A 219078-nucleotide genomic window follows, 5' to 3' on the forward strand; every position below is an offset into this window, starting at 1 on the left:
CGACGCCGTCAAGGCGCAAATCGAGGCGGCTAGAGCTGCAATGGCGAAATAATCGAAAGTATGCTGCGGGCGGCTTGCAACGGCCGCCCTCTGGCCTCCACGAAACCACCGCTGGGATGCCGGCTCAAATGTCCGCTTTTCGCGTCCGGCTGCGGAGAAGGGACTTGTGATTTATAGCCACCGGAGCGAACCCGTTCGCTAGAGGCTCAAGGATTGAGCTCAGCTTGGCATCCACCTCTGTCAGCCGCATCAGGTGTCGTCGAAATTGCGCGGTCTCGTCCGGTCGTTCGACGGGGGAAGGGGCAATTTGCGGGTCGAATTTCGGCCTGTTCATTCGCGGTGGAGCTTGACCGTTTGCTGTTGTGGTCACGAGACGAAGACAGCGTTGTATCAGGCGCAGGCATTTATCGAGTACAAGTCGAACCACGAAATATGGCTCGCTTCGTGATATCGACCAAATGGTCACAAGTGACAGATAGGTGTCCCTGGCTTGTTGAAATTCCCAAAATGCATACTTCTGGGTAGCGTTGGTTGCGCTTTTCATTGCGTATTTTGGAAGCGGAGCATTTGCGGCCAGCGAACGCCTGACAACTTCCAGAGCGCTTTGGCCCATTTGCAGGTGATTGGACGACATGTTGCCGGGATACTGCCTGTATCCCACCAGGCGTTCAGGGATGACCTCGACATGATAGCGCGCTGCCAGCCTGAGTTCGAAATCGAGGTCTTCGCAGCCGCCAATTCCTGCTGCAGCATAGGAGCTGTCAAATCCGCCAATCTCGAGCGCGACATCTCGACGGACAAGAAGCGCGCTTCCGTTGCCAACATATTTGAAAGTCAGATGCCGGGCGTAGATGTATCCTCTGGCGACAACCGGCCGGCAGGAGCGAATGATCTCATCGTCGTGATTGATGATATAATGCAGCACATACACGGCGGCCCACTGTGGGGATAAGCGCTCGAGAGCATTTACCTGCTTTTCGATTTTTGTCTGGTGCCAGAGATCGTCCGCGTCAAGGAATGCCAAAAATCGACCTGTTGATGCCTGGATGCCGGTGTTCCTTGCAGCGGCAACGCCGCGATTTGCCGTGGACAGCAGGCGAATCCGGGAATCTTCCAGTGCCACTTGCTCGACCACCTTTGCGGTATCATCGGTAGAGCCGTCATTGACGACTATGATTTCCAGGTTCCGGTAGGTCTGGCGCCCGGCAGATCGAAGTGTACGTTCAACGAAGCGGGCAGCATTGAAGGCGGGAATGACCACTGAAACCAGCGGCTGGGTCACATGACGAACGTCCCTCAGATTCTTGTCTGAAGAGGAAAACATTCCAGATCTCTCATTCGGCCGAACACTGATTATAGTCGTTCTGATGATGGGTGATCGCTGGGATTGTCGCGGTGTTCCTGCGGATAGGTTGGACGCTGAGTGTTTAGATCTCAACCCTTCACGTTGGGAGCACCGCCGTCTAAATGCATGGGCAAAAAAGGCAGAACAGTCAAACCGCATCCTAACTTCGTTGCGGGCAACCGAAAATAGACTTTGGTCCGATGCAGCTGACGGGGTACGGAAACGTACGAGCCGCGGGCGTCCCGCATGGACGTGCCACAGTGACCGTCCAACGGCGCTGTTCACTTACGGTCGAGTTTGTCTTCGACCTTCTTGCGGCTGTTGCCGACCGCCTTGACGGTCTTCTTTACCGCGTCTTTTGGCACGCCTTCCTCCGTTGCCTCGTACTTCACTTCGTGATCTGGCCGCCAGCGACGCGTGCGCGGTCCTGAGCGCGGCTTCGAGATGGTGTTGCCATATTTGAAGTTTTCCTTTCGGTTTCCAGGAAGAAACCGAGGCTGATTTAACAAGTCCCCTCGCACCTCGCATGCGCGATGACGGGTTTAATCCAACTCCAAAAAGAAAGCCCCGCGCGAGAGACGGGGCTAGTAATTTTCGACAGAAGGAGTGGGTCGCACAGAAGCAGCGAAGGGTCGCGGCGTCAAACTTGGCTCCGCACGGCCCGGCCCCTTACTCTCACTGAACGAATTGGTTCCGGAGCCGGCGGATGTACCCAAGAAGGAGGAACTACTCGGTTGGTGGCTTCTCGCGATCTCGGTGATGGCGGCATCGACGGCAACCTCGCGAAGGATCGTGCCTTCCTTGCCGCAGATCGCGATGCCAAGCGGAATTCTTTGCTTTCTGGACAAAAGAGCCGTTGCGACTATTTCTTGAAGCCTCTCCCTGGCTGCTTCAATTGCAACAAAAAGGTCGGGGAATTCCCGGCCCTCGGTGTCCAATACCGAACCATCCATGTGCGTGATATGAAAGTACAGCGTCAGCAAGGCACACCTCCTTCACAGATGGCCACTAACGCTTGATCTGCTTCAGAAGTTTCGGTCAAAACCGTACAGTTGCTCGAGCGGCGCCAGCGCAGAGCTTGGAGGAGCAGCCACCCAGCACCAGAGACGGGAACTCGTGAGACAGGCGCGCACGGCAACTCTGCTTCACTGCGCATCGGGCGGGTCGGCGACCGGTCCATCAAGTCTCTTGGAGAGCTCGAGCGGCAGCGCTTCACGAAATCCCGTTGTCTGAATCAGATCCACGGCGGTCGTAAGCGCAAGTCTGCCGCGACGGCTATCGATGGTGCAATGATGCTGTGAGCACCAGTCCCGCACCGTATCGATGACACATTCGACATCCTGGTCGGAAAGAGAAATCAGGGATTGCAGCATCGTTTGCTCCACTATTCTCTAGCGCAGAGAGACGACGTCTCTCCAGGTTCAAGATGACAAAAGATCTGTGTGACCAAAAAGATAGTGCAGTTTTGTGACGATTTAAATGAGCGCATGCGAACGGAGCGATATCGTACGTTCTGGTAGCCGGCGCCGAAATGGACCAGCCTCAGCGTCGGCCTTCTTTCACGACTGATCCCTGGGTCGCGTTCACTTTAGCTCGCCGTGCGTCAGCCTTTTGGCGGCTCGAAGAAAGCAGAGCGTCAAGCCGAACCGGCTGGAGTTCACGCGCATCGACGCCGACATCGAACTGACGGGGGACCGGCTTCAGCCTGCCGTGGGAGTGTCCGTGCAGATTAATCGAGCCCTTGCCCATCTTATTCCAGGTTCTAAACGCGTAGTGGCATAGCACCAGATGGTAGCCGTCCAAGGTCAACTCTTTGTAATGCTGGACGCTGCTCCAGCCCGATGCATCGGTCGTCGCCTCTGAATCATTGTTGCCGACAATGAGATGTTTCCTGCCGTGCAGGCTGTCGAGGAGCGTGTCGCAATCGCCCGCCCGCGATGACATGAAGTCGCCCAAATGCCAAACTTCGTCGTCGATACCGATGATCAGGTTCCAGTTCCTGATGAGGGCGACATCGTGGGCCACGATATCAGGGAAGGGTCGCCGATCGATGCGAAGGACGCGGGAATCGCCGAAGTGGGTGTCGCCGGTGAAGAAGATCATGCTGATCACCTATGATCGAGTCTGTCTTCGACCTTCTTGCGGCTGTTGCCGACCGCCTTGACGGTCTTCTTTACCGCGTCTTTTGACACGCCTTCCTTCGTCGCCTCATACTTCACTTCGTGATCCTGGCCGCCGCCGCCGCGCGCGCGGTCCTGAGCGCGGCCTCGAGATGGTGTTGCCATGTCTGATGTTTCCCGTTCGGTTTCCAGGAAGAAGCTGAGGCTGATTTAAGAAGTTCCCTCGCCTCGCATGTTCGCCGATGCGTTCAAAACAACCTCAAAAAGAAGCCCCGCCAGCTGATTTGCGACAGAAGGAGTGGGCCGCACAGAAGCAGCGAAGGGTCGCTGTGTCAAACTTACCTCCGCACCACCCAGCCCCTTACTCTCACCGAACGAATTGGTTCCTGAGCCGGCGGATATACCCAACGAGGTGGAACTACTCGGTGGGCGGCTTTTCGTGATCTCGATGATGCTGTGAGCGCCGGTCCCGCACCGTATCGATGACACATTCGACGGTGACGATCTCGGCCAAACCGTGATCTTGAACAGCCGATATTCGTTGCCTAAATCAAAGGCACTCAATGCCATGAAAGGAGGTAAACGATGGCACTCGATACTTTTGAACACCCGATCTACGCGCAACGAAAGTACTTCGTGCAGGAGATCGCTGGGCTTGACGATGTCTTTGACTTTCTCGACGAATGGCCACAGGAGAAACGCGATATTACCTACGAGGTAATGTTGGAGGCCTGCCGGAAAGCAGCCAATCGCCAGCTTCCCGCGTCGGTCGTGGCGGCGAATTTCAGCCGCTTTCTCAAAAAGCATGGCAAGCTTGCAGACATAGAAGATGTGCCCCTGCACCTGCGGCGGTTCAGCGATCGAAATGTCTCGGGTATTTAGGACCGAAGGCGATGGGCGCCGGCCAGAGCGGCCGATGGGGCGCGTTGCGCTCCTGCCGTATCCGTCGAAAGCGACCGTGATTGGTTGCGCCGCCCCCGTGGAGCTGCGCAGGCCGAAGCGCCCCGCAGCTTCCGCGACGTGTTCACACGAAGTCAGGGCTGAGAAACGGTCGCGCATGACATGGACACCGCGGCCTTAGTGCCGCCACAGAATTGGGCCCAATCACGCTTGTACAACGAGCGGATAGCGACGAAATGAGAGTACTGGTTCTTGTGGCAGCGCTCTTGCTGACGGCCTTTGCGGCGAGAGCACAGGTTTACGGACCTTATGACGGGTATGACGATTATGGTGGCGATGTCTATGATGATCCATACAGCCTCTACCCACCGATCCCAGATTATGAACCGGTTCCTCGCCATCGTGACTACCTGCCCGATCGCGGGCCGCTGCCAAGACAAAGCCCGGGAGGCACGATCTTAATAGTGACGAGTCAGCATACGCTCTACTACACGACCCCATGGGGCGAGCAGTACGCGTATCCGATCGCCGTGGGTCGTGAAGGCAAGCAATGGTTCGGCTCCACGCGGGTCGTATCCAAAAAGGAGCATCCTGAATGGAGGCCAACGGCGAGCATGCGTCAGAAGAACCCGAAGCTTCCGACTGTCGTAAGGCCCGGCCCCTCCAATCCACTCGGAACGCGGGCCATCTATCTCGCCGATGGACTGCTGCGCATTCACGGCACCAACGACCCTTCATCCATCGGCACCAACGCATCGAGCGGGTGCTTTCGGATGTATCGCCAAGACGTCGAGGAACTTTACGAATTGGTCCAGCCCGGAACTCACGTCATCGTCCGACGATGAGCCTTGGCCGATAAGAACGCTCGCACTGCGGTGGTCTGAAGCATTCGTCGCCCCAATGCGCAACGCTCTATCCGTCTGTTTTTACGCAATTCCGGACGGAAAACCGCTTCACACTTTTCCCGGAATTGCTTTAGTCTAAAGACGAGGCGGTTGCGACTGTGCAAGCCGGATCCTGCCGCGGCAAGCGGGGCGCCATTCATGCTGTGCGCCCGCGTGCCGGCTGTTCAACGGTCTCTACAAACGCCTGCAATTCACGCTCATCGAGAGTTTCCTTCTCAAGGAGAAGCCTTGCGGACCGATCCAGTATCTCTCGTCGCTGTCCGAGGAGCTCCACCGTTCCATCGAAGACATGGTCGACGATCCGGCGGATCTCCTGGTCGACCCTCGCTGCAGTCTCATCGGAATAGTCGCGCTCCTGCGGACCGTAATACAGCCGATCAGCCTCCAGTAAGGAGCGCCGGTCTTTCTCCAGAGCCACGTGTCCCAGCTTGTCGGTCATACCGTAGCGTGTGACGATCGCGCGGGCAATGTCGGCAACTTTAACGAGATCGTCAGCAGCGCCGGTCGAAAGATGGCCAAAGACGATCCATTCCGCCGCGCGGCCACCGAGCAGCACAGCCATCTTGTTCTCCAGTTCCTCCCGCGTCATCAGGAAGCGATCCTCGAGTGGACGCTGGACGGTATAGCCGAGGGCGCCGACCCCTCTGGGAATGATGGATACTTTGTGCACCGGATCGACGCCGGGCAGCGCCATGGCGACCAGCGCATGTCCCATCTCATGATAGGCGACGATTTCACGCTCCCTTGGATTGAGCAGCCGATTGCGCTTTTCGAGACCGGCGACGATGCGTTCGACGGCGTCATTGAAATCGGCCATCGTTACCGCCTCCGCCCGACGGCGCGTGGCGAGCAGGGCTGCCTCGTTGACGAGATTGGCGAGGTCGGCGCCGGTGAACCCTGGTGTGAGCGCGGCGATCTTTTCCGGTGAGACATCCGCCGCGAGCTTCACTTTCTGAAGGTGGACGCCGAGAATCTGGAGTCGGCCCGACTTGTCCGGCCGATCCACCAGCACTTGCCGATCGAAACGACCGGCCCGCAGCAGAGCGGGATCAAGAATCTCTGGTCTGTTGGTCGCGGCCAGCAAGACGAGGCCAGTGGAGGGATCAAAGCCATCCAGCTCCACTAGAAGCTGGTTCAGCGTCTGCTCCTTCTCGTCGTGCCCGCCAGCCATGGAACCAATCCCACGAGCGCGGCCGAGGGCATCAAGCTCATCGATAAAGATGATGGCGGGTGCTTTGGCGCGCGCCTGCTCAAACAGGTCCCGGACCCGTGCTGCGCCGATACCGACAAACATTTCCACGAACTCCGACCCGGAGATCGAGAAAAAGGGCACACCGGCTTCGCCCGCGACGGCGCGCGCCAAAAGCGTCTTACCGGTTCCAGGTGGACCCACTAAAAGCACACCCTTTGGCATACGCCCGCCAAGGCGGCCGTAACCCGCCGGGTCCTTCAGGAAATCAACGATCTCCTTGAGTTCGTCCTTGGCCTCGTCGACGCCGGCGACGTCCTTGAACGTCACGCCAGTGTCGGTCTGGACATAGATCTTCGCCTTCGATTTGCCGATCTGCATCAGGCCTCCGCCGAGCCCACCGCCCATGCGCCTGATCATGAACATCCAGACTCCGATAAAGAGCGCCACCGGGACGAGCCAGGACAGCAGATCGCGCAGGAATGTGCTCTCGATCTGACCTGTCACGATGACTCCGTATTGCCGGAGCTGCTCGGCCAGATTGGGCTCGACGCGTGTCGTGACGAAAAAGGGGCGCTCATTCTGAGGCTCCTTATACCGGCCTTGGATAAAATTGTCGGAAACGGCAACCTCGGCGATCTTCCCCTCCTTGAGATCCGTCTCGAACTGGCTGTAGGGAATCCGCGCAATCTGGTGAGTAGTCGCGAAAAAGGACTGAAATGCCGCAAGAAGCAGGAAAGCGATAATCCAGTACCAGATGTTGAACCGCGTCTTCCTATTCATCTCCATGGCCGACTACTCCTACCGGATTACCAGAAGGAGTCGCGCACCCTCACGGATCAGTTCAAGCGCCAATACGCTAGGTTTTTCGGCGATCCTGCGCTGCAACTCGGTGACGGAAGCGACCGGAACTCTATTGAGCGCGACGATCATGTCACCTGCTTGAAGGCCGGCGCCGGCAGCCGCGCTGCCGGAAGCCACCTTTTCGATCACCACGCCGTAACCTCCGGCTTGCTGCGCCTCTTCGCCAGAAGCATTCCTCATCGTAGCGCCCTCGAGCGGCGTGCCGGAGAGAGTTGCGGATGACCGATCGTCCATCGCAATGGTAGCCGTGATCACCTTCTCCTCGTCGCCGCGCTTCACCGTGAGGCTTAGCTTGCTGCCGGCAGGCATGAGGCCGATGCGGTTCCTGAGGTCGGTCGCACCACCGATCGGGCGTCCGTCAGTTGCGGTGACCACGTCTCCGGTCTTCAGTCCGGCCTGTTCAGCCGGCGAGCCCGACTCGACGTTGGCGATCAGTGCGCCGCGGAGGTCACCGAGTCCGAGAGCCTCCGCCAACTCCGGCGTCAGATCCTGGATGCCGATGCCTAGCTCGCCGCGCTCCACCTTGCCGTGCGCGATCAACTGGTTCATGACCGACGCCGCCATGCTGCTTGGCACGGCAAAGCCTATACCGACGCTGGCTCCGGCGGGGCTGAGAATTGCAGTATTGATGCCGACCAATTTGCCGTCGAGCGTCACCAGGGCACCACCTGAGTTTCCAGGGTTGATCGAGGCATCTGTCTGGATGAAGTCCTCATAGCCTTCGATATTCAGACCGCTTCGCCCCAATGCGCTGACGATGCCTGAGGTCACAGTCTGGCCAAGCCCGAACGGATTGCCAATCGCTACGACGTAGTCACCGACTTTGAGTGCATGAGAATCCCCGATCTGAATAGCGGTAAGGTTTGGAGCATTGACCTGCAACAGAGCGATGTCCGTGTCCTTGTCGCTGCCGATCAATTTGGCCGAAAGCTGTCGTCCATCCTTCAGCGTCACAGAAATCTCACTGCCCTCGTCGACGACGTGATGATTGGTAAGCACATATCCTTTGGCGGCGTCGACGACGACGCCGGATCCTGCACTCATCCTCGGTCGTTGTTGCTGTTGCGGCAGATTGAAGTAGCGGCGGAAGGTGGGATCGCTGAAGAGAGGATTGTCTCGCGACGGTGCGCGGGAGACGACCGCGATGTTGACGACGGCCGGCGTGACTTGTTCAAGCATCGGCGCCAGAGATGGAAGTGACGCCGAAGAGGTGCCAGATTCCCGGGTCTGCGAGGTGACCGGCGCTATCGTAAGCAGGATTGCTGCAAAGGCGATCACGACTGACGCGGCAATCCTGTGAAATCCCTGGCGGATATCGAACATGGTTTGCTCCTTGGATTTGACGGGAGGTCAATGCCGCCCAGCCGCAACGCAAACTAAGAAGCGGGCCCGGAGTTCCGGGCCCGCTCGCATTTGCCTCAAGTGGTCGACAGCGGGTGGTTGTGAGTGAACCAGATGCTGCCCGCGGCCAAAACCGCGACCACGATGCCGGCAATCAGATGTGCCCACATTGCAGCGGCCACGGCCGAGAAACCCAGGACCCATGGCGCCACGACAGACCAGACGCCGAGCACCAGGTTGATCCATTCTTCCGCCTCGTAAAATGCGAAGAGCGCGGCGGCGGCGATCACGGTGATGGCAGCGCCGACAATCCAGGCATTCCACGGAGCATAAGCCTCGGTTGCGAAACCAAGGAGCCAGGGTGACAGGAAAAGAGCCAGCCCAGCAACGATATTGATGATATCGAATGCTGCACGGTCCTTCGAAGACTGAGACTTCATCATTGTCGTTTCTCCTTCTTGTTTGCATCATCATTGAACCGCCTCCGGTGGCGTGGAGACGGGTGCTGCAGCGGCGATCGTTCGCCGTTGCCGCGAAGGCGAGTGGCCGGATCGGCGGAGTGAAGTCGCTTTGTCCCTGCCGGTCCGCCCAGAAAGGGTGCGAGCTCGCTGCTGGTGAACGAGCCCCTTGCAATCTCCTGCAGCGCGAGTTCGCTGACGCAGGCATCTGAAGGATCCAGCCTCGGCTCCGCCCCTCGATAAAGGGCGCGGCTTCGTGCGGCCGCAGCCATAGTCAGCGCGAACCTGTTGGGCAGGATCTTCTCGCAATCGAAGACGATAGATGGGTTCATGGCTCCACCTCACGCGGCATCTCGGTTGATCGTCGGCTGAAGATCTCGCCTCTCGACGTTGCGCTCGAGGTCAAGCAGTGCCTGCAGCGTCCGATCTCGGACAACGTCAGCAGGCGATGGCCATGTTGCGGGTTCATAGACGTGGGTCTGCAAAGCGGGGCCTTGTGCCTGTCCGCAGATCTTCTGACATGCGGCGGGACCGAGCCGTTGCAATGCAGCGTCGGAGAAGGCACGAGATGGCCGGCGCGTTTGCTGGCGGGTTCTCTGCTTTGTGGACGCCGCGGCGCTACTCGCCTGACGCTGCACCCTGTAGGTCAGCCCCTGGCGCTCCGCATATCGGATTGCTGATTCAAGGGTTGGAAATTCCAGCTCAACCTGCGTGAGCGTATCGGTACTGCCCGTATAGCCCATCAAAGGCTCGATGAACGGTGCGCTACGGCGCTGGAAGACGAGCCGCCAGTCTTTCGTTCGCCGGGTGCCTGACGTCATCGCCGAGCGCGATGGCTTGAAGATTCGGGCGACAGCATCCTCGGGAAATACCGAGCGGCCGAATGACAGAGGCTTCCGCTGGTTGTCGTTTGCTGGCCAGCTATCCGAAACAGCCGTATGTGGTTTCTTCGTCTCTCTGTTGTGCGTCTCTCTGTTAACGTCCATCATCATATCCCTCCCTATCGGCGAAGGATGCCGACGGCCGCCACAAGGCCGGCCGTCGGTTGGGTCAATTGGTTAGCTCTTGATGGCGATCCGCTTGACTTGCGACTGCGCCTGCTCACTCTTCGGCAAGGTCACTGTCAACACACCGTTTTTGAAGCGGGCGTCGATAGCGTCTTCCTTGACCTCGGCACCGAGCGGAATGCGACGCTCGAAGCGACCGTAGTAGCGCTCGGAGAACTGGCGATCCTTGTCCTCCGTCTCGGACTGCTTTTCGCCTTTCAGCGTGAGCACGCCGTCATTGAGCAGGACTTCTATGTCCTTTTCCTCAAGGCCAGGCACCTCGGCCGTCACCTTGATCTCCTTCTCGTTGTCGGAGATCTCGACGCTCGGCCATCCGCCACCAAAGGCTCTGGGGCCAGTCAACGACGGGAAGTTGGAACCGAAGCCGCGGAATGCCTCGTCGAACAATCGGTTCACCTCGCGATGCAGGGACAGGAACGGATCACGATCATCATCACGCAACAGGCTGGGAGCCTGATGGCCGTTGTTCCCGCTCCAGGGAATGAGATCACGAACACTCATGTCTTTTCTCCTTTCTCTTGGATTGGCAGCGAAGCATTCACATCGGCGCCGGGTGTGCCCGGCGCCGATGCGCCTTTCGAGGCTTACGCTGCTTGCGTCTCAGCTTCGATCTGCTTGGGCTCGAACTTCGGAAGGGCCTGGCCGGTTCCGATTTCGATCTGGCGCGGCTTCATTTCTTCAGGGATCTCGCGCTTCAGATCGATGATCAACAGTCCGTCGACAAGTTCAGCCCTTTCGACCTTGACATAGTCGGCAAGTTCGAACCGGCGCTGGAAGCTTCGCTGAGCGACGCTGCGATGAAGATATTGCACGTCGTCATCGCTATCCGCCTTCTTGCCCGCAACCACGAGCAGGTTCTGCTCCTGCGTCATCGTCAGTTCATTCTGGGAGAATCCCGCCACCGCCATTTCGATGCGGTATTCATCCTCGCTCGTCTTGAGGATGTCGTAGGGCGGCCAGTTGTCGATGGTGTCGATGCCGGCTTGAAGCGCACCTAACATGCGGTCAAAGCCGATGCTCGACCGGAACAGGGGAGAGAAATCGAGGTTTGTCCTCATAGCCATATCCTCCTTTGAAGCAACATGGATACAAGGAGACGCCAAGAGCTACCGGCGTCTCCTGGACTTTGCCGGTCCCAATTGGGCTACCAGCATAAATCATTTAATTCAGGCTATTAGCGGTTCAAGAGGGGCCGGCCACCCAAAATGAAAAAATGCAATTGCTGCGCTGTGCCATCGTGTGGAATCGGTAAAATGCTGCGTCGCGGCGCGGGCGGAGAAAGGGACCCGGTTGCGCGACCGCTGATATTCAAGGCGCAATGGATACCCGCGCCCCCGGTTCAGCCAGGCTGTCAAAAAAGCCCCGCGCTGGACGCGGGGCTAGTGAGCGTACATGGAAAGGGGTTCAATGAAGGCTAGGGGAAAGACCTTCAGATCCGCCCGCCAAACGCATGGAAGCAAAAAAGGTTCCGGCGCGGGCCGATGAACGCTCCGCCTCGCCGCGCAAGCACTTCGGGATTACGGGCCTACTTTAAAACGTAATTACATGCGATAATTGACCATCATCCGCCATCGACCCAGGCGCGGATGGCTGGGAGATATTAGTTGCTCTTGCCTGTACAGGAGCAACAGATGTGGCTCGCTACTTTTTCAACGTTCATGACGGCATCTCCATTCAGGATACGGTGGGCTCAGAGCACCCGGACCTCCAAAGCGCCCGCAGCGAAGCTGTTGAGACCATAGCCGAGCGGCTGAGGGGCGCTCTGTTGAAGAAGGCCGACGTCTCGGCATGGCTGATGAACGTCACCGATGAGCAGGGGGTCACGGTCATGGTTCTTTCCTTCACGGCCGCCGTCCAGATCGTGGACCAGGTCTACCTTGCTACGCAAGAATCCGGCGCATTGTAGCAATGTCAAAACCGCACAGAAGACCGGCGCCTCTTGGCCTGTGAAGATGGTCTGGCACATAAGCGAAACATTGCCGGCGCTTCGCCGTACGTCGACAGGAGATCGGGCTCAATCCCGCCGGAGGCTGGGCCATGTCCGACTTTTCGCAGTCAAACATCCAAAACCTTCTTCTCAGAGCACTTGCGCCTGAAGCATTCGATCTGCTGCAGGCGACGATGCAGCCGCGCGAGCTTCCGGTGCAGTTCGAACTGGTCGCGCCTGATGTGCCAAGTGAGACCGCCTACTTCCTTGAGAGCGGCTTGGCATCAATTGTTGCCACCAACTCCGATGACGAGTCCGTCGAAGTCGGGCATGTCGGATATGAGGGCATGGCAGGAGCCCATGTGTTCCTGAAGGTCGATCAAACGCCAAACAGGACCTTCATGCAGGTCGAGGGGCACGGAATTTCGGTGCCGGTATCCGCACTTCTTTCCATGGCGCAACGGGTTCCGTCGGCCAACGACCTGCTGCTCAAATATGTGCATTGCTGCGAGTTGCAGCTGGCCCATTCCGCCCTTGCCAATGCCCGTTACACCATGCCCGGGCGGCTGGCCCGATGGCTGTTGATGTGCCACGACCGGCTGCGCGACAGAGATCTGCCTCTTACCCACGAGTTCCTCTCGCTTATGCTCGGCGTACGACGTGCAGGCGTCACCAATGAAATCCACATCCTCGAGGGCGTGCACGCGATCAAGGCGACGCGGGGGAATATCCGGATTTTGGACCGGCCCAAGCTGGAGGACTTGGCCGGCGGCTCCTATGGTGTCCCAGAGCACGAATATGAACGGCTCATTGGGGTCCCCATCAGGCGGACCTGACCTCGGAAAAGTCGCAGCTTTTCCCATACATCGTTGCCATCCTAAGGCGCGATGCAGCTAATCCGGCGCCCAACAAATCATAAATTTTCAATAAAACTGCAATTTATGACTAATCTTTCCAAGATATCTGCTGAAAACTATCAAACTATAGCTAATTATAAGAGATGACTTGTAGTTCATATATGGCGGACGGAGACTGTGCTTGACGGCGGTGGGAGAAATCGGCAAATGCACAGAACTATACTGACTGGACTATCTATGGTGTTTCTCGGAACCCAAGCTATTGCTGCTACCGCGATGATAGGAAAGGAGCTTCAGGCCCTGCTTTCAGACGGCAAAGTGATTGCGCTGGGCGGCCCAAAAGAGGGTTATAGTGGCGAGCTTTCTGTACTCAAGGACGGCACCGCACATGGTCAGGTTAAACTCGATTCCGGAGATGTAATCTCAATTGATGGCATGTGGCGCATTTCTGGCAACACGTTCTGCAGTAGCTGGAAGGGTGGGAGGGACGCGGGCACGGCGGTATGTGACACCTGGAATAAGACAGGCCCGAAGTCTGTCAGCGAGTTGAACGGAAAAAGAATATTGGCGGAAATTCTTAGAAATAGCCTCGAGCCATGATCGATTTGCAAGCCGGGCGCGGGCGCTGCAAGCATCGGTGAAGCAGGTGAGATGCCGTCCTCTTTGAATTGGAGGATCCGCAACATCGATCAAGAGCACCGTCAACCTGCAAGCCGTGGCGGCCGCCCGGCTTAACAGGAGACAGCGGTTTTCGGGGTGAAAACCAGCCGGGCGACCGGCTCTCAAATCGCCTGAGAGTTCGGCGGTTCCGCTTCTCACCCGAAAGGACGATACCTTCACGAAGCACGAAGCGTCGGCCCTGGGCGATCGCCGGTACCGGAATGTCGTCGTCGACCGAAAGATGGAAGAAGTGTTCCAGACGTCGGACGTCACGCCGCTGGCCGAACCTCATATTCTCCGCCTGTTCCGCCCCTATCAGCGCGGCTTGCCTTGCAATACGGCGATTCAATCCCGCATTGATCCTGCATCTCAACTGATGTATACCTTCTGAGGTACGTACATCATATCCATGGCTTGCGGGCGGAGACGAGCGTTGCGAGGCCTGAATTCCAGACCTGCAGTTCGGCCATGCGATGAGAGGGACTTCGGGAGGGGAGCATGACGGCCTTACAACTCAATCCAGAATGTGCCATCGCCGATGAGCAGTCGCTTCGGGCGCTGTTCGAGCCGACCCACGCCCTGGCAATCGTGAAGTGTCAGAATTCGCTTGGCGAGCACGCGCAGGAATTCATTCGGCGCTCACCTTTCTTCTGCATCGGCACGCAGAGTTCGGAGGGAAAGGCCGACGTCAGTCCTCGCGGCGACCCGCCGGGGTTCGTCAAGGTTCTTGACGAGCACACCCTGGCGATCCCGGATCGACCCGGCAACAATCGTCTTGATACCTTAAGCAACATCATCGCCAACCCGAACGTCGGGCTGTTGTTTCTTGTCCCCGGTTTCGACGACACATTGCGCGTCAACGGGCGGGCAAGTCTGACCAATGATCCTCAACTTTTGACTGGCATGAGCGTCGCTGATCGTCTCCCGAAACTCGCAATCATCGTGACGGTAAGCGAAGTTTTCATGCATTGCGCCAAGGCGTTCAGACGGTCCCGCTTGTGGAGCCCGGATCATTTCCAGGACCGCACCGAGATGCCCTCGCTCATGAAGATCATTCTGGATGAGACGACAGGGGCGCCGAGGGACGCGGATGAAATGCGAAAGATGGACGAAGACCTGGAACAAGCCTACCGAAGGACACTTTACTAAAGCATGATGCCCGCAGAAGCGGGCGATGGCGAGCTCCAAACAGGCCGGCGGCTCATTGCGGATCAGAACGGCGCTACCCGTCCTTTCCGACGGTCGTGACTTTTCGCAGAGGTCTCAGATCGCGGTCTGCATCAGATAAGGAGATTTCTCGACGGGAACCCGCGCGACGATCTTCATCACCAGCGTGGGAGCGACATCGGGAACAGAGCTCACTCGTCCGTCTTTGTAGAGCACCCGCAAGACGCAGGTCTCGCTATCATATTCAAGTTCGGCGATCGTCTTTGAATGGACCAGAAATTGCATCTTCAGCTGCCTCCTGCACTGCAGCATGACCAATGAAAATGACCGACCGCCGCCCACCCTCGAGGACAATACTTGATCGGCACGAAAACTCTTTGCCATTTCGGCGGCCGGCGCTGTCCGAAACGCGATCCAGAAGACATGCGTCCCACCAAATCGTGCCGGCGAAGCCGTGAAGAAATCTAGTAAAATCCACCATCGAAATCGCGTGAAATCAGCGTGACACACGCCCCGCGACTATATGCGACCCGGGACCACCAGAATAAGATGTGCGTAGCGCCTGCCGCAACGAGGCCGAACGCAGTTGCACCGCGGTCGTCGGCTGAAGGTGAGTATCAGGGCAGGGTCGCGATCGCTTGACTCTCGCACGCGACCCCTATGATCATCTGCCGATGATCGTTCCGCGCATTCACACTCGCCTCTCGCTGGCCAGGGATCTCGACAGTCTCGGCATTCGCGCCGGCGACATGGTCATGGTCCACGCCGCGATGAAGCGGGTGGGGCGGCTGCTCAACGGGCCTGATGTACTGATCGAAGCGCTTCGCGATGCCGTGGGCCCCGCCGGCACCATCGTTGCCTATACCGACTGGAACGGTGACTATGATGCTTTGCTGGATGAAAATGGCCGCGTCCCGCCGGAATGGCGCGCCCATATCGCGCCGTTCGATCCGGCTGTTTCCCGCGCTGCCCGCGATAACGGCCTGCTCGCCGAATTCATTCGAACGACATCAGTGGCAAGACGCAGCGGCAATCCGGGCGCCTCGGTCGCGGCGATCGGCGCGCGCGCGGATTGGCTCACCGCCGACCACCCGCTCGATTACGGCTATGGAGAGACATCGCCGCTCGGCAGGCTGGTGGCGGCAGGCGGCAAGGTTCTGATGGCCGGAGCTCCGCTCGACACCATGACCCTGCTCCACCATGCAGAACACCTGGCGCGAATTCCGAACAAGCGCCTCCGCCGCTACGAGGCGCCCTTTGCCACATCGGCCGGCGTGGTGTGGCGGATGCTGGAAGAATTCGACACAAGCGACCCGGTCGTGCCGGGCCTTGACGACGATTATTTCGGCGGGATCGTGGGCGCGTTTCTCACCAGCGGGCAGGGTGCGCAGGGCCTAGTCGGAGACGCAGGATCGGTGCTGGTCGATGCGGCCGCGATCTGCAGCTTCGCTGTCGCATGGCTGGAGCATCATGTTCGGCTTGAAGGCTGAGCGGCTAAGCCGCGCGTTGCTTTAAAAAAGGTGGTCGACACATTGCTCGGTCTCCCACGTCTTGAGGAAAATCGCCAGCCTGGCAATCCAACCGACAGTCTGGCTTCCCCATTCCTGTGCCCCGCGTATTCGCCCATCAGCCGGATGTGGCGGACGATCACAAAGCGATGGCGCTTCGACGTCGTCCGGCGTTCAGGGGTTGACCCAGCCGGAGGAGGTCAGCGCGCCGAGATGATCGTAGGCAAAGACTGCGCGTCGGTTGTCGGCGTGGCGCAGCTGGACCCAGTCCAGCGTCTCGGCCCGGAATATCAGCACTCCGAAGAAGGCCTGTCCATCGGCGTCTGCGACCGCCGCCTCGCTTGCTGGCCGCTCGCCGATGTCGTCGCCCGGCGGCCCGCCCATATAGGTGCTGCGCGTCGACAGCGGCAGCAGGCTCCAGGCCTCGGCCGCGCGTTCGCTCGGCGGTCCGTTGAGTTCGGCCGATCCTTGAAGGCGAAGCTGCACTTTCGGCTGCGGGCCGAAGCCGAGGATGGTGACCCGAGGATTGGCCGATATTTCCAGCCATTTAGGGCTTCTGACATCCGTATGGATTTCCAGGATGCGCCGCGCCGCATCGACGCGCCTCAGCACCACCATGCGGGCTTGCGGCCGGCCGCCGGCGTCGACCGAACAGAGGTTCAGGTAGCGGAAGGCCGACTGCGGGTCGGCGGCGGCCCCTTCGAGCTCGGCCCAGGCCGATGCATCGACCTCGGCGAGGGTCACTCTGTCGCCTCCGCGTGCTTTATCTCACCGGCCTTGACGTTCCAGTTGAAGCACATCGCTGTTTTCCTTGGGCGTAGAGGTCCTGTCAGACGGACCGGGTAAGGCCGCCGTCGATCCTGAGGCTCTGGCCGGTGATATAGCCCGCTCCCTCGGAAATGAGGAAGGAAATCGTTGCGGCCACTTCGGCGCTGGTGCCGTAGCGCTTCATCGGCACGCTGTCGCGGCGCTCCTCCGTCGGCGGCAGGCTGTCGATCCAGCCCGGCAGCACGTTGTTGATGCGAATGCCGTCGCCAGCATAGGTATCGGCGTAAATCTTGGCGTAGGCGGCGAGCCCGGCGCGGAAGACGGCCGAGGTCGGGAACATCGCGGACGGTTCGGACACCCAGGCGGTGGAGATATTGACGATTGCGCCCGACTTCTGCGCCTGCATGACCGGCGTGACCAGCCGAACCGAGCGGATGACGTTCATCAGATAGACGTCGAGGCCGGTATGCCACTGTTCGTCGGTGACCTCGGTGATCGGCGCACGCGGACCGTGACCGGCGCTGTTGACGAGAGCGTCGATCCGACCCCACTTTTCCATGCATGCGTCGACCAGGCGCTTGAGGTCGTCGTTGGACTGGTTCGAGCCGGTTACGCCGATGCCGCCCAGTTCTTTCGCAAGCGCCTCGCCCTTGCCCGACGAGGACAGGATGGCGATCTTGAAGCCATCGGCCGCCAGCCGCCTCGCGGCTTCCGCACCCATGCCGCTGCCGCCGGCCGTAATGATCGCTACCTTTTCTACTGCCATCGTCGCTCTCCCTACTCGGTTTGCACCCATTGCCGGGCATTGATCCCTGGGATATCATGGGTCACAAGCGGGAACGAACCAGTTTTCCTGAAATGTCCCAGTAGAAAAACTATCGAATGTCCATGCTGATCGGCAATCTTCCCTCTCTTAACGGCCTCAAGGCCTTCGACGTGGCAGCGCGCCATCTGAACTTCCGGCTCGCGGCCGAAGAGCTCGGCGTCACCCAGGGAGCCGTCGCCCAGCATGTGCGCGGGCTTGAGGCGGAGCTCGGGGTGACATTGTTCGAGCGCCTGCCGAAGTCATTGGCGCTGACGGGCGAGGGGCGAAGCTACGTCGCCGACGTCAGGCGTGCCTTCGAACTGCTCGCAAACGCGACGGCGAACCTGAAGCCTCAGCCGGTCAAACTGGTGGTCAGCACCACACCGACCTTCGCCTCGAGATGGCTGATCCCGCGTCTTCCGGACTTCACCTCGAGGCATCCCGATCTCGATCTCCACATCCTGGCGACGGACCGCATTTCCAGCTTCCAGGTGGACGGCGTCGATCTCGCCGTCCGCTATGGCAGCCCTCCCTTCGGCCCAGGCCTCGCCGCCGAACTGCTGTTCGAGCAGGAGATCATTGCCATCTGCAATCCGAGCCTCGTCGCCGAGGGGGCCGAGCCCAACAACGCGCAAGAACTCTCGAACTACACGCTCCTTCACGATGCCCATAATTCCTGGCCCGAATATATCGATCGTTTCCTCGGCGGCGGTGATCCCACGCTGTTTCGGGGCATCAGCTTCTCACAGACATCGCACGCGATCGAAGCTGCCATCGCCGGACAGGGCATCGCCGTGGCAACGCGCGCCTTCGTCTCGACCGACATCGAGGCGGGCAGGCTGAGGCAAGTCTTCGCCGGCGCCCTCAGAGCGCAGTCGCACGTCTACCTGGTGAAGCCGCGATATCGGAAGTCCGAAGCCGTGGACAAGCTTCAGGACTGGCTGCGCTCGCAGGTGCAGGCCTGATGGTCTGCTCTTACGGCACCCCTTCTGGGACCATTTGACTTCTAGACTCGATTGCTCGGCAGATTAGACTTGTCGCCGCCCGAACCATCGTTCGCACGCAGCGCAGTACTCCAGCACGGTCTAATTGTCGCAGGTCGGAACCCACTCCCCACCAGAGCGTTTGCGGGTGGGGCGATTATGCCCTTTCGGAGGAAATGCACATGCTGAGATCGATTTTGATCGCGGCCATATTTGCGGCTGCGGGCACTATGCCCGCCTATGCCGCATCTATGGCGAAATGTGACGACGCTTCCATAACGGCCTTGCAGACCAAGGTGGATGCAATGGCCGATCAGACGAAGAAAACAGCCGCCACCAAACAGGTGGCCATGGCGAAGGATGCCATGAAGGCGCACAAGATCAAAACTTGTGTGACGCATATGGAAAACGCCGAGAAGGGCATGAGCAAGATGTAACGGCGCACCCGGCGTAGTTGAAATCAGAGGATGAGGCCCGGGCTTCCGGGCCTCAAATCGAGGGGATACTCCGGATGGGAATATCCGGACGGCGACAGCTACGCGACGCTTCCGTTGCCAGGTGCGCTGCACGTCAACAGTGCGCAGACTTACGACGCCGCTGCCCTCGCCGGCCTTGGCTTGATTCAGGCGCCACTCTGGGGGATTGGCCAATACTTTAAGAGCGGAGCGCTTGTGGAGATCATGCCCGATTTTCGTCGCCGGGCGCTCCCCGTATCCCTCATCGTAGCACATCGGAGCAATCTGTCGCGCCGAGTCCGCGCATTCATGAAGTGGATCGAAGATGTGCTGACGCCGTATCTGGAATAGATGGCCGGTTTTGGGACGACCCACTTTGCCCGAGAACGGCGAGGAGAAGGCGCAAAACAACCTTATCCTTCGATAACGAAAAAAGTCCGCTTAGGGCCAACGGGGCCGGTGGCCCCTAAGTGCTGATGTCCCTGACAAGTTCCCCTATATCGACCTTCTCGGGCGTTCCTTTACCCTGCCCCAAGGGTGGGCGAAGGTCGAAGCGATCGCCGACTGCGCCGACGCACCGCCGATCCTCCGGCTGCCGAGCACACCTGAATTCAGAGCAGCCGGTCGACACATCGCTCGGTCTCCCACGTCTTGAGGAAATTTGCTTCCCGGGCAATCCAGCCGACAGCCTCGCTTCCCCATTCCTGTGCCCGGCTGGCGTATTCGCCCATCAGCCAGATGTGGCGGACGATCACGAAGCGGTGGGCGGCTTCGAAGTCGTCAGGCCTGATCGGCCGGACGGCTCGATAGGCATCGATGAAGGCGTCCCTTCCAATTACAAGGATGACATCCGCAATAAATGCAATTCCAGAAAATCTCCCGGCGTGTCGGAATACTATACTTCCAGGAGCGGCTATTCTGGACGTGACATGTATAAGGTGAGGTGTCCTACGGCGAGGGGACCATCAAGGACGTCACCGTCAACATCAATGTGATCAAGAATTAAGCCAAGGCCAGCGATTTCGATCTCGCCGATCATCGACAAAGCCTGGGCCAGCTCAGTCGTCGGTGGAACGGGCAACTGGATCCTTGCGACCATTCGTGTCGTCTGCAAGCACCTGGTCCAGGTTGATCGAAACAGGATATTGTAGTTGGCATTGCTGTCGAAGGGCGGATCGCGGTAATGTCAGATCGACGCTTGTGGAAGCGACACTTTTATCCACAATCGAAACCTGTGATGCTGTCCTTCCGCTTCAAGGCTAACAGTTTGCGACTCCGGAGTGTCTGTGAAACTTCTGACATCAGTTATCATTCTCGCGTTGGGTACAGCTTCGGCTGCACAGGCTGAACGGCGTTGCGGTTGGCTTTCTAATCCGGCCACGGGAAAGTGGGAGCTGTACGATGCCAAGGGAGGCTGGCAGATCATGTTTTTGGGAGGCGACGGAAGCCGGGCTGAAGGCGTCGATAAAATTCCGGACCTGACGGCAGGTGAATACGTGTACACGTTCGCAATCCACGGCTACGCGTGCGCATGCATGAACGTCGATGCTGATCAAGAAGCCATTACCCGCATCTATTCAGTTCAGCAGCTGCCGTTAGCCAGGTGCCGAAACGACCCCGCCATCCAGTACTTTCTGAAGCAAGATTAGTCGCTGCCAAAGTTAGGCACCTGCCGGCCTGCCGAACGTCCGCATGGTTGAGGAATTGGGATTTCACATTTGCAACTGCAGCCGGCACAGATGGAAATCCGTCTGAGTTGGGTCGCGCCGGGTCAAGCTTTTCATTATCCACGCCCAAGCGCGAAAATAATGACTCTTTTCAGCTCATTCGAACGTCCTTGTTACGACTGCCTTTGCGCGGTCGGATCGAATGAGGAAAAGAACATGGATTTGGATGGAAAACGGATCGTTGTCGTCGGTGGTAGCCGCGGTTTGGGCTTCGGAATGGTCGGGGCCTTTGTAGCGCGCGCAGCTAATGTGACCGTCGTGGCGCGCGACTCGACGATTTTGCAAGCGGTGGGAGAGCAACTGGCCGTCACGACTGTGGCTGCCGATGCGACCAGCGCCGACGCGGCAAAGAGGATCATGTCGGAGACACGACCCGATGTCGTCATCATGAACGCCGGCGCGGAACCGCCCATGGACCGTATCGACCGTATTGGCTGGGAGGCGTTCACGACCAACTGGAACGTCGATGTGAAGGCCGCCCTGCATTGGGTCCAGGCCGCTCTGACGTTGCCGATGGCGCCGGGCGGGCTGGTCGTTCTCGTTTCCAGCGGAGCCGCGGTGCAAGGCTCGCCGCTATCGGGAGGCTATGCAGGAGCAAAACGGGCGCAGTGGTTCATTGCAAAATATGCCGAGGGCTTGTCGACCCAGCTCGGCCTGGGCCTGCGTTTCCGGGTCATCGTTCCCCGGCAGATGTTCGCAGGAACCGGCGTGGGCAACGCCGGAATCTCCGGTTATGCTGCGGCGGCGGGCCGGACATTCGCAGAACAGGCAGCTGCCTGGCCGGACATGACACCGCGCGGCTTTGGCGATACGGTAGCCGAACTGATCGGCGAGACGGCGCTGGAAGAGGCTATGATCTACGCCGTGCGTGGAGATACGGGCGTGACGGTCATCAATGATGGATGAAGCTGCCCTCGAAGCAGAAGCGAAGAGCACACTCTACGTGGCGCTGGCCAAGGAGGCGGATGCAGTTCGCCCGGAACTGCATCGCTATGCCGCCCGGTTGGTCGGCTCGGTGATCGACGGCGAGGACGTGATTCAGGACGCGTTGGTCAATGCGTTCGCGATGGTCGGCTCGATCTCGTCCGGCACGCCGCTGCGACCATGGCTGTTTCGCATTGTTCACAATCGCGCCATCGATACGCTGCGCCAGCGAAGTACCCATCCGTCAGAGCCGCTGGAGACGGCCTTTGATCTGGCGGATGCCAGTGCTGTTGATCCGGAGGATGCGCTGATAAGGCAGGACACGGTGCGGATCGCCTTGGCTCACTATGCCAAATTGCCGGTGCCGCAGCGTAGCGCGGTGATCCTCAAGGATGTGCTGGGAGAGCCCATCGCAGACATCGCCGCGCTGTTGGGCCTGAGTATCGATGCTGTCAAAGCCCATCTCTCACGTGGTCGGGCAGGATTGCGATCCATCACCGAGAGGGAGTCCGAAGTTCCGCTGCCCCCAAGCGCCGAGGTTCTGAATTTCGCAGCGCTCTTCAACGCGCGGGATTGGACGGCCCTGCGCAGGCTGCTTGCCGAGGATGTTCGGCTTCGTCAGGCACGACGGCCGCAGGTCTCCGGTGCGGCGGATGTTGGCCGATTCTTTTCCTATTATGCAGATTATCCGCGGGTTTGGATCGAACCGGCTTGTCTGGAGGGCAGGGAAATATTGCTGGTCTCGGCTGCGCCGTCCGCTGCTCCTGCCTACTTCATGCTGCTCGAATGGAGGGACCAAAAGATAACACTGATCCGCGACCATCGATATGCGACCTACGTCATGGAGGACGCGGCTGTGACGCGGGCCGCATCGCAACGCGAATCTTAGGCCCGGCGCTTTCACGGCTCGTGCCGGCGCACGGATCGCCGCGTCAAAGCAGGCCGCTTTCGGTCTGAGGCCACAATGACCTCTATGACCGCGAGCTGCCATGCTGAATTTTTGATAGACCCTGTCGATTCCGGCACCGTAAGATCGACGAAGCCTGATCAACATGGAATGAGCCAAATGCCCGTCTTTCATGCCAAATGCAGCTGCGGCGCCCTGTCCCTGGAGGTCGATGGTGAACCGGTCCACAATCACACATGCACCTGCACGCGCTGCCAGCGTGCATCCGGCAGCGCACTGGCACATAATGTGTGGTTCCGGGAGGAACATGTGCGGGTCGTTTCCGGAGACTATTCCGTCTGGTTTCCGCAAGGCGAGACGACGCCTGATGTGATGAAAGCCTTTTGCCGGGTCTGCGGTGACGGCGGCTTCTCGAAGTCCGGAACATACCTCCCCGGCACCGTTGTCATCGCCGGCGGCACATTCGCCGATCCAGCGTTTCCTGCGCCCGATCATGTTCACTGGTGGGACAATCGCCCGCATTGGCTCGATCTCGCCCAATCGATCGAGCGTCATGGCGGAGATTAGCGTTTCCAGAAACGCGAGACTGCAGCTAAAGATTGCAAGGATGACGAACTCCAGGGGGCAGGATGCGCCGCGTTTTGGCGATGATCGGGGCAGTTTGTGTCGCTTACGCGGTCTGGCATATGGCGATGGCGCGGTCGACTACAATTCGGCTTGAGCCTGCCGGCTACCAGTTGACCTACAACATCGCATGGGGCTTGGGCATGGAAGAGCGATTTGCCCTTAAAAAGTTCGGCGCGATCTGGCCATCGCAATCAAGCGCGTGGACCGAGATTTGGAAAAAGCCATATAATTCCGGGATGGTTGCCTACGTCAGCGATGACGGAAAGACCTACTATTTCGGAACAGGCTACGGGCTGCATTTATTCCAGCCGGAACAAGGGGCTTACTGGACGACTTGTCACAAAGGCAACATTCCAAAACGTACGTCCTTTGCCGAACGACTGTCATTCTTTGGGTCGGATGCCGCTGACGAGGAACTCGATCCTGGCGCACCCCGCCTCTTCGAATACGTACAAGCGAATGAAGCGAGCGGGGCAATTCCATCCTCGCCACCCGCGTCAAGATATTATGCCGGCCTCAAATACCTTGGCAGGTTCGGGTTGGTGGCGACAAACGGTCGAGGGCGGGGCGAGGAGGTAAGGTTCGTTCCAGCAGGAACCGCCATGGAGCCGCGCCTAGGGCTGCAATTCAGCTGCGGTTGACGCGACGCTTGGCCAGGCACTAGTCCGTCTTCGGCTCCCCGGGAAGTTGGCCGTAAGCCGTCAGAATGGCCTTGATCAGGCCCGGGAAGCGCTCATCCAGCTCGGCGCAGCGCGTTTGGTTGCGCATCTCCACACCCTGGCGCTCGCTCAGGATCAGCCCGGACTCGCGCAGCACTTTGAAATGGTTGGACAGCGACGATTTGGGAATGATGCGGTCGCCGAGATCGGCAAGCGCAGAACAGGTTCCGCCACCGGCGGCGCCGGCAAGCTTCGCGTAAATGGCAACGCGCTCCGGATCCGACAGCGCATAGAGGATCGCTTCGGGCTTGATGTCCTCCAGGTCTGGGTGAAAGAGCGGTCTCATGAATTTTATATAGCGTCCCTTGACATCGAGATCAATAGTTCCGAATTTCCGAACTATGGAACAAGCCTGCCAATCCCGGCGGCTATCCAGATCTGAAGGAACGAGAAATGGCTAAGCTCACAGGAAAGGTCGCTGTCGTAACGGGCGCCTCCAAAGGCATTGGCGCTGCGATTGCCAAGGCACTCGCAGCAGAGGGTGCGCAAGTGGTGGTCAACTATGCTTCGAGCAAGGCGGGAGCAGACGCCGTGGTTGAGGCGATCGGCGCGGCCGGCGGCAAGGCCATCGCGGTGCAGGGCGATGTTTCAAAGGCCGGTGAGGCGCAGGGACTGGTCGATGCCGCGATCAAGGAATTCGGCAAGCTCGACGTGCTGGTCAACAACTCCGGCGTCTATGAATTCGCCCCGATCGGCGATGTGACCGAGGAGCACTATCGCCGCATGTTCGACGTCAATGTTCTCGGCGTTCTCCTGACCACCCAGGCGGCGGCCAAACATCTCGGCGAGGGCGGCAGCGTCATCAACATCTCCTCGGTGGTCACCAGCCTGGGGCTGCCGGCCTCGGCCGTCTACACCGGCACCAAAGGAGCCGTGGAGGGCATCAACAGCGTGCTTGCCAAGGAGCTTGGCCCGCGCAAGATCCGCGTCAACGCCATTCTGCCGGGCATGGTCGAGACTGAGGGCGCCCACTCGGCTGGCGTCATCGGCTCGGATTTGCAGCAGACCATGGTTGCCCAGACGCCGCTCGGCCGCATCGGCCAGCCGGACGATATCGCCGACATTGCCGTCTTCCTCGCTTCAGACGATGCCCGCTGGCTGACCGGCGAGCGACTGGTTGCCAGCGGCGGTTTTCGCTGAAGCAGGATGATTTGAGGCCGGGCCGGCCTCAAATCTGAATCCTGTTCTGAATTAGACAGCTGGAGCATGATGTTATCAGAGAACCGCTCACACGTTTCGGCATCATGCTCTGGTCGTGCATGCGCCTTCACAGGGCGCGCGCGATCAAGTCTGCCGGGTTTCACGAAGGGGCGGAACTCACCGATTGCTTGGGTCAGCTCTTCGTCCGCGCCGCAAGGGCATCGGAGACGACGGTAATCGAGGCATCGCAAAATGGTCGCCAACTGCTCGCAGAACGCGGACGGCTGCCCAGATGCGTTCGTCGAAGGCACGCCGCAGATAGGTGACATCGCCTCGTGGACCTTGCATGAATTGCCGCGGCGGTCCGGTGCACACCGTTAACGAGAGAACGACCGCCCGTCGCCACTTCCTCGTCCTCCGACCGGATATCCGTCAATTCGGCGGCGAGGGGAGCTGCCACCCTATGGCAAGGCGCCAGATTTCGAGCTGGGCCGGAACCTCGTCGGGCCTCCGAAGTTTGCGGGACGAGGAGAATTCCACATGCATCTGATACAGTTGTTTATTCCGGCAGCGCCGCAAGCGGCGATCGACATCGAAGACATTATCGCGATGATTCAGCGCGAGATGACGGAGCGCCATGGCGGGGCGACTTCATACCTCAATTCCCCGGCAAAGGGCTTTTGGTCCCATGGCGAGGGCACTGAAGAAGATACGGTCATCGTCATCGAAGTGATGGTGAACAGTCTCGATCGGGCCTGGTGGCGCCAATACCGGCGCAAACTCGAACAGTTGCTCGCCCAGGAAGAATTGCTTGTGCGGGCACTTCCAGTCGAAACGCTCTGACCGACCGTCTGGAAGCCTCCATGGAGACGCAGTTCCGCAATCTTGAAATCTATCGCAGACGCGGCGAGTTCGCAGGCTGGCCGGCAAATTATGGTCTCTGGTCGTGGGGCGACGAAATGGTCGTCGTCTTCGCGCGCGGCAAACTCGGGGCGAAGGGCGAGTTGCACGAATTGGACCGCAATTACCCCTTCGTACCCTGGCAGGCACGCAGCCTCGACGGCGGACTGACATGGATAGACGAGCCGTTCTGCGGCCACGTGCCGGGTGGGCTCTCGCTTTCGGCCGACGAGCATCTGAACGCCGAGCTCAAGGTCCGTCCCCGTCTGTCGGTCCGTGAAGACCTCTGCTCGATTGACGATCCCATAAACTTTCTCGACTCCGAGACGATCGTCATGTGCGCCAGAACCGATGTAGAGGGCAATGCTGTCAGCTGGTTCTATATCAGCCGGGATCGGTGCCTGACATGGCAGGGTCCGTTTCGTTTCACCGGTTTGCACCTTCCGATCTCGGCACGCACCGATATCGTTCCTCTCGGCAGGAACGATGCACTCTTCATGCTCAGCACGTCCAAAGACGACGGTACGGAAGGCAGAGTGTTCTGCGCGCGCACCGTGGACGGAGGGCGCAGCTTCATCCTTCAAGGTTTTGTCGGCCCGGAACCTGAGGGCTATTCGATCATGCCGGCGTCGACGGCTCTGTCCGGAGGCGCCATTCTGACGCTGACGCGCTGCATGGGCAGAGGCGGTGGCAAGGGTTGGATAGAGGCCTTCACCTCCCGTGACCAAGGGAGGACCTGGACGCAGGAAGGCTGCATCGTCGAAAACACCGGCAGCAATGGCAACCCGCCGGCGCTCGGGCGGATCGAAGGCGTTCTGGTGCTCGTTTACGGCCACCGTGATCTGCCATTTGGTATCAGGATGCGCATGAGTTTCGATGATGGCCGGACATGGGGCGCCGAGACGGTCATCCGGAGCGACGGCGGCACGGCTGATCTCGGTTATCCCAAACTCGTACAACGCGGCGATGGATCCCTGCTCGCCGTCTACTACTTCAACGATGGCGACAGGGAAGAGCGTTACATCGCGGCGTCTATCGTCACGCCTGCCAAAGATTAAGAACATCACAATCGCAGTTTTGAGCCCCATCATGTCATCATGGGCCGAAGAGGAACGTTTCAGGCGCGTCCGGGGAACAAAGCGGGCCATCCATGGTTCGGGGCTGCGGCAGTTGCCGGCACGAATTGGGAGGTTCGAAATGCAAAACGATTTTACAGATTCGGCAGGGCGGAGCGCGTCCGCGCAGACCCCGTCCTCATCCCCAGGTTCCGGCTTCTCGCCGGGAACGCGCACGTCCATTTCCGATCTGGAAGCGAAGGTGAGCGAGGATGTTTCCGCCGCCAGGGAAACGATCAGGGAAGGCGCCGACACCGCAGTCGAGAAAGCCAAGGAGGTCATGTCTGAACGCACCAACTTTGCCGCTCGCCAGATCGGCGGAGTTGCAATGGCGCTCGAGAAGGCTGGCGCCGAAATGCAAAACTCCGGTCAGGCGGAAGTCGGACGATTCGCCAAGCAAATCGGCCGGAGCGTGCAGACCGTCGCTCGGCGGATGGAAGGCAAGGACATCGGCGAGATCGCCACCATGACCGAGGATTTCGGGCGCAAACAACCGCTCGCCTTTCTCGGCATCGCCGCACTTGCAGGCCTGGCCGCAAGCCGGTTCCTGACAGCGTCCGCGAAAAGGCAAACAGCTGCCGCGCCGCGCGAACCATCGATTGGCCTTCGCCCCGGCACCGCAACGACCGGAGGCAAGAACAATGGCTAAATCTTCAGAGAACATACCTCTCTCCGAACTCGTCAGTGGCCTCGTTGGTGATGTCACGGGCCTGCTCCGCAAGGAAATCGATCTTGCCAAGACGGAGGCTTCGGAAAAACTTTCGCAGGCGCTCAACGGCGTGGAGATTCTCCTGTTTGGTTTGGTCCTGGCAATCGGGGCGGTCGGCGTCCTGCTGAGTGCCCTTGTCGGCGGTCTCGCCGCCTTCCTCGTGACAAAGGGTTTTACCGAAACCACCGCCGGTGCACTCGCCTCGTTGATCGTCGGCATCGTCATTGCCGGCATCGCATGGGCAATGGTCTCCCGGGGCCTCTCCGCGCTTCGCGGCAACAACATGGCACTGGATCGAACTGCAACCTCGCTTCGCCGCGACGTTAATGTTGTGAAGGACAAAATCTGATGGAAAACTCAATGGAGAAAACATCGGCCGAGCTTCAGCGGGAGATCGACCAGGACCGCCGCCGCATCGGGGACCGGATTGACGCTATCCAGGAACGGATGTCGCCGGGCCAGTTGGTCGACGAGGTGATTGCCTACACCAAGGCAAGCGGCGGCGGAGAGTATGTCAGCAATCTTGGCCACGCCCTCAAGGCGAACCCTCTGCCGGTAGCCCTGATGGGCGTGAGCCTCGCCTGGCTCATGGCAAAAGGCAGCCCGTCCTCAGGCGATATGGCGACCTGGAGGGAGGAGGATGCCGAATACCCGCTCTATCCGGCGACCGGCCGGGTCCGCAGGATCGGTCCGCCGGCCATGGAAAACGGAGCGCGTTACAGCCACTTTGCCGACGAATCCGGCAAGAGGCTGAAAGCCTTGACCGACGAAACAGGGGGGCGTGCCGGCCATTTCATCGACGAGGCAGGCAAGACCTATCGCGGCTTCGCCGACGCCAGCGGAAAACAGATCAATCAGATCGCCGACGAGACTGGTGCAATGCTCGACGCGGCAACCGGCTGGGCGGCGGAGAAATGGGAGCAGGCGAAAAACGCCGCGAGCGACCTCACCGCTCGTGCGTCTGGCGCGGCAAGCTCGCTATCGAGCCGATCCTCTTCGGCGGCGACCAGTCTTCAGGAGCAAACGACCAAACTCAACGAGGCGATCCTCACCCATTTCCGCGACCAGCCGCTGGTTGGCGGAGCCCTGGCTTTCGCGGTCGGAGCGGCGATCGGCGCGGCGCTGCCGCACACTGACACTGAGGATGAATGGATCGGGGAAGCCGCAGACAGCGCCAAAGACACCCTCAGCGATCAGGCGCAGGACGTCGCCGCGCAGGGTAAAGAGGTGGCGTCGGAGGTCTATCAAAAGGCTGTGGACGTTGCGTCCGATACTCATGATGCCGTCAAGGAACGCGTGGTGGATGAAGCCGAAACTTTCATAAATCGCAAGGACAGCTTGGGCGGAACCAATGGCCGGTAGAACGATGGCGACGACGAGATGCAGGTTAGGCCACTGACCGGCCTTGTGCGAGGGCTTCCTCCAGAAGTGCGAGGAGCTACATAGCAGGGCGCGAAAAAGTGTCCGGCGCTTTTGCGACGATGCTTGGTGGTCTGTCACGACCGGTGCAGCGCCGAGAGTCGACGGCGGCGCCGTGGACTCGCTCATCTAAACCCGATCCAAACCCACGCCGTGGTCACCGGCTTCAGACGCAGAAGACCGCCAGGCTGCTGAGTTTCGCACACACTTCAGCGGTCAAATCCCACTTGGGAAAGGCGAAGAATCCGATACCGGCGCTTCGGAAAAAGCGCCGGGTGGTCACCAAGCACGCCCGCAATCATCAGTAGGGCGAGATGCACGCACGCCGCGGACCGTAATAGGGCTGGAAGGTGTTGTCGTAAGCCCTGTAAGACCGGTAGCGCGCATAGCACCAGCTTACATGTCCGTTGCCGCCACTATAGACCTGGCTGTAATAGCGCGGCGCGTAATAGCGTGGCGCGTAGTAGCGCGGACGGTAAAGGGTCGACCCGTAGTAGCGCGGCGGACCGTAATAGGGCGATCCGTAGTAGCCCTGGCCGTAATAGCCTTGATCGTAGTAGCCCTGATTGTAGTAGGCCCCACCGTAATAGCCCTGACCATAATACGGCTGTGCCAGCATTCCGCCGATGATTGCGCCGGCCGCGAGCCCACCGAGTCCCCAGGCCCAGCCGTTGTTACTACCGTGGTGTCCATGCCCGTAGTAGCCTCCATGCCCGTAGTAGCCTCCATGGCCGTAGCCGCCGCCGTGATGTCGGTACTGGACCGGCTGCGCCTCTGCGCCTTCGATCTTCGGCATGGCAACGGTGGGAAACGCCATGGCCGGCGGGACGCTCGTCAGCGCCGTCACCAGCGACAGGGCAACGATTGCTAACCTTTTCATTGGCTCATCTTTCCTTCTACTGCACCGCGCGTCGAAGTCGGCGCGCAAGGGCGTTTCAGCCCTCTAGGTAAACTGATCGATTTTACCCTAAAATAGACTTTGATTCGAGGAATTATGCAGGAAAGCTTTCGTCGACGGCGGGGTCGCGAGAGGCCGGTGCAGCAAGTGTTCAGAGGGCAAGCCGATAGAGCACTCCATCCGGCTGGAATGTCTCAGCGGCGTTGTGCATCAAAGCAGGGGTCTTGCCGTCGGCCCGTGCGTCGCCGGCATCCGGCTTGCGGGCCTCGATCGCCCGGAAGCACCTGGCGCACACCCTCCGGAGCATCTCCCGGTTATCGGCGCAGGTTGATCAAGCCTACTGCTGAAGCTCGGCATCATGCGCGGCTTTCAACGCGTCGCATCCTCCAAGCTCTTGCGTCGCGGACGACGCCCACTCCTGCACCTGCGGTTCGGAGAGCGCCAGACCAGGGTCTCCATCCTGAGCGAGAAGCTTTAGGCTCGCCCCCTCCGTCTTTGCAATCGCCGCCTCGAGCTCGGAATAGATCTCTGTTCCAGGACCACAACCTTGTTTCTCGACATATTGTAAAAATCGCGGGCGCATCGGCTTCGGTTCCGCCCCGCAATATCTCTCCGCAAGCACATGCATGATCAGCGCGTAGTCGATTCCCATGAAACGCGACTCGATCGGTTCGTTAGGTTTGAAACTGGTTCTGCAAAAATTTGGCGGTTCTGCGTTGGCGGCAGCGAGCGGCACGGACGCCAATATTGCGCCAAGTAGGTAACGAAACACGCTGCTCTCCTCTGGATGTCGATCTCGTCGGTTATGGGCCAGATTCCCTGCGTCTGAAAGCGGGTTCGGTCATCATCTGCCGATATAGGCAGCTAGTTCGTCCGCCGTTCCATTGGGGAAGGCCTGTTTCAGAAAATCCAGGAACGCCGACACGCGCGCGCTGAGCAGCCGCCGGGAGGGGTAAAGCGTCCAGAGGGTGACCTCGGGGGCGTCAATCTCCCCCCAATTGACCAGAGTGCCGTCAGCCAGGTCGTGGCTCACCAACGAAATCGGAAGACGGCCTGCGCCGACGCCGGCGCGCACCGCATCCCGGATCGTGATCAGCGTTGACAAGGTGAGGACCGGCTCGATTTTGATCGTCGACCGGCCGCCTGATGTCTTCACCTGCCATGTGTGCGCTTCGGATGCCCCGCGCGCGACCCCGGGAGCGGCGCGTCCGCCGGTCGGGCGGGGAAGATCGGGGCTTGCCACCACAACCAGCCGATCATGCAGAAACGCCCGTCCGACCAGGCTCTCGTCGGGATCGGGATTGACCCGGATGACCAGATCGTAGCCTTCCTCGATCATATCGACGGACCGGTCCTCACTCGTCACCTCGAGCCTCACCTCCGGATATTGGAGGGCAAAGCCGGCGGCGATCCTTCCCATCGCGGTCTGGGAAAAATGTAGAGGTGCGCTGATCCGCAATCTCCCCTTGGGTTTCTGACCGCCTGAGGCAATCGCTACAGCCGTCTCGTCCAGTTCGGCGAGCAGCGCCGCCGTCCGCTCGAACAGCGCCCGCCCTTCTTCGGTCAGCTTCAGGTTACGCCCGCCCCGTTCAAACAGCCGTAGAGCGAGATCGCTTTCCAGCTCGGCGACGCGGCGCGACAATGTCGCCTTCGGCCGGCCCGTCGCCCGTGCGGCTTTGCCGAAGCCGCCATGGCGGGCAACAAGATTGAAATCGGCAAGCGCGAGAAGATCCATATCCGTTCCACCAGTGAGACTGTCTGTCTAAAATCGCCGTCTATCGGACTGCCAGTGAACCATACATATTCCGGGTGTCAAGCAACCCAACACGGAGAAAGACCATGACCATTCTCGTTACCGGTGCCACAGGCAATGTTGGCCGCCAAGTCGTCGAACACCTCGTCAAGCACGGCGCCGATGTCCGCGCTCTTGTCCGCGACCCGTCGAAAGCCGATTTCCCGGCTGGTGTCAGCGTCGTGCAGGGCGAGTTCCTCGACGTCGACTCGCTGCGCAACGCCATGTCGGGCGTGTCGACGCTGTTCCTGCTCAGCGCCGTGGTGCCGGACGAATTCACCCAGGCTTTGATTGCGCTGAACGTCGCCCGATCGGCCGGCATCGAGCGGATCGTCTATCTCTCGGTGATCCACGCCGACCTCTACGTCAACGTGCCGCATTTCGCCGGCAAGTTCGGCGTCGAGCGGATGATCGAGCAGATGGGTCTCAAGGCGACGATCCTGCGCCCGGCCTACTTCATCCAGAACGATCTGACGGTCAAGGATGTCATCACCGGCTACGGCGCCTATCCGATGCCGATCGGCGCCAAGGGTCTCGCCATGATCGACGTTCGTGATATCGCTGAGATCGCCGCCCTTGAGCTGCTGCGCCGCGAACAGTCTGCGGAGCCGCTGGCGCTTAACCGGATCAACCTCGTCGGTCCGGAGACGCTGACCGGGGCTGGTATCGCCGCCATCTGGTCTGACGTGCTCGCCCGCCCGATCGCCTACGGCGGCGACAATACCGAGGCCTTCGAGCAGAACCTCAAGCAGTTCATGCCCGCCTGGATGGCCCACGACATGCGCCTGATGGGCGAGCGTTTCCTGACTGACGGAATGCTGCCTGAGACGGGCGACGTCGAGCGCCTGACGAATCTGCTCGGCCGGCCGCTGCGCTCCTATCGCGTCTTCGCCCTGGAAACCGCTGCCTCCGCCTGAGGCAGCAATAGCGATCTAACCCAAAAGGAGTATCACCATGATTTATTCCACAGCCACAATTCCGGTGAACCCGAACGGCGAAACCCCTTTGACACGCGCCGAGGCCTGGCAAGGTCTCGAACGCAAGGCACGCGACGCCCGGCTCTTTCTTCCCGTCGGTCTCTGCACCCGCTGCGATGTCGTCGAGGAAAGCCCGACCCATTTCGTGCGCGAGGCGACGATTGCCGGGCAGGATCTGCGCGAGATCATCACCCTGGAGCCGCAAAGCAAGGTCACCTTCTTCCAGGCGACGGGGCCACGCGAGGGAGCGATCATCAACGAGCTGTTCGAGGATGAAGACGGTCAGCTGCAACTGCGGTTCTACTGCTATCTCGGCCTGCGCGGCAAACGGCCGAACGGCCCGGAAGAGCAGGCCGAGCAGGCACAATTCGATGGCGAAACGGGCTACAAGGCCGCCCTTCTATCGACATTGAAGCGGACCCGCGAACTGCTGGCAGAGGGAAAGCTCTGAGCGCCGCCGGAACCACAAACAACAGGGTGGCCTCTTGACGAGGCGCCCTGCCTCGCGTCGCACAAAACGGTGCGGCCGATTTCGAAAGATGCGTCAGGTCCAGCGCGCAAGATCGGTTGGCGGTTGCGCAACATTAGTGGAAATGCCTCGTAACCGGTCTTCCGCTCCCACGGGGGTCTCGCTGCCCAATCGGTGATCGCCTTTCCATGGACGGGCAACGGCAGTTTCTCCATGGCGCTGCAAGCTGCATAGCAGGCACGATCTCTCACCCAACCGGATGAATTGCAATCACTCGTACGGTCTATAGTTTAGAGCAGGTTTCCGGCGAGCCCACGCGAAATTGTCGTCGATTGGGGCTCGCCGGAAGCAAGCAGATGTGGCTGGCGTAAAGGAACCTTCATGGCTGGAGCAGCCTTGAGCGCTCCGATAGGCTCCATGTCATCGGATGATGATTAAAGGGCAACGACATGCGCAAAACGATGGCAGCCGGCCTGGCCGCCTTGATCGCCATTTACTTTCTCGGCGGCATGAGCGCGAGACATGAGATCTTTCCTTGGCCACAACTTTCCGCGCTGAAGAAAATGGTTGGCGGAGAGAAGCCGGCGGCTCCAAGCCGTTATACTTTCGACGACAAGGCGCGAGTCATCGGGGATGAATCAAAAACGCCTGTGACCTGCCCGGCTCAGACTGACCGAACGGCTGTCTTACTCATTCTTGGCCAATCGAACGCGGCCAACGACGGTGGACAACGGCACACGTCAAATTATGGCACCCGCGTTGTAAACGCCTTTGACAAACGGTGCTTCGTCGCGGCGTCGCCACTTCTTGGATCGACCGATACAAAGGGAGAGTACTGGACGCTTCTTGGGAACAATTTGATCGCATCGGGACAAAATGACAGCGTCATCCTCGCACCTCTCGCATATTCCGGATCTGAGGTCGCACGATGGGCGACAGGCGGTGACCTCAATCCTGTGCTGGTCGACACGCTGAAACAGCTTCAGAATTCCGCTTATCGGATAACGAGCGTCCTCTGGGTGCAAGGAGAGAAGGACCTCGTCATGGGCACCACTGCGGAGGCCTATCAGGAACATTTCATATCGATGGTCGACACATTGCGTCAGCACGGCGTCGAAGCGCCCGTTTACATTTCGATCGCATCGAAATGCCTCGAACCGAGCAACGGCGGCTTCAAGGAGCATATTCCAGACAATCCGATCGTACGGGCGCAACTGGCCCTGTCAAAAAGCGGCCACGGTATCCGAGAGGGGGTAAATTATGACGCGTTGCTCGATGGAGAAGACCGCTACGACGATTGTCATATCGGGGGCTCAGGCGCGGAGAAAGTGTCGGGGGCCTGGCTGAACCTTCTGCGCGGCGATCGCCGCCTGGAAAGCTCTCGATAGTCTTGCCTGAACCGATTTTCGCTCCTTCGCGAGCGTCGGCTTCTATCCAGCGGGCGATATTATCCTTCTACGACCTTTTGCCATGCGCTCCGCCGGCGAGCGAATATGTGCAAGTGACCTACCGGATACGGAATTTCGCGACGTTTTGAAACCGCCTTGAAACCCATTCAACCGGCTGCCACTCCGCTTCTGGCGACCCTGCAAAGTGCATCAAAGACGTTGCTTTGGAAAGAGTTCGCCAGCAAGTGGAGATCAAAGCAGCGGAATGATTGGTTCGGCTGTTCGTCAGATCCAGAGTGGCCGCCCAACGTACAGGAGACGCAATGCTTGGGGTATAGCAAGTGATCGCTGAGCGGCCCGCCCCAATGATACAAAATATGACTCAAAGTTGAAGTAAATTTCTATTTTCGTGCGAAATCGAACAATGTATCCTGTAGTTGAAATATCAAATCTGTGGATAACGAATTTCCTAAAAGTAATATTTATTGCAAGGACACTGAGGTTGTGCGAGTAGTCATTCCAACGCCACGACGCGTTGTTCCTAAAAACCACCCCTCTTCCTGATCCCCGCTCTTGCGGGGTTTTCTTTTTCTGGCTCGGTTAACCTCCGCTAACCGAGCATATTAGAGATCTATCCACCCAACGGTACGGAACCGCGCAGCAACTTTTTCCGGCTATCTGCCGTTAGGCATATAGGATCGCACAGGTGGCCCCATGCGGGGCCGTCCGCCATCCCTTCTTTCGCCCTGTGCGATCCACCTTTCCCAATTGCCTCTGCCTCGTTTCGGCGGGGCTCATTTTCGATCTGCGGCGAGCAATGAGTGGTGCGATCCGTGCGGAAAGAGCACCGGGAACCTAGCCGGCCCCTTTCTCGTTAGATCGGTAGGAAAGCACGGGTGTTCCTCCTGCGCGATCCATGAACTTGCCCCGTCTCGGCGGGGCCTTTTTTTCGATTCGTGCGCCGCGGAAACACCGGCGCCGCCAGGCATGTTGATCAGGCGGCCTTTGCCGCCGCCACGGCGGCAAGCAGGATGCCGGCAGTCTGCACCGATGAACCGGGGTTCTGACCGGTGATCAGGAGGCCGTCCCGCACGGCATAGGACGACCAGTCATCGCCGCTGGAGTAGATGCCGCCATTCTCCTTCAACATGTCCTCGACCAGGAACGGCACCACCTGGCTGAGGCCGACGCCGTCTTCCTCGGAATTCTTGAAGCCGGTGACCTTTTTGCCCTGAACCAGCGGCGTGCCGTCGGCAGCCTTGACGTGGCGCAGCACACCCGGTGCGTGGCAGACAAAGGCGACCGGCTTGCCGGCCTGAAAGAGCGATTGGATGAGGGCGATCGAATGCTTGTCTTCCGCGAGATCCCACAGCGGGCCATGACCGCCCGGATAAAACACCGCGTCGTAGTCGGCATGGGAGACCGAAGCGAGCTTTACGGTCGAGGCGAGCACGGACCTAGCATCCGGGTCGGCATGAAAGCGGCGGGTCTGGTCAGTCTGGAAGTCCGGTTCATCGCTCTTCGGATCGAGAGGCGGCTGTCCGCCCTTCGGCGATGCGACGGTGATGTCGGCGCCGGCTTCGAGGAAGGCATAATAGGGAGCGGCAAACTCTTCGAGCCAAAAGCCGGTCTTCCGGCCGGTGTTGCCCAGTTGGTCGTGCGAGGTGAGAACCATGAGGATTTTCATCTGGAGATCCTTTCGAGGCAGATGTGATCGGTTGCTTTCGATATGGGGATCATGCCTCGGCCATTCTCATTCCGGAAATTTATTTCTTTGATTTCAGATATGCGGTTTGCAATATATCTGGATGAAATATGACCTCAACCTCCTGCCTGTCTTCCTGGCGCTCATGGAAGAGCGCAATGTCACGCGCGCAGCCGAGCAACTGGGCATGACGCAGCCAGCCGTCTCCAACGCCTTGAACCGCCTTCGCGAGACGCTGCGCGATCCGCTCTTCATCCGCGAGCGCTACGGCATGAAGCCGACTGAGATGGCAGAGGCACTTGCTCCGGTGATCCGCGGGGCCTTGGCGAGCCTCGATGACGTCATTCTCGGTCAGCAGGCGTTCGATCCGGCGCGGGCGACACGGCAGTTCACCATCGCCCCGAACAGCTACGTCGAATTCGTCCTGATGCCGGTGATCGTGGCGCGGCTGCGGGAATGCGCTCCCGGGATCAGGCTGCGCCTGACGCCCTTCGGCAATGATCTGGCCGAGACCGGCGCGATATCAGGCGCGACGGAAATGGTGCTCGGCCGGATCGTCGAGCCGCCGGATAACATGGTCGTGCAGCATCTCATGGATGATGGACTGGCCTGTGTCGTGCGCAAAGACCATCCCGAGATCGCCGAAAGCATCTCCGAGCAACAGTATCAGCGGCTGCGGCATGTGAACGTGCTTCCGCCCGGCCGGATGCGCGTCGGCCTGTTCCAGATGCTGCAGCAGGCCGGCCTCAGGCGCGACGTCTCGGTCTCCGTCACCCATTTCCTGGCGGTCCCGGAAATGGTGGCCGTCACCGACTATTGCGCGACGCTGCCACGGCTGATCTGCCATCGCCTTGCCCGCGACCCGCGTCTCAAAGTCCTGCCCGCACCGGTCGATCTCGGCAGCTTCCCGGTCGAGCTCGCATGGCATATCCGCTACCGAAACGACCCCGCCCACCGGTGGCTGAGATCATTAATATCAGAGGTTGCAAAGGAAATCTCCGACGCTGCGGTGGCAGAAGCGATGGCTGGAAATTGAGAGCGCGTGTCGAGACCTCTGCGATGGCCTTCATGGGCGAAATTGCGGGCAAAAATCGGTGTTGATGGCACCCGAGGGGATAGGTCGCTGTTCCCCCCCTGCAGATGCCACGCAGCACTCCGTCCTCCTCGGGCTTGACCCGAGGATCCACTCTGGCCGCCTCGATCAGCAGCGGGCATGGATCCCAGGCAGGGCCTGGGATGACGGAGGGGCGGGCTTCACCCAACGCGCTGCCGGCGCAAACACCTCGCTCGCTCAGCGCCCTTTCTCCGCTCGTCCGCGACCGGATTCAGAGCCGGTTTCCTTTCAGCGCTTCCACAAAACGGATGACGTCACCGACCATGCTGTCGTTGAAGATATCGTTGTGACCCGCACCGTCATAGATCAACATCTGCTTGGGCTCGGGTGCAATGCCATACAACGCCTGCCCTGAAGAAAGCGGGATGCTGTCATCAAGCCGGCCGTGGAGGAACAACTTCGGTTGTCCTACTTTGCCTATGTTGAGGTCCGAGCGAAAGGGATCCTTGAGAAGAACCTCGACCGGGAGGAACGGATAATGCGTCTTCGCAACCGACAGTACCGAGAGGTACGGAGACACAAGAATGACGCCGCCCGCGGCCGGCCTGTTCGCGGCGGTATTCACGGCGACGCCAGTGCCAAGAGACCGGCCAAGCACAATGATCTCGCTTCCGCCGTGTGACGAAAGCCAGTCGAACGCGGCGAGCCCGTCTGTCAGCAGGCCCTGCTCGCTGGGTGAGCCGGTCGATCCGGGATAGCCGCGATAGGAAATCGCCAGCAATCCAATCCTCCGCGTGGTCAGCGCCTGGGCTAGAAACGCGTAATTGTCGAGGCGGTCACCATTTCCGAAAAAGAGGAGCACGCCGGGCTTGTTGCTGTCGCCCTGGCTGTACAGTCCCTGTAGCATCTCTCCGTCGGGCGTCTTGATGTGGACCGTCTCGCCCCAGCTCGCGCGCTCCGGACCAGGTGTGGCGCCGGCTCCGGGGTAAAGCAGGGCGCGCTGAGACAGATAGATCAGACCCGCAAGCGCCACGTAGGCGACGACCGCCATCAGCGGCAAGATCAGCAAGTACCTTGTAGCGCTCACGACAGACTGTACCCGCTGGTTTGGCAATGCCCAGAACGCTTTGCGGCAACCGCGGCCCGTTGCGGCGCGATGTGCTCAGCGCAGCGGCAATATAGACACAAAGCGTTCCTATGGAGAAGAGGCTCGAGAACCGACGATCGTGCTCGCCCTGTTGATCGCCAACTGTTCGCCGCAACCTACCAGCGCCTTGCCGGCAGGCGGGGCGAACGGGCAATGGCGAGTCCCTCATGGACGTTGCCATGGCCTATTTTGCCTTTGTGCACAGTCGCCCGGCACTCTACGAGGCCATGTTTATTCTGCCGACCCAACTGCAGATCGCCGAGGCTGAAACGAGAGCGGAACTTCGGGCCGGTTTCGACGCCATTGCAGCAGCCGTTTCGCCGTTCTGTGCCGATGTGGAGATCATGACCGAGACATTCTGGGCAGCCCTTCATGGGCTTGCCGAGCTCGAACGTTCAGGCCGCATTCGGCCCGGCATGCGCGACAAACGGATCGCGCTCGTTGTCCAGGCGATCGTGGATGCGGGAGGAAACGCGCCTGGCCGTGGCTGATGACATTCCGTCGGATGTTGCATCGGCTACCGGATGTGGAGCGCGCAACTTCAACGGAGAGCTGTCGCCGATCATGTCCGGATACGTCGCTGTCCTTGCTCCAGACGCCACCCCACGCTCCGGTTCTCCTCGGGCTTGTCCCGAGGATCCACTCTCGCCTCTATCGGCAGCGGGCATGGATCCAGGCTCAAGGCCTGGGATGACGGAGGGTAAGGCGGGTTTCGACAACCAAATGGGCGGCAAAACTATCAGTCGACACCGTGGCAACGAACCAGGTCCTCAATGGCCTGTTCGTACTGCTGGCGTTCGAACTCAAACGGGCCAAAGCTTTCATAATTCCGCCTTGGCCGATGCGGCTGGCTGAACCCGTCCCATACCACCTTGTTCTGGTGCGGGCGAACATGGGCGACAAGGGGCCAGCATCCGACCTCGCCACATTCACACGACAAGACATAGATTTCGCCCTGTCCACCGCCTTGTACGGGCTCCTCCCGACCAAGGAAGTAGCTCGATAGCGGACCGAAGCGGTAGAATGAGGGTATGAGGCCGCCATATCCGCCGGCAGGATCGCCGTAGCCGGCGGCGCGTTCGAAGTCCGCCACGAGTTGATCCAAGCCCACTCCATCCACGCACGGAACGATGGCTACTGTCTCTTCGTCCTTGTTTTTGAACTTGAAGCTGAGAACGTTTTTCATCTTGCTCTGGATAGAACCGGTCAGCGCTCGCAGTCAACTTCCCGCTATTGGGCCGGCGTCGCAAAATGGCATGTTTGAGACCTCGGCGAGGCCTTTCATGGGCAAAATTCGGTGTTGATGGCAGCCGACCACATCCGGATACGTCGCTATCCTTGCTCCAGACGCCACCCCACTCTCCATCCTCCTCGGGCTTGACCCGAGGATCCACTCACGCCTGCTTTCGCCGCATCTGCGTGACGCTCCGCCAGACGGCCGAGACCAGGAAATAGAAGGCGCCGAGGCCGGCGTAGCCGGCGATATTGGCGATTGACGGCGGCTCCGGCATTTGCGCCTGGGCGATGAAGAAGGCGCCTGCCACTGCGGATTGGCCGCCGCTGAGGATCATCGCCCACTGGCCGCCATTGGTCTTCCAGCGCCGGACAGCGGTTCCGAGCTGCAGCAGGCCGGAAAAGATCGCCCAGAGGCCGAAGACGCCGAGGACCCAATTCATGCTCATCGTCAAAGCGACGATCACCGCCGCTGTCGTCAGCGTGCTGACGGCGACGTTGATTGCCTGGCTGCGGTTGTTTGCCAGGCCGCCGTTCCGCGCTGCGTCGACCAGGTTGGCGGCGGCATCCCAGGCCGGATAGACGATCAGCAGGGCGGCCGCGACGGCAAGCGACTGGCGGCCTGCCGTCAAGGCGGTTGCCACCCAGATGGCGGAAAAGGCTGCTCGGGTGAAGTAATAGCGCGTCAGCCACTCTTCCCTGTCGCCGGATGCGACGGTGGTTTGATCGGTGGTCATCATGATCTCTTTCCTGAATGTGATGGTGTTGGTCTGATAGGGGCGGCTCACCGTCATCGGTGGCGGCGTCCGTCATGGGGATTGGATTTTCTTGGTTTGCCCGAACCGCTGGGCACCGCCGGGCTGCTGTCGAGACGACGTTCTCCGTCATTCGGGTCGATCGCCTGCCGATCAGGCGGCATTCCCTGGCAAATCGCCGGTCGAACCGGGGGCGGCCCGGCCGACCGGCGACGACGTGGTCACATGGGCGGGACCACGCCATTCTTGCCGACAAGCACCTGATGGGCGAGGGGGCCGGACGGCGACTTCTCGGCCGGAATGAAGACGACGGCGCCGGGCACGAGATCGTCCTTGGTGGCCGGAGCGATGGTCACGACGGGCGTGCCGTCCGGAATGCCGATCTTCTTTTCCTTGCCGTGATAGGAGACGGTGACGGTGCGGCCATCGACGCCCTTGACGGCGTCGGCGACGGTCGCATTGGTCATGCTGCTGTTGGGCTTGAGGTCCCAGCCATAGCTGCCTTCGCCGGCACCCTTCATTGCCGGCGGGAAGATCAGCACTTCAATCGCGCCGCCGCCGCCGCCTGCGCTCGGCAGCGATGCAATGCCGACGAAGTCGCCCGGCTTGATGTCGGTGACCGCGGCATTTGCAACGCTCGCCAGGTTCCAGCCGTCGGCAAGGGTGACATCGACGGTCTCTCCTTCGCGGGTCTTCACCTTGAGAGCGGAGCCGCTATAGGTGACGATGCTGCCTCTGACATGGATCTGCTCGGCCTTCTGGTCTTCGGCATGGACGGACGCCGCTGGAAGTGCCGTCGACGCGATAGCGGTGAGCCCCAGGAGGAGGGCGGGGATAATGGTCTTGATCATGTCGTTCTTCCTACTAGTTGGTAGTTTTGCTGAACGTGGTTGTCGCTCCGAGCTTTTATTCCGCCCGGAACTTTATCGAGCGGCGGTCGGAGTGAGCCGCTCCAGGGTGGGGGCGAGAATGGTGGCGAAGATCTCCGGGGTGCCGTAAGCACGGGCTGACAGCATGGCGCCGTGGACGGAGGCCATGAAGGCTTCAGCCTCGACGCGCGGTTCGCTCGACAGTTTCAAACTGCCATTCTTCAAGCCTCGCTCCATGACCGAGGTCAGCCATGTCGACGCAAAGCGGAAGAAAGCCTTGACCTCGGCTGCGACCTCCGGCGGCAGCGCCGGCAGTTCGCTTGCCAGCAGGGCGCACACGCAAAACGGCCGGCTGGCGTCCTCGATGCACTGGGCCCAGTGGCCCGCATAGGCCTGGAGGAGTGCCAGCGGATCCCGCACCTGCTGCTCCAGGCCCGCGATACCCGCTTCGGCATCTTCGCGATAGCGGACGACCAGCGTGCGCACCAGATCGGTTTTGCTTGGAAAGTGGTGATGGATGCTCGCCTTGCGGATGCCGACGACGGCAGCAATATCGGCATAGCTGAAGCCGTTATAGCCTCCGGTCATGATCAATGCTCGAGCAGAAGTCAGGATTTCGTCGGACGTCGTCGAAAGGTTGCTCATGGCGCTTATCTACCTTCCAGTAGGAAGGTTGTCAAGCGGAATGCAGTTTTCTGCCATCGGCCGTCGTTGAGGCGGTAACCGGCTTCACTCTTGACGCGGGCGAAAGTGATGACGGCATCGGTTGTAACGACCGGCCTTGACTCGCCTCGAAACACCAGAACATAATCGGAACATCTAATATGCGGGATGGAGTTCTGGATGTGCGGCCGCGTCTATATCAAGACCTCGCTTGAGGAACTGGTGCGCAATTTCGCCTTCGCGGAGCGTGGTGCGATCGATGCGCTCGGGAACCGATTTCCGCGCTATAACGGTGCGCCGACACTGGATTATCCCATCATCATTCGCGACATGGTCCGCGAGCCTGATATTATGGGGCCGGTATTCGCCAGCGCTCGCTGGGGTCTGATGCCGGAATGGATGAAGCCGGCAGGGCGGCCGCCACCGATCAATGCGCGCTGCGAGGGTATCGGTACCAACGGCCTGTTCCGCTCGGCCTACAGGTCGCGCCGCTGCCTGGTGCCGATCAACGGCTTCTTCGAGTGGAAGGATATTTTCGGCACCGGCAAGAACAAGCAGCCCTATGCGATCGCCATGGCTGACGGCTCGCCCTTTGCGCTCGCCGGCATCTGGGAGACGCGGCGCGAGAATGACATAGAGACTCGGAGCTTCGCCATCGTCACCTGTGAGCCGAATGCGATGATGGCGCAGATCCATGACCGCATGCCGGTCGTCCTGCACCGCGAAGATTACGAGCGCTGGCTATCGCCGGAGCCTGATCCGAGCGACCTGATGAAGCCGTTCCCGGCGGAACTGATGACCATGTGGCCGATCGGCCGCAATGTGGGTTCGCCCAAGAATGACACGGCTGACATCATCGATCCGATCGACCCCGATCCGGAACCGACGTTGATCTGAATTCACTGGCTCGGGCGGGAGCCATCCATCAACCATGCGGTCAAAGAGATACCTCGCGAGAGGACAGGACGACGCATGCCAGAACAAATCACCTGGAAATCGTGGGAATATGTCAGCGGCCGGGACATCAAATATAAATGGCGGCACGCCTGGAAAGAGAAACCCGGCGACGATTACGTTGCTTTTGACGGCGATACCCAGATCGGAAGGATATTCCGGTCACAGGCAGGCGGAGTGGTCGATAATCGATGGTTCTGGATCGTGGCGACGGACGGCAGCCATCGACTGGATTGGCCGTCGGCTGGATACGAAGACAGTGCCTACGTCGCCTCAAGGCGGCTCGAAATGATCTATGAGAGCATCAAGAGCGGAAAACCAAGGACGGCGCACCCATGAGCATCGAAGGCCATTCGCGTGCACCGGGCGCCAATGTGATCGTTGAGCATTATTGCGAGCACCGGCTTGCTGACGGCACAGGCTGCAAGGAATGGGGAGGTTGGGGCCACAGCCCATCCCCGGCTGTGCCAACGCGCTGGTGGTGTTGGGAACACAGGAACAGGCGCTGAGGCGGAAGCTGGAGGCTGCCGGGGGTGGGAAAATCACCCAATGAGAGCTGGCTGATTGATGTTCCGCCGTCAGCCGTCGGTCGAGACGGTGACAGGCTTCCACGCCTCGATCTCCTGCTGCAGGCGAGCGATCCTCTCTGACACGTGCCTGAGGGCGTCGCTGCCGAGCAGAAGCTGCGGCGGCGGATTATCGGATTCGATGAGGTCTAGAACCGCGGCGGCCAGTTTGGCGGGATCGCCGCGCTGCTTGCCGCTGACGGCCTGTCGCGCCTGGCGGATCGGGTCGAAAAGGGCATCATAATCGGCGATCGACCGCTCGGTGCGGACCATCGATCGTCCGGCCCAGTCCGTCCGGAAGGAGCCGGGGCAAAGGGTGGTCACATGCACTCCGAACGGCGCCATTTCCGCCCGCATCACTTCCGATATCCCCTGAAGCGCAAATTTGCTGCCGCAGTAATAGGCGATGCCGGGCATGGTGATCATGCCGCCCATCGACGTGACGTTGACGATGAACCCTTGGCGTCGCTGGCGAAACCTCGGCAGAAATGCCTTGGCAACGGCGACGGCGCCGAAGACATTGACGTCGAACTGACGCCGCATCTCTTCGATCGGCGACTCCTCGAGCACACCTTCATGGCCGTAGCCGGCATTGTTGATCAGCACGTCGACCGGCCCATGCTCTTCCTCCACTTGGCCGACGACATCATCGATACGGTCGAACTCGGTGACGTCGCAAAGGACCGGCCGCAGGCCAGGCAGGGTTTTGGCGAGCGCTGTCAGCGACGCCTGCGAGCGCACGGTGCCGATCACCGTGTGACCCGCCTGAAGAGCCGCAGACGCAATGGCGAGCCCGAAGCCGGAATTCGATCCGGTGATGAAGAAGGTCTTTCGTGTCATGAGCGAAGATTCCTTGATTGAGGATGGGATTTGACAAATAGTATGAAGAACCCCGTCCTTCGATGGCGGATTGTCTGAATATGTTGCCAAATCCTATGCAAGGTGATCGCGGCCCATCCAGGCGAGGGGAGATGGTCGCGCTGGCCGGACGTCTCGCCCCGCGTCACGGATACAATCCGACGGCGCTTAGCTCCGTCCGCATCCTGCGCACCGAAGCCGTGCTCCACGACATCCCGGTGCTCTATAGACCGGGCGCGGTTTTCGTCCTGCAGGGCAGCAAGCAGGGCATCCTCGAAGGCGAAGTCTTCCTCTATGATGAGGAGCATTATCTGGCGGTGTCGCTGCCTGTTCCATTCCGGATGACGTCGACCGCCAGTCCCGAGCGGCCATTGCTTGCGGTCTATGTCGAGTTCGATATGCAGATGGCGGCCGAGATCGCGCTGCAGGTGGAAAAACATGCCGAACTGCCAGGCGACGAGCCGAGAAGTCTCGTGTCGAGCAGGATGTCCGGTGATATAGAGGATGTGCTGCTGCGCCTGCTGACGGCGCTACGCAGCAGCGCTGAGACGGATGTGCTTGGCGCCGGCATCCTGCGCGAACTGCACTACCGTGTCCTGGTCGGTCCGCAAGGCGGTGCAATGATCGCGGCCCTTCAGCAGAAAGGCAGATCCGGAAAGATCATTCGGAGCCTGGCCTGGCTGCGGAAAAACTATGGCTCGGAGATCGCGATCACCGATCTGGCAAGAGAGGTGGGCATGAGCGTTCCCTCCTACCATGTCCATTTCAAGGCTCTAACCGGCAACAGTCCGATGCAATACGTCAAGGCGATGCGGCTTCACGAAGCAAGGTTGATGATCGCCCGCCGGACGAGAACGATCGCCGAGGTCGCGGCTTCGGTGGGCTACGCCAGCCCGGCGCAGTTCAGCCGCGACTTCAAGCGGCATTTCGGGCGCACCGCATCGGAAGAGATCAAGTGGGTCCAGCGCCACCTCGGCGAACCGGGTGACGATCACGGTTAGGCATAGCTCCCGGGCCTAGCTGGTTATCCGAGGCGCGCTGACGATCTTCAGGAACAAGGCCTCCATGGCCTGTTCAATACCTTCGGTGGGACTAACCGCGAAATAGAAGCCGGGGGTTGCGCATTCTTCCATTTTCGCGGCGATCTTGGTCTCGAAGGGCTTTACCCAATCCTTGTAGAAGTCGTTGTCGGGCAGGGGCAGATAGGTCGTATAAAGGACGGCGACTTTGATGCCGCGATCTTTGAGCTTCTGGCAATAAGTCGTGTCGATCGGTTCGATGCATCGTCCGCCGTTTACCCCTTTCGGGCTAGTGCAGCCGGCCGGCTTATAGCTATCCCCAACACCGTCAGCCACGAAAAATACGATCTTCTGGCGATCGGCATTGCTGGTGCCCTTGCCGACGTTGCCCTTGATTTCGCTTTCGATCCCTTTCAGCGCTTCGTCAAAGCTCGTCTGCTGGTCGCTGTAGTAGTTCTGATAAGGAATGCTCATAAGATTTATCATGTCCGTCGCGACTGCTACGGCGCTAAGATCATAGTCCAGGTCGGAGACCTTGAAGAGCTTTGCGGCTTTGGCGTCCTGGGCAGTCTTGCCGAACGTATAGGCAGCGACCCTGAATTGGCTTGCCATGGACTGCGTGTCCTTTGCCTTAGCCATCAAGGCTTTGACGGCAGCGGCGACCACGTCGATACGGATGGTCACGCCATTATTGCGTGCGACATTGTAATAGCTTTTCTTATCCTCGACGCCCTTTTCAGAAACGATATGGCATGCGAATGCGCAGTTTTTATCTTTGCCGCCATCGTGGCCGCTTGCTGTCGCATTTTTCATGGCGGTTATGTCAGCAGCGGTGGCCCCAACGCCCATTGATGGAGTGTTATCCAACAGCATGAAGAAATCCATGTAGGACGGCGTCTCATACTGGGCTGTTGCCGTCCCGGAAACGGTGATCTGATGAAATCCCATCACCTGCATGAAGCTCGTGGGCATCGTCGCGTTAAAGGATACGGTCGAGCTGAGAACACCGCCCTTTTTTTGAACGCTGATGTCGACGGTGACGGGCACGTCGCCATGTTCTTTAGACATCTGCGAAAAGAAGATCTTCTGGGCTTCGGATTTTCCGAGCGTCAGCGACCCATCGCCGGACATTGTGTTTGCTTGCGTTGCCGCTTGTGAATTCGGCGTAATGGATCCGACCGCCGCCGCGTCCGCAGCGGCATAGAGTTCGGTGCGAAGCGACAGGGCGCTGCCAAAATCAATGGCTGTACCCGCCGCCCCGAACAGCGGGACGACGAGCAGCGCCGTCATGATTCCGAAATTGCCGGATCGGTCAACAATGAAACGATGCAACATACAAAACCTGCCTTCCCGGTATCCGTGTTATTGGTTGCGCCGCAAGAAAATTTCTACAATCGCGATCACTAACAGCCGAATGTAAACCACAGGCAAGTACGTATGGTTGTATTTTCACTAAATCGCTGAAGAACTCGCGGTGGCAATCATCAGCGCCATCGAAGCCCACAAAGCAGCCACCGGCATTTTCGCCATTGATAGACGAGCGCTCTTGGCGCGCTGGATTTCCGCGCTACCTCTGCACGCGGCAACGGAGGAAGACGATGAAAATCCGTAAGTTCACGATTACCGATGTGGCGTTGGAGCGTTCTCCCGGGCAGCAGGCGGACATCTTCGTCGGCAATCTGGTCGACGAGCGGCAGGGAGGGCCGATCACCATCGGCTATGGACGCTACGCACCCGGCCAGAGCCTGACCGAGACGATTGCGGTCGACGACGTCATGATCGTTCTGGAAGGGCGGCTATCGGTCTCGACGGATTTGGGAACCGTCACCGCCGGGCCAGGCGAGATCGTCTACATGCCCAAGGGCGAAGCGGTGACCATCCGCTCGCATGAGGAAGGGGCGCTCACCGCCTATGTCACCTATCCGCATTGGCGCCCGGCGCACGCGTAAGCTAGGGTCTGCGGCTCAGCGCCTGTATTCCGGCTCGCTGCGATCGAGCGCGCGCTTCACCGACTCCAGATGGAGCCGGGCCGATTCCGGGTCTCCCTCGCGCATTTGCCGGTACGCCGCCTCCGCAATCTCAGGCGCGACGGCAAGGACCTGGCGTCCGGTCGACAGGGCGAGCGTCTGCACTTCGCAGGCGCGCTCGAGATAATAGAGGTCGTCCCAGGCCTCGGCGATATTGGGTGCGCAGACCATCACGCCGTGGTGCTTCATGAAGACGATGTCGGCATCGCCGATCGCAGCCGCAATCCGATCGCCCTCGCGCGCATCGAGCGCCAGGCCGTTATAGTTGCGGTCGATGGCCGTGCGTCCATAGAATTTCAATGCGGTCTGCCCGGCAAAGATCAGGGGATCGCCCTCCGTCATCGAAAGGGCGGTGGCATAAGGCATATGGGTGTGGAACGCCGCCTTGGCGCGCGGGACGTTCTTGTGAATCCTGGCGTGGATGTAAAAAGCGGTGGCCTCGGGCTGCCCGCTGCCCGACACGACATTGCCGTGAAAGTCGCAGATCAACAACATCGAGGCCGTCAGTTCTGCGAAAGCGTAGCCATAAGGGTTGACGATGAACAGGTCGTCATAGCCGGGAACGACGGCCGAGAAATGGTTGCAGATCCCTTCCTCCATGCCGAGCCTTGCCGCCATCCGGAAGCAGGCCGCCAGATCGACGCGGGCCTGCCAGATGTCGTCCGTATCAAGTTTCGGCTGGTTGGGGCCGCCGGCGGGCGATGGGGCTGTGTTGAGAGAATGCGCCATGGGTCGTTTCAGATTGGTGTCGAAGGAGAGGGTGGCTGTGTTCTGGATTACGCCCGGATCAGCCTCGCATCAAGCCGGCTGGAGACAAACATGGTTCGGTTCCCCCGGGCAAGGTCGTGCTCAAGCATTGAGGCAACAAGACAAGGCCGGAGCGGGTGCAGATCTCTTGATTATGCCGCACGCTCCGGCGGTTGCACTGAAAGGTTGCTCACAGAAAAACACCCGTCTTGACTCTCTTCGTTATCAGAACATAATAAGAACATCGGCGCGGCGGCCGCCATCTGAAAACCGAAGATATGGAGAGCGGATATGCATGAGCAGCCGATCGGCGAAGCCGTGGAAGATGATGCGTGGCCTGCAAGTGATGTGATGTGGCCGCCGGAGAAGGAGATTGAGGTCTCTGAGGTGCATGCAAGCCTGGCCAAGGCGGTGGCGGGGAGCCGCGGTGTGCGATATTTCACGGCCTTCGTTATCGACATCACCAGCGATGCCTATCTGGGCGATGTCCAGATGGCGATCGACGAGGCCGCCGGCGAGGCCTGCGGTATCCTGCTGACGATGCATGTGACCGGCCGTGACGCGGCAACCGGCGATCCGATTCTGACCCAGGAAGCCACGCGACCATTCAAGTTTCCCTGCGGCCAGGGCGTCGCGAAAGCCATGGCGAGCTTCTGCGACAAGCTCAAAATGGCGGGCATCTTTCCTTGAGCGCCGCCATGGAACCGGAAACATCGTCACCGCCGGTCGAAAATGAGCTTGTCGAGGTGGTCGCCTATCACAATGGCGATATGCGGGGGCGATATGCGGGCCGCAATCGGCACGCTGCTGGAGGACGTCCGCCATTTGCGCCGGCAGTTGATATTGGCAGAAGGCGCCATGGGCGGCGGCATGACCCGCGGAGCTGGCGGCCGAGCTACGATCGAGACTAAACCGTGTCGCGACCGTTCGGATTCGCTCCTCTTGGATCCGGCGATGGGACGACAACTGCGGCGGGAGGCGGCCGCTGGCCGTTGCGGTTCCTCATTCGGCTTTTGCCGGTGCCGAAGCGGGTCGGTCGGCTCCATCATCGATCCAGGCCAGCGTCTCCGTCAATATTTCCTTCGACAGGGCAGGATCGACTATGACGCGAGCGAGGATCGTTGCCCCGACCATCGCCGACCAGTTGGCGATTGCCCGGCGTCGGCGGTCGGCGTCCGGCCCTTCGACCTTCTCGCTCATCCAGTCGAGCTGCGCCCGCAGACCCTCCGTCACCGCCGCACGGGCCTCAGGGGTCTGGCGCAGCGTGTCGGCGGCAAGTCCGGAAATCGGGCAGCCACCGGCCCTGTTGTCGCGATGGCGCGGCGACAGATACTCTTCCATGTAGGCGCCAAGCGGAAGTGACGCACCATTGCGCTGGCCAAGCGCATGCGCGAGCGCCTGGACGATCAACTCGTCCTTCGAGCTGAAATGACCGTAGAAGCTGCCATGCGTCAGGCCCGCAGCCTTCATCACCTCGGCAACGCCGACGGCCTCGAATCCTTTCTCCCGAAACAGCCGGCTTGCGACTTCCAGGATCCTTTGGCGGTTTTCGGCCATCTGCTCACGGCTGATTTTCATGTTGAGATTTCTCCCTCTCTGCCATTGACTTTTTTATGATAGCCATCATTTTAAATCAGTAATTAGGATCGTCATCATAATTATATAACGCTCATTCGAAAGAGAACAAGACAATGACTGACACTCCCACCGTCCTCATCACCGGCGCCTCCTCGGGCATTGGAGCGACATATGCAGACCGTTTCGCCCGGCGTGGGCACAATCTCGTACTGGTCGCGCGCAATAAGGCAAGGCTGGAGGCCCTCTCGGCGCGACTTCGCGAGGAAACCGGCGTAACGATCGACATCCTGCAGGCCGATGTCACCAAATCCGATGAGCTCGCGGCGGTGGAAACCCGTCTGCGCGACGATCATCGGATCGGAATTCTGGTCAACAATGCCGGCACGAGCCTCGAAGGTACGTTTGTCAATCAGCCGGTCAATGATATCGCCCAACTGATCGCGCTCAACGCGACGGCGGTCGCCCGCCTTTCCAGCGCCGTTGCGCCACGCTTCGTCGAAGCGGGCTCGGGCGCCATCGTCAACGTCTCCTCGGTCGTCGGGCTCGTCCCGGAATTCGGAATGACGGTCTACGGCGCCACCAAGGCCTTCGTGACCTTTCTTTCCCAGGGGCTCAGCCTCGAACTCGGTCCCAAAGGCGTCTACGTCCAGGCGGTCCTGCCGGCGGCGACGCGGACAGAGATCTGGGAGCTTTCCGGCATCGACGTCAACACGCTCTCCGGCATGATGGAAGTGGGCGAACTCGTGGACGCCGCCCTGGCAGGCTTCGACAAGCGCGAGCCCATCACCATCCCGCCGCTGCACGATGCCGCTCAATGGGACGCCTATCAGTCCACGCGCCAGGCGATGATCCCGGGCTTTTCGCAGGCTGAGCCTGCAGAGCGCTATCGCGCCGCCTCCTAGCGCTTTCCGAAGCAACGCGCTGTCACAAACACAGGCTGTGTCGCAACGCCGGCCTGTGCCGGGTTTCGGCGCGAAACTCCGAGACCTGACAGAGATCCCTGAAATCAGACGAAAGAAACGCAATGACGGACAACGCAATTTTTGAACCCTACAGACTCGGCAAGCTGACGCTGGCGAACCGGATCGTGATGGCGCCCTTGACCCGCAACAGAGCCGGCGCCGGCTTCGTGCCGGGCAATATCGCCGCGACATATTATGCCCAGCGGGCGACAGCCGGCCTGATCATCTCGGAAGGCGCACAGATTTCGCAGGAAGGGCAGGGCTACCAGGATACACCGGGAATTTATACGCAAGCCCAGATCGACGGCTGGCGGAAAGTCACCGGCGCGGTGCATGCCAAAGGCGGACACATCTTCCTGCAGCTCTGGCATGTCGGTCGTATTTCGCATGTCGATCTGCAGCCGAATGCGCAGGCGCCGGTCGCGCCATCGGCCATCAAGGCCGAGACCAAGGTCTTCGTCAACAATGCCTTCGTCGACGTGTCCGAACCTCGCGCGCTCAAACTGGATGAGATCCAGACGATCATCGCCGGTTTCCGCCGCGCCGCCGCCAACGCGATTGCCGCGGGCTTCGATGGCGTCGAAGTCCATGGCGCCAACGGCTATCTGCTGGAACAGTTTGCCAAAGACGGCTCCAACACCCGCACCGACGCCTATGGCGGCTCGGTCGAACATCGCGCCCGGATGATATTGGAAGTCGCTGCGGCGGTGGCTGCCGAGGTCGGCGCGGAGCGGACGGGGGTGCGGATTTCGCCGGTCAACAGCGTCACCTCGAGCGATCCGCAGGCGCAATTCAACTATATCGCCGAGAAGCTTGGCCAGATGGGGATTGCCTATCTCCATGTCGTCGAAGCAGGGCGCGGGGGGCCGAATGAGGCTGCTGCCTTTGACTACGCCGAGCTCAGGGCCAAGTTCGCAAACACCTACATTGCCAATAACGGCTACGACCTCGACCGCGCAACGTTGCGATTGACGGAGGGCGCGGCGGATCTCTTCTCGTTCGGCCGGCCATTCATCGCCAATCCTGATCTCGTCGAGAGACTGAAGACCGCTGCTCCGCTGGCGGAGGTGAACCCGGCGACCATCTATGGCGGCGGCGCCGAAGGCTATACCGACTATCCCTCCATCGCCGCATGACAGTCGCCTGATGCACCGGCGCCGCGCTGCTGCGCGGCGCCTTTTCACCATGCCGGAAATTGAACTCTCCTGGCATCGCCTGCGTCAGCTCGTGTGAGCGTCGGGTTCACTGCACGTGACGATCTACGGGCGACTGCACCGGATTTATGCAGGAGCGTCACATCGGCGGCATTCCTCCGAATGTCTGCGCCGCCGGATCGACCCTGTCCCAGGCAAGGCCGCGCGCGGTGTAGGTCACCATCTGCGGCTGGTACCGGCCGGGCTCGTCGAGACTGGCGGCATGAACGGTGAAGAAGTCGGGCATGTAGGAGAAGGTCATGTAGACGGGTGCGCCGCAGGCGGGGCAGAAGCCGCGCGTCTTGACGTTGCCGTTGTCGGCGACCATTTGCCAATGCGTCGCCTGGCCTTCCAGCTTCACCGCCTGCCGGCTCGGGAAAGTCAGATAGGATCCGTGCCCGGTGCCGCTTGAAGCCTGACAGTCGCGGCATTGGCAGTCGTTCATCGCAATCGGCTCGGCTGAAATTTCATAGTGGATCGCACCGCAGGCGCATCCGCCGGTGTAAGGCTTGCTCATGTCTCTCTCCTGATGAAATGCTGCTCAATAAAATGTTGTGTCGGCAAGTGCGATGTCGGCCGCCTCAGTCCGTCTCGTCGACGATGGCGCCGATGTTCTTCACGACCTTCTTCCAGCCTTCGCCCATCTTCTGGAAGGCCGTTTCATTCCTGGGCAGGATGAAGCCGGAATGGATGAGGCGAAGCCGCGTGCCGGCTTCGACCTCGGACAGGATGAAGGTGACGACAGTGTCGAGCGGGGAGCCGTAGCCGGCGTTTCCCTCATGCCCGCCTTTCCAGGCATAGGAGAGACGCTTGTTCGGCTTCACCTCCAGCACCTGGCAGTGAATGGTGCCGTCCCAGGCGCCGGCGGGCGTCGTCTGGTAGGTGAAGCGTTTGCCTTCCACCGGCTCGAAGCCCGCCGGCATCATCAGCCAGCGGCCCATCAGATCCGCTGTGGTCAGCGTTTTCCAGAGCGTCTCCGGCCGATGCGGGAAAACCTCGTCGACCACGATCTCCTGCGTGTCGGGCTTCAATGCGGTGTCGCTCATGGATCGATTTCCTTCAGCAATGTTCTGAGATTGGCAAAACGGTCGCGCCAGAAGAGGCCGTAATGGCTCATCCAGTCGACAAGCGGTTCCAGGCCTTCCGGCTCGGCGCGATAATAGACCTTCCGCCCTTCGGGGCGCTCAGTGACGAGGCCCGCCTGTTTCAGGGCTTTGAGGTGCTGCGAAATGGCGCCCTGCGTGACGCTGCTTGCCCGCGTCAGTTCGACGACGGTGATCTCATCGGCGTTGACAATCTGCTCAAACACGGCCCGCCGTGTGGGATCGGCAAGCGCGCGCATGACGGCGGTGATGGAAACGGCTTCGGTCATGAAGAAACCAATAGCGCATGCTAATTGATGAGTCAACACTAATCTGTTTGGTCGACGGCCGGTCGCTACGCCGCTCAGGTGGCGCGTTCGGCTGTTCTTACGGAATGATCCAACGCCCTCGTGCCATGAGGAACAAAACGCGCATGCCGATGTTGCTACTCCAATGGTGATAGCACCGTGGGAGGAAGTTATGCATCAATCTCTTCAGTTTGTCCTGGTCGGCTTGGCCGCGATAAGCGGGCTGACAATCGCGCCGACGATCGCCGCGGCGCAGGACTTGGAGTTGCGTGTCGGCCCCGGCGGACTGGGCGTTTACGATCGTGATCGCGACCCCGACCGATATGATCGATATGACCGATATGACCGGCGCGGACGGCGAGGCTGCGATCCGGACGATGCCCTCGACATCGCACGCAGCGAAGGACTTCGCAGGGTGCAGATCATACGCATGTCTCCCCGCAGCATCGTTGTCCAGGGGATGACGCGCCGGGGACCGGAGCGAATGACCTTCGCCAACCAGCGAGGCTGCCCGGAAATCTGAGCCGCGGCGTGAGCAATAAGTCGGCCGGCCGGGGCGATCGTCGACCGAATGCGGCCGGCGCGGAACCTTTGGGCAATCCGAACATTGCTGCCCATGCAGCGCTCTGCTTTGGGCCGGCTGCATCGTTGAAGCACCATTGGAGGATTCATCATGATGAGCGGTCAATTGAAGGCGCTTCTCGCCGTCCTTGCCGTTGCCGGCTACCAGAACAGGGACAAGATCGGGGAGCTGCTGCGGGGCATCCAGAACCCTCAGCAGTCTGGCGCGGGAAACCAGCAGCCGGGCGGCCTTGGGGGCATCCTTGGCGGACTGGGTGGTGCGGGCGGTCTCGGCGGCTTGCTCGGTGGGCTGACATCCGGCGGCATCGTCAGCGGCGGTCTGGGCGATCTCCTGAAGACGTTTCAGCAGAACGGACACGGTGACAAGATCGACTCGTGGGTACAGCCCGGCCAGAATGCCGACATCAATGACGGCCAACTCGCCGAAGCACTGGGCCCGGACGTTCTGAACGAGATTGCTTCGAATACCGGCCTTTCACATCAGCAGATTCTCGATCGGCTGAGCCGCGATCTTCCCAAGGCCGTCGACGACCTGACTCCACAGGGAAAACTGCCGACCGCCGAAGAGTTTATGTCTTCCGCCAGCCAATCCACCACCTCCGCGCGGCCGAGCACCATTTGATATCGATGTAGTGGCGCAAGTCCAGCGCCACTGCGTCTGCCATCGCTGTATTTGCCCGCGAGCTCACCCGCACTCCGGCTCCCGCGGGCGTACCATGCCGACCTTCGCCGGCCGGCATGGATCCCAGGCTAGAGACCCCGGGATGACGGCGGTTAGGGTATTTTTCGCCAGACGCCCGCCGGCGACAGGCCTCGAGTACGCGCGCTAGTTCGAGAGGTACTTCTGAAGAAATGTGTGAACGCTGCGGATGGACTTTTCGGCGGCGTCTGGATTGTATTTTTCGATATGGCCAAACACCCGCCGCCCCACCTTAAACGCCGGGGCATCAAAATCGTGGTAGGTACCTTTGTAGATATTGAGCTCGATGGGCGGGCTATTGTCACTCAGACCGGCAAGCCTCTTCCGGCATCGGTCGGCCGGGCTCCAATTGTCTCGGTCGCCACTCAAGATCAGGGTCGGCACTGTCGCATCGCCCTGACTTCCGGCACAGAGGGGATAGTAGGCAACCGCTGCCCGGAATTTTCGGTCCATGAGCTGTTCGTTGCCCTCGATTTTTGTTCCCTCCAGCGTCGCCGTGCCGCCCGCTGAAAAGCCCATCAGCGCAACGCGCCTCGCATCGACAAAGCTTTGTTTCGACAAAAAATTCAAAGCGCCATAGGCGTCGAAGACGCGATCTGGGAGACGGCTTTCACACGTGTCCTTGATGTTGCGGGTGGTGAAGCTATCGACGACAAGCACGACGTAACCCCATGAGACCAGCCGTTTCGGCCACAGGTCTTTGACGCTCAACCGCATGCCCTCGCATCCATGCAGCACGACGACCGCCGGGAAGGGACCATCACCCTGAGGGCGGGACACATATCCGAGCAGGGGGGTGCCTTGCGGCTGAGGGAGGCTCTCTCCCTGTTCATTGGCCTTGCGGATTCGAAACGGGCTGAGCTTGACGGGCGCGCTTTCGAAGTGAACCATTTCGTCGGCATCAGCTGGGTTTCCAGCGAGCGTGGCGCTGAGAAAAGCGACAAGGCAAAGAAAAAGTCTCGTGGTTTTCACTGAACTTCTCCACCGTTTGTTCAACAGCCTGCTCATTGTACGCCGGAGCTGAAGGCTCGAAAAGCGGTGAGGCGTTCTGTCGATCGGGGCGATTTCAAACCGGCGCATGACCTGCGATTAAAAGCCCTTGATCACCCCCCGGCGGATCATTTATGACTACCGCAAATCCAAGCTGCGAAATTTGAGTCCAGAGGTGATGTCGACCAAATCGGCGGCGCCCTCGGATAGTACGCGCCATTCGCCAAGGCTTGAGAGCCGGCCAGCGTTACTGAGCTACCATCGCGAGTTTGCCGCAGAGCTTACCTCTTGCTCCGTCATCCCAGGGCTTGTTGTCCCGAGGATCTACGTTGGCCGCCACCGGCAGCGGACATGGATCCTCGGCATGGAGCACCGCCTACAAAACCAACTGATTATATGGCACAATTGCCAAGTTTTTGTCCCGCGCCATTTAATCGAGAGTCCTGTGGGACAAAGAGCATCTGATCTGTTCTTGAAAAAAACCACTAGGATAATGTAGTCCCTTACATTCTGGCCTTGCTTTCTTCTAGCGCAGTGCGGTCTATCATGGATGATACGACTCGTTTACTAGCGCTGTGTGCGCCAGAGGCTTTAACTTGCTCGAAACTATCCCCATGTATATGCGAGATTCAAATGCGACTATTTTTCAGTTGCATGGGAACGATCGCCGTGGAATAGACGTTGGATAATGGTCTATGTCGCGCGCAGATAGGCTGATTGAGGAACTGAAAGCATGTCATGGGCCTTACCCATACAGGGATATCGTCAAGATCCTTGTGTCGTTCGGCTTCGAGGAAGAAACTGGCGGAGGTGGATCAGGACGAAAGTTCTATCACCCCATACACAACCGGACCTTCATGCTTCATGAACCCCATCCCGGTAACGAGGTTCACCGGTACGTCGTCCGAAATCTTCGCGCCTTCTTGGAGGAACTGGGCTTAATATGAGCACGATCAAATACAAAGACTATCAAGCTCTGGTCGAATATGACGATGGCGCCTTCTTCGTAAAGGTCCTTCATATTGACGATCTTCTTGTCGCACAATTTAACGTGGCATCTGAGGCCGAAAACGTCCTGCGGGATTTGGTAGATAATTATCTCGCTCATTGCGAAGCCAATGGACGTCAGCCCAGCAGGCCATTTAAGGGATCATTCAACGTTCGCATTTCGCCTGATCTCCACCGCCGCGCAGCGATGGCCGCCGCAGATGATGGTCTGTCACTTAACCACTGGACTAACCTAGCAATATCCGAAAAACTTGAATGCACCCGGCTTTCGGATCGCATCCACGGAGTTATAACTGCGAAACAGGTCGCCTCGGTATGGGGCAAGGGCCAGCTTTCAAATGACGAATTCGGTATCCTGCGTCGGCCAACCACTTTCACAGGTCACGCAGTTGCGGCCGTGATTAAGAGCGATAAGATGCGGATTGTTCATGGCTAAGCGGAAGCCCCACTCGGATGCCAAAAGGCATCGTGTAATCGGCCTCTCATTAATCGAAGTCGATATCAAACAGTCGGCGATGGATGCGGAAAAGGAGCCCGACTCTGAGTTTCAGTACGACGCTGAAATTGACGATTTAGAGATAATGGATACGGACATTGTGGTTTTTGCTTGCATTTTCGCTCTGCGAAAAACTTATCCGGATCAACCTGACGATGTAACAAGCATCACGGCGAAATATTATTGTGGAGTACGTGCGGCGTCCGCTAAACCTGATGCCAGAGAACTCGCCTTGGGGTTTGCGGCAACAACTGTCTGGTCGTCGTTCTCGTCTCTATGCGCCATAGCGACGCAGCAGATGGGTACGAGTTTCCCCATCCTGCCTCCCGGTCCCGACACAATCAACATTCGGCGGCAGGACGAGACTTAACTGGGCGTGTGTGCGGTAGCGTTTCGCCCAATTCCGGCCGCTGGCGGGTGCAAGGGGCGCCCACTTGGTCGGGCAGGCTCGATATCAAACTGACGCGCGACCCACGATTAGCCGTTGATCACCCCCCGGCAAATCAGTTAAGACTACCGTAAATCCAAGCTGCGAAATTTGAATCCAGAAGGTGATGTCGACCAAGTCGGCGCCGCGCTCTGATCGGTGTGTCTGTCACCGTCCGGCCAGCTTCCAGATCATCATTGATCCCACATCCTCTTCCGCCTGACCTCTCATCTTCGATCACATCGGGATCGGGCCGGGTAGCGCTCGCCTCTTCAAAGGAGAACTGTAATGGACCCTTCGATTGCTCCGGCCTCGCGGGCCGCAGTGGTGACGCCGAACGATAGTGCTATTGTCGGTGCGCGTGCGCTTTATATCGGCACGACGGGCGATGTTGCCATTGCGCCGCGTCGGGACGTGGATCCGGTCATCTTCAGAAACGTGCCGGCTGGGACGATCCTGCCGGTTCACGCCGCCATCGTGGCGCTGACCGGGACTACGGCATCCAACATCGTCGCGCTGTTCTAGAAGCCTCCCGAAGCGGCGCCTCATGGGCAGACCCATCAAGTTCACCCAGGCGATTGCCGACAGGATTTGCGAGCGCATTGCCGACAGGGAAAGCCTGCGGTCGATCTGCCGGGATGAAGGGATGCCGGCCATGTCGAGTGTGCTGTCGTGGCTCGCCGATGACAACAAGGCAGCGTTTCGAGCCAAATACGCCCTGGCGCGCGAGATCCAGGCGGATGGCTTCGTCGACGAGATGGTCGAGATTGCCGATGACCGTGCAGACGACTGGATCGAAAAGAAGAATGCGAGCGGCGAGACCACCGGCTGGCAGGAGAATGGCGAGGCCATAAGGCGTTCGCAGCTCCGCATCGCCACCCGTCAGTGGGTCGCCGAGAAGCTGAGGCCGAAGAAATACGGTTCCAAGGTCGAGCCCGACCGTGGCATCGTGACAGGCGAGGTTTCGCAGTTGCTGGAAGATATCAATGGCAAGACGCGCGGACTTCCAAACGGCGGTTGACCAGTTTTCCGACTGGCGCTGGCGTCTCAACAACCTCTATTGGATCACCGACAAATCGGGCAAACGCGTCAGGTTCGAGATGAACTGGACGCAGATGACCTTTTTCGAGCAGATGCATTACCTCAATGTGCTGCTCAAGGCCCGCCAGCTGGGTCTGACGACCTTCATTCAGATCTTCATGCTCGATGCCTGCGTCTTCAACCGGGATATCCGCGCCGGCACGATCGCCCATACGCTGGGCGACGTGCAGACGATCTTCCGGGACAAGATCAAATATCCCTACGACAATCTGCCCGATGGTATCCGCAACGCCGTGCCTGTCGTCAGGGCTAACCAGACCGAACTGCTGCTCGGCAATAATTCGAGCATCCGTGTCGGCACCTCGCTGCGCTCGGGAACGCTGCAATATCTGCATATTTCCGAATATGGAAAGCTTTGCGCGAAATATCCGGAGAAGGCGAGGGAAGTCCGCACCGGTGCTTTGAATACGGTGCAGGCCGGCCAGCTGGTCTTCGTCGAAAGCACGGCGGAAGGCCAGGAGGGGCATTTCTACGCGCTTTGCGAAGATGGCCAGGTCAAGCAGCGCCAGGCGCTAGAGCTGACCGAGCTGGACTTCAAGTTCCATTTCTTCCCCTGGTGGAAGGAACCGCAATATGCGATCGCGCCTCAAGGCGTCATCATCACCGATGCTTTCGCAAAGTATTTCGGCAACCTGGCCGACCAGGGCATCACACTGACGGATGGGCAGAAGGCCTGGTACGTCAAGAAGGCCGAAACCCAGCTCGGCGACATGAAGCGCGAATATCCCTCGACGCCGGCCGAAGCGTTCGAGGCGAGCGTCGAGGGCGCCTATTACGCCGACCAGATGGCGGTGGCCGATGCCGAAGAGCGGATCGGGGTCTTCCCGCATGTCGAAGGCTATCCCGTCCACACCATCTCCGACATCGGCATGGACGATACCAACAGTGTCTGGCTGTTTCAGGTGCTGCCCGGCCGTGTGCGGATGATCGGCTATTTCGAGCATACCGGCACGGGCATGGACGGCATGCTTGACGAGCTGGAGCGGCGCGGGGCCGAGCACGGCTACGTCTACGGCGTCCACAACATGCCGCATGACATCAAGGTCAGGGAATGGACGCGCGGCGGCATGACCCGCATCGAGGTGATGCTGAGAGAGGTCAAGACCCGCGGTCTCGGCACCGTCCGCAAGATCGAGCGCGCCTATGTCCATGACCGGATCAACGGCACCAGGCGCATTCTGGCGAAGATCGAGTTCGATCAGGCCGGCTGCATCCAGGGCATCAAGTGCCTGCGGAATTACCGCAAGGACTGGGACGAGGATTTGAGCGTCTTCCGCGACGAGCCGCTGCATAACTGGGCCTCGCACGGTGCCGACGCTTTCGGCGGTCTGGCGATCATCTTCACCGGCTTGGCGCCTGAACCGCTGAAGCCGCAGGCCAAAGCCCTGCCGACCTTCCAGACGATGACATTCAACGAATTTGCCGATGCCACCCCTAGACATAGCGAGCGTGTTTGATGGAAGACGAAACGACGGCTTTGGCGGACGGGCAGCAATGGGACCTCGCAAAGGTCGGCGCCCGGTGGCAGCAGGAGCTCGAGCGTGCTCAGCGTTATTTCAGGTCCTGGCATGACCGCTGCGTCAAGATCGAGAAGATCTATCTCGACCAGCAGTCCGACCAGGCGAATGCGGCTAAGCGCCGGTTTCCGATGCTCTGGGCCAACACCTCGGTGCTGCAGCCGGCGGTCTACGCCCGGGTGCCGCAGCCCGTCGTCGAGCGTCGCTTCAAGGACGCCCAGCCGGTGGCGCGCATGGCCTCGGAGCTGGTCGAACGCAACCTCGCCTATATGGGCGACGAAGCCGATATCGATTCGATCATGCGGGCGGTGCGCGACGATTTCCTGCTCTGCGCCCGCGGCACCGTCTGGCTGCGCTATGAGGCCGATTTCGAGCCGCTCGACATGGGCGTCCAGCCTTCCGACCCGCCGGCGAATGGTGGCTTCCCCGAAGGTCTCCCCAACGGCTTCCTGGGCGGCTTGTCCGGCGACGGCGTGGGCGAAGATGGCGGAGCCCCGCCCGAGGTCATCAGCGACGAGCGTGTCTGCATCGATTATGTGCACTGGTCGGATTTCCTGCATTCGCCGGCCCGGCGCTGGAAGGATGTGACATGGGTGGCGCGGCGCGTGCCAATGACCGACGAGGAGCTGGAGAAACGCTTCGGCCCTGACGCCATGACATCGCTCTCAGCTCAGGCTGCCGGCAGCAACAAGGGCAGCAACCAGACGGAGCGCGCCGAAAACGAAGGCAAGACCCATGTCTGGGAGATCTGGTGCAAGAGCGAAAACTATACCGTCTGGATCGCCGATGGCGCGCCGGTGGCGCTCGAAGTGTCGGAGCCGCCGCTCGATCTGACGCATTTCTGGCCTTGCCCGCGCCCGGCCTATGGCACGATGTCGACCAGCTCGCTGATCCCGGTTCCCGACTATGTCTATTATCAGCAGCAGTGTGACGAGATCGATCTGCTGACGAAGCGCGTCAACAAGCTGACCGATCAGTTGCGCCTGAAAGTGTTCTATCCCTCCGGCGACGGCGCGATCTCGCCGGCGATCGAGAAGGCGATGCGGCCGGAAAACGATACGGTGATGGTGCCGATCCCAGAATGGGCTGCCTTCACCGACAAGGGCGGCTCGAAAGCCATCGTAACGCTGCCGATCGACGAAGTGCAGAAGGTGATCATCGCCTGCATCCAGGCCCGCAAGCAGCTGATCGAGGACGTCTACCAGATCACCGGCATCTCCGACATCGTCCGCGGCGATACCCAGGCGTCGGAGACGGCAACGGCGCAGCGGATCAAGAGCCAGTGGGGCTCGATCCGCATCCGCGACCGCCAGGCCGAGCTTGCCCGCTTCGCCCGCGACATCATCCGCCTTGCCGGCGAAATCATCTGCGACCAGTTCCAGCCGGAAACGCTGATGCTGGTGAGCGGCATCAAGCTTCCCAGCATGGCTGAGAAGCAGCAGGTCCAAATGCAGATGCAGCAGATGCAGATGGCCGCCCAGCAGGCAGCGGCGCGCGCCGAGCAGATGGGGCAACCCGCACCACCGCCGCCGCAGATGCCGCCGCAACTTGAGCAGATGATGCAGCAGCCGACGATCGACGAGGTCGTGCAGCTCCTGCGCAATGACAGCATTCGCGGCTTCCAGATCGATATCGAAACGGATTCGACGATCGAGCCCGACGAGGACGCCGAAAAGCAGCGCCGCATGGAATTCGTGCAGATGATCGGCGGCTTCCTGCAGCAGGCGGGCGCCATGGCGCAGCAGAACCCGATGCTGGTGCCCGTCATGGTCGAGACGCTGCTCTTTGCCGCCCGCGGCTTCAGGGCCGGGCGCCAGCTCGAAAGCACGCTGGAGCAGGTCGGCGCCCAGCTCTCCGAGGCCGCAACCGCGCCGAAGCAACCGCCGGAGCCGCCGGCCGAGCAGATGATCAAGCTGAAAACGGCTGAAGTGAAGGCGAGTGCCGAACAGCGGAAAGCCGAGCTTGGCGTGGCGCAAGCCGAGATCGAGCATCGCGCCTTGGTGGAACAGGCGCGCGGCGAGGCGGCGGCGCAGGCCTTGCAGCAGTTCCAGGCGCAGCAGCCCGCCTATCAGTGAACGGAGTGAAAGCATGAGAGAACGCTATTGCCGCGTCTGCGGCGGCTGGCACCCGCTCGATAAATGGCCGCACAACTGCATGCCGGCTGCGAACCCGGCGCAGTCCGATCTGCCGGCGCCGCATTTCGTCAGCGACAGTATCGACATCCAATCGATGCATGACGGCAGGCATTACACCTCGAAGGCCAAGCTGCGCTCGGCCTACCGAGCGGCCGGCGTGGTCGAGATCGGCAACGAAAAGCCGCAGCCGATCGAGAAGCCGAAGACCAATCGAAAGGCGATCCGAAACGAATTGCGGCGAGTTCACGCCAAATATAACGCCTAGAACAAAACGCTCTAACCTTTTGTTTTTACGGGCATCAATCCCCGACAAAGGAAGTTTCCGACATGGATATGGAAGACCTGAACGAGGCCGGCAACGGCAGCGAAGATTTTGGCGCGTTCGACGAGAGGCCCCTGAATGACAGGCCAGCCAGCATCCGCGACAGCCTGAAGGCGGCGATCGACACCGTCGAAGGCAATGGACCGGGCGATATCGCCGGCCAGCCGCGCGACGGGGAAAACGGCCGCTTCCTGGCCAAGGGACAGGAGCAAGCCGCAGCGGCAAGCGCAGGGCAGGCGCCCGCGGCAAACGCCGCTCAACAGACGCCGCAAGCACAGACCCAGATGCAGACCCGGGAACAGCCGGCAGGCATCGGCAGTCGGGTTCCGCCCGGCTGGTCGGCGGAAGCCAAGGCGCAATTCGCGACCCTTCCAGGCGAAGTGCAGGCGGCCATTACCAAGCGGGAGCAGGAGGTCGACAACGGCTTCCGCGTCCTGCAGGATTACAAGGGGCTCGAGGAGTTCACGCCGCTCATCCGCCAGGCCGGCATGACCCATGCGGATGTCATGCGCCGGGCGATCGACTGGGAAAAGGCGCTGATCCACGATCCCGTCAACACCGTCGTTCACGTCGCCAGGATGGCCGGGGTCAATCTTCACGCCCTGGTCAATGGCCAGACGGAACAGGTCCTGCAGCGCAATGCGCAGCAGGCCGGACCACAGCCCGGACTACAGCAAGGAGGACCGCAGCCTCGACCCATCAACGTCGAGGCGACGGTCGAACATGTTTTGCGGAAAAGGGACACTGAAACTCAAGTCGATGCCTTTCTTTCCGACCCGGCAAACGCGCATGCCGATGACGTGCTTGACGACATGATCGCTCTTATCAATGCAGGGCGGGCATCGTCGCTTCAGGACGCCTACGACGCCGCATGCTGGATGCGCCCGGACATTCGCCGGCAGTTGATCAGCCAGACTGCGCAGGCACCCGCCCGAGAACAGCAAGCCCAGAAGGCAGCAGCGGCAGATCAAGCCCGCCGCGCCTCGCGATCCATCTCTGGTTCTTCCGCGCCTGGCCCGACCCGCGATGCGGCAAGAGGCCAGCCCACCTCAATCCGAGACTCGCTGCGCGACGCCATGCGCTTTTCGCGCGGTCAAGTCTGATCAAAGGAATGATCAATGCCCATCTCGCCCAATCTCTCTGAAATCGTGACCACGACGCTGCGCAACCGCAGCGGCACGGTCGCCGACGACGTGACGAAGAACAACGGTCTTCTCACCCGTCTGAACAGCCGTGGCCGCAAGAAGCCCATCTCCGGCGGCCGCACCATCGTTCAGGAACTGCAGTACCAGGAAAACAGCACCTTCAAGCGGTTAACTTTTGCAGCCGCCGCCTGAGGTTTGCTTGCGTGCCAAAAGCCTGTCCGTCGTGGCAGCTTTGATATTGTTGCAGCGGCCGCATAGCGTTTGAGCATTCTCTTGAACGTTTGTACCGCCGGCACAGCAAGGGATTATGTGATCCAGCGTTAGGTTGGAACTCGAACCGCAATGAGCGCACTCCGTTCCAAGCCACTTCTTTCGCTGTAATGGCGTGAAATTGGTGGTTCGGTATCGGCGCCTAGGACGCGGCTTCAAGAACTCCTCTTCAGAATATGGCTCAAGTCCCCACATGGACCTGCCATAGGCCGACACGCATTTAGGATCGCCGCAGGTCTTATCGATGTTCCTCTCGATCATCGATTTTTTGCGGTATGCCTGATCCCCGCAAACGACACATGTGATTGTTTTGCCCCTTAGGTTTTGAGGACGTGGGAGGCTTCTATCGATCAGCTTCAGCTTAAATCCCTGCTGGCGGCAGGGCTCGGAGCAAAACCGAGACCGACCCGCCTTGATGTCGCTGACGCTTCGATAGAAACCACTCCCACACACCTCGCAAACAAGGGTCGAGCCTCGCGTCTTTTTAGCTCCGATCGAACCATTTGATCGGGCTTTGCCGACGCAGGCTCTAGAGCAGAATTTAGACGATGTTCCACCGGCTTCCGCATAGCGGATCGCCGAAGGCCATTTCTCGAAAGAAGCTCCGCAATACTCACATGTCAAAGTGATCTTTGGCACGTATTACCTCAGGTGAAAAACCGGGTTAATTCGGGGGAAACCATCGCCAATCAGATGTTGCATTCTAATAATAACATCTGAATCAAAATGATGGCAATCCCGAACCAAGCCGCATATGTAGCAATCCAATGGATTGTGAGGGATGCGGAAGGTCGAACGACTAGGCAGTGACGAAAGAATAATCTGCCCACGAAATCCCGGCCCATAGCAAATGGGAAGATATAGTCTGAGCTTCACTGAGTTGGCGCAAGGTGAAGAAGCAGGGGATAAAGAGCCTCTGCGATAACAGAACTGACTCTGGTTACGATATCCTGAACGTGCAGCCCTCCGACGTCATCACCGCTGCCGAATACGACCTCAAGCAGGCGGCGGTCGCCGTCTCCATGTCGGGCCTCGAACAGCTACAGAACTCAGGCGAGGATGCGATCCTCGATCTGCTCGAGCAGCGCATCGAGAACGCCGAAACGACGCTGAAGAACAACATCGCGCTCGACTGCTATTCCGACGGAACGGCCGATGGCGGGCGTCAGATCGGCGGGTTGCAGTTGCTGATCTCGACCTCGCCGACCTCGGGCACCGTCGGCGGCATCTCGCGCGCCACCTGGGGTTTCTGGCGCAACCAGAAATTCTCGGCCTCGGCCGATGGCGGTGCGGCCGCCTCGAACGCCAACATCCAGAGCTACATGAACCGGCTCTATATGTCCTGCGTTCGCGGCTCCGACGCGCCTGATCTGGTCGTCGCCGACAACAACTTCTTCCGCCTCTATTGGGAATCGCTGCAGGCAATCCAGCGTATCACCTCGGCGGACAAGGGCATGGCCGGCTTCCAGTCGCTGCAATACATGGGCGCCGACGTGATCTTCGACGGCGGCTTCGGCGGCGGTGCGCCGCTCAATCAGATGTTCTTTCTGAACACCAAGTACCTGTTCTACCGCCCGCACCGCGACCGCGACATGGCGCCGATCGGCGATGAGCGCATGAACACCAACCAGGACGCCTTCGTGCAGCTCATGGGCTTCGCCGGCAACCTCACCATGAACAACGCCTTCCTGCAGGGCGTGTTGTTCGCCTGATCGTCAACGAAAGGAAAAGCAAATGTCGATCGCAACAATCCAGTCCGATCGTCTTGGCGCGAACCCGTTCGTCGTCGAAGGCCCGATCGTTTCCGGCTCCGGTATTCCGAGCCCGAACTTCTCCCTCGGCGCTGTCGCCGGCGGGGACCGCGAATCCGAATGGGTCTATTGCCAGCTGGTGCTGGCCTCGCAGACGACCCTTCAGCCCGGCCAATGGTTCCAGTGGACCAGGGATTATGTCGCCTCGCTGCTGACCACGGCGGCTGCCGTCGTCGGCCAGCGCTGCGGTGTCTTTTCCGGTGCTGCCCAGCCTCCGACGCTGACCGGCGGTCCGGTCGGTGCCATCACGCTTGCACCGGGCACCTATTACATCTGGCTGCAGCGCAATGGCCAGGCGCCGGCATTGGTCGCAACCGCAACGGCGGCCCTCGTCGTTGCCGAAACCACCACCACGGCAGGCCAGGCGAGCGCCCCGGCATCCGCCACGGCAACCACCAAGGCCATCGCCAACGTCAACTTCGCGGCGGCCAACCAGACGTTCACGGCCACCACGGTCAATGGCTCCAACTTGCTGACGAGCGTTTCCGGGCTGAATGCCGGTTCCGGCCCGTTCATCGGCGCGGCCGTCTCCGGCACCGGCATCGCAGGCGGAACCACCATCTCGGGCATCACCTACAGCCCGAGCGGCGTCGTCCAGAGCATCACCCTCTCGGCCAACGCCACCGCCAACGGCACCGGCATCACCATCACCGCGACCGGCGTGCTCGAAGCAACGCTGCTGCGTCCGTTCCTGTCGAAGGTGAACTAAACCAAGCATCAACGGGCGTTTCGGCGCCCATTTCGCCAACCTCTCTATGCGTGGCGTGCCCCTCATCCGCCTGCCGGCACCTTCTCCCCGCTCGCGGGGCGAAGGGGATATGCCGCGACCTCTCCGTTCCCCTCCAACCTTTCGCGGGGCACGTCCCCTCTCCCCGTTTTTACGGGGAGAGGGCTAGGGTGAGGGGCAGCCACCCGCACGACATCAAGCCGGCACTTCGGCGCCCGCTTCCTTTCCCCGCCATCAACAGTGAGACAAACACCATGCCCGACAGCAACACCGGAATTTATGCCTCTTTCAGCCTCGAACCGGTCGAACAGACCTTTCTGACGGAGAAGGAAGGCCGGCCGATCTTTGCCGACAAGGAATTCGTCCGCATCTTCATCTCGGGCGACAAACATACCGAAGTCTATCGCGAGGTCACCGACAACGACAAACAGCGCTTTTCCGATGCCTATAAGCGATTCAAGGAAGGCGCGGCTGCCCGCGAGCAGCTGACCGGCACGCCGCTTTCGCAATGGCCCTATCTGAAGCCCAGCCAGATCAAGGAGCTGGAGGCGGTCAATATCTATACCGTCGAGCAGCTCGCTGCCCTTTCCGACACCGTCAAGCAGAAGGTGGGCATGGGGGCGAACGAACTCGTCGCGGCTGCTCGGGCCTATCTCGCCACCGCTGAAAACTCCAGCGCTGCCTCGGCCTTTGCCGCCGAAAACGAGCGGCTGAAGGACGAGGTGACGCGGCTGCAGGAGCAGATGAAGGAGATGGCCTTGCGCTTCGAGGCGCTGGAAAAGGACGGCGAGGACGGCAAAGGCCGCAGCCGGCAAGCGGCCTGATGAAGCCTCAAAGCAAGCGGCCCCCTCATCCGACCCTTCGGGCCACCTTCTCCCCGCTGGGGAGAAGGGGTTATGCCGCGACGTCTCGACTCCCTCTTCTCCCCAGCGGGGAGAAGGTGCCCGTAGGGCGGATGAGGGGGCCACGCGGCACAACCCTCCTCGCCACGCCCACAGCTCTGCTTTGAACCGGAGATCCGCGCATGTCGCTCCTGACCATCATTCAGAACGTCTGCGCGGAGATCGACCTCGATCCGCCGACGGCCGTCATGTCCTCGGCGGATCCGCAGATCATGCAGCTGCGCATTCTCTCCACCCGCGCCGGCCGCGACCTGATGCGCGAGCATGACTGGTCGGCGCTGATGGTGCAGCGGCAATTTGCAACGACCGGCGCCAATCCGGAGCCGGCCGAGCCGCCCGCCGACTGGGACCGCTTCGCCGCCAATTCGAAGATCTGGAACGCTTCGCGCCTCTGGCAGCTGAATGGCCCGGTGGAGCCGCAGACCTGGCAGCGCAATACCATCCTCAATTCGAACCCGGTGCCTGAGATCTGGCGCATGGCCGGCGGCAAGCTCGATATCCATCCGAATTCTGCAGGCGAGACGATGGCTTACGCGTATATTTCCGGCTTCTGGGTGGCGGTGAATGGCGAGGCGACCTATGCCGCCAATTGGGCTGGTGACACCGATACCGCCCGTTTCCCCGAAGACCTTCTCGAACTCTCGCTGATCTGGCGGTGGAAGCGGGCCAAGGGCCTCGACTATGGCGAGGAGATCGCCAGTTTCGAGCGATCCAAGGAAGCCGCGATCGGCGCCGATCGGGCGGCAAGCGCCGTCGACCTTTCACTGCCTGGGCGGGGGCAGGCGGGTGAGAATTACTGGCCCGGCACAATTACGGTATCCAATCCATGACCCGCAGACCTGTCCCTCAAAACGGGCGCACCCGCCGCGTTTCGCCAGGCAAAGACTGGATCGCGCCGATCGGCGGCTGGCGAACCGATGTCGAGATGGCGGATATGCCTGAAGATGCGGCGTTCCAGCTCGACAATTTCTTTCCCGAAGCCAACCGGGTGCGCGCCCGTTACGGCTTCCTCGCCTTTGCCACCGGGCTTGGCGCCGGCGTACAGACGGTCATTCCCTATTCCGGTGTCGGCAACAGGCTGTTTGCCGCGGCCGGCGACAAGATATTCGACGTGACGGCGGGCGGTGCCGTCGCTGCACCCGTCGTCTCCGGCATGGCAAGCGCCCACTGGTCGGTGCAGCAATATACCAACCCGGCCGGCCAGGAGTTTTTGCGCCTCGTCAACGGCCTGGACACGCCGCTGCTTTTTAACGGCACCGCCTGGACGAATAATTTTCTGGTGGGTACCGCAACGCTCGCCACCCAGAACGTTGCCATCAGGAACACGGCCTATACGCTGAGTTTCTTCGGCACCGGCTCCGTCACCCTTTCCGGCGCCTTCACCGGCTCGCTGAGCGGGACAGGCGTCGCCAACCGGGTGTCGCTGGCCTTCACGCCGGCTGCCGGCACGCTTGTCGTCACCGTCTCGGGTTCGGTCACCAATGCGCAGCTTGAAAAGGGCGCCGTCGCCACATCTTATGTGCCCTCGACGATGATCACGGGCATTCCTGACGCCTCGCTGCTGATCGCCGTTACCGCCTATCGCTCGCGCCTGTGGTTCATCGAGAAGAATTCGACCAATGTCTGGTATCTCGCCACCGACGCCGTCAGCGGCGCGGCGACGGTGCTGCCGGTCGGCGGCAATATGAAATATGGCGGCACGCTGATTGCGATCAACGTCTGGACCATCCCCGTTTCGACGGGCCTGCAGCAGTGCCTTGTGCTGATCTCCTCGGAAGGCGAAGTGATCGTCTTCCAGGGTTCCGATCCCTCGAGTGCTTCCAATTGGGGCCTGATCGGCACCTTCAAGCTCGGCCGGCCGCTCGGCACCGATCGATGCCTGCTGTCGGTCGGCGCCGATTTGGCGATCATGACGACGGATGGGATCGTGCCAATCACCAAGGCCGTGCAGCTCGACCGGGGCGCCACCAGCCTCGGGGCGATCACCGCCAAGATCGGCCCGACCTGGCGCGAGACCGTTGCAGCGACCGGCACGACCTCTGAGGAGTGGCAGCTTTCGAGCTTCCCGGCCAGGCAGATGGCGATCGTCAACCTGCCGTCCTCCTTCGGCCCCTATCAATATGTGATGAACACCGAAACCGGGGCCTGGTGCCGCTTCGTCGGCATGCCCGCCTCCTGCTGGACGACTTGGCAGGACCGGCTGTTTTTCGGGGCGAGCGACGGCACGGTCTATGAGGCCGAAGTCGGCGCCAATGACAATGGCGTGGCGATCGATGCGCTGATGGTCGGCGCCTGGAGCCGCTATGGCGACGGCCTCTCGACCAAACTCTCGAAGCTGATCGGGGTGACGGCGCAAATCGGGGTGTCGACGCTGATGTATGCCGGGATCTCGGTCGACTATCAGACCAAGATTCCGACAGTCCTGCTGTCGTCGATCGAAAACAATACGGCGGCGAAGTGGGGAATGGCGGTCTGGGGTGTCGCGAAATTCCCCGGCATTTCGCTTGTCCGCAAATTCGCCTCCGCCGGCGGCGCCGGTTCGGCCCTGGCGCCGACGATTCGCGCGCTGATCTCCGGCTCATCCGGCTCCGTCTCGGAAGCGGCCGTCGTCGGCGGCTCGGTGCTTTACGAAAAAGGCGCACCGATTTGATCGTCTCCGAACCGCGCGCGGAGATCGCGACCTGGGTCGGCAACAGGATCGGCGTGAGCTTTCATCCGCCTTACGCCACGCTTGCCCATATCGACCGCGGCCGGATCATCGCCGGCTTCGTCTTTAACGTCTGGACCGAGCATGACGTCGAGGTTTCGCTCGCCGCCGACCGGCTGACGCTGACGCTGATGCGATCGGTCTTTCGCTATGTCGTGCATCAGCTCGGCTGCGGCCGCGCAACCGCAAGAACCCGCGCCGACAATGCCGGAGCCCAGCACGTTCTGGCAAGGCTCGGCGCCCGCCTGGAAGGCCGCCAGCAGGCCTACTTCGGCGACTGCGACGCGCTGCTTTACGCAATCATGAAAGAGGATTTTCCCTATGGTCTCCACGCCGAAGGCCCCAAAGGCGCCTGATCCGACACAGACCGCAGCGGCGCAGACGGCCACCAACGTCGACACCGCCATCGCCAATGCGGGGCTCAGCCACACCAATCAGTACACGCCGGATGGCGCGCTGGAATACAAGGTCAGCGGCTACCAGACGATGACCGACCAGAACGGCAAGACCTACCGGCTGCCGACCTATTCGGCCTATCAGACCTATTCGCCCGAGAACCAGGCGATCTATGACCAGACGCAGCAGACGCAGCTCGGCCTTGCCAGGCTCGCCAACGACCAGACCGGCAAGATTTCGGGTGTGCTCGGCACCAATGTCGACCTCAGCGCCGGCAATGTCGACAAATATGTCAACGATCACTGGCAATCCGGCTTCAACAATCAGTGGGACCGCGACCAGGCGAGCCTCGACCAGAGCCTGGCCGACAAGGGCATCTCGATGGGTTCTGCCGCCTATGACAACGCGCTGCGCGATTTTTCGACGCGTAAGCAGGCCGCATCCGACCAGTATCTCGGCGACATGTATTCGAATGCCCAGAATTCGATCCTGACCGAGCGAAACCAGCCGCTGAACGAGATTTCGGCGCTGCTGTCGGGCTCGCAGGTCCATCAGCCGAGCTATGTCAACACGCCGACGACGCAGCTGCCGACTGTGGATCAGGCTGGGCTGATCAACGAAAACTACAATCAGCAGATGGGCCAATACAATCAGCAGCTCGCTAAGTCGAATGCTGCGATGGGCGGTCTGTTCGGCCTTGGCTCGTCGCTGCTTGGCGGCTGGGCGATGGGATCCGACCGGCGGTTGAAGGAGAACATCAAACGTGTCGGCACGCTTGATAACGGCCTGCCGGTCTACTCCTTCCGGTACAAGAAGGGCGGCCCGGTGCAGATCGGCCTCATGTCCGACGATGTGCGCGAGGTTCACCCGGAATCCGTGTTCGAAGATGCCGATGGGTTCGATCGCGTCGATTATGAAAAGGCGGTGGTGTGATGGGCTTCCTCTTCGGCGGCGATACCGGCAAGACGCAGGGCGACCTGAGCGACCAGCGCAAGCGGCTGGCTTACGCCATGCTGCAGCAGGGCGCTGATACGAGCCCGATCCAGTCTCCGTGGGAAGGGGTCGCGCGGCTTGCCGATGGCGGGCTCGGCGGTTTGGCGATCCGCCAGCAGCGGCAGGAGCAGCAGGCGGGGGGCGACCCAGGGACCGCCGCGCCGGCGGCTGCGCTTTCGACCCCCGCGGCGACCTCTCCCGGCTTCCTGTCGTTGCTCTTCGGCAGCGGACCAGTGCGCCGGACCGGCAGCTGAAGCAATAGGCGCGTTGGCACGCTGGATAACGGCCTGCCAGTCTATCCTTCCGATACAAGGACGGCGGCCCGACGAATATCGGCCTGATGTCCGACGATATGCGCAAGATTCATCCGAACGCGGTGTTCGAACAGACGGTTTCGACCGCGTCGATTACGAAAGGGCAGTGGGCTCATGTCATTAAAGTCATTCATATCCGGCGGCGATACCGGCCAGACGCAGGGCGACATCAGCGACCGGCGCAAGCAGCTGGCCTACGCCATGCTGCAGCAGGGCATGGAGTCGGATCCCGTACAATCCCCCTGGCAAGGGGCTGCGCGTCTTGTCCAGGCACTCATGGGCGGACTGGCGATCCGCCGGCAGGAGCAGCAGGCAAGCGGCGACGGTAGCGCGGCGCCGGCTGGCGATCCAGGTTATTATCCCTTCGCGCCGCTGCCCGACAACGGGCCTGTTCCGACACAAAGACCCTATCTCGATCCGTTGGCAGCGGCAGACGATCGCCGCGGACAGCCGATGGCGCCAGCCGCTCAGCCTGGCGACGATGTCTTCGGTCCGCTGCCTGACAACGTGCCCATCCCGACGCAGAAACCCTATCGTGACCCGATGATCACGACCGATGATCGCGCTGAACAGCCGATGGCACCGGCCGCTCAGCCTGGTGACAATCCGTTCGCTCCGCTGCCTGATAACGGGCCCGCTCCGACGCCGAGACCGGCGTACCGCGCCCCCGCGGCATCGGCCCCCCAACCCGTCGACGGCAATGTCTATGACGGCTTCATGCGCACGGTGAAGACCAAGGTCTCGAACCCCTATGCCCTGGCCGCTATCGCCTCGACCGGCCAGTCCGAAAGCAGCTTCTCGGCCAAGAGAGCCAACAGCTCCTGGTCCGACCCGAGTGAGAGCGGGAAGCAAGGCACCTCCGGCGGCATCATGTCGTGGCGCGATACCCGCCTGCAAAAGCTCTACAACTTTGCTGCCACCAAAGGCGAAAAGCCAGGAGCAATCAGCCCGCAGACGCAGGCCGAGTTCTTCCTGCAGGAGGACCCTCGGCTGATCACCAGGCTGAACAGCGCAAGATCGGTCGAGGAGGCGCAGAGCCTGATGAACAGAGCCTGGCAATTTAAAGGCTACGATCAGCCGGGGGGCGAGGCTGCCAAGCGGCGCGCGCGAGCAGAGGCCTTTCTGCCGCAGTTCATGACCGCAGGCGCCGATCCGTCGTTCATCGCCACGCCTGACGCCGATCCTTTCGCTCCGCCGGCCAACATACCCGTTCCGACGCCCAGACCCTATCGCGACCCGATGGTGACGACGGATTATCGTCAAGACCAGCCAATGGCGCCCGAACAGCCTGGTGGCGATACGTTCGCTCCGCTGCCTGATAACGGTCCCATTCCGACACTGAGACCGGGATATCGCGATCCACAGGTGACGACGGAAGATCGTCGGGGGCAGCCCGCTGCGCCGGTCGCCGGTGGTGGTGCTGCCGTGTCCGCAAATGATGGGGCAGAGCTTAAGACCATTCTGGCCGATCCCCCTCGTCGCGCCGAGTTGCCGGCAGGCATGCGCAACAACAATCCCACCAATCTCAAATACGCCGGCCAGCATAGACCAGGGATCATCGGCCCTTCCGAGAACACCGACCAGGGCGATCGACAAGTCGTCTATGCCACGCCGGAAGCTGGCATGGAGCACAATTTCTGGCAGGTCATGAGGAAGTATCGAAAAGGCATGCTGACGCCGAATCAGATCATCGCTGGAGACGGCGGCTGGACACCCGGCGCTTTCGAAGCGGCCGCTAACATCGCGCGATCGATGGGCATCGACCCTGACGACGATCTTCGCTTGACTGACCCGGTCATGGCAAAGAAGTTTCTTCGCGCCCTCATCACTCAAGAGCAGGGAACATCGGGCGATCTTTATCCGGATAGCATGATTGAAGCGGCGATCGCGGCACAGCCCAAAGCGACCGCGCATGCCGTCCCTTCGCCGCCGGCCATGCCCATTCCCACGCCGAGGCCGGACCTTGACCCGCGGGGCGCGAAGGACGATCGCCGCGGACAGAACGGGCCGCCGGCCGACTTTGGCAAATCGGCCGCGCTCGTACGCGCGCTACTTGCTCGGCAGCAAAGTGGCCTCTGGTAGGAACGCATCTAAACAATCCTAAGATTTTGCAGCACACATCAATGGCCTCGCGATGCGCGGGGGCTTTTCTTCGGAGACGATGAATGCCGAGAAACCCATCCACCGGCGTCTATTCCAAACCCGCCGGAACGACACCCTCTGTCGCCCAGGTCACGAGGCCGGGATTTTCGAGACCCGCGGGGGACGATGAACCATCTCCGCGAACAGCTTGCGGTACCGGCCGCCGAGAAAGCGGCTGCACTCGTACGCGCGCTGTTGCTTGCTCGGCAGCAGCAAAAATAGCGGTGGTGGCTGGTGAGCTATCCCCGCAGATCTTCCCACAAAATGGCAACCCCTAGTGCCATCACGCTTATCGGTATGGCCCAGATGATCAATTTGACGGGTTGGCCGGCATACAGGAACATGTAACCGGCCGCTGATGCTCCGCCAATGGCCATCATCGCCCCCAGTGTCATGGATATGAATTTCCTCATTAAAAATCCTTCCTGGAAGCTTGCGGGCCTGAGGGGTACATGATGTCAGCGGTTATCAAGGACGATCTGGATCCGGATGGCGACCAGCAGCAATGTTGCCAGCGTGATCATCAGGCCGAGGGTGGCGCCGGGCAGGCAGGTGGTGCCGTTGAAATAAAGTCCCCCGCAATTAGCCCGCGCCTGCTTCCATATAAAAAAACAGGCCGGCCCTGCCGACAAAGCGCCGGCGAGAAACATGGTCAACTCGATCGGCAACTGATCAACCACCCACCTGGCGGGGCCTGTCCTGAGCGGGGACCATGAGGCAAACGTCACGACGGCGATGAGCATCGCGACGATCTTGATCGCTCTGTGTGACGGTTGGTTCGGCTTGTGATCACTCTGCATGCCGCAACCGATACTATACGATTCGAGGCCTCGCAATTCGCGGGGCCTTTTTCTTTGGAGAAGGTCAATGCCCAGAAACCCCTCAACCGGCGTCTATTCCAAGCCCGCCGGAACGACACCTTCCGTCGGCCAGGTCATCGACCCCGTGCCGTGGAACGCACTGACCACCGACCTCGGCAACGAAATCACCAACTCGCTGCCGCGCGACGGCTCGGCGCCGATGGTCGCACCGCTCAAGGCCGCAGGCGGAACGGTTTCCGCCCCCGGCCTCGGCTTCTCGTCGACCCCGCAGACCGGCCTCTATCTGAAGGGCGGCGGCCTGCTCGGGTTCACGCAGAACGGCGTCGACGTCTCGTTCGATCAGGCTCTGGTCTATGCAGCCAAGTCGAGCGACTACACAGCGCTTGCATCCGACGGCAACGCGGTTCATCGCTTTACCGCGGCCGCGACGCTCACCCTGACCGCAGCGGCAACGCTCGGCGCAAACTGGCACTATTGCGTCATCGCCGATGGCGGGGACGTGACGATTGATCCGAACGGGACAGAGACGATCGACGGGGCGGCAACGCTTGTCGTTCCGAACGGGTATTCCACCTTCATCGTCTGCAGCGGGACAGCGTTCTTCACGGATAAGCTGATTGCCAAGATCCAGGCTAAATCGGAGATCAACAACGTCGTCGGGTGTGAGACCGTCTATGTATCCAGCACTTCTATTCAGATAAAAACCGGCGAGGTGTTCTTCAATTCCAAGAACGTCGTCTATGCGTCCGCGATGACAAAATCCCTGTCCACCACCTTCACGGCCGGCAATAGCGGCGGGTTCCTTGACACTGGCGTCATGCAGGCGAGCAAAACCTATTTTGTTCACTCTGTGCGCAACCTGACAACAGGCGTTGGCGATTGGGTTGCAAGTCTGCAATCTGTCCCGGCGCTCGTTTCAATAGTAAATCTTACAGGTTGGGAAGTTGTTGGGCGCGTAAACGTGGTCTTGACCACATCTGGAAATGTAATTCGTCAGTATGTTCAGGATGGTAACGAATATCGAATTACTGCCGCCGTGCAAGAATACAACGGTTCCGGCATAGCTGTCAACGATATACAGCCAGTTGGCACTCCCGCCGGGATTGCTACTGAAATTTATTGGATGCTTGCGGTTAATTCTGCGGCCAATTCATCCGGCGAGCTTGGCGCGGGGGCTGATGCTGTCACATCTCCTGTTGCAGTCTTCAATGTCAACGCGGGCAACACGGCACAAGCGGGCCGCGTATCTGCTCGCAGCCGATCGCGATCAACGGGGATTGTAACCTTTTACGCCATCACGACGGTCGGTAGCGTATCGTACACATTGCGATCAAACGGCTTTAACGACTATACCGTGCCGCGCCTGAATGGAGCTTGATCATGACTTTGGTCTACGTGATGCGCGACGAAAATGGCGCAATCAAAGGCGTGTTCGCCGGCAGACAGGAAATCGCACAAGAGGCGATCGATGACCTGGCCGAAGAGGTCCAGGCATTCCTTCACCCGAAGGCTTCGGTCTCTTTTGTTTCCGCCCGACAGTTCAAGCTCCACCTCCTTGCGTCTGGGTTGATCGAGGCCGTTGACGTGTGGGTGGCTCAACAGCCCCGAGACGTTCAGATCGCGTATGAGTATTCCGTGATCTTCGTCAAGGACAGTCCGATGATGTTGGCCGGGTTCGCTGCCATGGGATTTTCCAGTTCGCAGATCGATGCGTTCTTCGAGGCAGCGTCGAAAATATGACGGCGGGGCAGCTAAAACATATTGGCAACCAACACCCATTCTATCTAAAGATGCGTCATCATTAAGAGGGCTCGAACCTTGAGGCGCATACATCCCCTGGTCATCATTCGAAATTTCATCCGAGATTTCCCTGAAAACAGAGCCATCAGAAAAAGATATAGGTCATGGCTTCGCGCATCTAAAGCAGCAAAATCAGATTACCAAGCGGATGTTCTGACACGTTTTAGAGCCAAACGGTCCCAAGCCATAGCAGGGCATGAAGAAGATTATGTTCGGCCGGTGGCGGAGTTGATCGAGATCATGTCGGATGGTTCCGGTGCGTTCGTTGATTTCGGTGGGTCTGCCGGCGAATCGTGCTCCGTTCTGCATCGGAAGTTCCCGGCAATGTCATTCGTCGTGATCGAAACGCCAGCAATGGTGAAGGCTGCGGCAAAGCTTCGGCCATTGATCGCATTCTCAAGCGAACTGCCGGATCGTATCGATATTTTCTACAGCAGCGGCACATTCCAATATCTGGAAGACCCGTATGCGCTTTGGAAGCGCGTTCTCTCCAAGACGACCGGTTATGCCTTCCTGGCGCGGAACACCTTTTCTGAGACGGACCAGTTCAGGGTTCAGCATTCGATGCTGTTCAACAACGGCGCCGGCCCGATCCCAGAAGGTTTCAACGATGTTGTCGTCCGATACCCGCACAGGACCATTTCAGAGCGGCGTCTGATCGATATCGCATCGGGAGCAGGCTTCGAGCTGGTAAACCGCATTGCAGATAGAAATGGAGGCCTCATCCAAGGCGCCAAAGGCATGTACGGCGCTGATCTGCTGTTTAAGAGACGATAGTTTGACGCAGCTCAGAAAAGCTTGATCAACCCGAATGGCCTCGCAATGCGCGGGGCCTTTTCCTTTGGAGAAGGTCAATGCCCAGAAACCCATCCACCGGTGTCTATTCCAAGCCCGCCGGCACGACACCTCCGTCGGCCAGATTATCGACCCGGCGTTCGTCAGGTCCGGCATGTCGGCGGCGCTACGGATGGTTTCTACTTCCCGTACGGAAGGATCGCATACAGCATCATTCTCCTTGCAGTGGTTGGCATATCGCAATAATTGTGGCGGCAACATCAAATCCACCGGGAGACGAAATGGGATACTTTATAAAGCGCGGGAAACCGATCGATAGCAGCAGGCTGAAAAAGGACCTGAATAAACAGGGCTCGATCGCTGCGGCTCGCGCTTTTTCCGAGCAGATCGAAAAGGGCGCGCTCCTTGAGAAGTGCCCGGCCTGCGGGAGCAGTGCCCATCATAAGCTTCTGACGGTCTACGGCTTCGACTATAACGAATGCGAGGGCTGCGGTTCGGCCTTCGTCTGCAACCCGCCGGCTGACGAGGCGCTGTCAGCGGCCTACCGATCAGACTATTACACCGAGGCGCAGAAGGTTCTCTACGCCAACGACTCGATCATCGACTATCGCGTCGCTCAGGTTTTCACGCCGAAGGTCGAATTTGCAATTGAACATTCTCGGGCAACGAAAAAGACATGGCTCGATATCGGTTGCGGAGTGGGCGAGACATTGTCAGTAGCGAAAGGCCACGGATACACTATTCTTGGGCTCGAGCCGAATGTGATGCAAGCTGAGTATGCCGCCAAGCGTTTCGGCGTCGAGGTCAGGCAGGATTACATCTCGAAGGATACGGTTTCGAAGTATCGCGGCCAATATGGCGTGATCTCAATGTTCAGCGTTTTGGAGCATGTGCCGGACCCGAACCAGATCCTGGCGGACGTTTCAGCGATCCAAGGTGAGGGGGATACGCTCGTTATCGAGGTTCCGCATTTTCCCTCGATCTCTACGATGAGCCAGATGACATTCCCGAACCACGTCAACCGCATGATGCACCCGCCGTTGCATCTATTCCTGTTCTCGCTCCGCGCACTTGAGGGAATGCTCAAACGCCACGGCTACAAGATCAATGCGGCGTGGCTGTTTGGTCAGGACTTCTACGAGATGATCAGCACGCTGGGGCTCTTGGCGCCGGCGCTCAACCAATCGAAACTCCTTTCCGCGCTGTCGCCGATGATGAGTGACCTGCAGGCAGTTATCGATAATCACGATATGAGCGACGAAGTGCTCTTGGTCGCTGAGCGCGTTTGACCAACCACAACATACATTTTAATGATTGACTGAAGGCGGTTCTTTTCGAACCGCCTTTTTCTATACCTGTGAGGCAACCATGACCGTATCGAGCGAAGTCAACACAGCCGGGACATAAAACGGCAACGGCTTGACGACTATGTTCCTGTGGGTTTTCTCCGACACATTCGACGCCGGCTCTGTCAACATCCTTCACGAATACCTTGAAGCCGTGCGTTGAACAACGACCGACCATCATATAGCGTGCCGGAAGGATTTTGCGGTGGTGGGAATTAATGACGGCTTTGGATCAACTGCTGAGCGTATATTGGCTACGTCCCGAAACGGCCATTTGGCGGTTTCTCGATATCGAGGCAATGAAGGGATTTGAACTCAAGGGAAGATCCTTGGACTTTGGATGCGGGGACGGGTTGTTTTCGTTCATCAGGGCAGGCGGGCGGTTCAGTGCCGAATTCGACGCCTTCCAGAAGACGGAACAACTCGACCGGTTCTATGAAAAAGCTGATGTGTATGACGCCTACGATGAGAGCTTCGACCCGCTAGTCAACATTCCGGCGTCATATCAGATAAGCGTTGGCTTTGACCACAAGGCCAACTTGTTGCGAAAAGCGACAGCGCTTGGGTTCTACAAGGAAACCGTTGAGGGCGATGGGAACGGTCCTCTTCCTTTCGATGACAATTCTTTCGGATCTATTTTTTCAAACATCGTTTATTGGCTCGACAACCCGATAAGCGTTCTCACGGAATTGAGAAGGATCTTGGAGCCGGGCGGCACGATTTGCCTGATGCTCCCGAACGACACGCTTCCGGAGTATAGTTTCTACAACTCGTTGTATGTCGAGACGAAAGACGAACGATGGAAGTGGCTTGAGCTTCTTGATCGCGGCAGACTGAGTGACAATATCAAGCAATCGAAATCGGATGAGGATTGGCGAGAAATTTTCGCCAGAGCTGGACTGTCGGTTTCACGCCACTCGCAGCACTTGCCGAAGGCGATAATCCAGACCTGGGACATTGGTTTCCGGCCAATGTTCCCGGCCCTCATGAAAATGGTTGATGGCGTCGATCGCGAGAAGATGCCTGGCATAAAAGCAGAGTGGGTAAGCGCTCTCAGAATGTTCGCCACTCCGCTTGCGGCGATGGGTGCCATTAACGACGAACGCAGTGCATTCCACTGCTATATCCTGTCGAAATAGCCGCTCGGTCCCGATTCTCTAAAACCAGCGAAGGCGGCTCTCCGGGGTCGCCTTTTGCATTACGGGGATTTTTCAGCCGCAAGATCGACGCCTTCTTGCAAGCGGCGTCGGACCTCTAAATGCCCCATCTTTGCCTTGGCACGGCGCGCGGCGGCATGGCACGGCTTCTCGATCCATCGATAGAACGGGTAGACGAGCGCCAGTGATAGGGCGCAAACGACAATCGGCGTTGTCACAAACCGTTCAACAGCCGCCGCCGCGATGACGTGGATAAGGTAGATCGAAAAGCAAGCGGCGCCGATCTTTTCCAGAGCCTTGACAGGGCCTCGATCGGTCGCATTCCTGATCTCTGCCAGTATCCAGCATCCCGCCAGCACCGCGAAGGGCACCATAGTCAGGTAAAAGCCGGCGGCCGTGTTCATCGTCGCCCAATAAAGTGTGGAAGCACTTACGGCAGACACGACACGCCAGCCCCAAACATTGCCTGGAAGTTTCAGGCGGTCGAGATTTTCAGCGAGATAGCAGCCAAGAAGCCAGGCAGGTAGCCCGACGACCCAATTGAGTTGCGGCCCGTATTTCATAGCGTTCCCATATTGGTCCGAGCCGAGGCTAATTGCTACGCCATAGGAGGCTATGACCGAAACGGTGATGAGAACCGGCCATCCGATCCGGCGCGATATCGGTAAGATCAGCGGGTACAGGCAGTAGTAGACGGCTTCGCAGACGACGGACCATAGAATGTAGCCGTCTATCGGATTGTAGGCCCTCATGCCCATGGCTTGAGCCAGGATGAAGGCGGCGGTCGCGGGCGGCACGATCCGGATAAACCGACCGGCGAGGAATGGCGCGACCTGGAGGCCACGGAACCGATACGGGTAGTGGATGCAGAAGCCGGAAACCACAAAGAAGGCGATCACGGCGGGGTGGCCGGTGAAGATGTATCGCGAGATCCCAGGCATCGACGGCCCAAGCAAATGCGCGAATACTACGGACAACGCGGCAACTGCTCTGACGGTATCGAGGCCTTCGATCCTGTTTGAACTCGGAAATGATCGCATTTCGCCAAGTAACCGCTAAGCGAAAACTTTAGCAATAGACAACTATTAGTGTACCTCACAGTACCTATATTGCCCATCAATAATCCGGAGTCCCCATGCTCGTCCATAACTGGCGCGAGGTGCTGAAGCGTGCCTGGTCGGTGCGGTTGATGGCGCTGGCGCTGCTCTTCATCATCGTTGAGCCCGTCTACACCTTCGTCGCCGCGACCTGGGTGTCGCACAACCTCTACATCCAGCTCGCCATGTCGGTGGCGACAGGGCTTCTCGCCGTTGCGGCGATCATTGCCCGCATCTTCGTCCAGCAAAAAATCTCAGGAGACTTGAATGGCAAACCGCCTGCAGAAGGGTAGTGCCGCCGCGGCCATGGCCGTGGCGCTCGTCGGATCGTTCGAGAGAGGATAAAGACCCATGACGATTTACAACCCAGATGATTATGGAGCGATCGGGGATGGTGTGACCGATGACGCCCCGGCCTTTGCCGCCATGACGGCTGATCATCTCCATTCTGGCGCTGTCGCCTCTCGGCCTGAATCTAGCGAGGAAATCATCCAGTGGCCGTGGCGCGTTTGCCGCGCATGGGCAAAAACGGAATCACCTTGGGGACGCGCTCGGCATATGATCGGTAGTCTGGAAATGCCGCCCGGAGCACCGTCTCTTCGTTACTCATCCGGCGAAGTTGCAGGCACCAATGCACGATTCCGAGAAGTACCGTCCACTGAGAAAAGCTGAATAGGATCATTCCGATAATGAATATCTCCTCGGTCAGATAGAGCGGATGCCGGACGATGGAATACGGCCCCGTTGTGACCAGAGCTCTTGCACCCGGTGCTATGCTGAAACTGCGGCCGAGGATCGCAAGCATATATGCCGATGAAAAGAAGCCAATGATCATCAAAACCATTGCGGCAAGGCGCGCAGTATCTGGCAACACCATTGGCGGAGGCAGGAAGGCGATCAGCAGGAAGAGGAAGGTGCCTGCGATCGCCGTCAGGTATGGTTCAACGCCGCGCGCAGATCGTACTTGGGGCATTCTCGTTAAGGTCACGACACACATCATGCCGATAAATAAGACCGCAGCGATCTCAGCTATCAGGAATACGACGCCCCGGGACGGATAGTCGCCGGTCGTCATCGTCCGCGCAATCTTGGTCCACACAACTAGTATTGAATAGGAACAAATGCCAATCCGGCCGATGACATCTGCAATAATCAAGTGTCGATTGCTCATTGGTGCCCCCGCGTTGTTTGAACGCATCTTCGCACGGTTGCGGAAAATGGCAATCGCAACCGGCAAAATTGGTGAATACCAACTATTGGGGATGTAACTTACACCGCCGCGCCGCCGTCGGCGTCTGTCAATGCAACGACACGCGATGCGCCAGCAGCCGATCAATTCTGGCCCGGATGCGGATGCGGCGGATGATCTCGGCGTGAGTGAAAAGACAGGCGAGGGCGGCCACGACGATCAACGCGGTTCCGAGCAGCGCTGTAGGCAACGGCAGTGACCAGTCGATATAACCGGCGGGGAGTGACGCCCCACTGCGACCTGCTTCGGCTGTGCTTGCAGCGGCATTGGCAAGCACCAGCCCAAGCAGCGCAACATGGGCATGAACGAAGCGTGTCCTAAGAAACCGTTTCGGATGAAAAGCAAGATAGACGCCGAACATCGCCATTGACGCAAACGCAATGAGAAGTTCCCACGCCCCCATCCCCGCCGCGCTAAGTAACATAAGGGGTAAGCGCAACACTGGCAGCATTGTCAGGTACAGCGCCCAAGCAAACGGGCGTGATGGATACATGGCCAGCAGTAGCATGCTGGCGGCAAATAGCGCACCGATGGCATAGACCAAAGCAGGTCCGAGACGAACAAAAGTCAGAACGAAGACACGCATTCGCTTTCCTCCTTCGGCAGGCCTCGTGGTTCTGGGCAGAATATTCGCAAATGCTTTAGCGGGGCTTACCGCTCGACCAGCGCCGCATGAATGACTCCGGCTGCGGAGATTTGCAACCTTCCACAAAACTTATCCACCTTAACGAGGCGATTTCATGAACATCGACGGCACGCCGCTGCGGCTGTTGCTGTTCGTCGCCTTCAGAACCTGATCACGGCTTAACCCCTCCAAACATCGGAGCCCACCCCATGCTCGTCCATAACTGGCGCGAGGTGCTGAAGCGTGCCTGGTCCGTCCGCCTCATGGCGCTGGCGCTGCTCTTCATCATCATCGAGCCCGTCTACACCTTCGTCGCCGCCACCTGGGTGTCGCGCAACATCTACATCCAGCTCGCCATGTCGGTGGCGACGGGGCTTCTCGCCATTGCGGCGATCATCGCCCGCATTTTCGTCCAGCAAAAAATCTCAGGAGACTTGAATGGCAAACCGCCTGCAGAAGGGTAGTGCCGCCGCGGCCATGGCCGTGGCGCTCGTCGGATCGTTCGAGGGGCTGCGCCAGAATGCCTATCCCGATCCGGCCTCTCAAGGCCAGCCGTGGACGATCTGCTACGGCAGCACCAACGGTGTGAAGCCGGGGGACCGCAAGACGGTGGAGCAATGCAAGGCGCTCCTGGCGCTGGAGCTCGGGACCTATGCAAGCGGCATTGAAAGCTGCGTGCGCGTCGCCCTGCCGGATCCGCGTTTCGTGGCGCTGACCTCCTTTGCCTATAATGTCGGGGTCAAGGCCGCCTGCGGCTCGAGCGCGGTCAAGCTCATCAATGAGGGCAGGGCGGCCGAGGGCTGCGAGGCGCTTTTGAAGTGGAACCGCGCCGCCGGCATCGTCTTTCCGGGCCTGACGCGGCGCCGGCAGAAAGAGCGCCAGTTCTGCCTCGAGGGCATCTGATGTTCTCTATCCTCGACACGCTCAAGATGGGCGCCGGCATCGCCGCCGGCCTGATGCTCTATCACCTCTATGCCGTCTCGATCGGCTATCCCTCGGCGGCAAGGCAGGCGCGCGCCGGCTATGTCCTTGTTGCCGAAAAGAGTGCAGCCGAGGCCAAGGCTGCCGAGATGGAGCGCCAACGCAACGCGGCGTCACAAGCCGGCGAAGAGCACCGCAGGCGTCTCGCCGCCGCAGAAGCCGCCGAGCAGGCCGCCAGAGACACACTCGAAATCGAGATCCAATCCTATGAGCTTCAGCTTTCGGAAAAGAACCGCGCTTGCGCTGTCACTGCTGCTGATCGTCAGTGGCTGCTCCGCCACTGAGCGCCTGAACAAGGCGGCGATGACGAAGGGGCAGGCGGCGGCCGGCATCGCTCTGCCACCATTGCCCAATGATCTGCGCCGGCAGGAAGCGCATGCGCCTGTCGTCGAGGGCGAGGCTGTCATCGCCATCCTCGCCCGCGAGCGCCAGGCGCTCGACCGCGCCAATGCCCGCCAGGGGCGCATCGTGCAATTCTACGACGACCTCACCAATAGATATGGAACACACCGATGATGATGAACGCCATTTCGCTCGCCCTTGCGAATCCGATGCTGAGCGGTGGAGGCGGGGCGGGCGGCGACCCCGATCGCTACATGTTCTTCGCGACCCGCAACCGCATGCCGTCTGGAAACATCGTCACCGCCGCATCCGGCGCGAATTATGTCTGCAGCAAGATCGTCGTCAACACGCCGCAGTATAAGACCAGGAGCTTCCGCTTTCACCTCTCGGGCTTCGCCTCGACAGAAGGCGGAAATTCGCCGCAGGAAATGGTCGTCACCGGCACGATCGGCACGCCGGGCAATGCCGTGGTTGCCGACGCAATGTTCATCAGGGTCGCAGGCGTCTTCTACCAATGCACCTTCGCCGGCCTGAACACGGTGACCGTCGCTGACCAGACGAACGGCGCCTGGACGGACGAGCTGACCATTCCCGATGTCGCCCCGGAAAGCGAAATCGAAATCTGGCTGTTTTATCATACCGCCGTCGGCGAGAAGATCTGGCCGGTCTACCGCATCCAGAAGCACCGCGGCGAGCGCGTCTGGGGTGCGGGCGATCTCGCCACGCTGCTCGCCTTCAAGGACACCCCGCTTGCCGACAGCACGGCCGCACTCGATAGCAATTACGCGACCGTCACCCAGCCGCAATATTACGGGCCTGACTTCATGGTCGCCAAGGGCGATTGGGATGGAAGGCCGGTCGCCCTTGCTGTTGTCGACAGCCTGGGGGAAGCGCGCCAGCAGTTTTCCGCCGCCGCCGATGCGCGCGGCAATCTCGGCTGGTTCCGCCGCTGGCTCGATAGGGACGGCGGCATCGGCCGCATTCCGCATCTGATGATCGGCATGCCGGGAAACGGTTCCGTGCGCGAACTCACCGGCACCGGTGCGGCGATTGCGACCCGGCGCTGGGCCATTCTCGACGAGATCACCGCCTTCAACAACAATCAGAAGCCGTTCACCGTCATTGCCAACCAGATGGGACAGAACGATACGGCGGCGACCTACACGCAGTTTTTCAACACCAATTACAGAAGCCTGATCACCAGGCTTCGGGCGCGCTACCCCGGCCTCAAGATCGTCGCCTTGCCGCCGCTCGGCCGCACGGTGTCCACCCGCACGGTCACCTTGACATCGGTCGGCACCGTCGTCACGGCAACGATCGCCTCGGGCATCAACGGGCTTGCGACCGGCCAGACGGTGTCGATCTCCGGCGCTGCGCAGACGGAGTATAACGGCAATGTGGTGATCACGGTCACCGGACCGAACAGCTTCACCTATAATTTTGCCGGATCGGCGACATCGCCCGCGACCGGCACGATCACCGCCAACGATCTCTATCTCAGGGCCGCCTACCAGAGCTTTTCGGCCAACAACACCTGGCCGGCGGACGGCACGGATGCCTCGGGCAAATGGCGGCTGCGCGCCGATATCCTGGCGAAGACCTCGGCCTGCTGCGACGATGCGATCGATACCTATGCGGCCTGGGTCTCCGCTGAAAGGGATGGCGCCTGGCCCGGCATGCTCGAGCTGCCGAGCACAGCGGTGACCCTGCAGTCGGGAACGGACGGGGTTGCGACCTACACGACGATCGAAGTGGCGGATGCCGGCATCTTCGCGCCGGAGCAGGAGATCAACACCTATGCCGGGCCGGATGGTATCACCCGCCTGTCGACCACGTCGATCGGCAGCATCTCCGGCAACACCCTCACTATCTCGATTCCGCGCTCCACGGTCCTGCCGGTCGGCTCCATCGTGCGCCCGAGCGTCACGCCGGATGGCGTCCATCCCTATGGCGCGGTGATCGACCGTGTCGTCAACGGCATTCCCCAATCCGAAAAGCTGAAACTCAATCCTTGAGCGGGCAAGCGAAAGAGGCTTTTCGCCTCGTCACTTCGGCTCCGGCTGCTGGATGACCGGCGGCGGTGTCTCGCTCTTGCCGCTGCCTTGAATGAACGGCTTGATCACCGGAATGCTCAGGATCGACGCGACCATTACCCCGATGATGATCATCAATAACATTCTCATGACCTTGCCTCGCGCCATACCGATCGACGCTATCTTGCGGCATGTAAACTTTACGCAAAATTCTAGGATTCAACATTCTCCGGTTGAAAACGTTCCATCCCCAGAGGGGAGATAGATGACATCCAATGACGATATCCTCCGCGCCCTCGGGCGTGTCGAGGGAAGGCTGACCGGCATCGAGGACAACGTCGCGCTTCTGCGCAAGGAGGTCAGCGACGAAAAGGTGAGTGCCCACGACAGCCGCGCCGTGCTCCACAAGCGGCTCGACGAGCAGGCCAGGCAGATCGCCCAGCTCGATACAAGTGTGGCGATCAGCGGCGGTGCGGACGCGCAAATTCGCGAGGAAATCAAAAGCCTGAAGGACACCGTCGAGAAGAACCAGGAGGCGGTCGCGCCGGCGCTTGACGAGTGGAAACGGATGAAGACGATCGGTTACGGCATATCGGGGCTGATCGCCTTTGCCGGCCTGACCGTTGGCGGCGTGATCGCCTATGCGAGCGACGGCGCGGTAGCGGCGCTCAGGCATTGGTTGAAGATCAATTGAACCGCGGTGGTCGGTTTTGCGACAACGACAGCTGTAAAAACAAAGACTAAAGCGAGAGAAGCAATCTAAAGATTGCGAGGCGGTTCAGAGCCGCGCCAGCAGCCATCTCATCAATCAGCGGGCGAAGCCTGCTCAGCGGAGTTTGCTAGATGCGATCCCCGATTCTGTCCCCCCCCTTCAAATTCAGCTCGAGGGAATGAACCAGCTGCTTGCCGTAGCCTTCGATCAGCCGCTCGTATTCCTGCTCCGGCACGCCGTAGCAGCCGCCTGCAATCTCGATCAGCTTGCTGCGGTCGGTGATGCGGACGTTGCCGCGTGTCGATCTGATCGCGTGCATGCCTTCAAGAATGTGCAGCTCATCGGTGACGCTCGCCCGCCTGACGCCGAGCATCAGCGCCAGGAATTCGTGCGTCAGCGGCAGATCATTGCCGTCAATGCGGTCGTGGCACATCAGCAGCCAGCGGGCCAGCCGCTGATGCATGTTGAATTTCGCCGCTGCCAGCGCGCTGTGGGCAAGCTGCAGCTCGCAGGTATGCACATAGCGCAGCAGCAGTTGCCGCGCCTCGGGATGGTCAAGGATCGGAAGAAAATCCTCCGTGGCTACCTGAAGCCCGTGACCGGCCACCTGCATGAAGGTCTTGTTCGGCGTTCGCTCGACGCCGAGGACGACGGGGTAGCCGGCGATGCCCTCGCGTCCGATGTGGCGGATTTCAACGCTTTTGCCGTCGGCGCTTTCCACAACCATCGAGGCGAGGCCGCTTTCAAGAAAACAGACATGCTCGATCGGCTGGCGCGGCCGCACGAGCGAATGGTTGACGGGAAGGTCGATGGGCTCGAGAAGCGGCTCGAGACGCTCGAATGCATCCCTCGGAAACGAGCGCAACAGCCTGTTCTTCACTCCGCTCTGCATCATCATCGTCATGATTCCACACCGCCTGCTGAATGACAAACGCGAGGTTAATCCCTTGGTTCAGGGATTTCACATTCTGTGCGGTTTTGACAATTGCGACGACCGACGATGTCTTGGAGAGCCGCAGCGCGACACCGAGCCAATCTCCTGCAGCGCGCTGCCCGTGCCGCGCGTTTGTGTGATCTAGTCCAGGCGGATAGCAGATCGGAAGGGGACTGTCGCGACCAGCGAGCCGTCCTCAGTCATGATCTCGAACGCACCTCCGTCTGCCGGATCGCCGGTACGGATCCTCTCCGCAATGATCTCGCGGGCGGAAAGGGTTGCTTCCTCGCAAGCAAGTTCAGGTGAAGCGAGGTCAATGCCTTCCGAATCTTCCTCGAAGACATCATTCCTGCGGACGTGGAAAAAATATCTTGGCAATTTCTGTTCCTCCATCAATTGAGATGGCCCGCCTAACTCAGCTTGCGACAAATTGTTCCTCCCGATCTTCAGACGAGCGCTACCCCAGGGGACCGAGCGTTGTTACAAAAAACGCCCCACCAAAGCGGGGCGAGTTGGGTTTTCTTGGGAGTTGGCGGGCCGCACGGAGAAATCGAAGTGCATGGTCGTTAAACCTTCCTCCGCACGACCCGGCGCCCTTACGCCGGCGAAAGGCTCTTGTTCCCGGCCGACCGCATTTTTCCATTCATCGCAGCAATCGTTCTGCTGCCGCCGGCAAATGCACCGGGGATAGCCTCAACGATTTGCAGGCTGCCGATCTCCGACGCACCGACGTCAGCAATTGTCGCCTGGCGTCGCGCCGGCGCAAAAAAAAGCCCCGCGTGAGCGGGGCAAGGATGGAAAGGCGGATTGGGGCGTGCATCCCATCATCCTCGCGCGCAACTCGGCGGCGGCGGAAAAGTTCCAGCTACCGATACAATCTCTGAAATTTTCCAGAAAGCGGCGAAGCCCACGAGCTTTCACGAGACGGAGCAAACGAAACCTGGCCGCACGAAACTCTTGCCACCTTCTGTAAAGATCAAATTTTAGCATCTGCTAACGAACAAAATGCCGGCGTGTCGGTTTTCCTCTCAAGGAGGAAACAGTCATGAAGACCATGAACAATCGCCAAGTTCGCATTCCCGGACCGCGAGAGCATGATGTTGCCGAACATTGCCGCAAGTTCGGGATCGGCCCGGCGGAGGAGAAGAAGCTGAAGAAGCTTCTCGGCCCCCGGGCGCCGCTCCATGAAATCCACGCGAACGCTCCGCCGCGCCAACCCAAGTGGCGTTAGGCCAGGAGACGTGCGACGCGGTTCTCCAGGAATGCATCAAACAAAAGGTGAGAGCGGTTCGGTCCATGAAAGCTGAACCGCTCTCGTTTGTGGGGGGGGTGCGACAGGCGGGGCATATGAGTGCTTCACGCCGCATTACGGCAATGACTCAAAGATTGAGCGAAACGGACGGTGCCGCGAAGGCGGGTGAAAGAGCTTCTGTTGCCCGGATTTTCAACAATCGATTTTGTTTGAGACCTGGACATAACTGCTCGGCTTGCTCCATCTGGATTCGCTGAAAGCCCCGCTCCGGCGGGGGTTTTCGTTGGCGTTGCGATGCGCCTGTCGGTTTTCGCCCCGCGGGAGTTTATCGGTGTGACGGTCGCAACGTGCCCGGGCAGGTTGTTGATGATCCCTCGGCGGATTTTCCGGGATCGTGGCGTCGCATTTTTGCCGGGGAACTTCCGACAAGATCAGGGGTTTTGGCGGCGGATCGCGCGGCAGGTCTCGTCTCCTGTACCACTGCTACCCCTGCAGTTGCTGCGCGATCCACTGATGCAAGCACGATGATAGCCGCTTTGCTCCCGGCTGCTGCCAGCGGGCTATGCAGCGGTCGTTCGTCACCGTTGAAAGTTCCTACCTTCAAAGACGCCCCGACCTCAGCACCTGCGCTGGCCCACGAGCCATAGGTCCGGGCCAGGAAAGCGTGTCAATGCCGTGGGCGCCGCGACAGCATGAGGATGTAATCGTCGGCGATATCGGCAACCACCATGGCGGCTTCAGCGGCCGTATATCCTTTGCCGATGGCGTCGCTGACGATTTTCATGACGGCCGGCTCAAGCGCTTCCCGACAGTCGGACAGACTTTCGACATGCGGGCATTTTGCACGAAATTCCAAGACATTGTTCATGACATACCCTCCATTTTGATTGAGCTCGGCCCCTATGCATGGAAGCCGCCTTTCCACGAAAAGGCAGGCAACGATTCCGGCGAGCTGCTTCAGGAACCAGAAGTGTTTTCCTGAAGCTACGATGGCATAGGCCCCGATGTATTCAAGCGCATGCTGATATTAAGGTAAGCCAGTAGGGTTAATTCGTCCGCTGATGTTGCATCGTGGCATCGAAAGCAGATGCAGGCCAGCCGCGGCTAATGCATCGGCCCGCAAATCGGAATCGATCTTCGGAAGCACGATGCGTCGATCCAAAGTGTTACAGCGCCGCGCGGCTGAAAAGACGCGCGGCGCTGTCATGCATGTCCCTCAAAACTGTGTCTTGGGACGAAGGTATGCATGAACGCCTGTATGGCTTCAGACGCTGATGCGCCGGCCGGCCTTATCAGCCTCTTTGCGATTGGCGCCGTGCTTTTCGATGATGCCTTTGGCATCCTCGTTGGAAATGCGGTGTTTCTTCGCGAAGTAGATGACGTCGTAGGGCCCGTCAGTCGCGGCCGCTTTGGCCGGCTGGGGCTTTTTCGTTGTGTCATTGGTCATGATTTTTCCTTTCAAGGCAATGTGGCGCCGGACACCAAGTCATGTCAGCGCCTATTCTCTCCGGAACGAGGATCGGAGAACCGTCACCCTCAATCCGGCATTGGTCGAAGAACTGGCTTCGTGCCGTTTTATCGATGCGCCCGGGCGGTCTTGTGTTTTTCCCAGATCTGCGTCGCCTGCGCTGCGATCCCGGTCTTGTGGAAGCGCAGCAGGTGAAGTCCTTCATTGCGTCGTTTTTCGTCGAAGGCGCTGTTTTCGTAGTCGGAGCCTTCGACGATGCTCTCGCTTTGAAGAACGGCCTTCAATTCCTGCACATAGTGTCCGGTGATGTTGAAAAGGGCTTCATTCTCGGGTGTGTCTGTCATCGTTTTCCCTGTGGGTGGTCGTGTGGCATTGAACGCGATGCTGGTTCAGCAAGCCGCGTTGGTAAGATGCATCAAGCAATCCGCGCCCCTATGGGAAGGCTGGTATCGGACAGCGCTGAGCCGTGTCTGTCTGGAGTTCCATATATCGTGCAGCAACGCCGCGCCGTGAATCGATGGTGGAGGCGCGGCAGGTCTGAAGACGCCACCTTAAACCACTTGCCGTCCCGATACCACGTCAATCGAAATGCCGAAGAATATGGAGGGAGCAGGCTTGTCTTCGCTTTCCGAGCTTAGAACAAGCGATCCGGGTTCCCACCAAAACGGTTGCTTCTGCAGCAGAGACCAGGCGTGGAGGCGTTCGTCATGCCGGGCCGGCGTATCGGTCAGCTCATCATAGGTGCCCTGAACAAGCACGCTCTTCCACGTTCGGTTTTCGCCGAATTCTTCAACCTGAACACAGGCGGGTGAATGGGCCCGCAATAGATCAATCTTCAGGCCCGGCATGGAAAATATGAAGAGCCGGTCTGTTTCATAGGCATACTGAATGGGAACGATATAGGGATATTTTTCGCCGAGACATGCCAAGTGGCCACGGGTGTGGCCTGCCAGAAAGGCGAGGCAGTCTTGTTGACCCATTTCTCGCAGTTGCATCGCACTATCCAATTCCGTCAGCGTTTCAGCCCCTCGTTCGATTGGCAGCCGAGCGTCTTGGCCCGCCGCAACAGTCTTCCAGCGCCTACCAGAAGACATCCTTGAAGATAATATAGACGATAAAGGCCAGACAGATTGCTGGTGTCGATTTCACTAGAAAGTCGATGTACCGGAGCCTGCCGATATGCTGAGCCAGGCGTTTCCACGAATGGATGTTTACCGTGGAAGACATCATGCCCTCCTTTGGTTGGGGCCGGGTAATAACCCCGGGAAGCAGCACCCGTTCACAAGCTGCCACTACACCAGATATGGGCGCCAAACATCTGCGCTGCAAGGCGTGGCGGATTGCCGGTCCGACAATGAGATCCCGCTGCTGTGCACGATCGCAAGGGCGCGCGCGGATGTCCCAGGATTGCTGGGCACGTCGATACAGGGTTGCGCTTCTACCTCAACCATCGCTTCGATCAGTTTCAGCCGATCGAGCTTCCGCCGTTGATCGTCGTAGAGCCTGCTGAGCAGCGCATAGGCCGATCCGGAGGGTCTGCCTTTGCGCAATAATTTCTTGATCAGCATTTCCTGATCGGCAACGCGATGCGCCGCCTTCACGATATGGCGACGTGCCAGCTTCAGGTCTTTCGGGCGGTATCGTGTCGAAACCATATGCTTTTCTCCCCCTGTCTCATCCGGCAGTAGCAGGATGGTCGCCGGTTCAGTTCGCCGACCGCACGCCTGCCAGCGGTCAGCGAAAATCTGCGGCCGTCAGCGTGAAGTTGTTTCCGCGCCGATGCTGATAGGCCCGCGATGCGGCTTCCTGAATCGAAGAACGCGCTGCATCAAAGGCATTGAGATATGCGGCTTCGGAAGAATTGTGGGTGATCGCACTGCCGAGGGCTGCTTCTTCGACCAGAAACCTGACCTCGAACATGCCGTCATAGCCGGTGAAGCGGACACCTTTTCGCGCTTCGTCGAAGCTGCGGCTTCTGTTGGGGAAAATAAGCGTCATTGCGGTTATCCTTGGAAATGGGCGCGGCCGACCTGCGGAACTCGGGCACCGGTGATGATGGATGCACGAAGGGCGAATAGCTTGATGCCGGATGTCCGGCGATCAGCCTGCCTGCATGTCCGAGCGTCCAGCAGATCTCAATGGATGGTCTGCACGATGACCCGGTTTTCAAGCAAAGCTTCCGATGTCTTGATCAAGCGCATCGTACCCGTGATAACCTCATCGGAATAGAGCGAATCCGCACGGGAAATTTCGTCCGTCATATCGCGGAGAACTTTGTTGATCTCCAGCAGTGGCGGCACGAATTCCACCAATCCGGCGGCTGCCAGCCCGTGCGTCAACCGCGCGATTGCCTCTCTCAGGTGATTGACCAGTGCACGCCTTTCCACCGGCAGTGCCGGCGGCTTTGTGAGGGTCGCTTCATCGTTGAACCGCATGATGCGAATCCTCCTGTCACTGAAATGGGTTCCGCCACGGCATTATCAATGGCTGCCGCCGAATGAGGTTGCGGTCAGCTGCCAATAAGCGCAAGCTAATTTATCGGCGGGCACGATACGGGCACCGCTGCTTGGGGCGCGCCAGTGATGTTAGCGCCAGTGAACCCTAGCCCCAACGAAGGAGGACATCATGTCTTCCACTTCAGATCAGTTTTTCGATATTGCCAATCTGAGAATGCTCGATCGTATTCTGCGAAAGGCCGGCTTTCGCGGCGGTGAAACTCATGCGGTCGATGAGACTGAGATCACCGCCACAAGTTTCCTCATTCATTGTTTCCAGATGGGCATCGTCGACGAGGCCGCGTTGAGGTCGTCGCTGAAAATGTATCTCGCGACGCAGCTGAGTTCAGGTCCGCTTCCTCATGCGACCGAAGACGCCTCCTTTTCCAGGTGGCAGGATGACGGCGGCGCCCCGATGAAAGCCTATCGGATCGCGCGGTATACGGCGTCGGGGCGTGCGGATACACCACCACGGCCGCCAGGCTACCGTTTGACCAAAACCAGACTGCCTGAACGTTTGTCCGAGATCCCGTGAACGGGTCTGCTGCCACAGGCCGGTTCTAAGACGTTACCGGCTGCCGCCACCAACCGGGGTCGAGACGAGTGACTCGGTCCCGGTAAGGTTGGGGTGAGGGGGCAGCCATCGGCGCGTCCGCTTTCCCGAGGTCCGGTCGCCTCAAGCAGCCCCAAACGGCACGGCGACGAAGGTCTTGTTGCCGTCGCGTTCGACGAGCAGCAGCACCGACTTGCGGCCGGCCTTGCCGGCATCGGCGATTGCGGTCTTGACGTCGCGGGCGTTATGGACCGGTCTATCGTTCACCGAGACGATGACATCGCCGGACTGGATGCCGGCGGCAGCCGCCGACTTGTCCGGGGCGACTTTGGCGACCACCGCGCCACTGATCGAGCGCGGCAGGTTGAGCTGCTGGCGCACGTCGGGTGTCAGGTCGGCAAGGCCGATGCCGAGGCTCGGCTGGCCGCTGCTCTCGCCCTTGCTGGCGGGACTTTCGGCCGCGGCCTGCTTCTGGCCTTCCTCATTGGTGCCGACGGTGACGTTGAGATCGATGGTCTTGCCATCGCGCCAGATGCTGAGAGCTTCCTTGGCGCCCGGCGAAAGGTCGGCGACCAGGCGCGACAGGTCTTTCGGCGTCTTGACGCTCTCGCCGCCGACTGAGGTGACGATATCGCCGGGCTTCAGGCCGGCATGGGCGGCCGGCGTATCGGCAGTGATGGCGGCGACCAGCGCGCCGCCGGTCTTGTCGAGGCCGACGGCATCGGCGACATCCTTGGTGACCGGCTGGATCTGCACGCCGAGATAGCCGTGATTGATCGACCCGTCCTTCTGCAGCTTGGCGACGATCGCCTTCGCCTCATCGGAGGGAATGGCGAAACCGACGCCGACGCTGCCGCCGTTCGGCGAATAGATGGCGGTGTTGATGCCGACGACATTGCCGCTGCGGTCGACCAGCGGGCCACCGGAATTGCCATGGTTGATCGGCGCGTCGATCTGGATGAAATCGTCATAGGGTCCGCTGTGCAGGTCGCGGCCGCGCGCCGAGACGATGCCGGCCGTTACTGTGGTGCCGATGCCGAAGGGGTTGCCGATCGCCAGGATCTGATCGCCGAGCTTCAGCCTGTCGGAATCGCCCCAGCCAATGGTTTGCAGCGGCTTGCCCGCCTCTATCTTCAACACAGCGACATCGGATTTCGGGTCTGTGCCGATCAGCTTGGCCGGCAGTTCGGTGCCGTCATCCAGCGTCACCTTGATGTCGACGGCATTGTCGATGACATGGTTGTTGGTGACGATCACTCCGTCGGGGCTGATGATGAAGCCGGAGCCGAGCGCCATTGCCTGCTGCGACGGCCGGTTTTTCGGCGCCTGGCGCGGCAGCGGGATGCCCTGGTCCTCGAAGAATTGGCGGAACTGCTCGTCCATCGGCGACTCCTGCTGATCTGCGCTGACATCGGTTGTCTTGACAGTCGTGGTGACGGTGACGACGGCAGGTTTGTCGGCATCGACGATGGAGGCGAAGGAGCCGCTGGGGGCAAGAACGCGGCCGGTATCCGAAGGCGCGGCAACGGCATTGGAGGCGTTGATCGCAACGGGCAGGCATGCCGCGCCGGCGATGATGGCGGCCCCCACAAGGGCTGCGGTGCGATGATTGCGGAGGATGTGTGACATGGTGGTGATCCCTTGGGCGGTGGTCCCTGGCGAGAGCATTGGCTTGGATGGCGTCGTGGTTCCATGTCCTGGGACCTGGCGTCGGATGGCGTTTGGCGCCAATTCCTTCTGGAAACGCGCAGTCGTCGAGGGGCGGCGACCGGGGAGAGAAGAATTGGCGCTCGGGATTCATATGATCCCACCAAGCAGATTTTCAAATTAAAGTTTGAACATGTTTATATTGCCGATTTGTAAGAAATGACTGGAATTTAATCTTCGCTCATGCGGCGTTTGAGCTTCTCGAAAATTCCGGCTTGATTTTGCCTCGTTTGGCGGCCGCCGCCATGTTTTTATTCGACAATAAATGGACTTATTCCTGGAGGCGGTGATCCGATCGCCGCATGCGTCCGTAATTTGCCGGCAGACGATCCTGTGCTCTTTCTGGAATTGTATTCCGGATCCCATTTCAAATATAAAATGTTAGTAGACTCTAAATTATTTCTTCTTCAAAAAGTAACGGCCGCGATTCGAGGGCAGGCGAGTCTCGCGGGCGAAGAATAAGGGGGATGAGGGCAGCAGTGGAGCGGGGGCGGAAAGCCAGGCGCGGCGCGCATGTGAAGTTGAGCGATGTGGCGAAGAAGGTGGGGGTCAGCCCCATCACCATTTCGCGCGCGCTTCGCAATCCTGAAATCGTCTCTGAGGATCTGCGCCAGACCATCCTGCGCACGGTAGCCGAGATGGGGTACATCCCCAATCTTGCCGCCCGGGCTCTGGCCGGCCGCCATAACGGCATCATCGGCGTCATCACGCCCGCTTTGCACCAGCACGGCTTTGCCGGCCTGATGATCGGCATCGAGGATTGCCTGCGCGCCACCGAATTCCGCGTGCAATATTCCAGTACGCTCCACCACGCCGACGGCGAGGCCGGCGAGCTCAGATCCTTCCTGACGCAGAAGCCGGCCGGCGTCATCATCGCCGGCGCCGAATCCTATGGTGATCTCCTGCCGCTGATCAAGGATGCCACCTGTCCGATCGCCCATATCACCGATCTTAGCCAGGAGCCGGCAAGGCTGGTCGTCGGCCTTGATCATCATGCTGCAGGCGCAGAACCCACCCGCTTCCTGCTGTCGAGGGGCTATGAAAGGATCGGCTTCATCGGCCGCGGCACGGATATTCGCTCGCGCCGGCGGAAGGAAGGCTATGAGGCCGCGATGCGGGAAGCCGGCCGTTTCGATCCCGATCTCGCCATTGGCGGAGATGAGGGAAGCAGCAGCACCGGCCTTGGCCGGGAGTTGTTTGCCCGCCTGTTGCAGCGCGTGCCGGATATCGATGCCGTCTTTGCCCAAAGCGACGATCTGGCGCTGGGCGTGCTCATCGAATGTGCCGCGCGCGGCATCCGCGTGCCGGAGGATGTCGGCATCTGCGGCTTCAACGATCTGGAATTTTCAGCCTTCACCCAGCCGTCGCTGACGACGGTGCAGATTGCGCGCTACGATATCGGCTACCGCGTCGCCGACATGCTGCTGCGCGCCATCCGCGGCGAACCGCCCGGCGAAGGCAAGGTCGATTGCGGCTTCTCGATCATCCCACGCGGCTCGACGCGATAAGCTGTCCCGTTCGCGCGAATGGCTGCCCCTCACCCTCGCCCTCTCTCCGTAAACGGGGCGAGGGGACGTGCCTTGCGGGAGGTAGCGAGGCACGGAGAGGTTGCGACATATCCCCTTCGCCCCGCGAGCGGGGAGAAGGTGCCGGCAGGCGGATGAGGGGCTGGTGTCGGCGATCTCTTTGGCAGAGGGTGTTCCGCTCTGATACGGCTAGGCACAGCCCAGATTATTCCCTATATGGAATGAATGAGGATCAATGTGCTGAAAAATGGATAATACCGGACTGTCTCTCGACAGAATGCGCACCTTCGTTCGCGTCGCCGAACGCGGCAACCTGTCGATGGTCGCAAGAGAGCTGGGTGTCGGTCAATCCACCGTGACGCGGCACCTCAATGAACTTGAGCAGGCTGTCGGCGTACCGCTTCTCAGCCGCACCACGCGTCGCGTCACCCTGACGGATGAAGGCAGCCGCTATTATACCAATTGCCTGCAGATATTGCGCCTGGTCGAACAGGCTGCTGAAGAAGCAAGAGATGCCCGTCAGGCCCCCGCAGGCGCTGTTCGGCTTTCTTGTACGGCAGCGCTCGGCGTGATGCACATCACGCGCCTGATCTTTGATTTCCAGGACAGGCATCCGGACATCCGGGTCGACCTCAACCTGACGGACGAGCGTATCGACCTGGTTCGCGAAGGCGTCGACGTCGCACTCCGTCTTGGACCTCTCGCCGACAGCGCAATGAAACTTCATGCGCTCGGAGAAAGCCATCGTCTGCTGGTCGGCGCTCCGGCCTATTTGTCGGCCCATGGACGGCCCGAACGCCCAGCCGATCTGTCACGCTACGAAACCGTGGCGATGTCCAATGTGGCCGGCAGCGATCAACTCGTTCTTTCCTCTCCCGATGGCACGAGCCTGATGATCCCTGTCAGCGGCAAGTTGCGCGTCGATCACGGGCTTGCGGCGCGCGAAGCCTTTGCCGCCGGACGGGGCATTGGTCCCGCACACCTCTGGTTGGTCCACGATCTTCTCGATGACGGCCAGCTCGAGGTCGTGCTTGGCGACTATCGTCCTTTACCGGTTCCGGTGAGCTTGCTGATCGTTCCAGAGCGTGCCGCCATTGCCCGCGTTCGGCTTCTCGTCGACTTTCTTGTCGCCGAGGTTTCCAAATTACCGGGAATCCGGCCGTCATGATTTAGAGTCCGAATGACCGTTTATCGCCACGCCACCCCGTCGTTCGCAGATATTGTTCCCAGTTGAACGTGTCGGGGTTCAGGCGACGGCTCCATTCGAGGTCTTGCTCCTTGCCGAAATAGCCATAGTCGACAGCATATTCGACCATCCCCAGAATCTCTCGAACGAGAAGTTCGTTGGCGGCAAACTCTGGAAAAAAGTGCAGCAGGCCATCCCGGGTGAAAGCGTTTCGATACTCGGCCTTGCGGCCGGTCACGCGCTGAAAGGTTTCGACCATTTCGCGCGGAGAAATGATGTCGCCAACGATCGGCAGCGTTTTGCCGTTGTAACGCTCGGGGCTTGAGAAAATCTCAAGCACGACCGGCCCGGTCGCCGTCAGCGGATCGACAAAAGGTGCTCGAAAATCTTCAGGAAGATAAACCGGCAGGAGCAGCGTATCGCCCTCCATGCGCGGCACATAATATTCGAGCAGATTCGTGTAGAAGAATGCCGGCATGACGAAGGAATGAGAGATCGGCAGGGTGCGAATATAGTCGGCAACGCGCGCTTTGTCGGTAAAATGCGGCGCATACTTCGTCCCGCTGGTGATCTCGTCGACATTCTCCAGCGTGCTGAAAACAATATGCTCGACGCCGGCCTCAACGGCCGCATCCGCCAGTTGTCGGCCGAGAGGGGCCTCGATCGTCTCCGGCGGGGCGATCGGCGGCGTCATCAGAAATGCGCCATCCGCGCCTTTGAAGGCGGCAACGAGATCCTTTTGACGGCCAAGCTCGAGAGGGACGGCTACAATTTCAGCGCCGCGTTCCTCCAGACGTAACGCTTCAGGTGAATCCTTTTTCCGGGTTAAAGCACGCACCCGGAAACGCTGGCTCTCAAGGAGGGCCGCGGCGACGCTGCGCCCCTGCTTGCTCGTTGCACCGGCAATCGCGATCAGTGGCTTTTCATGTACAGACATAGAGCTTTAAACCTTTCCCTGTCATTGACACCGACTGCGGTGTCATTTTGCTGGGGAGGACGGTCGGCCTGTGCCGAGAGCCCACCTCGATGGCGGGCACCTTATCGCAACAGGTTCTATGGCTGTAGATATCTGAAATGCAAAATATAATGCCATTTTATGGATAAGTTGCCGGCCAGCCGCGGATACAAATCGGTTCGCCATCCCGGATCACAACGCCGAAACCCGCTGCGGAATGATGTCGACATCCAGGATCGCGACGGCGCAAATGTCGTCCTCGAAACCATTTCTCAAGTGCCGGCATTGGCTCAGACATCTCTTCGCCAATGGCGGCTCTGATGGACTAAAGCTGAGAGCTACGTTGCAAATTTCACCCTGCTGATCGTCGAATAAACCCATAAAGCCAAGGATTTTGAAGTGCTGCCCGGTCGCAGCAAGATATTACTTTCATTGAATTCTTTCCGACTCAGGATATTAGCCTGCCAGTAAGATGTATTAATCATTGTTAAGTACTGTTGAATATGGTTAATATTATGCTAACCTTAAAGAGATTAGAGGGTGCCCATCGCTTTCAAAGCGGAAATTCGAAACATGAAGCTTTCGAAGATAATATCTCCAGCGATACCTCAATATAGGTCGAGAATCGGCTCTCGCCTACATCAAACAATACTGTGCATGGTGTTTGCAGCAATTGTTCCATTGACGCCAGCAGCGGAAGAGTTGCCTTCGCCTACGGAAGCGGTCTCGGTTGTGACACCTGGTGAGACTTTGGCCCGGCAGCCTCAATTGTTGCGTGACGGTCTTCGCTCAGGCGATAAATTGAATCTGGCATTTTACGAAAGCTTGGCCTCCGTCGAAGACCGCTGGACGGGTTCACGGGGCACGGTTCCCTGGAACTTTTATCAGCGCCCCGAACTCACTGGCGAATACGTCGTTGAAGCGGACGGAACGATTTCGCTTCCGCTTTTGGGACGCTTCCGGGTTCGAGGGCTTCCTCCGGCGGATGCGGAGGCGATAATTCTTCCTTCGTACGAAAATTTGGTCGGCAGAAAGGGGTTCGTGAATATCGTCAAGATTGAGCACCAGCCTGTTTATATTACCGGCCCGGTTCGTAATCCCGGCTCGTTTCGATATGTTGATGGCATGACCGTTCTGCATGCCGTTGCGCAAGCGGGTGGCATGGCGGCGAAGAGTATTGAGCCGTGGCAGAGTGTGGAAATTACACGCCAGATCGAGCGGTTGAAGACTGAGTTGGCCGATCTGAAGCGGCTTGCGTCGCGAACCGAGGTGCTCAGGGCGAAGCGCGATTCCGTGCAAATTGCCAGCATTGGTGCACCAATTCTCGGTCCCGATCCCGATGCCCAACGGTTGCTGGATGATGAGACATGGCAGCGCCAATTGATAACGACGAGCAAGGATGCGCAGAGCAGTGCTTACGCAAAATCTGTTGCCGATGCTCAGGCCGATCTCGATCTGCGTCAGGCCCGCGTCGGCAATTATGATGCCACCATTCGGGTCCGTCAGGATCGGCTGGCAAGTATCGAGAATTTGGCCAAAAACAAGCTTGTCACCAGCATCGAATTGACCCGGGCGCAAAGCGAACTGACCGAGTCGGAAGATCGAAAGCAGCAAGCCGTCATCGATGTCGAGAGCGCAAAGCAGCGGCTGGCGGCAGCGAAACAGGACGTTGAGCGCGATCGTATCGAACGCAAGATCGAGATCGAGAAGTCGGCAGCGGATGCGGAAAGAGGCCTATCCACGGCATTGAAGACGACCGAGAGCGATCTTGAAATCTTCCGGTCGATGGTATCGTCGAATGATAGCGCCGGTGTTGAATTTGAAATCGTTCGGCCTGGACCGAATGGAGTCACAGTCGAACCTGCTACCGAAGAAACGGTCTTACAGCCTGGCGATCTGATCAAAGTACATTGAGACGCAGCCACATACCCTTCCCCGACTGGGGAGAGTTTAGTCCTCCTCTCGGCCAAAGAGCTCAGAGGCATCGTCGATTTGCGATTTGTCACGCGGTCCAAAACGCCAAGGAGAGCTTATGTCTGCAATACAAGCTGTAGAAGCCTCGCATTCCTCGATGCCGGTCCAAGGTCCGATGTTCAATTTGCCAAGGACCTCGCTCGTCATTCCAACCTTGAACGAAGCGGAAAACATTAAGCTGCTTTTGCCCCGCATACCGACATGGGTGCATGAAATCATCATCGTCGATGGGCGATCGACAGACGGAACGCCTGACATAGCGCGAAGCATGCGCGATGATGTCAAGATCGTACTTCAGCCTAAGAAGGGCAAAGGCATCGCATTGCGGACGGGCTTCGAAGCCGCATCTGGTGATATGATCGTGATGCTGGATGCTGACGGTTCGATGGATCCTTACGAAATCATCCTGTTCGTCGCGGCTCTTGTTGCAGGTGCGGATTTCGTCAAGGGTTCGCGCTTTATGCAGGGCGGCGGAACCAGCGACATGACGGTCATCCGCCGGTTCGGCAATCTGGGCCTGACCCTGCTGGTCCGGATGCTGTATGGTAGCTCTTTCAGCGATCTGTGCTACGGCTACATGGGCTTTTGGAGGCGGCATGTTCCTTTGCTGCGTGCCGATTGCGACGGCTTCGAAATCGAGACGCTGATCAATTTGCGGGCCCTGAAGAACAAGCTCAAAATCATGGAAGTCGCGAGCTTTGAATCGGAGCGCATCTACGGCGTCAGCAATCTGCGTGCCCTTCCGGACGGCTGGCGCGTGCTGAAGACGATCTTCCGGGAACGCGTCAGCACGCCGACGGGCGTCCAAGTCCTCGAGCAGGGCATGTCCTGAGGTCTGGATGTAATTGGCGAGGCCGCATGATGCGCATTTTGATACTCAGCGCGAGATACCTGCCTTATGCCGGAGGAACGGAAACCCATGTAAGCGAGGTCGCAACCCGGCTCGTGGCCAAGGGGCATGCGGTGACGGTATTGACGGGCAATCCCGATGGCCTTCTTCCGGCAGCGGAAACCCGAGACGGCGTGCAGATTATCAGGCTGAAGACCTTTCCCCGTGGGCGGGATTGGTGCTTCGCCCCCGGCGTCTTCAAGGCGGTCGCCGAAGGTGATTGGGACCTGATGCATGTTCAGGGCTACCACACGTTCCTGGCACCCCTCGGAATGGCCGCCGCATCGCGCAAGGGGCTTCCTTTCGTAGTCACCTTTCACAGCGGTGGTCATTCGTCACCATTTCGATCCTCGATCCGGCGCTTCCAACACAGAATGCTTGCGCCTCTGGCTGCCAGGGCAGGGCAACTCATTGGCGTGTCGCGATTCGAAGCGGACCTATTCAGCCAGAATATGGCAATCGCGAGAGACCGGTTCATCGTTATCCCCAATGGCGCGCGCCTGCCGGAAAAGTCCGGGCGGCGATCCCCTTCACCTCACGACAAGCCGCTGATTGTCTCGCTCGGCAGGCTGGAGCGCTATAAAGGTCATCATCGGGCGCTTGCTGCCTTTAATGTGCTGGCAACGAAATTCCCTGATATGCGCCTTCGAATCCTGGGAGAAGGCCCCTATGAGGCGAAGCTGCGTCAGCAGGTGGCCGAGCTCGGGCTCGGCAACCGCGTGGAGATCGGGGCAATTCCGCCGGCCGACCGGTCCGCAATGGCCGATCTTTTGTCTTCGGCCGCACTTGTCGTGCTCCTCAGCGATTATGAAGCTCATCCCGTCGCGGTTATGGAGGCGCTTTCGGTCAAGGCTCCCGTCCTGACCACCGACACATCAGGCTTTCGGGAGCTGGTTGAGGAGGGCCTCGTGCGATCCATTCCGCTCAACGCTTCGCCAGACTTCACCGCACGTGAAATGCTCGCCACCATGGACGCCGGGCCGATCTCAATTGAGACGAGGTTGCCGGACTGGGACGATTGCACGGACCGGCTGCTGACGGTGTACAGACGCGTATTTTCGCATCCGCAGCCTGAACTGCGAACCGGTCCAGCACTGCTTGGAGATTTGAAGCACGATGACCATTGTTAAGGGACGGGCTTCTCCAGGCCAGCAGAAGGCCTACCAGGAGGGAGCTTATCGTCACGGCTATACAGAGAGGGTTTCCATTCCACGCATCGATCTATGGATCGCGGCATTTCTGGGCCTGCGCAGGCAGGACAGCGCGGTCGGGGGCATTGCCGATCCTTCGTCGCTGGGCATGTCGCCGGTCTTTGCCTTGCTATGCAGTTGCGCCCTTGTCGTGATCGCACTTGCCGCAAATGCCAGTCGGCTGGGGGAGGGCTGGGCGGTTTCGACGTTCTATACCGCCATCGCCGCGATCTTTCTCCCGCCAGCGGCGCGGATCATCCATCCGGGAGCCAGCCGCCTGGAGCGCTTGGCGCTCATAGTGATCGTCACTTCAGCCCTCTTCGTGGTACGCGTCATCCGCGCACCCGTCGCATTCATAGATCATGACGAATTCCTGCACTGGGCGACGGTGAACGACATTCTGGAGGCGCGGCGACTGTTCCTGCCCAATCCCCTTCTGCCGGTCAGCCCGCTCTATCCCGGACTGGAGCTCATAACGTCCGCCTTGGTCAACCTGTCCGGACTGTCCGTCTTCGCGGCAGGCCTCATCGTGTTGGCGGCAGCGCGGATGGTGCTGATGCTCACGCTATTCCTGCTCTTCGAGAAGATCACGGATTCTGCGCGGATCGCCTCCATCGCCTGCCTGATCTACATGGGCTCGTCCACGTTTTTGCTGTTCGACGTCCACTACTCCTATGAAAGCCTGGCGATCCCCATGCTTGTGGCGGTGCTGTTGGCTTCGGAAAGCCGACGCATGGAGCCAAGCGACACGGCAGCCTGGCCGACGGTCATCGCCACCATGGTCCTGATCGTGGCGCTCGCGGTTACTCATCATCTCACCTCCTATTTTTGCACGGCCCTTTTGTGCGGCACGGCGGTGATGGAATGCCTGCGGCAGGGCGCGTCCGCCATGCAGAGGCGGCAGGCGATCCTGTTGGCCTCGATCGCCGTGATTGCTCCGGTCGCCTGGTCGAAGATCGTCGGGAACCCCACCGGCGGCTACATCCTTCCCGTACTGGAAGGCGGCATAAACGAGGTAGCGCAACTCGTATCGAATTCGACCGCGACGCGTAGGCTTTTCGTGTCGGACACGGGAGCCTTGGCGCCTGCTTGGCAACGTTACCTGACGATGGCAGGCGTCGCGCTGATCTGCCTGGGGCTTCTCACCGGCTTTCTCCGCTCGCTCGTTTTCAATGGGCAGCACCGGGATGCGAGCATCCTCTGGCCGCCGACCAGATGGCGCCTATGGCGCTCAAGTCTTCTCGAGATCCTCGTTTTGGCGACGCTGGCCTATCCCGTCAGTATCATCTTCCGCCTGACGCGCAGTGGGTGGGAGATCGGCAACCGCATCGGCTCGCTATCTTTCCTCGGCGTCGCGATTGTCGTCGCGGTGGCCGTCGCGGCGTTCTGGCACGGCACGTCGCGTGGCTGGCTGCGCGCAACGGCGCTTGCCGCCGCCGCAACGACGGTGCTGATTGCTGGCGTCATCAGCTCCGAGGGACCACGTATCCTGGTTCCGGCCGCCTATGAAGTGTCAGCCGACTCCTCGTCGATAGAACCGATGGGGATCAGCGCCGCAAGGTGGACCAAGGAATGGCTGGGCGGCGACCAGAATTTCGCAACCGATCGGATCAATCGCCTGCTCCTGTCCACCTACGGCCGTCAAAAGGTCTCGACCACGCTTGAGAGTGGGCAAGATACGAGCATGGCCATCACCGCAGCCGATCTCGGCCCGATGGAACGTCAGCTGCTGATTGACCAGGGCATCGGCTTCGTCATGGTCGACCTGCGCATGACCACCGGCCTGCCCGGCGTCGGCGTCTATTTCGACGGCGGCGCGCAAGACCGAAACCACATGGTCCCCCTCCAGGCGTCGTCGCTGCTTAAGTTCAATTCCGAGCCCGATGTCGACCGCACCTTCGACAACGGCTTCATGGTCATTTTCGACGTGGGGCGGCTCGGGAAAACACGGCAGCCCGCCGCCCCTCGCAAGCGGACCGGAGAGCCGGTTCAATCCTTGGGACGAACTGACGGAGATTTACAATGATCGATAGCCGTATCGACGCTTTCATGTGCGTCCATTCGCGGGACATCGAATATCTACTCGAAGCGTCCCTTCGCTCCTACCAGCAGCATTTCCCCGACAAGGGAAACCTGACCATGGTCACCGACAACCCGGCCGCTTTAAGAGCCTTCCTCGACGCGAAGGGTCTCGTGCCTGGCGCCGCCGTCACCGGCGACAACGATTGGCTTTCGGCCAGCGAACTGGAACTTCCCGGCTGGTTTCGGCAGCAGATCATCAAGCTGCGCGCCTTCGAATTCTGCCGGACCGAGCATTTCTGTAATCTCGGTGCGGATACACTGCTGCTGCGGCCCATTGCGACGACCGATCTGATCGACCGGCGCCAACCGGTTCTCTATTATTCCAGCCACAGGCTTCCCGATCTGCACTACCGTTTCGAGAAGAAACGGTTGCGCAATGTTGCAAAGATCCTCGGCGTCGAGCCGGCCCGGTCTTTTCGCTACGTCGATTTCATCAACGATTTCTTCTGCTTCAAGCGCGAATGGCTCATCGCGCTGAATGACTATATCGCGTCGAAATACGGCTCGAAACCCTACGTCGAGCTGCTCAAGGGTCTCAGCGCGTCAAAAGACCAGACACGGTTCGGGGAATGGACGCTCTATTCCGTCTTTCTGCTCGATGTGATGCACCAGTCGCCGACGATGCGCGATGCGCGCGGGGCCTATCTGACGCAGATCCATAGCCGCCTCGGCCTCACGCTGAGCCGGCTGGACAGCAAGATCGTTCATCTCGTCCAGAAATCCTTCGACCCAAACGTGATCCGGCAGAAACTGATGAAGGTGAACCCGGGCGCCGCTCAGATCGTCGGCGCGACGGCATGGGCAGATGCAGGAGTTCGCCCCCGATGATGGCCCGCCGTGTCTTTCTGGGGATCATTCCGCTGTGGATTCTTGCCGCTGTCTTGACCGTAACGTGGCTGCCCGGAACCTTTTCGACCTCGGAGAAGGCGGTTCGCCTGGCGCTCTGCGCGCCGCTGATCCTATATCTCCCGGGCCGCATGCTGGTGGATACCCTGCGCATAGAGGGCGATACGGTCACAAGGGGAACGCTCGCGGTGTTCCTGAGCTTCGCGGCCTGCATTTTTCTGGGGCTTCTGCTGCATGTCGCCGGGCATCTCGATGCGCGCGGCTGGGTCTACGCCCTGGGCCTGACGACCATCGCCCTTCGGTGCCTGAATGTCGTTTTGCCGCTCGCAAGGGCGGTTCCAGCCATTCCCTGGGCTTGGCCCGGCCGCCGTTTTTTGATCTTCGCAGTTTCCATGATCCTGGCGACGAGTTCCGTCCTCATGGCGCGCCCGGTCGCGCTTGAACGTAAGCCGTTTCATTTCACCGAGTTTTGGATGGTGCCCAAATGGAACTGGACGAACAATGTGGTAACGGTCGGCGTGCGCAATTCGGAAGACACCAAGACGCTTTACAGTCTTGACCTCGTTCTGGGCGGTACGTTGATTGGACAGATGCCAACCTTCGAGCTGGCACCTTCCTCCAGCCAAACTTTCGAATTCTCCGTACCAACGAAAACGCGCGCCCCCGCACGGCTGGAAGCCTGGCTCTACAAGAGCGGCGACAGGGGAACGATCTACCGCAAGGTCTGGATGACCATCGACACGCTCCAGTCCCCGGCACCGACCGGAATGACCCTTCAGTTCGCTGATCCGGAGACGAAAAATGGATAATTTCCAGCCTCCCGTGCCCGGTAAGCTCACGACGGCAATCGTCATCTGCTGCTATTCCGACAAGCGCTGGGACGTCCTCAACAAGGCAATGGAGGCGGCAACGCGTCAGGTCCCGGCCGCGGACGAGATCGTCGTCATCGTCGATCACAATCCGGCACTGGCGCTGCGTCTGCGCGCCAAGCGCTTCGAAACCCCCGTCAGGATCGTCGAGAATATTCATCCGCCCGGCCTCTCCGGCGCCCGCAACACCGGGATTTCAGCCAGCCGCGGCGAGGTCATCCTGTTTCTCGACGACGACGCCGTGTCAGATCGGGATTTGCTGGCAACCTTGGTGCGGCAACTCGAGGATCCCTCGGTTCTGGGCGCCGTCTCCGCTATCCGCCCGTTGTGGGAAACAGATCGTCCGTCCTGGTTTCCCGACGAATTCCTGTGGACCCTTGGCTGCACCTATCGCGGCCTTCATCCGGGGCCGGTGCGCAACCTCATCGGCGCGTCCATGTGCATCCGCCGCTCCGTCTTCGATCATACGGGCGGCTTCGATTCCGGCTTGGGCCGAACGGCCAAGGCTTTGCCGCTCGGATGCGAGGAAACCGAACTCTGCATCCGTGCAACCAAGGCCTTGCCGCATGGCCGTTTCGTCTTCGAGCCGTCCAGCGGCAGCGATCACGCCATACCCGCTGATCGTGCGACGTGGAAATATTTCCTTCATCGATGCTGGGCCGAAGGGCTTTCAAAGGCCAGCCTATCGTTGATGGCAGGCTCCGGCGAGGCGCTGGCGTCGGAAAAGACCTATATGACGAGGACCTTGCCCCAAGGGCTTATGCGGGGATTTGCTGATGTGCTGCTTGGCCAGCCGAGCGGCCTTCTTCGCGCCGTCGCCCTGGCCGCCGGCCTAGGGGCCACCGCGGCCGGATTCGCTCTCGGCAGGACCCGCGCGGCCCTTACGCGACGGTTCACCTCCGTTCCTGCTCGCGCGCTCGAACGGGTGGAATAGGCATGATGACCGTCAGCGCCGCCATCGCTAACGTCCGCAGCCTCCTGATGAACCAGGCGGTTTTGCTCCTCAATGCAGGCATGCTGGGGCTTGGAACGTTGATGACGGCCATTCTCGGCTTCGTCTACTGGTGGTTCGCAGCGCGTACCTTCTCGGCCGAAGCTGTTGGGCTCGCCGCCGCCGCCATATCGTTGATGAATCTCCTCGCGAATCTCGGTGAAGTCGGTCTCGGACCCTTCCTGATGGGCGAGATGGGCCGTCAGCAAAGAGCAGGCCCGTTTCTGACGGGCGCCCTCCTGGCCTCGTTCAGCGCCTCCATCGTGGTGGGGCTGATCTATCTTGCTATCGCAGCCTGTACATCGACCCAGCTTGGCTCGATCGTCGGTTCCTCCGCGACCGATCTCTTCTTCGTCGCGGCTTGCGCTCTGACGGCTGTGACGCTCGTGCTCGACCAAGCCATGGTCGGCCTCCTGCGGAGCGGCCTTCAACTGGCCCGGAATGTCGTCTTCGCCGCCAGCAAGCTTCTTCTCCTGATCGCTCTCGGCCTGACAATTGGCCGGGCGACCAACGAACTGGCGATCTTCACCACCTGGTTTGCCGGGCAGCTTGTCTCGCTGGTCGTCGTGGCCGGGCTTCTTGTCTATGCCGGCAGGCGCGTCTTCCACCGGCCGGAGATCCGCGCCTTCCGCCCGATGCTCGGACAGGTTTTCGGCCATCACGCGCTCAGCATGGCTGTTCAGGCGCCGGCGCTGCTGCTGCCTTTCGTCGTCACGGTGATGCTGTCTGCTGAGATCAACGCCGCCTTCTATGCCGCCTGGACGGTGCTGAACGTTGCGCTTCTCGTCCCTGCGTCACTCGCCTCGGTGTTGTTTGCCATCGCTGTGCGGGAGCCGGAGCTATTTCCCGCGCGCCTGCGCCTGTCGCTCGGCTTGTCGATGCTGGTCTGCGCGGCGACCGCCTTGGCGTTCCTCTTCCTGTCGCGCTTCATGCTCTGGATATTCAATCCGGCCTATGCTGTGATTGCAGGAAATGGCCTTCAGTTTCTGGGCGTTGCCGCTTTCGGAATGGCGTCGAAGTATCATTATCTGGCGGTTCAACGTGTCCGACGGCGCCTGGGCTTTGCCACGCTCGTTCTGATCGGCGGTGCGGTGTTGGAGATCGTGGCCGCCGCCGGCGGTGCGCGATTCGGGATCGCAGCCACAGCCGACTTCTGGGTCATTGCTGTTTCGCTGGAAGGCCTGCTTCTGTGCCCGGCATTGTATTGGGCCACACGGCGCACTGCGACGCCGTCCATCGCCGCGCCATCAACGGCTGGCGGTGTCTCGACATACGGCAATTCCCTCGACCAGACAGACCAAATCGGAATTGCGTCACGGGCTTGAAAGGGAGTTTCTTAGCATGAGGCGTATTCACCGTTTCCGGGATTTCGCTATCGGCGCTGCGGCGCTGGCGCTTTTTTGGTCTGCTCAAGTCGGATCTGCGGACGCGCAGTCATCCGCGCAGCAATCTTTCGTCACGACGAAAGAGGGGGGCTTCCTGCTGGACGGCAAGCCATTTCGCGTGGCCGGCGTGAACAACCATTATCTGACATTTGGCTCGTCAGGCGAAGTCACCCGCGTATTGGACGATGCCACGGCAATGGGCGCCAATGTGGTGCGCACCTTCCTGCAACCGGTTATAGGGTCGCTGGACGGCCAGGTGCCGACGATCTGGAATTCAAAGAGCACGGCCGATTCCAGCAACCTCGGAACCAAGGGCATCTATATGATGAGTTGGGATCCGATAACCAACAAGATGGTTCCCAACGACGGACCTGACGGCCTGCAAAAGGTCGATTACCTCATCGCGGAAGCGGCGAAGCGCAAGCTTAAGCTGATCCTCGCATTCGTCGATTTCTGGGCCTACACGGGCGGTGCCCAGCAGATGAACGCCTGGTACGGGAGTTCGGACAAATACACCTTTTTTGCCGCTGATCCGCGAACCCGACGCGATTACAAGGAATGGGTTCGGCATGTTCTGTCGCGCGTCAACACGATTACCGGTGTGCGCTATTCCGACGACCCCACCATATTTGCCTGGGATCTGGCCAACGAACCTGACATCCATCCCAAACCGCTCCTTTATGAGTGGGTGTCGGAAATGTCAGCCTATATCAAATCCCTGGCGCCGAAACAGCTCGTCACGACGGGCCATGGGAACATGGATCAGAAGCTGGCGGATATGAATATTCCGAGCGTTGATTTCGGCACGTGGCATGGCTACCCATCCTACGCCAAAATGAGCCATTCCGATTTCGATGCCCGCATTCGCGAATACTGCGGGATCGGGCGAAGCATCGGAAAACCGGTGATCCTGGAGGAGTTTGGAGTTCCGCGATCCGATGCCGATCAGGCAAACGCCTATGGAACTTGGCTGAATACGATCGCCACCTCGGATTGCGGAGGTTGGGTGGTCTGGCGGCTCACCAGCACGCAGGATTCGGGCCTCTATCCCCAGGACGACTACGACAAATTCGACATCCATAACGATGGGAGCCCTGCTTGGCAGGCTCTGCGCGACGCCGCCCTCAAGCTTCAATAATCGGTCCACCGAAGCCATTCCGCCGTCCAGCATTAACGCATGTCGCGGGTACGGCACCGGGTGTTGCCATTCGATTTGATGGCTGCCAACAACATGTGGCATATCGCTCGACGGCGGAAACCGATTTCAAGACGAAAACGGGCGTGACACGACGATCGGAAGCGCGCCCGCGAACCGGGATGGTCGCGCGAACGCACAAGGGATAGCGATCTCAACGGCGTATTGACCTAAATGCTTCCATATTTTCTTGCGATCTAAACTGGGCCTGCAGCTTCGCCAAATATTCGCGGAATATCCGGGATATCGGGGACAAACCGGAGATTTTTCGAAGGTCAGCAGTCGGCAATATGAATAATGCGGACGGCTCGCTCCCAGATGCGATATCGTAAATCATCATCGGGCTAGCCCGATTCGAAATAGGGATTGCGGCAGTGAACTCTTCACGCTTTCTTCAATCAATCGTCGAAGCCGAATCCCAAGATACACGCTTGAATTTCGCCCGCGCCGCGATTTTTCAGCTCTATAGTGCTTGCCTGCCAACCGGATCTGCGCCGGCTCAGTTTTCCGTCGAACTCACCCTATCTGAAAAAGAGGCGGTCACGCTTGTCGTGCGGCCGTTCGTCAATAATATCGAAGCACTTGGCGGGCTTGTGAAATCCCTGTTCTCGACAAACGCGGAGACCGAACTGCGAGCCGTTCCATGCAGGGTGGAGGATAAGGTTGGATCCGGCATTGGATTGATACTTTTCGTCGACGATGAGCCGATGATTACCATCGGATCTCTTGCAGATGATACCGGACTGTTTCTTCGCCAGATCGAACCCGCATCCAGGAACACGCCCGGCGTTGCCACAATCGGTACGGTAGTAGGCCAACGACTTGCCAGTGTGGTTCCTATTCCGACTGGATCTCTCCATCTGCGTAAGCCAAAATAAATATCGCTGACCAATCAGGGTATCAGCAGGATACTGCCCGCCGAACGTCCGGACTCCATCTCTTCGTGCGCCTTCGCAACATCGGCCAAACGATATTCGGCACCGATCTGCGCGACGATCCCTGTTTCCATCGCGCCGACGGCAGCGAAAGCAGCCTCGCGATACTGTCCGATGTCAGCGCACCAGGCCATGATACTCGGATGGCAGAGCGCCTTGCCCGGGCGCAGTTCCTCGACGGGCACCGGTGGAATAGCACCGGCGGCCTGGCCGATGGTGACGGCGATGCCGAATGGGCGGACAGAGCGTATGCTCTTGAGAAGCGTGTCGCCGCCGATCCCGTCATAGGCGACGTCGACACCAAGCCCGTTCGTCAGCCGCTTCACGTCCGCGACGATATCGGCGCCTCGTCCGACAATGAGGTGATCGGCTCGATAAGATGCGGCGATTGCGGCCTTTTCGGAAGAGCCAACCGTCCCGATCACCGTGGCATCGAGCGATTTGGCCCAGCGAACGAGGATGCTTCCAAGCCCGCCCGCAGCAGCATGGATCAGAACCTGTGTTCCTGCACGCACATCATAGGTCTTTTTCAACAGCATGTAGGCGGTCATGCCTTTGAGCAGCGAACTCGCTGCCGTTTTCGCCGAAACGGCATCCGGAAGCTTGATCGCCCTTTCAGCGGCAATGTTCCTGGCTGAGCGATAGGCTCCAACCGGAGGCCCGGCATAGGCAACCCGGTCACCCTTTTGGAACATGGAAACGCCAGGACCGACGTCTTCGACGATGCCCGCCGCCTCGGCGCCGATCACCGAGGGGTAGGAAGGCATGGGGTAGATGCCCTTGCGGTGATAGACGTCGAGAAAGTTGGTTCCGATCGCCTGATGACGGATCTTGATCTCACCATCGCCGGGAGGTTCAGAATGGTGATGCTCCTCGACATGGAACTGGGTGACGTCACCGGGGGCGTTCAGCCATATGATTTGGTCGGTCATCTCTCGTGCTCCTTCATGGGCGCAAATTAACCGATGGCATGATGTGTGAAAATTCCCTATTACTTCACAATGATTGGGAGAGAATTCACACAACTCGACTGGGACGACCTTCGGCATTTCCTGGCGCTCGCGCAGTCGGGAACCTTGCTTGGCGCCGCAAAGCAGCTCGGCGTCGAACATGCGACGATCAGCCGGCGCATTTCGTCGCTTGAAGCCAGTCTCGGACGCAAGCTGGTAGACCGCCGCGGACGGCGCATCATGTTGACCTCGGACGGGGAGCAGGTTGCCAGGCACGCAGCTCTTGTCGCCGCGCAGACTGCGGCAATCGAGCAGCTTGGCCGCAGCAGCGCCACGGAATTGCGTGGCCATGTGAGGATCAGCGCGCCGCCCGCTCTCTCAAGCGTGCTGCTGGCAAAGCCGATCGCCGCCGTCAGGCGAGACCATCCGGGTGTTGGGATCACGCTCGTCGGAGAAAAGCGCCTCGCGTCGCTGAATAGACGAGAGGCGGATATCGCCGTGCGCATGTCGCGTCCCGAGGACGGCGATTACGCCATCGTCAAGCTCGGCGAAATGAGCTTCCATCTCTACGCATCAAGGACCTATCTCGAAGCGGTTTCCCCGTCGGACTGGACCTTCATCGGTTACGACGAAACCATGAACGCCTCACCGCAGCAACTGCGGCTGACCGAACTGGCCGCCGGCCGGCCGATCGCGCTGCGGTCGTCCGTTCTGGAGTTCCAGGCCGCAACCGCAAGCCTTGGCGCCGGTGTCGTCATGCTCCCCGATTTCGCCGCTCCGGAGTCCAGCGGCCTCCAGCGCATCGAGACCGAACAGGTTTTGACAAGACAAGTCTGGCTGGTTGTCCATTCGGATATCAAAGACGTCCCCTCCGTCCGCGTCGTCGTCGATGCGCTGAAGAGCGCTCTCGGGAAGTAGTGCGCTTAGTCCGCTGGGGCGCAAAGGGGCAGAGGCAGATTGAACGGGTCGGCAGCCTGGCGGAGTTCCTCTCAGGATTTCCCCAATTGGCCGTCATTGATATCGCAGCCGCTGTTGTCTTTAGTGGGTCGTCACACCTTCAAGTGGGAGGAGAATATGCCAGTCGAAGCAATGCGAACGGGTGGATGCCTGTGCGGTGCGGTGCGTTATGAGGTCCGAGGCGAGCCCTATCAGTCGGGGTTGTGCCACTGCAAGACGTGCAGAAAGATCACTGGCTCCGCCTTCTCCGCAACGGCAAATTGGCATCATCGGCAATTCCAGATGTCCGGAAAAATCAGCACTTTCGATAAAAGGTCTTTCTGCCCTGTCTGTGGTTCTCGACTCTTCTTTCTCTTCGATGACGGCGTGGAAGTGTTTCTGGGGACGCTTGATGAAGCGCCTTACGCTATCAGCCCGATGGTCGAAGTGTGGACCATTCGACGTGAGCCTTGGCTCGCACCGGTCGTCGGAGCTGCGCTTCACGAAGGAAATGAGATCGCTTCGGCAAAAGAGGATTAAGCCGAGCCAAAGCCCATACCGCAGGACATCGCCCGCTGCGCCAGGCACCGCTTTCGGCCGAGAGAGGCCGGAATGCGCCATAAGGAACTTGTCTGGCCGGTCACCCGGACACCGAACCTTGAAAGTGCTCTACCGCTTCGTCGAGCTGCACCCACTTATGTTTCGATTGTTCGAAGACTGATAGTGCAGGTGGCGCGAAGGCCGGGTCGGCAAGGGAGCCGACCGCCACTCCAATCCAGGACGGCGCAGCATCGGCCTTCCAATAGACGGTCGAGCCGCAGGTGGGGCAAAAATGCATTCGGACCTTGCGACCGCTCTCGGCGGTACGAATGAATTCTGTAGACATTCCGGATATTTCGACACAGCCGATCGCGTAGAAAGCATTTGCGCTGAACGGCGCGCCAGTTCTCCGCTGGCAAGCCAAACAGTGACACAGCGCAGTCAGTTGTGGCGGCTCGCTGAGCGTCAGTCTCAGAGCGCCGCAGGCGCATTGGGCATTGGCCATGGAAACTCCTCCCGCTTGCGCGGTGAAATTGCGTTGGATGGGGGTGAAGCGCAGGCCCGAACCGCAAATGGTCAGGGTGGGCGATGCAAAGGGGCTGAGACCTGATATAATTTCAGCCTCACAGAGGCTCGAATGTAGATCGCGGAAATTCCGAAGTCTAGAGGAAAGCCATCTGACCGCTTCGGGCTCGGATCGGATCCGGAGCCCTATCGCACCGTCTCAGGTTCTGATCGGTTCTTTGCGGCAAGCTGGATTTCAAATTCCACCGGCGATCCATCGCCAAGGGTGGAGTGGAGGCGCCAGAAAGCAAGCGGTAAACAGCGAGTCGATGAGCATCTCGAACGATGCGTCAACACCGAGCACCACCCCGGCGGTAGGTCCTCGAGCGAGTTTTTCGTTGTTAATGTGCGACTTGGGAAGCTGCCGACATCAATTCCTGGGAATTCGGTGCCGTGAATGTCTCGAGCCCAGCCTCCAGAACTTCAGTGAAGCTCCAGCGTACGATGCCTTCCCGGTCGATTAGGAACTGACCGACAAGCTGCCCGTGGTCGGCAGTCATCATCTGCTGATCGGCTTCCGTCATTTGATATCCTTCCTTCTCGTTGAGAAATTCGTCCATTGCCATCACGCCCATGGGCTCGGGCAACTCGCCCTGAAGATCGATCCGTATCGCCATGACCGTGTCGATCCCGACCTCGCGTAAGCCGAAGGCTTGGTGCGAAGCCCGTCCCGGGTCGGATGCAGCAAGAAGATCGGGTATCGGATGGTAACGGAAATAGAGCCGCGCGCGTTCGACCGGCGTATTTACCACCGCCAGGGATTGGACGCCTTTCTCACGCAGCATCGGGTTGAGATATGCCATGGCCGCGACATGGCGCCGGCAGAACGGACAATGCAGGCCTCGAAACAGACCGATCAATAATGGGCTGCGGCCGCGAAAATCATCAAGTGCGATCTTCCCCTCGTGCGAGATCGCATCAAACACAACGTTCGGGGCCCGGTCGCCCGGTTGTAGCGGATGGTCGACATAGCGCGTGGACATGGACAACCTCCTCGCTCGGGGATCAGTCGAGAAAAGGCGCCACGTTAACTGCTTCGAGGTCGAGATTGAGCGTTGCGAAGCCTGACCTCTCGTTTTACCGCACCGCCAGGATCCTACCTAAGAATGGCCCCACATCGGTCCGCCGGCAAGCGGTAAACAGCGAATCGTGAATTGAAAAAGTCCGTTTTCTGCAAATTCTGATTTTTTTAGCGGCCGTAGAGGCCGACAGGCATCGCCAGCCCGCAGCCAGCAGATTCGGCCGCGGTGAGGGGCCAGTCCTGCTGGCCCCTAGTCCTTTATCAGATATCGCTTGCGGCACTCGACCAAAGGTCGGCGGCTTCGGCTGCCGTCATGCGCCGCACGTCGGCCTCGTGGCTGCGGCTGGCGAAGAGTTCGCTTGCCATGATCTGTTCGGCAAGATCGGCCGGAAGCGAGAGGATGACGCGGGCTTCGCCATTGTGCAGGCCGCCGAGTTCGCTGCGCTTGCCGGTCACCATGCCGCCGGCGACCGTGTTGTTAGTCTCCGGATCGATCAGGATGAAGGAGCCGGAAAGCCGGTTCTGCTCATAGGGGTCGAAGATCGCCGCTTCGTCGAAGACGAGCCGGACTTTGCCGATGGCGTTCATGTAGAGCCGCTGGGCGGAATTCCAGGCGCCGGTCTTCAGCTCCAACTGGCTGAGCGGCTGCACCTGGACACGCTGGCGGCGGCTGCCGCTCTTCAGCCAGTAGCGTTTGCCGGGCTCGATTCCCTCCGGCTGCAGCGCGACGATCTGCGCGTCGAAGGCAAGGCCGACCTGGGGCTGGGCGTTGATCGAGACGATCATGTCGCCGCGCGCCACATCCACCTGGCGGTCGAGCACTAGGGTGATCGCGTCGCCGGCAACGGCTGCGTTGCGGACGAGATCGAAGGTGACGATCTTCGAAACGTTGGCGACCATGCCCGACGGCAGGATCATGACGCTGTCGCCCGGTTTGACCGAGCCGCCGGCAACCGTTCCCTGATAGCCGCGGAAGCTTTCGCCCGGACGCGACACGCGCTGCACGGAAAGGCGGAAGCCGACCGTCTGCGACGAGCGCACGGTGGCAAGTTCCAGCGTCTCCACCAGCGACGGGCCGGTATACCAGGGCATGGCGGCCTGGCCGGAATAGACGACGTTTTCGCCCTTCAACGCCGACATCGGAATGGCGGTGATCTGCTTGACGCCGAGCGACAGGGCAAATTCCCGGAAGTCATGGCTGATCTTGTCGAAGCCGGCGCGGTCGTAGCCCGTCAGGTCGATCTTGTTGACGGCAAGCACGAACTGCTTGATCCCGAGCAGCGAGGCGATCGTCGCGTGACGGCGCGTTTGTTCCAGAATGCCGAGGCGCGCATCGACGAGCAGGATGGCGAGATCGGCGGTCGAGGCGCCGGTCGCCATGTTGCGGGTATATTGCTCATGGCCGGGCGTGTCGGCGACGATGAAGGAGCGCTTGTCGGTCGAGAAATAGCGATAGGCGACATCGATCGTGATGCCCTGTTCGCGCTCGGCCTGCAGGCCATCGAGCAGCAATGCGAAGTCGGGCAGGCCGAGATCGTTCTGCTTGCCGGTGGAATCGCGCTGCAGGGTGGCGGCCTGGTCTTCCTTGACCGCCTTGGTGTCCCAGAGCAGGCGTCCGATCAAGGTCGACTTGCCGTCATCGACGCTGCCGCAGGTGATGAGGCGCAGCGGCCTGGTATCGCGCTGAGCCTTGAGCGGCTCGGCGGCGGGCAGGCTGACGACGGTTGCGGCCGAGACGGCGGTTTGGGCTGCGGTCATCTCAGAAATATCCTTCACGCTTCTTCTTTTCCATGGAGCCGGACTGGTCGCGATCGATGGCGCGGCCCTGGCGTTCGGACACCGTTGCAATTTCGAGTTCGGCAATCACCTCTTCGAGGGTGGTGGCCTGTGAGCGGATGGCGCCCGTCAGCGGGAAATCGCCGAGGGTGCGGAAGCGGATCATGCCTTCCTGGCGGACTTCGCCGGGCAGCAGTTCGAGGCGCGGATCTTCGGCCAGGATCATCATGCCGTCGCGCTCCACGAAGGGCCGCTTCTTGGCGTAGTAGAGTGGCACCAGCGGAATGTCCTCGGCCTGGATGTAGCGCCAGATATCGACCTCGGTCCAGTTCGACAGCGGGAAGGCGCGCACGCTCTCGCCCTTGCGGATCATGCCGTTATAGATGTTCCAGAGTTCCGGCCGCTGGTTGCGGGGATCCCAGCGATGGTCGGGCGTGCGGAAGGAATAGATGCGCTCCTTGGCGCGGCTGGCTTCCTCGTCACGCCGCGCACCGCCGAAAGCGGCGTCGAACTGGCCGGCATCAAGCGCCTGGCGCAGCCCCTCGGTCTTCATGATGTCGGTGAAGGCGGCCGATCCATGTGTAAACGGCGTGATGTTTTCGGCTTTGCCGCGCGGATTGATGTGCTCGATCAGATCGAGATCATACTTCTTCGCGGTCTCGTCGCGGAAGGCGATCATCTCGGAGAATTTCCAGCCGGTGTTCACATGCAGCAGCGGGAAGGGCACGCGGCCGGGATAGAAGGCCTTGCGCGCCAGGTGCAGCAGCACCGAGGAGTCCTTGCCGATCGAATAGAGCATGACGGGACGCTCGAATTCGGCCGCAACCTCGCGGAAGATGTGAATGGATTCGTTTTCCAGCGCTTTCAGATGCGGGTCGAGCGGCGCCTTGGCGCTCTGCGGATTGCTGAGTTCCGTATCCGGACGGCTATCGGGCATGTGTTACTCCAGGCTATCGGTCGTTTGCGGGTGCCCGCAAAGCAATTCCTTGATGTCGGCTTTCCCGGGATTGTTGGCTTTCCCAGGGAATGTTGACTTTCCCAAGGCTGCGGCGGTCGCCGCGCCCTGATTGGGAAAGCCGTGGGGTGATTTACTGTGCGGCGATCGCTGCGGCCTCTTCGGCGACATGCAGGCCGCATTCGCGCGTCTCGTCCTGCTCCCACCACCAGCGACCCGCACGTTCCGGCTCGCCGGGTTTGATCGCCCGGGTGCAGGGCTCGCAGCCGATCGAGGGATAACCGCGGGCATGCAGCGGATTGACCGGCACGCCGTTTGCGGAAACGAAGGCCTTGATTGCCTCCAGGTCCCAATCGGCGAGCGGATTGACCTTCAGCAGATGCCGTTCGGCGTCGTATTCGGCAAAGGGCGTTTCGGCACGGTTGGCCGATTGCCCGCGGCGCAGGCCGGTGATCCAGATCGCAGCACCTTCGAGGGCACGCGCGAGCGGCTTCAGCTTGCGCATGCCGCAACAGGCGTGGCGGGCTTCGACGCTCTCGTAGAAACCGTTGAGGCCGTATTGCGCCGCATAGGCGTCGATATCGGCCTTCTCGGGCTCGAAACGATGGATATGGATGTCGTACTGGCTTTCGGTCTCATCGATCAGCGACAGCGTCTCGGCAAACAACCGGCCGGTCTGCAGCGTCGCGATATCGATCGGCAGGCGGTGCGTGCCGATCTCGGCGGTGATCACCTGGTCCTCGATGCCGAGTGACGTCGTGAACACCACGCGGCCGCCAAGGCCGCAGACCAGCGACAGTCGTCCGGCAAGGTCGAGACCCGCCAGTCTGTCGTTCAGCGCCGCAGCTTCCGCAATCGGCCCTTCTTCCGCAATCCTATTGATAGCAGTCATGAGAATCCTGTCCTTTGTTATCAGGAGTATCGCAGTTCACGCATGGATCGGACAGAAAAAGGGATTTCGAAAGCTGCGGCCGGAGGAGCAAATATCTCTCCGAAGCTGCCGCGATGCAGAAAAGCAGCCGCCTGCGGATGAAAATCCACATCGGCAGCTCGAATGTCTATAGAAATAGTAGAGTTACACGCAGCCTGTCAATCGGAAATCTGAAGTGATGCCGAAAATCGTGCAGAAGGCGCGGTTTTGGCATAGATTAAGCGCGCTTGGCCGAGGGCGAAAAACAAGGCCAAAACGCTTGTCTCTCAAGGCTTTCTCCGGTGCGTTCAAATTCCGTTCATGCTGGTTGTGCCATAGAGGTGAAAGTACTTCCGTAGCGGTGCGGGAATTCGCGCCGCCTGTGTGTGTCGATGGTCAAAAATGATTACGCAAAAGGCGAAATATGCGCTGCGCGCGCTCACGGTCTTGGCTGATGCCGATGCCGACGAACCGGTGATGATTTCCGATATCGCGGCGCAGCAAAAGATCCCGAAAAAGTTCCTCGAACAGATCCTGCTCGACCTGAAACATCACGGCGTCGTCGTCAGCCGTCGCGGCAAGCAGGGCGGTTATCTCCTGCTGAAGCCCGCCCACACGATTACCTTCGGCGAGATCCTGCGCATCATCGACGGCCCGATCGCGCCGCTGCCGTGCCTCTCGATCACTGCTTACCGCAGATGCGACGATTGCGACGGCGAACAGAATTGCCAGATCCGCCACGTCTTCGCCAAAGTCGCCGACGCCACCCGCAAGGTGCTGTTCTCGACAACGATCGCTGATGCCATCGCCCCAAAGCACGGCGCCGAAGTCACCCGGCTGCTGGCCTGAGCATACGCCCGCCTCTTTCTTCAAGATTTGGTGAAATGCCTTTTCCTCCGGCTCCGATGCTCCACCTGCCTGCTCATGCTGGTAGGGAGAATATCATGTTTGGAATTTCACCACAGCGAGTAGTGGCTGCGGCCATATTCTCGGCGGCCCTCGCGACAGGCGCGGCCGCTCATCACGGCTGGTCCTGGGCCGAGGCGGATCAGATCGAACTGCGCGGCACGATCGACAAGATCTCCATGGGCGGCCCGCATCCGACGCTCGATGTCGCCACCGCCGATGACGGCGTCTGGCGCGTCGAACTCGGCAATCCGCGCCAGACGGAACGCTCCGGTTTCGTCGAAGGTGTGGCCAAGCCCGGCGACCAGGTGGTGGCCCTTGGAAACCGTTCGCAGGATGCAAAAGAGAAGCGGCTGAAGGCCGTGCGCCTCACCATCGGCGAGAAGCGCTACGATATCTATCCCGACCGCATCAAGACGAACTGACCTCTGGGCGAACTGACCTGTCGTGATGGACACTCTCGAATGGCTGTCGGCGACCACGCCTGCGCTCGCGCTCCGGCGCTCCGGAACGCTCTACATGTTCGTCAACGCAGCCCATATCCTGGCGATCGGCCTCTTGGTCGGCGCCATCGTGCCGCTTGATCTGAGGCTCGCCGGCTTCTTCCGCAAGGTTCCGGTTGAGATCGTCGCGCCGTTTCTGTCACGCGCCGCCGCTGTCGGCCTTGCCGCGGCTGTTGTCACCGGCTTCTGCCTCTTCAGCGTCCGGGCGGTCGAATATGTCGCCAATCCCGCCTTCCTTGCCAAGCTTTGCCTGATCGCCATCGGCCTTCTCAACCTGTCGATCGTTCATTTCGGGCGAGCCTGGAAAACGGCGGTGTCGAAAGGCATCGTCCGGCCCGGCCTGCGCTTCTCCGCCGCCCTGTCGGCCGCGATCTGGATCGCCGCCCTCATAGCCGGACGGTGGATCGGTTTTCTCTGAAACCGGATAACCGGATCAGCGGTCGCTCACCGCCCAGCGCGGGTTGACCCACGGTTCCTGGTTCGAGCGCGCCAGCGGCTGTTTGCCGAGGATATGGTCGGCCGCCTTCTCGCCGGTCATAATAGACGGTCCGTTGAGGTTGCCATAGGTGACGTGCGGGAAGATCGAGCTGTCGGCGACGCGCAAGGCCTCGACGCCGATCACCCGCGTTTGCGGATCGACCACCGCCATCGGATCGTCCTTGGCGCCCATCCGGCAGGTGCCGCAAGGGTGATAGGCGCTTTCCAGATGTTCGCGCAGGAAGGCGTCGATTTCATCATCGCTCTGCACGCCTTCGCCCGGCTGGATCTCCGGCCCGCGATAATCGTTGAAGGCGCTCTGCCCGAAGATTTCGCGGGTAAGCCGCACGCAGTGGCGGAATTTCTCCCAATCCTCCGCATGGCTCATATAGTTGAAGCGCAGCACCGGATCGGCCTTGGGGTCGGCGGAGCGCAAGCTCACGCTGCCGCGCGATTTCGACAGGTTATAGCCGACATGAACCTGGAAGCCGTGGCTCTTCGCCGCCGCCTTGCCGTCATAGCTGATCGCCACCGGCAGGAAATGGTACTGGATATCGGGTTGCTTCAGCCCTGCTGCAGACCGCAGGAAGGCGCACGCCTCGAATTGATTGGAGGCGCCGAGCCCGCCGCGCGAAAGCAGCCATTGCGCGCCGGCCACGCCCTGCCAGAACCACGGCAGCCAGGAATAGAGCGACACCGGCTTGGTGCTGACCTGCTGGAAGTAGAATTCCATATGATCCTGCAGATTGGCGCCGACCCCCGGCCGGTCGGCCTTCACCGGAATGCCCAAGTCCTGCAGATGTTGGCCGGGACCGATGCCCGACAGCATCAAGAGCTTCGGTGAGTTGAAGGAGGAGGCCGAGACGATCACCTCGCGGTTCGCCTTCACCACCTCCATTCTGCCCTTGCGTTCGATCTCGACGCCTGTGGCACGCCCGCCCTCGATCACGATCCTCTGCGCAAAGCCGTAGATGATCTTGACATTGTCCCGCCTCAGCGCCGGTTTCAGATAGGCGTTGGCGGCAGACCAGCGGCGGCCGCCGAAGATGGTCTGCTCCATCAGGCCGAAGCCTTCCTGCTTGCTGCCGTTATAATCCTCCGTCGCCTCGAAACCCGCCTGTTTGCCGGCCTCGACGAAGGCGCGGAAGAGCGGATTGGTGAAGCCGCCACGCTGGACATGCAGCGGCCCGTCTGTGCCGCGCCAGCCCTCTTCGCCGCCATGCGAATGTTCCATCCGCTTGAAATAGGGAAGCACGTCGGCATAGGCCCAGCCGCTGGCGCCGAGCTCCTCCCAGCGGTTGAAATCCTCGGCATGGCCGCGCACATAGACCATGCCGTTGATCGAGGAGGAGCCGCCGATCACCTTGCCGCGCGGCGCCGTGATACGCCGATTGTTGAGGTTCGCCTCCGGCTCGGACAGATAACCCCAATTATATCGCTTCATGCTCATCGGCCAGGCAAGGGCCGCCGGCATCTGGATGAACGGTCCGAAATCGCTGCCGCCCGCCTCAATGACGATGACACTGTTCTTGCCGTCTTCCGACAAGCGGTAGGCGAGGGCGGAGCCGGCGGAGCCCGAGCCGATGATGACGAAATCTGCTTGTTGCATGACGTTCCCTTAGATTCTTTTGCAACGGTCCCGAAAACCCCGGGCATTAAGACCCCGCCCCAAACCCCTCCCCACAAGGGGGAGGGGCTTAACTTGCTGCACCGCCTCACTCGACAATCAGCGCCACAAGCGATGAGATTGAAGAGGGATAAAACCGGTGCCCCATATTAGTCCCTCCCCCTTGTGGGGAGGGGTTGGGGAGGGGTCTCAATCCCTTCAGTACGGCGCCACCACCGGCCCCATGCCGACATAGACCGTCTTCAGCTCGGAATAATGCTCCAGCGCGGCCAGCGAATTCTCGCGGCCGAAGCCGGATTGTTTCGAGCCGCCGAAGGGGATTTCCACCGGGCAGAGATTATAGGTGTTGATCCACAGCGTGCCCGCATCCAGCCGGTCGACGACGCGGTGGGCGCGGGTGAGGTCGGCAGTGAAGACGCCGCCGGAAAGACCGAATTCGCTGGCATTGGCGCGGGCAATCACCTCGTCCTCGGCGTCGAAGTCGAGCACACACATGACCGGCCCAAAGATCTCCTCGCGGGCGATGGTCATATCGTCGGTGACGTCGGCAAAGATAGTCGGCTGCACGTAATAGCCTTCGCCGGAGACGTTGTTCGGAATGCCGCCGCCGGCAATCAGGCGCGCGCCCTCGGCCTTGCCCTTCTCGATGTAGGAGATCACTTTCTCGCGCTGCGCCCAGGAGACCATCGGTCCGACCTGCGTCGCCTCGTCCATCGGGTCGCCGATCAGCATCGCCTCGGTGCGGACCTTCAGCCGCTTCAGGAATTCGGCCTTGACGGTCTTCTGCACGAAAACGCGCGTGCCGTTCGAGCAGACCTGGCCGGTCGAATAGAAATTGCCGAGCATCGCGCCGCCGACCGCCGAATCGAGATCGGCATCGTCGAAGACGATGAGCGGCGACTTGCCGCCGAGTTCCATCGTCACGTGCTTGAGGTTGCCGGCGGCAGCGGCCGCCACCCTGCGCCCGGTCGGCACCGAGCCGGTCAGCGACACCTTGGCGACATCGGGATGGTTGACGAGCAGCGGCCCGGTGTCGCGGTCGCCCTGGATCACATTGAAGAGCCCCTTCGGCAGTCCCGCCTCGTGCAGGATCTCGGCGATCTTCAGCGCCCCGAGCGGCGTGTTCTCGGAAGGCTTGAACACCATGGCATTGCCGCAGACAAGCGCCGGCGCCGCTTTCCAGCAGGCGATCTGCTGCGGATAGTTCCAGGCGCCGATGCCGACGCAGACACCGAGCGGCACCCGCTTGGTGTAGGCAAAATCCTGGCCGAGCGGGATATGCGAACCGTTGAGACCGGCCGGTGCAATGCCGCCGAAGAATTCGAAGGCATCCGCACCCGAGGTCGGGTCGGCGACAACAGTCTCCTGGATTGGCTTGCCGGTGTCGAGCGTTTCGAGTTCGGAAAGTGCCCGGTTTCTCTCGCGCATGATCTCGGCCGCCCGTTTCAGGATCCGCCCGCGCGCCATTGGGCTCATCGCCGCCCATTCCGGCTGGGCGCGTTTGGCCGCGGCGATCGCCCGTTCGACGATCGCGGGCGTTGCGGCATGCAGCCGGGCGATCACCTCGCCGGTCGCGGGATAGAGGCTCTCGATGACGGTGCCGTCGGTATCCTCGACATATTCGCCGTCGATGAAGTGCGAGGCTTTCGGCTGGGCTTTCATGTCACCTGTCCTTGAGTTGTTCTATGTGGTTGTGCCTTCGAGACGGCTGGCTCGATCCCGGGTGGCCCGCAGGGCCAGATGGGTCGGCAGTCTCGGCCTTCACTCCCTCATCTGTCCTTCGGATATCTTCTGCCCGCTGGGGAGAGGGGGAGGTGGTGGCCAAAAGCGCATTCAGATAATCTTCCGTCAGCGCGATCGAGGCTTCAATGCCGATCGGCGCCGATTTCAGACTTTGCCTGATATAGAGCCCGTCGATCATCGCCGCAGCGCCTTCGGCGATGCGTTCTGCGGCGTCGGCGGGCAGCAGCGCCTTGAGATCGGCCAGCAGATTGGAGCGCAGCCGCCTGGCATAGATCACCAGAAAGCGGCGGGTCTCTTCCGAGCGCTGCGCTTCGGCGTAAAAGGCAAGCCAGGCGGCAATCGTGTCCGGCGCGAATTGGTCGGCGTGGAAGCTGACGCGGATGATGGCCGAAACCCGCGCGCGCGGCGTCCTGGCGGCCTTAAGCGCCGCCACCGTGTCGCTGCGCAGCTGTCTCAGAAGCGAGCGGATCGTCTCGATCAGCAGTTGCTCTTTGCTGCCGAAATAATGATGCGCCAGGGCTGCCGATACGCCGGCCTGCCGAGCGATATCGGACATCGTGACGGCAAGCGAGCCGTGATCGCCGATCACCCGCAGCGCCGCGTCGACAAGCGCCTTGCGGCGCACCGGCTCCATTCCGACTTTCGGCAACAGACCACTCCTCGAAAATCAGGAGCAGGTTATTTTTGATTGACTGATCAATCAATAAAAATCTTTCTTGATTTGATTCAGCGCAGATCTTTTCCTGAAAAATTGCTGCAGCATATGTTGAATCCAACAGGAGGTGCGTCATGGCCGATGTCTTCGAGGGAACGCCGACATCTTCGCTGCAGTCGAAATGGATCTGGTTCGCCGGTTTCGGCGTGCTGCTGCTCGTCTGCGGCCTGATCGCGCTCGGCAATCTGATGCTCGCCACCGTCGTCTCGGTCTATTATGTCGGCATGCTGATGCTGTTCGGCGGCGTGATCTATCTCGTCCATGCCTTCCAGGTGCGTGGCTGGGATCATGTTCTGTTCTGGATGCTGAGCGGCCTGCTCTACGTGCTCGCCGGCATCTGCGCCTTCGTCAATCCGATCCTCACTTCGGCGGCGCTGACGCTGTTTCTCTCGCTCGCACTGGTCATCGCCGGCGTCTTCCGCACCTGGGTCGGCATGCGCATGAAGCCGGTCAAGGGTTGGCGCTGGATCGTCGCAAGCGGCGTCATCACCGCCCTTGCGGGTTTCGTCATCGCGCTCGGCTGGCCGGTGAACAGCCTCTGGATCCTCGGTCTGTTCCTGGCCGCCGATCTCATCGTCCAGGGTTCGACGATGATCGCCTTCGGCCTCGGCATCCGCAGTTGAAACTGATGCCGCTGACCGTTCTTTTTTGACAAGACCCGTTCTTTTTTGACAAGACTAGGACAGGGGATTAGACTTAAGGGGTTATGGGCCGATCCCAGCACGCGGACGGTCCGATGTGCGAATGCACCAAGGCACCGGCGAGATCGCCGAGAATGCTGAAGATGGTCATGCATCCCCCAGAGACAGGGTTCTGCCTGATCGGAAAAGGGAGGAAGTTCATGCCGATGGTCACCGTTTCCATCTCTCCGCAACAGGCAGCGGGCATCCGCGCCGCCGTCGACAATGGCGGCTATGCCTCGAGCAGCGAGGTCGTTCGCGAGGCGCTTCGTCTCTGGGATACCGCCCGCAAGCTCAATGAGTTCCGGGACGATATGCTAGACGACGACGCTCCATCCGGCGGCAGATGCGTCGCCGACATGTTCGCCGATCACGAGGCGGAGCGCCGTCGCTCCGCCTGAGCAAGCATCTGATTGCATTGGAAAAATGGAATAAACGCGGAGCGCGTAGGACGCCCTTGCGCGTTTCATAAAACTTTCACACTGGCGAAAGAGTTCATTGACCCTTCTGCGGCATGTTCCGGACGAAAAGAACAAGTCACAGTGGAGATCAGCCCCAATGAAAACCGGGATGTCCTTGGCTGCCACCGTCGCGCCGGATGTCCTGCGCCGCTACGCCAGCGATCAGATCGTAACCCTTGCCAAGCTCGTGGTCGAGAACGCCTTCCAGCCGATCGTTGAGGCCGGCACCGGCACGGTCTTCGGCTACGAATCCCTGATGCGCGGGCAGGACCGCATCGGCTATGATACGCCGGTCGAAATCCTTGATGAAGCACATCAGCTGGGCCAGTTGCTGCAGCTCGAACAGATGGTCGCCAGCCGCGCTCTCGCCAAATTCGCGACGCTGTCGAATTTCTCCACCTCGACGCTGTTCCTCAATCTCGATGTCCGGCTCATCCCGCATGGCGAAAGTCTGGTCGAGACCCTGCTGCAACACCTGCGCAAGGCCAATATTCCGCCATCCTCCGTCTGCTTCGAATTCTCCGAGCGTTTCGACAATACCAGCGTGCCGGAATTTTCCGGCCTGGTTTCCAGGTTGCGCAAGGCTGGTTTCAAGCTGGCGATCGACGATTTCGGCGTCGGCAATGGCGAGATGAAGCTGCTCTGCGACTATCCCGTCGATTATCTCAAAATCGATCGTCATTTCGTCGCCGAGATTGACCGCAGCCCGCGCAAGCGTCATCTCTTGAAAAGCATCGTCAACATTGCCCACGTGCTCGGCACACGCGTCGTCGCCGAAGGCATCGAGACCGAGGCCGAATTCATCGCCTGCCGCGAATATGGCGTCGACCTCGTCCAGGGCTGGTTCATCGCCCGTCCGACAACGCATATATCGGAGCTGGCGCCGTCCTTCCCGCATCTGCAGGAGCTCGGCAAGAGCAAGCGGGGCAGTCAGTCGCTCGACGAAATCCTCATCCGCAAGCAGATCGAGCTGCTGCCTACGGTCTACGAGAATGACAGCATCGACAACGTCTTCGAACTCTTCCGCCGCAATCCGCGCCAGGCCTTCTTTCCTGTCCTCAATGCCAATGACGAGCCGCGCGGCATCATCCACGAGCATCACCTCAAGGAATATATCTACCAGCCTTTCGGCCGCGATCTCCTGAAGAACAAGATGTATGAGCGCAGCATCTCGCATTTCGTCGAGATGGCGCCGATCGTCGGCCTCGACAGCGACGCCGAACAGCTGATGGCGATCTTCGCCAACATGGATGGCAGCAACTGCCTGATCTTGACCGACAATATGCGTTATGCCGGCGTCGTCTCCGCCGCCTCGCTGATCAAGGTCATCAACGAGAAACAGCTGAAGACCGCGCAGGACCAGAACCCGCTGACCGGCCTGCCGGGCAATCGCGCCATCCGCGATTTCATGCGTCAGTCCGGCCGCGACGGCGATGAGCTCCGCCACTTTTGCTATTGCGACTTCGATAATTTCAAGCCGTTCAACGATGCCTATGGCTTCCATCTCGGCGACCACGCAATCTCGCTGTTTGCCGCGCTGATGCGCCGCTATTTCTTCGCCGAGCGCCATTTCCTCGGCCATGTCGGCGGCGACGATTTCTTCATCGGCATCGTCGGCTGGACCAAGGAGGAACTGACGGAGATCCTCGACCGGCTGATCAGCGATTTCCACGACGACGTGCGCGATCTCTATTCCGACGAGGACCGCGCCGCCGGCCGCATCCTCGGTCACGACCGCACCGGTGTTGAAGCTTTATTCCCGCTGATGCGCTGCTCGATCGGCGTCATCGAACTGCCGGGAGGCCTCGTCATCGACGATATCAACCGCGTCAGCGCCGAGATCGCCATCATCAAATCGGCCGCCAAGGACAGCGAGGAAGGTCTCGTCTTCCATTTGCTGGGCGAGGCGAATTGACGCCTTTGCCACATCGTGCCTTCCAAAGCCTGCGGGGCTGATTTATTCCGGTTGCTTCCGATTAGGGAGGAGCCGGTCATGCCTTTGCCTCAGGATATGCGTTTCGTCGATCTGCCGTCCTTCGGCGGACCGGAGGTGATGGTAATCGGCAAGAGGCCGCTGCCTGTGCCTCGTGACGGAGAGGTCCTGGTGCGCGCCGAGGCGATCGGCGTCAACCGCCCCGATATTGCCCAGCGCCAGGGCAGCTATCCCGCGCCCAAGGATGCGAGCCCGATCCTCGGCCTGGAATTGTCGGGCGAAATCGTTGCCGTCGGCCCCGGCGTCCGCGGCCATGCCGTCGGCGACAAGGTCTGCGGGCTCGCCAATGGCGGCGCCTATGCCGAATATTGCCTGTTGCCGGCAGGCCAGATCCTGCCCTTTCCCAAGGGTTATGATGCGGTGAAGGCGGCAGCTTTGCCTGAGACCTTCTTTACCGTCTGGGCCAACCTCTTCCAGATGGCCGGGCTGACGGAAGGCGAGACGGTGCTGATCCATGGCGGTTCCAGCGGCATCGGCACGACGGCGATCCAACTCGCCCGCGCCTTCGGTGCCGAGGTCTACGCGACGGCGGGCTCGAAGGAGAAATGCGAGGCTTGCGAAAAGCTTGGCGCCAAACGCGCGATCAACTACCGGACCGAAGATTTCGCCGAGGTGATCAAGGCCGAGACCGGCCACGGCGTCGATGTCATCCTCGACATGATCGGCGCGGCCTATTTCGAGCGCAACATCGCCTCACTGGCGAGGGACGGCTGCCTGTCGATCATCGCCTTCCTTGGCGGCGCGATCGCCGAAAAGGTCAATCTCTCGCCGATCATGGTCAAGCGCCTGACGGTCACCGGCTCCACCATGCGGCCGCGCACGGCGGAAGAAAAACGCGCCATTCGCGACGATCTGCGCTCCGAGGTCTGGCCGCTGCTCGCCGCCGGCACCGTCGCCCCCGTCATTCACAAGGTCTTTGCCTTCGACGAGGTCGTCGAAGCCCACCGGCTGCTGGAAGACGGCAGCCATGTCGGCAAGGTCATGCTCACCGTCTGAGGTCAGCTTCGGACCAGCATTCGCGCGCAAGGTGAAGCTGATCCTGCCTGTTTGTGAGTCCCCGGGGTCATTAAACAGTCGTCTGATCGAAACCCGGCCCCGAACTGCGCATCTTGATGTGGCGTTGCTTGCGCGTTGTACGGTCCCTACGAGGAATACAATGGCTCTATTCCACGCCTGCCCCATCTGCCGCAGCAGAATTCCGCATTTCGAACCGCTTCCGCGCTACTACATCGACAAGGCGGTCGAGCACGGCTTTCCCTATCGCGTCGATGAATTCGAGACGATCAACCATCAGGCTTACAGCTGCCCCAATTGTCATTCGTCCGATCGGGACAGGCTCTTCGCGCTGTTCCTGACGCCGGTGTTCCAGCGCCTCAACCCGGCGCAGGCCTTCCGGTTCCTGGACATTGCCCCGGGCCGGGCCTTGAGCTTCTGGCTCAAGAGCCACCCGCATATCTTCTACCGCAGCTGCGACATGTATATGCCCGAGGCAGACGATAAGGCTGATATCCACAACCTGCCCTACGCCGACGAGACCTTCGACTTCGTGCTTTGCTCCCATGTGCTCGAACATGTCGAGGACCCGGTGCGTGCCACCGCCGAAATCCGGCGTGTTCTCAAGGAGCACAGCATCGCCATCCTGATGGCGCCGATCTGCCTGTCGATCGAGCACACCCATGAAAATCCCGAAGTGACGACGCCGGAAGGCCGCTGGGCGCATTTCGGCCAGGACGACCATGTGCGCCTCTTCTCAAGGTCCGGGTTCATCGATGTGATCCAGCGCGCCGGTTTGGCGGTTCAGCAAGTTCCAGTCACCGAATTCCTGACGCCCGAGGTCTGCGATACCTATGGAATTGGCCGCAGCTCCGTCCTCTATCTTGGCGTGAAGCAGCAGGCCGTCCAGCAGGAGCCGGAACCGGAGCGCAACGTCGCCTAATGCATGTCGCACGGAAGTGTGCCGCGGTTCCGGGACAACGATATGCATAAAAACAAAGGGCTAAAACGTGTTGCATGTATCAAATTTGATGCGACGTGCTTTAGCGTGTGATGCCGAAAAGTGTGAGCGGTTTTCTCATGACATCATGCTCGAACTCTTGAATTGAGAACAGGATTCAGATTTTAGGTCGACAGAGCCTAAAATCATCCTGTTCTAAGAGCACAACAAGCGTTCAATTATGAAAAGGCGGCCCCGAACCCGAGGGGGCGCCTTTTTTTAATTTTGGCTATCTCTCAGCGTCGTCGTCGCCGCCGCAACCGCGACGATGCCCGGTAGCGCCATCAGCAGATAGAGCCAGTGCGCCGCCGACAGCGCGCCTGCTATGCCGCCGGGATTGACGAGGCCGGCGCCATTGGCGATGACGCCTGAGAAGGCCGCGCCAAAAGCGCCGCCGAGCGAACTCATCGTCGGGATCGCGGCAGATGCCTTGTCCTTCTCGTTGTCGGCGACGAGTTTCAGCACCATGGCGACGAGATGCGCCCAGCCGAGCCCGATGCCGAAGCCCATCATGAACATGCCGATCGCCGCCGGCACGATGAGGAGCATATGCCCCTCGGGATTGTCCTTGGCCAGGAAGACGGCGAGGCAAGCGGTCGCCGCCGCTTCGATGAGGGCGCCAATGACGATTGCCGCATACGCCCGCCTGCCGGTCAGCGAGCCGCTGAGGAAGGCCGCAAACGTCCAGCCGAGGGCAACCAGCGCCACCAAATAACCCGATAGGAGTGGCGCCACCCCATGCAGGGTCTGCAGGAAATAGGGAATGAAGACGTCGCTAACGAGCACGACGGTCATGGCGAGCATCGTCAGATAGACCCGTGCAATCGGCCGGGAAAGGCTGACGGCGCCAGACGGCAAAAGCCGGTTCGGGCTTCGGCCCTCGATGAAGAGCATGCCGGCGACCGCGACGACCGAGGCCGCGATCAAAGCGATTTTCGCGCCTGTTGTCTCGATCGCGCCGGCCGCGCTGACCATCAGCACGGCGGCAAGCAGCAGTCCGATCTGGGCAATCGGGGTCTTCTTCTGCTCGCGGTCGTCCTCGACCTCGGGCAGAAGCCGCGGCGCCAGGAACGCCATCAGCAGGCCGAGCGGCACGAGCACGATAAAAGCAAAGCGCCAGGCGTGACCCGAAGAGAAGAAGCCACCGAGCGTCGGCCCGACGACGGTCGAGACTCCCCAGATCGCCGCATAGAGCGTCGAGGCCTTCGGCCATAGCGGCTCGGGATAAACGAAGCGGATGAAGGCATAGCCGAGTGCTGCAAGCGCGCCTGTTCCTAGACCCTGCACCGCGCGTCCGATCAGCACCACCGGCATCGACGGTGCGGCTGCGGCAATCAGGCTGCCGACGCCGAAGACCAGTGCTGCGAACACATAGACAGATCGAAGCCCGATACCGCGCGGCCGCATGGCGACGAAGATCGAGCCGAGTACCGCGGCGGCGACGAACAGGCTGGTGACCCAGGAAAACAGCGCGAGGCCGCCGATATCGCGCACGATCGAAGGCGCGATCGTCGCCATGATGTAACTCTCCACCGCATAAAGCGTCACGCCGCCGGCCAGCATCAAGGTTGCCGGCAGGTGCTCGGGCAGAAAGAGGCGGAAAAGGGAACTGGGATTCGGGATAGCTGCGGTCTGGTCGATATCCGACATGGGAGGAACTCGATATTTTTGCTGGCGAAGGATTATTTTCCAAGTTATAAATTGGAAAATTACATGCAGGCTCGAATTAAACAAGACTTGACTTGGAAAATATGCGTCAGTCCCCAGCTAACCGGATCCTGATCCTGATAAAGACCGACGGCCCGCAGCTTGCCGCCGCGATCGGCGATGCGCTCGGCATATCAGGCGAAGCCGCCCGCCAGCAGCTGTCGAAGATGGCGGAGGAGGGCCTGGTGGAGCCGGTCACCGTTGCCGCCGCGGGCCGGGGCCGGCCGCGTCAGCTCTGGCACCTCACAGCCAGCGGCAACCGCCAGTTCCCGGATGGCCATGCCGAGCTGACGGCAAATCTCCTCGGCACGCTCGTCGAACAGCTCGGCCCCGCAGCCCTCGATACCGTCATCTCCGCCCGCGAGGCCGAGACGCTGCAGGGCTATCGCCAAGAGCTCGGCAAGGCGCATGACCTCGCCTCGCGCGTCGAGGCCCTTGCCGCGATCCGCACCCGCGAGGGCTATATGGCCGATCAGTGGCAGGAGGCCGACGGCTCCTTCATGCTGGTCGAAAACCACTGCCCGATCTGCGCCGCCGCCACCGCCTGCGCCGGCTTCTGCCGCTCCGAACTCGAAACCTTCCGCGCCGTCCTCGGCGCCGATGTCGAGCGCAGCGAACACATCCTCCTCGGCGCCCGCCGCTGCGCCTATCGCATTAAGCCGCATTGAGGCGTCGTGATGCAATGTCGCCCATCCGGTAGCTTCCCACCCTCAGTCATTTCTCGGCCTCGAGTTACTGCCGGCTGGTGCCAATGGCTGCCCCTCACCCTAACCCTCTCCCCGTTCTGACGGGCAAGGGGACGTGCCATGCGAGAGCGAGGTGGGAACGGAGAGGGCGCGACAATGTCCCTTCGCCCCGTTTACGGGGAGAAGGTGCCGGCAGGCGGATGAGGGGCCGGTTTCGGCAATCTCCTGGGCCGAGTTGTGTCTCAAGCGCCGCGGAACACCTCCCCGCCGCGAGACCGTATCGCTCGCAAGCGGCTTGCGCTTCACGCCAGCTGCCGCGCCTGCCGGCGGCTGCTTTCGAGATAGAGCAGCACTCCAATCGATGCGAGACCCGCGGCCGCGCCGACGAAGGCGGTGCCGGAATAATCGGTGATTGCCGTGCCGAAGGCGAAGAGGCCGGCGCTGATGCCAACCCCAATGAACGTGTTCAGCGAGATCAGCGAGGTTCCAAGCCCCGGCCGGTCCGCGATCAGGTCCTGCAGATAGGTGATCGGCACGCTGAGGATCGCTGCCGCCCCGCAGGCATTGAAGAGGAGGAGTGCATAGATGTGCCAGGGCGCGGAAGCAAAACCGAGCAGCAGCAGATAGACGCAATAGATCAACGCGCCGAAGGCGAGCACATGCACCGTTCGGAAGCGGCGCTGCGCAAAGCCCCACGCCATCATGAACGGCATTTCGAGCAAGGCGGTCAAGCCGGCCATGAAGCCGACATCGACCACGGTGCCGCCGGCCGCATGGGTGATGATCAGCGGCAGGAGCATGCTGTTCAGCCGCTGCAGCCCGAACAGCATCGCCATGACGATGACGCGCGATAGCACATGCGGCACGAAAATCCGCTTTAGCGAAGCAAAGAAGCCGGCTGGATCGGGGGCAGGGCCGCCTGAGCCATTTCCGGGTGCGAAGAAAAAATACAGGCAGAAGCAGGTGCAGCTTGCCAATGCCGCTATCCCATAGGCCGGCGTCATCGACGGCGAACTGACGAGATAGAGGCCGATCAACCCCGGCGCCAGCGCCCATGAGCCGGAAAAGAGTGCCCGCACCGTTGCGGTGATCGCCGCCCCCTGGCCGCGGTCCATCTGGTTGGTCCTGGCGCGCAGGCTGGCGAACAGCAGCGAATAGGTAGAATTGCTCATCGGCACCAGCAACAGCGTCGAGAAGATGAAGATCACGGGGCTATGAAAGATCGCGATCGACCCGAAGCCGAGCATGCCGGCGACGGAAAGCCCGAGCACCAGTGGCCGGCGCTCTTTCAGCCTGTCCGACCAGATGCCGAGCGTCAGGCTCGTCGTGACGTTGACGATTGCCGAGAAGAACACCAGCGCCGAATAGGCGCCATTGCTCAAGCCGAGTTCATTGATCCCGATGATCGACTGGTAGGGCGCGGTCGACGCATAGGTGAAGGCGAGCGCGACGAGTGTCACGGTCGGAATACGGATCCTGTTATCGCGAAGGATCAAGGAAAAGGTGGATGACATGGGGATGATTCCTGATGCACCACTCTTAGCTGCATCTGACCTATCAGAGAAACGATAGTTTCCGATCGCTTCGGTCAATTTATGTGATGAATATTTGGACGATGTGATTGCCGAACGAGCTCGCAGCGAGGCTCACCCCACCCTCCGTCATCCTCGGGCTTGACCCGAGGATCTACGCTGGCATCCATCAGCACCGGGCATGGATCCTCGGCACAAGGCCGAGGATGACGGAGAGTCGGGTGACGTCCAGCCTCATATCGACCCGGTGCTCCATCTGGCGGGCACTCGCGCATGCGCCTAAGCCTTGCAAAACGTCGACCCCGTTGGCTTTCCCCGCGTGACGCGTTATGGCTGCCTCTTCCCGCCAGCATCCGGATAAAAGCTCATGACCAATCCCGTCACCGTCGAAGTCACTCGCGGCCTGCTCGTCGAAAGTCGTCATCGCGGCGCGGTGGCTGTGGTCGATGGCGACGGCAAGCTTGTCTTCTCGCTGGGCGACATCGAGGCCGCCATCTTCCCGCGTTCGTCCTGCAAGGCGATGCAGGCGCTGCCGCTGGTCGAGAGTGGTGCGGCCGATGCCTATGGCTTCGGTGACAAGGAATTGGCGCTGGCCTGCGCCTCGCATAATGGCGAGGACGAGCATGTGGCGCTGGCCCACTCCATGCTGACGCGCGCGGGTCGCGATGCCCAAGCGCTGGAATGCGGCGCCCACTGGTCGATGAGCCAGAAGATCCTGATCCAGCAGGCCCGGACGCTCGAGGCGCCGACCGCGCTGCACAACAATTGCTCGGGAAAACATGCCGGTTTCATCTGCGCCTGCTGCCATCAGGACCTCGATCCGAAGGGTTACGTTGGCTATCAGCACCCGCTGCAGGTCGAGATCCGCGCGGCGATGGAAAGCCTGACAGGCGCCGCGCTTGGCGCCGATAGCTGCGGCACCGACGGCTGTTCTATCCCGACCTATGCCGTGCCGCTGCGCAGCCTTGCCCACGGTTTTGCCAAAATGACGACTGGCATTGGTCTGGAACCCTTGCGCGCCAAGGCATCCCGCCGGCTGATCGAGGCCTGTATGGCCGAGCCCTTCTATGTCGCGGGGTCCGGCCGCGCCTGCACGGCGCTGATGCAGATCGCCCCCGGCCGTATCTTCTGCAAGACAGGTGCCGAAGGCGTCTTCTGCGCCGCGATCCCGGAAAAGGGCATTGCCATTGCGCTCAAATGCGAGGATGGCATGACCCGCGCCGCCGAAGCCATGGTGGCGGCGACACTCGCCCGTTTCTTCGAGACGGACGATGAGGTGCATGCGGGCCTGATGGCCTATGCCGCGACGCCGATGCGCAATTGGAACGGCATCCATGTCGGCGATGTCAGGGTCACCTCCGCCTTGGTCGGGTGAGTGCGAGCTGGAATATATAAGTTATTAGAAAAATAAGAATTACCTAATATAAAAGGGTACGTCCTGCGATCGCGGATGCACCCTTTCGCGGCGACGTGAGCACAGTCCTGGAAGCCATGGGGGCAGGGCATGTTTGCAGGCCGCTATCTCTGGTGGATGCTGGTAGGCATCGGCATCTTCATGTTCGCCACGTTGAGCCTCGATTATATCACCTGGCTCACGATCCAACTGTCCGGCTGCGGCGATATGGCCGGCACCTGCGAGCCGGTTCTCCGGCTGATATCGGGCGTGCTCAAACCCGCCTGCATCTGGGCTGCGATCGGCATACTCTTCATGGCGACGCTGCTCCGTCTTCACACGCTCTCGCTCATCTGGTTCTGGGGGCCGATCGTCGCCGTGTGGTTCGTCGCCTCCACGCCGATCCTGCTCTTCGTTGCAGCGGATGCGGCGGCCCTGACGCAACCCGCCACGCTGGCGGCGCTGCCGGTCGCCTTTCTGTTTCTGGCGGCCTTTGTCACCTATCTCATGTTTGCGCTCGAGGATGGCGACATACTGCCGCTTGCAGCCTCGGTGCCGTTGCGCCTCACACTCCGCCTGACGGCTGTGTATGGAACGCTTGCCGGCGTGGCCTTCATGCCGGAACTGTCGCGGATCGCCGGGACGCTGCTCGACTTGCCGGCACTTTCCGACGTCATCGCGCTGGCGCAGCCATATCTGCAGACGCTGCTGACCTTTGGAACCGGCAACATGGCGCCGGCTTATGCGGTATTGGCAACCTTCATCGCGGCCCTTGCCGCAAGCCTCCTGCCGCATGCTGCGGGTCCGCAGCCCTCCCGCAGCACCATCATACTGCGGCGGTTGCGCCGTTGAGATCGCGATAGGGTTTCAGCTGTTCGGCCGTCATCTCCGCCGGCACGATCAGCCCCGCCACCTCGGAAATGCCAAGCACCGGGCAGGGCGAGACGAGGTCGAACTTCTCCTCGGTCAGCAGCACATGCGTTTCGGCCGCGCAGCGGGCGATGTGCCGCTTGATCGCCGCTTCCTCGAAATCGCCGGTGGAAAGCCCGTGCACTGGATGGGCGGCCGTCACCCCGAGGAAGAAGAGGTCGGGGCGCAGCTGCGAGATCGCCGCCATAGCCGCTGCCCCCGTTGCCACCATCGAATGTTTGTAAAGCCGTCCGCCGGTGAGGATCACCTCGGCCGTCGGGTGGTGTTCGAGCTCGGCGGCGATCGTCGGGCTGTGGGTCGCAACCGTCAGCGGCATGTCGCGCGGCAAGTGTCTGGCGATCTCCGCCGTCGTCGTGCCGCCATCGAGGAAGATCATCTGGCCCGGCTTTACCATCGCCGCCGCCGCTGCCCCGAGCCGCGCCTTGATCTCAGACGAGACACTGCGCCGTGCGGTAAAGTCAGGCAAATCAGGCACCAGCGGCATCGCCCCGCCATGCACCCGTTTCAACAGCCCCTCCGCCGCCATTTCCCTGAGGTCCCGGCGGATCGTGTCCTCCGAAAGGGCGAAATCCTCGGCCACGCGCTTGGCGATCACCTGGCCGTCACGGCGCAGGATGTCGAGGATGAGGGTCTTGCGTTGGGTTGTCAGCATCGGTTCTCTGCACGAAATCAAACATAATAGCCCGATATTGCACGAAGCGACTCGACATTCAAGAAATATCGTGCATTTTCACGAAATCCCGTGCATGAGGCCGGGAGTGCTCACGCAGAAGCGGAGCGAAGGAGTGGATCATGTTGATTTTGATTGCCGGGCCCTATCGGTCGGGAACGGGCGACGACCCGGAAAAGATGGCCGCCAACCTGAAGCGGCTGGAAGCGCCTTCGCACGCGCTATTTGAGGCCGGCCATGTGCCGATGATCGGCGAATGGGTGGCGCTGCCGATCTGGCACGCCGCCGGCGGCCGGTCGGTCGGCGACGCGCTCTACGAAGAGATCTTCCACCCGGTCGCCGGCCGGCTGCTGCAGCTCTGCGAGGGTGTGCTGCGCTTACCCGGCGATTCCAAGGGGGCCGACAACGACGTCCGCATCGCCAGGGAACGCGGTATCCCGGTCTGGCATAGTCTCGAAGACGTGCCGGGCTGCGGCTGACAGGTTCGCGGCGTCGCGCTTTGCCCTTCGCTTGCGCTCAGCGCATTCGCGGCTTTGCCGCTCACCCCCTCAACCGACCCTTCGGGCCACCTTCTCCCCGCTGGGGAGAAGAGGGAGCAAGCCGATTGCCCTCGTTTCCGCAACAGACGCTTTCAGAGGAAGTGAGGTGCTGCCACGAATCTCTTCTCCCCAGCGGGGAGAAGGTGCCGGCAGGCGGATGAGGGGGCCACACGGCACACCATTCATTGCCCTTCGCTCGCGCTCAACGCACCCCATTTGTCCTGGTGTGCCAAGGACGATCAAAACCCAATCTCCCCAGTTCCGGCGCCCCGACCCCTACGCTATAACCCTTGCCGAAAGGGAGTCGAGAACCATGCTGACAGTGTACTACGCGCCGGGAACCTGCGCACTCGCAAGCCTTATTGCCCTGGAAGAATCCGGCCTGGCCTTCGAAGTCAAGAAGATCAGCCTCCGCGATGGCGAGCAGCGTTCGCCGGACTATTTGAAGATCAACCCGAAGGGCCGGGTGCCGGCATTGGTCACCGATTATGGCGTGCTGACGGAAACGCCGGCGATCCTGGCCTATATCGCCCAGAGCGCGCCGGCCGCCAAGCTGGCGCCGCTTGACGATGCCTTCGAATTTGCCAGGTTTCAGTCCTTTAACAGCTATATCTGCTCGACCGTGCATGTGAACCATGCCCATCGCCCGCGCGGCTCGCGCTGGGCCGACGAGCCGGCGGCAATCGAGGCGATGAAGTCCAAGGTGCCTGGGAATATGGCCGATTGTTTCACGCTGATCGAGCAGACCATGTTTGAAGGCCCATGGGTGATGGGCGAAGCCTATTCGCTCGCCGATCCCTATCTCTTCGTGATGACCGACTGGCTGCCGTCGGATGGCGTCGATCCCGCCCGGTTCGAAAAGGCAAGCGACCATCACGCCCGCATGCTGCAGCGTCCCGCCGTGCAGCGGGCGCTGGCCTACGATCGGGTCTGATCCTTAAATCCGGCGGCAAGCTTCTTCGGCGCCCGGAACAGCCAGGCGCCGACCAGCCGCAGCCGCAATTCCTCGTCGCCGATCACGGCGGCGCGTACCGGCAGATGCGGCCAGCCGACATAATGATCGGTTTGAAAATAGACGTCGGGCGCCATCTCCAGCAGGTGATCCTTGTCGTCGAGCGAAATCGAGATCACGATCGTCTCGGCATTCTTCACCGCGACAAAGCTCTTGCCGCCGACTTTCAGTGCCGGACTGCCATAGGAGGTGCTCTCCTCGACATCGGGCAACCCGGCTTCCGCCGCCAGCCGCTTCAGACGTTCGAAGATCGCATCGACATCACAGGCCATGGTTCCGCCCTTTCTGCCAGGGCGAACCTACCATATCTTCAGGCGCATTTCGCCAGCGGCGGTTTGGCCTCTTTGGGAAAGCCGGCTGGCATCCCGAGCGGCAGATCGGCGATTTCGCGCAGCGACATGCGTTCGACCTCGGGATGCCGGAGCGGATCATCCTTCCAGGTCGGGGCAATTTCTGAGCTATCCACAGGAAGAACTGGTCTCAAGAAAAACTTCAGCAACGACATTGTATGCCTCGCTTTCTCAGTGGCGCGGAATAGATATGCAGTGGCTAACGCCCTCTGAACCATCGCATCTCCCGCAGACTGCATGTTCGAATGGACTGCCTATGCTTGCAATGTCGGCCTCAACAGGCAGATTTTCAATTGAGATTAATGCGGCGGCGCTATAGAAAAACTATATGAAGAACCTGAATATGGTCCATCTCAACGGCCTGCGCGCGCTGGAAGCCGTCGGTCGTCTCGGCTCGCTCCAGGCCGCCGCCGACGAACTCGGCGTCTCGGTCGGCGCCGTCAGCCAGCAGGTCATCAAGGCCGAAGCCCAACTCGGTCAGGTGATTTTCGAGCGCACCGCCAGGGGCATGATCGCCACCGAAGCCGGCCGGCCGGTGCTGCTCGCGCTCGACGAGGGGTTCGCCCGTCTTTCGGCGGCGGTGTCGATTGCGAGCCGCAGGGACGATACCATCCTGACGATCTCGGTGGCTCCGGTTTTCGCCGCCCGCTGGCTCGTCTATCGGCTCGATCGCTTCGCCGAGCGTCATCCCGACATCAAGCTGCGGCTGGACGCGACGACCAATCTCGTCAATCCGGCCCTTTGCGACGTCGATATCGGGATCCGCGTCGGCAGCGGCAAATGGCCTGACGTGAAGGCCGAACTGCTGCTGGCACAGGAGGTCTTTCCCGTCTGTTCCCCGGAGATGGCGGCGACATTGAAAGAGCCCGCCGATATCCTTCAACTGCCTGCCATCATCGATGGCCATGCCATGTTCACCTGGGAGGTCTGGATGCGTGAGGTCGGACTATCAGGTGCTACGCTTTCGACCCGTCACGTCTTCAACGATGCCTCGCTCTGCCTCGATGCGGCGATCGCCGGCCAGGGCGTCATGCTCGCCTGGCAGACCCTTGCCGCCTTTGCTCTTGCTGAAGGCCGGCTCGCCGCCCCTTTCGGCATTCGCGCGCCGACCGGCTTCGGTCATTACTTCGTCACTGCTGAAGGCACGCGCGAACCGAAGAAGGTCAAGGATTTCAAGGCCTGGATCCGCGAGGAAATGGCCGGCACGCTCACGCTCTTCCAGTAGCCCTCAAACCTCGATCGGCTCCTTGCCGCGGGTCGCCTGCATCTCCTTGTAGGCCGGGCGGGACTGGCAGCGCTCGATCCAGGCTTTGATATTCGGATGCGTTTGGAAAAGCGCCTCCTCGGTCTGGGCGTAGCGCAACACCTCGGCGAGGTTGAGATCGGCGACGGTGAAGCGGTCGCCGACGATCCATTGCCGGCCGGCAAGATGGCCTTCGAGAACCGCCAGCGGCCTGCGCAGCGAGCGGCAGGAAACCGCGATCGTCTGCTTGCCCTCTTCGCTGTTTTCGAGCCCGTTATCATAGGTCAGCACGATCTTCACCGTAAGCGGCTCGACCTGCGAAGCCGCCCAGACCGTCCACATCGTCAGCAATCCGTCTTCCTCGACGGTTTGGCCGGAAAGCGGTCCGCCATATCGACGCGCGAGATAAAGATTGATCGCCAGCGACTCGTGCATGACGAGATCGCCATCCCGAATGCTGGGGATCTGCGCCATCGGGTTGACGGCGATGAATTCCGACGACTGCGTGTTGAGCGGCGCCCCGGGCGCTAGCGGATCCGCCAGCCGCCGTGCTTGCAGCACCGGCACCGAGCGGAATTCGACCCCAAGCTCCTCCGCCATCCAATAGACGCGGGAGGCGCGCGAGCGATAAACTCCGTAGATTGTCAGCATAAACGTATCCCCTCGATGTGTCCAAGAGATCGTAAATGCCGGATCAGGCTGGGAGAAGTCCTTGCCGCTGATGGGATGATGAAAGCTTTTGATGCTCCAAACAATTGCGATAGAAAAATGCCTGGTTGTGCCAACCGGGCGGCGGTTTTCACAGGACGGAGGAGAGGTGAGTGCCTGATAGGCACCTCAGTCGGTGCTTCTGTAGGCCGGGGAGAGTGTGGCGGAAACGCGCCCCCTTGTTCCGTCTTCCTCGGCCTTGTGCCGAGGATCCATGCCCGTGGCGGTTGATCGATACGGCGTGGATGCTCGGCACAAGGCCGAGCATGACGGAGCAAGGGGCGGGCGAAGGAACCACTCACGGCGCAAGCGCTCGTGTCAGGAATGGCGCAAAAACAAGGAGATAGCGCATTTTCATGACTCGGGGAAGCAAACGCGTTTGTTACGAGACGCGGTTCCGCTCGACGGTCAGCTGCGCATAAGGCGAGCCGCCGCCCGCCATCTCGCCGGAGACCTTCTTCTCCCACTGAAAGCCTAAAACCGCGCCTTCGGCGGTCTCCTGGAAAACATTATCGGTGATGACGGCGGTCCCGGCGCCATCGGCGACCGAGACGGCGCATCCCACAGGCGCCTTGCGCACCACGTTGCCCGTCACAACGACGTTGCGCAGATACGGACCCCAGCCGATCTGCAGGCCCCAGCGCGGCGCGCCTTCGATCACATTTCCCGAAATCAGCGTATCGGCCTCCGCCGCAATGCCGATGCCGAAACCGACTTCGTGCTTGTAAGGTCCCTTCAGCGTCAGGTTGCGCACGACATTGCCGGTGACGCTCGCCAGCCGGCCACCCTCGTCGAAATTGGCGATCGAAATGCCGTTTGCCGCCCCGTCGATCATGTTGGCGGAAACGACGGCGCCTTCGAAGGCGAATTCGACATAGATCGCCGTCTCGCCGGAACGCCGGCACTGGTTGCTGCTGATCTGAATGTCCGAGGCCGAATTGGCGCGGATCGCCGTGAAGGCGCAGTCGGAGATGTGGTTGTTCGCCACCATCACCCCGTCGGAGCGGAAGATGTTGATGCCGTTACCGTTTTGCCCGGTGCCGCCATCATTGGCGCGGATGTTGGTTATGCGGTTGCCGGAGACAACGGTGCCGTCCTCCGCCTTCTTCCAGCGATGTACGAGGATGCCGCCATTGCCGCAATCCGAGACCGTGTTGCCGGTGACCGAGAGGGTGGTGGAGTCCACCGCGTAAAGCCCGGATTGGCCGGCCCCCGAAATGCGGCTGCGCTCGATCCGCCCGCCGCAGCGCTCCAGTTGCAGGCCGTGCTTGCGGCTGCCGCCGATCTCGCAATTGTCGATCAGCACCTCGTCGACGCCGGTAAATTGCAACAGCCCGCCGGCATAGTCGCCAAGCCAGCGGTTGCCGCCGTCGATGACGAGATTGGAAAGCTCGATCCGCCGCACGTTCTCGGCCGCAAACAGATGGCCTTCGCCGGTATAGACGATCCGGGAGGCGCCGGGCACGCCAGTGATACGCGTATTATCCGGCAAAGTGAGATTGGAGACCCGGTAGGTACCGGGCGGCAGGAAGACCGGTACGTTCTCGCGCGCCGCCTGCTCGATCATCTGCTGCAGGTTGCGGGTCTTGCGGTCGCCGCTTTCGGGAATGGCGCGATATTCCACCCCGTCGATTGCCCCGCGCAGATCGGGCTGAGCGGTCGCCGTCAGCGGTGAGGCAAGCGCGCGCGATGCCGCTCCCGCAACGGCCGAGGCGGCAAGAAAGAGAAGCATGTCGCGGCGTGAGGGCATCCCGGGATCTCTTGTTACAACGCGTCCGTAGCAGGAAGCGTGCCAGGCGGGCATGTGTTTTTTCGGCGCAAGCTGGGCAAAGGCCGATGAAATAGCCGTTTATGACCGAGGCTGACAGCAGGATCTCGCCGCTTTTATTGTCCTCTTGTTCACTCTTTCATTTAAGCAAGCCGAAGGAAATGAGGACTACTTTTAAGGGAAATTCTATGGCGAGTGCGGGAAACGGCCTTCGGCCGCAGGGGGAATGGCATCATGCACGAATTGGCTGCCAGGCGATGGGAATCAACCGATGCCCTGACGGCCGAAACGCGACGCATCGTCGCCGCGACGGAGGCAATGATGGCATCGACCGCCCACCAGCTTTCCGAGGGCATCGAGAACCTGCGCCTCAAGGCGATCCTCCACGAACTTCCGGATTTCCTCTACGTCAAGGATCGTGACAGCCGCTTCGTCTTCGCCAACGCCGTCACCGCCAGCAGCCTTGGCTTGGAGAGCGCTGCACTGATCACCGGCAAGCGCGATTTCGACCTGTTCGATTTCGAGACGGCGTGCCGCCATTTCGACATCGAGCAGCAGATCATGGCGACGGGCCAAGCCCGCATCGACATGGAGGAATCCTACGTCCTTCCCGGCAGCAGAAGGCCGATTTGCCGACTGACCTCGAAGATACCACTGCGCAACGATCGCGGCGAGATCCTTGGTCTGATCGGTGTTTCCCGTGATATCACTGAACGCAAGCGCCAGGAGGATCTGCATCGCGGCCAGGCGAGCCTGCTCGAAATGATCGCCCGCAACGAGCCGTTGCCGATGATCCTCGAGGCGCTCGTACTGATGATCGAGGCGCAGCTGGATGGGATTGACGGCTCGGTGCTGCTGCTCGACGGCGAGGGCACGAGGCTCTATCACGGTGCCTCTCCCAATCTCCCCGGCGGCTACAGCCGCCTCATCGATGGTGTCACGATCGGGCCCAAGGTCGGCTCCTGCGGCACCGCTGCGTGGCGCGGTCAGACCGTGATCGTCGACGACGTGATGAGCGATCCGCTCTGGGAGGATTTTCGCGCGTTGATCGCGCCGTTCGGCTTCCGCTCCTGCTGGTCGACGCCGATCGCCACATCGCAGAACAATGTGCTCGGCACGTTTGCGCTCTATTCCAGGGAAGTCCGCCGTCCCACCGAGCAAGAAATGACGCTGGTGGCGCTCGCCACCCATATCGCCGGCATCGCCATCGAACGCAAGCGTGTCGATGACCGCATTCATTTCATGGCCCATCATGACGATCTGACGGGCCTGCCGAACCGCGCTTTCCTGAAGGAACGGCTGGCGAGCATTCTCGACCAGGCCCGGCGCAACAACCGCAAGGTGACCGTCGCCTATATCGATCTCGACAATTTCAAGGACATCAACGACGGCCGCGGCCACGCCGCCGGCGACGAGGTTCTCAAAGAGATCGCCGCCCGCATGGCCAACAGCGTCAGGGCGTCCGATATGGTGGTGCGTCTCGGCGGCGACGAATTCCTCGTCGTGCTGGTCCATCAGTCGAGCCACGATGCCGGCATCACGCGCCGCCTTCGCGATCTGCAAAAGGCGATCAACCGGCCGATCCGCGGCGCGGACGGCGAGATCACCGTCACCTCCAGCATTGGCGTTGCCGCCTTCCCCTTCGATGGAGCGACCTCGGAAGAGCTTCTCGCCAATGCCGACCGCGCCATGTACCGCGCCAAGGAGCTCGGTCGCAATACATTGCAACATCACGATGGCGGCGGCACGCTTGTGGGAATGCCACTCGGCGAGCAGGGGGAGCTGCACCAGGCGATCACTGGCCAGCAGTTGTTCCTGCAATACCAGCCGCAGGTCGATGTCTCCACCGGCCGCATCACCGGGCTGGAGGCGCTGGTGCGCTGGAACCATCCGGCAAAGGGCAGGGTGCCGCCGGTTAATTTCATACCGCTTGCCGAAGAGACCGGCCTTATCGTTTCCCTCGGTCTGTGGGTGCTGAACGAGGCCTGCCGCCAGGCACGCCTCTGGCAGGACATGGGCCTGACGCCGCTGACGATCGCCGTCAACGTCTCTGCCAAGCAGTTCGCCGATCCGGATTTCGCAACCCATGTCACTGAAGCGCTGGAGCGCCACCGCCTGCAGTCCCGCTGGCTGGAGCTTGAAGTCACCGAAAGCGTGGTGATGCAGGATGCCGAACGCGCGCTCGCCATGATGGAAACGCTGCGGGGGCTGGGCGTCCGCCTGTCGATCGACGATTTCGGCTCCGGCTATTCCAGTCTGGCGGCGCTGAAGACCTTCCCCTTCGATCGCCTGAAAATGGACCGCTCGCTGGTCGAGGCGCTGCCGGGTGACAAAACCGCCGTCGCCATCGCCTCGGCAGTCATCTCGCTGGCGCGGACGCTGAAGCTCTCGGTTCTCGCCGAAGGCGTCGAGACCGACGCTCAGATGGATTTCCTGCGCCAGGCGCACTGCGAAGAGGCGCAAGGCTTCCGCTTCTCTAAACCGGTCTCCCCGGAGGAGATCCCGGCATTGCTGCGGGCGCGGAGCCTCTGAGCTCTATTTTACAAGCTTGCCGATCGCCTCGATCTCGTTCGTCCATATGCCCGCCGCATAGTTTGGCGGCAGCCGCGCCAGTTGCGCGGGGTCGTCGATGCCGGTGGAAAAATCGCTGCCGCGATAGGGGCCGAGCACGAAAACCTCGGTCCCGGCATCTGCCATCCGGTTGAGAAAACGATCCGGCCAGCCCCAGAGCCATGGCGCGATATTGATCGGTACCAGCATCATCGCATGTTTGCACTCGTTCGGCAGCAGGCCGATCCAGCCATAGCCGATATAGCCGGTGAGGCAGCCCTTCAGGCTCTTGCGCGAGGCGGTCTTGATATCGGGCACGAGCCGGCGGAGCACGTCGATCGGCTCGTCACCGCCATAGACGATGATCTCGGCCCGCCGCTCAGTGGAAAGCCCGTTGAGCACGGTGGCGAGCTTTTTGCCCTCGGAGGGATCGCGGCTCTTGACGTTGATGAGGAAGCGCCGATCCGGAAAGGTCGAGAGTACCTCGGCTAGGGTTGGCATCATGCCGACGCCCCGGCCGCGAAAGGGAAAAGTCTTGCCGTCATCGGCGGTATAACCATAGCCGATGTCGAGCCTCTTCATGTCAGCCATCGAATGCTCGCGGGTGACGCCATGGCCGTCGGTGCGGCAATCGAGCGTCCAGTCGTGAAAAACTGCGAACTGCCCGTCCGTCGTCGGATGCACGTCGATCTCGATGATATCGGCGCCGGCCGCAAAGCCTGCCTGCATCGACGGAAGCGTGTTTTCGAGATAGCCGTGTTTCGGCGCCAGCATGCGGCTCGCCGTGCAGGTGTCGTTCTTGAGATCGGTCTCGTCGAACCGCTGTGCGATGCCGCGATGCGCAAGCAGCACCGGTTTTCCCGGCCGATGTTGCGCCAGCAGGCTGGTATTGTTGAGGTAGATGCCCGCCGCGGCGACGGCGATTGCCGCCGCACAATAGAAAAGCTTCCTGCCCAAAGTTGATCCCCCTCTGGTTGTATCGACGAGCAAGTGCTAGAAAGCGATTCCGGTTGTTCTTGGGCTGTTTTCCGGTTTTTCTATGCTGCGACGCCAATGAGACTGATCGCTATGGAATTTGACGACGGCGAGCTCATCCATTTCGAAGCGCACGGCGCCGCTCCGTTGCCGCCGGCAGCGGTCGACGGTCATGTCGCGCATGACGGTGCCCGTATCTGGTACGCAAGTTACGGCGCCGGCCCTCCTGTCATCCTGCTGCATGGTGGCCTCGGCAACAGCGGCAACTGGGGCTATCAAGTCCCGGCACTCTTGCGCAGCGGCCGCCGCGTCGTGCTGATCGACAGCCGCGGCCATGGAAGAAGCAGCCGCGATGACCGTCCCTATACTTATGAGCTGATGGCTTCAGACGTGCTCGCCGTCATGGATGAGCTGCATCTCGACAAGGCGGCGATCGTCGGCTGGAGCGACGGCGCCTGCATCGCTCTGATTCTCGCCATGACGGCGCCGTCCCGTGTCGAGGGTGTCTTTTTCTTCGCCTGCAACATGGATCCGAGCGGCACGCGGGAATTCGCGCCGATACCGGTCATCGACCGTTGCTTCAGCCGTCATGCCAGGGATTATGCCGCATTGTCCGCCACTCCGGACGATTTCAATGCCTTCGTCGAGGCGGTCAGCCTGATGATGCGGACGGAGCCGAACTATCAGGCCGCCGACTTGGGCCTGATCCGCGTGCCGGTCGCGATCGTGCTTGGCGAGCACGACGAATTCATCAAGCCCGACCATGCCGAATATCTTGCCCGCAGCATTCCGAACGCCGAGATAATCTATCTCAAAGGCGTCGGCCATTTCGCGCCGCTGCAGCGGCCGGCTGATTTCAACGCCGCGGTGGTCGCCTTCCTGGATGACATCGGCACACGAAAAAATGAAGACTTGCGGCGTTGAGCCGCGGCAGCGCAATTTCATAAGAATTCAGTAACTTTTTCGGAACGGCAAACGTAGGGTCCTGTAGGAAGGATTCGTTTTGTCGTTCGCTCACGAAGACCTTCGAGCCGCCGCCCGCTCAGGTGATTTCCTGTGCATGGGTAGGTTGCGCGGCCCGATGGCGTGTGCTCGATCCGCGGCTCCTCCACTTGTCTTGAGAAGGCCACGGAGCAGGAATGATCAGTATCGATATTGACGAGCGAGTTTCCATCGCGCGAAAATCGCTGAGCGACGCTATGAGTTTTCAGGCCTCGGGCGATCTCGAAAGCGCCGAGAAAGCCTATGTCCGAGTCCTCCACAAGGACTATCGTACGATAGACATCCTACCGCTGCTGGCGAATGTCGTCGCAAAGAGAGGTGATGCAGAAACCGCTCTTTACTACTGGAACAAGCTGCTCGGCCTCAATCCCGGCCATCTCGTCGCCCTGATGGAAAAAGGTGCGCTGCTGCGTCAGCTCGGCCGGTCGGCGGAAGCGGTCGGCTGCTATGAGATGGCACGTGGCCTGTCACCGGAAAATCCTCTCGTGCGCAACAACCTCGCCGTCGCACTGGCCGATTCCGGCCGGCAGCCGGAGGCGCTGGCGGAATTCCGTCATGTTCTGCGGTTGCAGCCGGACAATATCAATGCCCGGCATCAGATAAGACGGATCTCCTCGTTGATCGTGCCCTTCTGGCACATCGCCATGATGAACGACACTCGACGCAACGATGCCTTTGAAGCGGCAATCCGCCTTGCCATAGAGCTGCGCGGAGCCGATGCGCAGATCCTCGATATCGGCGCGGGGAGCGGCCTGTTGTCGATGATGGCGGCGCGCGCCGGCGCCACCAATATCGCGACCTGTGAGAGTGTGCCGGCCATAGCGCAGACGGCGGAGAGGATCATCGCCGCCAATGGCTATCGCGAGCAGATCGACATCTTCGAAAAGTCCTCGACCGAACTTTCTGTCGGCAGAGAGATGAAAGCCCGCGCCGACATCCTGATTTCCGAGATTCTTTCGAGCGATCTCCTTGCTGAAGGCGTGCTGAAAACCTTCGAGGACGCCCACGCCCGGCTGGTCCGCGAGGACGCGATCGTCATTCCACGCGCCGCCTCCGCCATCGGCTGCCTGGTTGCCAGCGAAACGCTCTCCAACTATGCCCATGTCGGCGACGTCTCCGGCTTCGACATGTCGCAGTTCAATGCGCTTGCCCCTTTGCGCCTGCCCGTTCACGGCACGATGACCGAGTGGACCAGGCTTTCGGACGATTTCGAGATCGCTGCAGTGGATCTCACCGCCCGCAAACATTCTGCAGCGCTGCGCAAGATAACGGTGCCTGTGCAGGCAAACGGCACCGCCGTCGGAGTCGTCCAGTGGATGAAGGTCGATCTGATCGAGGGTGTGGTTTTCGATAACCACCCCGACGGCTATCATGATGGAGGATGGCTCCAGGTTCTTCACACTTTCCCGCAGCCGGTCGACGTCCATGCAGGTAGCTCGCTGGACATGCTGGTTGGCCACGACGGAACGAGCCTGCTGATGACGCCGATCGCCTGAGCAACGGCCTTCTGTCGCAGCCACGGAGGGTCAGCATGGCCGTCTTCAGGAAAGGCGGCCATGCTCGGTACTGTCCGAGTGTTTTCGACCAACGTCACGACGGAGACGAGCTTGCGCAGTGATCGCTTCCGGTGCATTCGCCAGTCCCTTCTTCCCGCCCTCTGGCCTCGCGCCCATTTCCCGCTATCTCTCGTTTCATGAGACCTGATGCGCTGCTCTATCCCGCCCCGGAGGGGCTCTATTGCCCGGAAGGCGGCTTTTATGTCGATCCGGTGCGGCCAGTCGAGCAGGCGCTCGTCACCCATGGTCATTCGGACCATGCCCGCCCGGGCCATGTGAACGTGCTTGCGACCCGCCAGACGCTCGACATCATGCGCCTGCGTTACGGCGATGGTTTCTGCGCCAGCGAGCAGGCCGCCGCCTTCGGCGAGGAACTGCTGGTCAACAGCGTCAAGGTGAGCTTTCATCCGGCCGGCCATGTGCTCGGCTCCGCCCAGATCGCCATCGAGAAGAACGGCACCCGGATCGTCGTCTCCGGCGATTACAAACGCCGCCCCGACCCGACCTGCGCGGCCTATGTGCCGGTTGCCTGCGATGTCTTCATCACCGAGGCGACTTTCGGCCTGCCGGTCTTCCATCATCCCGATCCGATGGAGGAGACGGCCAAGCTGCTGGCATCGCTCAGGCAATTTCCCGAGCGCACCCATCTCGTCGGCGCCTATGCGCTCGGCAAGGCCCAGCGCGTCATCCGGCTGCTGCGCGATGCCGGTTATGCCGAACCGATCTATATCCACGGCGCCATGGAAAAACTCTGCGACTATTACATCGAGCAGGGCATCGATCTCGGCGAGCTGCTGCCGGCGACGATCGAAAGCCGCGACAAGTCCGCCTTCAAGGGGGCGGTCGTCATCGGCCCGTCATCGGCCTTCGCCGATCGCTGGGCCCGGCGCTTTAACGAGCCGCTGCCGGCCTTCGCCTCCGGCTGGATGATGGTGCGCCAGCGCGCCAAACAGCTCGGCGTCGAACTGCCGCTCGTCATATCCGATCATTGCGACTGGCCGGAGCTGACGGAAACCATCCGGGAATTGCACCCGGCCGAGGTCTGGGTGACGCATGGCCGCGAGGAGGCCCTGGTGCGCTGGTGCCAATTGCAGGGCATCAGGGCGAAACCGCTGCATCTGGTGGGTTATGAGGACGAGGGCGATTGAGGATGGAGTTTCTTGCTGAAAACCCCTCCCCAACCCCTCCCCACAAGGGGGAGGGGCTTAACGCGGGGCCCTCGCTGCATTCATCTTCCAGCGCCGAGCATGCGGTCGGCTTGTTGGTTTGCGAGGCGGTGCCACAGCTTAGTCCCTCCGCTTTGTGGGGAGGGGTTGGGGAGGGGCCTTTTCCATACGCCATTGGGGAGGGGGCTTCCTCAAGAGTCGGGAGGCACCCATGAAAGCCTTTGCCGATCTCCTCGACCGCCTGGTGCTCACCCCCAGCCGCAACGGCAAGCTGAAGCTTCTGACCGACTATTTCCGCGACACGCCGGATCCCGACCGCGGCTATGGCCTTGCCGCCATCGCCGGCACGCTGGAGGTGCGCAACGTCAAGCCCGCCATGCTGCGCGAGCTGGTACTCGAGCGCATGGACGAGGTGCTGTTCCGCTATTCCTATGATTATGTCGGTGATCTCGCCGAAACCATCTCGCTTGTCTGGGACAATGAAAGGGATATCGACCGTTCGGCGTTCGCCCAGCCGCGTCTCGGCGAGGTCGTTACCGGCATGAATGCGCTCGGCCGCACAGAAGTGCGCAGCTTCGTTCGCGACCTACTCGACCGGCTGGATCCGTCCGGTCGTTTCGCCTTCATCAAGCTGGCGACCGGCGCCATGCGCATCGGCGTTTCCGCCCGCCTTGCCAAGCAGGCGCTGGCCGATCTCGGCGATAAGGACGTCACCGAGATCGAAACCCTCTGGCATGGCCTGCAACCGCCTTATCAGACATTGTTCGAATGGCTGGCAGGTGGCGGCGAAAAACCGGTGCTGGCCACACCGGCGATCTTCCATTCCGTCATGCTCGCCAATGCGGTGGAGGAGGGCGACCTTACCGGCCTTGATCCGGCCGACTACGCCGCTGAATGGAAATGGGACGGCATCCGCGTCCAGCTCTCCCGCTCCGGCGACAGGCGCAAGATCTATTCCCGCTCGGGCGACGACATTTCAGGCGCCTTTCCCGATGTTCTCGACGCGATCAATTTTTCCGGTGTCGTCGACGGCGAATTGCTGGTCGGCGGCACCGCCCGCTCCAACAGCCCGACCCGCACCTTCTCCGACCTGCAACAGCGCCTGAACCGCAAGACGGTGACGTCGAAGATGCTTGGCGATTACCCCGCCTTCATCCGCGCCTATGACCTGCTCTTCGACGATGAGGAAGATATTCGCGGTCTTACCTATGTCGATCGCCGCGATCGGCTGACCGAGATCATCGATCGCGCCCCCCATGACCGTTTCGATCTCTCGCCGCTCGTGCCGTTCTCGTCGTGGGAAGAACTCGACGCTCTGCGTGCCGCCCCGCCTGATCCGGTCATCGAAGGGGTGATGATCAAACGCCGCGACAGCGTCTATCAGGCCGGCCGCATGAAGGGTCCCTGGTTCAAGTGGAAGCGTAACCCCTATAATGTCGATGCGGTGCTGATGTATGCCCAGCGCGGCCACGGCAAGCGCTCGAGTTACTATTCCGATTTCACCTTCGGCGTCTGGGCCGATGACCAGGACGGCGAACAGCTGGTGCCGGTGGGAAAGGCCTATTTCGGCTTCACCGATGCCGAACTCGAGGTGCTCGACAAGTTCGTGCGTGACAATACCACCGAGCGCTTCGGCCCGGTGCGGGCCGTGCGCGCCGACAAGGATTTCGGCTTCGTCGTCGAAGTGGCCTTTGAGGGCATCAACCGCTCGACCCGGCACAAGTCGGGGGTCGCCATGCGCTTCCCCCGTATCGCCCGCCTTCGCCCCGACAAACCCTCCTACGAGGCAGACCGGCTGCGCACGCTGATCGCCATGATCGAGGCCAAGCCGGCGTGATGCTGCGCAAAATGACGCAGGGCAATATTTTCAACACGATGTGTATTGGCGGCAGCGATCTTCCGGTGCAGATTTTCCAGAGCATGATGGCGAAAAGTGTAAGCAGTTTTCGGACGGCATCATGCGCATTTAGAATGGCCGGGGAAATGATGGATGCTGCGTTATGAGCTCGCGTGAACAAAATTCCTTTTTCCATCAACGCCGTGCCGTTCTGGCGGGTCTTGCGGGTGCACTTGTCCTGCCGCGTATGGCGGCAGCTTTCGATGTCCCGGATGAGCCGCGCCTTGCCAAGCACGACTACGCCAAGGTCCGCCACCATTTCCGCACCAAGCTGTTGCAGAAGGGCCCGGCGCCCGACAAATACGAATCGCTGAATGCGCCTGCCGACGCCGACAAGATCTTCTACCGTTCCGGTTACGGCGAGCTGGAACTGGCGGCCTGGGTCTCGAAATACAAGCGCGAGCGCGCCGCCAAGCCTGCCGTGCTCTTCCTGCATGGCGGCAATGCCATGGGCGTCGGCCACTGGCAGCTGATGAAACCCTATATGGATGCCGGTTATGTCGTGATGATGCCGTCGCTGCGCGGCGAAAACGGCCAGATGGGCAATTTCTCCGGCTTTTACGACGAGGTCGACGACGTGCTCGCTGCCACCGAACGCCTGGCGCATCTGCCGGGTGTCGATCCCGAACGCCTGTTCATCGCCGGCCACAGCATCGGCGGCACGCTGACCATGCTGACGGCGATGACTACCCATAAATTCCGCGCCGCCGCGCCGATTTCGGGCAACCCCGACGCCTTCCGCTTCTTCAACCGCTATCCGCAGGATATCCGCTTCGACGACAGCAATACGCATGAATTCGAGGTGCGTTCGGCGCTATGCTACGCCCACAGCTTCAAATGTCCGGTCCGCGTCGTCCACGGTACGGAGGAGCCGCATTTCAACGATCGCGCCGATCTGCTTGCCCGCCGCGCCCGCGGCGCCGGCGTTCAGATCGAGACTGAAACCGTCGCCGGCAACCACACCTCGGCGCTGCCGACCGAGATCGAACAGAGCATCCGCTTTTTCCATGGGGTGGCGGCCTGAATTTCCAGCCGCTTCAAATAGAGGGCCATTGGCCTATATTGCTGTCATGACGACGAACGCTAAGAGCATGCCAGAGAGCATGATTGTGCCGAACGACTTCCCCGAGCTGAAATCGCTCGCCTGGAATCGTGATCTTGCGCGCGCCATGCCTGCCCGCGAGGCCTTCGCGCTTTATGAACGCAACTGGCGTTTCGTCGATACCGGCAGGCTGACCGAGCGGGAGGTGCAACTGATCCGCGATCTGGCCGCCACCTATGGTAACGGCGTCCTGCTCGTTTCCTGATTTTCCGTTTCTTTATCCTTCGCGTTTAGGCTTGGGCGGAAATTGGGTGGCCACCATGGAATTCAGACGTCCGGAACATCGCATCATCGCCGCGGCCCTTCGGCTGATGGGACTGATTTTCTTCTGGCCAACAAGTGTTGGTTTGCCGGCGGAACCGCCATTGTCATTCATCTCGACGAATACCGACTGTCGCTCGATGTCCATTTTCTCTGTGCGGATGGCGAGGGATATCGCGCCTTGCGTATGGCGGCGGTCGAAAGCGGAGTAGGAGCCTTTTTCGGAAGGCCGGTTGCCGCGCTCCGAGACTTCAGGACAGACCAATACGGCATCCGCACGGTCCTTACCCTCGACGGGCAGCCGATTCGCTTCGAAATCGTGCGCGAGGCGCGGATTGCTCTTGAAGGCACTATCGATCCTCGGCTGAGTGTTCCCATATTGTCGCTGCCTGATATGTTCGCCGAAAAACTGCTCGCCAATGCCGACCGCTGCCAGGACAGGGCCGTCGCCTATCGTGATGCTATCGATCTCGGCATGCTTCTCACCCGCTACGTGGAAATTCCCGCTGTCGCTGTTCTCAAGGCGACGGAAGCTTATGGGCAAGACATTGAGCGCAAGATCGGTTGGGTCCTCGCCAGACTTGAGGACGACACCGAGTTGAGACATGCCGCAAGCGTCCTACAGATGGACGGCGACCTTGCCGTGCGGGCGATCGCTGCGCTTCGTGGCGAAGCCCGGCGACTCTGGTCGTCTTAGCCCCCGCCTTCCCACGCCGACGCCAGCCTCGCGCCAGCCGCGGATGCCATCGTTCCGGCAGATATCGCTGTCTGCCGATCGTTGATAAGGGTGGTTCCATGAATTTTCTGCGCCGGGTCTTCCCGATTGCCGGGCTCGTGATTGCAGTTGCGTCGCTGAGCGGCTGCAACATCCTCATTCCCGATGTCGCCGCCGATTCGCCCGCCCGCTTCGTCCAGGAAACCTCGCCGGTCTTCTATCAGCCGCCCGGCGTCGATCCGCGCCGGGTGCGGCCGATCCCCGATCAGCCGGTGCCGCAGACGCGCGAGCTCTACAAGACACAGTTCCACCAGACCTATGGCCTGCCGGTTAGCAATCCCGTGCATATGGCGATGTATGGTGAGCTTCGTGACGAGGATTTCACCCTGCCGGCAATCCCGGTCAGCCGCGTGCAGCCGCAGTTCCTGCGCCAGGAGGTCGATTATCAGACGGCCGAGCGTCCCGGCACCGTGGTCGTCGATACCAAGGCGCATTTCCTCTATTTCGTCGAGGGCAACGGCAAGGCGATGCGCTACGGCGTCGGCCTCGGCCGCGACGGTTACGCCTGGTCCGGCCGCGGCGTCATCCAGTGGAAGCAGAAATGGCCGCGCTGGACACCGTCGGTCGAAATGGTGTCGCGCCAGCCTGAGGTTCGTCCCTTCGGGGCGGAGAATGGCGGCATGAATCCGGGGCTGATGAACCCGCTCGGCGCGCGCGCCATGTATATCTACAAGGACGGGCAGGATACGCTCTACCGCGTCCATGGCACCCCCGACTGGCAGTCGATCGGCAAGGCCACCTCGTCGGGCTGCGTACGCATGCTAAACCAGGATGTCATCGATCTTTATAACCGCATTCCTGCCAGGGCCGAGATCGTTGTGATGTAGCGCTGCAACAGCGCAGCCCATATCGTCCGCTGCGGGTCGGACACGTCTGCGTGAAGCTATGGTTTATTTAGCGCAAGCCGATAGATTTCCTATTGTCGTTACCGGCATTGGACGAATCATCGGTTTAGTCGATGTCTCGTCCGGCTTCCCGTATCAAAGGAAATCAGTCCCGCGTCATGAGCTTCGATAGACATCTTTCCCGCCGTAGCTTTCTTTCCTTTTCGGCGTTGACCGCAGCCTCCGCGCTCACCGGCTGCGCCTCCTCGGCCAACACCGTGACATCAGGCGATCAAACGATCATTTACCGTTCGCCCATGCGCCTGTTCCAGTCGCCGGAAACGTCGAGCGTACCGAGCGGCGCCGAGCTTGCCGTCATGTATGGCCCCGTCGAGGACGGCGGGTTTCTCATTCCCGCTGTTCCCTACGAACAGATCGATCCGCGCTATTATCGCCAGCGCGTCGTCGATCCTACCGGCCAGGCCCCCGGCACCATCGTCGTCGATACGCCGTCACGCTTCCTTTATCTCGTCCAGGGCGACGGCATGGCAATGCGTTACGGCGTCGGCATCGGCCGCGAGGGTTTCGCCTGGCAGGGGTCGGGCGTCATCCAGTGGCGTCAGAGATGGCCGCGCTGGAAGCCGCCGAACGAGATGGTCGCTCGCCAGCCGGAACTCGTCAAATATTCGATCGACAACGGCGGCATGGAGCCGGGCCTGAAGAACCCGCTCGGCGCCCGCGCCCTCTATATCTTCTCGAATGGAGAGGACACGCTCTACCGCCTGCACGGCAATCCGGACTGGCGCTCGATCGGCAAGGCCGTCTCGTCGGGCTGCGTGCGGCTGCTCAACCAGGATATCATCGATCTCTACGACCGCGTTCCGACAAAGGCGCCGATCGTCGTCTGGCAGTAATTTTCACCGAGGCGGTCGCGATCCGGCCGCCTCGGACCAATCCCTTTTCCCAGGCAAGCAGGTGCTTTGCCCCAGGCAAGCAGGTGCTTTGCCCCAGGCAAGCGGCTGCTTTGCCCCAGGCAAGCAGTGCTTTGCCTCCCAGGCAAGAGCTTCATTTTGCGCCCGCAAGAGAATTATTTTCCGAAATACCATTGCTTAATTCGGTAAATATCCTACATGGTGCGTATCGAATTGCTTGCGACCTTTGTCCACGCGCTTGAGCGCTCCGTCAGATATCCTCTCAACATCGATACGGCTTGTCGGGGACTGTTCCGCAGGCGAACACAAACGGTTGAAAAGGAGATCGTTATGAATTCAGGCGTCGTCAAGTGGTTCAATGGCACCAAGGGTTTTGGCTTCATTCAGCCCGATGATGGTTCTACGGACGTTTTTGTCCATATCTCAGCGGTTGAACGCGCCGGAATGCGCGAACTCGTTGAAGGTCAGAAGATCCGCTACGATCTCGTCCGCGACAAGAAGTCCGGCAAGAATTCGGCTGACAATCTTCAGGCCGCATAATTTGTCATTCGCCTATGCTGACCACGGATGTACTGGCAGCGGGCTGACCAAACTGGCAGCGGGCTGAGTGACTGGAAGAGGTCGGGTTCGAGCCCGGCCTTTTTGCTTTGCGCAGGCCTTGTGAGCGACAGATTGAGCAGCCGAAGAGTCGAAGGAACGCTGAAATGGGCAGACAAAACTATAAAGTCGGCGACATGATCGTGCTGAAATCCGGCCTCACCCGCACGGCGAAAGCCGATAAGCGGTGCCGGATCTCCAGCATCCTGCCCAACGACCATGGGCATGTGCAATATCGCGTCCAGTTCGACGCAGAGAATTTCGAGCGCCGCATCACTGAGGCCGACATCGATACCGGTGAAACTCCGTCGAGGGCTTCTCCCGAGGCGGCGGCCAAGTCCGACGGCGCCGAGCCCTGGCTGAAGTTTTCGAGCATCAAAATCGGGAAGTAGTCCCGGGTTTTTATTTTGGCCCGGGTTTTAATTTGGACAGTGCGGCGGCCGCCGCGACAGGAAGGATATCGTTTTGCAGGTACTCGTCAGAGATAACAATGTCGATCAGGCGCTCCGCGTGCTCAAGAAGAAGATGCAGCGGGAAGGCCTGTTCCGGGAAATGAAGGCGCGCAGCGCCTTTGAAAAGCCGTCCGAGAAGCGCGCCCGCGAAAAGGCCGAGGCCATTCGCCGCCAGCGCAAGCTCGCCCGCAAGAAGCTGCAGCGCGAAGGTCTGCTGCCGGCACCGAAGAAGGTTCTCCGCCCGACCCGCTAATCCCGGCCGTGGCATCACGGCCCCCACCGTGCAATCATGGTTCAGCCGTGAATCATGGGATCTGCCGTCGAGCCATGGCTTACAGCGCCGCGCGTCTTTTCAGGCGCGCAAAGGGCGGTGTAACAGTTTGAATTTTTGCATAATTCCTTGAACCGATTCCGATTTAAGGAATTATGCGACAGCGCCGCCATCACCTGGGAAAGGGGCACATGACCGCCACCAAGGGAGAATTCTTCAATCCTGCCAAGCTCTCGTCTCGCGACAAGGCGGAAGCGACCGATCACACGGCCCGCGCCATCATCGCCGCCGAGGCATCGGCCCGTGACAAGAAGACGGAGAAGCTGAAGGCGTTGCGTTTGCAGCAGGAAGCCGAGGCCGAACCTAAGGTGGCGCCTGCAAAGAAGCGCCGGTCACCGGCTAAGCCGCAGCCCTGATTCTCGGCGCGCACGCCGGCTCTAACGGGTGATGCGTTCAGCCGTCGCCGGTGCCGGTCCGCCCGAGATTGCCCCGCAGCCGATGCAGCATGTCGCGCATCTCGGCCATTTCCTTAAGCGTGCAGCCTGCGGCTTGCCCGATCGCCGTCATGATCGTATCGATCTCTCCCTTCATCGCCTGGCCTTTTGGGGTCAGCGACACGATCACCTGCCGTTCGTCGCGCAGGTCGCGGATGCGCTTGATCAGCCCGCCCTGTTCCAGCCGCTTCAGCAGCGGTGACAACGTGCCGGAATCGAGGTCGAGCTGCTCGCCGATCATCTTCACCGGCAGCTCGCCGCGTTCCCACAGCACCAGCATCACCAGATATTGAGGATAGGTCAGGCCGACCCTGTCGAGTATCGGCTTGTAGGCGCGGGTGAAGGCATGCGCCGTCGCGTAGACCGCGAAGCACAACTGCTTTTCCAGCCGCTTCTCCTCTTCCGGTATCTCCATCGTCTTCGTCGTTTGCGCTCTCATATCCATCATCCCCAGAGCATTTCCGTTTTTCTTCGAATCACGGAAATGCTCTATCCCTTTGTTTTCACGCAATTCCGGGCGCCAACCGCTGCGCAGCTTTGCTGGAATTGCTCTAGAGCATGATGCCGAAAAGTGTGCGCGGTTTTCGGGCGGCATCATGCTCTAACTCTTTAATTTAGAATAGGATTCAGATTTTAGGCCGATGCTGCTTAAAATCATCCTGTTCCAAGGCCGGATTGTCCTCCTTTCGAATTCGAAATGCAATTTGCAAAATTCACTTGCGTACAATTTAATTGAGCGATATTAAAAAATCCAACCCGATCGAAGGGCCAACCAAAGGAGATCGTCATGCCTATTCTCTATACGACCAAAGCCTCTGCCACCGGCGGCCGCGCAGGCCGCGCTGTTTCCGATAACGGCGTTCTGGACGTGACCCTGACCGTTCCCAAGGAACTCGGCGGCGACGGTGCGACCGGCACCAATCCCGAACAGCTCTTCGCTGCCGGATATTCTGCCTGCTTCCTCGGTGCATTGAAATTTGTCGCGGGTCAGCAGAAGGTCAAGATTCCGGAAGATACGACGGTCTCCGCCAAGGTCGGCATCGGCCCGCGTGAAGATGGCGGTGGCTTCGGCATCGAAGTGGCCCTGACGGTCAATATCCCCGGCCTCGACCGCGAAACCGCTGAAAAGCTCGCAGCCGCAGCCCACATCGTCTGCCCCTACAGCCACGCCATGCGCACCTCGACCGAGGTCCCGGTCACCGTAGCCTGATCCAGGCGTTTCCAGCAAAATGCTGGAGCGGCTTCCGTCTTCAGCCGGAGACCGTCGCGCTTCTGCTCCTGTGACGAACGCAGTATAGCCCGGCCCAGGAGATCGGTGAGGCCAGCCCCTCATCCGGCTGCCGCCACCTTCTCCCCGTAAACGGGGCGAAGGGGATATGCCGCGGCCTCTCCGTTCCTCGCTAACCTCTCGCGGGGCACGTCCCCTCTCCCCGTTTTTACGGGGAGAGGGCTAGGGTGAGGGGCAGCCATCGGCTTGCTCTATTCGGCCGTTACCTGTCCGCTGTGACGAAGTCGGCGTTCAGCCTGGCCGGCTTCGGCGTTTTTATCGTCATTCATGACAGTGCCTGCAGATCCTGCCGCAGTCGGGCGGCGCCGCCTTCCGGCAGCTTCGCGTCGATCATCGCATGCGTGCTTTGCCAGATCGGTAGCGCCATTGCCAGCACCGCCTTGCCCTCAGTGGTGAGGCTCAGCAGCCGGCCGCGCCTGTCCCTCGGGTTCTCCATCACCTTCACCCAACCCTTGCGCTGTAACGGTTTCAGCGCCGCCGTTAGCGTCGTCTGGTCCATGGCGAGCAGGGCGGCGACCGGCCCCATCGGCGGCGGCTCCGGCCGGTTCAGCGACATCATCAGCGAAAACTGGCCGTTGGTCAGGCCGGCCGGCCTCAGCGCGTCGTCGAACAGCCGAGCAAGCGCGCGCGCCGCCCGCTGCACATGCAGGCAGAGGCAGGTGTCGCGCACCATCAGCGTCGTGGAAAAGGCAATCTCGATCGAATTTGACATGCTCCATTTCTATTGATATCAATGTATTTAGTCAAGGAGAAGGAGATGGGCCGGCTTCACCGGCAAGCGCCGGAGGAGGGCGCATTTCATGCAGAATGAGGTTGTTTCCCGCGAAGAATGGCTCGAAGCCCGGCGTGCCCTGCTGGCAAAGGAGAAGGAGGCGACACGGCTGCGCGACAGCGTCAACGCTGCCCGTCTGGCGCTGCCCTGGGTGAAGGTCGACAAGGACTATGTCTTCGAAACACCGGAGGGCAGGAAGTCTCTCGCCGATCTCTTCGACGGCCGCAGCCAGCTGTTGATCTACCATTTCATGCTCGGCCCGGATTGGGATGCCGGCTGCACCGGCTGCTCCTTCCTGTCGGATCATGTCGATGGCGCCCTGCCGCATCTGAACCATCACGACGTCACCTGGGTCGCCGTTTCGCGCGCGCCGCTCGATAAGATCGTCGCCTATAAACAGCGCATGGGCTGGAAATTTCCCTGGGTCTCCTCCTTCGGCAGCGATTTTAATTTCGATTATCACGTTTCTTTCAGCCCGGAGGACCTTGCCAAAGACAAGGTCTTCTACAATTTCACCCCCATGCAGCCGGCTGATGCCAATGACGAACTGCCCGGCCTCAGCGCTTTCTACCGCAACGACAAGGGCGAGGTCTTCCACACCTATTCGAGTTATGCCCGCGGCCCGGAAGAACTGATCGGAACCCTGATGATCCTCGACCGCGCGCCGAAGGGCCGCAACGAGGACAGCACGATGAATTTCGTGCGCCGCCACGACGAGTATGAGGAGGCCCCGAAGGCGCCATCCTGCTGTCACTGACATAGGCCGCCATCACTCAAGGGAGAAGAGATGATGAAGACCGCTGAAGTGCTGAAGGAACATTCCTTCCTGGAGAGACTGCTTGGCGACTGGACCGTCACCGCACCCGACATGACGGGCGGCGAACCCTGGGCCGAGACCGTCCGCTCGCTGCACGGCATCTGGTTCGTCGCCGAAGGAACCGGCCGCATGCCGGACGGTAGGGAGGCCACCAGCATCCTGACGCTTGGCTATAACGCCGCAAAAGGCAAGTACATCGGCAGCTGGATCGGCAGCATGATGGATTATATGTGGGTCTATGAGGGCGAGGTCGACGCGTCGGGCAACGTGCTGGACCTCTATACGAGAGGTCCCGACTTCACTGGCGAGGGCCTTGCCGATTACCGCGAGCAGATCATCTTCGTCGATGCCGATCACCGCAGCTTTATCTCCAGCACCAGGCAGCCGGATGGCTCCTGGAAGCAGTTCATGGAAGCGCAATACGCCCGCAGGTTCTGACAATCACGGCGCCCAGCCTCGAAAAGGGGCCTCATAGGAGGCCTCGGAAGAGGGGCGTCGAAATAGGGAGAGTATGATGTCTGAGACGCATGGAAAGTTCATCTGGTGTGAGTTGATGACCCCCGACACATCAGCTGCTGCGAAATTCTACAGCTCGGTCGTCGGCTGGACCACCTCCGAGATGAAAATGGAGGGCATGCCCACCTACACGATCTTCGAGGCGAACGGCATCGGCGTCGCCGGCCTGATGGAATTTCCGGCCGAACTCGAAGGCAAGGGCATTCCGCCGAACTGGACGGGTTATGTCGATGTCGACGACGTCGACCAGACGGCCAAGGATTTCGCCGCCAATGGCGGTTCGGTCCGCCGTCCGCCGGAAGACATCCCGACCATCGGCCGCTTCGCCGTCGTCGCCGATCCGCATGGCGCGGTGCTCTGCATCATGACGCCGGCGCCGATGGAGAAGCCCATGCCGGAACTGGCCGTCGACGCTCCCGGCAATATCGGCTGGCGCGAACTCTATGCCGGCAATGGCAAAGAGGCGCTGGCCTTCTATTCCAAGCTGTTCGGCTGGACGAAGGACAGCGAGATGGATATGGGACCGATGGGCGTCTATTATCTCTTCGCCCATAACGGCAAGCAGATCGGCGGCATGATGACCAAGCCGGAAAATATCCAGATGCCGTTCTGGTGTTATTATTTCATCGTGCCGACCCTCGACGCCGCAACCGAACGCCTCACATCAGGCGGCGGCAAGGTGGTCCACGGCCCGATGGAAGTCCCCGGCGGCAGCTGGATCATCCAGGCCACCGACCCCCAAGGCGCCTTCTTCTGCCTAGTGGCACCGAAGCGGTAGGGTTTAGCGCATCGTTGGCGGCGTGCCGTGTGGCCCCCTTCCTGCTGCCGCCACCTTCTCCCCGAGGGGAGAAGAGACTCGTGGCGACGTCTCGATTCCCTCTTCTCCCCAGCGGGGAGAAGGTGCCCGTAGGGCGGATGAGGGGGCTGCACGGTACACCGTCAACAACAACTACGCTCCGGATCCCACCATCCGTTCACCCCGCAACCGAAGCAAAAAATCCTTCCGGGCTCTCGACTTCCACCAGCCGCTTCCTCTCGATCAGCCAGAACCGGTTTCCCACCGCCCGCACGAAACTGCGGTCGTGGGAGACCAGCAGGCAGCTCGCTTCATGCGCCATCAACTCACTCTCCAGCGCCTCCTGTCCCTCGATGTCGAGATGGTTGGTCGGCTCGTCGAGCAGGGTGAAGTTCGGTTCCGTCAGCCGCAGCACCAGCATGCCGAGCCGCGCTTTCTGGCCGCCGGAGAGTTGGCCGATCGGTTTTGCTTGCATGTCGATCGTCATGCCGGCGCCGGCCAGCAAGGCGCGGGCCCGCTGGTCGCCGACATCGAAGCGGCGGATGATCGTGCCGATCGGCGTATCGGTGTCAGTGAGATCGGCAAGCGCCTGGTCGCCATAGCCGAGCACCAGCGAAGGCGTCGCCTTGATGCTGTCGCGCGCCGTCTCCGGTCTTTCGATCGCCTGTTTCAGCATCGACACCAGCCGTGACTTGCCGGCGCCGTTGAGGCCGAGCAGCACGATGCGGTCGCCCTGGCAGATGAACTGCCGGCCGGTTTTGAACAGCAGCGTTCCATCCGGCGTTGTCACCGCCGCATCCTCCAGCGTCACCAGCACCTTGGCATGCGTGCCGCGATTGGCAAGCCGGATGGCGCCGGCCGACCGCTCCAGGTGCGCCGGTTTTGCCGCGTCCTCCAGCTTCTCCGCCCGCTGCTTGAGCTGCTTCGTCTTGACGACGAGCAGATCGCTGCCGGAATTGATGCCGATATTGTTGAGTTTGGCCGCCTGCTTCCGCAACTGCTCCGCCACCTTCATGTCCCGCTCGTAACGCCTGGCTTCGGAAGCGTCGGTCTCGTCGAGGGCAGCGCGCGCCCGGGTATAGGGCAGGGCGAAGACCGGCGATTGTTCCGGCCGCAGGAACAGCGTCCGGTTGGTTGTCGCATCGAGAAAGGCGCGGTCGTGGCTGGACAGGATGACCGGCACGTCGCGCGGCAGCGCATTCAGCCAGCCCTCCAGCTGCGCGATCTTTTCGAGGTCGAGATGGTTGGTCGGCTCGTCGAGCAGAAGCACGTCGGGCTCGCTCACCCAGGTGCGGGCAAGCATGGCAAGCCGCTGCCATCCGCCGCTCAACTGTTTCAGCGGCCGGCCGCGCATGGCCTCCGGCACATCGAGCGAGTCCAGCACCACGTCGACCCGCCAGCTCTCGCTTTCGGCCTGATCGGCCGGCAGCGCCTGCAGCACCGCATCGTAGAACGGCGTGTCGAAAAGGGCAGGCGGCACATTCTGCGCGACATGGCCGATGGTCAGCCCGCGCGCCTTGGTGATCTCGCCCTCGCTCGGCTCCAGCGCGCCGGTGATGCAGGCAAGCAGCGTTGATTTCCCCCGCCCGTTGGCGGCGACGAGGCCGATGCGGTCGCCGGCATTGACGACGAGATTGAGCTTGGAAAACAAGGGATTGCCCAGCGTCACGCCGAGATTGCGGATATTGATGAGTGTCATGATCGTTCTCTGGTCTTGACCGGGTATCAAGCGCGGTCCGGGGCGTTCAGCCATCACGGGATTGCGCGGTTCGAGCCGGAAAATGAGAGGAATGCGCGCTGTCAGCTACGGCGTCGCATTGGTCACGAAGGGCAGACCAGGAAGAGATGTCGAGAAACGGTCTCTGGTCAGCCCTGCAAACGCATTTGCAGGGCGTTTTGGCTGTCCATCAGTGTCTATGTGCGTTCGGAAAAGTCGATGGCTTCTCAAATGCTTACTCCATTGCGGTCTATTCTTGTCTACTGGTTCCGATGGGTATAAATTGGACACTATTGGACACTATTGGACACTATTGGACACTCTGGATACGGATCATGGTATCGAAGATTGACACAGTTGCGAAGCGAAACAAGCTTCCAATTGCCAAGAAGCCAGTTTGGGAGCGTCTGGCGCCGGGCGTATTTCTTGGTTACAGAAAATCTCCAGAGACCAGAAAATGGCTCGTTCGTTACCACGACCCGGACGCGCCCAAAGGTGCAAGCAATCCCTACAAGGTGCAAGTCTTCGCCAATGCGGATGATGCTCACGTCGATGAAGAGGCGCTGAGTTTCAAGCACGCGTCGGTGAAGGCACTGACGCTCGCTGAGGCCGCAAACGTCCCCAGTGCCAAGAATGCGCTTCCGCTGACGGTGCGCCGTGCTGTGGAGGAGTACATTGCCGGTCGGAATGCGCGCGACAGGAAACACAAAGGCCGTGAGAACATTCGATCCGACGCTGACACCCGGCTGACACGGCACGTTCTGTCTGACATGGACCTGTCCGATACGAAGCTGAAGGACACGACGCCGGAGCGGCTGCTTGAATGGCTCAGCAACGTGCCGCTCAAGGTGGCCACGAAGAAGCGGCTTGCTGGGGACTTCAAGGCGGCGCTACGGCTTGCCGGGAGCAAATATGCTAAGTTCCTTCCAGCGACGTGGAAGGCAGAGATTTCCGGCGCTCTCACCGTGAAAAACGACGAGCTAAATGGCCGTGCTATTCAAGTTCTTGCTGATGACGAGATCAGGGCCGCATTGCGCGCTGCAAAGGAAGTGGACGAGGCAGGAAACTGGGACGGCGATTTGCACCGCCTAATGGTCGCACTCGCATCCACGGGTGCACGGTTTTCACAAGCGGTGAGGATCGACCGGAAAGGCGCGTTCCGGCAGCGGCGCTTGGACCGCAGGACCGGCGCGGAGATGACCGATTGTGTCGTAATGGTCCCGGCATCCCGCAAGGGCAATGGTAGCAAAGTCAAACCGCCGACGAAGCGACATCTGGCAGAAACCGACTTTGACATACTAACATCCGGGATGGATACCGACCCGGACGGCCCATTGCTCCAACGCTGGAAAAACGAAGAGATATCGCCGACCGTTTGGAAGCGTGGCGACCGTGCGACATGGTACCACGCGTCTGAAATCACCCGTCCTTGGCACCAAATCGTGGAAAAGGCGGGGCTTCAAAAGCACACGCTGCCATATGCCTTCCGCCATTCCTCTATCGTTCGCCATCTTCAAGATGGAATTGACGTGTCGACCGTCGCGGCGCTCCATGACACGTCTCCTCTGATGATACAAAAGCACTACGCTGCATATATCGTTGACGCCAGTGACGACGCGATTGCCGCCCGTACGGTGAGCCTTTCGGAGTGACCCATCAAGGGAATTTATGGGTCTGGAATTCCGCAACAGATCGGCAGCCGCAACCTTTTTAAACTTAATCTTTAAACCGGATCGGCACCAAACCACTGACGCAGCGGCGCTAAAGAAAAAACGGCTTTAAACCTAAGGAAAAATTATTTAGATCAATGGCTTGAAGGGCGCCCATCGAATATTTTCATTTGTCATTACTCCCCCGGACCTGTGATGCTTGTGCATCAACATGCATCTGATTTCCATCCGCAGGGAGACACCCCATGACTGCAGAAAAGCAGAAACCGAAGCGTGGGTCACGCAGGCCAGCGATCGAAGTCCGCGCCGCACTAACGATAGAGGAAGCTGGCGACTACCTAAACATCTGTCGAGCCAAGCTATATCAAGAAATGAAATCCGGGCGGCTGCCGCATCGGAAAAACGGCCGTAAGACCCTAATCCTCAAGGCCGATGCTGATTTATACCTGCAGGCGTTGCCCACCGGGCTGGGCTCGCCAGTTGGCAGACAGGCCCAGCAGGCGAACGATGTACCGTCCGCAGCCGAAACCCACTCATAAGAAGCCCGCCCCGATTGTGCAGGACGGGCCACAGCGTTTCATCTCAACCGCCAAGGACGTAACGCCGGTCTGCATTGCGCGCCACGTGGCACCCAACTCGGAATGCACCGGGTTCGTTCCATCGGCGCGGGAAAGCCGTGACCGTTTTGGAGGGTATGCAATGAAGGCTACCGGTCGGAAGAAATCGGAAGCGGCAGCGGCACCGGAAAGGAAGGCCAGCAGCCACGCGACATGGAAGTTTGAGCTTTTGGCTACCGTCAGCGCCGATCCGATGGCTGGCCCCGGATACGTTGGGATTGTGCTGTCGTATCTCAATTTCATGGGGTCTGCGGATGCCTGTCCATATCGGTCGCTGATTGACTTACAGGTCGATACCGGCTTGGCCAGACGCACGCTTATCGAGCACCGCCATGAGCTGGTCAAACTGGGTTATTTCACCCCGGCAGGGATCACCAGCGACGGTGCCCAGCGATATCGGATCGTGAACGCCAGAGAAAATCACGTCCTCGACCACAAGATAGTTATGCGCGAGACGCTTCGGGAGCGTAACGCCGAGGAGAAGGAAATCGAGCGCCGGAAACGAAACGCCAAGGCTGCAGCCATGTCGCCATCGACGCGAGACAGTGCCACGAATGACGATTTCGGGGGGGCGCCGTTTGCACCCCCAGATGGCGATAGGCGGTGCGCCGTTTGCACCGACAGGGGTGCGCCGTTTGCACCCAATTACGTAGAGGAAACCGTAGATAGCTTTAGTATGGAGAGAGGAGCTATCTCTCAGAGCGCTTCTTTTCCGACGTGTATTGATGTCGTCGTACCCCACGATTTTTTGCTTGGTGACGAGATTTCCATCGGTGACGACGTGCTCGTCGAAGACGAAGTTTCCATCGAAGATGAACTCGACCTATGGCTTCCAAAACTTGGCGGGCGTGACAGCGGTCTCAAAAAGCAGGACGAAATTGAGCCTACAGCGAATGGAGGCCGCCATGACGCATGACCATCCTTGCCACCTTGTCCTGTTCCCGATGGTCAACCGGATCGGCAAAATCCGCCATGTCGCCGCGAAGATGCTCACAATGACCACGCGCCGGGAGGCCGAAATTTACTACAAGCAGGTCACGCACGGCATCCGCCGTCACTTCGACCACATTGACCTTTCCGAAGCCGAACAGCGCGAGCAGATGAAGGTGTTTTGGGATGCGGTCTGGAATGAATGGTCGCGACAGCGCGGTCGGGTGTCCCGAAAACCGTGACAGGAAAGTGCCCGAACCGGAGTATCATCGCCCTATGCCACCGCTTTCGAACCAACGCCATGAAGCTTTCTCCCGCCTCATCGCCAAGGGTGAAGCCGCGTCCAGAGCCTATTCCAGCGCCTATGGCGTCTCTGGTCGAACGGCTGAGGTGAGCGCCCATAGATTGATGAGAAATGATGCAGTGCTCGGGCGCATCGCAGAACTGCAGGGAGCGGCGGCTACGCGGACGGAAAAAACAACCGCCTCGCTAGTTGCCGACCTCGACGAAATCATTGCGTTTGCAAGGCAATGCGGCAATCCGACTGCCATGGTTGCCGCCGTCAATACCCAAGCAAAACTGCTTGGTTTGATGATTGATCGAAGCGAAACGACCGTGTTGCAGAGGCCAGCACCCTTGCCGACTAAAGTCCTCGAACTTTCCGAAAGCGAATGGATCGCCCAATTCGGCAAAGGACCGGGCCCACGGCCCGCGCTCACCGATGGGGCCAAGCAGCGGAAAGCCGAGGCGCGGAAATTGGGCGACGCGGGCAATCGGCGTACCGTAGAGCCGCCCATCACATGGGATATCGAGACGGACGAGATAAAGGCCAGAGGAGTGATAGGGCTTGATGACGATGATTGACGAACGCACCCCAATCACCCGGGAAGGCATAACCGCGGATCTTCGAAGGTTGGCCGATCTGGCGGAAGCGAGCGGTGACAGGGTTTCCGCCGTCCGGGCGCTGAAACTTGCATGGAGCATCGAGCGCCGCTGCCGCACCGACCTCGTCGCGGCAGAGCGGGAAAACTCTACCTTGCACTGATCCTCGACGGCTTTCGCTCTCGGCCGGGTGAGGACCAAGACCCGCTTTGACGGGCGTGGCAAGTGGAGGGCGGCGGGGAAGCGGCTGAAATATTGCGGCGTCAGCTTTGAGGGAGATGGGTCATGACTGACCCCTTCGCAATCGCCCCGCATGGCCGCCATCGCCCGGTGCGGTCATTAGAGCGGGCGGCGGGCAGCGAGTGCGCCTTCCCGAACTCATAGTCGCCAGTATTACCCAACCGTCGAGACAGCATGTACCTTCATGTCATCTCGCACTTCATAGAACTTGTTCCCGTCGATATATATGAAGTGGCAATTTGGCTTCTCGCCTTTGCCGTTCGTGCACGCTTTATCACCCTTGAACGTGAGCTTGGTCTTCACGTCTATCATCTTACCGTCTACGTTCGCCTTACCCGTGACAGTGCCTTTCTTCCAACTCCATACCAGATCAGCGCTCACCGGCTTATCGAGGTCGAAAATCTCGACCTTCATGTGCTTGCCGTCAGCAAAGGTTTTGAACTCTTCCATCGTGACCTTCTTGGCCCCTGCTGGAAGATCCACGGCATGTGCGTTTACGCCTAATAGTAAGAACGCCAGTGCACTGAGGCTTGAAAGAAACCTTCTCATGGTGAAGTCCTCTATCTAAAAGTAGGGATCGCTAAATTACCAGCCGTGGGTTGGTGCTGCAACGAGGCACACCTCCGCCATTTTGATAGGGGTGAGGGTGTCACAATGCCTTATTGTGGCGCAAAGCCGTCCCAGCGAAAAGTTGCCGCCTTCATAGACATGCGCATTTTTCTGGCATCTCCCTGCATCGTCATGTATCATTTGCTCAAGGAAACGATACACGAAAGAGGACGGATGCTTTGAGCAACAGGGGAAACATCAAGGCGGTGGCCTATCTCCGGACCTCCAGCGCGGCCAATGTCGGGCAGGACAAGGACAGCGAGCGGCGGCAGCGCGAAACTATAGATGCCTATGCAGGGGCTGCAGGTTACGAGATCGTGGACAGCTACTACGACGCAGCCGTTTCCGGCGCCGATGCCGTCACCGCGAGGCCGGGCTTCTCGGCAATGCTGGAACGGCTGCTGTCGAATGGCGTGCGCACGATCCTTGTGGAGACCGCCAGCCGTTTCGCCCGTGACCTCATTGTGCAGGAAACTGGCCACGGGATGTTGAAGGCGCGCGGTATCGATCTGATCGCAGTCGACAGCCCCGACAGCTTCGTTGCGGATACGCCGACAGCTCGCTTGATCCGGCAGGTTCTCGGTGCGGTTTCCGAGTTCGAGAAGGCGATGCTGGTTGAGAAGTTGCGCGGCGCCCGTGAGCGCAAGCGCCGGGAGACAGGCAAGAAGGTGGGCGGGCGAAAGAACTACACCGAACTTAACGGGGGACAGGACATGGTTGCCCTTGCGAAAAAGCTTCATCGCTACCCGGTCAACAGCAAGCGGCGCTCGCTCAACGATGTCGCTGACGCCCTTGCCGAGGCTGGGTATCTGTCGAGCGCCGGAAAGCCCTTCACTCGGATGGCCGTCTCGCGGATGCTGGAGCGGAAGCACGAGGCGAATTAGGCAGGGGGCTTGCCCCCGGACGCCCTTCCGGTGGCGGGGGTGGCAAAAGGCTCCAGCTGTGCGCCATCCTTTGCTGCGGCGCAGGGTCTATCCGATCCTTGGCAAAGGGCAGCGTTCAAACGGTTCTTGCCCAAAACGGGAAGCTTCGCTCAAGCAGCGATGACTATATCGGATCATCAACTGATGATCTGGAGTAATTCATGCGACGCTCATGGATATGCATCGTAGTGGCGGCGTCCGCCCTGCCGGTATTTGCCGATAGCTATCCGCCACTGGCCCAGACCTTCGCCGACGCGGCAGCGACGGGCCGGGAGATACGCGATCTACAAGCCCAAGAGGCCATGGCTTGGTGGGCGGCGGCCATGTTCTGGGTCACATTGGCCTCATCTTTGGTTGGCGGGCTAGGGCTTGTAGGCTTGTTCGTATCGCTCTACCAAACGCGCGCCGCGATCAAGCACGCTAGGGAAACCTCTTTCATCGACGTGCGGCCGTGGCTTCTGATAGAAGGCGTTGAGATCACCAGCACGGCTGGTGTGTATGACGAGAAAGGCTTTCACTTCACCGCGCAGGGCTCCATCAACGTCCGCAACGCGGGCAAACTACCTGCCGAAGCGCTCGCGCATGTTGTTACCTTTGGCCCTACTGCCGGCAGCGCCCGACCATTGACGGAAGCTCTGCATGCACGGATCGAAGAACTAGACGGGAACGGCTACATTGTTCCGCCGGGGCAATCGTTTAGGTTGCCGCTTCTCTTGCAGGTCGAGATGACCTCTGAAGAGGCGGAGAAGATCGCGGACGAAATGCTTCGCCTTTCCATCAGCGCGCACTATCAAACTGCGGGACTAGAACGGGATTTCCGAACGATAGCCGGTGCATCCGCACTCCCAAGTGCTGGAAACCATAAGCCCCTCACTATTAAAGATTTCAAGATCTATCGCGAAAGCTGGCATTTGGATCGCCTAATGTACGGCGTTCTCACATAGGCTTTCGACGATCGGCAACCGATACGCCAACCACGATGGCCATGCGTGTTGCACAGACCGCAGAGCAGTTAATAGCCTGCTGCCGCCGCTAACCACTTGCTTAGCCGCTCCGCAAAACGAAACACCAGTTGAATTTGCCTGTGGGCAATTGCAGCACCCGTCTGGCCGTCACTTTCGTACCGATGCTGCTTGTCCTACAGTCCACCAATGATCGATGAATTGACCGGAATTGCGGACGATATGGCGGCCTTGCTCCCATTGTTCGTTGATGGGGGAAATATATCCGGCCTTATTCTTCCGACAACGCACTCGGCAGCATTCAAGGCTCTCGCGATTGAGGCAAAGTCGATTATCGACCAAGAACTCGGTTACGCCAACGAGTACTCTTTGAACCTTCTGCATGCCGTTAAGACCGGTTCTGGAGGTTTTATCGGCGGGCCATCTTATGCCTCTGTTGAAGAGGCCACTCAGATCGTGCGTGCTGCGGTGCGTACAATCGAGCGAAAGCGGCGAATACCTGCACAGTCAGCACTTTCTGGCAAATCCTATGTCGATCCCACCCGGGTTCTGGCGCTGCAAGCGATCGGCAATGGCCCCTGGGACTTCGCACGCCTCATTGAGCTTTGCCGCGAAATCAATATTGCGGCGGCGAACCGATGCCATCTATCAACAGCTATGCTTCTCCGTACGATCATAAACCATGTACCGCCAGTTTTTGGTTTCGCTACCTTTGCCGAATTGGCCAACCAGTATGGCGGCGCTAAGTCGCAGAAATCGTTCAAGGCTTCAATGCAGCGGCTTGAGACCTCACTTCGCAACATTGCCGATATGCATCTCCATTCCCCAATAAGATCCCGAGAAGACGTGCCTACAGCAGTCCAAGTCGACTTCGCGGCAGACCTAGACGTCCTTCTCGGCGAAATTGTTCGTCTGAGCCGGGGGAAAAATAACAAGGTAAAGGACGTCGTTGCAGGTAAGGCGGGTAATCTATTTTTTGCGCCGAGCAAGCTCCGAGTAGGACCGTAATGGCGGTTTACGACACTGGCCTCGCCATCGGATCTGAGCGCTTCGGAAGCGACAGAGCGGGGGGCGGCCCCTCCTGGGTCTTCCGGTTGGTGGGGTGGGGTGGCAAAAGGGTCCCCAAGCTCACACAGAATTGGCCCTCTTACAAAACCGGTGGCGTCGAAAGCCCCTCCCGGCGCTCGGCAATACATTCTGTGGCGACCGCATGGGGCTAGCAGAGGTTGCCCTGCAGAAGCTTTGGGGTTCTCGTGAAAAGACATTTGTTAGAAGCCGTGGCTTTGACTGCGTTCTCACCGCGTGCGCGGTGTCGCTTGAGCATCTGCGCCAGTTCGTTCTTTTCATTCGTCATTTTTTTCGATCCTCTTTGGGACTACGCCATCCACGACCAGCGGAAGGACGCCATCCTTAATTTCATGGATGTTCTCGACGGTGAAGCCATCAAGCGACAGGTGTGCCTTGCGCGCCTTGAGAAACACCTTCACTTCGTCGCAGCAGAAGTAGAGAGCATGGACGCCGCTGACGTTGCGGCCGACCGCTTCCGCCCGCGCCTCGCACGCTTCGATACGCTGGCCGGGCTGGAACTTGTCTTTCATCAGGCACTCAACGACCAGATCTACATCACCGATATCGGCGGCATCGGCGTCTAGCATACTGCCGTAAAGCCAAGCGTTCTTGACATAGAAGACATACGGGCTGTCTGGATCGTTGACTTGTCGGACGCGATCAAGGAAGTCGTTGAGCAGTTTCAGCCCTTGCGCTTGCGAAATGCGCTTGACGAACTTGACGCGGGCCAGATCGCCACCCTTGTTGGTGAGCTTATAGCCCATGCGCTCACCCCATTGCTCGCTCTGGTGTAGTCCGTCTTCCGCGACATAGCCTTCCTGGATCATCTTGGAGAGTAGCGCAGGAGCCTGTAGGCGAGCTGCCTCATGATCGGGGTATTTGCGGCCATATTCCTCCTTGAAGCATACTTTAACTTCCAGCGCGCGTTCGACGTCGGGGAGGAAAAAACGATCCCCAGAGTTGCCGACAATCTTGATGATGTCGCGGGCGGTGACGGCAGGCAGACCAATGACGGTCTCAGTTCTGGATAGTTGCAGCCCCATTTGGCGGTTCCTTTAGCGGGCGGCGTCCAGCCGCTTAGACCGAACGGCGGATAGGCGTATCGGTCCGCCAATCCAGATGCACCATCGCATCTTGATCCCTAAATCGTACTGTTCAATCTTAGCGCGTCGGCAGCGTTGAAAGCACTCAAAGCCCCCCGGACGCTGACGGCGTCATCTTGAGCTTTTCAGTACCGCCGCTGCATCAATGGCGTTGCCGGGGATGTTCGGCGATCTGAACATCGCGACGACGATGGAGGTCTGCGATTGCCGCCTGTATATCGCCTGTCCGCCGGCATAGGTCGTGTTTCCGTAAGCTGTGTTGCCGACGATGTTGACGTTGGTGTTCGCATAGACCGGCATGTTGCCCGCGTAGGTGCGCGAGTTTTGCGTGTCGGCCGCTTGTATCAAGTAATGCGTAAAGCCCTTGTCCAGCGTAAGTTGCGCCACGCGGCGTTGTGCCTGCCCTTTGGCGATACTCGTCCCGATGAGCCCGCTCGCATCAATGTCTAATTTGTAGACGTTGTTCGAAAGCGCCATCTCGCTTTGGCTGACGCAGCCTGCCAAGACCGCGACAGCCAGCGCCAACATAATTCGTTTCATAACCACCCCCTAGTTGTGCATTAAGCCTTGGCGAGCATGGCATGGCAAGTCAACGGCGTGGCGGGAGGTGGTGAGATCGCCCACAGCTTTCTGTAGGCCGATCCGGCGCCGTCATTCATCTCGTCGTTCTGCGACAACGCCTTGATCTGGCATCTCGTCAAATCAGATCGTCCCCGATAAGTTGCGAACGAATTGGGAGACATCCTCTATGAAGAAACTCGCATTCCTCGCATTCTGCCTCGCATCTCCTAGCCTAAGCTTTGCGATGAGTGGCGCAGAGCTCATTCAATCAAATGATCAATTCGCTGCCGGTTACGTCCTCGGCGTGACTGAGTATCGGATTGGCGTGGTCTTCAAGGAAGATGCAGCCCGCGCTCATATCTACCAGTGCGTCGTCGAAAGCAGAGCGAACAGTGAAACCCTTCTGAGTGTCACCAAGGAATACCTCAACCGCCACCCCGAGCATCTTTCATTACCTGCCTTTGGCGTGGTCATGAATGCTCTAGCTGAGATGTGCCCGCAGTGGGTGGCTCACTTTGGCAGTGCGTCCGCTTGTTTCTTTCGACGTTCGCGATTGTTCATCGGCGAAATTGGACACTAAATTTGACACTTTAATATAAGCATTTGAAAAATAACAATATTATGCAGAGTAAAAACGCATTTGCAGGGCGTCGACGGGACCACGCTGGCGATTAAACCGAAAATAATATTGCATTGCGTGATCCTCCTTTCTCGAAGGGTTGCGAGATTCCAATAACATTGCCCGCAAAAGGAGGCAAGGGAGCTCGGAGTCTCCGATATTCCCGGCGCCGGACCGGTGCCGATAGTTCTGAGGACGATCCAGACGATTGCCCCTAGCCTTATAATGGTTTAATATCGGATCAAGCAATCTGATATTAAATGATTTGATCGGATATCGGATCAACGGATTTGATATCCGTCTGGAGAAAGATGTGGCACGATCAGAACCACAGAGTGCAATGCGGGCGCCGCTCGACACCGTGTTTGGGGTCGATTCCAACGTTCGCGTTCTGCGTGTCCTCGCTGCCCACGGCGGACCGCTCTCCAGTTCGGACATCACACGGCGAGCGAAGCTCTCGAAGACCGGCACGCGACAGGGTCTGATCTCCCTGGAAGAATGTGGTGCGATCGTCACCGAAGGTTCGGGGCACAGTCGCCTGCACCGGTTCAATCACGATTATTATCTGGCGCCGCAGATCAAGGCGCTGTTCGGCGCCGAATCCGTGAGGTTCGAGAAGATGCTCGATGCCGTACGTCTCAGCGCGGGAGAACAGACGCCGGATCTTTCGAGTCTCTTTGTCTACGGTAGTGTGGCAAGGGGTGAGGATCACCTCGGCAGCGATCTGGATATCGGCCTTGTCGCCCGCCGGGAAGTCCTTGCGGGAATTGTCGAAAAGGTGAGAGAGAATCTGCGGCAGTCGTCAAGGTCGCTCGGATTCACTCCTTCGGTCGTTGGCTTGGACCTCGATGACGTTAGTCGCCTCGACCGCGATGGGGATCCTTGGTGGAACTCGATGCTCGAAGATGCCATCGTCCTGCAGGGAGCACGCCCAGAGGATCTTGCGGCACGGGTCAGGGAGCGCGCGGATGGTTAGAACCGGGTCCAGAAAAAGGACGGCACCTATGTTGCTGGAAGGCTCGCCGTCGCTCGTGGCTTTCTCAAGGATGCTCGCAACAGCAATGCGGTCGCCGATCCCGGCGACATTGGAAACCCCTCGATATCCACCGTGATCAACTGTGCGATCGCCTATGCAGACGCGGTCACCGCTAAGTTTAAGGGCGAGATCAACCAAGGAGATCATCAGGCGGTCGTCAAACTCCTTCGTGGCGCACTGGGCAACGAACTGCCCAACAGACAGGAAGCGAATCTCAAGACACTTCTCGAACAGAAGGACGAAGTGCAGTACGGTTCGAGGGCGAAGACGCGCGACGACGCGTTACGCGCCCTCAAGCGCCTCGAAGAGTTCGCAGCCTGGGCGGAAGTCGTTCTTTCGAAATAACCGCCGTGGTGCCGGCATCGGCGATGCCAGTGGCCGCATATGGCTGACCGACAATTGGTATGTGTCCGCCTGTCTTTGGCGCAGTTGCGACCCAATTTCTGATTTATCCGGCCGCCTCGCCGCCAAGCAGCTCCAGCCGCCGCGTTATCCCGATACTCCTGAGGAATGTCTCGTCGTGGCTGACCACCAGCAGCGCGCCGTCATAGGCGCGCAGTCCTGCCTCGACCGCTGATATCGAGTCGATGTCGAGATGGTTGGTCGGCTCGTCGAGGATCAACAGCGGCGGCGGTGCCGAACCCAAAACGCAGGCAAGGCCCGCCCGCAGCAATTGCCCGCCGCTCAGCGTCGATACGGCCTGCAGCGCCGCATCGGCCCTGAACATGAAGCGGGCAAGCGCCGCCCGGCAGGTATTTTCATCGGCCAGCGGATTGATCCGGCGAAAATTGTCGCGGATCGAGGCCGACGGATCGATAAGGCTCACTTTCTGATCAAGCATCGAGAGGTCGGTCATGACGCTGACCGTGCCGGCCCAGGGTTTCAGCGCGCCGGTGACGAGCGCCAGCAAGGTCGTCTTGCCCGAGCCGTTGCGGCCGGTGACGGCAATCCGTTCCGGTCCCGTCACATCGAAGGAGAGATCGCGGATGACGGGATCGCCCGGCTGATAACCCGATGTCACGCCATCCATCTTCAGCACGATCTTGCCGGCCGGCAGCCCGGTCGGCGGCAGGGTGACCGTCAAGGGCTGGAGGATCTCGATCTTCTCGCGCGCCACCCTTGCCTCTTCCAGCGCCTGGGCGCGCCGGCGTTCGGCGAGGCGGGCATTGTCGCCGCCGGTCGTTTCGCTCCGCTCCTTCATGCCGCCGAGCATGATGCGCGGTATGCCGCCCTTGGCGGCCATCTTCCGTCCAGCGCTGTCCCGCTGCGCCTGGCGCTCCACCGTCGCCTGCGCCTTCCTTGCCACCTCGGCCATGCGTTTTTCGGCTTCAGTGAGATCATGTTGTGCCGCCGCGAGCTCGAGCGCCTTGCGCTCGCGATAATGGCTCCAGTTGCCGCCGTAGCGCGTGGCACCGAGCGACGTCAGTTCGACAATCGCGTCGACACTTTCGAGCAGTTCCCGATCATGGCTGACGATGATGGCGCCGGCCCGCCAGCCTGCCATCAGCGCGATCACCGCGTCGCGGCCCTCGCGGTCGAGATTGTTTGTGGGTTCGTCGAGCAGCAGAAAGTCCGGCTCGGCGAAAACAAGCGCCGCAAGCCCGGCACGGGTGCGCTGCCCGCCGGAGAGCACGGCAAGCGGCGTCTCCGGCGGTGCGTCGAGCCCTGTCCGATTGAGCGCTGCGGCGATGCGCGCCTCCAGCACCCAGTCCGCGGATGCCAGCTCGTCGGCCGTTGCCTCGCCGGCTTCGGCACGGCGAAGAATAGCGAGCGCGTCGGTCACGCCGAAGAGATCGGCAACCGTTTCGTCAGACGTCACCTGAACGCTCTGCCGCAGCACGCCGAGACTGCCGCTGACGGATACCGTCCCCGAATGCGGCTGGAGTTCCCCGGAGACGAGCTTGAGCAGCGTCGTCTTGCCGACGCCGTTGCGCCCGACGAGACCGGTACGTTCCGCTCCGAAACTCAGGTCGAGATTGGAAAAAAGCGGCCGCCCGTCAGGCGCGGACCATGAAATTTGGGAAAGAATGATGGATGCAGGCATGGATATGGATGTCTCCGTTGGCAAGGCGAACTGGCGTTGCGATCGGGTTGAAATCCATTGCGGCACACATCCTGTTAAAATGGTCGATGGCAGATAATTTAGGGAATGAAGGCTGAAGGTTCAAGGCAAAGGGCCAATCTAGCGGCAGGCAGCGATCTTGCTCCCCTTCTCCCCAGCGGGGAGAAGGTGGCCCGAAGGGTCGGATGAGGGGGCCACACGGCACTCCGCAACGGCCTTTCGCTGGCCGCTCAAGGCACCCCCCTTGCATGTTCAAACTGCATCCGTTGATGATGGGTGCGACCCCTGGGGGATGGCCATCCCCCAGGGGTCGGACGGGCGGGACCGTAACCCCCTTGGCGTGAACCGGGGATGAGCCTGGTCCGCCCGTCCTTCGCGTTTGTCCTGAACAGATAGTGGGGAGCAGGTCCCGTATGCAAGGCAAGGTATCGTCCGAACGCACCGCGATGGCGACAGTTTATGTCGGCATCGATGTCTGTAAAGAGTGGCTGGACATTCATCTGCATCCTCTCGGCCGCAGTTTTCGGGTGACCAACGACACGGCCGGCCTGCGCCGCCTCAAGCGGGAGCTCGATGCGCTTGACCAGATGCCGCGCTCGGCGCTGCGTATCGTCATGGAAGCGACCGGCAAGTGGCATCGCGCCGTCCAGCGCTCGCTGCATGCCGATGGCTTTTACGTGTCGGTCGTCGACCCGCTGCGCGCCCGGCTGTTTGCCAAAGCCTGCGGCTTTCTCGCCAAGACCGATCGGCTCGATGCGCGGTTTCTGGCCATCATGGGAGAAGCCCTCAAGCCCGCACAGACCCCACCGCCGGACCAAGCGCTGGAAGCCCTGCAGGAACTGGTCAATGCCCGATCTGCCGCCAATGGCGAACGCACCGCCCTGTCCAACCGGATGAAGACGGCCGTGACCGCCTTCCTGCGCAAGGAACTGACGCGCCGGCTTGCCGCGCTCGACACCCATATCGCAAGACTGGACGCCGAGATCGAGCGCAGCATCTGCGCCGATCCCGAGATGCGCCGCCGCCTCGACATCCTCATCTCCATTCCCGGCATCGGAGCCGTCACCGCCGCAAGCCTGATCGCTGGCCTTTGCGAACTTGGCGCCTGCTCCGGCAAGCAGGCCGCCATGCTGACCGGCCTTGCGCCGATTGCCTGCGAAAGTGGCGAGCGGGCCGGACATCGCTCCATCAGGGGCGGACGCCCAGCACCCAGGAACGCCATCTACATGGCCGCCCTGTCCGCCTCCCGTCACAACCCGGACCTCGCACGCTTCGCCGCAAGGCTGAAGAAAGTCGGAAAACCCAATAAGGTCGTCCTCGTCGCCGTCATGAGAAAGCTCATCGTCCTGGCAAACACCCTCATCACCAAAAACCGCATCTGGACACCAAATCCACCTTGACACCAAACACAGATGCTCATCTGCCTGCCGGCATCTTCTCCCCGAGGGGAGAAGAGACCCAGCTTACCGCTTCAAGCTCCCCAAGATCCCGCGCACCAGCGCCCGGCCGACTTGCGTCGCAACTGTGCGCGCCACGCTCTTCATTGCCGCCTCCACCACCGTTTCGCGCTGATAGCCGGACGCCCGGCCGCGCGATTGGCCGCGGCTCTGGTTGTCGTCGTCATTGCCGCCGCCGAAGCCCGGCAGGTTCCAGCCGGAGGTGGTGTTGCCCTGCTGCGGAGGCGCTTCTTCCTGGGCTCGCTTGGCGGCCTCGGCATCGGCCGCCTTCTTCGCTCGTGCGGCCAGCAGTTCGAAGGCGGATTCGCGGTCGACATCCTCGTCGTAGACGCCGAGAACCGGGCTCTTGTCCATGATCTGCCGGCGCTCGTCATCGGTCACCGGGCCGACGCGGCCGGAGGGTGGGCGGACCAGCGTGCGCTCGACGATCGAAGGCGCGCCCTTGGCCTCCAGCGTCGAGACCAGCGCCTCGCCGGTGCCGAGATTGGTGATGACGGTGGCGCAATCGAAGGCCGGATTCGCACGGAACGTATCGGCCGCCGTCCTCACCGCCTTCTGCTCGCGCGGCGAATAGGCGCGTAGTGCATGCTGCGCCCGGTTGCCGAGCTGGGCGAGGACCGTTTCCGGCACGTCGAGCGGATTCTGTGTCACGAAATAGACGCCGACGCCCTTGGAACGAATCAGTCGTACGACCTGCTCGACACGTTCGGTCAGCACCTTCGGCGCGTCGTTGAAGAGCAGGTGCGCCTCGTCGAAGAAGAAGACGAGCTTCGGCTTGTCGGGGTCGCCCACCTCGGGCAATTCCTCGAAAAGCTCGGAGAGCAGCCAGAGCAGGAAAGTGGCGTAAAGCCGCGGGTTCATCATCAGCTTGTCGGCAGCCAGCACCGAGATCTGGCCGTAGCCGTTGTTGCTGGTGCGCATGATGTCGGAAATCTTCAGCGCCGGTTCACCGAAGAAATGCTCCGCACCCTGCTGTTCGAGTACGAGCAGCGCCCGCTGGATCGAGCCGACCGAGGCCTTGGAGATCAGCCCGTACTGGCTGGAAAGTTGGCTGGCGTTCTCGCCCATATAGTTGAGCAGCGAGCTGAAATCCTTGAGATCGAGCAGCGGCAGCCCGCCCTGGTCGGCGATCTTGAAGGCGATGTTGATGACGCCTTCCTGCGGTTCGGAGGCATCCATCAGCCGGGCGAGCAGCAGCGGTCCCATCTCGGCGATGGTGGTGCGCACCCGGTGGCCCTTCTCGCCGAACAGATCCCAGAAAATCACCGGAAACTGGTCGAATTCATAGTCGGTGAAGCCGATCTGCTCGGCACGCTTCGTCAGGAAATCCTTGGGCTCGCCCTTGGCGGCGATGCCGGAAAGATCGCCCTTGATATCGGCCGCAAAGACCGGAACACCGGCGCGGGAGAAGCCTTCGGCCAGCACCTGCAGCGTCACCGTCTTGCCAGTGCCGGTAGCGCCGGTGACGAGGCCGTGGCGGTTGCCGAATTTCAGGTCGAGATATTCCGGCTTGTTGATGCTGTCATCGGGATTGCGGCTCGCGCCGATGAAAATCTTGCCTTCCTCGATCATCCGGAATGCTCCCTTGGGGCTCTGCCGCCATTTGTATGAGAAGGCTTGCTTCTGCTGCCTTCATCGAACCATCGTTTCCCTGTTATAAGCAGGCATGCGCATGCGGACAACTGTTTGCATTGAAAGCAAAACCGGACAAAGTGCCGCCCGGCGAGGGGCTGGCTTGAGTTGCTGTCAAATCTCGATTAACGCTGACGTTAACGTCAAAAAAAACAGGAGGCTGACGATGAATGAAATTGTGACCCAGATCGCCGATCGCGTAGGTATTGCGCCTGATTTGGCCGAAAAGGCGCTCGGCATGATGCTCGGCTTCCTGCAGCGCGAGGCCGCCGATGGCCCGGTTGCCAAGATGATCGAAGCGATCCCCGGCGGCGCCGATCTCGTCGCCCAGTTCAACGGCGCAGGTGCCGGCGGCGGCGGTCTGCTCGGCGGGCTGATGAGCTCGCTCGGCGGCGGCGGCATCATGGGGCTCGGCCAGCAGCTGATGGGCGAAGGCCTCGGCATGGGCGAGATCACCTCGCTTGCCAAGGAAACCATCGCGATCGCCAAGCAATATGCCGGCGAGGAAGTCGTCGACGAGGTCGTCGCATCCGTCCCGGGCCTCAGCCAGTTCGTCTGAGACGAGGGATCGGCAGGAGCCTCGCTTTGTAGCGGGGCGCACTGTTTTCGCCACACCGGGGTGAAAAGCAAGCACTGTCCCTATGGAAGGAGAGCAGATGGCCATCTGGCGCCCATCGCAGCAGATCAGGGTGAAGGTGATCGGCCTCGCCTGGCGGAAAGATCAGCTCCTTGCGGCTGAAGTGGAGGATGACAGCGGCCGCATCAAGGGCGTTCGCCCGCTCGGCGGCGCGATCGAATTCGGCGAGAGCCGCGAAGAGGCCCTGCACCGCGAGTTTGGCGGGGAACTCCAGACCGATATCCGGATCGTCGGCCCCTGGCATCTGCTTGAAAACATCTACGAGCATCATGGCGCGACCGGTCACGAATTCATCTTCGCCGCCGACATCGAACTGGCCGATGCATCGCTCTACGAACGCGATGAAATCCGCTACTGCGAACTCGACGAGACGGCGGCGACAGCGCGCTGGTTCGGCCGCGACAGGCTGCGTAACGCCGGCATCGATCTCTATCCGACAGGCCTCGACAACTGCTGTCGCGCTGGCGCGATTGAGCCGAGATGACACCATTTCGACGCCATGTAGTCCGATCGCCAAACTTTGATCGCCTGCGTTCGCTCCTTGGGAACAATGAGGTTATAATGCTGTTTCTGCCGCATCGCTGAAACCATAGGGAATAGCATCATGCGTATGTTTCTCGCAGCAGCCTCGATCATTCTCCTCGGCTTCGCCGCGCCGGCCTTTTCCCAGGCGCTTGCTGATATGGACTATAGCGGCCGCTTCGGCGGTATGCCGCCCGGCACGGTGCCGGGAGCGGAATCCAACGGCGGACTCACCATTCCGCTCGATTCAGTCGAAACCGGTGATATCAACGTCGTCATTCCGCCGGATCGGCCCAAGTGTCCACGGCCCGGGACGCGTCAGTACCGCGCGGCCGAGCGCAACGGTACGCTAAGCGACGCCTGCCGCTGACGGGATAGTCCCGGATTGGAAAGCCGAACCGTCTATTTGCCGTTTTTGTGCAACACAACGCCGAGTTCATGCCACTGCCGCCTGTCGCGCTGGATCAGTTCGTCGGCGCAGGCCGGTCCCATGCTGCCCGGCGCGTAAGTGTCGGGCACGCTCTGATCCCCAGCCCAGATGTCGAGGAAAGGCTGCACCGCCGCCCATCCGGCCTCGATGCCGTCGGCGCGCTGGAACAGCGTCTGGTCGCCGATGAAGAGATCGTAGAGCAGCGATTCATAGCCGGTCGTCTTGGCGATATCGAATTTGTCGGCATAGCGGAAATCGAGTGAGACCGGCACGGTATCGACGGAAAGCCCCGGCGATTTGATCGAGATTTCCATGCTCATGCCCTCGTCGGGCTGCACCTGGATCACCAGCCGGTTTGGCGGCAGGCGCCTATTGACCTCGGTCTCGCGAAACTGCGCAAATGGCACCGGCTGGAAGGTGATGACGATCTCGGTGTCGCGCGCCGTCAGTGCCTTGCCAGTCCTGAGATAAAAGGGCACGCCGGCCCAGCGCCAGGTATCGGCGTAGAGCTTCAGCGCCACATAGGTTTCGGTGCGGCTGTCGGGCGACACATCCTTGGTGTCGCGATAGGCCGGAAGCGCAGCACCATTAAGCGGGCCTGCGCCATAGGCGCCGCGCACGCCATGCGTCTTGGCCTCCTCAGGCGTATAGATGCGCAGAGCCTTCAGCACCTTGCTTTTCTCGTTGCGGATCGCTTCGGCATCGAAGCTGTTCGGCGGCTCCATGGCGATCATCGCCAGCAGCTGGAAGAGATGGTTCGGCACCATGTCGCGCAGCGCGCCGGTTGCATCGTAGAATTTGCCGCGGCTGCCGACATCGACGATCTCGGCGGCGGTGATCTGCACATGGTCGATATAGCGGCTGTTCCACAAGGACTCGATCATCATGTTGGCGAAACGCGCCGTCATCAGGTTCTGCACCGTCTCCTTGCCGAGGAAATGGTCGAGCCGGTAGACTTGGCTTTCTTCGACCTGGGCGAGAATCTGCGCATTGAGCGCCTGCGCCGAGGCGAGATCGGTGCCGAACGGCTTCTCGATGGCGACGCGGCGGAAGACGCGGTCACTTTCATCGGTCAACCCGTGGCCGGCGAGCTTCTCGACGATCGTGCCGAAAAAGGATGGCGGGACGGCGAGATAAAAGGCGGCATTGGCGTTCGGCCCCAACCGCTTGCCGATCTCGACGAAAATATCGTCCTTGGTGAAATCCCCGGACGTATAGGAAATGCGCCGGCGCAGGCTTTCCCAGGCCTCGTCCTTCACCGTCGGCTCTTCGCCGCTCAGATGGCTGAGGAATTGGTCGAGCCGCCCGCGCAGGAACTCGTCGTCGCCCGGCTCGATGCCGATGCCGAGAATGTGAAGGTCCTCGCCGACGAGGCGGCTGCGCGTCAGGTTGATGATCGCCGGCACCAGCAGCCGGCGCGTTAGGTCTCCCGTGGCGCCGAAGATGACGAGGGTGACCGGCGGGGTAGGGGCAGCGTCCATGCGTCATCTCCTTGGATTTTCCGGCCGACTATACTGCGCGCCGGCTTTGCCGCAACATAGGCAGCGAGGGGTAACAGGCATTTGACATCCTCGGGCGCTCGCGGCCGCCCCTCATCCGCCTGCCGGCACCGTCTGCCGCAACGTCTCGATTCCCTCTTCTCCCCAGCGGGGAGAAGGTGCCCGTAGGGCGGATGAGGGGGCCGGCGAAGCCGGTCTTTCCAACAATGTTCATGCGGAATTCGACCGCGCTCTCGTCGGCTTGGCGGGATAACTAAGATGAGAGGGCGTGCCGTGTGGCCCCCTTGCATGTTCAAACTGCATCCGTTGATGATGGGTGCGACCCCTGGGGGATGGCCATCCCCCAGGGGTCGGACGGGCGGGACCGTAACCCCCTTGGCGTGAACCGGGGATGAGCCTGGTCCGCCCGTCCTTCGCGTTTGTCCTGAACAGATAGTGGGGAGCAGGTCCCGTATGCAAGGCAAGGTATCGTCCGAACGCACCGCGATGGCGACAGTTTATGTCGGCATCGATGTCTGTAAAGAGTGGCTGGACATTCATCTGCATCCTCTCGGCCGCAGTTTTCGGGTGACCAACGACACGGCCGGCCTGCGCCGCCTCAAGCGGGAGCTCGATGCGCTTGACCAGATGCCGCGCTCGGCGCTGCGTATCGTCATGGAAGCGACCGGCAAGTGGCATCGCGCCGTCCAGCGCTCGCTGCATGCCGATGGCTTTTACGTGTCGGTCGTCGACCCGCTGCGCGCCCGGCTGTTTGCCAAAGCCTGCGGCTTTCTCGCCAAGACCGATCGGCTCGATGCGCGGTTTCTGGCCATCATGGGAGAAGCCCTCAAGCCCGCACAGACCCCACCGCCGGACCAAGCGCTGGAAACCCTGCAGGAACTGGTCAATGCCCGATCTGCCGCCAATGGCGAACGCACCGCCCTGTCCAACCGGATGAAGACGGCCGTGACCGCCTTCCTGCGCAAGGAACTGACGCGCCGGCTTGCCGCGCTCGACACCCATATCGCAAGACTGGACGCCGAGATCGAGCGCAGCATCTGCGCCGATCCCGAGATGCGCCGCCGCCTCGACATCCTCATCTCCATTCCCGGCATCGGAGCCGTCACCGCCGCAAGCCTGATCGCTGGCCTTTGCGAACTCGGCGCCTGCTCCGGCAAGCAGGCCGCCATGCTGACCGGTCTTGCACCGATTGCCTGCGAAAGTGGCGAGCGCGCCGGACATCGCTCCATCAGGGGCGGACGCCCAGCACCCAGGAACGCCATCTACATGGCCGCCCTGTCCGCCTCCCGTCACAACCCGGACCTCGCACGCTTCGCCGCAAGGCTGAAGAAAGTCGGAAAACCCAATAAGGTCGTCCTCGTCGCCGTCATGAGAAAGCTCATCGTCCTGGCAAACACCCTCATCACCAAAAACCGCATCTGGACACCAAATCCACCTTGACACCAAACACAGATGCTCATCCGACCCTTCGGGCCACCTTCTCCCCGAGGGGAGAAGAGGAGATGCCGCACCCTCTTCGTTCCCTCGTCCCGTTTACGGGGGCCGAAAGACGGGTCGAGACAAGTGGCTCGACCCCGGTGGATTAGGGGCAGCCATCGGTGCGAACAAGCAGCCGATCATTTCTTCACCGCCACCATGAAAATCCTCGGAAACCGCAGCAGCACCCGCCCGTCCGACATCCTGGGATAGGCCTTTTCCAACCGCTTGAGGTAATCCGCCAGGAAGGTCTCGCGATGCTCTTCGCCGGCTTGGGCGAGATAGGGCATCAGCCCGGTCCCCTTGACCCATTCGACGATCGCCGCCGCATCCGCCATCGGGTGATTGTAGATGGTGTGCCAGATATCGACGCGTGAAGCTTTGGCGATCAGCCTGGAGTAATAGGTGGACGGTGGCGGCAGCACCTTGCGGCGCACGCTCTTCGCCTCGAAGGCAGTCTTCCACGGGCCGGCATGCGCCGTTTGCTCCATCGCCAGATGTGAGGGTTCGCCGAGATTGTCGGGCATCTGCACGGCCAGCACGCCGCCTTCGGAAAGCCCGTCCATCAGCCGGTCGAAGATATCGAGATGATCGGGAAGCCATTGGAAGACAGCATTGGCAAACAAAAGGTCGGCGGGTGCGGCCGGCTGCCAGCGGGTGAGATCGGCCTCGACGAAGACAGTACCTGGAAGCCGCTTGCGCGCTGCCTCCAGCATGTTCATGTCGCTATCGACGCCGGAGACGCCGGTGGCCCCATAGCGCCGGATGATCAGCTCGGTCGAATTGCCCGGGCCGCAGCCGAGATCGATGGCATGACGAATGTTTTGCAGCGGCACCTGTGCCAACAGGTCACGCGCCGGTCGCGTGCGCTCGTCCTCGAATTTCACATACTGGTTGGCGGACCATGCCATGATGCTCGCTCCTGCTGTCAGGCCACATCTTCCATGTGGCGGATGCGGATCTTGTCGATGTTGCGGCCGTCGAGATTGATGGCCTCATCGGCAAAGTCGTTGGCGACGAAGCCTCACTCAGCCGACACAAGTATTTTGTCCACGCGCCTCCCGTCGAGATCGACGACTTCGAAGCGCCATCCATCTCTCGTGAAGCTCTCGCCCAATTCCGGCAGATGTTTCAACTCTTCCAGCACCAGGCCAGCGACAGTCTGATACTCCAGATCGCCATCGAGCCTGAGGTTTAGGAATTCAGCGAACTCGTCAATCGGCGTCCAGCCCGACACGAGGTACGAGCCGTCGTCTCGACGAGCGATGGCCTGTTCATCGACAGGTCCCTCCTGGAGAGCCCCCATGATTGCTTCCAAAATGTCGCCTGACGAAACAATCCCCTCGAAGTGGCCGTACTCGTCGAAAACCAGCACCATGTGAACGGGCGATTTCCTGATGGATTCAATAACATTGATGGCAGTCGAAAGGTCCGAAACCACCGGGACCTCTTGCGTCAGAGCCTTGATGTCGGCACTGCCGTGTTCGGACATCGCGTCGTAGAAGTCCTTAACCGGAAGGATGCCGATCACCTCGTCCGAACTGCCTTTCCGAACGGGCAACCGCGACCGCTTCGTCCTGTGCAATTGGGTCCGAATGTCATCAAGGCTGTCGTCAATATCGATAATTTCGACGTCCCGCCGGGGCGTCATAAGCGCTCGCGCAGTGCGGTCCGCCAGCCGCATGACGCCTGATATCATCGCGGACTCTTCGCTTTCGATCACGCCGGCCGACTGCGCCTCTGCCAGAACGGTTTTGATCTCTGCGTCAGAGACATTGTCGCCACCCTTTCCTGTTTGGCCCAAGAGATTAAGCACAAGATTTCCGGAGGCGTTGAGAAGCCACACGAGTGGCAGCGCGATTTTTGAAAGTACCGCCATAGCGGGTGCGACCTTGGCCGCAACCGCTTCGGGTTCCCGCAATGCAATCTGCTTGGGAACAAGTTCGCCGACGATCAATGAAAGATATGTGATTGCCACAACGACTGAACCGACGCCCATGGCATCAGCCGCCGTCGATGACATCCCCTGGGCCTCCAGCCAGCCGCTCAGGCGGCCGCCGAGCGTGGCCCCTGAGAAAGCCCCGGACAGAACGCCGACCAGCGTGATGCCGATCTGCACCGTAGAGAGAAAACGACCGGGATTTTCGGCAAGTTTGATCGCTTGAGCTGCGCCGTTGCTTCCATTGTCGGAGAGAACTTTCAGGCGGGCCGTTCGAGAAGAGACAACAGCCAACTCCGACATGGCGAGCACACCGTTCAGGATGGTGAGAAACGCCACAATTCCAATTTCCAGAAACACAGGGACCCTATTCGTTGAGGTTGTAATGCCGCATTTATCAGGCGAAGCGGCGAGGCATTCGAAGGGATGCTATATAGACGCATATACGCATCGCCTATCGTCTTTCCATCATTGTGTTGACACCAATGCAGGTTCCATCAGGCCGCTCCTCTGAAGTGAAAGTCATGGGCCATCGGTAAAACCGGGTAGGCCCCGCGGCCACCCGTCATCGACAATGGTCTGGGAAGCGGCTCTCTGCGGGAGCGTTGATATGCTTGAGGCGAGGCGGCGTCATCGCACCGTCTACAGTGGTCGCCTGCTTCCTCGGTCGGGAGATCCCGGTTGGGAGGGGCGGAGCTTGTACTGGATGGGTCACTGTCAGGCATGGCACAATTTTGACGGTGAAACAGTGCCGACGCAAGAGGTGCTCGGCGAAAATCCTTATAGCGTGTTGATGTGACAGTTTCGACAACGGCAGCATCACCGCGTTTGCGCGTCTTAAAAGAGGCGCAGCAGGCTGCCCGGTCATAAGTAAAGCCGGAGCAATACACCGTAAATTAACAGCCTTTTCGTATTTTCCTTAAATTGCGAACGATTTCCGCGACGTGCAGGCACGTCTCGAAATCAGTTCTCGGTCAGGGGAAGCCGGGACGGAATAGATCGGTGCGCGATCGATGACCTGCCCGCTCGAGGAGGTTAAGCGCATGCAGTTCAAATCGGCTACCGGACGCAACATTTTTTCCGTGGCGGCCTGCGGTGTCATTGCCACGATCGCGGCATCGGGCGTTCTTTTTTACATCGCCTATAACGACATGCGCAAATCGAGCCTCGACGAGATGCTCCAGATCGCTGCTGCCAATGCGCTCAACGTCGAGAAATCGATGAGCGTGGCGCTCGGCATCGTCAATGCGTTGGAAACGTCGCTATCGACGATGAAGGACGGCGGAAACGCCAATCGTGCGGCCGCCGACGACCTGCTGAAAAACATGCTGCAGGATAATCCGATGGCGCTTGGTGTTTGGACCGGTTGGGAACCGAATGCTTTCGACGGCAAAGACAAGGATTTCGTCGGCAAGGAAGGCCACGACACGACCGGCCGCTACCTGCCCTACTGGGTGCGCAGTGGCGACAAGATCCAGCACACGCCGCTGGTCGATTATGGCGTGTCGGGCGCCGGCGACTACTACCAGCTTCCCTTTACTCAGAAGAAGACCGTCGTCATCGAACCCTATGTCTATGCGGTCGACGGCAAGGAGGTGCTGATGACCTCGGTCGCCAAGCCGATCATGGTCGACGGCAAGGCACTGGGCGTCGCCGGCATGGACATTTCGCTCGACGACGCCAACAAGTCGATCTCCGCAGTCCACCCGATGGAGACCGGCTATCTCAGCTTGGTGACGGGCGCTGGCGGCATCATCAGCCATCCCTCCGCCGAACTCGCAGGCAAGAATATCAAGGACGGCGGCGATCTCACGGCCGGCTGGGATCAGTTGATCGCCAAGCCCGGCGTCGCGCAGGAGATCGCAGGCCCGGACGGCCAGACCTATTTCTCGGTCGCCTATCCGGTAAAGCTCACGAATGACCTGAACTGGTACGCCATTGTTTCGGTGCCTAAATCCACCGTCTTTGCCCAACTCAACAACATGGCCTGGAGCGCCGTTGCGATCACCGCCATCGCTGCACTCCTGCTCGGTCTCGCAGGCTGGCTCATTGCCCGCAAATTCATCCGCCGCATTGAGGGCGTGATTGCCGAGACTGACCGCATCGCCCATGGCCAACTCGACGTGCAACTGAGCGACAACAATGCGAAGGACGAAATCGGCGACCTCTCACGCTCCCTCGCCATCCTGCTGGAAAACAATCGCCAGAAGATCAAGCTCGAAGCCGATGCGGAAACCTCCCGGTCCCGCGAAGAGATCGAACGACAGCAACGTTCCGTCCTCCACGCCGCCCGCGAGGATTCGATCAAGTTCGCGGTGAGCGAACTCGGCAACGGACTGGCCAGCCTATCCAATGGAGACATGACCATCCGGCTGGAAAAGCCATTCGCCGACTCCCTTGACGAAATCCGCGTCGATTTCAATGCGTCTGTCGAAAAGCTCCAGGCGGCGCTGATTTCCTTCTCCGAAAACGCTGCCGTCATTCAGGCCGGTTCGGAAGAAATCCGCTCGGGCGCCGACGATCTCGCCCGCCGCACCGAACAGCAGGCCGCTTCCGTCGAGGAGACCGCCGCCGCGCTCGAGCAGATCACCACCTCGGTCAAGGACTCCACCCTTCGGGCCGAGGAGGCGGGAACGCTCGTCAGCCGCACCAAGGATGGTGCGGAAAACTCCGGAGAGATCGTGCGCAATGCCGTCGACGCCATGACCGGCATCGAGCAATCCTCGCAGTCGATCTCCAACATCATCGGCGTGATCGACGATATTGCCTTCCAGACCAACCTGCTGGCCCTCAATGCAGGCGTCGAGGCAGCACGCGCGGGGGAGGCCGGCAAGGGCTTTGCCGTCGTCGCACAGGAAGTGCGCGAACTGGCGCAGCGCTCGGCGACGGCCGCCAAGGAGATCAAGGCGCTAATCACCTCGTCCGGCGCCCAGGTCAAGCGTGGCGTCGATCTCGTCGGCCAGACTGGCAAGGCGCTGCAGGCGATCGTTGCCGAGGTCCAGCAGATCAACAGCAATGTCCAGGCGGTCGTCCAGGCCGCCCGTGAACAGTCGACGGGTCTTCTGGAGATCAACACGGCGGTCAACCAGATGGACCAGTCGACCCAGAAGAATGCCGCAATGGTCGAGGAATCGAATGCCGCCTCGCACACGCTGGTGACGGAGGTGTCTGCCCTCTCGGAGCGTCTGGCACAGTTCAATCTCGGCCAGGCGGCCAACGCGGCTCCTGCCGCGCGGACGACTGCCAGGCCGTTGGCGCGCCCGGTCGCGGCGACGCTTGCGGCGCGCAGATCGGTTCCCGCCTCGGCCACCGACCACGCCAGGCCCGCTCCGTCACCAGCCCGCGCACTCGGCGGCAAGCTCGCAGCCGCCTTCGGCACGTCGGCCGCACCGGCTTCGACCGAGGGCAACTGGGAAGAGTTTTAGTCTTGAGGCTGGTGGTGAAAACCCAATGCTGACGAAGGAATTGCGAACCGGGGCTTAATGGTGAAGTATTGCACGACCGTGAGCTGCTTTGACGTTCTCGGGAAGCTTCTCCAATCAACGCCGAGGTCACGATGCTCATTATCTTTGGCGGTCTGCCTGGCAGTGGAAAGACGACGATTGCCCGCGCTTTGGCCGAGCGGTTGAATGCGGTCCATGTGCGCGTCGATACCATCGAGCAGGCAATCCGTGCCTCCGGAATAGCCGATGATGCCGGGCCTGCCGGCTATATCGCGGCTTATGGTATTGCCGGAGACAATCTGACCCTCGGCAGGACCGTTATCGCCGACTCCGTCAATCCGCTCTGGATAACCAGGTCAGCATGGCGTTCGGTCGCGCAGGCTGCCGGGGTGGCAGCGGCGGAGGTCGAGATCGTTTGCTCGGACAAAGCCGAGCACCGCAAGCGTGCTGAAACGCGCCTCACCGACGTCGAAGGTCTGGTGAAGCCGACATGGCAGGAGATTTCCGAAAGAGCCTATGACGAATGGCACGATGCAATCGTCATCGATACAGCTTCGAAAACGGTCGACGCCGTTTTGGACGAACTGGTGAGCCGATTGAAATCGGCTCCTGCCAAAAGCCTAGCATAACCGACGAAGGAACGCATGATGCCGTCCGAAAAACGGCATCATGCGCTCACGCCGTCACGCCGCGAGAATAGTAATCCCGTATGCATTGGCCGCCGCCGTCATGCGGGCGATGGTTTCCGCCGAAGGGCTGGCCTTCGGGGGCTCGGTCGCGCCTTCCGCTTCGATGAACTCGGCCATATCTCGATCGACGACCGCGGAAAAGACCACGGGTACGGTTCCGCGGTTGGAATAGCCGTGCACCATGAAGGGCGGGATGGTGACGATGTCGCCGGCGCTGGCCTCGATCTCTTCGGGGCCGCTGTCGCTCCGGCGCCAGATCGTTAGGTTTCCCTCGATGATGCGGAACACTTCCGGGCTCGCATGCGCATGTTTCGGCGTTCGGCTGCCTGATGGCACGGTGACATCGAATATATTGAGCCAGGTTCCGCTGATCCTAAGCCGCCGCTCGACCCGGTCGCCGAGGACGAAAAACCGCTTGGCCTCGTCGCTTGCTGGCATTTTCACAAATGAGTTGGACATCATGTCTCTTTCTTTTTCTTACGGGCTTTTTCTTGCGGGCGCAGCCGTTAGACCTTTGCAACGCCTTTGACAACCCGCCCTGTCGTTGGGGGTAACATCGCCGAGCGCTTTCATAGAAGCGCGCTATATCAGCCGAAGCGCTGAACAAACGGCTCCATTGCCAGGGTTCAACGCCGCTCGCGCGCCACTGCGTCACGAGACTGTCGGGGCCGATATCGGTACTTCGGGGCGTTTCCGCAAGTCCGCCAATGCCACATCAGCTATGCGGAAATGACTGAGGCCGGAGGGGGTTCGAAAGGTTCTGCGCCTGTAATACCGCCGACACAGAAGGGGTGCATAGAACGCGGCGGCTGTTCTTGGCCTTCCCTGCGGCCGTCCTTCCACGCCGTCCCGGCATTTACATTGATCATTCACATTGATGGAGCGCATCCATGTCCTCTCTTCCCGTCGTCGGCGCCGCCATGACGCTCGATGAAGTCGAACTTCACCGTGAGTGGCTCTTCGAAAAGTCCCGCGATCTCGAATTGCAGAGCTTCATCGATGCCGAGGTTCTGAACGGCGATTGGGCGCCGCTTGCCGCCCGCGCCAGGCGGCTTCTCGACGGTCATGGCGGCCGCCTCGGCATTCACGGCCCCTTCTGGGGCTTCACCATCGCCTCGGAGGATCCCGATATCCGCGCCATCGTCACAAAACGCCTGCTGCAGGGCCTGGATGTCTGCGCCGCCATCGGCGCGACTCATATGGTCATCCACAGCCCCTATACGTCCTGGTCCTACAACAATCTCGACGACAATGCCGGCGCCCGTGAAGCGTTGGCCGAGCGCACGCACGTGACCCTGCGCGACGCCGTCAGGCGCGCCGAGGATATCGGCTGCACCATGGTCATCGAGAACATCGAGGACAAGGATCCGCATAGTCGCGTGGCGCTTGCCGAGAGCTTCCAATCGCCTGCCGTCGCCGTCTCGATCGATACCGGCCACGCCCATTATGCCCATGGCTATACCGGTGCGCCGCCGGTCGATTATTACGTCAAGGCCGCCGGCAATCGCCTCCAGCATGTCCACCTGCAGGATGCCGACGGCTATGCCGACCGCCACTGGAGCCTCGGCGAAGGCACGATCCGCTGGCATGCCGTTTTCGCGGCCCTTGCCAAGCTCGAAAGCAACCCGCGCCTCATCATCGAGATCAAGGACAAGTCGAAGATCCCGGCTTCTGCTGCCTATCTCGCCTCGATCGGTCTGGCTGAATAAGGTCTGTTGCAGAGCGGCCTGGCTCCCTCTTCTCCCCTCGGGGAGAAGGTGCCCGTAGGGCGGATGAGGGGGCCGCACGGCAGAACATTTACTATTGCCCTTCGCTTGCGCTCAGCGCATTCGCGGCTTTGCCGCTCACCCCCTCATCGCCTCGCTATCGCTCCGGCACTTCTCCCCGCTGGGGAGAAGAGGACAGTGGCGGCGCTTTGCTCCTCCCCTACTCGCCACGAGCGGGCAGGGCGGAACTCGCTCATGAAAACCGCGTAATCACGCTAATCCCCGTGGCCTCGGCCTTGTCGAGCGCCATCAGCGCCGGCACGGCTTCCTCGAGGCTGACGCGGCGTCCGATCAGCTTCTGCGGTGCGATCTTTCCGGCCGAAAGCATCGACAACATGGCGTCGTAACGCCAGGCCTGCATGCCGTGGCTGCCGTAGATTTCCAGTTCGTGGCCGATCACCTGCGCCATTGGAATCTCAGGCGTAGCGTGCTCGCCGAGCATCAGCCCCACCTGCACATGCCGCCCGCGCCGGCGCAGGTTCTTGATCGAGTTGAAGCAGGTGACGGGATGGCCGAGCGCGTCGATCGAGACATGCGCGCCGCCCTTGGTGATCTCGCGGACTGCCTCCGCCACGTCGGCGACGCCTGACGCATTGACCGTCGCCACCGCCCCGCACTCCCGCGCAAAGGCGAGCTTCTCCTTGGATATATCGATGCCGATCGCATTCGCCCCGAGCGCTGTGGCGATCATGATTGCCGACAGGCCGACACCGCCGCAGCCATGCACGGCGATCCATTCGCCGGGCCCGGTGCGCGCCTGGTCGGCGACGGCGCGAAACGAGGTGGCGAAGCGGCAGCCGAGGCTTGCCGCCGTCGCATCGTCGATCGTATCGGGCAGGTGCACCAGATTGGTGTCGGCATAATCGATCGCCACATATTCGGCAAACGACCCCCAATGGGTAAAGCCCGGCTGGAACTGGTTCGGGCAGACCTGCTGGTTACCGGAATGGCATTCGCTGCAATGGCCGCAGCCGGAAACGAAGGGCACGGTCACCCGGTCGCCGACCTTGAAGCGCATCACGCCGCGGCCGGTGGCGACGATCCGCCCGGCAAGCTCGTGTCCCGGCACATGCGGCAGCCGGATATCGGGGTCGTGGCCCATCCAGCCGTGCCAGTCGCTGCGGCAGAGCCCGCTGGCGCCGATCGCTATGACCACACCGTCCTCGGCCGGCGTCGGATCGGCAACGGTACGGATCTCCGGCGCCTGTCCGAAGGCTTCGTAAAACATGGCTTTCATCGGCGTCTTTCCTTGCTGCTTTCCGAGATTGCACGCATCATCGCATGCGGCAAGCAGGCATTCCAACCTTCCATTCCATCATTTTTGCTGATGCACCCATCGATGAAGCTGCCATCGCTGCGCACGAATATTGCGGCCTGGCGCCATTCCCCGGCATTTTCTTGCTTCCGTGTTTCCGCTCGGGATTTGTCCTTGACCCGGCTTGCCGCGGCGGTTTTTCCTTCTCCGGCTTCAGGAGGAGACCATCATGGCCGTCGATACATCACCCCGTTCAACCACTTGGACTCATGTCGACGGGGAGTGGCTGCCCGGCAATCCGCCGCTGATCGGGCCGACCTCGCATGCCATGTGGCTCGGCTCCACGGTCTTCGACGGCGCCCGCTGGTTCGACGGCATCGCGCCGGATCTCGACCTGCACTGCCAGCGCATCAACCGCTCGGCGCTCGCCATGGGCTTGAAGCCGGTGAAATCAGCCGAGGAGATCGTGGCACTTGCCTGGGAAGGTGTTGCGAAATTCGATGGCGACACGCCGATCTACATCAAGCCGATGTATTGGGGCGAACACGGTTCTCCGGGCAGCGTCGTCTCGGTCGATGGGGAATCGACCCGCTTCGCGCTCTGCCTGTTCGAGGCGCCGATGGGCGGCCATGGCGGCACCAGCCTCACCGTCTCGCCCTATCGCCGCCCGTCGCCGGAAACGGCGATGACCGAGGCGAAGACCGGCTCGCTCTATCCCAACAGCGGCCGCATGATCGCCGAGGCGCGCAGCCGCGGTTTCGACAACGCGCTGGTGCGCGACCTCAACGGCAACGTCGTCGAGACCGCCTCGTCGAACGTCTTCATGGTCAGGGACGGCGTGGTGATGACACCCGCCGCCAATCGCACTTTCCTCGCCGGCATTACGCGTTCCCGCGTCATCGGTCTGCTGCGCAAGGCCGGTTTCGACGTGCATGAAGCAGCGCTCTCCGTCGAGGACTTCATGCAAGCCGACGAGATCTTCACCACCGGCAACTATTCCAAAGTCGTCGGCGTCATCCGCCTCGACGGCCGCGACCTCCAGGAAGGCCCGGTCACCCGCAAGGCGCTGGAACTCTACATGGACTGGGCCTTCGGCCGCAGCGAGAGTGAAGAGTGAGGAGAGGTCCCGCAAAGCGGGAGCAATCGATCCAGTGAATCGATTGCAACGACGAACGCCCGGAGCGCAAGCGCAGGGCAGGGGCGGTTCGGCGAAGCCGAAGCAATCGATCCAGTGAATCGATTGCAGCGACGAACGCCCGAAGCGCAAGCGCAGGGCCGGGGCGGCCGCCTCTCGCAGAACTGAGATCCGCACCCCCCTCTGCCTTGCCGGGCATCTCCCCCACAGGTGGGGAGGTCGGCAAGAAGCCATGCCTCGCCCTCAATTTACGATTCATGTGACGGCCAGTTGTTTGGGGAAACCATCGCGCCCAGCCAATCTCCCTCCTTGTGGGGGAGATGCCCGGCAGGGCAGAGGGGGGTGCCAGCCACACCCGAGCCCATTCAAAAAAATGCGAGAGCAATCCCCCGCTCCGCTCACGTCATCCACTTCCGATGCTCCGCAAATCTCTCCGCCAAGAGGTCGATGAACAGCCGCACCTTCGTCGGCAGATGGCTGCGGTTGGGATAGACCGCGTTGATATTGAATTCGACCGGCCGGTAGTCCGGCATGATCTTCACCAGCCGCCCTTCGGCGATGTCGTCGAATACCACGAAACTCGGTGCCAGGAAGATGCCCCGCCCGGTCAGCGTCAGGAAGCGCAGCATCTCGGCGCTGTTGGAGACGACATTGCCGCTGATCTTGACGCTTTCCTTGTTGCCCTCGCCATCCTCGAAGCGCCATTCGTCGCCATAGGGGTAATAGGCATATTGCAGGCAATTGTGGTCGGCGACCTCGGCCGGCGTGTTCGGCATCGGATGGCTCTCGAAATAGGTCGGCGAGCAGACGAGCATATGGCGCCAGGGCGTCAGCTTGCGGGCGACGAGCGATGAATCCGGCGGCGGTACGGTGCGCATCACCAGGTCGTATCCATCCTCGATCATGTCGACCATCCGCTCGCCCACGCTGAAATCGAGTGCGATCGACGGATAGAGCTCCATAAATTCGCTGACGACAGGCAGCAGGAAACGCACGATGGCGCTACTGGTGTAGACCTTCAGCGTGCCGCGCGGCGTCGTGCTCAGCGCGCCCGCCGTCCGGTCCGCCTCATCGAGTTCGGCCAGGATCTGCGACGAGCGCTCATAATAATATTTGCCGGTTTCCGTCAGGCTGACCTTGCGCGTCGTGCGGTTAAGCAGCCGCACGCCGAGGCGGTCCTCCAGCGATTGCACGTGGTTGCCGACCATAGTGACGGACATGTTGAGCCGCGCGCGGCGGCGGAAAAAACCGCCGCATTCGACCACGCGGCCAAAGACTGTGAGACTTGTCAACCGATCCATATTGCCCTCGGATTATCCGCTGAGAGTTGATGATCCTTCCCGATTTAAGCAGATTATCAAAATGAATGTCAGGGTGCATTTTCCTTCGCATCGAACGGGGCCTCTCACAGAGGAGGCCAACGCTGAAGGAGAGTTAGGATGGTCGAGTTACCCCACAGGCAAGTTTTCGAAAGTGCGAGGCAAGCCGAGCAGATCCTGGCCGAGGAAGCCGCCAGGGCGCCTTCCGCCGAGGCGGCTCCCATGCCTGTCTCCGAAGCGCGGGCTGCTGCACCACCGGCCACCGAAGCACCGGTTGCGGAAACTCCCAAAAAGACCGGCCGCCGCATCGTCAAGCGCGCCGTCCTTGCCGCCGCCCTGCTTGCCGGCGTCGCTTTCGCAGGCGATTTCGGCTACCGCTACTGGACGGTCGGCCGCTTCATCGAATCCACCGACGATGCCTATGTGAAGGCCGATTACACCACTGTCGCCCCGAAGGTTGCCGGCTACATCAGCCAGGTGCTGGTCAACGACAATGACGCGGTCAAGGCCGGCCAGGTTCTCGCTCGCATCGATGATCGCGACTTCCAGGCCGCACTGTCGCAGGCGAAGGCCGATGTGAAGGCAGCCGAAGCCGCCATCACCAATATCGACGCCCAGATCGCCCTGCAGCAGTCGGTGATCGAGCAGGCCAAGGCGACGATCGATGCCTCGCAGGCCTCGCTGGATTTTGCCGTGTCCGATGCCGCCCGCTCGGCCCGCCTGATCACCAACGGCGCCGGCACCCAGTCTCGCGCCGAGCAGACCCAGTCAGCCCGCGACCAGGCCGCTGCCGCCCTCGAGCGCGACCGGGCGGCCCTCGTCACGGCTCAGAATAGGGTGCCGGTGCTTCAGACTGAGCGCGAACAGACGGTTGCCCAGCGTGACCGTGCGGTCGCCGCCGCCCATCAGGCAGAACTCAACCTCTCCTATACCGACATCGTCGCCGCCGTTGACGGCACGGTCGGCGCCCGCTCGATCCGAGTCGGCCAATATGTCACCTCGGGCACGCAACTGATGGCGGTCGTGCCGCTGCACGCGGTCTACGTCGTCGCCAATTTCAAGGAGACGCAGCTGACCTATATCAGCCCCGGCCAGTCGGTCGAGATCAAGGTCGACAGCTTTCCCGATATCTCGATCAGGGGTCATGTCGACAGCGTTTCGCCGGCAAGCGGGCTGGAATTCTCGCTGTTGCCGCCGGACAATGCCACCGGCAACTTCACCAAGATCGTCCAACGCATCCCGGTCAAGATCGTCATTGACGATGAGGCTCTGAGTGTCCTGTTGCGCTCGGGCATGTCGGTCGAGCCCGAAATCGACACCAAGGCTGCCCAGACCGAAGCTGCCGAGACCAAGCCTGCCCAAGCCCCTGGAACAGCCGGGGAGGGATTATCCAGCCACGCTGGATGATCCTACCCTTGTTCGCCCAATTATCCCGATCATTCCCGATCATTCCCGAATGATCCGATCATTCCCGAATGATCACCCGAACCCCGTCATGAGAAAGTTTTCCGCAAGAGCCGGAAGGAGATAGGTCATGGCCACTCTTCAGATCGCCGCAAACAGCAATGCGCTTGCGCGCCCCGCCGCCCCAGCGCCCGTGGCACCTGCCGCACTGAGCCCGCTGCGCATGTGGGCAGCCGTTGTCGGCTCGACGCTCGGCGCCTTCATGGCGGTCCTCAACATCCAGATCGTCAATGCCTCGCTGGCCGATATCCAGGGCGCGATCGGCGCCGGCACGGATGACGGTGGTTGGATTTCCACCTCCTATCTGATCGCCGAAATCGTCGTCATTCCCTTGAGCGCTTGGCTGGCGCGCGTCTTCTCGGTCCGCAATTATCTGCTTGCTAACGCCATCCTCTTCCTCGTCTTCTCGGTTGCCTGCGCCTTCGCGGCCAACCTGCAGCAGATGATCATCCTGCGCGCCATTCAGGGCTTTTCCGGCGGCGTGCTGATCCCGATGGCCTTCACCATCATCATCACGCTGCTGCCCAAGGCCAAGCAGCCGATCGGCCTTGCCCTCTTTGCCCTGTCCGCCACCTTCGCACCGGCCATCGGCCCGACGATCGGCGGTTACCTCACCGAGAACTGGGGCTGGGAATATATCTTCTATGTCAACTTGGTGCCCGGCGCGCTGATGGTCGGCATGCTCTGGGCTTCGCTCGATCGCGGGCCGATGAACCTGAAGCTGCTCGCCAAGGGCGACTGGCCGGGCATCGTCACCATGGCGATCGGCCTGGCGGCCCTGCAGACGGTCCTGGAGGAGGGCAACAAGGAAGATTGGTTCGGCTCCGATTTCATCGTCCGCCTGTCTGTTATCGCTGCCATCTCGCTGACGTTGTTCCTGATCATCGAGCTGAAGACCGCCCATCCGCTCTTGAACCTTCGCCTGCTGGTGCGCCGCAATTTCGGCTTCGGCATCGTCGCCAATTTCCTGCTCGGCATTGCGCTTTACGGCTCGGTTTTCGTGCTGCCGATTTATCTCACCCGCATCCAGGGCTATAATTCCGAGCAGATCGGCATGGTTCTCGCCTGGACCGGTATTCCGCAACTGCTGCTGATTCCGCTGGTGCCACGGCTGATGAAGCGTTTCGATGTGCGCCTGCTGATCATCATCGGCTTTGCACTTTTCGCCGCCTCGAACTTCATGAACGTGCACATGACCGGCGATTACGCGAGCGATCAGCTATTCTGGCCGAACATCGTCCGAGCTATCGGCCAGGCGCTCGTCTTCACGCCCCTCTCGGCGATCGCCACCGCAGGCATCGAACAGGAGAATGCCGGTTCGGCTTCGGCACTCTTCAACATGATGCGCAATCTCGGCGGCGCCGTCGGCATTGCCTCGCTGCAGACCTTCCTGTCGAAGCGCGAACAATTCCACTCGAACATCCTGACCAATTCGGTCTCGGTCTTCGAGGAAGCCACCCGCGATCGTATCGCCAGGCTCACCGGCTATTTCATGAGCCACGGTGTCAGCGATCAGGCGCTTGCCAGCCACAAGGCCGTCGTCGCCATCGCACTCAAAATACGTAAGCAGGCCAATATCATGGCCTTCAGCGACACGTTCTTCCTGCTCGGAGTGGCCCTGGTCGTCGCCCTGCTTGCAAGCCTGCTTCTGAGGAAACCCGGTCAACTCTCCGGCGGCGGCGCTCACTAGCGCCTTGCGGCCCTCAAGGAGGAGAAAGCCATGACGCCAGCGATCCATGCCCCCGATATCGACAGGCTCCAGCCCAAGGCCGCCGGCCATGCCGTCAGTGTCGGCGCACTGCTCTCCATCATCGAATGGCTCTCCGGCGACGAATGCCACGCGCTCGACGAAGCCGGCCTCGTCTCCGGGCTTGGCCGCCGGCTTCAGGCGCTCGGCCTTCCGATCGACCGGTTGACGCTGCATCTGATGACCCTGCATCCCGAGTTCATCGGCCGCACCATCGCCTGGGCGCCGGGTGAACCGGTCGAGATCCATGATCGGGAACACGGCGTGCGCGTCGCCATATCAAATACGCCGCTGCGCAAGGTCATGGAAACCCGCGAGCCGCTGGTCGTCGATACCGGCGAAAGCGTGCATGGCCGCTGGCAGCATATCGATGTCTTCGCCGATCGCGGCCTGATGCAGCTCGTCATCGCGCCGCTCTGCAATGTCGACGGCCCGGTCAGCGCCGCCGTCTTCGGCACGAAGCGACCGGGCGGCTTCACCGCCTCCGAGCGTCAGGTGATCGAGCGAATCTTGCCGGCGCTGCGCAACACCAGCGAGTTGCGCATCCTTCGCCAGGTCGAGCTCAGCCTGCTCGATACCTATATCGGCCCGCTGACGGCAAGCCGCATCCTGGCCGGCCGCATCCGCCGCGACGAGATCGAATCGATGGAGGCAGCGCTGCTGCTCTGCGATCTGCGCGGCTTCACCGAGCTGTCGAACCGGCTGCCCGGCAGCACCGTGCTCGGGCTGCTGAACGCCTATTTCGACAGGATCGTACCGGCCATCACCCGCGAGGGCGGCGAAGTGCTGAAATTCATGGGCGACGCCGTGCTTGCCTTCTTCCCGGGTTATGATGCCGCCCATTCCTGCGGCGCGGCCCTGGCATCGGCCCGCGCCATCCTCGATGAGATCGACCATTTCCAATATGAGGGCATCGGTGTCAAAGCCGGCATCGCTCTGCACTACGGCGAGGTCAGCTACGGCAATGTCGGCTCCGGCCGCCGCCTCGACTTCACCCTGATCGGCGGCGACGTCAACCTGGTCAGCCGCATCCAGACCGCCTGCAGCGAACTCGGAGAAGCCTTGCTGATGTCGGCGCCGTTCCGTGAGGAGGCTGGGGCAGGGGATGTGGTGTCGGTCGGGTCGCACAGGCTGAAAGGTTTTGCCGATCCGGCCGAGCTATTCACGATTGTGCGGTAGGCGAGCCCACCCAGCTGGCAGAATCCAGATTTCTGGTCCGCCCCTCATCCGCCTGCCGGCACCTTCTCCCCGCTCGCGGGGAGAAGGGATATGCCGCGACGTCTCTATTGCCTTCCACCGTTGCTTGAGGCACGTCCCCTCTCCCCGTCAGAACGGGGAGAGGGTTAGGGTGAGGGGCAGCTTTATTGCTGTGAGGTCAGGCAGTTCATTCCCAAAACCCCAACGCCCACTTGCATAAAATGCATGGCAGGTTTGCCCAAAACGGCTTCGTCCTCCCCCATCTTTTCGCCATAGTGACACCGAAATTCCGTAAGCGGGGAGGAAGAGGCCTATGACTGTGCTGTTCGACGAACAAGGCGAGATCATCCGCGAACTGGGTGTTGCCGCCGATATCGACCCTGAGCGGGAGATCGAACGGCGAACCGCTTTCCTCAAGGATTATCTCGTTGCCTCCGGCATGCGCGGCTACGTCCTCGGCATCAGTGGCGGCGTCGATTCGCTGACGGCGGCGCTGCTGGCTCAAAAGGCGGTGCGCGAGCTGCGGGAAGGCGGCCATGCGGCCGAATTCATCGCCGTGCGCCTTCCCTATGCTGTCCAGGCGGATGAGGCCGATGCGGTGAGGGCGCTGGAAACGATCGGCGCCGACCGCTCTATGGTGGTCAACATCAAGGCGCCGGCGGATGCGATGCTTGCCGCTGCGCTAAACGGCGGCCTCGCCTTTGCCGATGCCGGCCGCCAGGATTTCATCCTCGGCAATATCAAGGCGCGCCAGCGGATGATTGCCCAGTTCGCCCTTGCCGGGGCGCTTGGCAGCCTCGTCATCGGCACCGATCATGCGGCCGAGGCGGTCATGGGTTTCTTCACCAAGTTCGGCGACGGCGCCGCCGATATCCTGCCGCTCGCCGGCCTCAACAAGCGCCGCGTCCGCCTGCTGGCAAAACGGCTCGGCGCCCCGGACGAACTGGTGTTCAAGGTGCCCACAGCCGATCTCGAGGACCAGCGGCCGCTGCGCCCCGACGAGGAGGCCTATGGCGTCAGCTATGACGAGATCGACGATTTCCTCGAAGGCAAGCCGGTCGGCGAGATCGCCCGCCGCCGCATCCTCGCCGCCTATCGGGCGACCGCCCACAAGCGCGCTTTGCCGGTGGCTGTGAGCGCCCTCTGACGGTCGCACAAGCGGGATGCGCGCGGACGCGACCTGGATTTACGGCCTGACCGGCTCGCCCGTCCGTCCTGACGAAGCGAGATAGGCATGCGGCGCGAAATAGACGCCGTCGGCATCGAAGGCCTCGAGGTCTTCGGCCTGCAGCGCCTCGCGCACCTTCGGCCGTGCCGCAACACGGGCCATGAAGCCGTGCAGCGCCGGCCATTGCTTGAGATCGATATCGGTCCAGGGCGACCAGTTCAGGCAGACGAAGAGATAGGCATCCGCGACTGTGAATGAATCGCCGGTGAGATAGGGTTCGGCAAGACGACCGTTCAGCCATGTCAGCCGCTTCGATATCAGCGCGCGGACCTCCCTATGAACGCTGGAATAAATCGGATTGAAGAGCAGCACCATCGGCTTGTGCAGCTCGGCGGTGATGAAGTTGAGATAGGATTGCACCTCGTTGCGGCGGATATTGCCGAGCTCAGGCAAAAGGGCTGCCCCTTCGGGCACACTGTCGGCAAGGAACTGCACGATCGCCGGCCCCTCGGTCAGCACCTTGCCATCGTCGAGCATCAGCGCCGGCACATAGCCGTTGCCGTTGATCGCGAGATAATCCTCGCCGGTGCTCGTCCTGTGGGTCTGCCGGTCGACTTGGACGAGCTCGATATCGAGCCCGAGCTCCCGGCAGATGATGTGCGGCGAAAGCGAGCAGGCGGCTGCGTGCATATAAAGTTTCATTGCGGTTTCCTCTCCTTGTGGAGGCGGTCGATGCCGCCGGCCGACAGTGTTGAACATTTGTACTGTTTCGCATAAAATAACCCTCGTCAAGAATTTAATGCGAAACGGTACAAATATGAAAAACGAGAAGAAGCGCGGCCGCCCGCGGGCTTTCGACGCCAAGGCGGCGCTCGGTAAGGCGCGGGATGTCTTCTGGGACAGGGGGTTTACCGCCGCCTCGCTCGACAATTTGAGCGCTGCGACCAACCTCAACCGCCCGAGCCTTTACGGCGCCTTCGGCGACAAGGAGGATCTCTATCTCGATACGCTGGAGGGCTATCGGCAGGACGGCATGAATACGCTCGCCGAGGCGCTCGACCCGTCACTGCCGCTGCGCGACAATATCGCCCGCGTCTATGCCGGTGCGCTGGCGATCTATCTGCATGGCGAAACCGCGGCCCGCGGCTGTCTGCTGATCGGCACGGCATCGGCCGAGGCGGTCCAGCATGAGCGGGTCCGCGAGGTGCTCGGCCGCAGCCTCAACGATTTCGACGACGAAATCGAAAAGCGCGTGCGGCTTGGCGTCGAAAGGGGCGAGCTTCCCCGAAACGCCGATCCACAGATGCTTGCCAGGCTCGCCTCCGCCGTCATGCATTCGCTCGCCGTTCGCGCCCGCGCCGGCGACAGCCGCGAGACGCTGGAGGCGATTGCCCGGTCAGGCGTCGAACTGATCTGCGGGGAGCGCCAATAATCCTCAGGTCGAGTCCCGAGTCTCCCCATCGCTCGGCCGCACTATCCAGGCATAGGCCGCACCGGCGAGAAGCAGCACGGAGGTGCCGAGGAAAACCGCCCGCATGCCGATATGGCCGCCGACAAGGCCGCCAAGGATGGGGCCGGCCACCTGGCCGACATATTGCGAGGAAATCGAAAGCCCGAGAATGCCGCCGGCCGCACTATCCGGCACGCTGTGGCGGATGACCGAGGCGATGCAGGGCAGCAGCCCGCCGAGCGCCACACCCATCAGGAAACGCAGGATGATCAGTTGCCAGGAACTGGTGACGAAGGCCTGCGGGATCAGCAGCAGCCCGGCGACGGCGAGCGCGCCTGCAATCACCGGCCAATGGCCGATCCTGTCGGCGAGCTTGCCGAGCCGTGAGGCCGACAGAATGCTGCCAAGGGCAGCCGCCGACATGACGATGCCCGATATCATCGTCACCTGGGATTCGAGGGGCACGAGCTGCGCGACATAGACGGTGATGATCGGCTCGATCGACATATTGGCGAACATCAGCAGCATGCCTGTTGCCAGCATGGCGATGACGGGCCGCTTGTCGGCGATGGATTTCCAGCCGCCGCTGGCCTTGGCCGCCTGCTTGCGGGCCGGCGATTTCTCTTCCTTGATCAGGAAGGCCGTGGCGAGAAAAGCAAGGAAGATCATGCCGCCGGCGGCAAGAAACGTGCCGCGGATGCCGATGATGGGCGGCAGCGCCCCGCCGATCAGCGGCCCGACGAGATTGCCGGCCATGATGCCGGAGGAGAGCACGCCGAGCGCCCAGGCCGAACGATCCTTCGGCGTCTGCGTCGCCACCAGCACCATCGAGCCGGAGGCATAACCGCCGGCAAGCCCGACGAAAAGGCGCAGCGCCACCAGCTGCCAGACGTTGCCGGCCATGCCCATCAGCGAGATCGCCAGCGTCATGCCGAGGCTGGCGCGCACCAGCATCAGCTTGCGGCCGTAAATATCGCCGAGCCGGCCCCAGAGCGGCGCGACGAGAGCCGCGGCGAAGAAGGTGGCGCCATAGGCGATGCCCGACCATTGCACGATGTCAGCATGATCGCTGACGCCGAGTTCCTCGACATAAAGCGGCAGGAAGGGAAGCAGCAGCGTCATCGCCACGATCGTGGTGAAGGAGCCGATCAGCGAGATGGTAAGGTTGCGCTTCCAGAAGACCGAGCCCGGCCTGGCGCTGGCGGCGTCCAATTGCGTATCGGTCATTCTCTCGGCCTCGGCATTGATTCTACAGCGCCGCGCGTCTTTTAAGGCGCGCAAAGGACGCTTTAACACATTGAAATCTGCATATTTCCTCAAATCGGTTCCGATTTGAGGAAATATGCGGCAAGCGAAGTTCCGCCGCGCCTAATGAAACGATGTGTTCTTTACCGCGGCGAGGAGATCGGCGCAGTGAATCTGTCCTGAGATCGAGCTTTCGATGTCGAGCGCATGGGCCTTAGCGGCGGATGCGCCCGTCGTTCCAGGGCGGGCACGCGCTGATATAGCCGCGCTGTGGCCCGTCCTTCAAGACGGCGCTTCCGGGATCGGCGGCCTGTTTTTGGAAATTGCCGCTGCAATCTGGACCTTCTCAGGCAAAAGTGCTAGAAGAAGACCGATTGCATTACGCAATCGGTTAATCCGAGGACATTGCCATGAGCGACATGCGCACATCCCGAGAACAGACCGTCCGTCATCTCTACGCCGCCTATCTCGACGACCGCAAGGATATCGTCGGCGCCATGTTGACTGAGGATTTCACCTTCTCCAGTCCGCGTGACGACCACATCGACCGGACGACTTATTTCGAGCGCTGCTGGCCGAAGGAGCCGGTCTTCCGAGGTTTTGACATCGAATTCCTCGCGATCGACGGCGACGAGGCGGTTGTCCGCTACCGCGCCGAAAAACGGGATGGCGGCAGCTTCCGCAACATCGAGAGCCTTCGCTTCCGCGGCGACAAGATCGCATCCGTGGATGTCTATTTCGGCCGGAATCTGTGACCCTAAAACGCAGATCTTCACAGGATCCGCATCGCCGAAGTGCCGATGATGATCATCGACACCGCCACCATCAGCGGCCGCACCGGCAGCCGCTTGACGAGGATCGCGCCGAAGGGGGCAGCGATGACGCCGCCGATGATCAGGCCGATCGCCGAATTGAGCTCCGACCAGCCAAGCGTCAGCATGAAGGTCAGGGAAATCGTCAGTGTCACGGCGAATTCGGTGAAGTTGGTCGAGCCGATCACCCGCTTCAGGTCATGGCCGCGGCTGACGAGCGAACTGGTGACGATCGGCCCCCATCCGCCGCCGCCGATCGCATCGAGCACGCCGCCGCAGAACCCGACGGGCGGCACCATCCAGTCGCGAACATCCCGCTTCGGCGGCGGCCGAAAGGCCTTGTAGAGGATCACCAGTCCGATCGCGATCAGATACGCCGACACGAAGGGCTCGATCACCTTGCCGTCGATATTGGCAAGCAGATAGGCGCCGATCGCGCCGCCGATCATGCCGGCCGGTGCAAGCCGCGCCACCAGGCGCCAGTCCACATTGCGATGATAGGCATGCGACAGGCCCGAAGCGGCGGTCGTGAACATTTCCGCCACATGCGTCATGGCGCTGGCATTGGCGGCCGGCACCCCGAAGGCGAGAAGGCTCGTCGTCGACAGCACGCCGAAGGCCATGCCGAGTGCGCCGTCGACGATCTGCGCGCAGAAACCCACGACGATGAAGACGAAGAAATCCAATGTCATGCATTCCCCTCAGACAAACGGTAGCATTACAGCGCCGCGCGTCTTTAGACGCGCAAAGGACGTTGTAACACTTTGAATTGCCGCATAACTCCTTAAGTCGATTCCGGTTTAAGGAATTATGCGGCAGAACCCGCGACGCCGGGAAAAAGTTTCCGTTCTCAGGCGGCAATTCCGTGCTGCTTCAGCCGGATGATCTTGAAGAAGCCGTTCGGAAAGACCGGCAGAATACCGGCAGGAGCGAAATCACCGCGGCGCTCGGCCCAGGCGACGATGCGGTGAATACGGAAGGCGGAGGACCAGCCGATGTGACGCACCAGCGGCGCCACCGCCGTCTCGATCACGCCCTGCAGGCCGGCGCCGTCGCCAAGTTTGCTGGCAAGGATGATCTCGCCGCCCGGCCTGAGCACTCTCGCGCATTCGTCGAGCGCGCGTTCGGGCTCGGGGATCAGCGTGATGACGAAGGGCAGGCAGACCGCATCGAAAGACCGGTCGGCAAAGGTGAGCGCATGCGCATCCATCACATCAAGCGCCTGCACATGCTGCAGCTTCTCGCGTCTTGCCTTTTCGCGCGCCCGCGCGATCATGTGTTCGGAAATGTCGATGCCGGTTACGCGGCAGTGGCGTGGGTAATGCCCGAGCGTCAGGCCGGTGCCGACGCCGATCTCCAGAATATCGGTGCCGGCCGCGGCGGCGAGGGCAGCAAGCTTGCGGTGGCCGTCGCGCAGGATGCCGCGATAGACCCGGTCATAGACCGGCGCCCAGCGCTGATAGATTTTCTGCTGATCTTCCGCCCTGCTGCGAAGCTCCGACATGCCTGCACCTCCCTAAAGCCCAGGCTTTCAACTCCTGAGCGTAGGCTTCGGTTCCCCAGAAATGTGACGCAGGCACAAACCAGCACGGTAAGTAACCTCATAGCGGCCTATTTCGCCGGCGTGAGCCCGAGCTTTGTGACATCCAGCTCGCTGCCGATCTCGACGGTTTTCTTTTGCTTGTCGTAGACGCAGATCTGGGCGATCAGCCCCTTGGCGCCCTTCGGCTTGCCTGTCACCAGGGCAAGCCCGTAATGCGAGCTGCCGAAGGGATCGACGGTGGCGCTGGGCTTTTCGATCGCGACCGCCGCCTTCTTGCATTTGGCCTCGACGTCGGCGGCGAGCTGCTTCCAGGCGTCATCGGAGGAGGCATGCGCCGCACCTGCCAGCGAAAGCAGGGCGGCCGCGGCGAGAGGCTGGATTATATTCCTGTTCATATAGGGGCTCCGTTGATCTCCATAACAGGCAAAGTGGTTTTCGGGGCGGGTATTCCCAATGATTTGCCCAGGCGATTTCTACGCACGACTCCAACCCGCAACTGAGGCAAATTTTCCTCCGGCCGGGTCGTTTTTTGATAATTCGCCGGTTGCCTCTCCCCCTTTCCCCTCCTATGTTCCGCCTCACCTGCCGAGACGCAATCTATTGCCAAGAGGAGATCTGACATGGCTTTCGAATTGCCTGAACTTCCCTATGATTACGAAGCGCTTGCTCCCTTCATGTCGAAGGAAACGCTGGAGTTCCATCACGACAAGCACCACAAGGCCTATGTCGACAACGGCAACAAGCTCGCCGCCGAAGCCGGTCTTTCGGACCTTTCGCTCGAAGACGTCGTCAAGAAGTCCTTCGGCACCAATGCCGGCCTCTTCAACAACGCGGCCCAGCATTACAACCACATCCATTTCTGGAAGTGGATGAAGAAGGGCGGCGGCGGCAACAAGCTGCCGGGCAAGCTCGAAGCGGCCTTTGCCTCCGATCTCGGCGGCTACGACAAGTTCAAGGCCGACTTCGCCAATGCCGGCGCCACCCAGTTCGGCTCCGGATGGGCCTGGGTTTCCGTCAAGAACGGCAAGCTCGAAATCTCCAAGACCCCGAACGGCGAAAACCCGCTCGTTCACGGCGCCACCCCGATCCTCGGCGTCGACGTCTGGGAACACTCTTATTACATCGACTATCGCAATGCTCGCCCGAAGTACCTCGAAGCCTTCGTCGACAGCCTGATCAACTGGGACTATGTCCTGGAACGCTACGAAGCAGCCACGAAGTAAGCGGTATCAGGCTCGCCGCCCTGGCGGCGATGTCGTCAGCCTCTTAGAATTTTACACCCGGCGCCTCAAACGCCGGGTGTTTCGTTTTCACACGAAGCCGTCACATCCCTGTCATCGGCCGCTCCTAATCACGCCCCATGTCTTCTTCCTCTTCTCCCCTGTTCCGCTTCGGCATCATCGCCGACCCGCAATATGCGGCGATCGCGCCGCATGTCGCGATGGATCGCTATTATGCCAACAGCCTCGCCAAGGTCGCCGAGGCGATCGAGGTCTTCAACGGCGAGGAGCTAAGCTTCGTCATGACGCTCGGCGATGTCATCGACCGCAGCTTTTCAAGCTTCGACGATATCCTGCCGGTCTATGAGAAGCTCAGGCACGAGGCGCTCTTCCTGCTCGGCAACCACGATTTCTCGGTCTCTGCAGCACACTTGTCCGAAGTCGCCGCGCGCCTCGGCATGCCATCGCCCTATTACAGCTTCTTGCGCCACGGCTGGCGCTTCATCGTGCTCGACGGCAACGAGGTCAGCATCTTCGCGCCGCCCGAGGGCCATCATCATCGGGCGCTTGCCGCTGAGATGCTGGCGGAGCTGCAGGCCAAGGGCGCCAGGAACGCCCATCGCTGGAATGCCGCGCTGAGCGACGAGCAGTTCGCCTGGCTTGGCGATGAAATCGCAAAAGCGGCCGAGGCCGGCGAGAAGGTGATCGTCATGAATCACTATCCCATTCATCCGCCCAGTGAGCACGGCATGTGGGACAGCGAACGCACCGTCGCGCTGCTCGCCTCGCGAGCCAATGTCGTTGCCTATCTCAACGGCCACGACCATGTCGGCAATTACGGCATGGCCGGCGCCTGCCACTTCGTCAATTTCAAGGGCGTGGTCGACACCGAGACGGAAAACGCCTTCGCGATCGTCGAGGTCCATGCCTCCAGCATCGAAATCCGCGGCTTCGGCCGCGAGATGAGCCGAACGCTGTCCATCTAGCTGATTGCCGGCTCAGCCGGCATCGCCCTCATTTCACTGATGTCGCGCTTCGGTGGTGTCCCGAACATGCGGGCATATTCGCGGCTGAACTGGGAGGCGCTCTCGTAACCAACCTGATAGGCCGCGTTTGCGGCGTTGAACCCATCGGTCACCATCAGCCGCCGGGCCTCGAGTAGCCGCAACTGCTTCTGATACTGCAGCGGCGTCATCGTGGTCAGGATTTTGAAATGCTGGTGGAAGGAGGAAGGGCTCATCCTGGCTGCCGCCGCAAGCTTTTCCACCCGAACGGCGTGCGCAAAATTACCGCGCAACAGGTAGATGGCCTCGGCCACGCGGCGCGTATGGCTGTCGGGCAATGCAAGCTTGCAGATCTCATCGCCATTTTTTCCGGAAAGCAACCAGAAACTGATCTCTCGCATGATTGCCGGATGAAGGATTGGGATCGCTTTGGGCGCCGCGAGCGTCCGGATCAGTCTCAGTATGCAGTCCTGCAACTCCGGGCCGAATTCTTGAACGAAAACACCGGGCCCGCCGTCGCCTGCCGGCTTCGGCGGTGCATCCATCTCCTCCAGCACCTCGCGCAGGATAGTGACGTCGAGTTCCAGGTTGATAGCGATCATCGGCCGTTCGGCACTGGCTTTCGTCACCTGTCCGAAGGCCGGCATCTCGACGCTGATGATCAGCGCTTGCATCGCTTCGTAATCGAAAAGGCGGTCTCCGAACATGAGTTGCTTGGCGCCATCCACGATGATGCAGAGCGCCGGCCGGTAGATCGCCGGCTTCGGCATGGAGAGAGTGCTGGAACGCATCAGGAAAAAACCGTCGACAGCGGTGGCAAAGAGCCCGTCACCTCCGCCATGTGCATCCATGTATCCATTGAGCGCCTGCTTCAGATCTGCGGACATCTTCGCCTCCAGTGAACGCGGGGTCGGTCTGCCGCGCCGGTGAGAATGATCTTAATCCCTCAGCCCGGCTGGGCAAGGCGTTTGGAGGAATAGGCAAGAAATTGCGGGATTTCGGCATTCAGGATTCCAGGCTTGCGGCGCATAAAATTGGCCTGTCAAAACATCAGGAGGTACCTGAAATGCCCAACCAGAATTCAACCTCGAAAGTCGCAATCGTTACCGGCGGAAGCCGCGGCCTGGGCCGCAATACGGTCGTCAATCTGGCAAGGAGCGGCGTCGATGTGATCTTGACCTACAACTCGAACCGCGACGAGGCGGAGAAGGTCGTCGCCGAGATCGAGGCGCTGGGCCGCAAGGCCGCTGCACTTCAACTCGATTCCGGCAACGTGGCGGCGTTCGATGCCTTTGTCGAAAGTGTACGCGAGATCCTCAAGGGCTGGGGGCGTGAGCATTTCGACTTTCTCGTCAACAATGCCGGCACCAGCTACCACGCCCCGATTTTGGAGACGACCGAAGCGGAGATGGACAAGCTTTACAACCTGCATTTCAAGGGGGTTTTCTTCCTCACGCAGAAGCTCCTGCCGGTGATCGAGGACGGCGGCCGCATCGTCAACCTCTCCAGCGGTCTCGCCCGCATGGCCATGGTTGGCGCATCGGCCTATGGCTCGATGAAGGGTGCGGTCGAGGTGCTGACGCGCTACATGGCCAAGGAGCTTGGCCCGCGCGGCATTGCCGTCAACACCGTCGCCCCGGGCGCCATCGAGACCGATTTCAGCGGCGGGATGGTGCGGGACAATCCGGAGATCAACCGTGCGGTCGCCACCATGACTGCACTCGGCCGCGCCGGTGTGCCCGACGATATAGGGCCGATGATCGCTTCCCTCCTGAGCGATGCCAACCGTTGGGTCAACGCCCAGCGCATCGAGGTTTCGGGCGGCATGTCGCTCTGAATAATCGCGATTGGGCGAATAGCTAGACGGCGATCGGTTTCTCCGTCCAACCGCTGGTCCAGAGTTCCCGCAACCGGTCGCCGTCGCCCTTGAAGAAATCCTCAGCTGTCGCGCAGTGCTCCACCCGGTCGCTGCGGAAATTGCGGATCGCCTGGCGTAACTCGCACCAGGCGACGATATTGGCGGTCTGCGAATAATAGATCAGCGCGACCGGTCGGATCGTCCTCTCGCTGGCGCGGCCGAGTTCGTCGCGGTAGCCGAGCATCAGCTTGCGTTCGTCGCGGATCGCGCGGCGCACGATCGCCAGGTCGAAGCCTGCCGGCTGCGCAATCGAGCCCCAGGCATAAAGCGCCTTATTGTCCATCGCCTGGCGCAGCGGCGGCGGCACGGCGCCTGATATCTTCCGGTTGACCCGGCGCGCGGCCTGCTTCAGCTCCTCGTCCGCAGTCCGTTCGAGCAGCGCCAGCGACAGCACAATCGCCTCCATCTCCTCGATCGAAAACATCAGCGGCGGCAGGTCGAAGCCCGGCCGCATGATGTAGCCGATGCCGCGCTCGCCCTCGATCGGCACCCGCATCGCCTGAAGCGCGGCGATGTCGCGATAGATCGAGCGCACGGTCACTTCGAGCGTCTCCGCCATCGCCGCCGCCGTCATCGGCTTTCTGGCCAGCCTGAGGATCTGAATGATCTCGAAAAGCCGCGAAGCCTTGCGCATTTTACCTCTCCCATACCAACGCTCCTGACAATACACTGTCAGTTGGCTTTGCGTATAGAGCCGCCTATCGGATTGAAATTAATCAGGGTCTTTTGAAAACGGCCTGCAGAACCCAAGGCGGTAACTGACATGAACTACCATGAAAACCTCTGGCTCTTCTTCACCCTTCTTTTCGGCATCATCATCGTGCCTGGCATGGACATGCTCTTCGTGCTCGCCAATTCGCTGACCGGCGGCGTCAGGCGCGGGCTGGCGGCCACCGGCGGCATCATGGCCGGCGGTGCCGTGCATTCGGCCTACGGCGCGGCCGGCGTCGGCGTGCTCGTCACCATGCTGCCGCAGCTTTTCAACGTGCTGCTCTTTGCCGGCGTTGCCTACATGATCTGGATCGGCATCTCGCTGATCCGCAGTTCGATCACGGTCGAGGCGGTCGGGCCGGGAACGGCACGCTCCGGCTGGCGCGCTTTTCGCCAGGGCGCTGTCACCTGTCTGGTCAATCCGAAGGCCTATATCTTCATGTTTGCCGTCTATCCGCAGTTCCTGAGACCGGAATATGGCCCGATCTGGATGCAGGGGCTGATCATGGGCGTCATGACTGTCGTCACCCAGTTTGCCATCTACGGCACCCTGGCGATGACGGCCGGCCGCAGCCGCGACCTGCTCGTCGCCAACCCTGACGTCACGGCCTTTGTCGGCCGCTTCGCCGGACTGCTGCTGGTTGCGGTCTCCGCCTTCAGCCTCTGGCAGGGGTGGAAAAGCGCTTGAGCGCCACTGCATGTCGCCCGGAAGTGTGCAGCGGTTCCGGGACAACGACATGCATAAAAGCAGAGAACGGCCTATCACATTGTTTTTATGACGATCCGGCAAAACGTGACTGCCCGGAGGCATGGATTTTGTCATGCTCCCGGTGCAGATTGGCCATCGGCCATCTTGGCCGAGGAAAAATGGAGAGGAATATGAATTGGAAAGCAATAGCTGCGGCTGTAGCGATGGCCGGCATGGCCTTCGGTTCGGTGACCGCCGCCGACGGCACCCATGATTCGCGCATTGCCTTGATGAAGCAGATCGGCGGTTCGGCTGGCGCGCTGGCGGACATCGCCAAGGGCACGAAGCCTTACGACGCCGAGGCGGTGAAGGCGGCGCTGACGAAGATTGCCGCAACGGCCAAGGTTTTTCCCGATCAGTTCAAGCCGGACACGGAGACCGGCGACAAAGAGGCGAGCCCGAAGATCTGGGAAAACATGGATGACTTCAAGGCGCGCGCCGCCAAGCTCTCCGCTGACGCCGAAACTGCGCTCGCCCAGCTTCCGGCCGATCCTGCCGCCGTCGGCGCCACGATCAACACGCTTGGCGCCAACTGCGCGGGCTGTCACAAGGCCTATCGTATCAAGGAGTGATAGGCCGACTGAGCAATTCCAGCAAAAGTGTGCAGCGGTTTTGCGCCCGGAATTGCTCAACAAACGACAGCAATTCCAGCAAAAGTGTGCAGCGGTTTTGCGCCCGGAATTGCTCAACAAACGACAGCAACTCCAGCAAAGGTGCGCGGCTTGCTTCCGCGTGACGCGGGGGAAATGGAATGCTGGGGATCCACGATCCGTGCCCGGCTTGCCGCCGGCGCGGATCGCTTTATGTGGGACCGACGGCGGCAACATTGGCAAAAGGGGAGGCGGCGCATGGTCCGCAGGTTCATCCGGTTACTGCTCTGTCTGATCGGCGTCGCCGTGCTCGGCGGCGGCGCCTTCTATCTAGTCACTGCGCCCGACCCGCTGCCGGAGAGCCATTGGGCGGGTCTCGTCGCGCCGGACCTGGCCAACGGCCAGATGGTGTTCTGGGCAGGCGGCTGCGTCAGCTGTCATGCGGCACCCGGTTCCGAAGGCGATGCAAAGCTGACGCTGTCAGGCGGACTGGCGCTGAAGAGCCCCTTCGGGACCTTCCACGTGCCGAACATCTCACCCGATGAAAAGGCTGGTATCGGCGGCTGGACGCTTGCCGAGTTCGGCAACGCGATGAAACGCGGCGTCGGCCCGGGTGGGCAGCATCTTTACCCATCTTTTCCCTATGGCTCTTATTCCCGCATGAGCGACAAGGACGTCAACGATCTCTTCGCCTTCCTGAAAACCCTGCCGAAAAGCACAAATGTCGCGCCACCGCATGAGCTGCCGTTCCCCTTCAACATCCGGCTGGCGCTCGGCGGCTGGAAATTCCTCTATCTCAACGATCAGCCGCGCGTGGCTCTCGCCAAGGGCGACGACAAGATCAAGCGCGGGCAGTATCTCGTCGAAGGCCCCGGTCATTGCGGCGAATGCCATACGCCGCGTGATGCGCTCGGCGGCTTCAAGGCCGATATGTGGCTTGCCGGCGCGCCGAATCCGGAAGGCAAGGGCCGCATACCCGATATCACCCCGGCCTCCAAGAGTATCGGCTCCTGGAGCGAGGCCGATATCGTGAGCTACCTCGAAACCGGCTTCACCCCCGATTTCGATTCCGTCGGCGGCTCGATGGTTGATGTGCAACGGAACATCGCCCGCCTGCCCGCCTCCGACCGCGAGGCGATCGCCGCCTATCTGAAGGCGGTACCGGGCCGTTAGCGATGGAAGTCGCGCGAGGGTTGCTGCCACGGTCACTTGGTTGCTTGGCACCTTCGCAAGATCCCACGCCCTATCTACAGGGAGGTGGGACCTGGCATCAGGTCATAGGGAGGGCGCCAGCCGGGCATGTTGCTGATACGATCTTTCCAGGCTGCGATTGCCGGAAAGGCGCTATGATCGATCCCGGTTTCCTCCGGCATGAAGACGTAGCCCGCCAGAGAGAGGTCTGCGATCGTCACCCGGTCGCCAACCATGAAGGCCCGACCGGCGAGGTGTTCGTCAACAATGGCATAGGCAGCTTTGGCCCTCAGTCTTAAAAACTCGACGACTGGCGTCTCGCCGCTCTTCTGGAGGCCATAGATGAACCGCAGCGTCGCGTAATAGCTCGTGAATTTGTGATTGTCGAAAAGGATCCAGCGCATGACGTCGCGCCGTTCTTCGGCCGTCTGCGCCCCGAAATGGCCTGTCACCTCTGACAAGTAGTCCAGGATAATCCCCGATTGGCTGATCTTGGTTTGCCCATGTTCGAGCACAGGCGCCTCGCCCTGTTCGTTGATGGTTTTTCGCCATTCTTCAGTACGCGTTTCGCCGCCCAGATAATCAACGAAAATGCTTTCCCACTTGATGCCGGCAAGCGCAAAGAAGAGTGCGACCTTGTAACAGTTCCCGGAGAGAGCGAAGCAATGAAGTTTGAAATCAGGCATGAAAGCTCCTAACAAAAATAAAGACTTAAAGCGCCGATCAAGCGAATCTGAAAGATCGCGGCGCGCTTTAGGCGATCGACTGCATGTAGCGCATGCCGGTCACCGGACGCGGGGTGAAATCCAGCTGTTCGTAGAAGCGGTGCGCCAGCACGTTTCCGGTCGCGGCGCTGACGGAGAGGTAGCCGCAGCCGGCGTTGCGGGCGGTCTCGCGCGCCCGGTCGACGAGCAGCTGGCCGGTGCCGTGGCCGCGATGGCCGTCACGCACGAAGAGATGGTGCAGGTCCATGCCGCGCTTGCCTTCCTGCGCCCTGTAGAGCGGCACGAGAATAGCGTAGCCGATAAGCCCTTCGTCGGTCTCGGCGACGAGTGCATGGATCCACGGCAGCGGGCCGAACAGATCGCGCTCCAGCTGCTCTGCCGTTGTCGCAGCAGCATCGCCGTGATGGGCGGCAAGCAGGACGATCATCTCGCCGAGTTCGGGCAGGTCGCGCGGCTTGGCTGCGCGGATGGTTACCACCGATGGGCGCATCAGTGAAATTTCGCTGTCTTCGATTTCGGTCATGATCTTCGCGTCCTTTGATAGTCTGCCGTCAGGACGCTGCTGGTACAACAAAGCCGCCTGACGGCGGCTTGTTGACAATATGATCTTGTCCGGCCGCCCTTTACAGGTACAGCCAAAAATACGAGCGGCTCTGGTGCGCGTTCTTGATCATGGATCATAGATCGTCGGAAACGCGGGCTTTGTCAATGGCGGATTCAAGCCCATTACAGGCATTGAGCTCGGGCTTCACTCTTGATACTATACCCCCCTATACTATAATCGGGTCCATCATGTCCCACACCACCCTGCAGAAAAAGAAGCTCGTCGCCCGTATCAGCCGGCTGAAGGGGCAGATGGAGGCGGTCGAGCGCGCGCTCGAGGCAGAGCGCCCCTGCGGCGAGATCCTGCAACTGCTCGCCTCCGTCCGCGGCGCGCTGACCGGGCTGACCGGCGAGGTTCTCGACGATCATCTGCGTGAGCATGTGCTGAATGCGGCCGACGATGCCGCAAGGGCGGAGGCGGTCGAGGAAATATCGGAAGTGTTGAGAACCTATATACGCTAGAGCAATTCCAGGAAAAGTGTGAAGCGATTTTGCCGAGAAACATAAGCTTAGCGGTGGCGAAGGAGCCTGCAATGAGTGCCGGAATCGAGAAGGCTGGAATTGATGCCCTGGAACATGATCATGTCTTCCTCGGCGCCGATCATAGGCGCAACGAGCGGCGCATCTGGCTGGTGATCGCGCTGACGGCGGTGATGATGGTGGCGGAAATCGCCGCCGGCACTGTCTATGGCTCCATGGCCCTGGTCGCCGATGGCTGGCACATGTCGACCCATGCCAGTGCTCTGCTGATTTCCGCACTCGCCTATCTCTTTGCCCGCCGGCAGGCGCGCAATCCACGCTTCACCTTCGGCACCGGCAAGCTCGGCGATCTCGCCGGCTTCGCCAGCGCCATCATCCTTGCCCTGATCGCCCTGCTGATGGCATGGGAAAGCCTGTTGCGCCTTTCCAATCCCATGCCGATCGGTTTTGCCCAGGCGATCGCCGTCGCGGTCGTCGGCCTTGCCGTCAATCTGGTGAGCGCCTGGCTGCTGGCCGGTGAAGGACATGATCACGGACATGGCCACCATCATCACGGTCATGTGAATCACGGGCATGGCAATGATGCCCACGCCCATCACAGTCATATCAATCACGGCCACGGCGACCATGCCCACCACGCAAAGACCAGCGACAACAATATCCGCGCTGCTTATCTGCATGTCATCGCCGATGCCCTGACCTCGGTGCTCGCCATCGCGGCGCTGACGCTCGGCAGTCTTTACGGTTGGCTCTGGCTCGATCCCCTGATGGGCATCGTCGGCGGATTGGTGATCGCCAATTGGTCCTGGAGCTTGATGAAATCGTCGGGCGGCGTCCTGCTCGACGTCATTTCCGAAGGCGAGACGCTGCCGGCCGAGATCCGCGGCGCCATCGAAACGGAGGACGACCGGATCACCGATCTGCATGTCTGGCAGGTCGGCCCCGGCCATCATGCCGCAATCGTCGCCGTCCTAACCTCTCAGCCGCGCGACCCAGCTTTCTACAAGGACAGGCTCTCGGCGCTGGAAGAACTGTCGCATGTGACGGTCGAGGTCACCCGCGCCGCATGATCGGGGCGGGCGGACGACAAGTCGCCGCAATCGCTGCTTAGCTCTGTCCTCCTGATTCGCCGGAGGATTTCATGGATCTCAGTTTGACTCGCCGCATGCTGATGGGCTCGGCATTGTGTCTGGCTTCAATGGGCTTGGCCGCGCTGGCGCTTCCCGCCAATGCCGAGGAGGGGGCCAAGAAGAGTGCAGGCGAGGGCGACGACAATATCGAACACCGCCTTGCCGCATTGGAAAAACGCACCTGTGGTCGCCTCGGCGTCTCGGTGCTCGACACCGAAACGAGCATTTCCTTCGGCTATCGCGGCAGCGAGGCTTTTCCGATGTGCAGCACTTTCAAGGCGCTGGCCGCCGCTTTCGTTTTGGCCCGCGCTGACAAGGGCGAGGAGAACCTCGATCGGCGGGTGAGCTACGGCAAGGACAAGCTTGTCGACTATTCGCCGATCAGCGAAAAACATGCCGGAACCGATGGCATGACCCTTGCAGAACTGTGCGAGGCGGCGGTGACCGTCAGCGATAATACGGCCGGCAATCTGCTGCTCGAAAGTTTCGGCGGGCCGGCGGGGCTGACCGATTGGCTGCGCTCGATCGGCGACGGCACGACGCGTCTCGACCGCACCGAGCCGACGCTGAACGAGGGTCGGAAGGATGATCCGCGCGACACGACGACACCGGATGCGATGCTCGACACGCTCGGCAACCTGACGCTCGGCTCGGTCCTGACCGAGGCCTCCTCAGACAGGCTGATCGCTTGGCTGGTAGCGAGCACGACAGGCAAGGAGCGGCTCAGGGCCGGCCTGCCGGCGGATTGGAAGGTCGGCGACAAGACCGGAACCGGACCGAATGGCTCTCTCGGCGATATCGCGGTGATCTGGCCGCCGGATCGCGGCCCGATCGTCGCCGCCGTCTATATCAGCGAGACGACCGTGCCGGTAAAGGAACTCAACCCGCTCTTTGCGGAGGTCGGCCGCATGATCGTCGAGATGGTGTGAATCAGGAAATGGCGAAGGGCGTGATCGACAGTTGTCCGGTTCGCGTCGGAAAACCCCTCCCCAACCCCTCCCCACAAGGGGGAGGGGCTGCCATGTGGGCCCGTTGCATTTCATTCCTGACGATGCAGCGTGTGGCAGCGTATTTTGGTGGCAGGATCTCGCCTTAGGTTAGTCCCTCCCCCTTGTGGGGAGGGGTTGGGGAGGGGTCTTCCTCAAACGCGTGCAATTCGAAATGCTCCCGCTCAAGCAGCCGGAACGTCTTCCGCCGTCTCGGTGCCGTCATCCTCGATGCCGGCCATCTCGCGCTTGATTTGGTCAGCGATTTCCTTCTCGATCGCGGCGCGCTGGTCCGCCGGCATGGCGGCCAGATCGGCCTCGGTCAGATCGTGCTGCTCGAGATAGCGGGCGCGGATATATTCCGCCGGCGTCATGTTGCCCCATTTGGAGAATTCGTCGACCAGAGCGTCGTGCGCCGCACTGGCCGCCGCTTCGTCGTCGGAAGGCGGATTGATATAGGGGCCTTCGCTGCTTTGAAGAGCCCACATGGTATTGGCGATCGACGGCGGCGTGCTGCTGGTCTCGAGACCGGGCGCGGTATTGGGCGCAGTGCTGTCGAAGTCCGTCGTCTGCTGATTCTTGGATTTGGCCGACCGATCGAAAAGACTGCCGATGCCGTAATAATTGCGAATATTACTGGAAATTTCCATAAAAACTCTCCCCGAAAAACAGGGAGAGAATGGCGCGGCAATCCTGCGCAGAGCTTGCGAGAAGCTTCGCGTCACGGCAACGTATAGGCGATCACATAATCGCCGGGTTTGGTGCCGACCGAGCCGTGGCCGCCGGCGACCA

Annotated in this window: 242 protein-coding genes and 14 pseudogenes (2 of these 256 running past the window's edge); 159 read left to right on the forward strand and 97 right to left on the reverse strand. The window is 60.5% G+C overall.

Features of this window, described 5'->3' with window-relative positions; all coding sequences use genetic code 11:
- On the forward strand, positions 1–52 hold the 3' portion of the coding sequence (locus tag N1937_RS04215; protein WP_260057548.1) for an arylsulfatase. 1571 nt of this gene lie to the left of the window's left edge; 52 of the gene's 1623 nt are visible here — the last part of the coding sequence; its start codon lies beyond the left edge, outside the window; the stop codon is at positions 50–52.
- Positions 53–124: 72 nt separating this feature from the next.
- Here the strand turns inward: N1937_RS04215 and N1937_RS04220 are convergent, their stop codons facing one another.
- From N1937_RS04220 to N1937_RS04245, 6 genes and pseudogenes are all read right to left on the reverse strand, one after another.
- Positions 125–1324 carry a glycosyltransferase family 2 protein gene (locus N1937_RS04220; RefSeq protein WP_260057549.1) on the reverse strand — a complete coding sequence of 400 codons (1200 nt, stop codon included), beginning with the start codon at positions 1322–1324 and terminating at the stop codon, positions 125–127.
- 302 nt (positions 1325–1626) lie between these two features.
- Positions 1627–1802: pseudogene (locus tag N1937_RS04225) on the reverse strand (DUF3606 domain-containing protein).
- A gap of 127 nt (positions 1803–1929) precedes the next feature.
- Positions 1930–2328 (reverse strand): DUF6894 family protein, encoded by a 399-nt coding sequence (locus N1937_RS04230; protein WP_170281622.1) that lies wholly within the window; start codon positions 2326–2328, stop codon positions 1930–1932.
- 162 nt (positions 2329–2490) lie between these two features.
- Positions 2491–2718, reverse strand: coding sequence for a hypothetical protein (locus tag N1937_RS04235; protein ID WP_170261919.1), 228 nt, complete (start codon positions 2716–2718; stop codon positions 2491–2493).
- A gap of 169 nt (positions 2719–2887) precedes the next feature.
- The gene (locus N1937_RS04240; RefSeq protein ID WP_170261918.1) at positions 2888–3448 is read right to left on the reverse strand and encodes a hydrolase; all 561 of its coding nucleotides are present in this window, start codon (positions 3446–3448) and stop codon (positions 2888–2890) included.
- A gap of 5 nt (positions 3449–3453) precedes the next feature.
- Positions 3454–3630 carry a DUF3606 domain-containing protein gene (locus N1937_RS04245; protein WP_260057550.1) on the reverse strand — a complete coding sequence of 59 codons (177 nt, stop codon included), beginning with the start codon at positions 3628–3630 and terminating at the stop codon, positions 3454–3456.
- Positions 3631–4050: 420 nt separating this feature from the next.
- On the opposite strand from N1937_RS04245, the gene N1937_RS04250 reads away from it, so the two are divergent.
- Positions 4051–4347 (forward strand): DUF982 domain-containing protein, encoded by a 297-nt coding sequence (locus N1937_RS04250; RefSeq protein WP_017963299.1) that lies wholly within the window; start codon positions 4051–4053, stop codon positions 4345–4347.
- Between the two features lie 254 nt (positions 4348–4601).
- Entirely contained in the window at positions 4602–5210 is a 609-nt protein-coding gene (locus tag N1937_RS04255; protein WP_170257817.1) for a L,D-transpeptidase, read from the forward strand.
- Between the two features lie 196 nt (positions 5211–5406).
- Here the strand turns inward: N1937_RS04255 and ftsH are convergent, their stop codons facing one another.
- From ftsH to N1937_RS04290, 7 genes are all read right to left on the reverse strand, one after another.
- Complete coding sequence (gene ftsH, locus N1937_RS04260; RefSeq protein ID WP_260057551.1) at positions 5407–7248, reverse strand: ATP-dependent zinc metalloprotease FtsH; 1842 nt, start codon at positions 7246–7248, stop codon at positions 5407–5409.
- 12 nt (positions 7249–7260) lie between these two features.
- Positions 7261–8646: a Do family serine endopeptidase gene (locus tag N1937_RS04265; protein WP_260057552.1), complete on the reverse strand. Its 1386-nt coding sequence runs from the start codon at positions 8644–8646 to the stop codon at positions 7261–7263.
- Between the two features lie 95 nt (positions 8647–8741).
- Complete coding sequence (locus N1937_RS04270) at positions 8742–9107, reverse strand: SPW repeat protein (protein WP_017963303.1); 366 nt, start codon at positions 9105–9107, stop codon at positions 8742–8744.
- A complete protein-coding gene (locus N1937_RS04275; protein WP_222387789.1) occupies positions 9104–9454 on the reverse strand; it encodes a DNA-directed RNA polymerase subunit omega in 351 nt (116 codons plus the stop codon). The genes N1937_RS04270 and N1937_RS04275 overlap by 4 nt, the downstream gene beginning before the upstream one ends.
- A 9-nt stretch (positions 9455–9463) precedes the next feature.
- Entirely contained in the window at positions 9464–10111 is a 648-nt protein-coding gene (locus N1937_RS04280; RefSeq protein ID WP_260057553.1) for an ETC complex I subunit, read from the reverse strand.
- Positions 10112–10180: 69 nt separating this feature from the next.
- Complete coding sequence (locus N1937_RS04285; protein WP_170281627.1) at positions 10181–10690, reverse strand: Hsp20/alpha crystallin family protein; 510 nt, start codon at positions 10688–10690, stop codon at positions 10181–10183.
- An 83-nt stretch (positions 10691–10773) separates the two neighbouring features.
- Complete coding sequence (locus N1937_RS04290) at positions 10774–11247, reverse strand: Hsp20 family protein (protein ID WP_170278667.1); 474 nt, start codon at positions 11245–11247, stop codon at positions 10774–10776.
- Between the two features lie 575 nt (positions 11248–11822).
- Here N1937_RS04290 and N1937_RS04295 point away from each other — a divergent pair.
- The 5 genes from N1937_RS04295 (at position 11823) to N1937_RS04315 (ending at position 14782) form a co-directional block, all read left to right on the forward strand.
- Complete coding sequence (locus N1937_RS04295; RefSeq protein ID WP_017963308.1) at positions 11823–12095, forward strand: DUF6894 family protein; 273 nt, start codon at positions 11823–11825, stop codon at positions 12093–12095.
- Positions 12096–12226: 131 nt separating this feature from the next.
- Positions 12227–12952 carry a Crp/Fnr family transcriptional regulator gene (locus N1937_RS04300; protein ID WP_170261914.1) on the forward strand — a complete coding sequence of 242 codons (726 nt, stop codon included), beginning with the start codon at positions 12227–12229 and terminating at the stop codon, positions 12950–12952.
- 228 nt (positions 12953–13180) lie between these two features.
- On the forward strand, positions 13181–13573 hold the full coding sequence (locus N1937_RS04305) for a hypothetical protein (protein WP_017963310.1): 393 nt from the start codon (positions 13181–13183) through the stop codon (positions 13571–13573).
- 301 nt (positions 13574–13874) lie between these two features.
- On the forward strand, positions 13875–14024 hold the full coding sequence (locus N1937_RS04310; RefSeq protein WP_157386315.1) for a hypothetical protein: 150 nt from the start codon (positions 13875–13877) through the stop codon (positions 14022–14024).
- A gap of 107 nt (positions 14025–14131) precedes the next feature.
- Positions 14132–14782 carry a pyridoxamine 5'-phosphate oxidase family protein gene (locus tag N1937_RS04315; RefSeq protein ID WP_170281629.1) on the forward strand — a complete coding sequence of 217 codons (651 nt, stop codon included), beginning with the start codon at positions 14132–14134 and terminating at the stop codon, positions 14780–14782.
- A gap of 114 nt (positions 14783–14896) precedes the next feature.
- Here the strand turns inward: N1937_RS04315 and N1937_RS04320 are convergent, their stop codons facing one another.
- Positions 14897–15085 carry a hypothetical protein gene (locus N1937_RS04320; RefSeq protein ID WP_017959409.1) on the reverse strand — a complete coding sequence of 63 codons (189 nt, stop codon included), beginning with the start codon at positions 15083–15085 and terminating at the stop codon, positions 14897–14899.
- Positions 15086–15474: 389 nt separating this feature from the next.
- Between N1937_RS04320 and aac(3) the strand changes: the two genes are divergently transcribed.
- Complete coding sequence (gene aac(3), locus N1937_RS04325; protein ID WP_311202852.1) at positions 15475–16290, forward strand: aminoglycoside 3-N-acetyltransferase; 816 nt, start codon at positions 15475–15477, stop codon at positions 16288–16290.
- 21 nt (positions 16291–16311) lie between these two features.
- Here aac(3) and N1937_RS31515 read toward each other — a convergent pair.
- The 3 genes and pseudogenes from N1937_RS31515 to N1937_RS04335 form a co-directional block, all read right to left on the reverse strand.
- Positions 16312–16482: pseudogene (locus tag N1937_RS31515) on the reverse strand (kinase); the annotation flags it as partial.
- A complete protein-coding gene (locus N1937_RS04330; protein WP_170281630.1) occupies positions 16483–17052 on the reverse strand; it encodes a pyridoxamine 5'-phosphate oxidase family protein in 570 nt (189 codons plus the stop codon). It abuts the pseudogene before it with no gap.
- A gap of 85 nt (positions 17053–17137) precedes the next feature.
- Entirely contained in the window at positions 17138–17842 is a 705-nt protein-coding gene (locus N1937_RS04335) for an SDR family oxidoreductase (protein WP_260057555.1), read from the reverse strand.
- 116 nt (positions 17843–17958) lie between these two features.
- Here N1937_RS04335 and N1937_RS04340 point away from each other — a divergent pair, with 116 nt between their 5' ends.
- The 3 genes from N1937_RS04340 to N1937_RS04350 all read left to right on the forward strand — a co-directional run bounded on the left by N1937_RS04340 (position 17959) and on the right by N1937_RS04350 (position 19670).
- Positions 17959–18846 (forward strand): LysR substrate-binding domain-containing protein, encoded by an 888-nt coding sequence (locus N1937_RS04340; protein ID WP_260057556.1) that lies wholly within the window; start codon positions 17959–17961, stop codon positions 18844–18846.
- Positions 18847–19040: 194 nt separating this feature from the next.
- Complete coding sequence (locus N1937_RS04345; RefSeq protein WP_260057557.1) at positions 19041–19301, forward strand: hypothetical protein; 261 nt, start codon at positions 19041–19043, stop codon at positions 19299–19301.
- 30 nt (positions 19302–19331) lie between these two features.
- A complete protein-coding gene (locus N1937_RS04350; protein ID WP_260057558.1) occupies positions 19332–19670 on the forward strand; it encodes a LysR substrate-binding domain-containing protein in 339 nt (112 codons plus the stop codon).
- Between the two features lie 260 nt (positions 19671–19930).
- Here N1937_RS04350 and N1937_RS04355 read toward each other — a convergent pair.
- A pseudogene (locus N1937_RS04355) lies at positions 19931–20146 on the reverse strand (kinase); the annotation flags it as partial.
- Here N1937_RS04355 and N1937_RS04360 point away from each other — a divergent pair.
- The 6 genes and pseudogenes from N1937_RS04360 to N1937_RS04385 all read left to right on the forward strand — a co-directional run.
- Positions 20144–20325: pseudogene (locus N1937_RS04360) on the forward strand (hypothetical protein); the annotation flags it as partial. The pseudogenes N1937_RS04355 and N1937_RS04360 sit on opposite strands and share 3 nt — an antisense overlap.
- 280 nt (positions 20326–20605) lie before the next feature.
- Positions 20606–20968, forward strand: a complete 363-nt coding sequence (locus N1937_RS04365; protein ID WP_170281632.1) for a DUF4087 domain-containing protein — start codon at positions 20606–20608, stop codon at positions 20966–20968.
- A gap of 234 nt (positions 20969–21202) precedes the next feature.
- Positions 21203–21952 carry an SDR family NAD(P)-dependent oxidoreductase gene (locus tag N1937_RS04370; protein WP_162119639.1) on the forward strand — a complete coding sequence of 250 codons (750 nt, stop codon included), beginning with the start codon at positions 21203–21205 and terminating at the stop codon, positions 21950–21952.
- Complete coding sequence (locus N1937_RS04375) at positions 21942–22859, forward strand: RNA polymerase sigma factor (RefSeq protein WP_260057559.1); 918 nt, start codon at positions 21942–21944, stop codon at positions 22857–22859. The genes N1937_RS04370 and N1937_RS04375 overlap by 11 nt, the downstream gene beginning before the upstream one ends.
- Before the next feature lie 177 nt (positions 22860–23036).
- Positions 23037–23444, forward strand: coding sequence for a GFA family protein (locus N1937_RS04380; RefSeq protein ID WP_260057560.1), 408 nt, complete (start codon positions 23037–23039; stop codon positions 23442–23444).
- 62 nt (positions 23445–23506) lie between these two features.
- Positions 23507–24145, forward strand: a complete 639-nt coding sequence (locus N1937_RS04385) for a hypothetical protein (protein WP_170281591.1) — start codon at positions 23507–23509, stop codon at positions 24143–24145.
- Positions 24146–24164: 19 nt separating this feature from the next.
- Here N1937_RS04385 and N1937_RS04390 read toward each other — a convergent pair whose 3' ends face one another.
- Positions 24165–24509 carry an ArsR/SmtB family transcription factor gene (locus tag N1937_RS04390; RefSeq protein WP_017963327.1) on the reverse strand — a complete coding sequence of 115 codons (345 nt, stop codon included), beginning with the start codon at positions 24507–24509 and terminating at the stop codon, positions 24165–24167.
- A 107-nt stretch (positions 24510–24616) separates the two neighbouring features.
- Here N1937_RS04390 and N1937_RS04395 point away from each other — a divergent pair, with 107 nt between their 5' ends.
- The 6 genes from N1937_RS04395 to N1937_RS04420 all read left to right on the forward strand — a co-directional run bounded on the left by N1937_RS04395 (position 24617) and on the right by N1937_RS04420 (position 29449).
- Positions 24617–25363, forward strand: coding sequence for a glucose 1-dehydrogenase (locus tag N1937_RS04395; protein ID WP_170281635.1), 747 nt, complete (start codon positions 24617–24619; stop codon positions 25361–25363).
- Between the two features lie 540 nt (positions 25364–25903).
- The gene (locus N1937_RS04400) at positions 25904–26206 is read left to right on the forward strand and encodes a hypothetical protein (RefSeq protein WP_017963329.1); all 303 of its coding nucleotides are present in this window, start codon (positions 25904–25906) and stop codon (positions 26204–26206) included.
- A 20-nt stretch (positions 26207–26226) separates the two neighbouring features.
- Complete coding sequence (locus tag N1937_RS04405; RefSeq protein ID WP_222295523.1) at positions 26227–27321, forward strand: sialidase family protein; 1095 nt, start codon at positions 26227–26229, stop codon at positions 27319–27321.
- A gap of 139 nt (positions 27322–27460) precedes the next feature.
- Positions 27461–28027 (forward strand): nutrient deprivation-induced protein, encoded by a 567-nt coding sequence (locus N1937_RS04410; protein ID WP_260057569.1) that lies wholly within the window; start codon positions 27461–27463, stop codon positions 28025–28027.
- Positions 28020–28436, forward strand: coding sequence for a phage holin family protein (locus N1937_RS04415; protein WP_170278680.1), 417 nt, complete (start codon positions 28020–28022; stop codon positions 28434–28436). Before N1937_RS04410 ends, N1937_RS04415 begins: the two co-directional genes overlap by 8 nt.
- Positions 28436–29449: a DUF3618 domain-containing protein gene (locus N1937_RS04420; protein ID WP_170261900.1), complete on the forward strand. Its 1014-nt coding sequence runs from the start codon at positions 28436–28438 to the stop codon at positions 29447–29449. Before N1937_RS04415 ends, N1937_RS04420 begins: the two co-directional genes overlap by 1 nt.
- Positions 29450–29807: 358 nt before the next feature.
- Here the strand turns inward: N1937_RS04420 and N1937_RS04425 are convergent, their stop codons facing one another.
- The 4 genes and pseudogenes from N1937_RS04425 to N1937_RS04440 form a co-directional block, all read right to left on the reverse strand.
- A complete protein-coding gene (locus N1937_RS04425) occupies positions 29808–30386 on the reverse strand; it encodes a BA14K family protein (protein ID WP_260057570.1) in 579 nt (192 codons plus the stop codon).
- A 144-nt stretch (positions 30387–30530) separates the two neighbouring features.
- A pseudogene (locus N1937_RS04430) lies at positions 30531–30715 on the reverse strand (kinase); the annotation flags it as partial.
- 26 nt (positions 30716–30741) lie between these two features.
- Positions 30742–31176 (reverse strand): hypothetical protein, encoded by a 435-nt coding sequence (locus N1937_RS04435; protein ID WP_260057572.1) that lies wholly within the window; start codon positions 31174–31176, stop codon positions 30742–30744.
- A gap of 72 nt (positions 31177–31248) precedes the next feature.
- Positions 31249–32139 carry a LysR family transcriptional regulator gene (locus N1937_RS04440; protein ID WP_260057574.1) on the reverse strand — a complete coding sequence of 297 codons (891 nt, stop codon included), beginning with the start codon at positions 32137–32139 and terminating at the stop codon, positions 31249–31251.
- A gap of 104 nt (positions 32140–32243) precedes the next feature.
- Between N1937_RS04440 and N1937_RS04445 the strand changes: the two genes are divergently transcribed.
- From N1937_RS04445 to N1937_RS04455, 3 genes are all read left to right on the forward strand, one after another.
- Positions 32244–33113, forward strand: a complete 870-nt coding sequence (locus tag N1937_RS04445; protein ID WP_260057575.1) for an SDR family oxidoreductase — start codon at positions 32244–32246, stop codon at positions 33111–33113.
- 37 nt (positions 33114–33150) lie between these two features.
- Positions 33151–33624: an SRPBCC family protein gene (locus N1937_RS04450; RefSeq protein ID WP_260057577.1), complete on the forward strand. Its 474-nt coding sequence runs from the start codon at positions 33151–33153 to the stop codon at positions 33622–33624.
- A gap of 467 nt (positions 33625–34091) precedes the next feature.
- Entirely contained in the window at positions 34092–35030 is a 939-nt protein-coding gene (locus N1937_RS04455) for a sialate O-acetylesterase (protein WP_260057578.1), read from the forward strand.
- Between the two features lie 994 nt (positions 35031–36024).
- Here N1937_RS04455 and N1937_RS04460 read toward each other — a convergent pair.
- Positions 36025–36717: a type 1 glutamine amidotransferase domain-containing protein gene (locus N1937_RS04460; protein ID WP_260057579.1), complete on the reverse strand. Its 693-nt coding sequence runs from the start codon at positions 36715–36717 to the stop codon at positions 36025–36027.
- Between the two features lie 121 nt (positions 36718–36838).
- Between N1937_RS04460 and N1937_RS04465 the strand changes: the two genes are divergently transcribed.
- A complete protein-coding gene (locus tag N1937_RS04465; RefSeq protein WP_260057580.1) occupies positions 36839–37771 on the forward strand; it encodes a LysR family transcriptional regulator in 933 nt (310 codons plus the stop codon).
- A gap of 289 nt (positions 37772–38060) precedes the next feature.
- Here the strand turns inward: N1937_RS04465 and N1937_RS04470 are convergent, their stop codons facing one another.
- The gene (locus N1937_RS04470) at positions 38061–38876 is read right to left on the reverse strand and encodes an alpha/beta hydrolase (protein ID WP_260057581.1); all 816 of its coding nucleotides are present in this window, start codon (positions 38874–38876) and stop codon (positions 38061–38063) included.
- 218 nt (positions 38877–39094) lie between these two features.
- On the opposite strand from N1937_RS04470, the pseudogene N1937_RS04475 reads away from it, so the two are divergent.
- Positions 39095–39427: pseudogene (locus tag N1937_RS04475) on the forward strand (TetR-like C-terminal domain-containing protein); the annotation flags it as partial.
- 248 nt (positions 39428–39675) lie between these two features.
- Here N1937_RS04475 and N1937_RS04480 read toward each other — a convergent pair.
- The 4 genes from N1937_RS04480 to N1937_RS04495 form a co-directional block, all read right to left on the reverse strand.
- Complete coding sequence (locus tag N1937_RS04480) at positions 39676–40122, reverse strand: hypothetical protein (protein WP_260057583.1); 447 nt, start codon at positions 40120–40122, stop codon at positions 39676–39678.
- Between the two features lie 208 nt (positions 40123–40330).
- On the reverse strand, positions 40331–40909 hold the full coding sequence (locus N1937_RS04485; protein WP_260057584.1) for a DUF308 domain-containing protein: 579 nt from the start codon (positions 40907–40909) through the stop codon (positions 40331–40333).
- Positions 40910–41145: 236 nt separating this feature from the next.
- Complete coding sequence (locus N1937_RS04490) at positions 41146–41775, reverse strand: hypothetical protein (protein WP_260057585.1); 630 nt, start codon at positions 41773–41775, stop codon at positions 41146–41148.
- A gap of 72 nt (positions 41776–41847) precedes the next feature.
- Positions 41848–42438, reverse strand: coding sequence for a TetR/AcrR family transcriptional regulator (locus N1937_RS04495; protein ID WP_260057586.1), 591 nt, complete (start codon positions 42436–42438; stop codon positions 41848–41850).
- A 198-nt stretch (positions 42439–42636) separates the two neighbouring features.
- On the opposite strand from N1937_RS04495, the gene N1937_RS04500 reads away from it, so the two are divergent.
- From N1937_RS04500 to N1937_RS04510, 3 genes and pseudogenes are all read left to right on the forward strand, one after another.
- A complete protein-coding gene (locus tag N1937_RS04500) occupies positions 42637–43353 on the forward strand; it encodes an SOS response-associated peptidase (RefSeq protein ID WP_260057588.1) in 717 nt (238 codons plus the stop codon).
- Between the two features lie 75 nt (positions 43354–43428).
- Positions 43429–43749: a hypothetical protein gene (locus tag N1937_RS04505; RefSeq protein WP_260057589.1), complete on the forward strand. Its 321-nt coding sequence runs from the start codon at positions 43429–43431 to the stop codon at positions 43747–43749.
- A pseudogene (locus tag N1937_RS04510) lies at positions 43746–43963 on the forward strand (hypothetical protein). The gene N1937_RS04505 and the pseudogene N1937_RS04510 overlap by 4 nt, the downstream one beginning before the upstream one ends.
- Before the next feature lie 25 nt (positions 43964–43988).
- On the opposite strand, the gene N1937_RS04515 reads toward N1937_RS04510, so the two are convergent.
- Positions 43989–44816: an oxidoreductase gene (locus N1937_RS04515; RefSeq protein WP_260057590.1), complete on the reverse strand. Its 828-nt coding sequence runs from the start codon at positions 44814–44816 to the stop codon at positions 43989–43991.
- Between the two features lie 80 nt (positions 44817–44896).
- Between N1937_RS04515 and N1937_RS04520 the strand changes: the two genes are divergently transcribed.
- Positions 44897–45835: an AraC family transcriptional regulator gene (locus N1937_RS04520; RefSeq protein ID WP_260057592.1), complete on the forward strand. Its 939-nt coding sequence runs from the start codon at positions 44897–44899 to the stop codon at positions 45833–45835.
- Positions 45836–45850: 15 nt separating this feature from the next.
- Here the strand turns inward: N1937_RS04520 and N1937_RS04525 are convergent, their stop codons facing one another.
- Positions 45851–47188, reverse strand: a complete 1338-nt coding sequence (locus N1937_RS04525) for a TadE/TadG family type IV pilus assembly protein (protein WP_260057593.1) — start codon at positions 47186–47188, stop codon at positions 45851–45853.
- Positions 47189–47327: 139 nt separating this feature from the next.
- On the opposite strand from N1937_RS04525, the gene N1937_RS04530 reads away from it, so the two are divergent.
- Positions 47328–47465 (forward strand): hypothetical protein, encoded by a 138-nt coding sequence (locus tag N1937_RS04530; RefSeq protein ID WP_260057596.1) that lies wholly within the window; start codon positions 47328–47330, stop codon positions 47463–47465.
- On the forward strand, positions 47452–47802 hold the full coding sequence (locus N1937_RS04535; protein ID WP_260057597.1) for an AraC family ligand binding domain-containing protein: 351 nt from the start codon (positions 47452–47454) through the stop codon (positions 47800–47802). The genes N1937_RS04530 and N1937_RS04535 overlap by 14 nt, the downstream gene beginning before the upstream one ends.
- A 15-nt stretch (positions 47803–47817) precedes the next feature.
- Here N1937_RS04535 and N1937_RS04540 read toward each other — a convergent pair whose 3' ends face one another.
- On the reverse strand, positions 47818–48609 hold the full coding sequence (locus N1937_RS04540) for an aldolase (RefSeq protein ID WP_260057598.1): 792 nt from the start codon (positions 48607–48609) through the stop codon (positions 47818–47820).
- 309 nt (positions 48610–48918) lie between these two features.
- On the opposite strand from N1937_RS04540, the gene N1937_RS04545 reads away from it, so the two are divergent.
- The gene (locus N1937_RS04545; RefSeq protein ID WP_260057600.1) at positions 48919–49317 is read left to right on the forward strand and encodes a hypothetical protein; all 399 of its coding nucleotides are present in this window, start codon (positions 48919–48921) and stop codon (positions 49315–49317) included.
- Positions 49314–49538: pseudogene (locus N1937_RS04550) on the forward strand (hypothetical protein). Before N1937_RS04545 ends, N1937_RS04550 begins: the two are co-directional and overlap by 4 nt.
- Positions 49539–49629: 91 nt before the next feature.
- Here N1937_RS04550 and N1937_RS04555 read toward each other — a convergent pair.
- Positions 49630–50205: a TetR/AcrR family transcriptional regulator gene (locus N1937_RS04555; protein ID WP_260057601.1), complete on the reverse strand. Its 576-nt coding sequence runs from the start codon at positions 50203–50205 to the stop codon at positions 49630–49632.
- A 113-nt stretch (positions 50206–50318) separates the two neighbouring features.
- Between N1937_RS04555 and N1937_RS04560 the strand changes: the two genes are divergently transcribed.
- The gene (locus N1937_RS04560) at positions 50319–51107 is read left to right on the forward strand and encodes an SDR family NAD(P)-dependent oxidoreductase (RefSeq protein ID WP_260057602.1); all 789 of its coding nucleotides are present in this window, start codon (positions 50319–50321) and stop codon (positions 51105–51107) included.
- 122 nt (positions 51108–51229) lie between these two features.
- Positions 51230–52303, forward strand: coding sequence for an alkene reductase (locus N1937_RS04565; RefSeq protein WP_260057603.1), 1074 nt, complete (start codon positions 51230–51232; stop codon positions 52301–52303).
- Positions 52304–52460: 157 nt separating this feature from the next.
- Here N1937_RS04565 and N1937_RS04570 read toward each other — a convergent pair whose 3' ends face one another.
- The 3 genes from N1937_RS04570 to N1937_RS04580 form a co-directional block, all read right to left on the reverse strand.
- Positions 52461–52877: a GFA family protein gene (locus tag N1937_RS04570; protein WP_260057604.1), complete on the reverse strand. Its 417-nt coding sequence runs from the start codon at positions 52875–52877 to the stop codon at positions 52461–52463.
- 64 nt (positions 52878–52941) lie between these two features.
- A complete protein-coding gene (locus tag N1937_RS04575; RefSeq protein ID WP_222313146.1) occupies positions 52942–53406 on the reverse strand; it encodes an SRPBCC family protein in 465 nt (154 codons plus the stop codon).
- Positions 53403–53732 carry an ArsR/SmtB family transcription factor gene (locus N1937_RS04580; RefSeq protein WP_222295506.1) on the reverse strand — a complete coding sequence of 110 codons (330 nt, stop codon included), beginning with the start codon at positions 53730–53732 and terminating at the stop codon, positions 53403–53405. Before N1937_RS04580 ends, N1937_RS04575 begins: the two co-directional genes overlap by 4 nt.
- Before the next feature lie 190 nt (positions 53733–53922).
- On the opposite strand from N1937_RS04580, the gene N1937_RS04585 reads away from it, so the two are divergent.
- Complete coding sequence (locus N1937_RS04585) at positions 53923–54273, forward strand: hypothetical protein (protein ID WP_260057609.1); 351 nt, start codon at positions 53923–53925, stop codon at positions 54271–54273.
- 150 nt (positions 54274–54423) lie between these two features.
- Positions 54424–54954: a YidB family protein gene (locus N1937_RS04590; RefSeq protein WP_260057610.1), complete on the forward strand. Its 531-nt coding sequence runs from the start codon at positions 54424–54426 to the stop codon at positions 54952–54954.
- Between the two features lie 204 nt (positions 54955–55158).
- Here the strand turns inward: N1937_RS04590 and N1937_RS04595 are convergent, their stop codons facing one another.
- Entirely contained in the window at positions 55159–56040 is an 882-nt protein-coding gene (locus N1937_RS04595; protein WP_260057611.1) for a dienelactone hydrolase family protein, read from the reverse strand.
- Positions 56041–56717: 677 nt separating this feature from the next.
- Here N1937_RS04595 and N1937_RS31520 point away from each other — a divergent pair.
- The 10 genes and pseudogenes from N1937_RS31520 to N1937_RS04640 form a co-directional block, all read left to right on the forward strand.
- Positions 56718–56969 carry a type II toxin-antitoxin system HicA family toxin gene (locus N1937_RS31520; protein WP_221975330.1) on the forward strand — a complete coding sequence of 84 codons (252 nt, stop codon included), beginning with the start codon at positions 56718–56720 and terminating at the stop codon, positions 56967–56969.
- Positions 56966–57466, forward strand: a complete 501-nt coding sequence (locus N1937_RS04600; protein WP_260057613.1) for a type II toxin-antitoxin system HicB family antitoxin — start codon at positions 56966–56968, stop codon at positions 57464–57466. The genes N1937_RS31520 and N1937_RS04600 overlap by 4 nt, the downstream gene beginning before the upstream one ends.
- On the forward strand, positions 57459–57896 hold the full coding sequence (locus tag N1937_RS04605; protein WP_260057614.1) for a hypothetical protein: 438 nt from the start codon (positions 57459–57461) through the stop codon (positions 57894–57896). The genes N1937_RS04600 and N1937_RS04605 overlap by 8 nt, the downstream gene beginning before the upstream one ends.
- Positions 57897–58241: 345 nt before the next feature.
- On the forward strand, positions 58242–58478 hold the full coding sequence (locus N1937_RS04610) for a spike base protein, RCAP_Rcc01079 family (protein WP_162119072.1): 237 nt from the start codon (positions 58242–58244) through the stop codon (positions 58476–58478).
- 22 nt (positions 58479–58500) lie between these two features.
- Positions 58501–58974 carry a terminase small subunit protein gene (locus N1937_RS04615; protein WP_222387383.1) on the forward strand — a complete coding sequence of 158 codons (474 nt, stop codon included), beginning with the start codon at positions 58501–58503 and terminating at the stop codon, positions 58972–58974.
- Positions 58940–60511 (forward strand): terminase, encoded by a 1572-nt coding sequence (locus N1937_RS04620; RefSeq protein WP_260057615.1) that lies wholly within the window; start codon positions 58940–58942, stop codon positions 60509–60511. The genes N1937_RS04615 and N1937_RS04620 overlap by 35 nt, the downstream gene beginning before the upstream one ends.
- Positions 60511–62646, forward strand: coding sequence for a hypothetical protein (locus N1937_RS04625; protein ID WP_260057616.1), 2136 nt, complete (start codon positions 60511–60513; stop codon positions 62644–62646). The genes N1937_RS04620 and N1937_RS04625 overlap by 1 nt, the downstream gene beginning before the upstream one ends.
- A gap of 13 nt (positions 62647–62659) precedes the next feature.
- Complete coding sequence (locus N1937_RS04630; protein WP_222295500.1) at positions 62660–62971, forward strand: hypothetical protein; 312 nt, start codon at positions 62660–62662, stop codon at positions 62969–62971.
- A 62-nt stretch (positions 62972–63033) separates the two neighbouring features.
- Positions 63034–64131: a hypothetical protein gene (locus N1937_RS04635; protein WP_222295499.1), complete on the forward strand. Its 1098-nt coding sequence runs from the start codon at positions 63034–63036 to the stop codon at positions 64129–64131.
- A gap of 15 nt (positions 64132–64146) precedes the next feature.
- Positions 64147–64341, forward strand: a pseudogene (locus N1937_RS04640) (phage major capsid protein); the annotation flags it as partial.
- Here the strand turns inward: N1937_RS04640 and N1937_RS31525 are convergent.
- Positions 64342–64704, reverse strand: coding sequence for an HNH endonuclease (locus N1937_RS31525; protein ID WP_080635658.1), 363 nt, complete (start codon positions 64702–64704; stop codon positions 64342–64344).
- 674 nt (positions 64705–65378) lie between these two features.
- Between N1937_RS31525 and N1937_RS04645 the strand changes: the two are divergent.
- From N1937_RS04645 to N1937_RS04690, 10 genes and pseudogenes are all read left to right on the forward strand, one after another.
- Positions 65379–66155 (forward strand): annotated as a pseudogene (locus tag N1937_RS04645) (phage major capsid protein); the annotation flags it as partial.
- 22 nt (positions 66156–66177) lie between these two features.
- Positions 66178–66963 (forward strand): hypothetical protein, encoded by a 786-nt coding sequence (locus N1937_RS04650; protein ID WP_260057620.1) that lies wholly within the window; start codon positions 66178–66180, stop codon positions 66961–66963.
- 272 nt (positions 66964–67235) lie between these two features.
- Complete coding sequence (locus tag N1937_RS04655; RefSeq protein WP_260059053.1) at positions 67236–67805, forward strand: hypothetical protein; 570 nt, start codon at positions 67236–67238, stop codon at positions 67803–67805.
- A gap of 200 nt (positions 67806–68005) precedes the next feature.
- Entirely contained in the window at positions 68006–68713 is a 708-nt protein-coding gene (locus N1937_RS04660) for a phage adaptor protein (protein WP_260057621.1), read from the forward strand.
- Positions 68710–70533, forward strand: coding sequence for a hypothetical protein (locus N1937_RS04665; protein WP_260057622.1), 1824 nt, complete (start codon positions 68710–68712; stop codon positions 70531–70533). The genes N1937_RS04660 and N1937_RS04665 overlap by 4 nt, the downstream gene beginning before the upstream one ends.
- Complete coding sequence (locus N1937_RS04670; protein WP_260057623.1) at positions 70530–70946, forward strand: GNAT family N-acetyltransferase; 417 nt, start codon at positions 70530–70532, stop codon at positions 70944–70946. Before N1937_RS04665 ends, N1937_RS04670 begins: the two co-directional genes overlap by 4 nt.
- Entirely contained in the window at positions 70912–71919 is a 1008-nt protein-coding gene (locus N1937_RS04675; RefSeq protein ID WP_260057624.1) for a tail fiber domain-containing protein, read from the forward strand. Before N1937_RS04670 ends, N1937_RS04675 begins: the two co-directional genes overlap by 35 nt.
- The gene (locus tag N1937_RS04680; protein ID WP_260057626.1) at positions 71919–72233 is read left to right on the forward strand and encodes a hypothetical protein; all 315 of its coding nucleotides are present in this window, start codon (positions 71919–71921) and stop codon (positions 72231–72233) included. The genes N1937_RS04675 and N1937_RS04680 overlap by 1 nt, the downstream gene beginning before the upstream one ends.
- Before the next feature lie 6 nt (positions 72234–72239).
- A pseudogene (locus tag N1937_RS04685) lies at positions 72240–72417 on the forward strand (tail fiber domain-containing protein); the annotation flags it as partial.
- Positions 72408–74375, forward strand: a complete 1968-nt coding sequence (locus tag N1937_RS04690) for a phage tail tip lysozyme (RefSeq protein WP_260057628.1) — start codon at positions 72408–72410, stop codon at positions 74373–74375. The pseudogene N1937_RS04685 and the gene N1937_RS04690, both read left to right, overlap by 10 nt.
- 518 nt (positions 74376–74893) lie before the next feature.
- Here the strand turns inward: N1937_RS04690 and N1937_RS04695 are convergent.
- The gene (locus N1937_RS04695; RefSeq protein ID WP_260057629.1) at positions 74894–75178 is read right to left on the reverse strand and encodes a hypothetical protein; all 285 of its coding nucleotides are present in this window, start codon (positions 75176–75178) and stop codon (positions 74894–74896) included.
- Positions 75179–75302: 124 nt separating this feature from the next.
- On the opposite strand from N1937_RS04695, the gene N1937_RS04700 reads away from it, so the two are divergent.
- The 5 genes from N1937_RS04700 (at position 75303) to N1937_RS04720 (ending at position 80336) form a co-directional block, all read left to right on the forward strand.
- A complete protein-coding gene (locus N1937_RS04700) occupies positions 75303–76634 on the forward strand; it encodes a hypothetical protein (protein ID WP_260057632.1) in 1332 nt (443 codons plus the stop codon).
- A gap of 2 nt (positions 76635–76636) precedes the next feature.
- Positions 76637–76996, forward strand: a complete 360-nt coding sequence (locus N1937_RS04705; RefSeq protein WP_130681345.1) for a hypothetical protein — start codon at positions 76637–76639, stop codon at positions 76994–76996.
- A 288-nt stretch (positions 76997–77284) separates the two neighbouring features.
- Positions 77285–77833, forward strand: a complete 549-nt coding sequence (locus tag N1937_RS04710; protein WP_245484812.1) for a hypothetical protein — start codon at positions 77285–77287, stop codon at positions 77831–77833.
- A 266-nt stretch (positions 77834–78099) separates the two neighbouring features.
- Positions 78100–79140: a class I SAM-dependent methyltransferase gene (locus tag N1937_RS04715; protein WP_260057636.1), complete on the forward strand. Its 1041-nt coding sequence runs from the start codon at positions 78100–78102 to the stop codon at positions 79138–79140.
- Between the two features lie 275 nt (positions 79141–79415).
- Positions 79416–80336, forward strand: a complete 921-nt coding sequence (locus N1937_RS04720) for a methyltransferase domain-containing protein (protein ID WP_130681351.1) — start codon at positions 79416–79418, stop codon at positions 80334–80336.
- A gap of 59 nt (positions 80337–80395) precedes the next feature.
- Here N1937_RS04720 and N1937_RS04725 read toward each other — a convergent pair whose 3' ends face one another.
- The gene (locus N1937_RS04725; protein WP_130681353.1) at positions 80396–81394 is read right to left on the reverse strand and encodes an acyltransferase family protein; all 999 of its coding nucleotides are present in this window, start codon (positions 81392–81394) and stop codon (positions 80396–80398) included.
- 95 nt (positions 81395–81489) lie between these two features.
- Here N1937_RS04725 and N1937_RS04730 point away from each other — a divergent pair, with 95 nt between their 5' ends.
- Complete coding sequence (locus N1937_RS04730) at positions 81490–81744, forward strand: hypothetical protein (RefSeq protein ID WP_170281662.1); 255 nt, start codon at positions 81490–81492, stop codon at positions 81742–81744.
- A pseudogene (locus tag N1937_RS04735) lies at positions 81719–81787 on the forward strand (lysozyme); the annotation flags it as partial. The gene N1937_RS04730 and the pseudogene N1937_RS04735, both read left to right, overlap by 26 nt.
- Before the next feature lie 151 nt (positions 81788–81938).
- Here N1937_RS04735 and N1937_RS04740 read toward each other — a convergent pair.
- Positions 81939–82622, reverse strand: coding sequence for a methyltransferase family protein (locus tag N1937_RS04740; protein WP_017963393.1), 684 nt, complete (start codon positions 82620–82622; stop codon positions 81939–81941).
- 127 nt (positions 82623–82749) lie between these two features.
- A complete protein-coding gene (locus tag N1937_RS04745; protein WP_260057640.1) occupies positions 82750–83286 on the reverse strand; it encodes a hypothetical protein in 537 nt (178 codons plus the stop codon).
- A 248-nt stretch (positions 83287–83534) separates the two neighbouring features.
- Between N1937_RS04745 and N1937_RS04750 the strand changes: the two genes are divergently transcribed.
- The 5 genes from N1937_RS04750 to N1937_RS04770 are packed head-to-tail and all read left to right on the forward strand — an operon-like array spanning position 83535 to position 86663.
- The gene (locus N1937_RS04750) at positions 83535–83789 is read left to right on the forward strand and encodes a hypothetical protein (protein WP_260057642.1); all 255 of its coding nucleotides are present in this window, start codon (positions 83535–83537) and stop codon (positions 83787–83789) included.
- Positions 83764–84228: a lysozyme gene (locus tag N1937_RS04755; RefSeq protein ID WP_260057643.1), complete on the forward strand. Its 465-nt coding sequence runs from the start codon at positions 83764–83766 to the stop codon at positions 84226–84228. The genes N1937_RS04750 and N1937_RS04755 overlap by 26 nt, the downstream gene beginning before the upstream one ends.
- Entirely contained in the window at positions 84228–84590 is a 363-nt protein-coding gene (locus N1937_RS04760; protein ID WP_260057644.1) for a hypothetical protein, read from the forward strand. Before N1937_RS04755 ends, N1937_RS04760 begins: the two co-directional genes overlap by 1 nt.
- 19 nt (positions 84591–84609) lie before the next feature.
- Entirely contained in the window at positions 84610–84822 is a 213-nt protein-coding gene (locus N1937_RS04765; RefSeq protein ID WP_260057645.1) for a hypothetical protein, read from the forward strand.
- Complete coding sequence (locus N1937_RS04770; RefSeq protein ID WP_260059055.1) at positions 84822–86663, forward strand: SGNH/GDSL hydrolase family protein; 1842 nt, start codon at positions 84822–84824, stop codon at positions 86661–86663. The genes N1937_RS04765 and N1937_RS04770 overlap by 1 nt, the downstream gene beginning before the upstream one ends.
- Positions 86664–86693: 30 nt before the next feature.
- On the opposite strand, the gene N1937_RS04775 is transcribed toward N1937_RS04770, so the two are convergent.
- Positions 86694–86816 carry a hypothetical protein gene (locus tag N1937_RS04775; RefSeq protein WP_017959485.1) on the reverse strand — a complete coding sequence of 41 codons (123 nt, stop codon included), beginning with the start codon at positions 86814–86816 and terminating at the stop codon, positions 86694–86696.
- Positions 86817–86946: 130 nt separating this feature from the next.
- Between N1937_RS04775 and N1937_RS04780 the strand changes: the two genes are divergently transcribed.
- Positions 86947–87375, forward strand: a complete 429-nt coding sequence (locus N1937_RS04780; protein ID WP_222386124.1) for a DUF1515 domain-containing protein — start codon at positions 86947–86949, stop codon at positions 87373–87375.
- Positions 87376–87520: 145 nt separating this feature from the next.
- On the opposite strand, the gene N1937_RS04785 is transcribed toward N1937_RS04780, so the two are convergent.
- Positions 87521–88297: a Crp/Fnr family transcriptional regulator gene (locus N1937_RS04785; RefSeq protein WP_260057648.1), complete on the reverse strand. Its 777-nt coding sequence runs from the start codon at positions 88295–88297 to the stop codon at positions 87521–87523.
- 171 nt (positions 88298–88468) lie between these two features.
- Positions 88469–88705, reverse strand: a complete 237-nt coding sequence (locus N1937_RS04790) for a DUF6894 family protein (protein ID WP_026154058.1) — start codon at positions 88703–88705, stop codon at positions 88469–88471.
- A 667-nt stretch (positions 88706–89372) separates the two neighbouring features.
- Between N1937_RS04790 and N1937_RS04795 the strand changes: the two genes are divergently transcribed.
- Complete coding sequence (locus N1937_RS04795) at positions 89373–89558, forward strand: hypothetical protein (protein ID WP_017963404.1); 186 nt, start codon at positions 89373–89375, stop codon at positions 89556–89558.
- Positions 89559–90246: 688 nt separating this feature from the next.
- Here the strand turns inward: N1937_RS04795 and N1937_RS04800 are convergent.
- From N1937_RS04800 to N1937_RS04835, 8 genes are all read right to left on the reverse strand, one after another.
- On the reverse strand, positions 90247–90447 hold the full coding sequence (locus tag N1937_RS04800) for a hypothetical protein (protein WP_018068819.1): 201 nt from the start codon (positions 90445–90447) through the stop codon (positions 90247–90249).
- 396 nt (positions 90448–90843) lie between these two features.
- Positions 90844–91026 carry a DUF3606 domain-containing protein gene (locus tag N1937_RS04805; RefSeq protein WP_260057660.1) on the reverse strand — a complete coding sequence of 61 codons (183 nt, stop codon included), beginning with the start codon at positions 91024–91026 and terminating at the stop codon, positions 90844–90846.
- 128 nt (positions 91027–91154) lie between these two features.
- A complete protein-coding gene (locus N1937_RS04810; RefSeq protein ID WP_162119610.1) occupies positions 91155–91391 on the reverse strand; it encodes a hypothetical protein in 237 nt (78 codons plus the stop codon).
- A 207-nt stretch (positions 91392–91598) separates the two neighbouring features.
- Entirely contained in the window at positions 91599–92042 is a 444-nt protein-coding gene (locus tag N1937_RS04815; RefSeq protein WP_260057662.1) for a pyridoxamine 5'-phosphate oxidase family protein, read from the reverse strand.
- A gap of 85 nt (positions 92043–92127) precedes the next feature.
- Positions 92128–92274 carry a hypothetical protein gene (locus tag N1937_RS04820; RefSeq protein ID WP_017963409.1) on the reverse strand — a complete coding sequence of 49 codons (147 nt, stop codon included), beginning with the start codon at positions 92272–92274 and terminating at the stop codon, positions 92128–92130.
- A 65-nt stretch (positions 92275–92339) separates the two neighbouring features.
- Positions 92340–92702 (reverse strand): hypothetical protein, encoded by a 363-nt coding sequence (locus N1937_RS04825; protein WP_017963410.1) that lies wholly within the window; start codon positions 92700–92702, stop codon positions 92340–92342.
- Between the two features lie 79 nt (positions 92703–92781).
- A complete protein-coding gene (locus N1937_RS04830; RefSeq protein WP_017963411.1) occupies positions 92782–93045 on the reverse strand; it encodes a DUF1488 domain-containing protein in 264 nt (87 codons plus the stop codon).
- A 137-nt stretch (positions 93046–93182) separates the two neighbouring features.
- On the reverse strand, positions 93183–93482 hold the full coding sequence (locus tag N1937_RS04835; protein ID WP_017963412.1) for a hypothetical protein: 300 nt from the start codon (positions 93480–93482) through the stop codon (positions 93183–93185).
- 190 nt (positions 93483–93672) lie between these two features.
- Here N1937_RS04835 and N1937_RS04840 point away from each other — a divergent pair, with 190 nt between their 5' ends.
- Positions 93673–94077, forward strand: a complete 405-nt coding sequence (locus N1937_RS04840) for a hypothetical protein (protein ID WP_311202832.1) — start codon at positions 93673–93675, stop codon at positions 94075–94077.
- Between the two features lie 141 nt (positions 94078–94218).
- Here N1937_RS04840 and N1937_RS04845 read toward each other — a convergent pair whose 3' ends face one another.
- Entirely contained in the window at positions 94219–95724 is a 1506-nt protein-coding gene (locus N1937_RS04845; protein ID WP_260057665.1) for a DegQ family serine endoprotease, read from the reverse strand.
- A 545-nt stretch (positions 95725–96269) separates the two neighbouring features.
- Between N1937_RS04845 and N1937_RS04850 the strand changes: the two genes are divergently transcribed.
- A complete protein-coding gene (locus N1937_RS04850) occupies positions 96270–97310 on the forward strand; it encodes a LacI family DNA-binding transcriptional regulator (protein WP_260057667.1) in 1041 nt (346 codons plus the stop codon).
- A gap of 265 nt (positions 97311–97575) precedes the next feature.
- A complete protein-coding gene (locus N1937_RS04855) occupies positions 97576–98496 on the forward strand; it encodes a LysR family transcriptional regulator (protein WP_260057668.1) in 921 nt (306 codons plus the stop codon).
- A gap of 1 nt (position 98497) precedes the next feature.
- Here the strand turns inward: N1937_RS04855 and N1937_RS04860 are convergent, their stop codons facing one another.
- Complete coding sequence (locus N1937_RS04860; protein ID WP_260057669.1) at positions 98498–99451, reverse strand: NmrA/HSCARG family protein; 954 nt, start codon at positions 99449–99451, stop codon at positions 98498–98500.
- A gap of 675 nt (positions 99452–100126) precedes the next feature.
- On the opposite strand from N1937_RS04860, the gene N1937_RS04865 reads away from it, so the two are divergent.
- The 10 genes from N1937_RS04865 to N1937_RS04910 all read left to right on the forward strand — a co-directional run bounded on the left by N1937_RS04865 (position 100127) and on the right by N1937_RS04910 (position 111768).
- Positions 100127–101383 carry a polysaccharide biosynthesis/export family protein gene (locus tag N1937_RS04865; RefSeq protein ID WP_260057670.1) on the forward strand — a complete coding sequence of 419 codons (1257 nt, stop codon included), beginning with the start codon at positions 100127–100129 and terminating at the stop codon, positions 101381–101383.
- Positions 101384–101501: 118 nt separating this feature from the next.
- The gene (locus tag N1937_RS04870) at positions 101502–102275 is read left to right on the forward strand and encodes a glycosyltransferase family 2 protein (protein WP_162119568.1); all 774 of its coding nucleotides are present in this window, start codon (positions 101502–101504) and stop codon (positions 102273–102275) included.
- Positions 102276–102301: 26 nt separating this feature from the next.
- Positions 102302–103462 carry a glycosyltransferase family 4 protein gene (locus N1937_RS04875; RefSeq protein ID WP_311202833.1) on the forward strand — a complete coding sequence of 387 codons (1161 nt, stop codon included), beginning with the start codon at positions 102302–102304 and terminating at the stop codon, positions 103460–103462.
- Positions 103449–105548 (forward strand): hypothetical protein, encoded by a 2100-nt coding sequence (locus N1937_RS04880; protein WP_260057676.1) that lies wholly within the window; start codon positions 103449–103451, stop codon positions 105546–105548. Before N1937_RS04875 ends, N1937_RS04880 begins: the two co-directional genes overlap by 14 nt.
- Complete coding sequence (locus N1937_RS04885; RefSeq protein WP_260057677.1) at positions 105545–106432, forward strand: DUF6492 family protein; 888 nt, start codon at positions 105545–105547, stop codon at positions 106430–106432. Before N1937_RS04880 ends, N1937_RS04885 begins: the two co-directional genes overlap by 4 nt.
- Complete coding sequence (locus tag N1937_RS04890) at positions 106429–107259, forward strand: hypothetical protein (protein WP_170280319.1); 831 nt, start codon at positions 106429–106431, stop codon at positions 107257–107259. Before N1937_RS04885 ends, N1937_RS04890 begins: the two co-directional genes overlap by 4 nt.
- Positions 107252–108253 carry a glycosyltransferase family 2 protein gene (locus N1937_RS04895; protein WP_162119573.1) on the forward strand — a complete coding sequence of 334 codons (1002 nt, stop codon included), beginning with the start codon at positions 107252–107254 and terminating at the stop codon, positions 108251–108253. Before N1937_RS04890 ends, N1937_RS04895 begins: the two co-directional genes overlap by 8 nt.
- A 2-nt stretch (positions 108254–108255) precedes the next feature.
- Entirely contained in the window at positions 108256–109635 is a 1380-nt protein-coding gene (locus N1937_RS04900) for a hypothetical protein (RefSeq protein WP_170263332.1), read from the forward strand.
- A 16-nt stretch (positions 109636–109651) separates the two neighbouring features.
- Complete coding sequence (locus N1937_RS04905) at positions 109652–110833, forward strand: glycoside hydrolase 5 family protein (protein ID WP_260057679.1); 1182 nt, start codon at positions 109652–109654, stop codon at positions 110831–110833.
- A 431-nt stretch (positions 110834–111264) separates the two neighbouring features.
- Positions 111265–111768 (forward strand): hypothetical protein, encoded by a 504-nt coding sequence (locus tag N1937_RS04910; RefSeq protein WP_170263328.1) that lies wholly within the window; start codon positions 111265–111267, stop codon positions 111766–111768.
- Positions 111769–111782: 14 nt separating this feature from the next.
- On the opposite strand, the gene N1937_RS04915 is transcribed toward N1937_RS04910, so the two are convergent.
- On the reverse strand, positions 111783–112757 hold the full coding sequence (locus N1937_RS04915) for a quinone oxidoreductase family protein (RefSeq protein WP_260057680.1): 975 nt from the start codon (positions 112755–112757) through the stop codon (positions 111783–111785).
- 69 nt (positions 112758–112826) lie between these two features.
- On the opposite strand from N1937_RS04915, the gene N1937_RS04920 reads away from it, so the two are divergent.
- Positions 112827–113693 carry a LysR family transcriptional regulator gene (locus N1937_RS04920; protein ID WP_260059056.1) on the forward strand — a complete coding sequence of 289 codons (867 nt, stop codon included), beginning with the start codon at positions 112827–112829 and terminating at the stop codon, positions 113691–113693.
- A 156-nt stretch (positions 113694–113849) separates the two neighbouring features.
- Positions 113850–114251, forward strand: coding sequence for a GFA family protein (locus tag N1937_RS04925; protein WP_260057681.1), 402 nt, complete (start codon positions 113850–113852; stop codon positions 114249–114251).
- A gap of 100 nt (positions 114252–114351) precedes the next feature.
- On the opposite strand, the gene N1937_RS04930 is transcribed toward N1937_RS04925, so the two are convergent.
- The 5 genes from N1937_RS04930 to N1937_RS04950 form a co-directional block, all read right to left on the reverse strand.
- A complete protein-coding gene (locus tag N1937_RS04930) occupies positions 114352–114756 on the reverse strand; it encodes a GFA family protein (RefSeq protein ID WP_260057682.1) in 405 nt (134 codons plus the stop codon).
- A 400-nt stretch (positions 114757–115156) separates the two neighbouring features.
- Positions 115157–115798, reverse strand: coding sequence for a peroxiredoxin-like family protein (locus tag N1937_RS04935; RefSeq protein ID WP_170263321.1), 642 nt, complete (start codon positions 115796–115798; stop codon positions 115157–115159).
- A gap of 299 nt (positions 115799–116097) precedes the next feature.
- The gene (gene cysN, locus N1937_RS04940; RefSeq protein ID WP_260057683.1) at positions 116098–117594 is read right to left on the reverse strand and encodes a sulfate adenylyltransferase subunit CysN; all 1497 of its coding nucleotides are present in this window, start codon (positions 117592–117594) and stop codon (positions 116098–116100) included.
- 1 nt (position 117595) lies between these two features.
- Positions 117596–118549 carry a sulfate adenylyltransferase subunit CysD gene (cysD, locus tag N1937_RS04945; protein WP_003546395.1) on the reverse strand — a complete coding sequence of 318 codons (954 nt, stop codon included), beginning with the start codon at positions 118547–118549 and terminating at the stop codon, positions 117596–117598.
- 151 nt (positions 118550–118700) lie between these two features.
- Complete coding sequence (locus N1937_RS04950) at positions 118701–119459, reverse strand: phosphoadenylyl-sulfate reductase (RefSeq protein ID WP_170263320.1); 759 nt, start codon at positions 119457–119459, stop codon at positions 118701–118703.
- A 420-nt stretch (positions 119460–119879) separates the two neighbouring features.
- Here N1937_RS04950 and N1937_RS04955 point away from each other — a divergent pair, with 420 nt between their 5' ends.
- The 3 genes from N1937_RS04955 (at position 119880) to N1937_RS04965 (ending at position 121304) form a co-directional block, all read left to right on the forward strand.
- Positions 119880–120326, forward strand: coding sequence for an RrF2 family transcriptional regulator (locus tag N1937_RS04955; protein WP_170258683.1), 447 nt, complete (start codon positions 119880–119882; stop codon positions 120324–120326).
- Positions 120327–120421: 95 nt separating this feature from the next.
- Positions 120422–120808 (forward strand): DUF6152 family protein, encoded by a 387-nt coding sequence (locus tag N1937_RS04960; protein WP_260057690.1) that lies wholly within the window; start codon positions 120422–120424, stop codon positions 120806–120808.
- 22 nt (positions 120809–120830) lie between these two features.
- Positions 120831–121304, forward strand: coding sequence for a DUF6644 family protein (locus N1937_RS04965; protein ID WP_260057691.1), 474 nt, complete (start codon positions 120831–120833; stop codon positions 121302–121304).
- Between the two features lie 15 nt (positions 121305–121319).
- Here the strand turns inward: N1937_RS04965 and betA are convergent, their stop codons facing one another.
- From betA to betI, 3 genes are all read right to left on the reverse strand, one after another.
- Positions 121320–122972, reverse strand: a complete 1653-nt coding sequence (gene betA / locus N1937_RS04970; protein WP_260057694.1) for a choline dehydrogenase — start codon at positions 122970–122972, stop codon at positions 121320–121322.
- A 216-nt stretch (positions 122973–123188) separates the two neighbouring features.
- Positions 123189–124652: a betaine-aldehyde dehydrogenase gene (gene betB / locus N1937_RS04975; protein ID WP_260057695.1), complete on the reverse strand. Its 1464-nt coding sequence runs from the start codon at positions 124650–124652 to the stop codon at positions 123189–123191.
- 1 nt (position 124653) lies between these two features.
- On the reverse strand, positions 124654–125382 hold the full coding sequence (gene betI, locus N1937_RS04980) for a transcriptional regulator BetI (RefSeq protein WP_260057696.1): 729 nt from the start codon (positions 125380–125382) through the stop codon (positions 124654–124656).
- A gap of 140 nt (positions 125383–125522) precedes the next feature.
- Between betI and N1937_RS04985 the strand changes: the two genes are divergently transcribed.
- The 5 genes from N1937_RS04985 (at position 125523) to N1937_RS05005 (ending at position 130518) form a co-directional block, all read left to right on the forward strand.
- Positions 125523–126071 (forward strand): HdeD family acid-resistance protein, encoded by a 549-nt coding sequence (locus tag N1937_RS04985; RefSeq protein WP_260057698.1) that lies wholly within the window; start codon positions 125523–125525, stop codon positions 126069–126071.
- Between the two features lie 218 nt (positions 126072–126289).
- Entirely contained in the window at positions 126290–126529 is a 240-nt protein-coding gene (locus tag N1937_RS04990) for a ribbon-helix-helix domain-containing protein (protein WP_017963432.1), read from the forward strand.
- Positions 126530–126686: 157 nt separating this feature from the next.
- Positions 126687–128504, forward strand: coding sequence for a GGDEF domain-containing protein (locus N1937_RS04995; RefSeq protein ID WP_170263285.1), 1818 nt, complete (start codon positions 126687–126689; stop codon positions 128502–128504).
- Between the two features lie 78 nt (positions 128505–128582).
- Positions 128583–129578 carry an NAD(P)H-quinone oxidoreductase gene (locus N1937_RS05000; RefSeq protein WP_162119599.1) on the forward strand — a complete coding sequence of 332 codons (996 nt, stop codon included), beginning with the start codon at positions 128583–128585 and terminating at the stop codon, positions 129576–129578.
- A gap of 160 nt (positions 129579–129738) precedes the next feature.
- Positions 129739–130518: a class I SAM-dependent methyltransferase gene (locus N1937_RS05005; protein ID WP_017963435.1), complete on the forward strand. Its 780-nt coding sequence runs from the start codon at positions 129739–129741 to the stop codon at positions 130516–130518.
- A gap of 276 nt (positions 130519–130794) precedes the next feature.
- Here the strand turns inward: N1937_RS05005 and N1937_RS05010 are convergent, their stop codons facing one another.
- Positions 130795–132225 (reverse strand): MFS transporter, encoded by a 1431-nt coding sequence (locus tag N1937_RS05010; RefSeq protein WP_260057707.1) that lies wholly within the window; start codon positions 132223–132225, stop codon positions 130795–130797.
- A gap of 101 nt (positions 132226–132326) precedes the next feature.
- Here N1937_RS05010 and N1937_RS05015 point away from each other — a divergent pair, with 101 nt between their 5' ends.
- Positions 132327–132950: a helix-turn-helix transcriptional regulator gene (locus N1937_RS05015; protein WP_260057708.1), complete on the forward strand. Its 624-nt coding sequence runs from the start codon at positions 132327–132329 to the stop codon at positions 132948–132950.
- A 320-nt stretch (positions 132951–133270) separates the two neighbouring features.
- On the opposite strand, the gene N1937_RS05020 is transcribed toward N1937_RS05015, so the two are convergent.
- Positions 133271–134482 (reverse strand): MFS transporter, encoded by a 1212-nt coding sequence (locus N1937_RS05020; RefSeq protein ID WP_170280332.1) that lies wholly within the window; start codon positions 134480–134482, stop codon positions 133271–133273.
- A gap of 385 nt (positions 134483–134867) precedes the next feature.
- Here N1937_RS05020 and N1937_RS05025 point away from each other — a divergent pair, with 385 nt between their 5' ends.
- On the forward strand, positions 134868–135875 hold the full coding sequence (locus N1937_RS05025; RefSeq protein WP_260057709.1) for an asparaginase: 1008 nt from the start codon (positions 134868–134870) through the stop codon (positions 135873–135875).
- Positions 135876–136004: 129 nt separating this feature from the next.
- Positions 136005–136745: a hypothetical protein gene (locus N1937_RS05030; RefSeq protein WP_260057711.1), complete on the forward strand. Its 741-nt coding sequence runs from the start codon at positions 136005–136007 to the stop codon at positions 136743–136745.
- Here N1937_RS05030 and N1937_RS05035 read toward each other — a convergent pair.
- Complete coding sequence (locus N1937_RS05035; RefSeq protein ID WP_260057712.1) at positions 136720–137475, reverse strand: DeoR/GlpR family DNA-binding transcription regulator; 756 nt, start codon at positions 137473–137475, stop codon at positions 136720–136722. The genes N1937_RS05030 and N1937_RS05035 overlap by 26 nt on opposite strands.
- A gap of 140 nt (positions 137476–137615) precedes the next feature.
- Here N1937_RS05035 and N1937_RS05040 point away from each other — a divergent pair, with 140 nt between their 5' ends.
- Both N1937_RS05040 and N1937_RS05045 read left to right on the forward strand, forming a co-directional pair.
- Entirely contained in the window at positions 137616–137972 is a 357-nt protein-coding gene (locus N1937_RS05040) for a DUF4406 domain-containing protein (protein WP_260057713.1), read from the forward strand.
- Positions 137973–138345: 373 nt separating this feature from the next.
- On the forward strand, positions 138346–138966 hold the full coding sequence (locus N1937_RS05045) for a glutathione S-transferase family protein (protein ID WP_260057715.1): 621 nt from the start codon (positions 138346–138348) through the stop codon (positions 138964–138966).
- Here the strand turns inward: N1937_RS05045 and N1937_RS05050 are convergent.
- A complete protein-coding gene (locus N1937_RS05050; RefSeq protein WP_222386148.1) occupies positions 138951–139316 on the reverse strand; it encodes an MmcQ/YjbR family DNA-binding protein in 366 nt (121 codons plus the stop codon). The genes N1937_RS05045 and N1937_RS05050 overlap by 16 nt on opposite strands.
- A 38-nt stretch (positions 139317–139354) precedes the next feature.
- Positions 139355–139549 (reverse strand): hypothetical protein, encoded by a 195-nt coding sequence (locus N1937_RS05055; protein WP_162119594.1) that lies wholly within the window; start codon positions 139547–139549, stop codon positions 139355–139357.
- Positions 139550–139722: 173 nt separating this feature from the next.
- Between N1937_RS05055 and N1937_RS05060 the strand changes: the two genes are divergently transcribed.
- Positions 139723–140619, forward strand: a complete 897-nt coding sequence (locus N1937_RS05060; protein WP_170279089.1) for a LysR substrate-binding domain-containing protein — start codon at positions 139723–139725, stop codon at positions 140617–140619.
- Positions 140620–140622: 3 nt separating this feature from the next.
- Here the strand turns inward: N1937_RS05060 and N1937_RS05065 are convergent, their stop codons facing one another.
- Both N1937_RS05065 and N1937_RS05070 read right to left on the reverse strand, forming a co-directional pair.
- Positions 140623–141288 carry a glutathione S-transferase family protein gene (locus N1937_RS05065; protein ID WP_222386150.1) on the reverse strand — a complete coding sequence of 222 codons (666 nt, stop codon included), beginning with the start codon at positions 141286–141288 and terminating at the stop codon, positions 140623–140625.
- Positions 141289–141727: 439 nt separating this feature from the next.
- Positions 141728–143095, reverse strand: coding sequence for a TIGR03808 family TAT-translocated repetitive protein (locus tag N1937_RS05070; RefSeq protein WP_260057717.1), 1368 nt, complete (start codon positions 143093–143095; stop codon positions 141728–141730).
- A gap of 252 nt (positions 143096–143347) precedes the next feature.
- Here N1937_RS05070 and N1937_RS05075 point away from each other — a divergent pair, with 252 nt between their 5' ends.
- Positions 143348–145645 (forward strand): sensor domain-containing protein, encoded by a 2298-nt coding sequence (locus tag N1937_RS05075; RefSeq protein ID WP_260057719.1) that lies wholly within the window; start codon positions 143348–143350, stop codon positions 145643–145645.
- A 3-nt stretch (positions 145646–145648) separates the two neighbouring features.
- Here the strand turns inward: N1937_RS05075 and N1937_RS05080 are convergent, their stop codons facing one another.
- Positions 145649–146620 (reverse strand): glycerophosphodiester phosphodiesterase family protein, encoded by a 972-nt coding sequence (locus N1937_RS05080; RefSeq protein WP_260057722.1) that lies wholly within the window; start codon positions 146618–146620, stop codon positions 145649–145651.
- A gap of 111 nt (positions 146621–146731) precedes the next feature.
- Here N1937_RS05080 and N1937_RS05085 point away from each other — a divergent pair, with 111 nt between their 5' ends.
- The 14 genes and pseudogenes from N1937_RS05085 (at position 146732) to N1937_RS05150 (ending at position 157889) form a co-directional block, all read left to right on the forward strand.
- A complete protein-coding gene (locus tag N1937_RS05085) occupies positions 146732–147562 on the forward strand; it encodes an alpha/beta fold hydrolase (RefSeq protein ID WP_260057724.1) in 831 nt (276 codons plus the stop codon).
- Positions 147563–147777: 215 nt separating this feature from the next.
- Positions 147778–149136 (forward strand): tetratricopeptide repeat protein, encoded by a 1359-nt coding sequence (locus N1937_RS05090; RefSeq protein WP_222295992.1) that lies wholly within the window; start codon positions 147778–147780, stop codon positions 149134–149136.
- 197 nt (positions 149137–149333) lie between these two features.
- Entirely contained in the window at positions 149334–150344 is a 1011-nt protein-coding gene (locus N1937_RS05095; protein ID WP_260057727.1) for a ligase-associated DNA damage response exonuclease, read from the forward strand.
- Positions 150345–150573: 229 nt separating this feature from the next.
- The gene (locus tag N1937_RS05100; protein ID WP_017963453.1) at positions 150574–152199 is read left to right on the forward strand and encodes a cisplatin damage response ATP-dependent DNA ligase; all 1626 of its coding nucleotides are present in this window, start codon (positions 150574–150576) and stop codon (positions 152197–152199) included.
- On the forward strand, positions 152196–152366 hold the full coding sequence (locus N1937_RS05105) for a hypothetical protein (RefSeq protein ID WP_260059104.1): 171 nt from the start codon (positions 152196–152198) through the stop codon (positions 152364–152366). Before N1937_RS05100 ends, N1937_RS05105 begins: the two co-directional genes overlap by 4 nt.
- Positions 152363–153283 (forward strand): alpha/beta hydrolase family protein, encoded by a 921-nt coding sequence (locus N1937_RS05110; RefSeq protein ID WP_260057728.1) that lies wholly within the window; start codon positions 152363–152365, stop codon positions 153281–153283. The genes N1937_RS05105 and N1937_RS05110 overlap by 4 nt, the downstream gene beginning before the upstream one ends.
- Before the next feature lie 79 nt (positions 153284–153362).
- Entirely contained in the window at positions 153363–153566 is a 204-nt protein-coding gene (locus N1937_RS05115) for a hypothetical protein (RefSeq protein WP_246726254.1), read from the forward strand.
- Positions 153567–153621: 55 nt separating this feature from the next.
- Positions 153622–154319, forward strand: a pseudogene (locus N1937_RS05120) (nucleotidyl transferase AbiEii/AbiGii toxin family protein).
- 98 nt (positions 154320–154417) lie between these two features.
- Complete coding sequence (locus N1937_RS05125; RefSeq protein WP_222295996.1) at positions 154418–155224, forward strand: L,D-transpeptidase; 807 nt, start codon at positions 154418–154420, stop codon at positions 155222–155224.
- A 176-nt stretch (positions 155225–155400) separates the two neighbouring features.
- A complete protein-coding gene (locus tag N1937_RS05130) occupies positions 155401–156135 on the forward strand; it encodes a L,D-transpeptidase family protein (RefSeq protein WP_017963459.1) in 735 nt (244 codons plus the stop codon).
- Between the two features lie 348 nt (positions 156136–156483).
- Complete coding sequence (locus N1937_RS05135; protein ID WP_003546468.1) at positions 156484–156693, forward strand: cold-shock protein; 210 nt, start codon at positions 156484–156486, stop codon at positions 156691–156693.
- 164 nt (positions 156694–156857) lie between these two features.
- A complete protein-coding gene (locus N1937_RS05140) occupies positions 156858–157142 on the forward strand; it encodes a hypothetical protein (RefSeq protein WP_017963461.1) in 285 nt (94 codons plus the stop codon).
- A 73-nt stretch (positions 157143–157215) separates the two neighbouring features.
- Positions 157216–157455, forward strand: coding sequence for a 30S ribosomal protein S21 (gene rpsU / locus N1937_RS05145; RefSeq protein WP_003546477.1), 240 nt, complete (start codon positions 157216–157218; stop codon positions 157453–157455).
- Between the two features lie 209 nt (positions 157456–157664).
- On the forward strand, positions 157665–157889 hold the full coding sequence (locus N1937_RS05150; RefSeq protein ID WP_017963462.1) for a hypothetical protein: 225 nt from the start codon (positions 157665–157667) through the stop codon (positions 157887–157889).
- Between the two features lie 37 nt (positions 157890–157926).
- Here the strand turns inward: N1937_RS05150 and N1937_RS05155 are convergent, their stop codons facing one another.
- Entirely contained in the window at positions 157927–158415 is a 489-nt protein-coding gene (locus tag N1937_RS05155) for a MarR family winged helix-turn-helix transcriptional regulator (RefSeq protein WP_017963463.1), read from the reverse strand.
- A gap of 339 nt (positions 158416–158754) precedes the next feature.
- Here N1937_RS05155 and N1937_RS05160 point away from each other — a divergent pair, with 339 nt between their 5' ends.
- Positions 158755–159177, forward strand: coding sequence for an organic hydroperoxide resistance protein (locus N1937_RS05160; RefSeq protein ID WP_260057747.1), 423 nt, complete (start codon positions 158755–158757; stop codon positions 159175–159177).
- Positions 159178–159520: 343 nt separating this feature from the next.
- Here the strand turns inward: N1937_RS05160 and N1937_RS05165 are convergent, their stop codons facing one another.
- On the reverse strand, positions 159521–159967 hold the full coding sequence (locus N1937_RS05165; RefSeq protein ID WP_260057748.1) for a MarR family winged helix-turn-helix transcriptional regulator: 447 nt from the start codon (positions 159965–159967) through the stop codon (positions 159521–159523).
- Between the two features lie 88 nt (positions 159968–160055).
- On the opposite strand from N1937_RS05165, the gene N1937_RS05170 reads away from it, so the two are divergent.
- The 3 genes from N1937_RS05170 (at position 160056) to N1937_RS05180 (ending at position 162138) form a co-directional block, all read left to right on the forward strand.
- Complete coding sequence (locus N1937_RS05170) at positions 160056–160784, forward strand: DUF899 domain-containing protein (protein ID WP_170279163.1); 729 nt, start codon at positions 160056–160058, stop codon at positions 160782–160784.
- 30 nt (positions 160785–160814) lie between these two features.
- On the forward strand, positions 160815–161282 hold the full coding sequence (locus N1937_RS05175) for a DUF1579 domain-containing protein (protein ID WP_017963465.1): 468 nt from the start codon (positions 160815–160817) through the stop codon (positions 161280–161282).
- A 76-nt stretch (positions 161283–161358) separates the two neighbouring features.
- A complete protein-coding gene (locus N1937_RS05180) occupies positions 161359–162138 on the forward strand; it encodes a VOC family protein (RefSeq protein ID WP_170258757.1) in 780 nt (259 codons plus the stop codon).
- A 196-nt stretch (positions 162139–162334) separates the two neighbouring features.
- On the opposite strand, the gene N1937_RS05185 is transcribed toward N1937_RS05180, so the two are convergent.
- A complete protein-coding gene (locus N1937_RS05185; protein WP_260057751.1) occupies positions 162335–163855 on the reverse strand; it encodes an ABC-F family ATP-binding cassette domain-containing protein in 1521 nt (506 codons plus the stop codon).
- 353 nt (positions 163856–164208) lie between these two features.
- Between N1937_RS05185 and N1937_RS05190 the strand changes: the two genes are divergently transcribed.
- The 6 genes from N1937_RS05190 to N1937_RS05215 all read left to right on the forward strand — a co-directional run bounded on the left by N1937_RS05190 (position 164209) and on the right by N1937_RS05215 (position 168135).
- Positions 164209–165525 (forward strand): hypothetical protein, encoded by a 1317-nt coding sequence (locus N1937_RS05190; protein ID WP_260057752.1) that lies wholly within the window; start codon positions 164209–164211, stop codon positions 165523–165525.
- A gap of 263 nt (positions 165526–165788) precedes the next feature.
- Complete coding sequence (locus N1937_RS05195) at positions 165789–166082, forward strand: helix-turn-helix domain-containing protein (protein WP_260057753.1); 294 nt, start codon at positions 165789–165791, stop codon at positions 166080–166082.
- 160 nt (positions 166083–166242) lie between these two features.
- Positions 166243–167076 (forward strand): hypothetical protein, encoded by an 834-nt coding sequence (locus tag N1937_RS05200; protein WP_260057754.1) that lies wholly within the window; start codon positions 166243–166245, stop codon positions 167074–167076.
- On the forward strand, positions 167066–167332 hold the full coding sequence (locus N1937_RS05205) for a DUF6074 family protein (RefSeq protein WP_130664302.1): 267 nt from the start codon (positions 167066–167068) through the stop codon (positions 167330–167332). The genes N1937_RS05200 and N1937_RS05205 overlap by 11 nt, the downstream gene beginning before the upstream one ends.
- Positions 167333–167366: 34 nt before the next feature.
- Positions 167367–167954: a terminase small subunit gene (locus N1937_RS05210; protein WP_260057755.1), complete on the forward strand. Its 588-nt coding sequence runs from the start codon at positions 167367–167369 to the stop codon at positions 167952–167954.
- On the forward strand, positions 167941–168135 hold the full coding sequence (locus N1937_RS05215) for a hypothetical protein (protein WP_260057756.1): 195 nt from the start codon (positions 167941–167943) through the stop codon (positions 168133–168135). The genes N1937_RS05210 and N1937_RS05215 overlap by 14 nt, the downstream gene beginning before the upstream one ends.
- Positions 168136–168365: 230 nt before the next feature.
- On the opposite strand, the gene N1937_RS05220 is transcribed toward N1937_RS05215, so the two are convergent.
- On the reverse strand, positions 168366–168761 hold the full coding sequence (locus N1937_RS05220; RefSeq protein WP_260057757.1) for a hypothetical protein: 396 nt from the start codon (positions 168759–168761) through the stop codon (positions 168366–168368).
- 239 nt (positions 168762–169000) lie between these two features.
- On the opposite strand from N1937_RS05220, the gene N1937_RS05225 reads away from it, so the two are divergent.
- The 3 genes from N1937_RS05225 to N1937_RS05235 all read left to right on the forward strand — a co-directional run bounded on the left by N1937_RS05225 (position 169001) and on the right by N1937_RS05235 (position 171714).
- Positions 169001–169705 (forward strand): recombinase family protein, encoded by a 705-nt coding sequence (locus N1937_RS05225; protein WP_260057758.1) that lies wholly within the window; start codon positions 169001–169003, stop codon positions 169703–169705.
- A gap of 200 nt (positions 169706–169905) precedes the next feature.
- Positions 169906–170688: a hypothetical protein gene (locus tag N1937_RS05230; RefSeq protein ID WP_260057759.1), complete on the forward strand. Its 783-nt coding sequence runs from the start codon at positions 169906–169908 to the stop codon at positions 170686–170688.
- Between the two features lie 207 nt (positions 170689–170895).
- Positions 170896–171714: a hypothetical protein gene (locus N1937_RS05235; protein WP_260057760.1), complete on the forward strand. Its 819-nt coding sequence runs from the start codon at positions 170896–170898 to the stop codon at positions 171712–171714.
- Positions 171715–172049: 335 nt separating this feature from the next.
- On the opposite strand, the gene N1937_RS05240 is transcribed toward N1937_RS05235, so the two are convergent.
- Positions 172050–172817 (reverse strand): hypothetical protein, encoded by a 768-nt coding sequence (locus N1937_RS05240; protein ID WP_260057762.1) that lies wholly within the window; start codon positions 172815–172817, stop codon positions 172050–172052.
- 171 nt (positions 172818–172988) lie between these two features.
- Positions 172989–173417, reverse strand: a complete 429-nt coding sequence (locus N1937_RS05245; protein WP_260057764.1) for a hypothetical protein — start codon at positions 173415–173417, stop codon at positions 172989–172991.
- Between the two features lie 208 nt (positions 173418–173625).
- Here N1937_RS05245 and N1937_RS05250 point away from each other — a divergent pair, with 208 nt between their 5' ends.
- The 3 genes from N1937_RS05250 to N1937_RS05260 all read left to right on the forward strand — a co-directional run bounded on the left by N1937_RS05250 (position 173626) and on the right by N1937_RS05260 (position 175438).
- Positions 173626–174018: a Rap1a/Tai family immunity protein gene (locus N1937_RS05250; protein ID WP_260057765.1), complete on the forward strand. Its 393-nt coding sequence runs from the start codon at positions 173626–173628 to the stop codon at positions 174016–174018.
- A 304-nt stretch (positions 174019–174322) separates the two neighbouring features.
- A complete protein-coding gene (locus N1937_RS05255; protein WP_260057766.1) occupies positions 174323–175033 on the forward strand; it encodes a helix-turn-helix domain-containing protein in 711 nt (236 codons plus the stop codon).
- Positions 175034–175165: 132 nt separating this feature from the next.
- Positions 175166–175438 carry a hypothetical protein gene (locus N1937_RS05260; RefSeq protein ID WP_260057768.1) on the forward strand — a complete coding sequence of 91 codons (273 nt, stop codon included), beginning with the start codon at positions 175166–175168 and terminating at the stop codon, positions 175436–175438.
- A gap of 103 nt (positions 175439–175541) precedes the next feature.
- Here N1937_RS05260 and N1937_RS05265 read toward each other — a convergent pair whose 3' ends face one another.
- Entirely contained in the window at positions 175542–177137 is a 1596-nt protein-coding gene (locus N1937_RS05265) for an ABC-F family ATP-binding cassette domain-containing protein (protein WP_260057769.1), read from the reverse strand.
- A 431-nt stretch (positions 177138–177568) separates the two neighbouring features.
- Between N1937_RS05265 and N1937_RS05270 the strand changes: the two genes are divergently transcribed.
- Entirely contained in the window at positions 177569–178555 is a 987-nt protein-coding gene (locus tag N1937_RS05270) for an IS110 family transposase (protein ID WP_222281449.1), read from the forward strand.
- Between the two features lie 63 nt (positions 178556–178618).
- On the opposite strand, the gene N1937_RS05275 is transcribed toward N1937_RS05270, so the two are convergent.
- The gene (locus tag N1937_RS05275) at positions 178619–180184 is read right to left on the reverse strand and encodes a helicase HerA-like C-terminal domain-containing protein (protein WP_260057771.1); all 1566 of its coding nucleotides are present in this window, start codon (positions 180182–180184) and stop codon (positions 178619–178621) included.
- Between the two features lie 226 nt (positions 180185–180410).
- Between N1937_RS05275 and N1937_RS05280 the strand changes: the two genes are divergently transcribed.
- The 3 genes and pseudogenes from N1937_RS05280 (at position 180411) to N1937_RS05290 (ending at position 181773) form a co-directional block, all read left to right on the forward strand.
- On the forward strand, positions 180411–180803 hold the full coding sequence (locus N1937_RS05280; RefSeq protein ID WP_003546502.1) for a hypothetical protein: 393 nt from the start codon (positions 180411–180413) through the stop codon (positions 180801–180803).
- Between the two features lie 97 nt (positions 180804–180900).
- Positions 180901–181355 (forward strand): annotated as a pseudogene (locus N1937_RS05285) (NUDIX hydrolase).
- A gap of 130 nt (positions 181356–181485) precedes the next feature.
- Positions 181486–181773, forward strand: coding sequence for a hypothetical protein (locus tag N1937_RS05290; RefSeq protein ID WP_260057776.1), 288 nt, complete (start codon positions 181486–181488; stop codon positions 181771–181773).
- Between the two features lie 32 nt (positions 181774–181805).
- On the opposite strand, the gene zwf is transcribed toward N1937_RS05290, so the two are convergent.
- Positions 181806–183314: a glucose-6-phosphate dehydrogenase gene (gene zwf, locus N1937_RS05295; RefSeq protein ID WP_260057777.1), complete on the reverse strand. Its 1509-nt coding sequence runs from the start codon at positions 183312–183314 to the stop codon at positions 181806–181808.
- Between the two features lie 471 nt (positions 183315–183785).
- On the opposite strand from zwf, the gene N1937_RS05300 reads away from it, so the two are divergent.
- Positions 183786–184772 carry an IS110 family transposase gene (locus tag N1937_RS05300; protein ID WP_260057778.1) on the forward strand — a complete coding sequence of 329 codons (987 nt, stop codon included), beginning with the start codon at positions 183786–183788 and terminating at the stop codon, positions 184770–184772.
- 176 nt (positions 184773–184948) lie between these two features.
- Here the strand turns inward: N1937_RS05300 and tam are convergent, their stop codons facing one another.
- Both tam and N1937_RS05310 read right to left on the reverse strand, forming a co-directional pair.
- The gene (gene tam / locus N1937_RS05305; protein WP_260057780.1) at positions 184949–185719 is read right to left on the reverse strand and encodes a trans-aconitate 2-methyltransferase; all 771 of its coding nucleotides are present in this window, start codon (positions 185717–185719) and stop codon (positions 184949–184951) included.
- A gap of 113 nt (positions 185720–185832) precedes the next feature.
- Positions 185833–187107: a hemolysin family protein gene (locus N1937_RS05310; RefSeq protein ID WP_260057781.1), complete on the reverse strand. Its 1275-nt coding sequence runs from the start codon at positions 187105–187107 to the stop codon at positions 185833–185835.
- A 683-nt stretch (positions 187108–187790) separates the two neighbouring features.
- Here N1937_RS05310 and N1937_RS05315 point away from each other — a divergent pair.
- A complete protein-coding gene (locus tag N1937_RS05315; RefSeq protein ID WP_260057782.1) occupies positions 187791–190172 on the forward strand; it encodes a methyl-accepting chemotaxis protein in 2382 nt (793 codons plus the stop codon).
- Between the two features lie 131 nt (positions 190173–190303).
- Positions 190304–190819 carry an AAA family ATPase gene (locus tag N1937_RS05320; protein WP_222386174.1) on the forward strand — a complete coding sequence of 172 codons (516 nt, stop codon included), beginning with the start codon at positions 190304–190306 and terminating at the stop codon, positions 190817–190819.
- Positions 190820–190873: 54 nt separating this feature from the next.
- Here N1937_RS05320 and N1937_RS05325 read toward each other — a convergent pair whose 3' ends face one another.
- Positions 190874–191341, reverse strand: coding sequence for a cupin domain-containing protein (locus N1937_RS05325; protein ID WP_260057784.1), 468 nt, complete (start codon positions 191339–191341; stop codon positions 190874–190876).
- 428 nt (positions 191342–191769) lie between these two features.
- Between N1937_RS05325 and N1937_RS05330 the strand changes: the two genes are divergently transcribed.
- Positions 191770–192588: a sugar phosphate isomerase/epimerase family protein gene (locus N1937_RS05330; protein ID WP_260057785.1), complete on the forward strand. Its 819-nt coding sequence runs from the start codon at positions 191770–191772 to the stop codon at positions 192586–192588.
- A gap of 250 nt (positions 192589–192838) precedes the next feature.
- On the opposite strand, the gene N1937_RS05335 is transcribed toward N1937_RS05330, so the two are convergent.
- Complete coding sequence (locus N1937_RS05335; RefSeq protein WP_260057786.1) at positions 192839–193882, reverse strand: zinc-dependent alcohol dehydrogenase family protein; 1044 nt, start codon at positions 193880–193882, stop codon at positions 192839–192841.
- A 247-nt stretch (positions 193883–194129) separates the two neighbouring features.
- Between N1937_RS05335 and N1937_RS05340 the strand changes: the two genes are divergently transcribed.
- The gene (locus tag N1937_RS05340; protein ID WP_260057787.1) at positions 194130–195017 is read left to right on the forward strand and encodes a branched-chain amino acid aminotransferase; all 888 of its coding nucleotides are present in this window, start codon (positions 194130–194132) and stop codon (positions 195015–195017) included.
- A gap of 416 nt (positions 195018–195433) precedes the next feature.
- Here N1937_RS05340 and N1937_RS05345 read toward each other — a convergent pair whose 3' ends face one another.
- Positions 195434–196336 carry a LysR family transcriptional regulator gene (locus N1937_RS05345; RefSeq protein ID WP_260057788.1) on the reverse strand — a complete coding sequence of 301 codons (903 nt, stop codon included), beginning with the start codon at positions 196334–196336 and terminating at the stop codon, positions 195434–195436.
- A gap of 138 nt (positions 196337–196474) precedes the next feature.
- Between N1937_RS05345 and N1937_RS05350 the strand changes: the two genes are divergently transcribed.
- The 4 genes from N1937_RS05350 to nadE all read left to right on the forward strand — a co-directional run bounded on the left by N1937_RS05350 (position 196475) and on the right by nadE (position 201909).
- Positions 196475–197761: an HlyD family secretion protein gene (locus tag N1937_RS05350; RefSeq protein ID WP_260057789.1), complete on the forward strand. Its 1287-nt coding sequence runs from the start codon at positions 196475–196477 to the stop codon at positions 197759–197761.
- A 127-nt stretch (positions 197762–197888) separates the two neighbouring features.
- Positions 197889–199508 (forward strand): MDR family MFS transporter, encoded by a 1620-nt coding sequence (locus N1937_RS05355; protein WP_260057791.1) that lies wholly within the window; start codon positions 197889–197891, stop codon positions 199506–199508.
- Between the two features lie 30 nt (positions 199509–199538).
- On the forward strand, positions 199539–200744 hold the full coding sequence (locus N1937_RS05360) for an adenylate/guanylate cyclase domain-containing protein (RefSeq protein ID WP_260057792.1): 1206 nt from the start codon (positions 199539–199541) through the stop codon (positions 200742–200744).
- 331 nt (positions 200745–201075) lie between these two features.
- Complete coding sequence (gene nadE / locus N1937_RS05365; protein WP_017963487.1) at positions 201076–201909, forward strand: ammonia-dependent NAD(+) synthetase; 834 nt, start codon at positions 201076–201078, stop codon at positions 201907–201909.
- A gap of 39 nt (positions 201910–201948) precedes the next feature.
- On the opposite strand, the gene gstA is transcribed toward nadE, so the two are convergent.
- Positions 201949–202632 carry a glutathione transferase GstA gene (gene gstA, locus N1937_RS05370; protein ID WP_260057793.1) on the reverse strand — a complete coding sequence of 228 codons (684 nt, stop codon included), beginning with the start codon at positions 202630–202632 and terminating at the stop codon, positions 201949–201951.
- A 115-nt stretch (positions 202633–202747) separates the two neighbouring features.
- Here gstA and N1937_RS05375 point away from each other — a divergent pair, with 115 nt between their 5' ends.
- Positions 202748–203362 (forward strand): TetR/AcrR family transcriptional regulator, encoded by a 615-nt coding sequence (locus N1937_RS05375; RefSeq protein ID WP_260057794.1) that lies wholly within the window; start codon positions 202748–202750, stop codon positions 203360–203362.
- A 3-nt stretch (positions 203363–203365) separates the two neighbouring features.
- Here the strand turns inward: N1937_RS05375 and N1937_RS05380 are convergent, their stop codons facing one another.
- Positions 203366–204607, reverse strand: a complete 1242-nt coding sequence (locus tag N1937_RS05380; RefSeq protein WP_260057795.1) for a multidrug efflux MFS transporter — start codon at positions 204605–204607, stop codon at positions 203366–203368.
- Between the two features lie 428 nt (positions 204608–205035).
- On the opposite strand from N1937_RS05380, the gene N1937_RS05385 reads away from it, so the two are divergent.
- A complete protein-coding gene (locus tag N1937_RS05385) occupies positions 205036–205380 on the forward strand; it encodes a nuclear transport factor 2 family protein (RefSeq protein WP_170258883.1) in 345 nt (114 codons plus the stop codon).
- A 17-nt stretch (positions 205381–205397) separates the two neighbouring features.
- Here the strand turns inward: N1937_RS05385 and N1937_RS05390 are convergent, their stop codons facing one another.
- From N1937_RS05390 to N1937_RS05400, 3 genes are all read right to left on the reverse strand, one after another.
- Positions 205398–206129: a sulfite exporter TauE/SafE family protein gene (locus tag N1937_RS05390; protein WP_170278328.1), complete on the reverse strand. Its 732-nt coding sequence runs from the start codon at positions 206127–206129 to the stop codon at positions 205398–205400.
- A gap of 158 nt (positions 206130–206287) precedes the next feature.
- Positions 206288–206941: a class I SAM-dependent methyltransferase gene (locus N1937_RS05395; RefSeq protein WP_170278327.1), complete on the reverse strand. Its 654-nt coding sequence runs from the start codon at positions 206939–206941 to the stop codon at positions 206288–206290.
- 107 nt (positions 206942–207048) lie between these two features.
- Positions 207049–207375, reverse strand: coding sequence for a hypothetical protein (locus N1937_RS05400; RefSeq protein ID WP_017963494.1), 327 nt, complete (start codon positions 207373–207375; stop codon positions 207049–207051).
- A gap of 225 nt (positions 207376–207600) precedes the next feature.
- Between N1937_RS05400 and N1937_RS05405 the strand changes: the two genes are divergently transcribed.
- Together N1937_RS05405 and N1937_RS05410 are read left to right on the forward strand one after the other, a co-directional pair.
- The gene (locus N1937_RS05405; protein ID WP_138387752.1) at positions 207601–208203 is read left to right on the forward strand and encodes a superoxide dismutase; all 603 of its coding nucleotides are present in this window, start codon (positions 207601–207603) and stop codon (positions 208201–208203) included.
- A 137-nt stretch (positions 208204–208340) separates the two neighbouring features.
- Entirely contained in the window at positions 208341–209186 is an 846-nt protein-coding gene (locus tag N1937_RS05410) for a metallophosphoesterase (RefSeq protein WP_260057798.1), read from the forward strand.
- Here the strand turns inward: N1937_RS05410 and N1937_RS05415 are convergent.
- Positions 209183–210091, reverse strand: a complete 909-nt coding sequence (locus tag N1937_RS05415; RefSeq protein ID WP_260057800.1) for an AraC family transcriptional regulator — start codon at positions 210089–210091, stop codon at positions 209183–209185. The genes N1937_RS05410 and N1937_RS05415 overlap by 4 nt on opposite strands.
- A 179-nt stretch (positions 210092–210270) precedes the next feature.
- On the opposite strand from N1937_RS05415, the gene N1937_RS05420 reads away from it, so the two are divergent.
- Entirely contained in the window at positions 210271–211041 is a 771-nt protein-coding gene (locus tag N1937_RS05420; RefSeq protein WP_260057802.1) for an SDR family NAD(P)-dependent oxidoreductase, read from the forward strand.
- A gap of 22 nt (positions 211042–211063) precedes the next feature.
- Here N1937_RS05420 and N1937_RS05425 read toward each other — a convergent pair whose 3' ends face one another.
- Complete coding sequence (locus N1937_RS05425; protein ID WP_260057803.1) at positions 211064–211756, reverse strand: helix-turn-helix transcriptional regulator; 693 nt, start codon at positions 211754–211756, stop codon at positions 211064–211066.
- A 129-nt stretch (positions 211757–211885) separates the two neighbouring features.
- Here N1937_RS05425 and N1937_RS05430 point away from each other — a divergent pair, with 129 nt between their 5' ends.
- The 3 genes from N1937_RS05430 (at position 211886) to N1937_RS05440 (ending at position 214344) form a co-directional block, all read left to right on the forward strand.
- On the forward strand, positions 211886–212521 hold the full coding sequence (locus N1937_RS05430) for a LysE family translocator (RefSeq protein WP_260057805.1): 636 nt from the start codon (positions 211886–211888) through the stop codon (positions 212519–212521).
- A gap of 191 nt (positions 212522–212712) precedes the next feature.
- A complete protein-coding gene (locus N1937_RS05435; RefSeq protein WP_260057806.1) occupies positions 212713–213153 on the forward strand; it encodes a c-type cytochrome in 441 nt (146 codons plus the stop codon).
- A gap of 276 nt (positions 213154–213429) precedes the next feature.
- Positions 213430–214344 (forward strand): cytochrome c, encoded by a 915-nt coding sequence (locus tag N1937_RS05440; RefSeq protein WP_222295720.1) that lies wholly within the window; start codon positions 213430–213432, stop codon positions 214342–214344.
- A gap of 74 nt (positions 214345–214418) precedes the next feature.
- Here N1937_RS05440 and N1937_RS05445 read toward each other — a convergent pair whose 3' ends face one another.
- Together N1937_RS05445 and N1937_RS05450 are read right to left on the reverse strand one after the other, a co-directional pair.
- Positions 214419–215048, reverse strand: a complete 630-nt coding sequence (locus N1937_RS05445) for a glutathione S-transferase family protein (protein WP_260057807.1) — start codon at positions 215046–215048, stop codon at positions 214419–214421.
- Between the two features lie 67 nt (positions 215049–215115).
- Positions 215116–215610, reverse strand: a complete 495-nt coding sequence (locus tag N1937_RS05450) for a GNAT family N-acetyltransferase (protein WP_260057808.1) — start codon at positions 215608–215610, stop codon at positions 215116–215118.
- 269 nt (positions 215611–215879) lie between these two features.
- Between N1937_RS05450 and dmeR the strand changes: the two genes are divergently transcribed.
- The 3 genes from dmeR to bla all read left to right on the forward strand — a co-directional run bounded on the left by dmeR (position 215880) and on the right by bla (position 218229).
- A complete protein-coding gene (gene dmeR, locus N1937_RS05455) occupies positions 215880–216152 on the forward strand; it encodes a Ni(II)/Co(II)-sensing transcriptional repressor DmeR (protein WP_017963504.1) in 273 nt (90 codons plus the stop codon).
- A 71-nt stretch (positions 216153–216223) separates the two neighbouring features.
- Entirely contained in the window at positions 216224–217240 is a 1017-nt protein-coding gene (dmeF, locus tag N1937_RS05460; protein WP_222295718.1) for a CDF family Co(II)/Ni(II) efflux transporter DmeF, read from the forward strand.
- Positions 217241–217311: 71 nt separating this feature from the next.
- Positions 217312–218229, forward strand: coding sequence for a class A beta-lactamase (gene bla / locus N1937_RS05465; protein WP_260057809.1), 918 nt, complete (start codon positions 217312–217314; stop codon positions 218227–218229).
- Positions 218230–218471: 242 nt separating this feature from the next.
- On the opposite strand, the gene N1937_RS05470 is transcribed toward bla, so the two are convergent.
- Both N1937_RS05470 and N1937_RS05475 read right to left on the reverse strand, forming a co-directional pair.
- Complete coding sequence (locus tag N1937_RS05470; protein ID WP_260057810.1) at positions 218472–218936, reverse strand: hypothetical protein; 465 nt, start codon at positions 218934–218936, stop codon at positions 218472–218474.
- A 71-nt stretch (positions 218937–219007) separates the two neighbouring features.
- Positions 219008–219078 carry the 3' end of a glucose/quinate/shikimate family membrane-bound PQQ-dependent dehydrogenase gene (locus N1937_RS05475; RefSeq protein ID WP_170257687.1) on the reverse strand. 2269 nt of this gene lie beyond the right edge of the window, so only the last 71 of its 2340 coding nucleotides appear in the window; its start codon lies beyond the right edge, outside the window; the stop codon is at positions 219008–219010.

This window comes from Rhizobium sp. WSM4643 (assembly GCF_025152745.1).
In the GTDB taxonomy this organism is placed as follows: domain Bacteria; phylum Pseudomonadota; class Alphaproteobacteria; order Rhizobiales; family Rhizobiaceae; genus Rhizobium; species Rhizobium leguminosarum_I.

Excerpts from the sequence above, each read along its gene's own strand:
- N1937_RS04220 (WP_260057549.1), bottom strand. The coding sequence starts at position 1,324 with ATGTTTTCCTCTTCAGACAAGAATCTGAGGGACGTTCGTCATGTGACC.
- N1937_RS04235 (WP_170261919.1), bottom strand. The coding sequence starts at position 2,718 with ATGCTGCAATCCCTGATTTCTCTTTCCGACCAGGATGTCGAATGTGTC.
- N1937_RS04240 (WP_170261918.1), bottom strand. The coding sequence starts at position 3,448 with ATGATCTTCTTCACCGGCGACACCCACTTCGGCGATTCCCGCGTCCTT.
- N1937_RS04245 (WP_260057550.1), bottom strand. The coding sequence starts at position 3,630 with ATGGCAACACCATCTCGAGGCCGCGCTCAGGACCGCGCGCGCGGCGGC.
- N1937_RS04250 (WP_017963299.1), top strand. The coding sequence starts at position 4,051 with ATGGCACTCGATACTTTTGAACACCCGATCTACGCGCAACGAAAGTAC.
- N1937_RS04255 (WP_170257817.1), top strand. The coding sequence starts at position 4,602 with ATGAGAGTACTGGTTCTTGTGGCAGCGCTCTTGCTGACGGCCTTTGCG.
- ftsH (WP_260057551.1), bottom strand. The coding sequence starts at position 7,248 with ATGGAGATGAATAGGAAGACGCGGTTCAACATCTGGTACTGGATTATC.
- N1937_RS04265 (WP_260057552.1), bottom strand. The coding sequence starts at position 8,646 with ATGTTCGATATCCGCCAGGGATTTCACAGGATTGCCGCGTCAGTCGTG.
- N1937_RS04270 (WP_017963303.1), bottom strand. The coding sequence starts at position 9,107 with ATGATGAAGTCTCAGTCTTCGAAGGACCGTGCAGCATTCGATATCATC.
- N1937_RS04275 (WP_222387789.1), bottom strand. The coding sequence starts at position 9,454 with ATGAACCCATCTATCGTCTTCGATTGCGAGAAGATCCTGCCCAACAGG.
- N1937_RS04280 (WP_260057553.1), bottom strand. The coding sequence starts at position 10,111 with ATGATGGACGTTAACAGAGAGACGCACAACAGAGAGACGAAGAAACCA.
- N1937_RS04285 (WP_170281627.1), bottom strand. The coding sequence starts at position 10,690 with ATGAGTGTTCGTGATCTCATTCCCTGGAGCGGGAACAACGGCCATCAG.
- N1937_RS04290 (WP_170278667.1), bottom strand. The coding sequence starts at position 11,247 with ATGAGGACAAACCTCGATTTCTCTCCCCTGTTCCGGTCGAGCATCGGC.
- N1937_RS04300 (WP_170261914.1), top strand. The coding sequence starts at position 12,227 with ATGTCCGACTTTTCGCAGTCAAACATCCAAAACCTTCTTCTCAGAGCA.
- N1937_RS04305 (WP_017963310.1), top strand. The coding sequence starts at position 13,181 with ATGCACAGAACTATACTGACTGGACTATCTATGGTGTTTCTCGGAACC.
- N1937_RS04310 (WP_157386315.1), top strand. The coding sequence starts at position 13,875 with ATGGAAGAAGTGTTCCAGACGTCGGACGTCACGCCGCTGGCCGAACCT.
- N1937_RS04315 (WP_170281629.1), top strand. The coding sequence starts at position 14,132 with ATGACGGCCTTACAACTCAATCCAGAATGTGCCATCGCCGATGAGCAG.
- N1937_RS04320 (WP_017959409.1), bottom strand. The coding sequence starts at position 15,085 with ATGCAATTTCTGGTCCATTCAAAGACGATCGCCGAACTTGAATATGAT.
- N1937_RS04335 (WP_260057555.1), bottom strand. The coding sequence starts at position 17,842 with ATGGCAGTAGAAAAGGTAGCGATCATTACGGCCGGCGGCAGCGGCATG.
- N1937_RS04340 (WP_260057556.1), top strand. The coding sequence starts at position 17,959 with ATGTCCATGCTGATCGGCAATCTTCCCTCTCTTAACGGCCTCAAGGCC.
- N1937_RS04345 (WP_260057557.1), top strand. The coding sequence starts at position 19,041 with ATGCACATGCTGAGATCGATTTTGATCGCGGCCATATTTGCGGCTGCG.
- N1937_RS04350 (WP_260057558.1), top strand. The coding sequence starts at position 19,332 with ATGAGGCCCGGGCTTCCGGGCCTCAAATCGAGGGGATACTCCGGATGG.
- N1937_RS04370 (WP_162119639.1), top strand. The coding sequence starts at position 21,203 with ATGGATTTGGATGGAAAACGGATCGTTGTCGTCGGTGGTAGCCGCGGT.
- N1937_RS04375 (WP_260057559.1), top strand. The coding sequence starts at position 21,942 with ATGATGGATGAAGCTGCCCTCGAAGCAGAAGCGAAGAGCACACTCTAC.
- N1937_RS04380 (WP_260057560.1), top strand. The coding sequence starts at position 23,037 with ATGCCCGTCTTTCATGCCAAATGCAGCTGCGGCGCCCTGTCCCTGGAG.
- N1937_RS04385 (WP_170281591.1), top strand. The coding sequence starts at position 23,507 with ATGCGCCGCGTTTTGGCGATGATCGGGGCAGTTTGTGTCGCTTACGCG.
- N1937_RS04390 (WP_017963327.1), bottom strand. The coding sequence starts at position 24,509 with ATGAGACCGCTCTTTCACCCAGACCTGGAGGACATCAAGCCCGAAGCG.
- N1937_RS04395 (WP_170281635.1), top strand. The coding sequence starts at position 24,617 with ATGGCTAAGCTCACAGGAAAGGTCGCTGTCGTAACGGGCGCCTCCAAA.
- N1937_RS04400 (WP_017963329.1), top strand. The coding sequence starts at position 25,904 with ATGCATCTGATACAGTTGTTTATTCCGGCAGCGCCGCAAGCGGCGATC.
- N1937_RS04405 (WP_222295523.1), top strand. The coding sequence starts at position 26,227 with ATGGAGACGCAGTTCCGCAATCTTGAAATCTATCGCAGACGCGGCGAG.
- N1937_RS04410 (WP_260057569.1), top strand. The coding sequence starts at position 27,461 with ATGCAAAACGATTTTACAGATTCGGCAGGGCGGAGCGCGTCCGCGCAG.
- N1937_RS04415 (WP_170278680.1), top strand. The coding sequence starts at position 28,020 with ATGGCTAAATCTTCAGAGAACATACCTCTCTCCGAACTCGTCAGTGGC.
- N1937_RS04420 (WP_170261900.1), top strand. The coding sequence starts at position 28,436 with ATGGAAAACTCAATGGAGAAAACATCGGCCGAGCTTCAGCGGGAGATC.
- N1937_RS04425 (WP_260057570.1), bottom strand. The coding sequence starts at position 30,386 with ATGAAAAGGTTAGCAATCGTTGCCCTGTCGCTGGTGACGGCGCTGACG.
- N1937_RS04440 (WP_260057574.1), bottom strand. The coding sequence starts at position 32,139 with ATGGATCTTCTCGCGCTTGCCGATTTCAATCTTGTTGCCCGCCATGGC.
- N1937_RS04445 (WP_260057575.1), top strand. The coding sequence starts at position 32,244 with ATGACCATTCTCGTTACCGGTGCCACAGGCAATGTTGGCCGCCAAGTC.
- N1937_RS04450 (WP_260057577.1), top strand. The coding sequence starts at position 33,151 with ATGATTTATTCCACAGCCACAATTCCGGTGAACCCGAACGGCGAAACC.
- N1937_RS04455 (WP_260057578.1), top strand. The coding sequence starts at position 34,092 with ATGCGCAAAACGATGGCAGCCGGCCTGGCCGCCTTGATCGCCATTTAC.
- N1937_RS04460 (WP_260057579.1), bottom strand. The coding sequence starts at position 36,717 with ATGAAAATCCTCATGGTTCTCACCTCGCACGACCAACTGGGCAACACC.
- N1937_RS04465 (WP_260057580.1), top strand. The coding sequence starts at position 36,839 with ATGAAATATGACCTCAACCTCCTGCCTGTCTTCCTGGCGCTCATGGAA.
- N1937_RS04480 (WP_260057583.1), bottom strand. The coding sequence starts at position 40,122 with ATGAAAAACGTTCTCAGCTTCAAGTTCAAAAACAAGGACGAAGAGACA.
- N1937_RS04485 (WP_260057584.1), bottom strand. The coding sequence starts at position 40,909 with ATGATGACCACCGATCAAACCACCGTCGCATCCGGCGACAGGGAAGAG.
- N1937_RS04490 (WP_260057585.1), bottom strand. The coding sequence starts at position 41,775 with ATGATCAAGACCATTATCCCCGCCCTCCTCCTGGGGCTCACCGCTATC.
- N1937_RS04495 (WP_260057586.1), bottom strand. The coding sequence starts at position 42,438 with ATGAGCAACCTTTCGACGACGTCCGACGAAATCCTGACTTCTGCTCGA.
- N1937_RS04500 (WP_260057588.1), top strand. The coding sequence starts at position 42,637 with ATGTGCGGCCGCGTCTATATCAAGACCTCGCTTGAGGAACTGGTGCGC.
- N1937_RS04505 (WP_260057589.1), top strand. The coding sequence starts at position 43,429 with ATGCCAGAACAAATCACCTGGAAATCGTGGGAATATGTCAGCGGCCGG.
- N1937_RS04515 (WP_260057590.1), bottom strand. The coding sequence starts at position 44,816 with ATGACACGAAAGACCTTCTTCATCACCGGATCGAATTCCGGCTTCGGG.
- N1937_RS04520 (WP_260057592.1), top strand. The coding sequence starts at position 44,897 with ATGTTGCCAAATCCTATGCAAGGTGATCGCGGCCCATCCAGGCGAGGG.
- N1937_RS04525 (WP_260057593.1), bottom strand. The coding sequence starts at position 47,188 with ATGTTGCATCGTTTCATTGTTGACCGATCCGGCAATTTCGGAATCATG.
- N1937_RS04535 (WP_260057597.1), top strand. The coding sequence starts at position 47,452 with ATGAAAATCCGTAAGTTCACGATTACCGATGTGGCGTTGGAGCGTTCT.
- N1937_RS04540 (WP_260057598.1), bottom strand. The coding sequence starts at position 48,609 with ATGGCGCATTCTCTCAACACAGCCCCATCGCCCGCCGGCGGCCCCAAC.
- N1937_RS04545 (WP_260057600.1), top strand. The coding sequence starts at position 48,919 with ATGCATGAGCAGCCGATCGGCGAAGCCGTGGAAGATGATGCGTGGCCT.
- N1937_RS04555 (WP_260057601.1), bottom strand. The coding sequence starts at position 50,205 with ATGAAAATCAGCCGTGAGCAGATGGCCGAAAACCGCCAAAGGATCCTG.
- N1937_RS04560 (WP_260057602.1), top strand. The coding sequence starts at position 50,319 with ATGACTGACACTCCCACCGTCCTCATCACCGGCGCCTCCTCGGGCATT.
- N1937_RS04565 (WP_260057603.1), top strand. The coding sequence starts at position 51,230 with ATGACGGACAACGCAATTTTTGAACCCTACAGACTCGGCAAGCTGACG.
- N1937_RS04570 (WP_260057604.1), bottom strand. The coding sequence starts at position 52,877 with ATGAGCAAGCCTTACACCGGCGGATGCGCCTGCGGTGCGATCCACTAT.
- N1937_RS04575 (WP_222313146.1), bottom strand. The coding sequence starts at position 53,406 with ATGAGCGACACCGCATTGAAGCCCGACACGCAGGAGATCGTGGTCGAC.
- N1937_RS04580 (WP_222295506.1), bottom strand. The coding sequence starts at position 53,732 with ATGACCGAAGCCGTTTCCATCACCGCCGTCATGCGCGCGCTTGCCGAT.
- N1937_RS04585 (WP_260057609.1), top strand. The coding sequence starts at position 53,923 with ATGCATCAATCTCTTCAGTTTGTCCTGGTCGGCTTGGCCGCGATAAGC.
- N1937_RS04590 (WP_260057610.1), top strand. The coding sequence starts at position 54,424 with ATGATGAGCGGTCAATTGAAGGCGCTTCTCGCCGTCCTTGCCGTTGCC.
- N1937_RS04595 (WP_260057611.1), bottom strand. The coding sequence starts at position 56,040 with ATGAGCAGGCTGTTGAACAAACGGTGGAGAAGTTCAGTGAAAACCACG.
- N1937_RS31520 (WP_221975330.1), top strand. The coding sequence starts at position 56,718 with ATGTCGCGCGCAGATAGGCTGATTGAGGAACTGAAAGCATGTCATGGG.
- N1937_RS04600 (WP_260057613.1), top strand. The coding sequence starts at position 56,966 with ATGAGCACGATCAAATACAAAGACTATCAAGCTCTGGTCGAATATGAC.
- N1937_RS04605 (WP_260057614.1), top strand. The coding sequence starts at position 57,459 with ATGGCTAAGCGGAAGCCCCACTCGGATGCCAAAAGGCATCGTGTAATC.
- N1937_RS04610 (WP_162119072.1), top strand. The coding sequence starts at position 58,242 with ATGGACCCTTCGATTGCTCCGGCCTCGCGGGCCGCAGTGGTGACGCCG.
- N1937_RS04615 (WP_222387383.1), top strand. The coding sequence starts at position 58,501 with ATGGGCAGACCCATCAAGTTCACCCAGGCGATTGCCGACAGGATTTGC.
- N1937_RS04620 (WP_260057615.1), top strand. The coding sequence starts at position 58,940 with ATGGCAAGACGCGCGGACTTCCAAACGGCGGTTGACCAGTTTTCCGAC.
- N1937_RS04625 (WP_260057616.1), top strand. The coding sequence starts at position 60,511 with ATGGAAGACGAAACGACGGCTTTGGCGGACGGGCAGCAATGGGACCTC.
- N1937_RS04630 (WP_222295500.1), top strand. The coding sequence starts at position 62,660 with ATGAGAGAACGCTATTGCCGCGTCTGCGGCGGCTGGCACCCGCTCGAT.
- N1937_RS04635 (WP_222295499.1), top strand. The coding sequence starts at position 63,034 with ATGGATATGGAAGACCTGAACGAGGCCGGCAACGGCAGCGAAGATTTT.
- N1937_RS31525 (WP_080635658.1), bottom strand. The coding sequence starts at position 64,704 with ATGATCGAGAGGAACATCGATAAGACCTGCGGCGATCCTAAATGCGTG.
- N1937_RS04650 (WP_260057620.1), top strand. The coding sequence starts at position 66,178 with ATGTCGATCGCAACAATCCAGTCCGATCGTCTTGGCGCGAACCCGTTC.
- N1937_RS04655 (WP_260059053.1), top strand. The coding sequence starts at position 67,236 with ATGCCCGACAGCAACACCGGAATTTATGCCTCTTTCAGCCTCGAACCG.
- N1937_RS04660 (WP_260057621.1), top strand. The coding sequence starts at position 68,006 with ATGTCGCTCCTGACCATCATTCAGAACGTCTGCGCGGAGATCGACCTC.
- N1937_RS04665 (WP_260057622.1), top strand. The coding sequence starts at position 68,710 with ATGACCCGCAGACCTGTCCCTCAAAACGGGCGCACCCGCCGCGTTTCG.
- N1937_RS04675 (WP_260057624.1), top strand. The coding sequence starts at position 70,912 with ATGGTCTCCACGCCGAAGGCCCCAAAGGCGCCTGATCCGACACAGACC.
- N1937_RS04680 (WP_260057626.1), top strand. The coding sequence starts at position 71,919 with ATGGGCTTCCTCTTCGGCGGCGATACCGGCAAGACGCAGGGCGACCTG.
- N1937_RS04690 (WP_260057628.1), top strand. The coding sequence starts at position 72,408 with ATGTCATTAAAGTCATTCATATCCGGCGGCGATACCGGCCAGACGCAG.
- N1937_RS04695 (WP_260057629.1), bottom strand. The coding sequence starts at position 75,178 with ATGCTCATCGCCGTCGTGACGTTTGCCTCATGGTCCCCGCTCAGGACA.
- N1937_RS04700 (WP_260057632.1), top strand. The coding sequence starts at position 75,303 with ATGCCCAGAAACCCCTCAACCGGCGTCTATTCCAAGCCCGCCGGAACG.
- N1937_RS04705 (WP_130681345.1), top strand. The coding sequence starts at position 76,637 with ATGACTTTGGTCTACGTGATGCGCGACGAAAATGGCGCAATCAAAGGC.
- N1937_RS04720 (WP_130681351.1), top strand. The coding sequence starts at position 79,416 with ATGACGGCTTTGGATCAACTGCTGAGCGTATATTGGCTACGTCCCGAA.
- N1937_RS04725 (WP_130681353.1), bottom strand. The coding sequence starts at position 81,394 with ATGCGATCATTTCCGAGTTCAAACAGGATCGAAGGCCTCGATACCGTC.
- N1937_RS04730 (WP_170281662.1), top strand. The coding sequence starts at position 81,490 with ATGCTCGTCCATAACTGGCGCGAGGTGCTGAAGCGTGCCTGGTCGGTG.
- N1937_RS04740 (WP_017963393.1), bottom strand. The coding sequence starts at position 82,622 with ATGAGCAATCGACACTTGATTATTGCAGATGTCATCGGCCGGATTGGC.
- N1937_RS04745 (WP_260057640.1), bottom strand. The coding sequence starts at position 83,286 with ATGCGTGTCTTCGTTCTGACTTTTGTTCGTCTCGGACCTGCTTTGGTC.
- N1937_RS04750 (WP_260057642.1), top strand. The coding sequence starts at position 83,535 with ATGCTCGTCCATAACTGGCGCGAGGTGCTGAAGCGTGCCTGGTCCGTC.
- N1937_RS04755 (WP_260057643.1), top strand. The coding sequence starts at position 83,764 with ATGGCAAACCGCCTGCAGAAGGGTAGTGCCGCCGCGGCCATGGCCGTG.
- N1937_RS04760 (WP_260057644.1), top strand. The coding sequence starts at position 84,228 with ATGTTCTCTATCCTCGACACGCTCAAGATGGGCGCCGGCATCGCCGCC.
- N1937_RS04765 (WP_260057645.1), top strand. The coding sequence starts at position 84,610 with ATGACGAAGGGGCAGGCGGCGGCCGGCATCGCTCTGCCACCATTGCCC.
- N1937_RS04770 (WP_260059055.1), top strand. The coding sequence starts at position 84,822 with ATGATGAACGCCATTTCGCTCGCCCTTGCGAATCCGATGCTGAGCGGT.
- N1937_RS04775 (WP_017959485.1), bottom strand. The coding sequence starts at position 86,816 with ATGATCATCATCGGGGTAATGGTCGCGTCGATCCTGAGCATTCCGGTG.
- N1937_RS04780 (WP_222386124.1), top strand. The coding sequence starts at position 86,947 with ATGACATCCAATGACGATATCCTCCGCGCCCTCGGGCGTGTCGAGGGA.
- N1937_RS04785 (WP_260057648.1), bottom strand. The coding sequence starts at position 88,297 with ATGACGATGATGATGCAGAGCGGAGTGAAGAACAGGCTGTTGCGCTCG.
- N1937_RS04795 (WP_017963404.1), top strand. The coding sequence starts at position 89,373 with ATGAAGACCATGAACAATCGCCAAGTTCGCATTCCCGGACCGCGAGAG.
- N1937_RS04800 (WP_018068819.1), bottom strand. The coding sequence starts at position 90,447 with ATGAACAATGTCTTGGAATTTCGTGCAAAATGCCCGCATGTCGAAAGT.
- N1937_RS04805 (WP_260057660.1), bottom strand. The coding sequence starts at position 91,026 with ATGACCAATGACACAACGAAAAAGCCCCAGCCGGCCAAAGCGGCCGCG.
- N1937_RS04810 (WP_162119610.1), bottom strand. The coding sequence starts at position 91,391 with ATGACAGACACACCCGAGAATGAAGCCCTTTTCAACATCACCGGACAC.
- N1937_RS04815 (WP_260057662.1), bottom strand. The coding sequence starts at position 92,042 with ATGCAACTGCGAGAAATGGGTCAACAAGACTGCCTCGCCTTTCTGGCA.
- N1937_RS04820 (WP_017963409.1), bottom strand. The coding sequence starts at position 92,274 with ATGTCTTCCACGGTAAACATCCATTCGTGGAAACGCCTGGCTCAGCAT.
- N1937_RS04825 (WP_017963410.1), bottom strand. The coding sequence starts at position 92,702 with ATGGTTTCGACACGATACCGCCCGAAAGACCTGAAGCTGGCACGTCGC.
- N1937_RS04830 (WP_017963411.1), bottom strand. The coding sequence starts at position 93,045 with ATGACGCTTATTTTCCCCAACAGAAGCCGCAGCTTCGACGAAGCGCGA.
- N1937_RS04835 (WP_017963412.1), bottom strand. The coding sequence starts at position 93,482 with ATGCGGTTCAACGATGAAGCGACCCTCACAAAGCCGCCGGCACTGCCG.
- N1937_RS04840 (WP_311202832.1), top strand. The coding sequence starts at position 93,673 with ATGTCTTCCACTTCAGATCAGTTTTTCGATATTGCCAATCTGAGAATG.
- N1937_RS04845 (WP_260057665.1), bottom strand. The coding sequence starts at position 95,724 with ATGTCACACATCCTCCGCAATCATCGCACCGCAGCCCTTGTGGGGGCC.
- N1937_RS04850 (WP_260057667.1), top strand. The coding sequence starts at position 96,270 with ATGAGGGCAGCAGTGGAGCGGGGGCGGAAAGCCAGGCGCGGCGCGCAT.
- N1937_RS04855 (WP_260057668.1), top strand. The coding sequence starts at position 97,576 with ATGGATAATACCGGACTGTCTCTCGACAGAATGCGCACCTTCGTTCGC.
- N1937_RS04860 (WP_260057669.1), bottom strand. The coding sequence starts at position 99,451 with ATGTCTGTACATGAAAAGCCACTGATCGCGATTGCCGGTGCAACGAGC.
- N1937_RS04865 (WP_260057670.1), top strand. The coding sequence starts at position 100,127 with ATGGTGTTTGCAGCAATTGTTCCATTGACGCCAGCAGCGGAAGAGTTG.
- N1937_RS04870 (WP_162119568.1), top strand. The coding sequence starts at position 101,502 with ATGTCTGCAATACAAGCTGTAGAAGCCTCGCATTCCTCGATGCCGGTC.
- N1937_RS04875 (WP_311202833.1), top strand. The coding sequence starts at position 102,302 with ATGATGCGCATTTTGATACTCAGCGCGAGATACCTGCCTTATGCCGGA.
- N1937_RS04880 (WP_260057676.1), top strand. The coding sequence starts at position 103,449 with ATGACCATTGTTAAGGGACGGGCTTCTCCAGGCCAGCAGAAGGCCTAC.
- N1937_RS04885 (WP_260057677.1), top strand. The coding sequence starts at position 105,545 with ATGATCGATAGCCGTATCGACGCTTTCATGTGCGTCCATTCGCGGGAC.
- N1937_RS04890 (WP_170280319.1), top strand. The coding sequence starts at position 106,429 with ATGATGGCCCGCCGTGTCTTTCTGGGGATCATTCCGCTGTGGATTCTT.
- N1937_RS04895 (WP_162119573.1), top strand. The coding sequence starts at position 107,252 with ATGGATAATTTCCAGCCTCCCGTGCCCGGTAAGCTCACGACGGCAATC.
- N1937_RS04900 (WP_170263332.1), top strand. The coding sequence starts at position 108,256 with ATGATGACCGTCAGCGCCGCCATCGCTAACGTCCGCAGCCTCCTGATG.
- N1937_RS04905 (WP_260057679.1), top strand. The coding sequence starts at position 109,652 with ATGAGGCGTATTCACCGTTTCCGGGATTTCGCTATCGGCGCTGCGGCG.
- N1937_RS04915 (WP_260057680.1), bottom strand. The coding sequence starts at position 112,757 with ATGACCGACCAAATCATATGGCTGAACGCCCCCGGTGACGTCACCCAG.
- N1937_RS04920 (WP_260059056.1), top strand. The coding sequence starts at position 112,827 with ATGATTGGGAGAGAATTCACACAACTCGACTGGGACGACCTTCGGCAT.
- N1937_RS04925 (WP_260057681.1), top strand. The coding sequence starts at position 113,850 with ATGCCAGTCGAAGCAATGCGAACGGGTGGATGCCTGTGCGGTGCGGTG.
- N1937_RS04930 (WP_260057682.1), bottom strand. The coding sequence starts at position 114,756 with ATGGCCAATGCCCAATGCGCCTGCGGCGCTCTGAGACTGACGCTCAGC.
- N1937_RS04935 (WP_170263321.1), bottom strand. The coding sequence starts at position 115,798 with ATGTCCACGCGCTATGTCGACCATCCGCTACAACCGGGCGACCGGGCC.
- cysN (WP_260057683.1), bottom strand. The coding sequence starts at position 117,594 with ATGACCGCAGCCCAAACCGCCGTCTCGGCCGCAACCGTCGTCAGCCTG.
- cysD (WP_003546395.1), bottom strand. The coding sequence starts at position 118,549 with ATGCCCGATAGCCGTCCGGATACGGAACTCAGCAATCCGCAGAGCGCC.
- N1937_RS04950 (WP_170263320.1), bottom strand. The coding sequence starts at position 119,459 with ATGACTGCTATCAATAGGATTGCGGAAGAAGGGCCGATTGCGGAAGCT.
- N1937_RS04955 (WP_170258683.1), top strand. The coding sequence starts at position 119,880 with ATGATTACGCAAAAGGCGAAATATGCGCTGCGCGCGCTCACGGTCTTG.
- N1937_RS04960 (WP_260057690.1), top strand. The coding sequence starts at position 120,422 with ATGTTTGGAATTTCACCACAGCGAGTAGTGGCTGCGGCCATATTCTCG.
- betA (WP_260057694.1), bottom strand. The coding sequence starts at position 122,972 with ATGCAACAAGCAGATTTCGTCATCATCGGCTCGGGCTCCGCCGGCTCC.
- betB (WP_260057695.1), bottom strand. The coding sequence starts at position 124,652 with ATGAAAGCCCAGCCGAAAGCCTCGCACTTCATCGACGGCGAATATGTC.
- N1937_RS04985 (WP_260057698.1), top strand. The coding sequence starts at position 125,523 with ATGGCCGATGTCTTCGAGGGAACGCCGACATCTTCGCTGCAGTCGAAA.
- N1937_RS04990 (WP_017963432.1), top strand. The coding sequence starts at position 126,290 with ATGCCGATGGTCACCGTTTCCATCTCTCCGCAACAGGCAGCGGGCATC.
- N1937_RS04995 (WP_170263285.1), top strand. The coding sequence starts at position 126,687 with ATGAAAACCGGGATGTCCTTGGCTGCCACCGTCGCGCCGGATGTCCTG.
- N1937_RS05000 (WP_162119599.1), top strand. The coding sequence starts at position 128,583 with ATGCCTTTGCCTCAGGATATGCGTTTCGTCGATCTGCCGTCCTTCGGC.
- N1937_RS05005 (WP_017963435.1), top strand. The coding sequence starts at position 129,739 with ATGGCTCTATTCCACGCCTGCCCCATCTGCCGCAGCAGAATTCCGCAT.
- N1937_RS05010 (WP_260057707.1), bottom strand. The coding sequence starts at position 132,225 with ATGTCGGATATCGACCAGACCGCAGCTATCCCGAATCCCAGTTCCCTT.
- N1937_RS05015 (WP_260057708.1), top strand. The coding sequence starts at position 132,327 with ATGCGTCAGTCCCCAGCTAACCGGATCCTGATCCTGATAAAGACCGAC.
- N1937_RS05020 (WP_170280332.1), bottom strand. The coding sequence starts at position 134,482 with ATGTCATCCACCTTTTCCTTGATCCTTCGCGATAACAGGATCCGTATT.
- N1937_RS05025 (WP_260057709.1), top strand. The coding sequence starts at position 134,868 with ATGACCAATCCCGTCACCGTCGAAGTCACTCGCGGCCTGCTCGTCGAA.
- N1937_RS05030 (WP_260057711.1), top strand. The coding sequence starts at position 136,005 with ATGTTTGCAGGCCGCTATCTCTGGTGGATGCTGGTAGGCATCGGCATC.
- N1937_RS05035 (WP_260057712.1), bottom strand. The coding sequence starts at position 137,475 with ATGCTGACAACCCAACGCAAGACCCTCATCCTCGACATCCTGCGCCGT.
- N1937_RS05040 (WP_260057713.1), top strand. The coding sequence starts at position 137,616 with ATGTTGATTTTGATTGCCGGGCCCTATCGGTCGGGAACGGGCGACGAC.
- N1937_RS05045 (WP_260057715.1), top strand. The coding sequence starts at position 138,346 with ATGCTGACAGTGTACTACGCGCCGGGAACCTGCGCACTCGCAAGCCTT.
- N1937_RS05050 (WP_222386148.1), bottom strand. The coding sequence starts at position 139,316 with ATGGCCTGTGATGTCGATGCGATCTTCGAACGTCTGAAGCGGCTGGCG.
- N1937_RS05055 (WP_162119594.1), bottom strand. The coding sequence starts at position 139,549 with ATGTCGTTGCTGAAGTTTTTCTTGAGACCAGTTCTTCCTGTGGATAGC.
- N1937_RS05060 (WP_170279089.1), top strand. The coding sequence starts at position 139,723 with ATGAAGAACCTGAATATGGTCCATCTCAACGGCCTGCGCGCGCTGGAA.
- N1937_RS05065 (WP_222386150.1), bottom strand. The coding sequence starts at position 141,288 with ATGCTGACAATCTACGGAGTTTATCGCTCGCGCGCCTCCCGCGTCTAT.
- N1937_RS05070 (WP_260057717.1), bottom strand. The coding sequence starts at position 143,095 with ATGCCCTCACGCCGCGACATGCTTCTCTTTCTTGCCGCCTCGGCCGTT.
- N1937_RS05075 (WP_260057719.1), top strand. The coding sequence starts at position 143,348 with ATGCACGAATTGGCTGCCAGGCGATGGGAATCAACCGATGCCCTGACG.
- N1937_RS05085 (WP_260057724.1), top strand. The coding sequence starts at position 146,732 with ATGGAATTTGACGACGGCGAGCTCATCCATTTCGAAGCGCACGGCGCC.
- N1937_RS05090 (WP_222295992.1), top strand. The coding sequence starts at position 147,778 with ATGATCAGTATCGATATTGACGAGCGAGTTTCCATCGCGCGAAAATCG.
- N1937_RS05095 (WP_260057727.1), top strand. The coding sequence starts at position 149,334 with ATGAGACCTGATGCGCTGCTCTATCCCGCCCCGGAGGGGCTCTATTGC.
- N1937_RS05100 (WP_017963453.1), top strand. The coding sequence starts at position 150,574 with ATGAAAGCCTTTGCCGATCTCCTCGACCGCCTGGTGCTCACCCCCAGC.
- N1937_RS05110 (WP_260057728.1), top strand. The coding sequence starts at position 152,363 with ATGAGCTCGCGTGAACAAAATTCCTTTTTCCATCAACGCCGTGCCGTT.
- N1937_RS05115 (WP_246726254.1), top strand. The coding sequence starts at position 153,363 with ATGATTGTGCCGAACGACTTCCCCGAGCTGAAATCGCTCGCCTGGAAT.
- N1937_RS05125 (WP_222295996.1), top strand. The coding sequence starts at position 154,418 with ATGAATTTTCTGCGCCGGGTCTTCCCGATTGCCGGGCTCGTGATTGCA.
- N1937_RS05130 (WP_017963459.1), top strand. The coding sequence starts at position 155,401 with ATGAGCTTCGATAGACATCTTTCCCGCCGTAGCTTTCTTTCCTTTTCG.
- N1937_RS05135 (WP_003546468.1), top strand. The coding sequence starts at position 156,484 with ATGAATTCAGGCGTCGTCAAGTGGTTCAATGGCACCAAGGGTTTTGGC.
- N1937_RS05140 (WP_017963461.1), top strand. The coding sequence starts at position 156,858 with ATGGGCAGACAAAACTATAAAGTCGGCGACATGATCGTGCTGAAATCC.
- N1937_RS05150 (WP_017963462.1), top strand. The coding sequence starts at position 157,665 with ATGACCGCCACCAAGGGAGAATTCTTCAATCCTGCCAAGCTCTCGTCT.
- N1937_RS05155 (WP_017963463.1), bottom strand. The coding sequence starts at position 158,415 with ATGATGGATATGAGAGCGCAAACGACGAAGACGATGGAGATACCGGAA.
- N1937_RS05160 (WP_260057747.1), top strand. The coding sequence starts at position 158,755 with ATGCCTATTCTCTATACGACCAAAGCCTCTGCCACCGGCGGCCGCGCA.
- N1937_RS05165 (WP_260057748.1), bottom strand. The coding sequence starts at position 159,967 with ATGTCAAATTCGATCGAGATTGCCTTTTCCACGACGCTGATGGTGCGC.
- N1937_RS05170 (WP_170279163.1), top strand. The coding sequence starts at position 160,056 with ATGCAGAATGAGGTTGTTTCCCGCGAAGAATGGCTCGAAGCCCGGCGT.
- N1937_RS05175 (WP_017963465.1), top strand. The coding sequence starts at position 160,815 with ATGATGAAGACCGCTGAAGTGCTGAAGGAACATTCCTTCCTGGAGAGA.
- N1937_RS05180 (WP_170258757.1), top strand. The coding sequence starts at position 161,359 with ATGTCTGAGACGCATGGAAAGTTCATCTGGTGTGAGTTGATGACCCCC.
- N1937_RS05185 (WP_260057751.1), bottom strand. The coding sequence starts at position 163,855 with ATGACACTCATCAATATCCGCAATCTCGGCGTGACGCTGGGCAATCCC.
- N1937_RS05190 (WP_260057752.1), top strand. The coding sequence starts at position 164,209 with ATGGTATCGAAGATTGACACAGTTGCGAAGCGAAACAAGCTTCCAATT.
- N1937_RS05195 (WP_260057753.1), top strand. The coding sequence starts at position 165,789 with ATGACTGCAGAAAAGCAGAAACCGAAGCGTGGGTCACGCAGGCCAGCG.
- N1937_RS05200 (WP_260057754.1), top strand. The coding sequence starts at position 166,243 with ATGAAGGCTACCGGTCGGAAGAAATCGGAAGCGGCAGCGGCACCGGAA.
- N1937_RS05205 (WP_130664302.1), top strand. The coding sequence starts at position 167,066 with ATGACGCATGACCATCCTTGCCACCTTGTCCTGTTCCCGATGGTCAAC.
- N1937_RS05210 (WP_260057755.1), top strand. The coding sequence starts at position 167,367 with ATGCCACCGCTTTCGAACCAACGCCATGAAGCTTTCTCCCGCCTCATC.
- N1937_RS05215 (WP_260057756.1), top strand. The coding sequence starts at position 167,941 with ATGACGATGATTGACGAACGCACCCCAATCACCCGGGAAGGCATAACC.
- N1937_RS05220 (WP_260057757.1), bottom strand. The coding sequence starts at position 168,761 with ATGAGAAGGTTTCTTTCAAGCCTCAGTGCACTGGCGTTCTTACTATTA.
- N1937_RS05230 (WP_260057759.1), top strand. The coding sequence starts at position 169,906 with ATGCGACGCTCATGGATATGCATCGTAGTGGCGGCGTCCGCCCTGCCG.
- N1937_RS05235 (WP_260057760.1), top strand. The coding sequence starts at position 170,896 with ATGATCGATGAATTGACCGGAATTGCGGACGATATGGCGGCCTTGCTC.
- N1937_RS05240 (WP_260057762.1), bottom strand. The coding sequence starts at position 172,817 with ATGGGGCTGCAACTATCCAGAACTGAGACCGTCATTGGTCTGCCTGCC.
- N1937_RS05245 (WP_260057764.1), bottom strand. The coding sequence starts at position 173,417 with ATGAAACGAATTATGTTGGCGCTGGCTGTCGCGGTCTTGGCAGGCTGC.
- N1937_RS05250 (WP_260057765.1), top strand. The coding sequence starts at position 173,626 with ATGAAGAAACTCGCATTCCTCGCATTCTGCCTCGCATCTCCTAGCCTA.
- N1937_RS05265 (WP_260057769.1), bottom strand. The coding sequence starts at position 177,137 with ATGCCTGCATCCATCATTCTTTCCCAAATTTCATGGTCCGCGCCTGAC.
- N1937_RS05270 (WP_222281449.1), top strand. The coding sequence starts at position 177,569 with ATGCAAGGCAAGGTATCGTCCGAACGCACCGCGATGGCGACAGTTTAT.
- N1937_RS05275 (WP_260057771.1), bottom strand. The coding sequence starts at position 180,184 with ATGATCGAGGAAGGCAAGATTTTCATCGGCGCGAGCCGCAATCCCGAT.
- N1937_RS05280 (WP_003546502.1), top strand. The coding sequence starts at position 180,411 with ATGAATGAAATTGTGACCCAGATCGCCGATCGCGTAGGTATTGCGCCT.
- N1937_RS05290 (WP_260057776.1), top strand. The coding sequence starts at position 181,486 with ATGCGTATGTTTCTCGCAGCAGCCTCGATCATTCTCCTCGGCTTCGCC.
- zwf (WP_260057777.1), bottom strand. The coding sequence starts at position 183,314 with ATGGACGCTGCCCCTACCCCGCCGGTCACCCTCGTCATCTTCGGCGCC.
- N1937_RS05300 (WP_260057778.1), top strand. The coding sequence starts at position 183,786 with ATGCAAGGCAAGGTATCGTCCGAACGCACCGCGATGGCGACAGTTTAT.
- tam (WP_260057780.1), bottom strand. The coding sequence starts at position 185,719 with ATGGCATGGTCCGCCAACCAGTATGTGAAATTCGAGGACGAGCGCACG.
- N1937_RS05315 (WP_260057782.1), top strand. The coding sequence starts at position 187,791 with ATGCAGTTCAAATCGGCTACCGGACGCAACATTTTTTCCGTGGCGGCC.
- N1937_RS05320 (WP_222386174.1), top strand. The coding sequence starts at position 190,304 with ATGCTCATTATCTTTGGCGGTCTGCCTGGCAGTGGAAAGACGACGATT.
- N1937_RS05325 (WP_260057784.1), bottom strand. The coding sequence starts at position 191,341 with ATGATGTCCAACTCATTTGTGAAAATGCCAGCAAGCGACGAGGCCAAG.
- N1937_RS05330 (WP_260057785.1), top strand. The coding sequence starts at position 191,770 with ATGTCCTCTCTTCCCGTCGTCGGCGCCGCCATGACGCTCGATGAAGTC.
- N1937_RS05335 (WP_260057786.1), bottom strand. The coding sequence starts at position 193,882 with ATGAAAGCCATGTTTTACGAAGCCTTCGGACAGGCGCCGGAGATCCGT.
- N1937_RS05340 (WP_260057787.1), top strand. The coding sequence starts at position 194,130 with ATGGCCGTCGATACATCACCCCGTTCAACCACTTGGACTCATGTCGAC.
- N1937_RS05345 (WP_260057788.1), bottom strand. The coding sequence starts at position 196,336 with ATGGATCGGTTGACAAGTCTCACAGTCTTTGGCCGCGTGGTCGAATGC.
- N1937_RS05350 (WP_260057789.1), top strand. The coding sequence starts at position 196,475 with ATGGTCGAGTTACCCCACAGGCAAGTTTTCGAAAGTGCGAGGCAAGCC.
- N1937_RS05355 (WP_260057791.1), top strand. The coding sequence starts at position 197,889 with ATGGCCACTCTTCAGATCGCCGCAAACAGCAATGCGCTTGCGCGCCCC.
- N1937_RS05360 (WP_260057792.1), top strand. The coding sequence starts at position 199,539 with ATGACGCCAGCGATCCATGCCCCCGATATCGACAGGCTCCAGCCCAAG.
- nadE (WP_017963487.1), top strand. The coding sequence starts at position 201,076 with ATGACTGTGCTGTTCGACGAACAAGGCGAGATCATCCGCGAACTGGGT.
- gstA (WP_260057793.1), bottom strand. The coding sequence starts at position 202,632 with ATGAAACTTTATATGCACGCAGCCGCCTGCTCGCTTTCGCCGCACATC.
- N1937_RS05375 (WP_260057794.1), top strand. The coding sequence starts at position 202,748 with ATGAAAAACGAGAAGAAGCGCGGCCGCCCGCGGGCTTTCGACGCCAAG.
- N1937_RS05380 (WP_260057795.1), bottom strand. The coding sequence starts at position 204,607 with ATGACCGATACGCAATTGGACGCCGCCAGCGCCAGGCCGGGCTCGGTC.
- N1937_RS05385 (WP_170258883.1), top strand. The coding sequence starts at position 205,036 with ATGAGCGACATGCGCACATCCCGAGAACAGACCGTCCGTCATCTCTAC.
- N1937_RS05390 (WP_170278328.1), bottom strand. The coding sequence starts at position 206,129 with ATGACATTGGATTTCTTCGTCTTCATCGTCGTGGGTTTCTGCGCGCAG.
- N1937_RS05395 (WP_170278327.1), bottom strand. The coding sequence starts at position 206,941 with ATGTCGGAGCTTCGCAGCAGGGCGGAAGATCAGCAGAAAATCTATCAG.
- N1937_RS05400 (WP_017963494.1), bottom strand. The coding sequence starts at position 207,375 with ATGAACAGGAATATAATCCAGCCTCTCGCCGCGGCCGCCCTGCTTTCG.
- N1937_RS05405 (WP_138387752.1), top strand. The coding sequence starts at position 207,601 with ATGGCTTTCGAATTGCCTGAACTTCCCTATGATTACGAAGCGCTTGCT.
- N1937_RS05410 (WP_260057798.1), top strand. The coding sequence starts at position 208,341 with ATGTCTTCTTCCTCTTCTCCCCTGTTCCGCTTCGGCATCATCGCCGAC.
- N1937_RS05415 (WP_260057800.1), bottom strand. The coding sequence starts at position 210,091 with ATGTCCGCAGATCTGAAGCAGGCGCTCAATGGATACATGGATGCACAT.
- N1937_RS05420 (WP_260057802.1), top strand. The coding sequence starts at position 210,271 with ATGCCCAACCAGAATTCAACCTCGAAAGTCGCAATCGTTACCGGCGGA.
- N1937_RS05425 (WP_260057803.1), bottom strand. The coding sequence starts at position 211,756 with ATGCGCAAGGCTTCGCGGCTTTTCGAGATCATTCAGATCCTCAGGCTG.
- N1937_RS05430 (WP_260057805.1), top strand. The coding sequence starts at position 211,886 with ATGAACTACCATGAAAACCTCTGGCTCTTCTTCACCCTTCTTTTCGGC.
- N1937_RS05435 (WP_260057806.1), top strand. The coding sequence starts at position 212,713 with ATGAATTGGAAAGCAATAGCTGCGGCTGTAGCGATGGCCGGCATGGCC.
- N1937_RS05440 (WP_222295720.1), top strand. The coding sequence starts at position 213,430 with ATGGTCCGCAGGTTCATCCGGTTACTGCTCTGTCTGATCGGCGTCGCC.
- N1937_RS05445 (WP_260057807.1), bottom strand. The coding sequence starts at position 215,048 with ATGCCTGATTTCAAACTTCATTGCTTCGCTCTCTCCGGGAACTGTTAC.
- N1937_RS05450 (WP_260057808.1), bottom strand. The coding sequence starts at position 215,610 with ATGACCGAAATCGAAGACAGCGAAATTTCACTGATGCGCCCATCGGTG.
- dmeR (WP_017963504.1), top strand. The coding sequence starts at position 215,880 with ATGTCCCACACCACCCTGCAGAAAAAGAAGCTCGTCGCCCGTATCAGC.
- dmeF (WP_222295718.1), top strand. The coding sequence starts at position 216,224 with ATGAGTGCCGGAATCGAGAAGGCTGGAATTGATGCCCTGGAACATGAT.
- bla (WP_260057809.1), top strand. The coding sequence starts at position 217,312 with ATGGATCTCAGTTTGACTCGCCGCATGCTGATGGGCTCGGCATTGTGT.
- N1937_RS05470 (WP_260057810.1), bottom strand. The coding sequence starts at position 218,936 with ATGGAAATTTCCAGTAATATTCGCAATTATTACGGCATCGGCAGTCTT.